Here is a 230686-nt window from a genome sequence, read left to right on the forward strand (position 1 = left end):
TGATGTCGCTGGTTGATATGCAATTAGGGCGGCTTTTCGACTATATGGAACAGCATGGTCTTATGGATAATACTATGATCGTATTTACATCGGATCACGGCGAATATCTAGGCGATCATTGGCTGTTTGAAAAGGAGTTGTTCTATGAACAAGCTGTGCGCGTGCCGTTGATAGTGTATTGTCCCGGTGGGGAATATGATGTTTCCCGAGGTAGCATAAATTATGATTTTGTTCAATCCATAGACCTTCTTCCATCCATGATGGAAGAAGCCGATATTCCTATTGATCATCGCATCCAAGGCAAGAGCCTGATGGGGCTTTTAAGGGGCCGGAAGCCCGAGGCGTGGCAGTCAGCGGTGTATGCCGATTGGGATTATGAGTTTTACCATACGGGGGAAGTCTTAGGTATACCGCCTGAGCGTCGCCGGGCATGGATGGTGAGGGATCATCGATTTAAGTACGTTCATTTTCTTGATTTACCCGATATGCTCTTCGATATGGAAAATGACTCCGAGGAATTGCATAACTTGGCTGATAACCCATTTTATAAAGGCGTTGTGGAAACATATAGGTTAAAACTGTTGGACTGGCGTATGAGTACCGAGGACCGTAGCCGGAGCGGCTGGTTTTATAACAAATACGGTGCTATTGGTGTTTCATTACCGTCCGATAAATTTGCTAACTATGGTCTATGGAAATCTGAAGACGGAAATATGCTATAATCATCGTTTTTGTACTATATGGTCCTCGGAGAAAGTGCTATTATAGTGATAGTGAATGAATATTAAAGATGTGGGGGTTTTATAAAATGGCATTAAAAGTCGGTATAGTTGGAATGGGCAATATCGGTAACGTGCATGCCGGCGTGTATATGAATAATCCCAAGGTGGAGTTGGTAGCCGTATGCGATATAATAAAAGAAAAGGCCGACGCTGCCGCGTCTAAGTATGGTGCCAAGGCCTTTTACAGTGTAAAAGAGATGCTGGATAGCGGTATACACCTGGATGCATGTAGTATGGCGACGGCCGGTGTGGAAAATGGCGGGGATCATTTTAAGCCGACTATGGAACTGCTTGAGGCCGGCATACCGGTACTAGGCGAAAAACCTATATCCAATAATATAGAAGACGCTGAAAAAATGGTGGCGTTGGCTAAAAGCAAAAAGGTCCCATATGGCGTTGATCTAAACCATCGTTTTACGCCGGCGGCGCGCGTAGCCAAGGAATGGATGAATAACGGCCGTTTGGGTAAAACTCATATCATAAACATGCGTATGTGGATAAATAATCCTAATGAATCGTCCCCATGGTTTCATATGCGCGCTCTTCATCCGCATTCGTTCGATGTTATGCGCTATTTCTGCGGCGATGTAAAGAGCGTAGCGGCTTTTATGATGAAAGGCGAGGGTCGGAATATCTGGTCTAATTGTCAGGTGTTACTTCAATTTGAAAACGATGTTGTGGGCAATCTGACCGGTAGTTACGATGCCGGCGGCAGCTATGGCCTTGAGCGCTGTGAAGTAGTAGGCTCAAAAGGGCGCTTTGTTCTGGAAGATGCTTGCGAGCATTTGCACTTTTATCCGCGCAATAGCATTGAGACCGAAACCTATGATTATCTGGGCGGTATGCGTTCTTTTAACGAAACATTCAAGGATAGAATAGGCGTTTGGATAGATCAGATCGAAGCCGGTGTTAGTTACGATAAAATCGATGGTTCAGGTGAAGAGGCATTAAAAGCACAACGTATAATTGAAGCGGCTATTCGTTCTTGGCAGACCCATAGTATCGTAGAACTTTAATTAATTAAGGAAGTTTGGGAGGGGCTAAAATGATAGAGTTGGGTGTAAACTCGGTGCTATTTGGAGGCTATGATTTCGCCACGGCCGCTAAGTATATAGCATTGGCAGGTTACGATGGCATAGAAATATCGGCGATAAAGGGCATGTGCGAGCACTTGGAGCTGGATCGGTGGCGTGAGCAGGCTGATAAGCTCAGAAATATCGTGGCTGAAAATGGTTTAAAGTTTCTGTCAATGGAAGTAGCCTCATTGGATGAGGATAGACTGACTAAGGCCTTTGAAGCCGGTGCTGAGATCGGTATTCCAATAGTAAATGTAGGTCCGGGTGGTAAAGCCGATGCAGATGGAGATTTGGAAAGACAAATCGATTTATTGGCTAAAATGTCCGAAAAAGCAGAAACATATGGCATCACCCTTTGTGTAAAGGCGCATGTGGGCTTAGCCATATATAATACGCCTACCACCTTAAAAGCTATGGATAGCATTCATTCGCCGGCTTTTGGCATCGACATGGATCCAAGTCATATTTACAGAGCCGGAGAAGATCCTGCTCAGGCGCTTATGCAAGTGATAGGCAGGGTTAAGCATATACATATACGCGATTGTTTAGGCCGCAATACCGGGCCGGGGATACCGGCTAATCAGGCTTGCGGACGAGGTGATATAGATCTGATGGCTTATTGCAAGGTTATGGTTGATAATGATTATTCCGGGCCGGTCTGCCTGGAAGTTATCGGGGCTAATGATTTGGAATTGCCTGAAGTGGTGGCTATCGCTGCGGAAAGCCGCGGATATCTGAACGCCTGCCTTAAGGCTTTAGGTGCCAGATAAGAGGAGGAACAAGGTCATGAGCAAGATGCCTAATTTGATTCTAATAGGTATAGACAGCTTACGGGCTGATCATATGAGCCTTTATGGTTATGATAGGCTTACTACACCGCATATGGACAAATTTGCTGCGGGCGGTGTGGTATTTGAACATACTTTCAGCCCTCATATCCCTACCACATCGGGCTATTCGTGTATGTTAACAGGCATGGATTGTTTTGGAACCAACGTGGTCGCCTTGAGACATAAAGGCGATATAGCCGAAGGAGTTCCGACACTGGCAGAGGTGTTGGGCGAAAATGGGTACAATACTACGTGTGTGGGCTTTAAGGGGAATCCGGCTTCACGAGGATTTCATAACTATCTGGAGTATGCCGGCTGGGGTTCTTACGCTGAGGGCAGAAGCCCTAAAGCTGAAAATCTCAATGAGGTAGCTATTCCCGAATTAAAACGCCTGGCTGGACAACATCAACCCTTTTTCCTCTTTTTGCGTCACATGGATCCCCATGCCCCTTATCTTCCGCCCAGTCCTTTTGAACGCATGTTCTACGGAGGGAATGAATACGATAAGGCCAATCAATCGCTTAAACCGGTTTACGAGTTTAAACCATTCCGCGATTTCTTTATGACGTGGTTCCCGCCTGGCTGTACCGATAAAGACTATATTATAGCCCAATACGACGGAGCAATAGCCTACATGGATGCCTGCATACAAAACATATTCGAAATAATAGAGGCTATGGGTATAGACGAAGAAACGTTGATCGTAATCACGGCCGATCATGGTGAAACTCTCTATGATCATGAATGTTGGTTTGATCATCATGGGCTTTATGATTGTACCCTCACAGTCCCGCTGATTTTACGGTATCCGGGAAAGGTCCCGGCGGCCAAACGATATGGCGATTATTGTCAGCTAAAAGATGTAATGCCTACAATTTTGGAGCTTATGGGTATAGATACCCAGATCAAATTCAATGGCAGTAGCTTGGCACCACTTATGAGAAATGAGCTGCGCGAGCCTGAGCCCGAGTTTTACATTACAGAGTGTACATGGATGCGCAAACACGGTTGGCGTACGCCAGAATGGAAATTTATTCACGCTTTGGAACCGGATTTTCATTTTAAGCCCGAGATAGAGCTTTATAATCTAATAAAGGATCCTGGAGAGAACCACAATATAGCCGAAGAAGAGCCCGAAGTAGTATCTTTGCTGGAGAACCGTATGCAGGCCTTTATTAAGAAGCGTGAGAGTGAAATCGGTCGTTCTAATCCTATGTATACTAACCTGGATTGGCATGGTTTGGGCTGTGGGCCTTTTAAGACCTCCCAACAGGCATATGATATGTTGCATATAGGGTCGCCGGAAGCGGCTCAGAAGATACAGGCCATGTTGGAAACTGAAGACAAAGAAAATAGCAATGTAGATAATATGGAGGGATAATAGATATGCTGCGTGTATGCGTTATAGGTATGGGCCCAATAGGCAATCTGCATGCTAATATCTATAAAGAGGATGCCTTGGCCCAATTGGTGGGTGTGTGCGATATCGTTCCTGAAAGAGCCGAATCAGCCGGCAAACGTTTAGGCGTGCCTTGGTTTACAGATGCCCAGGAAATGTTGGACGAATTAGCCCCTGACTTGTGCAGCGTGGCCACCGGCGGCTACGAGTACGGCAGCGACCATTATGAGCCTACCATACAGGCTCTGTCGGCCGGCTGCCATGTACTCTGTGAAAAACCCATATGCAATGAAATACCGAAGGCCGAGAGGATGGTGGCGTTGGCTAGAGAAAAGGGATTGTGTTTTGGTGTGGACTTCAATCATCGATTTACGCCCGCAGCCCGTTTAGCCAGAAAATGGGTGGATGATGGCAGGCTGGGTGAGCCGTTGTTTCTCAATATGGCCTTATGGATCGGAAAACCTCAGGACTTCGAATCACCGTACTTTCATCTCAAGGCGCTTAACCCACATTCCGTAGATACAATGCGCCACTTTTGCGGTGATATAACAAGAGTACAGTGTTTTGCAATGAAAGCGCCGGGCCGTACCATATGGTCGACGGCTTCTATAAACGTGCAGTTTAGGAATGGTGCAGTGGGTCATTTGACCAGCAGCTATGATATCAAACGCGGTCATCCCATGGAGCGCTGTGAGTTTGCTGGTACAAAGGGCCGTTTTGTATTGGATGATATGTGGCGAGAAGCGACGCTGTATCCGGCTGATAGCCTGGAAAAAACAGTATATACAAATCCGGTATTCGGAGGGTACAGGGATTTTGATGATACATTTAAGGCTCGCTTGCATCGGTTTTTAGAACAGGTGGGAGAGGGTACGAAACCTGAGGATATAGATGGCACCGGAGCTGATGGTTTGGCCGCTCAAAGGGTTATAGCGGCTGCTATTAAATCGCTGGATACTGGTGAGATAGTGAATGTGGAGGATTAAGAAATGAGGCATAGGATGCCATTATCGCGGTGTTTAATAGCAATGACCCTGCTCTTATCTATATTGCTGATGGCCTGTCAGAGTACAGATAACGGAGAAACATCGTCTGCTGATCAGCATACAAAAGGAGATACGGAACAAAGTGAAGCTGTATCGGCAGATGGTGAACAGGCACGCTTTAAAGAATCTCCTATATTGGCTGAGAAGGTAAAGGCCGGAGGGCTACACTCTATAGAGCAGAGATTACCTAAAGATCCCAAATTGACCAATGAACTTCCGCCTGATATACTAAAATATGAGATAGGCTCTTATGGTGGTACTCTGAGGACGGTCAGAACGGAACCTGAAAGCGACAATACCGTTTTTGTAGCTATGAATGAACCGTTGCTCAATACCCCTGGCTTATTGGGCCAGGAAATAACGCCTAATGTTTTGAAGGGTTATGAGGCAAGCAGCGACCAAAAGGAATTTACCTTTCATATGCGGGAAGGATTGAAATGGTCGGATGGCCAACCGGTTACCGTCAATGATGTAAAATTTGCCATCGAGGATGTTTTGTTCAACCAGGAATTGACACCTATTTTTCCAACATGGCTTAAGTCGGGAGGTAATATTTCCGGCATGCCGATGAAATTTAGTGTCATAGACGATTGCACATTTAAGATCCATTTTGATGAACCGTATGGCGGCTTTCCGCTACAATTAGCTGTGGAAGGGTGGCGCGGCTATACCGACCTTTTGAAACCAGAACATTTTTTAAAAAATTATCATATAAAGTATACGCCGTTAGAACAATTGGAGCCCAAAATCAAAGAAGCGGGATTTGCTAAAGATGATTGGGTTAGTTTATTCAACAAGGTTGACATAACCAATTGGGAGGTAACCACGCCTCAAGCCATCGGCTTTCCTGCGCTGACTCCATGGTTACTTACCGAAATAAACAAGGATACGTATATATATAAGCGTAACCCGTATTATTTTAAAGTGGATGCACGAGGCAATCAATTGCCATATATCGATGAGATAAGCAGCGTATTTGTGCAAAACCTGGAGATGGCTACCATGAAATTCCTGGGAGGCGAAGTGGATCACTCATATGAATTCGCTACGCCGGCTAAGTTGCCCCTTTATAAGGAAAATGAAAGCAAAGGCGGTTATAAAACCTATGTCAATACAAAGTTACACCGTACTGCCACAGATATATTCATTAACTTGACAAACGATGACCCTGTATGGAGGCAGGTGGTACAAGATGTGCGTTTCAGAAAAGCATTGAATTATGCTCTGGATAAAGAAGAAATCGCTGATAGCATATACTATGGATTGGCAGAGCCCGCTGATATAGAGGATACAACTTTTGATCTAGAAAAGGGCAAGAAACTTTTAGAGGAAATGGGTATGAAAAAAGGTTCGGATGGATTGCGCCTCGGACCGGATGGCAAGCGCTTTACCATTCATTTTGAGGTGGCGCCTCTTATGTCGGATACTGTCCCGTTTGCTCAGTTGGCCGTCGAGCAATTGAAACGATTGGATCTGGACGTATCTTTGAAAGTCATAGATTCATCCTTATGGGGCCAAAGAAATAGTGCCAATGAATTGCAGGCGACCGTAGCATTTGCACCGGGGCCGGTCATGTGGATGCGAGCTGAATGGGGCCAAGATAAATGGGCGCTGTTGTGGAATCGTTGGTGGATTAGTAATGGCAAGGAAGGGGAGGAACCGCCGGAAAACGTCAAAGAATTTTTCGAGATGATGGACGGCATTCGGGCTTTGCCGCCTGATCAAGCGCGGAAAAATGCCCAAGCTATGGCTGCTAATATGAAAGAGAATTTGTGGTATCTTATTTCAACACAAAATGTTATACAACCGGTTTGCGTGAACGCTAAAATAGCTAATTTTACCGATTCCGGTTTCGCTATAGCACAGAATTTCGCCGCCGAACAATGGTTTTTCAAGAAGTAATGAGGGGATAATGATGAATCATTTAAGCCAAGGGAATTTCTTCGATTCCAGATCCATACCTATATATGTAGATAGATACGTGCATAGTGAGGGCGTGGCCTCTCACTATCACGAATTCTATGAGCTAGTATATATGGAATCAGGTTTTTCACTGCATATAACCGATGGTCAAACAACTATACTGACATCGGGAGATGTGTTTGGCATTTATCCTGGGTGCCGACACGGCTATAAAAACCCGGTCCACGCAGTTATTTACAATTGCCTTTTTACAGAAGACGCTATTTCAGATGAATTGAAAAACATTCGAGGAGCGGATTGCTTGAGGGCGATCTTCAATAACCAAAGGGATACCGGTTGGAATAGGGTTCATTTGCAGCCAGGCATTAGGAGCGAGGTATCACAACTTATGCAGGCGATGGTCAAGGAAAACCATGATAAAGCATTAGGTTGGGAGATTAAGTTGAAGGGGCATCTGCTTGAGCTGCTGATAATATTGGTTCGAGAGTTTATCGAGCAAGACAAGAACAGTAAAAACGGCAAGTATTTTCTGACACCTGAGTTTTATAAATCGCTATCATATATCGAGGAAAATTATATGCGGCCATTGAGGTTGGAAGATATTGCATCGACCGTTGGCCTAAGCTCAGATTATTTTTCTAAGATATTCAAGAGCATGACCGGCCTAAGTCCTATGGAATACGTAAAGATATTTAAAATAGCCAAGGCATGCGAAATATTAGATTGTTCTAATCTTTCGGTTTCCAAAATAGCCGAGGATATAGGGTTTATCGACAACAATTACTTTTCTAGGGTTTTTAAGCAAGTAGTAGGGGATAGCCCTTCCCATTACAGAGAAACGATCCGTCAAAATTGCAGATGAGATAATTGATTAACCGTCCGCTATTGCGCGGGATTAAAGCGAGAAAAACATCCTATATATTTATCTATGAATTGGTGTATAATAAAACAGAATTATGCATGAATAGGGGGATAGCTCATGAACTCGATGACCAAAAAAGAGCGTGTTCTCAGAACAATAAACTTCCAGGAAACCGACAGGATACCTGTATACGACATAATAGACAATGATCATATACGGGAATACTATGGGGGCGAAACGATAACCGAGGAAAATGCCTGGCGTCTGGAATATACGGCTATACGCAACGCATTGGATATGACCCGCATGCTCTGCGTACCAAACTTTCATCCGGGCCATTGGACCGATGCGGATGGCTTCGTTCATTTTAACGATAGGTATACGTCGTGGGTAGAAAAAAGACCCTTTGATGATGTCGAAGGCTTGAAGAAATGGATAGAAAAGGATATAGATAGAAAAAATAATTGGCGGCCGGATAAGGCTTATGTTGAAGATTATAGGAGTTATATTACGAAGCATAAAGAAGGCATAGGCGATGATACCGTCATAATTATAGAAAGCGATGTAGGACTGGATTGGGTGCGAACCATGGCAGGTATAGAGTTGCTAAGTTATCTTATAGCAGATGACCCTGATTTGGTATCGGAGTGGCTGGAAGCTAATAACCAGGCTGAGATAAGGCGAGCCAAAGCCATAGCCGATCCTGATCTGGTTCCTATAATGCTTACTTATAATGCTTACTTACACTGATATAGCCTATAAAAACGGCCCTATATTCTCGCCGACATTTCTAAGAAAAGAGTTTTTCCCGAGGTTAAAGCGGCTTAATGATACATATCACGAAGCCGGTGTGAAGTGTCTATTCCATTCTGACGGTAATCTTATGCCCATTATGGACGATCTTGTGGCAGCTGGGATAGACGGTATAAACCCAATGGAGGTTATAGCCGGTATGAGCATAAAAGAGGTCAGGCAGCGTTATGGGCACAAGATATTTATAACTGGAGGCATAGATGTAAGCCAGCTAATGGCTTTTGGCACGCCGGAGGAGGTACGCCAGGCATGTGTACAGGCTATAGAGTATGCCGGAGGCATAGGATATTTTCTCGGGTCCACCACTGAGTTGCATCCCGATATACCTGCCGAGAATATATTAGCCATGGTTGAAGTAGCTCATACTTATAAAATTGGGTAAATGAGGGATTAGGGAAACTGGTCGCTATTGTGTAGGTTTTATATATTCTTTTACAACGCTTGGAGGATAGCCAATTCTTTGTTTAAAAAGCCTGGAAAAGTAATGGATATCAGAGAAACCTACTGCAGCGGATACTTGGGATATGCTCATGTCAGTGTACAAAAGCATATCAAGCGAACGGCGTATGCGCGTGTTTATGAGGTATTGGTGTAATGATACCCCGGTATGTATTACCATAATATGATTGAGATAATTTGGATTAAAATGAAAAATATCAGCTAGCTGTTTATTAGTGATGTCTTGATCGTAATGGATCTGTATATATTCTATTATTTCATTGACGAGGTGATTATCATTACGGCTATTCTTGTCTTCGGCGATAGTGTATCGTGCAACAATGCCAAGGAAGGCGAGAAAATAGCCGTCCAGGCAAGTTTGATTATAGCGGCGTTGATCCTCGTATTCCTTTACTATTGACATGATCAATGATCTCATACGGCTGCTATCTTGAAAGCTTACTTTATCCTTAAATCCGCCAAAGTCTAGGAATTGAATATTCTCAGTTATATTGTCCGTGCGGAAAGATGCCAAATCGAAAGGTCCTATAGGGTATAGTTTGTCCGTATGGTTTTTTGTAAAATCAAAATGTATGCCGGTTAACACAAATGGATTAGTGTTATCGGCTGTCATAGTATGGATGAGGCCTGGACTGTAGAAAAATAGATCGCCGGCCGAGGCCTCATATTCATTATCGCCTATTTTTATTAGACCGTGGCCGGAATGTACGTAAAGAAATTGATGATCGTATATCTTTCTCGGGCCCTCGCAAAAACCGATTGGACATACAAGCAGGTTAGCAAAGCGTACGTGCGGGTTTATGTCCTTGAAAGCCATACAGATTGTTTGAACCATTTTGCTCACCATTTCACTTTTAATTATAACAATGATTACAATATAGTACTGCAATATCGTATTTAACCGGTCGAAATTGAAGGAAAGGGTCTATGATGCTTGTTGATAAGCGAACAGTAGAGGAGAGCCCTCCATTCGTTGTGGTTATGTTGCGGGATGTGGCAAGGGAAATATATCAAGCTACTCTATACTCGATCATTAACAAGCATCTTATATTTTCCATATGCTTCATCCCATGAATCTGCATTTTGAGGCATATATTCATCGGTTGGAAATGAGCTCTTTATAACCTCTCGTGCTTCGCTTATATCATTTATCTCTCCTAATGCTATCGCCTGCGCCATCAAATTTCCTATAGCTGTGGCCTCTGCTGGTCCTGCTGTTACCGGAAGGTGCGTGGCGTCTGCTGTAAATTGACACAGCATTTTATCCTTGGTACCTCCACCTACAATATTTATCATATCTATATTGCGTTCAGATGTCTCTTCTATCTCTTCTATAGCTGAGCGATACTTTAGTGCCAGACTTTCCAAAACGCATCTTATTATCTCACCTTTATCCTGCGGTACATGTTGCCCAGTTCGCGAACAAAATAGTTGTACCTTTTCGGGCATATTGCCCGGGCTATAGAATATTTCGTCGTCAGGATCGATAAATGATAAGAACGCTTCAGCTCGTTGCGCTCGTTGCGTCAGTTGGTCATAGCTTTCTACCGTACCTTCTTTATCCCAGAAACGTTTGCATTCCTGTATGATCCAGAGACCTGCTATATTTTTAAGGAAGCGAAATGTACCGCCAATGCATCCTTCGTTGGTAAGGTTATACTCCAAAGCCCTTGGGTTCATAATAGGGCATTCGGTTTCTATGCCTATAAGCGACCATGTGCCACTGCTCAAGAAAGCTGCATTTTGGCTTTTATACGGCACAGCGGCAACAGCTGAGGCCGTATCGTGAGAGGCTACTGCTATGATCGGTACTTGTGTTATGAATAATTCTTCTGCTACGGCAGGCATTATCTTTCCTCGTATTGAAGCGGCTGGTGTCATAGGCGTAAAAATATGACGGGGTATGCCCATTGTGTCTATAACATCCCATGCCCACTCGTTTTGTAAAGGATTGTATAACTGCGTAGTAGATGCAATTGTAAATTCAGTGGCTTTCTCACCGCATAATAAAAAATCAAAAAGATCGGGCAAGAGCAGCATAGTTTGAGCTATTTCTAACACAGGAGAATCATTTAAAACCATTGAAAATAATTGGTAAATAGTATTAAATGGTTGGAACTGACTGCCTGTCTTTAAAAATAAACCTATTTTATCTATTCGTTTACATGCTTCTTCTATCATGCCATATGTACGCTTATCGCGATAATGGTAAGGGTTACTTAGCAGTTCATCGGATTTGTCTAACAAACCGAAGTCTACACCCCATGTATCTATACCTATGCCAGCTAAATCTGAATTACCGTGGGTAGCACATTTTAGTATACCTTGTTTTATTTCATGGAAGAGGCGCAATATGTCCCAATGCAATCCATCCGGAATCTGTACAGGATCATTTGGGAAACGATGTACTTCCTCCATTTGAAGGTCCCGACCATTAAACTTGCCTAATATACCACGCCCGTTACTGGCGCCAAAGTCAAAGGCCAATAATTTGAGTTCAGCGTTCATCTTACTACCCCTTTTATCTAATATTTTCATTAAAGATATTATAACAGACTTACAGACATTAAGCAACAAGATCAAAAAGAAATATTACAACAAATTGGGATACTGGTTGAGCATAAAAAATTAGCTTTTTATAGTTTCATTTTAAATAGGCGTATGATATAATAAACATTGTAATGGTCATATTTTATTTGGTGTTCTGTGGAGGTAAATAATATGTTGTTGCGCATTAAAATCGTATTCATTAAATGTTTATTTATATTTGCAATAGCTGTAATTACTATTATGAGTTTATCGGCATGTGCTTTACTCCCTCAAAAAAGCGAAGCTCTTGTTCCACCCCTTACAAAGCCTAAAGGAGAGCAGTATCAGACGGTGGAAGTAAAACGCGGAACTATTACCAACGATATAAAAGGTCAGGGAACTATTATTTCGGCCAAAAATTATCCATTGTATTTTAAGACAGATGGTCGATTGGAATCCATCGATGTCAATATGGGGGGACAAATAAAAAAAAGGCAGATTCTGGCACGCTTAGATATAGGTAATATCGATGAACAGATCGAATTAGCTAGATTGGATCTAGATAAAGCTGAATTGGATGTTGAACGTGCAAAAGAGGCATTGACTAATGCGAAAAAAACAGGTGATTCCGCGGCAATAAAGAACGCAGAGTATTCTTTAGAACAGGCACAATTAAATCTTAATTCTGTAGAGATTAATGTAGATAGACTGGAGGAACAGAGGCGGCAGGCTGAAATTATATCACCTATAGACGGGGTAATAACGTTTAAGGAAACTGTTAAAAAAGGCGATAACATACCGGCTTATAAAGTGATAATCCAAATAGCGGATCCGAATGATTTACAGGTAAGTTTTGATCCCGCTAATCTCGCTGATCCAATGATAATTAAACCTGGAATGAAAGTAAATCTTACTTTGGGCGGCAAGGTTATTGCTGGCGAGGTGATATCGTGCCCATATAGCGCTCCTTCATCCGGAGAGAATGCTGCAGCGATTGCACCGGTTATTATAAAAGCACCTGAGATGCCTAAGGAAGCCATAGTTGGGGATAGTATAACCATAAATATTATATTAGCTCAAAAAGAAGGCGCTTTAATAGTACCGAAGGAAACTGTGCGTACTTACATGAACAGGAATTACGTTGAGATATTGGATGGGAATACAAAAAAAGAAGTAGATGTTGAAACTGGCATCATTACATCAACAGAAATCGAGATTTTATCTGGCCTCAAAGAAGGGCAGCAGGTTATAATAAAATAGAAGCGAGCGCTCATCCTACAGTGGCTGAACGCTGCGCAGGATATCCAGTAGTTTTGCCGGATCATTGGTTATTATACCTGTCACTTTGGCATTTATCATATCGTTCATAATTATCGGATTATCTACTGTCCAAGGATATAGTTCTATGCCATAATATTGGCAGTTTCTAACCAGTGAAGGGGTTATATTGGTATAAAAAGGGTTCAGTGAGCGGGCTTTCAAACGAAGAGCCATCCACCATGGTTCCACTAAACCGCACTGGTATAAAAGGCCTATAGCTATGGCCGGTTCTATGCATTTCAAATTGCGCAGGCTGTAATGGTTGAAGGATGATACTAATGTCCTTTCTACCATATCGAACCGTCTTATCTCATCAGCGAGGCGTTGCTCGATATCGTCGTATGTAATCATGTTGGTTTTTATTTCTATATTTATAAAAAAATCCATATTCCCTATGAGACGAAATACTTCGGTTAATGTAGGTATTTTTTGCCCATAACCCATGTCTAGCTGTTTTAATTCTTCAAGTTTCATGTCACGTATGAGCATTTTGCCATCGGGGGAATTTACTGTTTCATCGTGGTGTACTACGAGATAACCGTCCTTACACATGTGGACGTCAAGTTCTATTCCATCGGCGCCTAACTCTATAGCCTTCTCAAAGGCCATTATTGTATTTTCGGGAGCGTGAACGGAATCGCCGCGATGAGCTATAACTTTAACCATATAATACATTCCCTTCAATATTGTAGTTAAGTATATTTTTCTTTTATTGTATCACATAGTTTATGAAATTGTGTTAAAGTTGCGTTAAATTTTGGAGTTGCATTATTGGTTCATAAGCGTTAAAATAATAATATAAATCCTATGGAAGCGGAGGTTTTATGGATGGCAGGGGGTTTTTTTAACAGGCTTTATTATGGCAATGATAAAAAACCTGATTTAACAAAAGAACAAGTAAGCGGTAGCAGATTTAAGCTGTTTTTTGATGTTCTAGGCGTGCGGTTTTGGAAACTGGTTCAGCTCAATTTGCTTTATCTCTTGTTTTGTATACCTATAATAACTATAGGGCCGGCTACAGCAGGTATGACATTAGTATTGAGAAACTGGGCCAGGGATGATCATTCGTGGGTATGGTCGGATTTCTGGGATGGTATGAAGTCTAATTTTTGGCAAGCATTGGCGGTATTTGGTATAGATGTACTAGCCGGGGTTATATTATGGGTGAATATACGGTTTTATAATGCGATGGGACAGACCAACCAGATATTTTTTATGGTAAAATATTTGGTATTGGGTATAGCTTTGATATTCGCCATGATGCATATATACATTTATCCAATGATGGTAACTTATAAGCTAAGGCTAAGGGATATGCTTAAAAACGCCTTTATATTTACAGCGGCTAAATTACCCCATACGATAGGTATATTTGCATTGTGCGTCGGATTGTTCATAGCCAGTATTTACCTTTATGTTTTGCCGCTGTTTATTATAACCTTTAGTTTGTGTGGGTTGATAGTAAACTCTTTCACCAATGCGGTATTTGATAAATATATTAACGTGCATTTGGATGATAGTGGCCATTACGTACCCATAGAGGACGAAAAAACAGATGAAGAACCAGTAGCTGATGAAAAGTCCCTTGAAAAGTCGGGTGTAAGAGCATAAGCTGAAATATTCTTAATCTTACCGAGATATAACATTATGCAAGTACGCTGCATAAATGACAAGATATTTATAGCGCACAGCTCTTGATATGGAGTATAATACAAAAAATTGAATAGTTGAACTTTACGATATAGGTGCTTTATAGCTTTGCCTATAAGTTAAAAGGGAAGTCGGGTGCAAATCCCGCGCGGTCCCGCCACTGTAAGGGGAGCGATGACGTGTCACTGGGAAACTGGGAAGACAAAAATCGCTATGAACCTGAGCCAGGAAACCTGCCTATGTCGGTGTGCTAACTCTACGGTCGATGGAGGAAGAGCCATGAAATATATGAATGCAGTATTATTGCAACACATAAGGCCTCTTAATCGTACAGGGTTAAGAGGCCTTTAAATTTTAAAATGAAGGGTGATAGTATGGCCTGCGGCATGGTGATAGCCGGCACAAATAGCGGAGCAGGAAAAACTACTGCAAGCTTGGGGATTATGAGAGCTTTATCGGAAATGTATAAAATAATTCCATTTAAAATCGGTCCCGATTATATAGACGCGGCATATCATAGATGGGCTTGTGGGAATTTCTCATATAACTTGGATGTACATATGATAGGTGAAGATGGTGTAAAGTGCCTTTATGGACAAAAAGCCCCTTTAGGCGATGTAGCTGTGGTGGAAGGTGTGATGGGCATGTATGACGGTATGGATGACAGCTCTTATGGTAGCACGGCATACATATCTAAGCTGTTAAACTTGCCTGTGATACTGGTATTGGATGCGAGCTCTATGGCGGCTAGCGCCTCTGCAATGGTCATGGGATACAGGGACTATGATCGGGATGTGAAATTAGCAGGCGTAATATTAAATAGGGTGGGAAGTCACAAACATTATGAGTCGCTGAAACGGTGCATTGAAAGGGATATAGGCATATCGGTACTGGGCTATTTGCCGAATGATCCATCTGTTATGATTCCCGAACGCCATCTCGGTTTAGTGCCGGCTTTTGAGAACAGTGAGTTAGACGAGCATTTGTCGCGTTTGAGCCAATGTATAAAGGATTATGTGGATTTGAACGCTATCATAGATATTGCAGATATGAGTTGGGATAAGCAGGAAGGCAACAGGCATGTTAGGGCAACAGATTATCCTTTGGTCAAGATAGGTGTAGCGTGGGATGAGGCATTTAATTTTTACTATAAGGCTGGATTGGAGACATTTGAAGAAATGGGAGCCAGGATGGTACCGGTGAGCCTTTTACACGATAAAGCACTACCCGGCGATATAGACGGCCTATACATAGGCGGGGGCTTTCCTGAAATTTTCGCGGCAAAATTGAGCCAAAATACATCGATGCTGCGCTCGGTCAGGGATGCTATAGAGGATGGCCTTGCAGTTTACGCGGAGTGTGGCGGGCTCATGTATCTTTGCCGGTCTCTGACGGATTTAAGCGGCCAACGGTTTCCCATGGTGGGCATATACGATGTGGAAGCCGTTATGACCAAAGGCCTTAAACATTTTGGGTATGTAGAAGCAGAGGTATTAACCGACAATATACTATCTGAAGCGGGAAATGTACTCAAAGGCCATGAATTCCATCATTCTGAGATAAAAGGTACATTGCCCAACGCATGTTACAGCGTGAAAAAAACAAAAGGCGACAGCGATAAGTCATGGCCATGCGGCTATGTATATAAGAATTGTTTAGCCACCTATGTGCACATAGATTTCTTTGCTCATCCGGAATTGGCACGCCACTTTATAACGCAAAATTTAAGTTCGAGAGGTAAAAGTGTATGAACAGCATGACTTCAGATAAGACAGACGGCATATTGATTTTGGCCCACGGTAGCCGAGCCAGCGAAGCATCGTACGTACTACAGTCCATAACGGACAAGGTAAAGTCGAAATGGTCTTATTGCCCTGTATATACCGCTTCATTGCAATTTGAGCATCCTGATATAGAAGAGGCAGTGAACGCTATGGTAGGGAAAGGCATAAAGCGCATAGTGCTGGTACCGCTGTTTCTTTTCCCAGGAAATCATATGCAAATAGATATACCTACTTTGATAGATAGAATGAAAAAACATTACCCGAATACTGAAATTGTATTGAGCGGTTACATAGGCAATGATGACAGAATAGCCGATATCGTCATAGACAAAGCTTTGGAAGGAGTAGCACGTTTAAATGGCGCACATAACAGACCCTAAGGTAATTGAAAACACCAGTATGGATATAATAGACGGGCTCTTGGCATACAAGCGATGGGACGATAAATTTTATCCTATAGTAAAAAGGGTGGTGCATACCACTGCCGACCCTGTTTTTGCAGAGCTGTTAGAGGCTAGCCGAGATGCTGTGGATGCCGGTATAGAGGCATTAAAAAAAGGATGCGTTATAATAACCGACACGCGCATGGCTCAAGCTGGCATAAATAAGAAGCGGCTGCAAAAATTGAATTGTGAAGTCCGATGCGGCATAGACGATCCCTCTATAGAGATGATGGCTATGCATGAGAGCATGACCAGAGCGGCCGCTGCCATAAGAACCCAATCTGCATTGGCACCACGGGCTATATTTGCTATAGGGAATGCGCCTACCGCGCTCTATGAGCTGGGTGAACTTATAGAAGGTGGCAAGATCCAGCCGTATTTGATCATAGGCGTACCGGTAGGGTTTGTGGGTGCGGCTGATTCTAAAGAATACATAAAAACTTTAGAAGCGCCGTTTATCGTAATCAATGGGCCTAAGGGCGGCAGCAATATAGCGGCGGGTATAGTAAATGCGCTGCTCATAGAGGCTTCGAAAGGAGGTGAGGTTTTATGCATTTAGCCGATGGTACATTACCTGCAGGATGGTGTATCGCATACGGCGTTTTAGCCGTAAGTGGTGTCGCTATTAGCGGCAGAAGCTATAAAAAGTCATTGCAAGACAAACCGGAAATCAAACCGATGGTAGCTATAATGGCTGCCGCGACGTTCGTTATGACGGCAATAGAATTGCCCATACCTGTTACGGGTAGTACGTCCCATCCTGCTGCCACGCCGTTAGTTTCATTGCTAATCGGGCCTAAACTTACTATAATAGTCAGCACTGTGGTTTTGCTGTTGCAAGCATTACTTCTTGGCGAGGGTGGCATAACAACCCTGGGCGCAAATATCGTTACAATGGGTATTATCGGCGCTTTTACAGCCTTTGTTGTATATTATACAATGCTAAAGCTAAAGGCCAATATAGGCGTAGCGGCCGGGTTAGCTGGCTTTATAGGAGATATGGCGGTTTATGTAGGTGTTTCTCTGCAGTTGTCTTTGGCTCTGGGAATGCATGATATAGGCAAGCATATTATGGCTTTTTTAGCGCTTTACATGCCTACGCAGTTGCCTATAGCATTGCTTGAGGGACTATTTACAGGTGGCGTCGTTTTATTTATATACGGTCGCAGACCGGATCTGCTCTTTACTGGAGAATGAAATGAAGGATGAGCTATATATTATTTTATCAATGCTAATGATAATTTTGATCGTTATTATAAACAAACCTGCTTTTGCTATTGCCGCTTTAATACTATCGATCGCATTGCATATTTTATACCGTATGCCGTTGAAAAGGCTGTTGATGCGATGGACGCTGGCTTTATTGTTAGGATTTAGTATCGTTATGGCACATACGTTCATGTATGGGCAAGTGGTTCTTCATACATGGCATATTGGTGCGATGACATTGACGATGTATGCAGATGGTTTGACGAATGGATTGCGTATGCTGCTGAATATTCTAGTATGCGTATATGTCATGGCGCTTATGACATATCGTGTCCGAATAGAACGTTTGACAAGCATAATTGGAAGCCTTGCGATATTGAAGCCGTTTGTTGAGATAACGTCTATGACCTACCGTTACATAAGCATGCTGTATGAGCAACTGTTGACTATCTATCGCGCTCAACGCATGCGCCTGGGTTATATAAATTGGAAGAAAGGTATTAGATCAGCAGGATATTTGGGTGGTATGGTCATCATTCGTGCCTTTGACAGGAGTACGGAAGTGTACAAGGCTATGAAAGCGAGAGGTTATAATGACTGATTCAGATATAATGATTGAGGATTTATGTTTTCAATATCCGGGAGGACATGTTGCTTTAGAACATATCAATATGTATGTAAAATGCGGGAGTATATCTGCTCTTTTAGGCGCAAACGGCAGTGGCAAGAGCACATTGCTTCAATGCATGGCAGGACTTTTGAGGCCACAGCATGGCAAAATATATATTCAAGGCAAGCCTATTGCAAGTTATAAGAAAGAACTTTATAAAAAGGTAGGGATGATATTTCAAAATCCGGATGATCAACTTTTTGAGCCCACAGTTTCCGATGATATTGCCTATGGTCTGATTAATTTAGGGTTTAATACCTTTGAAATACATCAAGCGATAGATCACATAGCCGCTCGCCTCAATATCGGGGATATGCTCGATAAATCGATAGGTAGTCTAAGTTGCGGGGAGAAGAAAAAGGTAGCTATGGCAGGCGTGCTAGTTATGCAACCTGATATATTGCTGCTCGATGAACCGACTTCAGGCTTGGACCCGCTATCTGCTTACGAACTTATGCAGCTTGTAAAAGATATATCTATAAGTACTGGTGTGTCGGTTATAGTAGCCACTCATGATGTCGATATGGTACCTGTATTCTGCGATTATGTCTTTGTCCTTCAAGCAGGGCACCTTTGTTTAAGCGGTTCTCCTGAGGAGGTTTTTATGTGCAAAAAAGCCGTGAGGGATGCTAGATTGAGATTGCCCCGCATAGAGCATCTTGTGGAGATACTACACAGAGACGGCATGAACATCGATACAACCTGTTTTACCATAGGGCAGGCGCGACGCCAATTACTGAAATTGGTAGGCAAAAAATAATGTTGGATAGATATGTCATTAAAGGTGGCAAACGCCTGCGATATGGTTATACTACCGGTTCATGCGCTGCCGCTGCAGCTAAAGCTGCCGTCATAATGCTGTTCAGCGGCAAATGCGTTGATGCCATGGATATAGACACGCCAAAGGGTTGGCGATTGCATTTGGATATAGAAGATGCATTATTGGGTGATGGCTTTGCATCATGTGCCGTGCGCAAGGATGGCGGGGACGATCCTGATGTGACTGACGGGCTATTGATATACGCATATGCGCAGCATATACCTCAGTCGATTATAGATGTAGAAGGTGGCGATGGCGTAGGTTTAGTAACCAAACCGGGTTTGCAGGTACCTCCAGGTCGAGCAGCCATAAATCCTGTGCCTATGTCCATGATAAGAAAAGAGGTATCTGAAGTGCTGCCGCCAAATAGGGGTGTAAAGATTACAATAAGCGTCCCTAATGGCGAAAAAGTGGCCGAGCATACATTTAATCCGCAACTTGGCATCGAAGGGGGTATATCCATATTAGGCACGACGGGTATTGTGGAGCCGATGTCTAATGAGGCATTGAAGGAATCGTTGGCTTTAAGGTTGCACATGTTGGCGGCGCAAGGTCAAGACCGGGTATGCCTTGTACCCGGAAACTATGGGAGGGATTTCGCTATCCAGCGTCTAGGCATGGACGAGCGATGGATATGACCTATAAGCGACTTTGTAGGTTATATGTTGGAGCAATGTGTCGAGTATGGGATGCGGCATGTATTAATGGTCGGTCATGCGGGTAAATTGGTCAAAATAGCAGGTGGCATATTTCAAACACATAATCGAGTGGCCGATGCGCGCATGGAGATCATAGCCGCTTATGCAGCGGCACTTGGAGCCGATGCCGCCGCTGTTAGGGATATATTAGACGCTGTTACTACCGAGGCCGCATTTTCCGTTATAGAAAGGGCGCATATCGATGGCGTATACGATAGATTGATTCAAAGGATAGGGTATCATTGCCGGCGCTATATGGGCAGTGGCGTCGAATTCGGATGCGTTATGTTTTCTATGGATAAGGGATTGCTGGCCATGGATGAGCAGGCTAAGCATATGGTGGAGGGTTTTAAGCATGTATAACGTGTATGTAATCGGCATGGGGCCCGGGCATGAGGATTATATAGTGCCGGCAGCCACGAAAGCCATTGAGCAGGCGGATGTGCTGGTTGGAGCCAAGCGCCATCTGGAGCGATTCGATAATGGCCGGAAACGCATGATAGCGCTTACGGGTGATCTATCAGCGGTGGTAAATGAGATAGAGCGCTGCAGACAATATTGGAGAGTAGCCGTGCTGGTATCGGGGGATCCCGGTTTCTATAGTTTATTGGCATTCCTTCGCCGCTATTTTGACTCGGAGGAGCTTAGCGTCATACCGGGTATAAGCTCAATGCAGATGCTGGCGGCGGCGGTCGGCGATACGTGGTCCGATATGGCGGTATTCAGCGCTCATGGGCGATCGCTGGAGGGGTTGGAGCGTCTGCTCAGTCATAGCGATAAAGTGTTGGTGCTGACCGATGATGTCAATTGCCCTGCTGCTATAGCGCGTTTTATGATAGAACGCGGCATGGACAGCTTCCGCATCGCTGTAGGAGAAAATCTGTCATATGACGACCAGAGGATCAGGGTATTTGCTCCGTATGAGTTGGCCATGTGCAACGATATAAGCCCTTTGAATGTGATGGCGGTGTGGCGATGAACAACATATGGCCTTATGACGTACCCGGTATACCCGATGATATCTTTATACGCGGGGATGTGCCCATGACTAAAAGGGAAATACGCTGCCTTGCGATATCGGCCATGAGGTTGCGTAACAGCAGCATCGTATGGGATATAGGAGCCGGTACGGGGTCGGTCAGCGTCGAAGCAGCTATAATAGCCAAAAACGGCAGGGTATATGCGGTGGAAAAAGATGCGCAGGCTTTGGCTTTAATACAGCAAAATGCCGAAAGGTTCGAGCTGGACAACATAGAGGCGGTGTATGGCGAAGCTCCCGATATATTAGAAAAGCTGCCAGATCCCGATGCAGTATTCATAGGGGGCAGCGGCGGATGCATGGGCAGCATAATGAACACTTGCGGCCAACACCTACGCTCAGGTGGAACGCTGGCCATCAACTGTATTTCTTTAGAAAATGCCGCCTTGGCTATAGAGGCCATGAGAGCTTGCGGGTTTATCGGTACCGATATTATACAGGCGGCTATAAGCCGGGGCAGCATGGCCGGATGCCATACCATGTTAAAGGCCTTAAACCCGATATTTATTATAAGCGGCCGAAGGGGGGGTGAAATTGAAGGGTAGATTATATGGCGTAGGTGTAGGTCCCGGCGACCCCGAGCTGATATCCATAAAAGCGTGCCGTATATTGCAGATGGCGGACGTATTGGCAGCGCCGTCTTCATCGGTTGAGGGGACCGATATAGCGCTCGATATAGCCTCATATTATATTAAACCTTCGACCGAGATATTGCACCTCCCGTTTCCGATGACATCTGATAGAACGGTGCTGGAGCAACAATGGGACAAAAATGCTCGCTCGCTGCAGGAAAGATTGGACTTAGGCCAAAATGTGGCCTTCGTCACCATAGGTGATCCTATGATATACAGTACTTACATATATATGCTGCAACGCTTGGCACAATTGGGTTACGATATAGAAACCATACCCGGCATACCGTCGTTTTGCGCATCGGCTGCTGCAGCGCAGATGCCTCTGGGCAAGGGTGGCGATGCGATAACCATAATACCCGGTGACCCTCAAAAGGTATTGGATGCCCAATCGGGAATATCCAGCACGCTGGTATTTATGAAGCCATCGGGGCATGGACGTAAAATAGCGCGTATGCTCGCACAAGCCGGGTACCGCAATGTGACTTTGATAAGCCATGCGGGACAAAGAGGGCAAAAGATATGGCGCGATATAAGCGCTGCGGATTGGGAAGATATCGATTATATGTCGATTATTATAGCCAGGAAGGATGAGTAGTAATGATTTATTTTATAGGAGCAGGTCCCGGTGATCCCGGGCTTATGACGCTGCGGGGGCGATCCATTATAGAAAACAGCCCTATCATCATTTATGCCGGCTCACTCATAAATCCGGCGCTGCTCGAATGGGCGTTGACTGATGCAGAGGTCTATGATAGCGCGGGCATGGATTTGACGGAGATAATCGCTATAATGTCTGATGCCGATAGCTCTCATAAGGACGTGGCACGGCTGCACACCGGCGATCCGTCGATATATGGTGCCATAGCTGAGCAGATGGACTGCTTGGATAAATTGAAGATAAGCTATGAAATAGTGCCTGGTGTGTCCTCTTTTTCGGCTGCAGCCGCTGTCTTAAAAAAAGAATATACCATACCTGAGCTGTCCCAAACCGTCATATTGACCAGAGCCGCCGGGCACACGCCTGTGCCGCCGGAGCAGGGAATAAACGAGTTGGCTGCACATAAAGCGTCGCTGGCCATATTCCTCAGCGTTCATATGATCGATGAGGTGGTAGAGCAGCTTCGATCCGGCTATAAAAGCGATATACCTGTGGCGGTGGTGGAAAAGGCCACTTGGCCGGATCAGCGCATAATAACAGGTCGCCTGTCTGATATAGCCGGCAAAATAAAAGAGGCTGGCATGAATCGCACGGCGCTTATATTGGCGGGGCCGTTTTTGGAAGAAAGGCAGCAGCCGTATTCCAAGCTTTATGATAGTGGTTTTACTCACGGATACAGGAAAGGTTCTGCGGTATGAGTACAGCTATCATAGCGCTTACCGAAGATGGCTGCCGCATAGCCAGGCGCATAGCTGAGGATTTAGAGAACGCTGATTTATATATGCCTTCTAGATATGCAGTGGTTTACAGTGGCTCACACAGCATTGAATCGGAGTTGAAGGCGCTTACCGCAGAGTTATTTCGCGGATATGATGCTTTGATATTTATTACGGCAGTCGGCATAGCGGTCCGCTGTATATCGCCGTATCTAAAAGATAAATACAATGACCCGGCCGTAGTGGTTATAGACGATATGGGCAAATTTGCAATAAGCTTATTATCCGGTCACATAGGCGGTGCAAATAATTTGACCAAACAGGTGGCAAACATTATCGGTGCCTGTCCAGTTATAACGACATCTACCGATAATCGTGGCTTGTGGGCAGTAGACCTGTTTGCTGACGAACATGGTCTTAAAATAGAAAATAAAAGCGATGTCAAAACGGTTAGCGCAGCGCTTATAAACGGCGGGCGCGTGGCATGGTATACCGACGACCTAAGCATAGAGGTGCCTTTCGGCCTATACAATGTGCCCGGCATAAGCGATATAGACAAAAACTATAGCGCTGCGGTATTATGCACTATAGTTGCAGCACGGCAACTGCCGGTCCCAGCCGTGTGGCTGCGTCCAGCCGTAGTATCAGCCGGTATAGGTTGCCAACGCGGCGAAAAAAGCTGCAATATAGAAAAAGCTATATATGAAGCGTGCGGTATGGCTGGTATCAGCTTTAACGCCGTGGCCCGCATATGCTCCATAGATATAAAGGAAAATGAAAGTGGCCTAAAAGAATGCGCCTCAAATATCGGCGCTTCACTTCATTTTTACAGCGCGGAGGAAATAAAGATGGTAGAACACCTATTTTCATCATCGGCTTTTGTGAGTTCAAAGGTAGGCGTGGGCAATGTGGCTCAAAGCTGTGCCTATTTGGACAGCATGCTCGGAGAATTGTTGCTCCCTAAAACCATCATAAGCGGCATCACCGTTTCACTATATAGAAGAGGAACGCTATGAATTACGGTGATATTTATGTGGTAGGTATAGGCCCCGGCGATGAAAGTCAGCTTACGCCGGCTGCCCTTAAAGCCATAGAATATTGTGACGTCGTTGTGGGATATAAAACCTATCTGGATTTGATAGATTATTTATTGTGCGATAAAACGATAGTAGCTTCATCTATGCGCAAAGAACGGGAGCGATGTTCTCAGGCATTGGAATATGCCCTAGAAGGGGAAAATGTGGCATTGATAAGCGGTGGTGATCCCGGTATATACGGTATGGCAGGGCTTATGCTAGAAACAGTCGAACAGGGCGGATGCGATATAAACGTGCGGATAGTACCGGGTATTACGGCGGCTAATGCCGCGGCCGCTTTGTTGGGCGCCCCGTTGATGAATGATTTCGCTGTTATAAGCTTAAGCGATCTCATGACGCCGTGGGAAACCATAGAGAGGCGCGTTCGTCTCGCGGCCGAGGGCGACTTTGTCATAGCGCTTTATAATCCTGCCAGTACCAAGCGGAGGTGGCAGATAGAGACCGTTCGCCACATAGTGATGCAATATAGGACTGGCGATACGCCGGTTGGCATTGTAAGGAATGCTGTGCGCCAGGAACAGACGGTTACAATAACCAATTTGGAAGAGATGCTCAAATACAGCATAGATATGGCCTCGGTGGTGATTGTGGGCAACAGCGCCACGTATGTGCGGAACGGATACATGATAACGCCGCGGGGATATCATATATAGAAATGGTGCGATGAATTATGGAATTGATAATGATGGGATTGAGCTTTAAAACGGCCGATATGACCTTGCTGGAAAAAGCTAGTTACAATATGGACAAAGATATAAGCGGAGGCCTGCGATTTTTAAAAAATCAGGTAGGTGTAAGTGAATGCGTTATAGTGGCTACATGCAATCGGAATGAGGCCTATTGCTATGCCTCTTCATATCGTGATGGATTAAACGGATTAAAGGCGTTATTCATAGATTTTATAGGCGTGGAAACCGATGATGTTGAGAGATGTTTTTACGTAAAGACCGGTAGGGATACTATAAACCATATTGTAAATGTGGCGTGTGGCTTGGACTCGATGGTCATAGGTGAAGACCAGATATTGGGCCAGGTCAATGATGCCAGGCAACAGGCGCTCGCCGTCGGTGCGTGCGGCAAGGTTATGGATAGGCTGTTTAGGGAGGCGGTGACAGCGGGTAAAGCCATGCGCACTTCCACCGGAATATCGCATATACCCACCTCTATCAGTTATATGGCCATAAAGCATGCGGCAAAAATGCTGGGTGGTCTAAATGATAAAACAGCATTTGTCATAGGGACCGGCCAAATGGGTAAACTGACCATACGTTATCTGCTCGAAGAAGGGGCGCGCGTTTATATAACCAACCGTACCGTTCAAAAGGCTATGGATATAGCTGCTGCTATGCCGGGCGTACAAGCCGTTGAATACCCAAAGAAATATCAATATATAGCTTCATCCGACCTTTTGATCAGTGCTACAAACGCTCCTCATTATGTATTATATAAAGAAAGGCTGGAGGAATTCATAAAGCCAGGCAAACGCCTTTTGGCGTTAGATCTATCTGTACCAAGGGATATAGATCCTTCCATTGATGATATCGCTGAGATAAATTTGTTAGATATGGATCGGTTTAAGGCCATGATACAGGACAACAATAACCTGCGCCGGCAGCTTTTATCTGAGGCGACGCCGATAATAGAAGCAGCGACTGATAGGTTTGTCAAATGGTACAATGCTTTGGAAGCCGTACCTATCATAAATATGATAGATGAGTGGGCTGACGCTTTATGCGATGAAGAAATCCAAAAGATTATGCATAAACTCAGCACCGATAGGGACAGGGAAATAGCAGCCCGTGTGATGAAGCGTTTGACTGGCCGCCTTATTAGCCGGCCGATAGGCTGGGTAAAACAATGCAGCCAAAATGGCAGTATAAATCAATACAGGCGCATTATAACCGATATGTTCGGTGTGGAGGATTCATCAAATGAATAAAATAAGGGTAGGTAGCCGAGGCAGCCGTTTGGCTTTGGCCCAAACTGATGCCGTTATATCTGCGTTGCGTTCATTATATCCGGATATCGATTTCGAAAGGCAGATCGTAAAGACCGAAGGGGATCGGCTGCAGCATATACCTGTGGAACGAATAGGAGACAAGGGCATTTTCGTAAAAGATATAGAACAGGCGCTGATGGATGGCCATATAGATATGGCTGTGCACAGCATGAAAGATGTGCCGTCGCAATTGCCGGATGGCCTTATGATAGGAGCCATGCCGTGGAGGGAAGATCCGCGGGATGCGTTCATATCTTCTGATGGTCGAACGATAGAACAGCTCGGGTGCAGGGCGCGTATAGGTATCGGTAGTGCGCGCAGGTCAGCTCAGTTGAAGAACTGTTTTCCCGGTATAGACATAGTGGCCATACGCGGGAATATCGATACGCGTATAAATAAAATAAACGAGGCCGGATTAGATGGCATAGTCCTGGCTGTTGCCGGTTTGAAACGTTTAGGAGTGTCCGACGTGATAACCCAAATATTACCTGTAGATGTATGCACGCCGGCGGCTGGCCAAGGGGCTTTGGGCATTGAGATAAGGAAGAGCGATGAAAAAGCGGCGGATTTGCTGATGCCTTTAAATCACGCCCCAACGCGAGCAGCCGTAGATGCCGAGCGTATGTTCATGGCCATGATGGGCGGCGATTGCAATACGCCCATAGGCGTATATGGAGAGGTAGATGGTGTTGATATATTGTTGCGCGCGGCTGTGGAAAAAGACGGCTGTATAATGAGGCACAGCGTAAAAGGGGAGGTTGCTCAATACCAAAATGTGGTATCGAAATTAGTCGCCCTATTGGAGGAGTGAGGTATGATGGGCAAGGTATATCTTATAGGGGCGGGTCCCGGGGATGCAGGCCTTATAACCCAAAAGGCCATAGAATGCTTGAAATCGGCAGATGTAGTGATATATGACCGATTGGTAAATCAGAAACTTTTAACCTATGCGGACAAATCGGCAAGGCTCATATACGCCGGCAAACAACCCGGAAAGCATGCCATGATACAGCAAGACATAAATCGTCTGTTAGTGGATGAGGCTATGGCCGGGCATACGGTAGCTCGCTTAAAGGGAGGTGATCCCTTTGTATTCGGCAGGAGTGGTGAAGAAGCTATGGCATTACGGCGCCACGGTTTACCGTATGAAGTAGTGCCGGGTATAACATCGGCTATAGCCGTGCCAACTTATGCCGGCATACCGGTTACATATCGAGGGTTGGCATCGTCGGTGCACATTATTACCGGGCATGAGGGCGCTTCCAAACAAAAGTCCGATATCGATTGGGATGTGCTGGCTAAATTGGACGGAACGTTAATCTTTCTGATGGGCATGGAGCGCTTGAGCGATATATGTAGCCAGCTCATTCTATACGGCAAGGCTGAACGGACGCCTGCGGCCGTTATAGAACAAGGCACCACAGCACGGCAAAGGACGATTGTAGGGACATTGGCAGATATAAGTCAAAGAGCCGCACAAGAAGAAATACGCTCGCCATCTGTAATAGTAATAGGCGATGTAGTATCGCTGCGCCAGCAATTGAGGTGGTATGAGCATCTGCCTCTATGCGGTAAGGTTATAATGGTGACGCGAGCCGACGGCCAACGAGAAGATTTGGCACGAGGGTTGGAACGATTGGGGGCTCAAGTCGAGCATTTTCCGGTCATATCGATAAAGCCGCCTGATGATTATGGGCCGCTGGATGAAGCCATAGAATTCATATCACAATATAAATGGCTTATATTTACCAGTGCCAACGGTGTGGAATCTTTCTTTGACAGGCTGTTGTACCACGGCATGGATAGCCGCTACATTGCCGGAATAAAAGTGGGCGCGATAGGCAGCGGCACGTATGCTACTTTAAAACAGCATGGTGTTATAGCGGATTATATGCCGGAGAGTTTTAGTACAGATGATTTGGCGTCTGGACTGAAAGAACAGATAACACTCGGTATGCGCATATTGCTGCCGTGCTCGGACATAGCCGGCCTTAATATAAAGCAAACGTTAGAGTGTGCGGGTGCTGTAGTAGATATGGTCACAGCCTATCGCACGGTGCCCAATGCTCAACAAAGTCAGCGTTTGATAGATTTACTTGGCGATCATTATATAGATGCGATAACTTTTACGAGTTCGTCCACTGTCCATAACTTCGTAAATATATTGGGCGTGGGCAATGTATCATTGCTAGACGGCGTTAAATTGGCCTCCATAGGGCCGGTTACTTCGGCTGCTTTGCGACAATACGGGCTTAAAGTCGATATGCAGGCCGACGTTTATACTATAGATGGATTGATAGGAGCGTTAAAGGAGGATTTTTGTAATGGACATACTATATAGGCCGAGACGTTTGAGGCAAAACGATGCTATAAGGGATTTGGTGCGGGAAACCGAGCTGAACGTTCACGATCTTATATACCCAATCTTTGTCATGCATGGTATGAACACGCAAGAGGGCATACAGTCCATGCCGGGCATATATCGTTATTCTGTCGATAGGCTGATGGAAGAGTTAGAAGATATCGTAAAGCTCGGCATTCCCGGTATCCTTATATTCGGTTTGCCGGAATACAAGGACGCCGTTGGTAGCGAGGCTTATGCCGACGATGGTGTAGTGCAGGAGGCTGTAAAAGCCATAAAAAGGCGATTCCCGACATTGTTGGTCATTACCGATGTGTGTTTGTGCGAATATACAGACCATGGCCATTGCGGCATTGTAAAGGACGGCATAGTGGATAACGATGCATCGGCAGAGCTGATAGCCCGGACGGCGCTATCGCATGCGCGGGCCGGCGCCGATATAGTAGCGCCGTCGGATATGATGGATGGGCGCATAGGTGCTGTAAGAAAGGCTTTGGATCAGAATGGTTATCAGCATGTATCTATCATGGCCTACAGCGCCAAATATGCATCGGCTTTTTATGGGCCATTTCGCGAAGCGGCCCAATCGGCGCCGCAATTCGGCGACAGGCGCTCGTACCAGATGGACCCTGCCAATGCCAGAGAAGCGCTGCGCGAGGTAAAATTGGACATTCAAGAAGGGGCCGATATAGTCATGGTCAAACCAGCATTAAGCTATTTGGATGTTATACATGCCGTAAGGCAGCGCTTTGATGTACCGTTGGCGGCGTACAATGTTAGCGGCGAATATGCCATGATAAGGGCTGCCTCAGCTAATGGCTGGATGGATGAGCATAATGCGGCATTGGAGGCATTGACTTCCATAAAGCGTGCAGGCGCGGATATAATCATAACTTATTTCGCAAAGGATGCGGCCAAATGGCTCGATACTATTCTGTAATACTGGATTTGGAGCATTGCCCTTGCCTGGTGGTAGGAGGGGGCAGCATAGCTCAACGCAAGATCGAGGGCATGATGCAATGCGGCGCTGATGTAACGATGATAGGTCCATCGTGTACGCCACGCCTTGAAGCCATGGCCGCTGAAGGCAGTATATATTGGCTGTCATGCTGCTATCGGACAGGCATGGCAAGGGACTTTGCCTTTGTATGCGCCGCCAGCGACGATGCGGAGGTAAATGAGCAGGTGGCCATTGATTGCCGTCGAGATAATATACCGGTCAATGTGGTGGATAATACCGAGCTATCCTCCGCTATAATACCTGCCGTATTACGTCGAGCAGACGTTATTGTATCGGTGTCCACGAGCGGTTGCAGCCCTGCATTGGCCGCGGCAATACGCGATAAAATAGCCGATGTGATAGGGCCGGCATACGGCATATATAACGATATGCTCGGTGAAATAAGAAAGCATATCCTGGCAGAAATAGATGATCCAGAAAAACGCCGTTATATACTAAGAAATATAGTAAACCAAAGATATGTCGATATGATAAAAGCCGGATACGATGTAACGCCGGAGTTGATTTTGGATGAAATTTTATCTAATTGGAAAGAAAGGGATGTTTAATAGATCGTGAATTATGATAAATCGAAAGCATTGTTTCAAAAAGCCAAACAGCTCATGCCGGGTGGCGTGAACAGCCCGGTTAGGGCATTTAGATCGATAGGCATGGATCCGCCATTTATATGTCGCGGCAACGGTGCCAGAATATACGACGAGGATGGGCATGAATATATAGATTACGTGTGTTCCTGGGGACCGCTTATACTGGGACATGCCTATCCGGCAGTAGTAGAAAGCATACAACAGCAGGCCGCCTTGGGTACCAGTTTCGGCGCGGTTACGCGCCTGGAAGTCGATATGACTGAGATGATAACGCAGGCCGTGCCATCGGTGGAAATGATCCGCATGGTCAATTCAGGCACCGAAGCTACTATGAGCGCCATAAGGCTGGCTAGAGGTTATACAGGCCGCGATAAGGTGATCAAATTTGTCGGATGTTATCATGGCCATGCCGATGCATTGCTGATAAAAGCAGGATCAGGGGCTATGACATTTGGCGTACCGGATAGCGAAGGCGTATCGCCAGCCATAACTTCAGATACCATAGTAACGGCATATAACGATGCGGAGGCGCTGGATCATGTGTTCGAACAATGGGGGCGAGATATCGCAGCCGTTATATTCGAGCCTGTTGCGGGCAATATGGGCACTGTACCGCCACAAATGGACTTCCTGCGGGAAATAGAATACCTGTGCGGGAAATACGGCTCGCTTATGATATGCGATGAGGTAATGACAGGCTTTCGCGTGCATTACGGTGGCGCACAGCGTTTATATGGCATAAAACCGGATATCACTACCTTCGGGAAAATTATAGGAGGGGGTCTGCCAGTAGGCGCCTATGGCGGGAAGAAAGAAATAATGCGGTATGTGGCCCCTGATGGGCCGGTATATCAAGCGGGTACATTATCGGGCAATCCCTTAGCTATGGCAGCAGGTTTAACCACCTTAAAGATACTCAGAGATAACCCTGTTATATATCAGGAGTTGGAAAGGCGGTCGGGCTTGCTGGAAAGCGGTATTAAACGATGCGTTCGCTTAGCGGGCATTCCCATATGTGTTAACAGGGTGGGTTCAATGATATGTTTGTTTTTTACCGACATAGATGTAAAGGATTATGATACCGCTCTTACCTCTAATACCAGGCGTTATGCGGATTATTTCAAACATATGCTCGAGAAAGGTATATATCTACCGCCATCGCAATTCGAAACCTTTTTTGTATCGGCGGCTCACAGCGACGAGGACATACAATATACCATCGAAGCAATTAGCAAAGCTTTCAACCATTTGGCTGATTAGCTCTAACTGAATTTTTGTTGACAGAGCAAGGGATGAGTGTTATAGTATTTATAGATACCATACGAGGGTATTGTATATAATAGATGATGAGATGAAATATTGGGCTCTTGGTTATGCTAATATAGGCTACTAATAGAGAATGGAGAGTGGGTTTGATGGATAAAAAGATAAGCTTGAGAATTTCGGGCATGAGTTGCGCAGCTTGTGCCGCGGCTATAGAGAAGAGCCTTTCACGAGTACAAGGTGTGAAAGAGGCTAGCGTGAATTTTGCTGCCGAAAAGGCCATGGTAGTGTACGATCCCGAGCAAGCAACGACAGACGACCTCATAAAAGCTGTACGAGATGCTGGCTACGACGTTATCATGGATAAAGTACAACTCCGCCTCAAAGGGATGAGCTGTGCAGCTTGCGCCGCAGCTATAGAAAAGGCTTTAAATCGTTTGGATGGGGTCTATGATGCATCGGTAAACTTCGCTGCAGAAAAAGCTACGGTTGAATACGACTCTTCTATGGTCAGCGTAAGGGATATGATAAAAGCCGTAGAAGATGTTGGGTACGAAGCCGAACGAGCCGATGAGGTTTCGTCGGATAGAGAGCAGGCTGAACGTGAGAAAGAGATACGTGGCAGAAAGCGTATGCTGATACTTTCCGTAATATTGAGCGCTCCTTTGGTCTTAAATATGATACTTGAGGCTTTTAATATACATGTGCCATTGTTTATGAACCCATGGTTTCAATTCATATTGGCCACGCCTGTACAGTTTATTGTAGGTGCCACCTATTATAAGGGTGCATATCACGCCTTGAAGGGACGCAGCGCCAATATGGATGTATTAGTAGCTATGGGTACTACCGTCGCTTATGTGTATAGCATATTTACGGGCTTTTTCATCGGTGGAGATATGTACTTCGAGGCCTCGGCCGTTATAATAACCTTAATTACGTTAGGCAAACTGCTGGAAGCCTTAGCTAAAGGCAGAACATCGGAAGCCATAAAGAAGCTAATAGGCCTACAGGCTAAGACCGCCCGCGTCATACGCGATGGTCAAGAGATGGATATACCGGTGGAAGACGTGGAGGTAGGCGATGTAATCGTGGTTAGGCCAGGCGAGAAGGTGCCGGTGGATGGCGTAATCATAGAGGGGAATTCATCTTTGGATGAATCGATGCTAACTGGTGAGAGCATGCCTGTGGATAAAAAAGCCGGCGATGAGGTGATAGGTGCTACCATCAATAAATATGGTACTTTTAAATTTAGAGCCACAAAAGTGGGCAGGGACACGGTTTTGGCTCAAATAATAAAGATGGTGGAAGAGGCTCAGGGCTCAAAGGCGCCTATACAGCGCCTTGCCGATCAGATATCGGGCATATTCGTACCCACGGTATTGGTTATAGCCATAGTCACTTTCGTACTTTGGCTCATATTCGGCGACGGAACTTTGGCCACAGCGCTTATACCTGCTATATCCGTTCTTATAATAGCCTGCCCATGCGCGCTGGGCTTGGCTACGCCGACATCTATCATGGTAGGCACAGGCAAAGGTGCTGAAAACGGTATACTGATAAAAGGCGGCGAACATTTGGAACGAGCTCATAATATCAACGCTGTTATATTGGATAAAACGGGGACTATAACAAAAGGACAACCTGAGGTAACCGATGTATTACCTCTAAACGGTCGGGATGATGATTTATTGCGCATAGCGGCTATAGCAGAAAAAGCATCTGAACATCCATTGGGAGTGGCTATATTAGAAAAAGCGAAAGAGTTAGGAATGGATTTGCCCGATGCCGAACGTTTCGAGGCTATCCCAGGCTATGGCGTTGAAGCGGTCATAGATGGTAAAACATACTATGTCGGCAACCGCAAGTTGATGAGAGAGAAAAATATCGATATACAAAATGCCGAGGATGAGCTGATATCGTTGGAAGAAGAGGGCAAGACGGCTATGCTGGTAGCAACCGATCAGAAGCTTTTAGGTATAGTGGCTGTGGCCGATACAGTAAAGGAGCATTCTAAAGAAGCTATAGAAGAATTACAAAAGATGAGTATAGATGTATATATGATAACCGGCGATAATGAACGCACGGCCAAAGCCATAGCGCGACAGGTGGGCATAAGTAATGTTATGGCTGAAGTGCTTCCCGAACACAAAGCCGAGCAGGTGCTCAAGCTTAAAGAGCAAGGCAAGTTTGTAGCTATGGTGGGCGACGGTATAAACGATGCTCCGGCGTTGGCTGCTGCCGATGTCGGTATTGCCATAGGTACTGGGACCGACGTGGCTATGGAAGCAGCGGACATAACGCTTATACGCGGTGATCTGCGCGGCATACCGGTGGCTATAAAGCTCTCGCGAGCTACTATGCGCAATATAAAGCAGAATCTATTCTGGGCATTTATATACAATACGATCGGTATACCGTTTGCCGCTTTCGGACTGTTGAGTCCTATCATTGCAGGAGCTGCCATGGCATTTAGCTCGGTATCGGTGGTAACTAATGCGTTGCGCCTGAGAAGGTTTAAGGCTGAATATTAACAGGGCTGTCCTGGATAATGAATGTATGTATATTTACAGCCTATCATGGGAATAATCTACGTAAAATATATGCGTGGTGTGGAAATGATAGGGAATATAATGCGTTTGGCCAGAACTCCATTTTTGGGAGCATCGGCCGTATCGGTCATGGTGGGATCGGCAGCGGCTTGGTATTATACAGGCAGATTCTCATGGTTGTATTTCATATTAACCGAGATAGGGGTTTTATCGTTGCATGTGGCTTCTAATATGGCCAATGATCATTATGATTATTTGAGCGGTGCCGACCCTTTAGGTGAGGTGAAGCCCTTTAGTGGAGGGAGCCAGGTATTGCAGCATAAACAGATGACTATCGAACAAAGCCGTATGTTATTTGCGGCTTTTTTTATATTGGGTTTAGTGATGGCTATATATTTCGCCGTAGTGGTCGGCATATGGGCTTTAGTATTGGGCTTATTTGGCGCAATTATAGGTTATGCGTATACGCTGCCCCCTGCTAGCATTTCGTATAAGGGATGGGGTGAATTGCTTATAGGATTAGCTTTTGGCCCTTTATCAGTATTGGGTTCATATTATGTTCAGAGCGGAGGCTTAAGTTGGACACCGATTTATGCTTCATTGCCGATGGCTTTGCTCATAACAGCGGTATTGTTTATAAACGAGTATCCTGATTATGAGCAGGATAAAGCTGCTGCTAAAAACAATTTGTTGGTTCATCTTGGCAAAGAGAGGGGTTTACCACTCTATTATATATTGATGCTATTGCCATATACCATTATAATCGCATTTATAGCACGAGGCATATTGCCGGCGGGAGCCTTGTTGACCATGTTTACGGTGCCATTAGCTGCAAAAGCTGTAATCACGGCTCATAGGTATTGGTACGATGATGAAAAGCTTATGCCGGCCAATGCATCGACCATATTATGCCATTTATCATTATCCGCATTGTTGGCCATAGGATTTATAGTATAAATTTGTACTTGCTATATGTGCGATGTTATATTACAATAAAACAAGGTAATACTATAAATTAGAAATTGTGTAATATGTCGGATATTGTTGAAATAAGGAGGGAAATAAGTGAGATACTCGCGATTAAAACGCAATAAAAACGGTAAGAGATATATTGTAGTTACTATAGCGATCATCGTAGTAGCTGCGATAATATATTTTGCTACAGCCGGTATAGCCGGGAAGGCGATAGGTGAATTTATAGCCAGCCGCACGGTGGCGGACGATGCTCCGGTAAGCGTGCAAACGCCGCCCGAACCTCAACAAACAGATACTCCCGCGCCACCGGCTAAAAAGGTACAGGCTACTATAAAGATGCCGCCTATAACGGTATATGCTGTGCAGCTAGGAGCATTTTCCGATAGCGCCAATGCAAAACAGTTTGCCGATAATATAAAAGGTCAAGGATATGCCGGATACATAATACATGACAAGAATGCATATAAGGTTATGGCATCAGCCTATAATGCCGCTGAAATTGCAGACAAGGCAAAATCGAACTTTAAGGCTAAAAATATAGATAGTCAGATATATAGCTTTCAAATCAAGGCTGCTAATATAACCGTAAATGCTTCTAAAGATAATGTTTCATTGATACAGCAGTGTTTCACCGATATTGAGAAATGGTTTGAAACGCTCGGCACTTGGTCGAAGGCATTGGATGAAGGCGCATTAAAGGGCGATGATGTGGCAAAGGCTATCGACGGAGATAAGGCCGCTATAAAAGATAGATATGACAGGTTGCATAAGCTAGCGGATAGCAATAAAGATAATGCGGCTTTCGTGGGCTTGGATCAATTATACGGCATTATGATACGCCAACGAGATGCTATATCCAAAGCTTCTACCAAAGCTTCTACCAACGCCGTTCAGTTATCTTTTAATATAAGATATGCTTATATAGAAGCTCTGGATAAATATAGACAATATCGCGAGAAAGGATAAACGAGCGGTAACCGGATAACTGATTAGCCACGTAACCGGTCCACATAATTGATAAAATTTTATCAATTGTGTGGACTTTTTATATAAACTGATTTATAATTGAATAGTAAATGAAAGTATTGATATGATGGGAGAGGCGTTATGACATTGGATCAAGTGGCGCAAGCTTTGCAGGCAGACGTTCTGGTACATGGCGATGCGTGGCAAAGCATAGATGTGGATTTTGCATGCGGTTGCGACCTTATAAGCGATATACTCGCTTTTGTTAAAAATAAAACGATATTATTGACAGGATTGACCAATATCCAGTTGATTAAGACGGTACAGGTTTTGGATATTCCAGCTATCGTATTCGTTCGTGGCAAACGCCCGTCTGAAGATTTCGTAAAGGCAGCCGAACTAGCCGATATACCCATCTTGGTTACGCAGCATACTATGTACGTAGCTTGCGGTTTGCTATATCAGGCTGGTTTAAAAGGATAAATGCTTATGGCGAACATAAAATACGCCTATGATATAAAAAGCCGCGATTTCATGGCGGCCGGCGACGCATCGGCTCATATAAAATCGGTGCTAAAAAAGCTTGGCTTAAATGCTGATATAATACGCCGAGCAGCGGTGGCCGCTTATGAAGCCGAGATGAATATGACGATACATTCGCTTGGCGGCATCATGATGATAGAGATAACATCGGAATACATTGATATAATGGCAGAAGATCGCGGGCCCGGTATCGCCGACGTGGAGTTAGCCATGCAGGAGGGGTTCTCCACGGCGTCTGATGAAGTAAGAGAAATGGGCTTTGGAGCAGGTATGGGATTGCCGAACATGAAAAAATGCAGCGATGAATTTGATATACGCTCCGATATAGATGTAGGTACAAGGGTCTTTATGAGGATATATACCAAGGGGGCTTAATATGGATAATAATTATTTCCACTCCGTTACATTGAATAAGGAAAAATGTCGAGGTTGCACCAATTGTATAAAGCGCTGTCCTACGGAGGCTATAAGGGTCCGAGCGGGAAAGGCCAATATAACAGCTGAAAGATGCATAGACTGCGGCGAATGTATTCGCGTATGCCCATATCATGCCAAGTTGGCGGTTACCGACCCCGTCGATGTGATAAGCAAGTATAAGTATACGATAGCATTGACAGCGCCAACGCTTTACGGCCAATTCAAGCGCATAGAGGATGCTTTAGCTGTCGACGATGCACTCAAGGCTTTAGGCTTCGATGACGTTTTTGAAGTGGCTAAGGCTGCGGATATAGCCGCACATTTTATAAAGCAGCGTATTGAGAGCGCTGATATACCTCGACCTATTATATCTTCTTCGTGTCCGGTCATAGTACGCCTCATACAGGTACGTTTCCCATCGCTTATAGAACATATGGTGGATGTATGGTCTCCTATGGAGATAGCCGGCTATATAGCGAAACAGCGCGCTATAGAAACAACAGGTTATGACCCGGATGATATAGGTGCTTTTTTTATAACGCCGTGCCCTGCGAAGATGACAGCCATACGCCATCCTATAGAAAGGCGTACTTCTTCGGTGGATGGTGCTATAGCGATATCTGATATATTCGGCCATATCGTGGCTGAAGTGGGAGGCATTTCATCCTCGCGAGGCGCGATAGAGGCATCTAGCTTTGGACTGGGCTGGGCTAATTCGGGCGGCGAGAGCCTTTCAATAGGCGCTGACAATTCGCTGGCAGTCGATGGTATACAAAACGTGATAAAGGTATTAGAAGAAATTGAAGATGATAAAATGAACGATTTGGATTTTTTTGAGGGCTTGTCCTGTCCTGGAGGATGTGTTGGAGGTCCTCTGACCGTTGAGAACGGTTTTGTAGCACGCAATCGTATAAGGAAGTGGGCCAAATCTCTATCCGGGCAATTGTATATGACGAGTTTACCTCGAGCACCGTATTTTGAGCAGCCTATACTGCCCAATCCGGCTATGAAACTGGATGATGATATAAACGCCGCGATGGAAAAAATGCAGCGTATAGAGATTATAACCGATGAATTACCCGGCTTGGATTGCGGCTCATGCGGCTCGCCAAGCTGTAGAGCATTGGCCGAGGATATTGTTCAAGGCAAGGCGTCTATAATGGATTGCGTGTTCAAGCTGAGGGAACGAGTAAAAGAGCTGGCAAAACAGGTTATAGATCTCTCGAATATTATGCCCACTGGAAAACATGACGAGGAGGATTAAACGTGACTGTAGGACAATTGGCTGAAAAAATGAATATGAATGTAATAGCAGGTGCCAATGCTTTGAATAAAGAAATAAAAGGCTGTTATTGCTGTGATTTGTTAAGCTGGGTTATGGCACATGCCCAACCGGGCAATGCATGGGTAACGGTGCAAACCCATGCTAATGTGGTGGCAGTGGCTATACTGGCTGATATATCGTGTATAATAATACCTGAAGCTATAGCCGTGGATAAAGATACCATAGCCAGGGCTGATGAACACAACATACCTATATTGGGCAGTTCTTTAAGCACATATGCTATAGCTGGCAGACTCCATGACTTAGGCGTATAAACATGTTATAAAATTATCAGAAAATTCATTATATTTGTTAAAATCATAACGATTAATAGTATATAAAATCTATAGGAATAGATTATTTATGCTATTTTTACGGCTTTTGTGCATAAAAAATATTCTTAACACAAATTTAACATAGTTTTTCGCAATTAATATTGATATTTTTATAACGATAATATATAATTATATTAACAAGGAGGATGCGAATATGGCGATAGAAGTTAAAAGAGAACTAGAAGAGAAATTTCAGGAATTAAAGACGGTGATAGATAGATATAAGAATATGGAAGGCCCTCTTATGCCGATAATGCATAAGGCACAGGAGATATTCGGTTACTTGCCGCTTGAGGTGCAGAACTTCATAGCCGAAGAACTGGATATACCCCTCACTGATGTATACGGTGTGGCCACCTTTTACTCTCATTTTACGCTGCAGCCACAAGGCAAGTACACTATAAACATATGCCTTGGTACGGCCTGCTATGTTAAAGGTGCGCAGAAAGTGCTGGATAAGCTAAAAGAAGAATTAAAAATAAATGAAGGGGAAACTACGCCGGACGGCAAATTCACAATAGATGCCACAAGATGCCTGGGAGCATGCGGATTGGCGCCGGTAATGATGATAAACGGCGAGGTATATGGTCGTCTGGTGCCTGATGATGTACCGAAAATACTCAAGCGTTATATGAATGATTAAAAGCGATGAAGGAATTATCCCAGCATATATTGGACTTAATACAGAATTCCATATCGGCTGGAGCGTCGCTCATAAAAGTGAGCATTGTGCGCGACGGAGATATGTTGAGCATAGAAGTTGATGACAATGGATGTGGAATGGATGCCGATGCGGTTGCAAAGGCCGTTGATCCGTTCTTTACGCACCGCAGCACACGTCCTGTAGGATTGGGCCTTTCGCTGTTGGCAGCTACGGCTCAAAGATGCGATGGGCATATCGAGGTCCATTCTGAACCGGGCAAAGGGACATCTGTAGTAGCTGTTATGCATTATGATCATATAGATCGCCCTCCTATGGGTGATATCGCCGGCACTATGATAGCTATGATAGCCGGTAATCCGAACATCGATTTTGTATATCGATATGATATAGATGGCGATGCAGTTGTAATTGATACGCGTCAAGTAAAGGAAGCGTTGGGAGAGATACCTATAAATCATCCCGATGTAATAAGATGGTTGATGCAGCACATAGTTGAAGGGAGTGCAGTTGAATGATAACTTTAGAAGAATTAGATAAAATAAGGGAAAAAGCGCAGGAGAAAATGAGCTTGCGTCAAAGCCAAAATGCTACACGAGTAGTGGTTGGTATGGCTACATGTGGAATAGCGGCGGGTGCGCGACCGGTTATGTTGAAGTTTATGGAAGAGATACAAAAGAGAGGTTTAACGGATGTAATAGTATCTCAAACTGGTTGTGTAGGTGTATGCCGATTAGAGCCTATAGTAGACGTGTACAGGCCAAATGAAGATAAGGTCACGTATGTTAAGATGACCCCGGAGAAGGTATCAAGAGTAGTAGCCGAGCATATTGTAAATGGACATCCGGTAACCGAGTATACCATAGGCTACACAGAGGGGCAAAGTCAGAATTAGCTAATTACCTAATAATCTCCCCATTAGTTTTATGATATGCCGGACAGAATAGCTGCCCGGCATATCCAGTGTATAAATACTTTTATCGAGAGGAGCAGAAGAATGGAATTATATCGTTCGCATGTGCTAGTATGCGGAGGTACCGGATGCACATCATCCGGAGCACAACAGCTTATAGAAGCTTTGAATAATGAGATAGAGCGTTTGCATCTTTCCAATGAGGTTAAAGTGGTACAGACGGGTTGCCTGGGCTTGTGCGAGCGCGGGCCCAACGTTGTAATATATCCCGAAGGTGCGTATTACTGCCATGTTAAACCGGAAGATGCCAGGGATATCGCTGAAGAACATTTGTTGAAAGGCCGGATAGTTCAGAGGCTTTTGTACAGGGATATAGCAGAGGAGCATCTGCCGCTTTCATTGAATGAAATAGATTTTTATAACAGGCAGAGGCGTATAGTGCTGAAAAATTGCGGTGTTATAGACCCGGAAAATATAGAGGAGTATATTGGTGCAGACGGTTATCAAGCCTTGGCTAAGGTATTGACCGGAATGACTCAGCAAGAGGTCATAGACACAATAAAAAAATCCGGATTGCGTGGCAGGGGTGGCGCAGGTTTCCCGACGGGTTTGAAATGGCAGTTTACGCATGATGCCATAGGCGATAAAAAATATGTGTTATGTAATGCCGACGAAGGTGATCCTGGGGCTTTCATGGACAGGAGCGTATTGGAGGGCGATCCGCACGCTTTGTTGGAGGCAATGACTATAGCAGGATATGCAGTGGGAGCTGATCAAGGCTATATATACGTCAGAGCTGAATATCCGTTGGCAGTAAAGCGCCTTAATATAGCCATAAATCAAGCTAGAGAATACGGCTTGCTAGGTAGCAATATATTCGGTACCGGTTTTAAGTTCGATATAGATCTGCGTTTAGGAGCTGGTGCTTTTGTATGCGGTGAGGAAACAGCTTTAATGACATCCATAGAAGGGAAACGTGGAGAACCGAGGCCGAGACCTCCTTTCCCAGCCAATAAAGGTGTTTTTGGTAAACCTACGCTGCTCAATAATGTGGAAACTTATGCAAATGTGCCTCAGATCATATTGAATGGACCTGAATGGTTTGCTTCTATAGGAACGGATAAGAGCAAAGGTACCAAGGTATTTGCGCTGGGCGGAAAAATAAACAACACTGGGTTGGTGGAAATACCTATGGGAACAACACTGCGTGAGGTGATATACGATATAGGTGGCGGTATACCCCAAGGTAAGGCATTTAAAGCAGCCCAGACCGGCGGACCGTCAGGCGGATGTATACCGGCGCAGTTCCTGGACATGCCTATAGAATACGATTCACTTATCCAGATAGGTTCTATGATGGGTTCGGGCGGTATGATCGTAATGGATGAGGATAACTGCATGGTGGATATAGCAAGGTTCTTCCTGCAATTCACCGTGGATGAATCATGCGGCAAATGTCCGCCATGTCGTATTGGTACCAAGCGCATGCTGGAAATATTAGACCGCATCGTGGAGGGCAAAGGAAAAGAGGGTGATATAGAGCTTTTGGAAACATTGGCTAAGAATATAAAGGCCTCGGCTTTGTGCGGATTAGGGCAAACGGCACCTAATCCGGTGCTGAGCACTTTGAAATATTTTAGAGACGAGTATGAAGCTCATATACGTGATAAAAAATGTCCTGCCGGCGTATGCCAGCAATTACTGGAGTATGTAGTGATGCCGGAGTTGTGCCGTGGTTGTGGCCTGTGCGCTCGCATGTGCCCTGTGGGCGCCATAACGGGTGCTAAGAAGGAGCCATACGTTATTGATCCTGAGAAATGCACCAAATGCGGAACATGCATGGATGTATGCAAGTTTGATGCTGTCATAAAGAGATAAGGAGGGGCCGGAATATGGATGAGAAAATGGTGACATTGACTATAGATGGACAGAAGGTAACAGTGCCGGCTTATTACACTATTTTAGAGGCTGCTAGGTCTGCCAATATACGTATACCGACGCTGTGCTTTTTAAAAGATATAAATGAAATAGGCGCATGCCGCATGTGCATAGTGGAGATAAAGGGAGCCAAGGCGCTGCAAGCATCGTGCGTGTATCCTGTAGCCGACGGTATCGAAGTGAGCACGAATTCTCCAGCCGTAAGGGATGCTAGGAAGGTAACATTGGAGCTCATACTCTCCAATCATGATAGGAGCTGTTTGACGTGTGTGCGCAATCGCAATTGTGAGCTACAACAATTGGCCGATGAATTGAATATTAAAGAAATACCTTTTGAGGGCGAACGATTGACGTTGCCGATAGATGACCTTTCACCGGCCATAGTAAGAGACCCTAATAAATGCATATTGTGCAGGCGTTGCATAAGCACATGCCGCAACGTACAGGAGATAGGTGTAATCGGAGCCACCGAGAGGGGCTTTAATACCATGGTGGAACCACCGTTCAAGATGAGTATAAACCAGGTGCCATGCATAAATTGCGGCCAATGCATAGAGGCTTGCCCTGTTGGAGCCTTGCGTGAGAAGGACGATACCGAGCGAGTATGGACGGCTTTAGCTGATCCCGAGCTGCATGTGGTAGTGCAGACAGCTCCAGCGGTGAGAGCGGCTTTGGGCGAGGAATTCGGTATGCCCATAGGTACCCGCGTTACAGGTAAGATGGCAGCGGCATTGAGACGTCTTGGATTCGATAAGGTATTCGATACCGATTTTGCAGCCGATCTTACTATTATGGAAGAGGGAACAGAGCTATTGGATAGGCTGAAAAACGGCGGCAAATTACCCCTTATAACATCATGCAGTCCGGGATGGGTTAAGTACTGCGAGCATTATTATCCGGAATTCTTGGATAATTTATCGTCGTGCAAATCCCCTCATGAGATGATGGGGGCTGTATTGAAATCATATTACGCGCAAAAGATGAATATAGATCCGTCCAAGATCTTTGTGGTATCGGTTATGCCATGTACAGCCAAGAAATTTGAAGCACAAAGGCCGGAGTTGGCAGCTAATGGGCATCCCGATGTAGACGTTGTCATAACAACGCGTGAGCTAGCGCGCATGATAAAAGAAGCAGGCATAAACTTTTTGGCATTGCCAGATGAATCCTTTGATGATCCGTTAGGCATTTCTACAGGAGCCGGTGTTATATTCGGTGTTACAGGTGGTGTTATGGAAGCAGCTCTTCGCACTGTAGCCGAGATATTGACCGGTGAGGAACTGGAAAATATAGAATTCGGTGTCGTCAGAGGTTTAGAAGGCATAAGGACGGCTTCGATAGATGCCGGAGGAGTTACTATAAAGGCGGCTGTAGCCAACGGTACAGCCAATGCGGCAGCACTTTTGGACCGAATCAAAAGCGGTCAAGAGCATTATGACTTTATCGAGATAATGGGATGCCCCGGCGGTTGTATAAATGGAGGCGGTCAGCCTATATTGACGGCGCAGCAAAGGTGGGATATTGATATCAAAGCCGAAAGGGCTAAAGCTCTATACCAAGAGGATAGGGATATGCCTATAAGGAAATCTCATGAGAATCCGCAAATAAAGGCTATATATAACGAATTTCTAGGGAAACCAAACAGTCATACTGCTCATGAACTGCTTCATACGCATTATACCGAGCGGTTAAAATATTGTTAACGATTATTCAGCAACGCTCACATTATATATATTATAGCTGAATAATAACAAATACTATACAATAACAGGGTAAAGCTTTTATGCTTACCCTGTTATTGTATAATAGCGAGCCATATGGTATAATCTACACATAAGAATTTACTATAAACACTTGATAAAAATCGAAAAAGAATATATCATTAAATGAATAATATATTATATGCAAAGGATGATGGGTAGTTGGCCAAAGCTCGAATACATTTGGAAGGTTTAGTACCGCAAAATGTTAAAAGCAATGAAGATGAAGTGCGTTTTAAATGGACTAGTACAGCGATTATAGAGCAACAAAAAAAGCAGAATGTAAATTATATCATAAAAGTATCCAGAACAAAATGGCTCGAATTGATTAAAGATATAAAAGACGACGATATATTGGTAGTAGAGGGTGAACCGTATTTGGGCATGACCAGTAAAGGTGTTCCATATATAGAAGTAAATACTAATAATATATTTGCTAAACAATTTGTGCCTCAAGAGGATATATCTTATTTTAGGCCAGAAGAGATAGAAGAGGTGCCGCTTGCACATATAGATTTAGTGGAGCCGGTTCATTTAAATGCCAAACCATTTTCTCTTGAGCCCAATATAACGAATGCTCAGATAATCGGCAGGATTACTATGCCATTGACAGTTAGGATATTACCAAGTGGCAGATTAGGCCTGGTATCCGGCTTAAAAAATTATTTGGTTGCAAAGCAGCTGGGGTTTAAAACCGTACCAGTTATATTTAGAAACATGACAAATCTTGAATGGTTAAGTATGCGCGGCATAGACCCACAAAAAAGTTTCGAATGGCGCCACAGCAAAATTAGAGTGCCGGGTAGACCAAAGAATATTGCACCGCCTCCCAGGCAAAACAGGATGACGGCTCCAGCCAGACCGATGGTAGCGCCGATTAGTAGAAATGAGATAAAAGAGGTACCGCTGGTGGACATAACAGTGACTAATCCGAAGTTTACAAATGCCCGTTTGAATCCCCAAAAAACCATGGCTGAGAAAGAAAGGATAAGTAAGCTGGGTAAGATAGACGAGCCATTATTGGTACGTCAGACAGTAAACGGAAAGTACGATCTTGTGGATGGGTTTAGGCGCCTGACCATTGCAAAGGAGCTCGGTTTCGATAAAGTGCCTGTAAAGGTAGTGTCATAACGATGAACGGTATACGAGTGAGATTTGCACCCAGTCCTACTGGGCCGATACACATAGGCAATATGCGTACAGCGCTGTTTAACTATCTATTTGCCAAACATGAGGGCAAAGCAGACTTCATATTGCGCATAGAAGATACCGATGCCACAAGATCCACTGTTGAATATGAGAAATATATATATAAAGAACTGGAATGGCTGGGGATAGAGTGGGACGAGGGACCGGATAAAGGAGGTCCTGTTGGGCCATACAGACAAAGCCAACGTTTGGATATTTATCAGCGATATCTTCAGAAGCTTATAGATGAAGGCTTTGTTTATCGCTGCTATTGTACACCCGAAGAATTAGAGGTCGATAAGGAACAAGCGGTAAAGGCTGGCGATATACCCCGATATTCCGGAAAATGTCGTCATTTATCCGACGAAGAAATAAGGCGCTTCGAAGCCGAAGGTAGGCCGTCGGTTATAAGATTCATAGTGCCCGATCACGAAATGATCGCATTCGATGACCTTATAAAAGGCCATATAGAGATTGATAGTCATACGTTGGGTGGGGATATGATAATATTCCGCTCTGATAATATGCCCACATACAATTTCGCTGTGGTCATAGATGATCATTTAATGGATATAACCCATGTTATTCGCGGAGATGATCACGTGGCTAATACGCCTAAACAGTTGCTAATATATAAAGCATTGGGTTTTACTCCGCCTTTATTTGCTCATACAGCTATGATACTGGGACCGGATCGCACTAAATTGAGCAAGCGTCACGGAGATAATTATATAGGCCAATATCGGCACAAAGGTTATCTACCTGAGGCTTTATTCAATTTTCTTGCCTTGCTAGGTTGGTCTCCGGAAGATGAGCGGGAAATCATGAGTAAAGATGAAATTATATCGGCGTTTTCATTGAATAGAGCATCTCGTTCACCCGCCGTATTTGATATAGATAAGTTAAACTGGATGAACGGCATATACATAAGGCAAAGCCCACCTGGTCGCATAGCAGCTCTAGCTGTTCCGCATCTTAAGGCAGCCGGCTTAATAGATGATAATGTGGATATGCGATGGTTGGAGAAAGCAGTAGCCAGCGTACAAGAGGGTATAAGCTATGTGGCAGAAATAGTAGAGCCTCTGAGAATATATTTCGGTAATGTCGTAGAGCCGGAAAATGATGAAGCTGCAGAAGTTTTGAAGGCTCAAGGCGTATATGGCTTGCTTCAAAGGTTTAAAGAGATTGTCGAGCAGGCCCAGAATATAGATGAAGCATTTGCTAAGGAAGTTTTTAATCAGCTAAAAAATGACACAGGACTTAAAGGCAAAAGCCTTTTTATGCCTATACGTGTGGCTTTGACCGGCAGGTGTCATGGGCCGGAAATGGTGACTGTAATACCATTATTAGGGCGCGATCTTATATTATCGCGTTTAGAACATATATTATCGCGATTAGGTGAAGATATATAAAGGCATTTTATTCCAACTTGCCCTTATATACATCGCTTATATCTATGTTTTTAGGCACGCTATCTTTATATGTATCCACATAGAATTCTTTAGTTAAAGGGTCTATGGAAGCATATGCTACCTCTTTTATTGAATGAATGTCGTGGGCTGCTAGCATATCCATGAGCCATTTGCCGTTTAGATTATTTTGAGCCAGGTTTTGGTATATGATCTGGCCATCGACTATAAGCTCGGACGGCAGTGATTGCTGCTGTGGGCTAATGTTCATATCTTTAGGCGTTAATGGCTTGATGTCGGCATTTTGGAGTATGCTCAAATTGCCACTGGGTTCAAGGATGGCATATTTTACATCTTTTAAATTAAAAACGTCCTTTTGCCTTAATTCAGATATAAGATCATCTATATTATAATGCATCTTGCGTAAGTTATCCTCTAATATCTGGCCATTTAGTACCACGATGGTTGGTTCACCCTCCAACAGTTTCCTTGCCGGTCGGCTTTTCATTGAAATGTATGACATGAGGAAAGTAAGTAAAGCGAACAATGCTAACCCCATAAGATGCTGCCTGGTTCTCTGCGATATATCTGTGGCCATTACACCGGCTATAGAGCCGAAGGTAATACCGTTTATATAATCGTAATAGGTTAATTCTGTTATTTGCTGCTTGCCTAGTAGTCTGGTAAATATCAGTATTGCAAAAAAAGCCATTATAGTTTGTATTATTATCTCCGCTATCATCTTCATTGACTCTCGCCTCCACGATTATTTTTTGCTTAAAGTGCTTAAATATACCTGCTTTTAATTTTTGCAGTATGAGATATAATATTATAGGTGGATACTCAAATATTTATACAAGATAAAGCAGGAGGAATATGATATGGCACAAATGGTATTTAGCGTAAAAGGTATGTCGTGTGATCATTGTGTGAAGAATATAGAAAAGGCTGTTAAAACTTTGGACGGGGTGGACGATGTAAGAGCTGACCTGGATACCAAAAAGGTAACAGTGAAATATAGCGGCGATGTCAATGGCGAGGATATAAAAAAGGCCATAAATGATGCCGGCTATAATGTCGAATAGGAGTGCTGCTTTATGCCTTTATGGCTTCAGGCCGTATTAACGGTCATAGGCGTAATCGTAGGTTTTACGGTAATATACTTGCTGATGCGTAAGGATAAGATATAATATTATCCCAGCACATTGTCTAAAAACATCATGATGACGAAACCTATGAGCAGAGCATGAGTAGCCAATTTTGAGCAGTATTGGTGGTTGTGTATCTCAGGTATGATCTCTTCGGTGATCACGAAGAGCATGGCCCCTGCTGCGAATGCCATGATAAATGGTAACAGAGGTCTGGATAGCTGAATGATACAAACGCCGATCAGTCCCCCTATAGGTTCGACCAGCCCTGTAGCTAGTGCTGTCAAAAACGTTTTGCCGGTACTGTAACCGTGCTGCAATAGCGGTAATGCTACTGCCAAACCTTCCGGTATGTTTTGAAGGCCAATGGCTATAGCGAGGCTTATGCCATTGGCTATATCTCCATCGCCAAAACCGACCCCTACTGCCATGCCTTCCGGAAAATTATGTACGGTTATGGCTATGACGAACAACCATACTCTTCTCAAAGCAGCGCCATTTTCATTTTCCGCATCATTCATTGAATTGGATAGTAAATTGGTATCCGGGAATAAACGGTCTATCACATCGAGGAAAATTCCTCCTACCAATATGCCTATGAGCGTTATACTAGCTCCTTTTATACCGCCACCGCCTTTTTCTATGGCCGGTATGATCAAGCTGAATGCGGTAGCGGCCAGCATGATTCCTGCTGCCATACCGAGCAAAGCATCCATGAGCCTTTCTGATATATTGCGCGTGAAAAAGATGGGGATGGCTCCCACGCTCGTGGCCAATCCGGCTGCTAAACTTGCTATAATGCCAATGCATATTATCTGTATATGAGAAAGCATGTATTCATCTACCTCCATTCCTACTCTAAACATTTTATGCGGGGGTACGGAATTTTGTTAAGCATGAATACCTGATCAGACGCGTAAGCCAATTGCCGGCGTTAGCTTGCTCAAACGAAACGAATTGTAAGTACGCAATCATTACGTGGCATAAGGCTTGACATATATACCTCGCTACGGCTGTGAAGCTGGACCACTACGCAATCAGAGATTGCTGTGGTCCTACGCTTCAAAAGCCCGCTCAGTATATATGTCAAGCCTGTAGCGGGTGTAGGATTTATATCATTGCATGCGCTAAACTTACTATATTACGAATCGAAGTTGCCGATTAAAAAAGTTGGCAAGTGAATTATATAGTAGTATAATTCATGGTGAGGTGCAGAGAATGTGAGATTTATAACCAAGTGTGCGAAGGAGACTTTTGCCTTGGGCAAACGTATTGGACAGCTTTTGCATGAAGGTGATATAATAGCGCTAGACGGTGATCTTGGTAGCGGTAAGACTCAAATAGTTAAAGGTATAGCGAGAGGGCTGGATATAACCGATGAGATAACCAGCCCGACATATACTATAATGAGCCAATACAATGGTCGTTTGCCGCTCTATCATTTTGATGTATACAGGCTGGAAGATCCGGAACAACTGTACGACATAGGGTACGAAGAATATTTCTTCGATAAAGGCGTTACGGTTATAGAGTGGTCTGAGAAAATACGAGAATTGCTTCCGGCTCAATATATGCATATACGGATATTATATGGTACAGACGAGAATCAGAGGATTATAGATGCGAAAGCTATAGGGCCGCGTTATGTAGAGATTTTGGAAGGGTTGAATGAGTATTGAATATTCTAGCTTTGGATACAGCTACCGATGTGGCGTCAGTAGCTGTATTACGCAATGATATGGTACTGCATGAAGAATCTTTTAATTATAATAAACGCCATTCACAGATAGTGGTGCCTATGATAAAGCATATTCTTGAATGGGTAGATATGACCATCGCGGATATAGACCTTTGGACGGTGGATATAGGGCCGGGATCTTTTACCGGTTTGCGTATAGGGTGTGCTACTATAAAAGCATTGGCTCACGTGACCGCTAAACCCATAGCAGCTGTAACTTCTCTGGATATATTGGCTGAAAGAGCTGCTTTACCAGATCATCCCGTTTATCCGTTGATAGATGCGCAACAGCAAAATGTTTATACAGCGCGCTATATTTGGTCAAATGGCCATATGCATAGGCAGTCGGATTATATGATAATCCATCTTTGTCAACTTAAAAAATTGCTTATGGACGAAGTGCCTGTGATATTTACTGGTCCTGCGGTCAGCGTATATCGTGATGATTTGAAGCGTGATTTTCAGGACGATGCTATATTGATGCCGGATTATCGTTGTGTGCCTATGGCATCCATGGCGGGTATATTGGGGGAGCATATCGCACAGGTCGGAGATTTAAAAGATTATATTACTTTATTGCCGTTTTATATGAGAAAATCGCAGGCAGAGATTAGAGCGGGGGTATAATTGCAGATGGAACAAAAAAACGATTCCATAGTACAGGTTACAGAGATGCGTCTAAGCGATTTAGATGATGTGGAAGAGATAGAACAGCTTTGCTTTCCCACACCATGGTCCAAAGAAGCCTTTCGTACTGAAATTATGAGAAATTTTTGTGCACGCTATGCTGTAGCTCGATTAAACGGAAGGGTAGTGGGATACATAGGCATGTGGCTGGTAATAGATGAGGCGCATATAACCAATGTGGCCGTCCATCCCGATTACAGACATAGGGGCATTGGTGAGAAGTTGATGAGATATATGATGAAGATGGCGGTGGATATCGGTATAAGCCGTATGACATTGGAGGTACGCAAATCCAATATAGTAGCTCAGAATCTCTATAAAAAGCTGGGATTTGAAGAGAGTGGCATACGCAAGGGGTATTATCTCAATAATAATGAGGATGCTATAATAATGTGGAACTTTCATTTAACATAGAGGGGAAACTGTAAACCATGCGCATATTAGCAATAGAGACATCATGCGATGATACGTCGGCGGCTGTAGTACAAGACGGCCGCCAAGTGCTGTCAAATGTAATATCGTCGCAGATCGACTTCCATCAGAAGTTCGGCGGTGTGGTTCCCGAGATCGCGTCGCGCAAGCATTTGGAAGCAGTTGAACTGGTTATACAGGAAGCACTGGACAGAGCAGAGATGGCATTCGACAATGTAGATGGTATTGGCGTTACATATGGTCCCGGCCTTATAGGCGCATTATTGGTAGGCCTTTCGTCCGCTAAAGCCATAGCTCTGGCTATAGATAAACCACTTATAGGTGTTCACCATATAGAAGGGCATATAAGTGCCAATTATATAGCAGATCAGTCCCTCACCCCTCCTTTTTTATGCCTTGTAGTATCGGGTGGACATACGTATATAGTTGAAGTCGAAGATTATTGCAAGTATAGAATAATAGGCAAAACGCATGATGATGCAGCCGGAGAGGCTTTTGATAAGGTAGCGCGTACGCTCGGCCTGGGTTACCCGGGAGGCCCAGCTATAGAGAAAAGAGCGGCTCTTGGACGAGCCATCATAGAATTCCCAAAACCCGTAATCCGCGATCACCCATATGATTTTAGTTTTAGCGGATTAAAGACCGCGGTTTTAAATTATATAAATACAGCTCGACAAAAAGGACAGGGTATCCCTGTAGAAGATATAGCCGCCAGTTTCCAAAAGGCTGTGGTTGATGTGTTGGTGGATAAGGCGATAAACGCCGCGTTGGAATACAATATCGGTACAATAGCTGTAGCTGGAGGCGTAGCGGCCAATGTTGTGCTTAAAGAGACCATGGATGAGACCTGTCGGCGAAACGGGTTGAGATTTATTCATCCCCAGCCTATTTTATGCACCGACAACGCTGCCATGATAGGCAGTGCGGCGTTCTTCAAGTGGCAGCGTGGCTATATATCCGATCTGTTTTTGAATGCGGAGGCCAACATACCGCTGCAATAAAAAGTCATTCGGTTGGTAGTTGATATTACCCATCTTCGATATGCTCTTATATAAGCAATGTCGCATGTGAATTTTATGTACCTGCAATTCGTAATATAACAAATTCAGCGCATGCAATGATATAAAGCCTACTCCCGCTCATGAAATATTGCTGGCGTACTTACAATTCGTTTCGCTTGAGCAAGCTAACGCCGGCAATTCGCGTCCATGCTCAGTGCCGGCTGGTCGGGCGTCCATGCCCGACCTACGCTTGCTCTACGCTGCACTCATTGAGTACGCCTACGCAATATTTCAAGGCGTTCTCCGGCTTTATATCATTTGCATCGCTTTATATCGCCCGTTTCAGTCATATATTACGAATTACAGTTTTATGTACAGAATTGTTGAAGTGTCAAACAAAATTATGGTAAAATGACAATAGTATTTATAATATCAAAGGAGTAAAGTTTGATGGTTCTGCAAGTACAGGGACTAAAAAAACATTTCGGCAAGACCAGGGCGGTAGATGGCATATCGTTTGCGCTGGGAGAGGGGCAGGTGGTAGGTCTACTCGGGCCTAACGGCGCCGGTAAAACTACCACGCTCAAATGTATAGCCGGTTTATTACGCAAGGATGAAGGCAGCGTAACGGTAGGAGGGTTGGACCATCGCGACGATAAGGCACGGTATAGGTTAGCGTATATACCCGAAACGCCAGATATATACGAAATGTTGACAGTATGGGAGCATATGCAATTCATAGCGTTAGCCTATAATCTTATCGATTGGGAGAAGGAGGCCGACGAGTTGCTGGAAAGGTTTGACCTTGCTGAAAAACGCAATGAATTAGGTATGCATCTCTCAAAAGGTATGAAGCAGAAGATTACCATATGTTGTGCTCTGCTGCATCACCCCGATGTTTTATTGTTTGATGAACCGTTGATAGGTCTTGATCCTAAGGCTGTGCGTGAACTAAAGAACGCCTTTTATGATCTTAAAGCTAGCGGTAAGACGCTGCTTATAAGCACGCATATGTTGGATACCGCTCAGAACCTGTGCGACAGCGTGTTGGTCATGAAACAAGGTGAATTGATAGCAGAAGGCACCATAGAAGAGCTCAGGCAGCAGATGAAAGCATCTGCAGACAGCACGCTGGAGGATCTGTTCCTGGAGGTAACGGCTGATGATCAGAAGTAAGGTATGGCGAGAACTGTATGCATTATTCTTTTTGGATTTTACTAAATTCAAGAACTACATAAAAGATGCTATTCATCATCCGGGTAAGCTCGTCGGCCTTTTAATACAATACGGCTTGCAATTTGTCTGGATTTTACCTGTTATATTTTTCAATTCCGATGAACCGCGCGCGGTATGGGCTTTAGGTTTGGATGTTGTAGGAGCGGTTATAATGGCTATGCTCATGTTGATTTTTTTCGCTGGTATGAATAAGGCCTCGGTTAAATATGCTCCCGGTCAGTATTCTATGGCTGATGTGAGTTTCTTATTTCCATCGCCTATAAGCCAACGCACTGTATACGCTTGGTCTATGCTACGGCAGATAGGCTCATCGCTTTATATGATGCTGCTCGTTATAATATATTTGCCTTTTATATCATCGCTGACAGGATTGCATATGGATGCCTCGAAACTGGTTTATTCGAGTGTAACTATAATAGTTATATCTATATTAGGGTCAGCATTGAACTTTTTCATATATTCTATATCCCACCGTTTCGGAATGGGTAAAATCATTAAGTTATCGATACGTTTGGTAACTGTTAGCCTATTGGCATATACAGCATGGGGCACATTTACAGCCGATAATATATGGGAGGGATTGCTCACGACCGTTAACGGTCCGGTATTTGCCAGTATACCGATAATAGGATGGGCTAAAACGCTGATTATGGCGCCTTTTATAGCTGCTGTGTCATCGCCGTTACCGTTACTTTTGGAGCTCATAGCTGTGATGGTGGCTATTGTAGCACTATCCATCTATTTCGCGGTAGACTACTATGAAGAAGCCATCGGCGTTACCGAATGGGTTAAGGCTGTTTCCGAAGGGAATATGCAGGCCGTACAGGCGGCGGCTGATGATGGCAAGACAAAGAGAAAAAAGGTCAGGCATGTGGATATCGAATGGAGAGCTAAAGGTCCGTGGGCTTTTGTGTGGAAACAAGCAGTGGCCAATAAACGGGCATCGAAGTTTATCATACTAGGCTGGGACCATGTTTTTATGCTGACTATTGGTATAGTGTTGGGTATTGTATCATCGGGCAATTTCGATAACATAGCTGGTTTTGCTATAGTTTATGCCGTTATGTATGCTACGATGATAGGGGTTGTACCGGTTGGCTTGCAATATGAACTGCGCAAGCAGTACATTTACATGTTCCCTGGAAAACCGGTGTATAAAATATTGGCTGTAAATATGCTTTCGTCTATAAAGGCTGTGCTCAGGAGCAGCGCGTTGATTTTGCCGATCTGGATTTTGGCAAAACTTAATATAAATCAAGCTTTATCGATATGGCTATTTTTGATATCGATAGATATAATGACGCTTTTTAGTGCCGTTGCTGGGCATATGATCTTGCCGTCCTATGATGCAAAAAACGTATTATACGTCTACATGCGCATGGGTGTACAGGCATTATCCATGCTACCGGCTATACTGCTGGCTGTTATAATAGGCATTGCCATGCACAGCATGGTCGCGGCATTCTATGCTTTTGCAGTGGGCGCACTTGTGGCTCTGACCCTGCTTCTGTATATAAGCGAAAAATTATTCGCTCGATTGGAAATGCGATAGCGCGTAACATAGAATTAACAAAAAAGTGTTGACATTACTGTGGTATTAGTGTACTATTTAATTAGTTCACTAATACTGGATGACATAGAACATCCGATAAGGAGGAGATGATATATATTGTGGCGGTACGTCCTGTATTCGATGAAAATATACCCATATATCTTCAGATAATAGATTTGATAAAGCAGCGCATATGCGCCGGACAAATGGTTATGGGCGACAAGCTTCCTTCAGTCAGGGATATGGCTGTAGAGCTACGGGTTAATCCCAATACCATACAGCGCGCATATCAGGAGCTTGAAAGAGAGGGGATGGTCTTTACGCAGAGGGGAATGGGAACATTTGTCACCGAGGATAAAGATAGGATCGACTCTGTTAGGAATGAATTGGCAGGTAGGTTGGTGCAGCAATTTGTAGACGGCATGGTAAGTTTGGGTTTCCAAAAGCAACAGATACTGTGTCATGTAGAGGCTTACTTGGAGCGGCGGCCTGCCATAAGGCCGGATGATAAGGAAAGGGGATAATATATGGGTACCATATTGGAATTAGAGAATCTCAAAAAGCGCTACGGCCTCAGGTGGGCATTGACCGGCGTGGATTTAACGATCAATGAGGGTGAGGTTCTGGGGCTGCTGGGTCCAAACGGCAGCGGTAAAAGCACTATGCTTAAGCTTATAGCGGGGTTGGCCCATCCTACCGAGGGCAAGGTATTGATAAACGGACAGAAGCCGGGGCCGGAGTCTAAAGGCCATACAGCCGTGTTGCCCGATGTCGACCATATATACAAGTGGATGACCGTGCAGCAGGCTATAGAATATGTATCGGGGTTTTACGAAGATTTCGATCATGACAAGGCCGATAGGCTTATAGAAATGATGGGCATAGAGACCGACATGAAGGTGGCGCATTTGTCCAAAGGCATGAACGAACGGCTTAAGCTGGTGCTGGTCATGGCCAGGAATGCTGATCTTATCCTATTGGATGAGCCTTTGGGCGGTATAGATCCAACATCGCGGGATAAGATCATATATGCCATAGCCACGGAATATCGCTGGGAGCACAGCGCCATGATAATAGCCACGCATTTGGTCAGGGATATAGAGCCTTTGTTCGACAAAGTGCTTTTTCTCAAAAACGGCCAAGCTGAATTATACGGCAACGCTGATGAATTGCGATCAAAATATAATGGGTCTATAGAGGATATATTCAAGGAGGTGTTTGTCTGATGAATTTTGCCAGGCTGTATAAAAAGGAGTTCATGAAAGAACGCAAATCATTTGCTGTAACCCTTATCATAACGCTGGGCGTGATGCTATTCCTTTATTCGCGCATAGGGCAGTGGCCTACGGGCGTACCGACATTTGTATCTATGACGATCATATTCGGTTTCGGCATAGCGGCATTTATCAATTGTTTCGATTATATGGGCGATGAGTGGAAACGCAACAACCACTACCTTATGCTGTCGCTGCCCGTAAAAGGCCGCGATATATTGAGCGCGAAACTGGCATGGTTTATGACCGAATTCGGCGCGCATATGCTTCTTCTGGGAGCATATACTACTGTAATGCTGCTTGCCGAGCTTAAAAGCACAGATGTCTTGAGCGCTGAGCTCTATAACGGTATAGTATTATCAGTATGGCGGTTATATGGACTCGGTATGTTGCCTATGCTGTATGTATTAGCCAGTGTCGGTGTGTTGGGATTGTTTTCGTATACGGCCGGTTCCACCGTTAAAAGGTTTAATTTTTGGGTAGGGGCTGTTTCATATATACTGCCCATGTGGTTGCTGTCATACATTTCCGGCAAATCCATGGAGATCTCGCCCGCATGGCTGCATATAGAATTGCCATTGAGCAACGTTCTGGCATGGCAACAGATAGAACGGGCTTTAAATAGTAACGGTACGAATGATTTTAACCTTTCCTTTTTTATGAATGGCACTTTTATAGGCATAGACATATTGGCGGTGTTGATATGGGCGGCGGGTATGATAGGGCTGTTTTTCCTGGCATCATGGCTGCTTGAGAATGTGGTGGAGGTGTAAGAGATAAGTATGAAGAAAATGTTTGCGGCGATGCTGGCAATGATACTCGCCATGGCATTGTTATCGGGATGCGGCATATATGTGAGAAGCAATGATGGTAGTATAAACGGGAATTTCAGTACGGGTTTTGAGTTCAATACCGGTACGCCGGCATATGAGGAAAAAGGCCATAAGGCATTTTATGTCGGCAAAAGCGGGATATTGAGCATCGAGGCCGATAATGTCGAGCTGAACGTAGAGGGCGCTGATGTTCCGCAGATACAGATAGATTATGCCAAGCAGATCTTCGGCAAAAACATTGCGCAAGACGAAGCACAGGATATCATGGATCAGATGTCCGTAATAATTGAACAAAAGGGTGAGGAGGTGCACATTAAGGCCGATACGCGCAAAGGAATGAACAGTGGTATAAATATTTCCAATCGGCTTATAGTACTGGATATAAAATTGCCGACCGATATGAGGATGACCATCGACAACGGTAACGGAGTGATAAAGATAAAGGATATGGCCGGTGACGTCGATATAGATAACGGCAATGCTTTGATAGACTTAACAGATGTCAGCGGCAATGTGGGGATAGATACAGGCAACGGTGCCATGCGATTGGCTTCCGGCAATATAGGCGATTTATCGGTCAAATCCGGCAACGGGCTGGTAGAGCTATCGCTCGGTAAGCTGACGGGAAACAGCTATGATATAACCACAGGCAACGGCATGGTGCAATTAACGGTGCCTCAGGATATAGCGGCCGATTTTGAGATCACTACGGCACGTGGAGCGGTGGATTCGGACTTTTCTTTATCCAAGAGTAATCGGACATATACGGGTTCTGTAAACGGTGGCGGTCCGAAAATAAAGATCAGCACAGGCAACGGCATGGTGAGCGTGCAGAAGAAATGACATATTTAGTGTAAATTAATTTGACGGGGGATGATATCGATGATAGAGGTTAAAGGGCTTATAAGGTGTTATGGCGATATAAAGGCCGTAAACGGCGTGTCGTTTGAAGTGAAGGACGATGAAATACTGGGCCTGCTGGGGCCGAACGGCGCCGGCAAGACCACCGTCATATCTATGATATGCGGGCTTTTGAAGCCCGACGGCGGAGATATATTGTTTGATGGCAAAAGCGTTGTGAAGGAGCCTATGATATTAAAGCGGATTATGGGCGTAGTGCCTCAGGAGATAGCTCTTTATCCCACGCTTACCGCCAGAGAAAATCTCAATTTTTGGGGGCGTATGTACGGCCTGTCGGGCAAAACATTGAACCAACGCATAAATAGTGTATTGGACATAATGGGCCTGTCCGACAGGGCTGATGATCGTATCGACAAGTATTCCGGGGGCATGAAACGACGCATAAATATAGCCGCGGCTTTGTTGCATGATCCCAGGCTCCTGATCATGGATGAACCCACCGTCGGCATAGATCCGCAGTCGCGCAATCATATACTGGAAACGACCAAGCGGCTGAATCAGCAAGGCATGACTATCATATATACAAGCCACTATATGGAAGAAGTGGAGTATCTGTGCGACAGGGTGGCCATCATGGATCACGGCCGGTTCATAGCCATGGGTACCAAGGATGAGCTGAGGGCCATGGTGGGAAGCATCGACAGGGTTATTATAGAGCTGGTTATGGACGGACAAAGTCTATACGATGTTCTTAAAGCGCTGGATTTCGTACGGAATGTTTCGGTAAATGAAATGTCATTGGAGGTTTTGATGTGCGACGCTAAAGCGCATTTAGTGGAGCTGATATCATCGATCACCGGGCATGGCGGCGATATAGTGTCGGTGAAGGTGGAGGAACCCAATCTGGAGAGTGTATTTTTGCATCTGACCGGCCGCAACTTGAGGGATTGAGGTGACCGATGTGAAAATACTGCATATGTTGGCAAAGGATTTGCGCGTATATACCCGTGACCGCATGGCGTTGTTGATCAATCTGGTGATGCCTATAGTGCTGATAGGCATACTCGGAGCAGCGTTGGGCCCGATGTTTTCCGGGGCCAGTCCGGGCGTCAATCAGTTTGCCGTGGCTGTGACGGATAAGGATGGGGGCACATTGGCGCGTCAGTTGGTGGACGATATACTGAGTGGCGAAATGGGCGATATGGTCAAAGTAAATGAAATACCGGAGGATCAGGCTGTGGAGTCGGTTGCAGACGACTCGGCCGTTGCCGCTGTCATAATACCGGCCGGCTTTACGCAGGCAATAGAACAGGGCAGATCAACTGAGCTTCGCGTTGTGGCCGGTCCGCAGTCCAGTGTTAGCGCCGGCGTCGTCTATCAGGTTATGCAAAGCTACAGCATGGGCGTATCGTCGGTAAAGGCCGGGACAGAGGCGGTATTGCAGGTATTGAGCGCAGCCGGCGTACCGTTCCAGGCGCAAGCGGTGATGGGTACATCGATGCAGGGGCTGTCGTCGGTGCAGGATGATGCCGTCAATGCTGTGTCTTTCAGTCAACAGACCGTCGATGACGATGATATCACGGCCATGCAATATTACGCGGCGGCCATGCTGGCCATGTTCTCCATGTTTATGGCCATGACCGGCGTATCGTCTATATTGGAGGAACGCGAAAACCGTACGTTGTATAGGCTGTATGGCACCGGCGCGGCCAAGTGGCAGATAATGAGCAGCAAGCTTATTAGCACATGGCTCAGCGCTTTTATAGATGCTTTGATCTTGATGCTGTTCACGCGCTACGCCTTCGGCGTGGACTGGGGCGATGGCATAGCGGCTGTTCTGGTGGCGATGGCCACTGTATTTGCGGCTACGGGTTTTGCCATGATAATAGCGGCCGTCGCTCGCACGTCCAAGGCCGCAGGTGGTTTGTCCTCGGTGCTTATACAGGCTATGAGCGCGCTGGGCGGCAGCATGTTTCCGTTATATGCTTTTTCGGGCGTTATGAAAACCATAAGCAAGGGCACGATAAATTATTGGTCGCTGCAAGGTTTTTTAAGCCTTATGGGAGGCCAAACCATATCGGCCGTTGCCATGCCCCTGATCATATTGACGGTCGTAGGGGGAGCGGGACTATGCATAGGCGTAGCCGCGCTGAGGATGGATTGAAGGGGGAGAGGGTATGCGCAAAGCGATTGAAATAATAAAGATCATGCTTTTGCAGACATGGAAGGACAAAAGCAATATAGTGTGGATGGTGGCGTTGCCTGTCTTATTCAGCTTTATATTCGGTTCAATGACCGGCGGCAGCGGTGGGAATATGCCAAAAGACGATATACCGATAGCTGTAGCCGACTCGGATAATTCGGCGCTCTCTAAAAGCATCGTGGAGGCTGTAGATCAAAACGAGCGCTATATTGTTGAGATGATCGAAGAGGATGCGCTGCGCAGCGGCGTCATGGATGGCGATTATGGCGCCGGGCTTATAATACCGGCGGGATTAGAGGCGTCTGTGGCAAACGGGGAATCGGTGTTGCAGTGCCGCCTGGTGGCCATGGATATGTCCAATATAGCCATGGGTGTATCGCAGACAGCAATAACGCAGATTCAACAATATGTTACGGCTTATCAGGCGGGGGAGATAGCCGCGGATTACATAGCCGAATCATCGCGCAGCGGCTCCGTTGACGCCGAGCAAGCAGGGAAGCTGGCATATGATGCTACCATGGCCAACTTGAAAGAACAGCCGTTGATAGATGTGGAATATAGCTTGGCCGGCCAACCGGATGAACCGAACCAGGATCCGTTATCAAGCATGAACAGGGTATTCGCGGGTTTTATGATTATGTTCGTCATGTTTACGGTGACATATGCCGCCGGGGATATACTGGATGAGAAGAGGTATAATACGTGGTCGCGCCTGCTGGCCGCACCGGTAAGCCGTGCCAGCATAATGGGGGGTAAGCTGGGCGGCGCGTACATACTCGGCGTTATACAGATAGCGATATTGCTGGGAATAGGCATACCACTGTTCGGTGTGGAATTATCTGGCAATGCGACGGGCGCTTTGGCCGTCATGGCGGCTTTTATGTTTACTGTCACAGGCATAGGCTTGTTTATGTCTACCATTGTAAAGACCATGGGCCAGTTACAAGGATTGGGGGCATTGGTTATAACGGCTACCAGCATGCTGGCCGGTGTATTCTGGCCGGTGGAGCTCACGTCGGACACAATGCAGGCAATAGCGAAGTTTATACCGCAATACTGGGCTATAAAGGGCTTTACCGATGCTACGGTCGCAAACGCTTCCATGTCGACGTTATGGCCGGTCATAGGCATGCTGCTCCTGTTCGCAGCGGCATTTTTCACGGCGGCTGCCATAAGGCTGCGCTATCAGGTTGAATAGTCTCCGGTATAAGCATAACAGCTCGAATTAGACACCTGTTTCTTCTTTACACCGAGGTGATAGTGTAATAAAATAATCCTAGGATACATTGAGAGAAGGATTATTTAATGAAGCAAATACTTATTATAGAAGACGAAAAGCCTATACGCGAGTTTATAAAAATCGGATTCGAACGCAGCGGCTATAGCATAGTGGAGGCTACCACAGGAGAAGATGGTATAAGAAAAGCGAGAGAACAAACACCAGATATGGTGATATTAGATATAATACTCCCAGGCATAGACGGCTTTAATGTGTGCAAGACATTAAGACAGGAGTTTCCGAGGATGGGCATTATAATGCTTACGGCGCGTAACCTTGAAATGGATAGGATCATGGGGTTGGAATACGGTGCGGATGACTATGTTATCAAACCCTTTAATCCTTTGGAATTGATATTACGGGCCGAGGCGATATTGAAAAGGCTGCATGGGAATAGCCAAACATCGGATAGGGAAACGTTGACGAGCGGGCCGTTCAAGATTGCAACTTATGCCCAAAAGGTGTATAAACATGGCATGGAAATAGAGCTGACGCCTAAGGAATATCTATTGTTGGAGACATTGATCAGCCATCCCAATGTGGTTATGAGTAAGGACAAGCTCCTCGATATCGTATGGGGATATGAATTCGATGGGGATTCAAAAAGCGTCGATGTGCAGGTTCACCGTTTAAGGAAGAAGATCGAGGACGACCCGGCAAAGCCGAGATATATAGAAACGGTTTGGGGTATCGGCTATAGGTGGAAAGAAAGATGAGCGTTATCCGAAATGCGTACCGATAGATCGCGCAGGAGCATCAGGACGAGGTTGATATGGAGTTTTGCTGGTATAATCATCATAAGCATAACGATCTTCATTCTTATACTGAGCGTATTCATAAAACAGTACTACTATAAAAGCATAGAGGAGGTTTTGACAAATCAGATAAAGCTTTCCGCTGATTTCTATGAGCGTTATTTTTCCGATGCATCGCTGTATGACAATATTTTGAACAATGTAGATGTATTCTGGCAGCAAACGCCCGCTCAGGTGCAAATAGTCGATATATCGGGTAAGGTGCTTATGGATTCTATATCCATGAAACAGGAACAGCCATTGAATACGGCTGATTTCACGCAGGCCGTAAGCGGTGGTCTGGGGACATGGATCGGTTACACCGATTATGATGATCAAGCGGTGATGGCGGTTGCTTATCCGTTGAAGGCCGATGGGCAGATAGTGGGAGTTTTGAGATTTATAACGTCATTAGGTATAGTAGATGCCCAGATAAACAGCATGATAATCGTATTTATCCTGATAGGGCTTATAGCTGTGGCTACTGCAGGCATCATAAGCCTTGTGCTATCCAACGATATAATAAATCCAATCAGTGAGGTAACTAAGGCAGCTCAAAGAATGGCACAGGGCGATTTCAATACGCGAAGCCGTAAACGTTCCAATGACGAGATAGGCCAATTGTCGGATACATTGAACTATATGGCCGGTGAGATCATTAAAAAAGAGAAGCTCAAGGACGAATTTATAGCCTCCGTATCCCATGAATTGCGCACCCCTTTAACGGCTATAAAAGGGTGGGCGATTATACTCGATACAGATGATATGGACGATCGCAAGCTTTTGAAAGAGGGGTTAGGTATAATCAGTAATGAGGCAGACAGATTGTCCTCTATAGTTGAAGATTTATTGGATTTTTCTAAACTTGCTTCAGGCAAGATGAGGCTTAATAGAAGAAAAACCGATGTCAAATCCGTTGCAGAATATGTAAAGACGCATATGGCTCCTGTTGCCGAGCGCAACGCTATCCAATTTACAACCCAATGTCGCGATGATATACCTGTTGCCTATATGGACGCTGACCGCATGAAACAGGTGTTGATAAATGTACTGGATAATGCATTTAAGTTTACTGATACCGGCGGAGAGGTAGAGCTCATGGCATGGGCGGAAAATGGGCATTTGATATTCGACGTCAAAGACAACGGATCCGGCATCGATGAGGAGGATCTTGCTCACATAAAGCAGAAATTTTACAAAGGTAAAAACAGCAAAGCGTCCAGCGGCTTGGGCTTATCTATAGCCGATGAAATCGTAAGGCTGCATGGTGGGTCAATGGATATCGACAGTAGCTTAAACGAGGGAACAACGGTTACTATAAGGATACCGCTTGAACAAGGTGTTGGGGGGCCGTATATTGAAAACTAAACTATATTTATTATTGGTAATATTATTATCCTTGCCGTTGAGCGGATGCCAATGGATTACAAGCTTTGATTCTACGGGCAGTATCGTTGCGCCCGATAACGATTTATTGCCGCTTGAAGGGCTATGGGATATCGATGATTTCAAACCCATTTCAGAAGAAGCTGGCAGCCAAAGCACGGCTTGTATAGGCCAAAAAGCTGCTTTTTCGAAAAACGAGGCGTTTGTAGCCGGAGAGATTTCTGATAATGTAACTTACAGGATTAGGAGCGTTAAGACTACCGACTATTTTTTGTTTAATTATGATATAGAACCAGGCTATATTGGTATAAACAGCTCATTTATCGATATTATATCGATATTTTCTTCCGATAAGCTATTCTGCGACTTTATATACCTCAATGCAAAAGAAGGCTTGATGTATGCGGATGGCGGATTTTATCACCTAAAAAAACTGTCCGATGAACCTGGCGACATCGATTCATATACCAGCGATCGCCAAGAGCCTAAAGACGTTGCAGCAAAAATACCGGCTATTTTGCGCTCAGGCGTGCTATTGGGTTTGCGCAGTCAAAATAATGAGGGTTATGCATATAGAACTTTATGGATAGCGTCGACCGATACGAGGATTCATCCGATATTGGAAACAAAGGACCTATTCGTACCGCGCAAAAGCGGATTCTGGAAGGTGGGCATACAGACGTATAAAACAGGAGATGTTATGCAGGATATATTATTTGCACGTCCTATAAATAAAGCCGATATATCCAAGCAGGCGTCAGATGAGTTTGAAGAACCTATTGAGCAGCATATAACGTTTGTCAGCGATGATTACGTGGCTGTGGAATATCAAAATAGTTCTGATGACGATAGATTTTATGTATTGCCGTTGGATGACGTCAGCAAACTTAAAGGGGTACGTATATCCGATGTTTTAGGACAAGATGCAAAGAATACCTTCTTGCGTTCTGCACAGGCTCATCTGTCATCGTTAGAACAACAGATGCCTGACGACATATCGTCGATTATAAGCGATGATAACTTCACGCTGGAGAGAAGGAATGGGCATTGGGTTATAAAAGGCAGGCTTAATATGAGCGGCAGACAGGAAGATTTTACTGTAGGCGTTATGCCGAGCGATAAACTTGTAAATTATGATGATTTGTGCCTATCATGGAATGATATAAAGGAGGAGGTACCATCAGCATCGGATGCTTATACATCGCCTAATAAAGATGTTTTAATAGCCTTGGGAAATAATTTTCTATCTATATATGCTATAAGGGATGGTGTTATATCGTCAAAGCCGGCTAGAAAAATCACCATAAAAGAAGGAGAAACAGTAGTTATGGCCGAATGGGCCATGGGCAGTTATGTACCCAAATGGGAGGAAAGCTTTTCTAAGACTAACCCATTAGTAGTACGCAAGTAAGGCTGGATTACTTGAGCAGTTCGGGAACTGTTACCAGCTTATAACCGTCCTTTTGGAGCATTTCTATAATTTCGGGCAATACCTTTACTGTATTGGATATAGCTTTGCTCTGACCGCTGCTGTGCATAAGCAATATAGCGCTGGGTCGAAGTTCGCTCCTTATGTTCTTTTTTATGGCGGGCGGGGATATGCCGGACCAATCCTCTGTGTCCACCGACCAGTATATATTGTAATATCCTAAAGCGGCTATAGTGTTTACGATGTTATCATTGAACGCTCCGTAAGGCATGCGGATGAGAGGAGAATGGCTGCCCAGTTGCCGGTCAAGCAACGTCTCGGTTTTATGTATTTCTTCATATAAATCATTGTCAGTTAGCTTGGTAAAGTCTTTGTGGTCCCAGCTATGATTGCCTATAACATGCCCTTCATCAGATGTGCGCTTTAATACCTCGGGATATTTTTCAGCATTTCTTCCTATTACGAAAAAGGTTGCTTTAACGTTATATTTCTTCAATATATCCAATATTTGAGGAGTGAAACGTCCATCCGGACCGTCATCGAATGTAAGCGCCGCTTGCTTTATGTGCCCATCGCCAAAACCTATCACGACCGGTTTGACGTGAGTAGTGTTGCTTTTGCGCTCGTCTGCCCGAGGCGCCTTGGGCTTTTGTTTAGGTACTGGCACGGTTGTTTTTTCGGGTAACGATTCGGGTGTCGGCGCCGGTACGGATATGGTTGTTTTCTCAGGTAATGCTTTTTGTTTGGATATGGAAGGCGTATCATTTATCGTCGCCTGCGGGGATGCAAGAGCCTCGTCCGCCATAGGTATCTGGGAGGTCCCGCATTCTATGCCGTCTATATGTTTGGGCATCATAATTATGATAATTATAATACTTAAAGCAACAATTGCCCTTAAAGCCTTCCATATCTTTCTCATCGTTTGTAACCTCACATTGTTTTATTATAGTACTATTATACAACATATTTCGGTTACAAACGTTTCATAATGGTTACAAAATCATTATATTTTAGGTAATATTATTATTTCTCAGCAGTTTCCTGCCATGTGCTTCCGCTGTCATTTGTCCTGACTTCTCCCCGCCACAAATGGCGTGGATTTCTGCTAAGCTATTGTAAGAAGGAATTTTCAATTGCTATATACCCCGGCGTTTTGGCTGCTATATATGCGATAGTCTATATCTGGAAAAATATTGTCAAGGTATTCTATCTCCGATAACCACTGTTGATCGATTTTACCCCCCGTGATATCTTCATATAGCTTATTAAAACGCTGCACGTGAGCTCTTGTGCGGTTAGCGGCATAATCGGTCATAGTACCCGTTTTCATGATAAATGCCCAATCGCTGCTTTGTGCCAAAAGAAGCTCTCTGACGGCCTGATTCAGGGCACGCCGCTCTAAATCGGTCGGAGAGCTATATCGATTAGCCATCTCTGTCATGCGTTCGACGACCTTATGTAAATGCCGGTATATCCAATCATTGCTGTCATTCAGCCATACCTCGTTGTATCCCTTATACCCCCAACTCGATGAGCAAGGTTGTGCTACTTGTATGGAAGGGTACATATTAAGGTATTCCCACGGTGTTATCATCTTAAAATTGATTTGGCTTCTATAGACCTGTCGCATAAGATGATCCAGCCATTGGGGGCCCTCATACCACCAATGCCCGAATAGCTCGGCATCATAAGGGCACACCACTATGGGTGGTTTATCCATACTGCCGCTATAGTAGCTTATCTGCTGCTGGCGGTTGAAGATGAAATTACCGGCATGAATAGCGGCTTTCTCAGTGCCGCGCTCAGGTATATAAGGCATTTTGTAATCGGTCTTACCTGTTATTCGATAATATTTCAAACCAGTCTGTACCCTCTGTCCGTCTGACATTATATAAGGCTTTATATAATCATAGTCGAGCTCGTGCCCTATATCACGATAAAACTCTCTGTAATCGTAATCGCCGGGATAACCCTCGTCGGCACTCCATACTTGCTTTGAGCTTTCGGCATCGCGGCCAAACACCGCTATACCCTGCGGCGTAATTATAGGCGCACATGTGCCGTATATCGGTCGCGGCTGAGCGAATAATACGCCGTGGGATTCGGCTATAAAATAATATATACCGTATTTACGCAGTATATGGTCTATGGCAGGTGTGTAAGCGCATTCCGGCAGCCATATGCCGTGCGGTTGGCAGCCCAGATAGCGTTTGTATGTGTCTATACCAACCTTTATTTGAGCCTCCATGGCTTCGGGGTACATATCCATTAGCGGCAAATAGGCGTGGGTGCCGGCACAGGCCAGAACCTCCAGTTTACCCATGCTCTGAAATTTGCGAAAGGCCGATATGAGGTCCCGGCTGTAGCGTTTATCATACACATCCATAATGAGGTTCAATCTGTTATTGTACATTTTTGCTACTTCGCTTATCTGATAGATATTTTTTGTTCTAATTACTTCCTTTTCCGACAGCTCTATAGATTTATGCAAATACTCGATATACCGTTTTTTAAGAAAATCATCATCCAGCATGGATAGCAGTGTGGGTGTTATAGACATAGTCAATTTAAAATCAATTTTATCCTCCATAAGGCCATCCAACATATCGATAAGGGGTATATAGCTTTCGGTAATAGCCTCAAAGAGCCATCTTTCTTCTATACAGTCGCTGTATTCGGGGTGCCTTACATAAGGCAGGTGTGCGTGAAGTACCATGCTTACATATCCTTGAACCATTTTATCATTTCCTTTCTATGACCGATTGAATATGTTTTGAGAGCTTATGCCGAAGTACGACTCCGAACCCCTCGATGACTGCGGCTGCGGAGCTTGATATATCATCGGCTGGTATTGTGTTGAAAATATATTCATATAATACGCATTATATATATCCGAGGCTCGGTCCCGCGGTGTATGGATAACGTTGGATTGGGCTACGCTTACGAATAAGCTGCTGGGCAGTATAAATCCTATTTCCGCGCTAAAATCGCTGTCAGGTCGGTTCACGTATACATACCAATTGCCTGTTGCCAATCCTACCTCTATAAAAAAAGAACCGCTTGATGCACATGGTGATATATGGTTAACCCTTAATGCCCAACGATGATCGGCCATGATATAGGCATGATGCTGTGTATCGTCTTTTATATCCCAATAGGCATAAAGCCAATACGGGTCCTTTATCATAAGCGTTATCTTAGTATCGCCATATCTATATGGTATCCAACTTTTATCAATTGTATGATCAAGTAACATAATGCCGGTTTTATTCCTTTCACTATATATGCATAACAAAATAAATATTAGGACAACAAAAATAGTATTTTCAAAAAGGGGAAAATTATTAATGAAGTTTGCTATGAAGGATGGAAATGATTTATGTATAAGATCATAAAGCAGGTGGGAGGAGAAGCGTTTGGAGGACCCGGAAACAGGCCTACATGGTCTACAGCCAGCAAAACTGGCGTGGGTACGGCTTTCAATTTTTATTCCAAAGTATGGTTTACCATAGCCCGCGGCATTATAACAGAGATCTATTACCCTACTTTGGATACCGCCAATACTAAATCCATTCGGCTGATAGTGGTAGACAAAGACAGCTTTGTGGATGAGGAGTCGGAAGATATGTATCATAGGGTTGAATTCATAAATCCAAAGGCACTGGCTTATCGTCTCATAAATACTGATAAAGAGAAACGCTATAGGATCGATAAACGCATAATAACCGATGCCATGAGAAATTCGATTATTATGAAATGCCGGTTTGAGCCCCTGCAAGGCACTTTGGACGATTATAGCGTTTATGTATTTTATGAACCGCATATAGACAACAGCGGCTATGGTGATACCGGCTATATTACGTCATATATGGGTAAACCTGTGCTGGCTGCATACGATGGTTGTATACACACCGCTTTGATGACAGATGTGCCGTGGAATGCTTATTCGACCGGCTATATAGGTGTAAATGATGGTTTGCTTGATTTGAAACGCAACAGGAGGCTTAATTATCAATTCGATATAGCTAAAGATGGCAATATAGGCCAGATAGCCGAATTAGACATGAGCCGCAGTAATGAATTTACAGTGGTTTTATCGTTGGGGCGCAATGAATTTGAAGCATCGGCCACAGGATATGCTACCATTAATGATGATTATAGAGCCATGGAGCAGGAGTATATAGAAGGATGGAATAACTATTGCGGGCGATTGGACGTCTTGGATGGCAAGGCGACGCAGCTATATTATACTAGTATGATGGTGATAAAGTCTTATGAGGATAAGACTCATAGAGGCGCTACGATAGCGTCTATGAGCGTACCATGGGGCGAAGCGGCCAGTGATGAAAATAGAGGAGGTTATCATCTTGTGTGGGGGCGGGATCTTTATCATACCGCCATGGCATTTATAGCCGCCGGCGATAGCATTACGGCCAATCGCGCACTTGAATATCTGGCTTATGTGCAGCAGCGCGATGATGGGAGTTTCCCTCAGAATTCATGGCTCAGCGGTTATCCATATTGGGGAGGCTTGCAGATGGACGAAGTGGCCGATGCTATAATATTGGCGTGGCATCTAAAACGTAAAGATCTCTATTTCAAATTAGTTAAACCGGCTGCTGACTTTATATGTGCTCGAGGGCCAGCTACGCAGCAAGAACGATGGGAAGAGAACGCCGGCTATTCACCTGCCACCATAGCGGCTGAAATAGCCGGGCTGGTATGCGCAGGGCAACTGGCAGATGACGGCGGTGATATCCATGGTCGCGATCGTTATCTTGAGAAAGCCGATAGATGGCAGAAGGATGTGGACCGCTGGTGTTTTACCACCACAGGCTTTCATGGCAGTGGGCAATATTATATACGCATAAGCCCAAACGGCGATCCCAATTGCTGTGATAAAGTGCATCTTAGCAATGGTGCCGGGGAATACGATCAACGGGAAGTGGTGGATGCCAGCTTTCTGGAATTAGTCAGGCTAGGTGTAAAACGCGCCGATGATTATCATATAACCGAAACATTGAGGGTGGTTGATGAACTCACAAAAATGCATACGGGCAGGGGAGTAGGATGGTATCGTTATAACCACGACGGTTATGGTGAAACAGAGGATTGTCAACCGTATTGCGGCGTGGGGAAAGGACGGCTTTGGCCTGTATTGACAGGTGAAAGGGGGCATTACGAGCTGGCTGCGGGCAATGACCCTACGGAATATATAAGATATATGGAGCAATTTGCCAATAGCGGTTATATGTTGCCTGAGCAGGTGTGGGATGATACCGGTGAGCCTACTGGCTCAGCTACTCCGCTAGCATGGAGCCATGCTGAATACGTATGCCTGCTGGCATCGGCCACACACCGGCGAATAATGGATCAGCCGGAGTGTGTATACCAGCGTTATTGCGCTGACAAAATGCAGTTATTGCTAAACTCGCAAGGATGAAGTATAATATAAAACGATGATACGTGGCCGGAGTATCTAAAAAATATATATAATAATGAAAGAAATGGAGGAAATTTGATTTTTTGTGGCAAAATCGACGAAAACAAAATTAAAGGTGACCCCGCTTGGGGGAATAAACGAGATAGGCAAGAACATGACCGTTTACGAATATGGATCGGATATGATATTGGTGGATTGCGGATCCACATTTCCGGAAGATGATATGCCTGGTGTTGACCTGGTTATACCGGATACTAGCTATCTCGTAAAAATTAAGGATAAGCTCAAGGGTATTGTATTAACCCATGGGCATGAGGATCATATAGGAGCGCTTCCATATGTGCTAAAGGAGATCAATGTGCCAGTGTACGGTACTAGGATGACGCTCGGACTGGTGGAGAATAAACTCAAGGAGTTCGGCTTGAGCACCAGCGTCAAGCTCGTGCATGTAGAAGCCGGCAGCAAAATACAGCTTGGCGCTTTCGAGGTCGAGCTCATAAATGTAAATCACAGTATAGCTGGTACGGTATCTTTGGCTATACGTTGTCCGGTAGGCCTTATAGTGCATACCGGTGATTTTAAGGTGGATTACACGCCTATAGACGGTGAAGTCATAGACCTGGGGCGTTTTGCTCAGCTCGGACAGGAGGGCGTGCTGGCCATGTTTGCTGATAGCACCAATGTGGAGCGTCCCGGCTATACCATGTCTGAAAGCGTGGTGGGTGAAACCTTTGATCGCATCTTTGCCGAGTCTACCGGTAGGATTATAGTGGCTAGTTTTGCATCAAATGTGCATCGCATACAGCAGGCTATAAATTCAGCGCTGACATTTGATCGCAAGATAGTGATATCAGGCAGGAGCATGGTCAATGTTGTAAATGTGGCTACCGAACTCGGCTATCTGTCAGTTCCTGACGGAGCGATAATAGACGTGGATAAGATGAACAGCTTCCCTCCCGAGAGGATATTGATTCTCACTACCGGCAGTCAGGGTGAACCTATGTCGGCATTGGCCAGGATGGCTGCTTCCGAGCATAAGAAGATCGAGATAATGCCGGGAGATCTTATAATAATATCAGCCATGCCTATACCGGGCAACGAAAAGATGATACACAGGGTTATAAATGAATTGTTTCAAAAGGGCGCGGATGTGATATATGAATCGCTCGATGAAATTCACGTGTCGGGACATGCCTGTCAGGAAGAACTAAAGCTTATCCATAAGCTGGTTAGGCCTAAGTATTTTATTCCTGTTCATGGGGAATACAGACATTTGAAACGCCATGCTATGTTAGCGGAATCCTTGGGTATGCCACCCGAAAATATATTTATACCCGACATAGGCGCTACAATGGAATTTTCGGAAACGTCATGCAAGGTGGCTGGCAGCGTACCTGCGGGAAGCGTGCTGGTCGACGGCCTGGGCGTCGGCGATGTGGGCAATATCGTATTGCGCGATAGAAAGCACTTATCCCAGGACGGCCTGATGGTGGTAGTGGTTACAATAGATAAAGAAACCGGTACTTCTATAGCGGGGCCAGACATCATATCCCGAGGATTTGTATATGTCAGAGAATCAGAGGCATTGATGGAACAGGCCAAAGCAGTGGTTAAAAGTGTACTGGAAGAATGCAGAAATGGCAAAGTGAGGGAATGGACCACTATAAAATCGAATATAAGGGATGAACTGAAAAAATTTCTATATGAAAAGACCAAGCGCAACCCGATGATTTTACCGGTTATAATGGAGGTGTGACAACGTGAACGTGTACGATAAGGCACACGAACTGGCTAAGGCATTAAAAGAAAGCCAGGAATATATAGATTATGATAAGGCATTAAAGAAAATTAATGCCAACGATAAGAATAAAAAGATGCTTGCGGATTTCAAAAGACAGGAGTTTCAGATACAGGCCGCTCAGTTGAGCGGCCAACAGCCTGATAAAGAGGATGTAGACAAACTGCAGAGGTTATATCAGATATTGTGTTATGATAGCGATATGAGCGATTACTTTGCTGCCGAATTTCGCTTCAACAGAATGATGGCCGATGTTTACAAGATACTCGGCGATGCCGTCCCGGTCGATATGAGCTTCCTCGGGGAAGAGAATGAGGATGAATAGCAGGTACATTACAAAAGTAGGCCTCATAGCCGCGCTGTATGCCGTGCTGACGTATATATTGCCATCTGGACTAAGTTATGGGCCTGTGCAATTTCGTTTATCTGAAGGTCTTGTACTGCTGCCATATGCCGAACCGGCCGCAGTGCTCGGCCTTGCTATAGGTTGTATCATATCCAATCTGGCCAGTCCGTTCGGCATCATAGATATTATAGCCGGCAGCGCTGCTACGCTGATAGCAGCATATCTGACTCATATTTTAAGAAAAACCGGTAAGGTATATCTGGCGGCTTTGCCACCTATAGTGCTAAATGGCTTGGGCGTGTCTCTATACGTCAGCTATTTCAGCCGCACGCCTTACTGGATAACGGCAGGTTATATAACGTTGAGCGAGTGCATAGCGGTATTCGGCGTAGCTATGCCTGTACTGGCGGTATATATGAAATACGTAAAACCGCGTTTAGCATAAAAGGGAGATAATTAATGCTGGTAAGAGAAGACATAAGGAACATAGCTATAATAGCCCATGTAGACCACGGCAAGACCAGCCTGGTGGACTGCATGTTAAAACAAAGCGGCATATTCCGCGACAATGAAGAAGTAGGCGAGAGGATATTGGATTCCGGCGACCTTGAAAGGGAGCGCGGCATTACTATATTAGCAAAAAATACTGCCATAGAATATAACGGCGTTAAAATAAATATAGTTGATACCCCTGGTCATGCCGACTTTGGCGGCGAGGTGGAGCGCGTGCTAAAGATGGTCAACAGCGTGCTGCTGGTGGTAGACGCCTTTGAAGGGCCTATGCCTCAGACGCGTTTTGTGCTCCATAAAGCCTTGGAATTGAATTTGAAACCCATAGTGGTTATAAACAAGATAGATCGGCCTGATGCTCGGCCACATGAAGTATTGGACGAGATATTCGATTTGTTCGTTGAGTTGGATGCATCGGATGAGCAGTTGGACTTTCCGGTGGTGTATGCTTCTGCTAAAGAAGGCATAGCCAAGATGGAATTGGATGATAACAGCTCCGACATAAGGCCGTTGTTAGATACTATTGTACGCCATGTAGAGCCTCCTGTCGGAGATCCTGATGCACCTCTGCAGATGATGGTAAGTACTATAGAGCCTGACGAATACGTAGGCCGCATAGCGGTCGGGCGTATAGAACGCGGCCGCATAAATTACGGTCAGCGCGTAGCAGTATGTCGGAAGGATGGCTCGATATCATATGCCAAGATAGGTCGTCTGTATTCGTATAAAGGGCTCAAACGCATAGAGATAAAGGAATCGTTGCTGGGCGATATAGTGGCGGTGTCGGGCATAGAGGATATAAATATCGGTGAAACCATATGCGATGATCAGAACCCAGAGGCTCTGCCATTTGTGGAAATAGAAGAACCTACCATGTCTATGACGTTCAGCGCTAATAACAGCCCGTTTGCTGGTACCGAAGGTGAGTACTTTACATCCAGGCATCTGCGCGATAGGTTGTATCGCGAGATACAGACCAACCTGAGCCTCAAAGTAGAAGAGACCGATTCACCGGATGCTTTCAAGGTGTCCGGGCGCGGCGAATTGCATTTATCGGTATTAATCGAGACCATGCGCCGCGAGGGGTATGAGTTTCAGGTATCCAGGCCGGAGGTCATATACAGGGAGATAAACGGTGTAAAATATGAGCCTATGGAGCAGCTGATCATAGATGTGCCCGAGGAGTATATGGGTGCTGTAATGGAGAAACTTGGCCCCAGAAAGGCTGAGATGTTAAACATGCATAACATGAATAACGGCTATGTGCGCATGGAGTTTAAGATACCGTCTCGAGGCCTTATAGGATACAAATCCGAATTTATGACCGATACCAAAGGCAACGGTATAATGCACCATATCTTTATGGATTATGAACCATACAAAGGTGATATACCTACCAGGCAAAGGGGTTCTTTGGTAGCCTTTGAAGATGGAGAGACTACCGTATATGGTCTGTATAATGCTCAGGAACGAGGAACGCTCTTTATCGGCCCTGGCGTGAAAGTATATCAAGGCATGGTAGTAGGTGAAAACCTACGCAGCGATGATATGGATATAAATGTATGCAAAAAGAAACATATGACCAATATGCGTTCCTCTACGGCTGATGAAGCTTTACGCCTGGTGCCTTATAAAGAGATGAGTCTGGAACAATGCATGGAGTTTATAGGCGACGATGAATTAATAGAAGTAACGCCAAAAAACATACGCATGCGCAAAAGGGTATTAAAGAAAGAGGATAGGGCAAAACAACGCGCAGCAGCCAATAGATAAAGAGCATAAACGGATGGGAGTGATTTTATATGCGCAGGAGATTTGCGAGAAGGCCACGAAATTCCGCTATTATGCCAATGCTCGTGGTCATTGTATTGGTGATCGTATGGTTGCTCGCAACTAATGGAATCGAGCAGTCGACCAGTGTCAGCCTGTCCAATGTTATTGATAATGTCGCGGTACATGTATTGGACGTGGGACAGGCTGACAGCATACTGATACAGTGGCCTACAAACCATGCCATTCTTATAGACGGCGGCAATAGGGATGATGGCAGTTTTATAGCCAAATATCTCGAACAAGTCGGCGTAAAACAAATAGATTGTTTGATAGCCACTCATCCGCATGAGGACCATATAGGAGGGCTGCCATATATAATCGGACAAATTCCTGTTAAAGCGGTATATATGCCCAAAGTTACGGCTAATACCAAAATATATGAAAACTTGTTAGATACCATAAAAGATAAAGGCCTGCGCATTAATACAGCTAAAGCTGGCGTGTTGTTGCCTCTGGACGGTGGTATAAGCGCTGCTTTTTTAGCTCCTGTAGGCGACAAATACGAGGATCTGAATCAGTACTCAGCAGTACTCAAAATACAGTACGGGAAAATGCGCTTTCTATTTATGGGTGACGCAGGGTTGGTATCGGAGCAGCAAATGCTCAAATCTGGACAAGACTTGACAGCCGATGTCGTGAAAATAGGGCATCACGGTTCAGCCGATGCCACATCCGAAGAATTTTTGGATGCTGTCCGGCCAAGAGCGGCAGTTATATCGGTAGGCCGAGGTAATAATTATGGTCATCCCGATCAATCTACGCTGGATAAACTAGCCGAACGAAATATAGCTGTTTATAGGACGGATAAGGACGGTATTATCACCTTTATGACCGATGGCAAGGATATAGAGGTGGGTACGAGCAGGAGCGGTAAATGACGAACGATAAAGCAAAGCTTATGAATATATACGATATTCTATACAGTTGCTTTGGACCACGCCACTGGTGGCCGGCCGATACGCCTTTTGAGGTTATGGTCGGTGCCATATTGACGCAAAACGTGGCGTGGGTTAATGTGGAAAAGGCTATACGCAACTTAAAAGAGGCCGATGCGTTAGAACCGTCAAAGTTGGCCTATATGGATTTAGAGCGGCTTAAAGCGCTCATAAAGCCTACGGGTTTCTATAACCAAAAGGCACCAAGGCTGCAGCATATGAGCAGATATATAGTGGAGCGATGTGGTGGTCGTGTGGACAGCCTTTTTGAAGGAGATATGTACGAGGTGCGCGGCGTATTGCTCTCTTGGCCGGGCATAGGTCCGGAGACTGCCGACGCCATGCTGCTCTATGCCGGTAATAAGCCGATTTTTGTAATAGACGCCTATACACGGCGCGTTTTCTCCAGATTGTGTTTGCTGCCATCCGATGTTTCCTATGAAAAAGCGCAGGCATATTTTATGAGCAACCTTCCCAATGATGTACAGCTTTTTAATGAATACCATGCCCTTGTAGACGAGTTGGCCAAGCGCATGTGCTTGAAACGCAACCCTTCGTGCGGCCGGTGCCCGTTGAGCCAGTGCCGATGGGCTCAAAAAGAGGTGCTCGCCGATGCATAATATGAGCCGCGGCCAACAGATGGTGTTCATCGTGCTTATAGCCGCCCTGCTTATAGAAACCGGTGTCCTGCTATGGACCGGCCGAGCCAAAAGGGCTTTTAACGATGATATAATGATAGATGCTCAGAGTATGAAACCTTTAGATGAGGCGGTTTCCAACGAAAAAGACAATACTGAGAATGTTAACATGCAAGAAGAGCAACCGCAAACGATAAAAGTATATGTGGCCGGTAGCGTCAACAAGCCAGGTGTCTATGAATTAAGCGATGGCGACAGGGTGGAAGCTGCTATACAAGCTGCCGGCGGAGCCTCTGCCGACGCCGATATGTCGGGTATAAACCTGGCGCAGCGCTTAAAGGATGAGGATATGATATATGTACCAAAAGCCGGCGAGGCTGCATCGCCAGCTGTCCCACAAAACGCACAGCAAAAGGACGGCAAGATAGATATAAACAGTGCTACCATAGAGGAATTGGATAAATTGCCCGGCATAGGACCAGCCAAAGCTCAAAAGATCATAGATTACAGGGAACAAAACGGGCCGTTTAAGGCTATAGACGATATACAGCAGGTATCGGGCATAGGGCCCGCCACGTTTGAGAATATAAAAGACCTTATAGTAGCCAAATGATGTGTTATAAGCCCGTATCTTTTGATTGGAAGTGTTTTCTTCGTGCTTTGAGTCCCTGAAGGAATATTATAAGGAGTTCTCTCTCGTGTTCATCCAATCGGTCCATGCTTTGTAGCATTAACACTGCCTCACGGCCTATGATTTCTTCTATATAATCGTCTAACGAGGATTCATTTAAATACTGGCTGCTTTCCCTAAGCGATCTTTTACCTATTAAGTAATCTATACTTACATCATAAATCTCGGCTATCCTTTTTAACATTTCAGCATCAGGTGTTCTTTCACCTCGTTCATAATTTGATAAGGCTCCGCTTGTAATACCGAATACCGTGGCCGCATATTTTTGAGTCCATTCCTTTTTTTCTCTTAATCGGCGTAGCCTATCACCTAACGTTTCACTCATAGTTATCACCTTTCGCTTAATATAGCCAATCTTATCACGAGACTCAAAATAAGGGAAAATTTTATAACAAAATGAAAATTAATAGTTGACAATGTCAAAATGTATAGCTATAATAAATTTATATTAAACAATATGTTTATATTCTATACACGTTTTGTTTATATACGAAAAAGAAAGGAGTTTATCAATATGGCCTAGCAGTAATATTGTTGAAGGGCGACTCATATTAATGTAAGTGAAAGGGGGAGATAATTAATTTCATATGCATTTTTATTTACTCGGGAACAGATCATGTACCTATTATAGCCTCTCGATGGACAGATACAATTTTACGTTAACGAAAGGAAAGTTCAGGTGATATTGATTGGGTGGGTTTTTATTATGTAGCGATGTAAAAGGGATTTGTAAAAAACATATAAAAAATGAGGAGGAATTTCTGTGAAAGTCAAAAAACTTATAGCGTTGGTTCTGGTATTAGTCATGACTGCTTTTGTTATAGCTGGGTGTGGTTCCAATGGTGCTGAAAATTCTTCTGAAGATACAAACAAAGAAAATTCAGGTCAAAGCGCAAGTACAAAAACACCGCCGCCTGAGGGTAAAGATACAAACAATGGCAGACCTTACAATTTGGAACCCGTCAAATGGGATAATCGCAATGACCGTTATTTGAATGGTATCAACGCCACTATACTGCCGGTAACAGATAAGCCGACAACGATTAAAATTTGGCGTAGCTTTAACTCGACCGTAATGAAGGGTTTGGATGAATGCGAAGTATTCAAGGAATTGGAAAAACGCACAGGGGTTCATGTGGAGTTTATGTATCCACCAGTCGGTCAAGAAACCGATAATTTTAACCTAAGAATAGCAACCAATGATTTACCACATATATTTTCAACTCCGCCGAATTATCCCGGAGGTTATATGAAGGCTATTCAAGATGAGGTTTATCTGGATTTAACACCTTATTACGACAAAGGCTTAATGCCTAACATCAAATGGTTGCGCCAAAACAATCAAGAAATCAATAGGGATATCGTTGCAGATGATGGTCATATGTATTTCTTCCCTATGATAGACATAGTGCCTTCGGATCCATGGAGCGGCTTATGGGTCCGCGAGGATTGGCTTAAGGAATTAGAATTACCGCTACCAAAGACAATTAGTGATTGGGATAATATGTTGAGGGCTATGAAACAGGCTAAAGGCGTAGCACCGTTGGCTTTAAATGTCAAAGATTGGTACGGCGTTGCAACGAATTATATGTTTGCAGGTTCATATGAGACTGGTTATAATTTTATTAACAAAGATGGTAAAGCTGTTTTTGGCCCAATAGAGCCAGGGTATCAGCAATTTTTATCTAAAATGCATGAATGGTATTCAGAGGGTTTGATAGACCCTGACTTTGCTACTCGTACTTATGAGGCATATAATGCTAATATCGCTGATGGCAAAGTTGGCGCTTGCGGTTTAGCCTATGGTGAATTTGGGCAGATTAAATTGACCGGCCAATCTAAAGATCCAAACTTTAAGCTTACACCGGTATTGCAGCCGACCTCATATGAGGGGCAGGAAATTCACCTCCATCAGGACAATTCTACGGTCAGAGGAGATAGAGAATTCTTTACTACCAAGCTGGTTGATGATGGTATAGATGAAATCGCTGCTCAATGGAAAGATTATTGGTATAGCCAAGATGGTGGAGATCTTTGTTCTTATGGCCCCGAGGGAGTTTCTTATAAATGGAACGATCAAGGTGAACCTGAATGGATTTATCCACGTCTAAAAGAGGAAAAAGATGCTGATTTTTGGACGCTTTATCCGCTCTTCAAATTACACAATTGGGGTTATTTGCGCGATTCGACTTCGTATGAGTTTGAACCCGAAGTATTTGAATGTATTCAACTATGGGACACGCAAGATTCAAGTTGGTTAATCCCAGATAATATAAGCTATACCCCGGAAGAATCTACAGAATTTAATAACATCATGACTGAGATCAACACTTATAGAGATGAAATGACGCTTAAATTCATAATGGGTCAGGTACCATTATCTGAATTTGATGATTTTGTTAATACAATTAAAGGCATGAACATCGATCGCGCAATTGAAATTGAACAAGCTGCTCTTGATCGCTATTTTGCTCGCCAATAGCTTTGCGGTCTTGCTAACGATGTAAGAGTAGTAAACTACTCTTACATCGTTAAAATTTTGTATGTGAATGAAGAAGGAGTAGGGTTTATTATGTCAGTACAAAATACTCAACAATTGCAAACCTCACATTCTACGGCGTCTAAATTTAATTCATGGAAAAACATGGTGGCTAAGGATTGGTATAAACATTGGGAGTTATATTTGATGCTTATACCAGTAGTAGCATTTTATCTGATTTGGTGTTATGGCCCAATGTATGGAATCATCATCGCATTTAAGGAGTTTTCCCCACGCAAGGGTATATGGGGCAGCGAGTGGGCAGGGGTGAAATATTTTATAGAATTTTTTAATAGCCCATACGCATGGCGTGTTATCAGAAATACTATATTGATAAATTTTTGGAATTTAGTCTTTGGCTTTCCATTACCCATTATTTTCGCATTATTGCTTAACGAGGTCAAAAATCAGTTTTACAAAAGAACCGTCCAGACTATAACATATATGCCTTATTTTGTTTCATTGGTGGTTGTGTGTGGTATAATAGTAGACTTTACTGCATCTGATGGTGTTTTTGGAGAAATTACTAAAATGCTTGGGGGAACTCCAACCAATCTATTATCAGATCCCAAGTATTTCCGCACCATATATGTTGGCTCAGAGTTGTGGCAGAGATTAGGTTGGGATAGCATCATTTTCCTTGCGGCATTGTCAGGGATAAATCCAGAGCTTTACGAAGCAGCTACTATTGATGGGGCAGGGAGATTTAAGCAGATTATTCATGTTACTATCCCAGGTATTATGCCTACAATTACGATCTTACTGATCCTTCGTATTGGTGCTATGATGAATGTAGGATTTGAAAAAATCATATTGTTATATAATCCACTTGTATATGATACGGCCGATGTTATTTCGAGCTATGTATACAGAAAGGGTATCGTAGAAAGTAATTTTAGCTTTGCGACGGCTGTAGGCTTGTTTAACTCGTTGATTAATTTTCTTTTAGTTGTATCGGCTAATTGGTTTAGTCGAAAGATGACAGAAACTAGTTTATGGTAGCAAGGGGATGATACGATGAGACAAACTACTGGTGAGAAAGTTTTTGCTGTTTTTAATTATATTTTGCTGTTTATTATCTGTATTATATGCATATACCCTCTTTGGCATGTTGCGGTGGCGTCTATAAGCGATCCGCTGATAATTTATGCCAAACGGGGTTTCTACCTGTGGCCAATGGGAGAAATTAGTTTAAAAGGGTATGAATTAGTGTTTCAGGACCCTAATATAATATCAGGTTTTTTGAATACCTTCTTTTACGTCGGTGTTGGTACCGCCCTCGGCTTGGTTTTAACTATTATGGGAGCTTACGTTTTGTCTCGAAAGGGCCTATATTGGAATGGCTTGGTTATGAAACTAATCGTATTTACCATGTATTTTCAGGGAGGTTTGATTCCATTTTTCATCATGGTAAAAAATATGGGATTAATGGATAGCAGATTGGCTATTATCCTTCCAACAGCCGTAAATACATGGAATCTGATCGTCATGCGCACGGCCTTTACTACCGTGCCGGATAGTCTGATTGAATCAGCCAAATTGGATGGAGCCAGCGAGTGGCGCACTATGTGGGTTATTGCTGTGCCTGTAATTCAAGCTACTGTTGCTGTAATAGCGTTGTTTTATGCAGTTGCAAGATGGAATGAATGGTTTAACCCATCGCTTTTCCTTACTAGCAAGAATAAATGGCCTCTACAATTGTTATTGCGTGAGATACTGCTAAAAAACAGCACACAAGCCATGACCCAACTTGGATCGGTCGGGCAGTCACAACAAGAAATGTATCGCTTGTTGGTTAAATATTGTACAATTATGGTAGCTACAGTTCCTATCCTGATAGTTTATCCATTTGTGCAACGCTACTTTATACATGGCGTTATGATAGGCAGCATTAAAGAGTAGTGCATCAATAGCAGGGCATGTATAGCACATGCCCTGCTATTGATGAGTCTTTCTAAATACGCCTGGCGCCATGCCCTCGTATTTGCGAAATAACGAGCAGAAATAGCTCACGTCATTGTACCCTACGGCGTGGCTTACATCTCTTATAGTAAGCGATTTGTTTAGCAGAAGTAATTCTTTAGCTTTTTTTATGCGATATTTGGCTAAATAGGTAAATGGGGTAACGCTGAACGCTTCTTTAAAAAGCCTGCATAGGTATTGTGGCGTTATATTCATGCATGATGCTAACTGCTCTAGCGATATTTCATCCATATAGTGGTATCTTATATAATCCAAAACTGGAGCTAAATGCATATAATACTGCTGTAGCGAACGATTGTCCTCAATAGATGAATACTTTAGCAAGCATATTAAAAACTTATATACCAGAACTGAAAGCTCTAAATTGTTCAACCCGTCATTTGTTTTGGCTTCTTCAATTATATCTTGCAATAGGATTTCGGCTGGTTTGCTGTCCGACAATGTAAGCACACAGGAACCGGTAAAGCCCAAAGATGCCATTACCGTATCTATATGGAAGCCGTCGAATGTTAACCAGTATACTTCCCATGGCTCTTTTACAGCATAATACTCGTGGGGGTCATGTGGAAGCAATAAAAAGCCCATGCCTGGCGTTATGCTGTATATCTGGCCGTCCAATATCAATTCTCCTGCGCCGCTTACGGTCTGCAGCCAATGGTAGCATGGATATCCCGATAGACGGTGTATGGGAGGCTGATGTTGTTGCCAGCCAGCTGTTTCCATATAGAAAGGTAGATTTCTTTGATTATCGGTGATTACTGTAAATACGCTGATATCCATATTTGCTCCCTCACAGTTTCAAATATTCCTATAAATATTAATATAATCCGATTTACACGTCTATACAATGATGCTAATATAACAATATAGATATATAATACAAGGAGGAAACGAAATGGTCAATCCTAAATTGCCGGCTTTCTTTTATGGTGGCGATTACAATCCGGAACAATGGCCAGAAGCGATATGGCAGGAAGATATGCGCTTGTTTAAGCTCGCTAACATTAATGTTGCAACGGTAGCGGTATTCAGTTGGGCGTTATTAGAGCCATCGGAAGGTCAATACGATTTTACATGGTTGGATAAAGTAATGGATATGCTGTATGAAAAGGGTATGTATGCTTGTTTAGCCACCTCTACGGCAGCTCAACCTGCTTGGATGTCAAAAAAGTATCCGGGGATATTGCCGGTAACTATAGATGGACAAAAACGCAAGCATGGCCGTCGTGTTAATTTTTGCCCCAATAGCCTCGATTATAGGCGAGCATCACAGGCGTTGGTACGTCAGCTAGCCCTGCGTTATAAGGATCACCCGGCACTTGTGGCATGGCATGTAGGCAATGAGTACGGCACCTATTGTTACTGTGAGAATTGTGCTAAGGCATTTCGTCAATGGCTGAAAGAACGATATGGTTCATTAGAAGAACTGAATAAACGTTGGTATACTAACTTCTGGGGGCATACCGTATATGATTGGGAGGAGATAGTACCGCCTTCTCATCTGAGTGAGACATTTAGCCGCGGCTATATGGAAGGTACATATTTTCAAGGCATAGCCATAGATTATAATCGCTTTATGTCTGATAGCAGCCTGGCTTGCTATAAAGGTGAATACGATATTATAAAAGAAGTAACACCGGATATACCTGTTACAACCAACCTTATGGGGACGTTTAAGCCGTTGGATTACTTCTCATGGGCTAAGCATATGGACGTAATATCGTGGGATAATTATCCGTCCAATAAGGCGGTTATGAGCAATATAGCCATGAGGCATGATCTGATGCGAGGTTTGAAAGGCGGTCAACCGTTTATGTTGATGGAACAAACACCCAACCAACAGAATTGGCAACCGTATAATGGATTAAAACGTCCAGGTGTTATGCGCCTTTGGAGTTATCAGGCTGTGGCGCACGGAGCGGACACAGTGATGTTTTTTCAGCTAAGGCAGTCCCGCGGCGCATGTGAGAAATACCATGGCGCTGTTATATCGCATGCTGGTCATGAAAATACACGTGTATTCCGTGAGGTCAGTCAACTGGGAGAAGAGTTAAAAAAACTGGGCGATAAAATACTGGATTCACGCATCAATGCTCGCGTAGCCATAATATTTGATTGGGAAAATTGGTGGGCGACAGAGTATTCTAGCGGCCCAAGCATAGATTTAAAATATGTCCCTCAGGTTGAGAAATATTATAAAGCGTTTTATGATATGAATATACCGGTGGATATGATAAATGAAGATGCTGATTTATCTAAATATGATATAGTGATAGCCCCTCTTATGTATATGGTTAAACCGGGCGTAAATGGGAGATTGGAGGATTTTGTAAAGAATGGTGGTACATTTGTTACCACGTTCTTCAGTGGATTGGTAGATGAAAATGATCTCGTGGTAATGGGAGGCTATCCGGGGCAGTTGCGGCAGCTTTTGGGCATATGGGTGGAAGAGACCGACGCCTTATTTCCAGATATGAAAAATAGTATAATTATAAGCAAACCTTTTGGCAATTTGCACGGGCAATATCAATGCGGTCTTCTATGCGATATTGTGCATTTGGAAGGTGCGCAGGCGTTGGGTGCTTATGGCAGCGATTTCTATGCAGGTATGCCAGCAATTACAGTAAACGATTTTGGTGGGGGTAAGGCTTATTATGTGGCCTCTGATCCGGAAGATGCTTTTATAAAGGAATTTGTGCGCTATATATGTGACCAAAAATCTATAAAGCCTATTATGGATGTACCGGATAATGTAGAAGTTACCCAACGTATAAAAGATAACACCGTGTTTACCTTTATTCTCAATCATAACGAACATGCGGTTATGGTTGAACTTGGGCCGCAAGTACAGCATGAGCTTTTAAGCGATAAATATTTGAGCGGTGCCACGGTGATACCGGCTCGCGGCGTATTTATATTGGAAAGTTAAAAAATTTTTAGGGGGGTTTTATAAATGGATAAGGTAAAAATAGGGCTTATAGGATGCGGTGGTATAGCTAACTACCACGTAAATCATCTGCTAGAAATGGATGACGTCGATATAGTGGCGGTGGCCGATCCTATAGAAGAACGACGTGTGGCAATGAGCCAAAAGGTGGGCGGTGCCCGTATATATCCTACTCATAAAGAACTATATGACGTTGAGGATGCGCTCGACGCCGTATATGTATGCATACCACCCGATCAGCATACCGATACCGAAACAAGGGCTATCGAAAAAGGTTTTAATATCTTTGTAGAAAAGCCTATGGCTCTGTCTATGGAAAAAGCCAATGAAGTGAAAGATGCTATAGATAAAGCGGGCATAGTATCGGCAGTCGGTTTTCAGGATCGTTATCTCGATATTATAGAAAAGGCAAAAACATATCTAGAAGGCCGATCGGTGGGCATAGTTTACGGTTCATGGATAGGTGGTATACCGGGGGTACCGTGGTGGAAGGATAAAAAACAATCTGGTGGCCAAATAGTGGAACAAAATATACATTTATTTGACATGCTGCGTTATTTATTCGGTGAAGCCGATATGGTTTATAGCTGCGCCGGGCGAGGCATAGTAAAAGATATACCAGGATATAACGTGGAAGATTACTCCTCGACGACTATGATGTTAAAAAACGGTGTTATAGCTACGCTATTTACTGGTTGCTATCTTGATGATGATGCTCCCGGCAAGGGAAACGGTTTACGCATTATGTGCAGTGATTCTCGAGTCGAATATGATCTGCGTCATGCCGTGCGTTTCATAAAACGCTATCATATGGAGGAATATATAACAGCACAAGATCAAGGCATGAGGGAGGATCGCATATTTATAGATGCTGTAAGGGCTAAAGACCCAAATATGGTGCGTTCATCATATGCCGATGCCGTTAAATCGCTGCAGTTAACGCTGGCAGCCAATCAGTCGATTGATAGTGGCTTGCCCGTTAAGCTATAGGAGGCGGTATTATGATAAAGTTATCAGCTTGTATAGAAATGATATTTAGGGAATTGGATTTTTGCGACAGAATAGCTGCCGTTAAGCAAGCGGGACTACCAGCCTTTGAATTTTGGGGGCTTGGAGGTAAGGATCTGGAGGCTATAGAAAAAGCCAGCAAGCAACATGAATTGCCAATAGCGGGCTTTACCATGAGCAGCATTGATCCTGAATTAGCTGGATTATGGCAAAAAAGCGGGCTTGTAGATCCAGATGGACATGATATAGCCCTTAAAGTAGCTCAGGAGAGCATAGCTATAGCACAAAAGCTTGACGCAAAAAATATTATAGTAACGGTTGGACAGGAGATAAAGGACTTACCCCGATCGATACAGCACGATAGTATTGTAGAAAGTCTAAAGATGATGGCCCCGCTAGCTGAAAGAGCGGGGGTTACGCTCGTCGTGGAACCTCTCAATATAGCTGTGAACCATAAGGGGTACTATCTTTACTCGTCAGCCGAAGGCTTTGATATAATACGTGCCGTTAGCAGCCCAAATGTCAAGCTTTTGTACGATATATATCACCAACAGGTGACTGAAGGTAACCTCATACAAACCATAACCGAGAACATAGAGCTTATTGGCCATTTTCATGTAGCCGATGTACCTGGTCGCCATGAGCCGGGCACCGGAGAGATTAACTATGCGAATGTATTCAAGGCTATAGATGAAACCGGCTACAATGGTTATGTCGGCCTGGAATATGCCCCTGAAGCATCTGCGCTCGAGTCTCTTCATAAGGTGAAAGCCTTGGCAGACTTATAAAATTGGTGTCTATTCAGCCATCCCAAAGGCTTGGTAACGATTAGCCTCCGGCTCATGTGTTTCATCAGATATCCTCCACAAAATCGCCTTGAGGCTAATCGTTACGTCGCTTATGCATAATAATTCCTGAATAGACACAAGATTGGTGCGGTATATTTTTCGCAAGATAATTATAGGACTAGTAATATATTGCTGATATAATAGAAATAAATTTTACGGACTATGTTCGAGAAGGGGTAGCTATTATGCCAAAAGAAACTATGACCCCGAAGGAGAGATGGCTGGCTGTATTGAATCGTCAAAAGCCTGATCGTTTGCCTATGGACTATTGGGCTACGGATGAGGTGAATGACAAGCTCAGAAAATACTTGGGCTGTTCTACCCAACGGGAGATGTATGAGAGACTACATATAGATAGGCCGGTATCAGTCGGGCCTAGGTATATTGGGCCACAAGTGCCGGATGATGCCGATATCTATGGTTGCAGGTACAGAAATGTAAGCTATAGTACCGGTACATATAGAGAGTGCATATACCATCCGCTTGCGCAGTATGAAACCGTCGATGAGATTGAGGCTAATTATGTATGGCCCAACATTGACTGGTATGATTATTCCGATATACCAAATCAATTAAAAGGCAAGGAAATGTACCCGGTACAAGCAGGGGGATCTGAGCCGTTCCTGACGTATAAAGATTTACGCGGACAGGAACAAGCTTTTATGGACCTTATACTACATCCTGATATAGTACATTACTGCCTGGATAAATTGTTCGATTTTTGTTATGAGAATACATGCCGTATATATGAACAAATACCGGGTAAGGTAACGTACAGCTACATAGCTGAGGATATGGGCTCTGAAAAGGATCTTATGTACTCGCCGGCTCAAATACATGAGTTTTTAATACCGCGTATGAAACGCATGATAGATCTCGCTCATCAGGCGGGAGCCTATGCCTTCCATCATAGCGATGGTTCGATACGAAAAATATTGCCCGATATGGTAAAGGCGGGCATAGACATACTAAATCCCATTCAATGGAAGTGCGCAGGTATGGATAGAGAAGGATTAAAACGCGACTTCGGCGATAAGTTGGTATTCCATGGCGGTGTGGATAATCAATATACATTGGCTTTTGGTACTGTAGAGGAGGTAAAGCAAGAGGTCGTAGATAATATACGCATATTAGGAGATGGAGGCGGTTATATATTGGCGCCATGCCATAATATTCAAGCAGTCAGCCCTGTTGAGAACATACTTACCATGTATGAAACCGGCTATGAATATGGATGGGTGTATTGATAAATCACTTTCTATGAGGTAAAATAAAGACAGGATATTATATGGAAAGGAGAATACATATTATGGATAAAATAAAGGTTGGCGTAATAGGTTGCGGTTCTATAGCCATTCATCGCCATGTTCCGGAATATGCTGCCAATCCTAATGTGGAGATCGCAGCGCTATGCGATATAGTAAAAGATAGGGCAAAGGCTTTAGCCGATGTATATGGCGGCAAGGTTTATACCGACTATATGGATGTTATAAACAGGAAGGATATAGATGCTGTAAGCGTTTGTCTTCCCAATTATCTGCATGCACCTGTATCCATAGCTGCATTAGAAGCCGGCAAACACGTATTATGCGAAAAGCCAATGGCTACGTCAGCCGAAGAGGCCGAGGCTATGATAAGAACAGCCAAACGCAGCGGTAAAATATTGATGATAGGCCATAATCAACGCTTGATGCCGCCTCATGTGAAAGCCAAGCAAATTCTGGAGAGCGGCGAATTGGGTAAGATATATAGTTTTCGTACTACTTTCGGCCATGCTGGTCCCGAGGGTTGGTGCGTGGATAAAAGCAAAAACACGTGGTTTTTCCGCAAAAAAGAAGCATTTGTCGGTGCTATGGGAGATCTTGGCGTACACAAAGCCGATCTCATACGCTGGTTGCTTGGGGAAGAAATCGTCGAAGTGGGCGCTTTTGTAGAAACACGCGGCAAGACATATGATGATGGCCAATTGATAGACGTTGATGATAACGCTGTATGTGTGTTAAAGTCCGAGAGCGGTGTCATAGGCACGTTGACCGCAAGTTGGACATATAGAGGCGGCGAGGACAACAGCACTACCATTTACTGCGAGAAAGGCGTTATGAAATTGGGCGCAGATCCTGATTTCGAGGTAGTAGTGAATTATACAAATGGACAGAGAGCCTGTTATAAGGTGGGCGAAATAGCTACCAACGAAAAACAGGTGAGCAGCGGTGTGATAGACCTTTTTGTGAAGCATATAGTTAACGGTGAGCAGCCGATCATATCGGGCGATGAAGGCTATAAAGCGCTTAAGATAGTGTTAGCTTGCTTAGAATCGGCCGAGAAAAAGACGTTTGTGCAAGTGAAATGATATTTTATAACAAAAGTCCTTCCTTATAGAGGAGGGGCTTTTGTTATTATACGGTGTTTATGATATAATAAAGGCATGAATAAAATGAGTAGAAGCGTTGTGTTAAATATGCTTTTATCATCTCAAGGGGGGTTTGTTTCCGGAGAAGATATAAGCAGGAGTTTAAATATAAGCCGTACAGCCGTCTGGAAATACATAAACGAATTAAAAGAAATGGGATATGTTATAGAAAGCCATTCGCGTGCCGGATATAAGCTTATAGCATGCCCTGATGTATTGTGGCCTGATGAGATAAGTCTGGGATTGGATACATCGATTATAGGTCGGGAGATAGTCCATTTTTTAAGCATAGGTTCTACCAATGATAAAGCAAAGGAGCTTGCAAATAATGGCTGCCGCGAGGGATTGATAGTAGTGGCTGAGGAGCAGACAGGGGGCCGAGGCCGTCTCGGACGCCAATGGGTATCGCCGCAATACAGGGGTATATGGATGTCTGTGGTGCTTAGGCCGGATATACAACCTATGGAAGCACAAAAGCTCACGCTATTGTCCGCTTTGGCCGTATCCAATGCTATAGAAGAGTGTACGGGATTGAAAGTCGACATTAAATGGCCTAATGATTTGGTGGTGTCCGGTAAAAAGATATGCGGCATATTGACCGAGATGAGCGCTGAAGTGGATAAGGTGAATCATGTAGTTATAGGTATAGGGATAAATGCAAATATGTCTGCTGAAGATATTCCCGATGAGTTAAAGGATAAAGCTACTTCTTTGGCTATAGAGTTAGGATATAATGTCGACAGAAAAAATCTATTTAGATACATATCGCGAAACATAGACGAGCTTTATACTTGTTTTATTAATGCTAATCAATGGCATGATTTGATGGTTGAATATCGCGAGAAATGCATCAATGTGGGCCGGCGTGCCGTTATATCCAAAGGTGACGTATCGTGGGAGGGGATGGTCACGGATATAGACGATGACGGCGCATTGATAGTATTGGACGGCCATGGCGAGAAGAAGCGCATTATATCCGGCGATGTATCGATCAGAGGGGTGGAAGGCTATGTATAATAATATAACAGATGTAGAAGGAATAAAGGTCGGCCATGCAAGTGATTTTACCGGGCTGACGGGCTGCACAGTGGTATTCTGTTCGGATGGAGCGGTAGCCGGAGCTGATGTGCGCGGCTCAGCGCCCGGTACCAGAGAGACCGATCTTTTACGCCCAGTTAATTTGGTAAGAGAGGCTCATGCTATACTGTTGACAGGAGGCAGCGCTTTTGGCTTGGATGCAGCCTCTGGTGTTATGCAATACTTATCGGAACATGGAGTGGGTTTTAACAGCGGAGCCAGGCCTGTACCCATAGTTCCGGCAGCCGTGTTGTTTGATTTGGACGTAGGGGATCCTACGGCATATCCGGATAAGGCTATGGGTTATAAAGCTTGTTTAAGTGCGACAACCGGATATGTAGAACAAGGATGCGTAGGTGCGGGTACTGGTGCTACTGTCGGCAAGATGCTCGGTTTAAAGCATGCTATGAAAGGAGGCGTCGGTTCAGCTAGCTTGAGCATAGGCGATTTGGTAGTGGGGGCTATAGTGGCCGTGAACGCTTTAGGTGATGTGGTCGATTATAGAAGCGGTGATATAATAGCCGGATGCCGCGATGACGACGGGCGCTTTGTCGACACAGTCCATCATATGCTCAATGGTGATCTTCAACACAGAGGCTTCGGTAATACCACTATAGGTGTCGTGGCTACCAATGCAATGCTCGATAAGGAGGGCATAAACAAGGTGGCACAAATGGCTCACGATGGTTATGCATTGGCTATACGGCCGGTGCATACCATGTACGACGGCGATACCGTATTCGCGCTGGCAACGCAGAAGGTAGCGGCCGATGTAACTCAAGTGGGTGTAGCGGCAGTAGAGGTCATGGCACAGGCCATATTGAATGCGGCACGCGCTGCCAATCAGGAATAAAGATATTAAGCTTGCTGCTTTGAGGGGGAAGTTATATAAATGCAATCTTCATTGATGAGGTTTTTAAAGTATATAAAGCCATATTGGTTTCTTATACTTTTATCGACCATAGGTGGGTTTATAAGGTTTGCAGTGCCGATGATATTTCCCAAAGTATTTCAATACCTTATAGATAACGTTTTGCTGGTTCAAGGCATAAATGTAGCGCAAAAATACCATACGGTAGGAATTATAATGATAAGCCTTGTAGCTATATACCTTATCGTATGGGCTCCTGCCACATATTTCAGACGGTATTTATCCGGACTGGCCGGCCAACGCCTTATACTCGATCTGCGTACAGATTTGTATGAACACGTTATGAGTCTATCTAATTCATATTTTAAGAGGAATCAAAGCGGGGCTATAGTTTCCCGCGTTATAAACGATGTGGCTCTGGCGCAAAATATGGTAGGCAATGCTTTGACCAACTTGTGGATGAGTGTGTTATCATTGATAGTGGTGATAGGTATAATGCTGTCGATGGATTGGAAGATGACGCTTATAGCTATGGTAGCGTTTCCGGCATATTTCTATGTACAGAAGAATATGCGTACAAAGGCTAGAATAACAAGCAGACAGATACAGCGCGATACAGCCGAGATGGCGGGCGAGATCAGCGAGCGGCTTACAGCCATGGATCTTATAAAAGTGTTTACCGGCGAGAAATTCGAGCTCCACATGTTTTTCAAAAAGGCACGCAAGCTGTATAAAAGTACTGTGGATAATACTAAAGTATCGGCATTTGTGCAGATGATGTCCGGTTTATTGACCAGCATAGGGCCGGTCATAGTAGTTTGGTATGGGAGTTCCAGAGTGCTGTCCGGTACATTGACGGTAGGCGCCATGACCGCATTCTATATGTACCTTGGTCAGTTATATCAGCCTATAGCCCAATTATCCGATTTGGATATAGTGGTAGCCAATTCTCTGGCTGCTATAGATCGGATATTCGAACTATTTGACGAACAGCCAGAAATAAAGGATAAAGAGAATGCTGTAGTCTTAAAAAGGGTAAACGGTTTAATCGAGTACGATAACGTAAGTTTTGCCTATGAAGGCAGCGATAAGATATTGAAGCATATAAACATCACTATACAGCCGGGTCAGCGCGTAGCGCTTGTGGGCCACAGCGGGGCTGGTAAATCCACATTTGTAAGCCTTTTACCGCGCTTTTATGATGTGACCGAAGGGGCTATAAGGGTGGATGGTTATGATATACGTGATGTAACGCTCAAATCTTTGCGCCAGCAAATAGGCATGGTTATGCAGGATACTGTCTTATTCAACGGGACGATCTACGATAATATACTTTACGGCAACCCTCGCGCCTCTAAAAGGGATGTAAAAGCTGCGGCTAAAGCGGCCGATGCTCATGGCTTTATCAAATCTCTGCCAAACGGTTATTATACTGAGGTGGGAGAACGCGGTGCTAAATTGTCAGGCGGCCAGAAGCAGCGAATAGCCATAGCCAGGGCATTTCTTAAGAACCCACCCATACTTATATTGGACGAAGCCACATCCGCTTTGGACTCTCAGGCTGAAAACCTTATTCAAAACGCTTTGAACCGTTTGATGAAAGGACGTACCACTATAATCATCGCGCACAGGCTATCCACTATAATGGATGCCGATATCATAGTGGTACTAGAGAACGGTGAGATAGTGGAAAGCGGAACGCACAGCGAATTATTAAAACGCCAGGGCATATACTACAGCTTATATAACGAACAATATAACAAAAAGAATGTTTTGGTCGGGTAATGATGAATATAAATGTTGTAGCAGTGGGAAAGATTCGAGAGCGATATATCCGCGACGCCATAGACGAATATGTGAAACGCTTGAGGCCATATTGTCGCCTCAACATAATAGAGGTGGCGGAGCAACAGGCGCCTCAGGAGCTTTCCAAAGCTGATGTGGAAAGCGTTAAAATTAAAGAAGGCCGGGCTATTTTAGAGCATATAAAAAGCAATGAATATATTATAGCGTTGGCCATAGAGGGCGCGATGATGTCATCGGAACGATTGGCTGGCTATATACTAGATCTTATGATTTCGGGACATAGCAGTATAACCTTTATTATAGGCGGCTCGCTTGGCTTATCATCAGAAGTACTAGCCAGAGCCGATATGCTCCTCTCGTTTTCTCCCATGACATTTCCCCATCAATTGATGCGGTTGATATTGCTGGAACAGGTATACCGTTGCTTCAAGATAAACAGCGGCGAGCCGTATCATAAATGATTGAGAGAGTTTCTCTCCCAAAACACACCATCGCTATATCCTTGTATAGAACGATCACGATCGGCAGCAGCCAAACGTTTCTCGGCCAGGCAGCAATAGGTATTATCTATTTCTATGCCGACGTATCGTCTACCTAGCTTTTTAGCTACAACCGATGTTGTACCAGAGCCCAGAAACGGGTCCAGTATGATGTCACCGGGATTGGAGCTGGCCAAAATTATCTTGGCCAATAACTTTTCCGGTTTTTGGGTGGGATGATGAGTATTTTCCGGCATGGACCAGAAGGGTACCGTTATATCGGTCCATATGTTGGACGGGTAGGTAAGCCTATATTTATTTTTGCCGTCATAATGCCAATCCTTTGGCTGACCGGAACCATCTTTATAAGGGGCTTTTACAAGTCTCTTGAGTTTTACGTTTTCCGCATTGAAAGTATATTTATTGGATACGGTACAAAACCATATATCCTCCGAGGCATTCTTCCAATTGGTTTTGGAACCGCGACCTTTTTCCCTTTCCCAAGTGATACGGTTTCTTATAATGAAATATTTTGACATAACTTCGAATATAGCAGCACTCGAACGCCAATCACCGCATATATACAATGAAGCTATGGGCTTTAAAGCGGGGATTAAAAGAGTTAGCCATGACTCGAGCCATTGAGTATATTGGTCCATACTCATTTTATTAAAGGTATTCCCGTTAAAAGTTTTGCTCATATTATATGGCGGATCAACGAACAACAGATTGACAAATTGCTGTGGCAAAAACCTGGCTGCGCTGAATATATCCTGGTTTATAGTGCGATCCGTAATATCAGATACTGACACGGGCTTATTAAGATATAAAAGCCTAGAACTATATAATGATTTTTCATCATCGGACAACTCTATGGTACGATTTTTCGAAGCTTTACGCTTTGACAAGTCCTGCAATCGGAACATACCTCCTAAGCAAACTTTGTTTATTTTCAGTATATCATGCTATCGATGCAAAGTGAAGGAATATTTACATAATCACGCATGGCTTCTATAGGGAAATTATTCTATATAAAAATTTTATAATGAGTATTGACAAGGGAATAAAGCCGTACTATACTAGTAATAGTTCAAGAATACGTTTACTTAAATATATTTATTGAGGGGGTAGCGAGTGGCTGGCGTAACTATAAGGGACATAGCTAAACGTGCCGGTGTCTCAATAGCCACAGTATCAAGGGTTATAAACGATAACTACTATGTGAGCCCGGATATAAAAGAGAGGGTTTTGCGAGCTATTGAAGAATTGCATTATTATCCCAATTCAGTAGCTAGAAGTTTAAAGAACGATGCTACTAATACTATAGGATTTTTGGTGTCTGATATATCGAATAATTATTTTACCACTATGGCTAAAGCGGTTGAAGATGTCATTCATAATGAAGGGTATAATCTCATAGTATGCAGTACGGAGGATAAAAAGGAGAGAGAATTAGAGTATTTGAAGCTGCTTATAAGCAAAAAAATAGATGGTCTGATTCTTAATACCACAGGTGAAAATGATGACTTTATAGCATCGTTGAGCGAGCATATGCCATTAGTATTAGTTAACCGAAAGGTGTACAGTGATAAATTTAAGGGTGACTTTATAGATAGTGATAATATACAAGGCGCTTATAATCTGGTTTCATATTTATTATCGCTAGGACATAGAAAGATCGGCGTTATTAACGGTATGTTGACCGTCAGCACTGGTAAAGAAAGGTTTAAGGGCTTCGTTAAGGCCATGTCTGAGGTAGGCATAGAAGTAAATGAGGATTATCCTTATAGATATGATGGAGACTTTACACTAGAATCGGGATACCAAGGTGCTGCCAAAATAATGAGTGCATCGGATAAACCGTCAGTTATAGTAATTATGAATAATGTCATGACCATGGGGGCGCTGAAGTATTTTAGGTCAAATGGCATAGATGTACCAAATGATATATCTATCGTCGCTTATGGCAATATAGATAACATAGAATTAATGTATGTACAGCCTACTATTGTAACGTTGAACGCTTGGGTTATAGGGAATAAGGCTGGAGAAATGATATTAGAGCGTATAAAGAACAAGGCTGTCAGCAACAGAGAGGTCATATATGTACCACAGTTGATAGAAGGCAATAGTGTCAAAAAGATCGAAAGTAACCAAATGTATTCGGTAAGTCATTAAAGTAGGAAATTGTTTGATATTATTTAAGAATACGTTTACGAGAATGCGGTTGTTGGAATGAAAATTGAATGCTAGTTAAGCACAAGGAGGTGTTTATCATTCAGAATTAAATCTCATATTCGTTGATTGATAATTTATAATAGGTTAGCAGGAACATTGAGTAAACGTTATCTTAAATATTCATCATAATAAATATGTTGAAGGAGAGAATCGATATGGCTGATATGGATATAAAAGAACGAAAAGAAATACTGGAGATGTACAAGGATTTTAGAGTAACCGATGTGCGCGATGGGATGGATTGGTGCGGTTACCATCATTATGGTACTGTCCATCATAGCATAAGGCCTTTATGGCGCACTAAAGCTATTGGTTTTGCCAGAACAGCACGATATGTGCCTTTTGAAGGACCGGTACCGATGGTAACTGGTGATAAGTATACTGAATGGTCTAATTGGTATTATGGCAATGTATGCACGGATAATTGGTCAAAGGATATTATCGAAGGGGATTTTATCTGTTTGGACATTTGTGGGCTAGATGTAGGCTTGCTTGGTTCTAATAATACATTGGCATGTATGAACAAAGGAGCTGTCGGTTTTATGCTCAACGGTGGTGGTATACGAGATACAGATGAAGTCATATTGGAGAAAGTTCCTGTTTGGTCGAAGTTTGTTTCCCAACCGATGGATCAGTGCCGCATACGCTATTGTGAGAAGGATATACCAATCGGTATAGGTGGAGTAGCTATTTATCCCGGTGATCTCGTAGTCGCAGATGGGGACGGCGTTATTGTTGTGCCTCAAAAAATTATATATGATGTTTATAAATATGCATATCAGGAAATGAAGGGTGATAAGATAGCCAGGCGAAATCTCTATGCGCAAGGCGGCTTGCCGTTGGATGATACAGTCGATACTGATACTTTAAAATGAACGAATAGTGTGATTGTATCAAAAAGATGATTATCAAGCGGTGGTAATTTATAAGCCTGCTTGTTGATCTATAAAATTTATCTAAATCGAGGAGGAAATTGTTCTATGAAAAAGATGATCGCCATAATCTTGATGGCAGTAATGCTGATGTCGGTTATGTTGTTGTCGGCTTGCGGTGGAGGGGATACTGCTACAGAACCTGAGGAAAAGCCTGAGTCAACTGGAGCAGATGATTCTAAGCCCGCAGTCGATGAAGGTGCGCCGGTGGAAATACGTGTTGCCTGGTGGGGAGATACTAAACGACACGAGTTGTATAACCAGATCTGCGATGCATTCGAGGCTAAAAACCCAAACATAAAACTGACGCGTGAACCGGTCAGCTGGACTGATTATTGGGATAAGCTTACAGTTCAAAGCGCAAGCGGTGGGGCTCCAGATTTCATGGGAATGCATCCGCAATTTGCAAGTGATTATGTACGCAGAGGTGTTCTTGAGCCGCTGGATGCTTACGTTAAAGATGGCACGATTGATCTCAGTAATTTCTCTCAGGCAGCTATTGATAGTGGTACAGTCAATGGCATTAATTATATGATTTCAATGGGTCTTACTACAAATACCGTGCTTGTCAATAAGTCAATGCTTGAAGATTTAGGTGTGCAAGTTCCGGATTTTAACTGGACATGGGATGATCTCAAGGCTATAGGAAGTGAAGCGAGAGCAGTACTTGATGCAAAGGGCAAAAAAGATTCATGGCTAAGAGAAGATGCTTCAGGAGCTTATCAAATATTTCGTTATTGGGCGCGTCAAAATGGTAGAGATTTATATACGGCAGATGGCAGTATAGCATATACGAAAGAAGATGCTGCTTCATGGTTTGCCATGTGGAAAGATTTGCGTGATAGCGGTGTTGTGCCTGATTCAGCTACTACAACGGAATACTCAAAAGCTACACTTGAAGATAGTTTAATAGCAAGAGGGAAAACGGCTATGGTGAGTATTCCTCCCAATCAATATAAGTTGTATAGTGCAGCATTGCCAGAAGCTGAACTTATTATGGTCCGAAATCCATCTAAACCTGATGGGAAAGTAGGAGAATTTGTTGAAGGCGCTCACTTTGCAATTTCTTCAAAAACAACGCCTGAGAAAAAATTGGCTGCCGCAAAACTGATAAATTTCTGGGTCAATACCGAAGACTCAATTAAATTATTCAGATTGGACCAAGGTGTACCAGCTAATACAAAAATGGTAGAATTTCTTACGCCGTTACTGGATGAGCAGGATAAGGCTATCGTAGATTATGTCTCAAAAACGATCGAAATTGCGACGCCGACGACTTTCCCGCCGTCCGGTGCAAGTGAGGTTGATTCGCTGTTCCAGCAGATTGCTGAAAAAGTAAGATTTGATCAACTAACACCGGAAGATGCCGGAGCTCAACTAGTGTCTGAAGCACAGGCTATATTGGACTCAAATAAAAAGTAACAATACAATATTTTTGGCCTAGAGCGTGTACCTTCAACACGTTCTAGGCTGTTCTAACAGCTAAATTGAATTGAGGTGATGATCTGACACATGAAGAAATATAAATTCAACAGGCCATGGGAAGGCTATGCGTTCCTCACGCCATGGATTTTGGGCTTTCTTTTATTTACAGCGATTCCTATGGTTCTATCATTGTATTTCTCTTTTACACAATATGACGTTGTGACATCCCCTAAATGGATAGGACTCAAAAATTATATAGACTTAGCTAACGATCCCAGAGTTCATAAAAGCCTGCAGGTTACTTTTACCTATGTGGCACTCGGCGTTCCTTTCCAATTGATCTTTGCCCTGCTGTTGGCGGCTGTGTTCAAGAACAATATACCCGGTATTCGCATATACCGTGCCATATATTATTTGCCGTCATTATTCGGCGGTAGCGTTGCAGTAGCTATATTGTGGCGGCAGCTGTTCAACAAAGAAGGAGCGATCAATCAACTCTTATCTCTTGTAGGCATTGAAGGGAAGAATTGGATAGCCTCGCCGGATACAGCACTTTATACATTAATCTTGTTGCTCATCTGGCAATTTGGCTCTCCTATGGTCATATTTCTAGGAGGATTAAAGCAGATATCTCCGGACTATTACGAAGCGGCAGAAATAGACGGAGCGAGCAAAGTGGGTACTTTCTTTCACATAACTTTACCATTGCTTACACCTATGGTCTTCTTCAACATAGTTATGACCATAATAAATGCATTTCAGGCGTTTACGCCTTCCTATATAATTAGTGGAGGAACGGGAGCGCCTGTAGATTCGACATTATTCTACACGTTATATCTTTATATCAAAGGATTCCAGCACTTTTCCATGGGATACGCATCTGCCTTAGCATGGGTGCTATTGATCATAATAGCCATCATAACAGCTATTATGTTTCTTCTGGCTCAAAAATGGGTTTATTATGATGAATGATAAGGAGGGTATATAAGATAATGAAGGTTAAACAAAGAAGGAACTTGCTGATGCACTTTTTAATCATACTATTTGGGCTGATTATGATATACCCTCTCATATGGATGCTGAGTGCTTCATTTAAAGAAGATGTTGAAATATTTCAAAGCACCAGCCTGCTGCCTAAAAATCCGACCCTAAATAACTATATATACGGCTGGAAAGGTGTATCAGGGGTCAGCTTCGGCAAATTCTTTATAAACTCTTTTTTCTTAGCAATAGTAAGCATTATTGCCAATATATTATCATGTTCAATGGCAGCGTATGCTTTTTCCAAACTTGAGTTTAGATTCAAGAATACTCTTTTTGCTATAATGCTGGTAACGCTGATGCTGCCGTTTCATGTAAGACTAATCCCGCAGTATATAGTATTCAGCAAAATAGGATGGGTTAACACCTATCTGCCGTTATTGGTGCCGAAGTTTTTTGCGACAGAAGGGTTCTTTATCTTTCTATTAGTGCAGTTCATGCGTGGAATATCGAATGAACTGCTAGAAGCACCGAGGATAGATGGAGCAGGAACGTTCAGGATATATATGCAGTTTATAATGCCGTTATCGGTACCGGCGCTTGTCACCGTAGCGATTTTTACATTTATCTGGACGTGGAATGATTTCTTCTCTCAGATGATTTACTTGAGCGCGCCTCCGACATTTACAGTGTCGCTTGCACTGCGTATGTTTGTGGATGCAACCGGTGAGAGCTCATGGGGTGCGCTTTTTGCCATGTCGTGCCTGTCCTTGGTACCGTTGCTATTTATATTTATTGTATTCCAGCGCTATTTGGTAGAAGGCATAATGTTAGGTAGTATTAAAGGTTAAGATTATTAAGCAGAGAGAAGGCTAGAGATTGATTCAAGGATTATATCATATAGGTGTTTATACAAAGGATATAGGGAGGTCGATAGAGTTTTATTCCCAAATATTAGGCTTTACTGTGAAGTGGCGTGGTATCGTAGATCATCCGACCATGGGCAATATGCCGGTGGCTGTGGTGGAGCTCGGGGGCTGCATTATTGAACTTGTGCAGCCCGCTAATCCCGATGCAGTAGCTAAAGAAGCCGGCCCCGTTCAGCATATAGCATTGAAAGTGGAAGATATAAATACACTTACAATGCTACTTAAAGATAAAGGCATACAATTTTATCCTGATGAGATTGAGAATCTACCGTCTTTTTGGAAGGGAATCAAACATATATTTATTTACGGGCCTAGTAATGAGCGAATAGAACTTGTCGAAGAATATTAGAACGAGGACGTGGATATATGAGTTACGTAAATATTAAAGAAATCCTCTTGGATGCAAAAAAGCAGGGTTATGCCGTGGGGGCATTTAACATAGTCGATTATATTACTACATCGGCTGTGGTCAAGGCGGCAAGAAAAAAAAGGTCGCCGGTCATCATACAAACATCGACTAAAACGGTAGCGCTGTATGGCTATAAGCCGATTGTAAGCTGGGTTAAGACGCTGGCCGAGGATACGGACATACCTGTGGCTCTTCATTTGGACCACTGCAAAGATTTGGATATGATCAAAAAATGTATCGATGCGGGGTGGAGTTCGGTTATGATAGATGCATCATCGCTACCGTTGGATGATAATATAGAGATGACAAAAAAAGTTGTGAATATGGCCAAGGGCAAAGATGTCACTGTAGAGGGTGAACTTGGCGCCATAGTGGGCGTAGAAGATGACATATTTGTAAATGAGCAAGCAAGCCATTTGGCCGATCCCGATACATGTGTCAAATATGTTGTGGCCACCGGTATAGATGTATTGGCACCCGCTATAGGAACGGCACATGGTGTTTATCATAAAGAGCCCAATGTGAATTTCGATTTATTGCATGAAATTGCCGATAGAGTTGATGTCCCTTTGGCGATACACGGAGGTACCGGTTTATCTGATGATGCATTTAAAAAATGTATAGCATGCGGGGGAAATAAGATAAACATATCCACCGAGATAAAGCACATATTCAGAGATTCATTTGAAGAATATTACAGAGCTAACCCAACGGATTATGAGCCTGTAAAGGCTATAGAATATGTAGAAAACCAGACTATGCATCGAGTGGAAAATTTCATGAATATATTTGGTAGTGCAAATAAAGTATAATTTTAAGGAGTGATGATATGAACGATAGACTGAAAGGCGTATTTATACCGGTCGTTACGCCGTTTACTGATCAAAAGGTAGATTTGGATAAGCTGGCTTATAATATACAAAAATCCAACCTAACATCCGTAAAGGGTTACATGCCTCTGGGAAGCAATGGAGAATTTGCTCATATGAATGACGATGAGCAAATTTCGGTTTTCAAAACGGTTAAAGAAAATATGGTGAAAGATAAAGTTCTTATGGTCGGCATAGCACGCCAGTCCGCATATTGTACCATTGAATTCGGCAAGCGCATAGAAGATATGGGAGCCGATTTCGTTTCGGTTCTATGCCCAAGCTACTTTGCTTCTTTTATGGATGACTCGGCGCTCATAAGATACTATACTGCTGTAGCCGATGGCCTATCGATTCCTGTACTCTTATACAATTGTCCTAAATTTGCTTCTGGTGTTACTATATCGCCTGAGGTGGTAAGAACCTTGTCCGCTCATCCGAATATCCTTGGTATGAAGGATACGTCCAGCGGCAATATAGGCAAATACCTTGCTGTAAAAGACGAAAACTTCGATGTGCTGGCAGGCAGCATAACCAATTTTCTGGATGGACTGAAGGCCGGTGCTTCCGGAGGCGTACTGTCGATGGCCAATTATTTGCAAGAACCATGTTGTTCATTGTATGAGTTATATGTGCATGGAAGGCTAGAGGAAGCCGACGCGTTGAGCGATAAATTGATTAGATTAAGCAAAAATGCTACCGATAAATATAGTGTGGCAGGTGTGAAAGCCGCATGTGATATTTTCGGTTATAAGGGTGGAGAGGTCAGGAATCCGCTGGCTGACTGTACGGATGAGCAAAGGGAAATGATAAAAGCCGCTTTTATCGGAGCAGGTTATTTATAATTATTATGGAAGAGATGCATTATGGAAAAAGTATTACTACCTGAAAGAATAATAGATGAGGGATTGGAGTTGCTCAAAGATAAAGCCGAAATAATTATAACGAAAGATGCATCGGAGCAGTCAATTATAGATGAAGTTAGCGATACTTTCGCTATAATTTTAAGGAGTAAGGCTAAAATTACCAGAAGTATAATTGAAGCTGCTCCCAAGCTCAAGGTAATTTCACGTACCGGCGCTGGTTATGATAATGTAGATGTACAAGCTGCTACCGAGCATAATGTAATGGTATGTAATTTACCGGGGATAAACACTGTGGCTGTGGCCGAACATACCATATCGTTGATGCTGGCTTTATTAAAGCAACTTCCTAAAATGGATTTGTATGTACGAAATGGACAATGGGGCAAACGTTCCGAATTTATATCCGAAGAGGCGTTCGGTAAAACTATAGGTATCGTGGGACTAGGGAAAATAGGGCGAGAGGTTATGTTTCGATGTAAATCGATGGGAATGCATGTGCTGGTGTATGATCCATATGTTGAAAACGCACTAAAAGATAATGATATTAGATTCTGCAACGATGTGGAAACATTATTTACCCAATCGGATGTCATAACATTACATGTTCCCAATATACCAGAAAATAAAAAGATGGTCGATGAACATCTGATAAGATTGATGAAGCCGACAGCGTATATTATAAATACCAGCAGAGGCGAAGTGATCGATCAGGGAGCATTAACGTCTGCACTGAAAGAGCATAGGATAGCGGGAGCGGGCTTAGATGTTTTTGCACAAGAACCGATAGAACAAGATGATCCTTTGCTGACATTGGATAATGTTATTCTAACACCTCATGCTGCGGCTCTTACCAAGGAATCCGGAATAAAAATGACCGTTGAAGCTGTAAAACAGGTTATAGATTGCCTGGAAGGAAGGATACCACCTTATATAGTCAATAGGAGGGAGCTTCACCTTGAATAGCGAGGGAAATATACTGAGAGCTTTGATCTTTGATTGTGACGGCGTCATAGCCGAAACAGAAAGGGACGGCCATCGTGTAGCCTTCAACAGAGCGTTTAAAGAAGCTGGGCTGGATATTGAATGGAGTGTGGAAGAATATCGTGAGCTCGTGAAGATTGCCGGCGGTAAAGAAAGAATGAGGGCATATTTCAATGAACACCGCTATCTTCTGCCACCTGAAGTTTTAAACGATGAATTTATAAACGGCCTTCATAAGCGTAAGACAGAAATATTTACAGAGATGAACGCGAGGGGCGAGTTGCCTATAAGGCCTGGGATAAAGCGAATAATACAGGAGGCTCATGATAGGGGGGTTATCTTGGCTGTCTGCTCCACATCTAATGAGAAAAGCGTCAGATCACTTTTACGGGCGGTACTGGGTTCAGAACGTCTGGACTGGTTTGATGGAATTTTTGCAGGGGATATTGTGAAGGCTAAGAAGCCGGCACCTGATATTTATAATTTAGTAAAAGATCGATTTGGCTTACAGGGATCCGAATGTTTTGTGGTAGAAGACAGTAGAAATGGCTTACTTGCAGCAAAATCTGCTGGTATGCACTGCATGGTAACTGTCAGTTTCTATTCAATAGGTGAGGATTTTTCCGAGGCCGATATGGTCGTATCTTCCTTGGGCGATCCTGATCAGCCCATGGAAATTATAAAAGGACATCCTAATATGAGTGATCGGCCTATCAGGTATATTACTTTAGATGTTCTTGAAAAAATGCTTTAATGAGAGGTAGATAAAACGATGAAATATCTAGTAAATGTACAAGAAAAGCAACCGGATGTCGATCCGCGTTCTTTAAGAGCTAGGGTAAAAGACCGTGAAAAAGCGGTGCTTAGGGATACATATTTCCTTATTGATCCCGATAACGTATCAAAACGCTTGAAGATGGGATACACTGTTATTTATCCTACAGGGACTACCACCGGTCATGTACATGATGAAGAAGAGGTCTATTATGTCATTTCAGGCGAAGGGGTAATGGTTGTGGGTGACGACGAGTTTCCTATAAAAACCGGTGATGCATTGTATGTGCCGCCTAAAGAGTTTCATACCACATACCAGAGGGGAAATATACCGCTGACAGTACTGTGGGTGACAGGTAAATTGGACCCGGAGGAATACGAGAAATGATGCATGAGAAGATGTTTATAGCCGGCAAATGGGTAGAGTCGGAAACTGGAGATACATTTAAAGTAATTAATCCTGCTACGGAGGAAGTGTTTGCCGAGGTACCGCTGGCTACCCCAAATGACGTGGAGAGGGCTATAGCTGCGGCTGACGGGGCTTTTACAGACTGGAGCGCTTTGACGCCGTTTGAAAGAGGGCGATATTTGCGCAAAGCCAGCAGCACGATTTTGGAACGTTCCAAAGAAATAGCTAAGCTGATGACCATGGAACAGGGCAAGCCATTGGCTGAAGCTGAGGGAGAGGTGAAAAAAGGAGCAGATATATTGCGCTATTATGCTGAAGAAGGAGAGAGAGTATATGGCCGTATTATAGCTAATGCCGAAGTGGACATGGAGAGTATGGTTATATATCAGCCTATTGGCGTGGCAGCGGCTATATCGCCGTGGAATTATCCTATAGAACTGTTAGCGTGGAAAGTGGGCGGAGCCCTAGCATCGGGATGCACGCTCGTGGCCAAACTGCCGTCGGAAACACCTCTTTCTCCGCTGGCTTTCATAAAATGCGTAGTCGATGCCGGTATACCTGCTGGTGTGTTGAATGCGGTTACGGGGCCGGGTTCGGTTATAGGCGCAATTTTAACAGCTCATCCGTTGGTCAAAAAAGTAGCATTCACAGGATCCACGGAAGTGGGTAAAGGGGTTCTGAAGAGTACTGCCGATACCTTAAAAAAGGTATCTTTGGAGCTCGGCGGCAGCTTACCTATGGTTATTTGCAGCGATTGCGATATGGATGCCGCCGTAGCTGGTGCCGTAAGAAGATCTTTTAGGAATATGGGGCAGATATGCATAGCTATAAACAGGATTTATGTGTCTCAGGATATATACGAGGAATTTATAGAGCGTTTCGCCGAGGCTACTGAGAAGCTCGTAATAGGCAATGGCCTGACGGATGATCCATGCGATCTTGGTCCGATGTGTACATCGAGTGGTTTGGAGAAAACAATGTCGCATATAAAAGATGCCGTTGGTAAAGGGGCAAAGATCGTATGCGGCGGCAAACGGCCGTCGGGCGAAAAGTTTGAAAAGGGATATTTCTTTGAACCGACTATTCTACGCGATGTGGATCATAGCATGTTAGTGATGAACGAGGAAACTTTCGGGCCGCTGGTAGGTGTTATGCCATTTAAGAATTTGGAAGAAGCTGTTAAATTGGCCGATGATACAAAATACGGTTTGGCTGCCATAGTATTTACGCAGGACATAAGTACAGCTAGACGTTTATCTCATCTGATTGAGGCCGGTAATATAGCGATCAATAATGTTGATGCCGGCGTTATAAACGCCCCTTATGGAGGATGGAAAGATAGTGGTTTTGGTGTGGAACATGGTCCTGAGGGACTATATGAGTACTTGCATATAAAACACATAAGGCTGCGTTATATATAGATGATTTTAGGATAAGGGGCGGATATATTTTGGAGCATAAGTATATGCTGGGAGTAGATATCGGTACATCGAGCTGTAAAAGCGTGATAATCGATGAGAATAGCCAGGTAATAGCCGATGCTTCTGCTGGATACGGAGTCGACATGCCTAGGTTAAACTGGGTGGAGCAAAACCCGGTCGATTGGTGGAATGCGGTGATTTTAAGCATAAAGAAGGTATTAAAAGAAAGTCGAATTAATACCGATGCTTTATCATGCATGGGCCTTTCCGGACAGATGCATGGCCTTGTTGCCATAGATAGCGGCGGAAATGTTTTGAGACCTGCTATACTTTGGAATGACCAAAGATCATTTCAGGAATGTCAAAGTATCATTGAAATGGTTGGTGGTAAAGAACGTTTGTTGGAGATGATTAATAACAATATGCTGCCGGGCTATACGGCAAGTAAAATATTGTGGCTAGCACAACATCAGCCTTATATATACGAAAAGACGCATATATTCCTTAACCCAAAGGATTATATAAGATACAGGTTGACAGGCGATTTTGCAACCGATGTTTCTGATGCATCCGGAACCGGCTTATTTGATGTAGAACATCGCCGCTGGAGTGATAAACTGCTATCTATATTGAATATTTCTAAAGACCGTTTACCCTCTTGTTTTGAATCCATAGAAGTTACCGGCTATGTCAATGCCAAAGCTTCGGGAATGACAGGTTTACCGAAAGGTTTGCCGGTGGTGGGGGGTGGCGGGGATGCAGTAGTCCAGACGACCGGTACCGGCTTGATAAAAGAAGGTATACTCGGTACTATAATCGGTACAGCCGGGATAGTAGCTATGGGGTTGAATAACTATAAATTCAATGAACATGGGTCTTTGCAGATATTTTGCAATAATTATCCCGGCACATGGCATGCTATGGGTGTTACCCTGGGTGCCGGAGCATCATTGGAATGGCTTAAGGATATTTTATATGACGATAACTGCGATAATATATATAAAAGAATGAATGAAAATGCGGCTGCTTCACCACCAGGCAGCAGGAGCCTTATATTTCTTCCATATATCTTTGGGGAACGTTGTCCTTATGCTGACCCATTGGCCAGAGGTGCTTTTATAGGTATAACTTATCAGCATCATGTTCCAGATCTCATAAGGGCAGTGCTGGAGGGTGTTGTATTCAGCTTAAGGCATGTATCGGAACTAATAATAAATTGCAGCGATGTGCCGATTTCCGAAATCAGGACTTCAGGAGGCGGTTCACGTAGTATGCTTTGGAGGCAGATTCAGGCTGATGTATTTCAATTGCCGGTTAAAACCGTAAACGGCAGTGAATATGGAGGAGCTTTTGGCGCAGCCTTAATAGCTGGCGTAGGATCTCATATATGGACTGATATATACCAGGCGATAGAAATGCTTAAAGTGGAAAGCGAAACTGATCCTGATTATAGAAATAAAGATTTATACGATGAATTGTACGATAATTATAAAAGCGTATATCCGGCGCTTAAATCTATATTTGACAGATTGAGCAGCCTGACATAATATTTTATTGCAATAAGGAGAAATGGAATTATGGAATATTTTTCAACACAACAGATAGGCAGGACGTTTGTATTGAGGCTTGATCAAGGCGATATGATCCTGGAAAATATAAACGAATTAATCGCGAAAGAGGGAATAAAGGATGCGGTAGTGATATCCGCCATAGGCACATTGGATATGTGCGTATTGCATATGGTGACCACCACGGGATATCCAGCAGTAGAGCACTTCGAGCGTTGGGAGAATAAACCTCTGGAGCTTTCATCGATAGATGGAATAATAGCCGATAGCAAGCCTCATTTGCATGCAGTTGTAGCCGATTCTGAAAAGGCCTATTCAGGGCATCTTGAGAACGGATGCAGGGTGCTATATCTTGCTGAAATAGTCATTATGGAATTAAAATCTATGGATTTAACTCGCGTATACAACGATAAACATATACTAAAATTAATAAGCCAGAAATAACGATAAATATAATTATTTATTAGAAGCCGGGGTTTTATCTCGGCTTCTTTCTTATCTATTGAATAGCGCACCAATCTTTTATATTGTCAAGTTATATGCAATATGTTAAACTTATAATATAATTTATGGGGAGGATTTGACGGATGGATTATTTCCTTACGGAAGAACAACAAATGATAAAGGAATTGGCGGCGCGCATAGCCGATGAAAAAGTAGCGCCGGTAGCCCGGGAACTGGATGAAAAAGAGGAATTCCCATACGAGATAATGAAAATATTAGCTGAATCAGATCTTTTCGGCGTATATATACCGGAGGAATACAGTGGACTGGGCGGAGGTATAACCGAGCAGTGCCTTGTGATCGAAGAATTGAGCCGTGCCTGCGCCGGCGTAGCTGTCAGCTATGCTGCATCAGGGTTAGGCTGCACACCAATATTGCTATTTGGTACAGAAGAACAAAAGCAAAAATACGTGCCGGATATAGCAGCTGGTAAAAAATTAGCTGCTTTTGCATTGACCGAGGCCAATGCCGGCAGCGATGTGAGCGGTATACAGACTATGGCCGTTAAAGACGGCGATTATTATATATTAAACGGTACCAAACAGTGGATAACCAACGGCGGTGAGGCTGATGTCTATGTCGTTTTGGCGGTAACCAACAGGAGTAAAGGAAGCCGTGGGTTTTCGGCTTTTATTGTAGAAAAAGATACTCCCGGCCTTTCATTCGGAAAGAAAGAAAAGAAACTCGGTATACGGGCATCGGCCACGCGTGAAGTGATATTCACCGATTGTCGCATACCGAAAGAAAATATCCTTGGCAAGGAAGGCATGGGCTTTATAGTGGCTATGAAGAATTTTGACCGTACGCGGCCGGGCATAGGAGCTCAGGCGGTCGGCATAGCCCAAGGGGCTTTGGATTATGCAGCTAGTTATGCGCATCAACGCTATCAATTCGGACAGCCCATATCCTCATTCCAGGCCATACAGCATATGCTGGCTGACATGGCTACGCAAACCGAGGCTGCCAGGGCACTCGTGTATGCTACGGCGCGCATGATCGATGCAGGAGCCAAAGATTTCAGCAAAGAGTCATCGATGGCTAAGGTGTTTGCTTCAGATGTAGCCATGAAGGTTACCACCGATGCCGTCCAGATTCTGGGGGGTTATGGCTATATGAGGGATTATCCTGTCGAGAAAATGATGCGCGATGCGAAGATCACTCAAATATATGAAGGCACCAATCAGATACAACGCAATATAATAGCGCTGGAATTGATAAAGCAATATGCCAGCAAAAAATGAGGTGATAGCGCATTGAATATAATAGTATGCATAAAGCAAGTGCCGGCTACTAATGATGTCAAGATAAACAAGGATACCAATACGCTGGTTAGGGATGAGGCTCAAAGCGTCATAAATCCATTCGATACATATGCGGTAGAAGAAGGCGTGAGGCTTAAAGAAGCAACGGGCGGCAAAATTACGGTTATAAGCATGGGTATACCTAAAGTAGCTGACATATTAAAGGAATGCATAGCTGTCGGAGCGGACGATGGTATACTCTTGAGCGATAGAGCATTTGCCGGGGCGGATACATTGGCTACTTCGGCGGCACTGGCTGCAGGAATAAACAAGATAGGTGACTATGATATCATAATATGCGGCAAACAGGCTATAGACGGAGATACTGGACAGGTAGGGCCGGAATTAGCCGAACGTCTCGGTATCCCGCATATAACGTGCGTCAGAAAAATAGAGGAGATAAAGGAAGATTATATACGAGCACAGCGTATGACCGATTTCGGTTACGAGGTTATAGAATGTTCGTTGCCTGCCGTCATAACCGTTGTAAAAGAGATAAATGAGCCGCGCTTGCCGTCCATAAAAGGCATGATGAAAGCCAAAAAAGCGGTTATACCGGTATGGACGGCTGACGACGTAGGTGCCGATAAGGATAAAATAGGGCTCAGAGGTTCACCTACCAAGGTTATAAAAACGTTTACTCCGGAAATAAATATAAACACCGAAATAATAGACGGTACACCGGAGGAGCAGGCTCATAAACTTGTAGAAAAGTTGCTGCAATTGCAGATAAAAGTACCTGTATGAGGAGTGTATAATGAGCATAAGGATTATAGAAGAAAACTGTACGGGCTGTGCCGTGTGTGTCAGGGCATGCCCGTTTGGTGCTATAAAGATGGAAAACGACAAAGCCGTTATATTGGACAACTGTACGCTATGCGGATCATGTGCAGATGCATGCAAGTTCGACGCGATAGATTTTCAAGCCGAGCGTGGGACGGGCATGGGCGACCTTTCATCATACAGGGATGTATGGGTATTTGCGGAGCAAAAGGACGGGGTCATAGATAGCGCAGCCTTTGAACTATTAGGCGTTGGAAGGCATCTGGCCGACCAGCTCGGTCAGGATTTGGCAGCCGTATTGATAGGCAATAAAGTGCGGCCGCTGGCTCAGCAGCTTATAGCCTATGGCGCCGATAAGGTTTACTGGTTGGATCATGCGGACCTCGAGCGTTTTAACGATGAGCTCTATGCAGATAATCTATCCTACCTTGTAGAGCGTTATAGGCCTAACATAGTGTTGCTTGCAGCTACAGTTTATGGTCGCTCATTGGGACCGAGGGTGGCTGCACGCATAGGTACTGGTCTTACTGCGGATTGCACCGGATTAGAAATAGATGTCGATACGGGAAATCTCATGCAGACGCGGCCGGCTTTTGGCGGTAACCTTATGGCTACTATCGTATGCCCGGATCATCGGCCCCAGATGGCCACGGTGCGTCCTAGGGTTATGAAACCATTAGAACCGGATTCTGAACGTTCAGGCCGCATACTCCGCCAACAGCCCCAGCTAAAACAGGGTTTAAAAACGCGCGTGCTGCAGGTGGTAGAGGAAGCTGGAGAAACCGTCAACCTGCTCGAAGCAGATATAATCGTATCGGGGGGCAGAGGCCTGGGGGATCCCAAAAACTTTACCTTGATAGAAGAATTGGCTCAAACGCTAGGCGGCGCTGTAGGAGCGTCGCGGGCTGCGGTAGATGCTGGTTGGATACCGTACAGCCATCAGGTAGGACAAACCGGCAAGACAGTGGGGCCGAAGGTATATTTCGCATGTGGTATATCTGGAGCCGTTCAGCATTTGGCAGGCATGTCGTCATCGGATATAATAGTGGCTATAAACAAAGACCCAGATGCGCCTATATTCAAGGTGGCGACGTACGGTATAGTGGGCGATGTGCTCGAGATATTGCCTTTGATAACAAAGGAATTCAAAAAAGCGCTCGGCAAATAATTATTTAGGGGGCGCGGCGGGAATCCTCTCTAATTTATTGGAGAGATGAGAACCGCTTTTAATTACCGATAGTCTTGCAGAAGCCTTCGCCACTTGTGCCAAGGGGAAGTCAGGTTGGATACTATGTTTTATATAGAGACCATAGGTTCCATATCCGAAGATGCAATCAAAAAATATATCGAACACCAAAATACAAGGGGGTGAAATAGTGAGATTAAAGAAAAATAAACCCAACGCAAAGCAGAGGGTTATACAATTCGAGTTAAACCCCAATAAAGAACAATGCATTATATTAAGCGCTCTGACATATGCCTCATCAAAGCTTTGGAATGTGGCAAATTACGAGCGAATTACCTGGACGAAAGAAAGCGGCAATCCCTATCCGGACTGGTATGAACAAAAAGCGAGGCTAAAGGAAAGCTTTTGGTACAAAAACCTGCCATCGCAAACAGCTCAGGAAGTGCTCAAACAGCTGGACGAAGCTTGGAGCTCGTTTTACAAGCTGAAAAAGACCGGCGGTATAGAAAATCCAAGGCCGCCTAAATATAAGCATAGCAACTTCAATATACGGTACCTGAACAAAGGGTTTGTTATATCAGACGGAGTTATCAGGCTTACAGTACCAAAACAGCAGAAGTTGTATATGAAACAAAAATATGTTCTGGACACAGACTTTCTGTACATACAAATACCTGATAGATATAAAAACTTTGCTGGCAAAGCAAAAGTCATCGAGATAATACCCATACCCAGGAGTAACAAATATAAGATTAATATTATCGTCGATTTGCCAGCAACCCAATATCAACAAGATAACGCAATATACATGGCCATTGATTTGGGAGTTAACAACCTTATGACATGCTATACGTCCACAGGCAAAAGCATGATCATATCGGGCAGGCAATTATTGAGCATAAACCGCTACTTCGACAAAGAGATAGCACACCATCAGTCGATAACATATGCGCAGCAGGCAACATCTGAAGCAAAGTACAAAAAGAGCAGCAGGCGGATACAGCAGTTATATACAAAACGCAAAAAGCAGGTCCATCATCTTCTGCATACAGCCACCAAACAGGTTATAGACTTTGCAGAGCAAGAAGGGGTGGCTGCCATTATTATTGGTGATTTATCGCATATTCGAGATGATAAAGACATGGGTAAAGTTAACAATCAGAAAGTTCACAAATGGCCGTTTAAGAAAGTAGAGGAGCTGCTTACATACAAAACTGCTGACAGAGGCATATTTACCGACAAACAAGAAGAGAGCTATACCAGCCAGTGCAGCCCATATGCAACAGAGGTATCAGAAGCGAGCGCCCAAAAGAGCAATCGTAAATACAGAGGCTTATATGTGGTAGACAGTAAGACCTACAACGCTGATTGTGTTGGAGCGTACAATATACTGAAGAAGTATCTGTGTAGGGTTGGCAAACCTAACCCAGCAGTAGTGGCGTTGGACCCACCTGAGATGTACCGATGGAACGGACAATGTTTCATCGGGAATCAGAAGCTCGCCAATTTATTGGCGATGTAGTTCACCACTGTGCATGGCAGAAATTGGGCAGGTGGTTAGATCATGTATAGCATATTAATAGCAGATGATGAAGAAATTATTTGTAAAGGTATTGAATCCAAGATAAAGAGATTGGATTTGGCCTATGAAGTAAAAGTGATATTGGCTTTTAGCGGAAAAGAAGCACTTGAAGGGGTAATTACATATAAGCCTGATATTATAATTACCGATATTTGTATGCCTGATATGGATGGTTTGGAATTAATCCAGCAAATAAAGGAATACGGCGAATGTATTAACTATAAGCCCAATTTTATAGCATTGAGCGCATATGATAAATTCGAATTTGTGAGAGAAGCATTTAAGCTAGGGGCGATCGATTATCTTTTAAAACCTGTAGGATTGTCTGATTTGCGAGAAGTATTGGATAAAGCCGTGAAAGAACAACAAAAGGCAAGAAGCGCCGGCAACGCTGCATACTATCACCAAATATTATTAGAAAATAATCTAAGCAGGCTTTTGGTAAATAGTGATATTGACAGCAAAATATTGCATAATCTTATAGAATCTATAAAAGAAGACTTTAATTATAATTATTTGTGTATTGGTATAATAGACGTTAGAGACGAAACAGATAATAAAATTTCAGATATAGCTGTCGATATAATTAAGCTCGAAAAACCTAAGCCTGAAGCAACTGGCATTAACGTGTTACATTTGTGTGATCAGGAGCATATGCTTGCTTTATTGTTTAATTATCATACTCCCGATAAATATGATGGGATCATTTCCCAGCTTTCTTATTTATATCATATATTGAGCCAGCGCTTCGTAAGAGTATTTATATCTATAAGTGACTGTGCAAAAGATATTTACAGCATTCATAGTCTTTATAAGCATGCCTATAAAGCGCTTATATATAGGATTATATATCCTGAATATAATATTATTGAATATGGTAAAATAAAACATAAATCCGACGATATTACTTTTGCTCTACAAAGATTGGATGTTTTAAGGCAGTATGCCGATAATTTTGATATATATAGAATGTGTGAGGTTATTGACAATGTATTTAACCTGGATGTTTTAAGGGATATATCTATAGAGAAACTTAGCCAATTATATAACTATGCCGTTCATATTATCAATGAATGGTATAGCATTAACGGTGAGCGAGATTTTCAGTATAAAGATTTTAATGAATTCTACAATTTAGCGGATATGCGTAGATTTTTGAAGACTAAGATAAATGATATGAACTATTTAGTTGAGTCTCAAGCCGTGAGCAATGCTATCGATATTGCTATCAAATATGTGAAAGAAAATTACTATAAGGATATTAATATGGCTGTTATAGCTAATATAGTAAATATGAATTATTCGTACTTCGGCAAATTATTCAAGAAAACTATGGGGGTTAGTTTTGTCGAATATTTGACCAGCGTTAGGATGGAAAATGCTAAAAAATTACTAAAAGATCCTTCTAATAAAATCACTCAAATATCAAAAATGGTAGGATATGAAAATCCAAAATACTTTACAAGGGCATTCAAGGCTTATTTTGGTTTTTCTCCTCATGATTTCAGAGAAAAAATAATTTCTGCATGAATAAAACTTTGCTTGGGCATTTATTCTAGTGAGGTATTTTATATGCTTAAAAGGGTATCAAAAATATATGAAAATATGAGTTTATTTAAAAAACTAATAATTATCTATATCATAGTTATAGCAATACCGATCGTTTACTTTAGCGTTTACTCATATAATAAGATGTTAAATAGTATTGAGCGAGATTACATAAATGAAGCTCGCGAAAGTGCAGCAAGCATAAAAAGTGCTCTGTTATATAAAATTAATACAACAGAAGACATTATGGAGCGTTTATCCATGGACCCGCAGCTAAACAGATTGTTGTCTTCCAAATACATTTTAATGAGCGAATTGTTAGAAAGCTATAAATACCAAATAATACCTCAATTAAAAAATACAATTATTTTTAATAAAGCTAATATATGTAGAATAAGTATATATACAAATAATGCGAACTTAACAGAATCGTGGGATTACTTCTATAAATTGAGCAGAATTTCAAACTCAAAGTGGTATAATGATTTCATAAAAAGCTCATAGAATTATATGTGGATGGGTTCTCATCAAATAGAACTTTTTGCACGTTCAAAGGATCCAAATGAGACAGAGGTATTTTCGTTTATTAAAAAGCTATATAGCATAGATCACCAGTATATGGGAATAATGGTTCTGGATATTAAAGTGAGCGATATGTTCAATGAACTAACTAATCTTTATAATAACAACTATTACTTTTATATATTAGATAACTCTAACAAAGTATTATTTCCCTACAACGCTGTTCTTCCCGCCACGATAAAACAAAATGCCTTAGGAAATAAAGGATATGACATTCGTGGAGACACTCTCTATGTATATGATACTGTCGATCCTATAGGAGTCAAAATAATAAGCGTGTTTAATATGTTGACGAATGAAAGTATAAAAGACAATTTACAAAAAGCCAGGATAAATATGCTTTTAACAATTGGCATAAGTATCCTTTCTATGCTATTACTGCTTTATTTATCATTAAAATTCATTTTCAAAGAGATAAATTACATGTTAGGAATGATGCAGGAAGTAGCACAAGGGAATTTAAATATAAGGATACCTATTGAATATAATGATGAAATCGGGAGAATGGCGTATAATTTCAATATTTTAATAGATAAAATAAACGCTTTAATGAAAAGCATGTTAAAAAAGGAAAGTGATAAGAGAAACGCCGAATTTGCAGCATTGCAGTATCAAATGAATCCTCATTTTATTTATAATGCTATTGATATTATAAACAGTAAATTGGAATTAGATGGAAATTATGATGGGGCGGAAGCTATAGCTATATTCGGTAAGATACTTAGATATAATATGAACAATGATTATAAATATATACCGATAAAAGACGAAGTTGAAAATGTAAAGAATTATATTGAGTTACAAAAAATTAAATATGGAGATAAAGTTAGTTTAAATGTTAATCTTCCATCAGACCTGGCGGATCATAAGGTCATTAAGTTTATTATCCAACCATTAGTGGAAAATTCTATAAAGCATGGATTTAGTAATAGTAAGTCTTCTATAAATATAAATGTAGACTTTCATATCATAGATTGTAATTTGGAAATCACAGTTAGAGATGATGGCGTAGGTATATCTGATAAAAGGCTGAACGAGATAAATGATGTGTTGGCATCAAACATAGAAGAGGACGAACACCTGTTAAATAATACGAAGCCAAACGGTTCTATAGGTCTGAAGAACATTAGCGATAGAATAAAGCTTTTTTATGGACCACAGTATTCAGTTCGTCTTTATAGTCAAGAGGGTCAATATACCAAAACAGTAATAACAATTCCATTTCATACACAGCTAAAATAGTAACCAAATGACCAAAAATGTTACTTTAACCCGCAATGCTTCTTCTGTATAATGCTAATGTACCTAAACTGATATTTATTTAATTTTAAGCATTGGGGGTTTGTAAGTATGCATGAAAACAGTTTAGCTAATAAGCCCATTACCATATCTAAAAGTAAAGAAAGCAAATGGAGCCGGTTTTTAAAGCAGTTAGATTTGCAAAGTATGATATGGCCCGGATTAATTGTGTTGATCATTTTTGCATATATTCCTATGTACGGCGTATTGATAGCTTTCAAAGACTATAACATTTTGGATTCCAGTTTTATAGGTATTTTAAGAGCACCCTGGGCGGGGTTAAAATATTTTAAAGAGTTTTTTAACAGTCCGGATATAGTTAATGTTTTGACAAATACAGTGGCTATAAATATTATAGGCCTTATAATAGGATTCCCAGCTCCTATAATATTTGCGCTACTATTAAATGAAATTGCGAATGATAAATTTAAAAAGTTTACTCAAACCGTATCATATTTACCATATTTCATATCTTGGGTTATATATGGGGGTCTAATAATAAACATGCTTGCTCCTGACGGGGTGGTGAACGGAGTATTACAAAGATTGGGTGTTATAGAGGATCCCGTCCTTTTTATGGGCGAGCCGAAGTATTTCTGGTTTATAGCTGTAATTACCGGTATTACGAAAGGTTTAGGGTGGAATGCTATTATATATTTGGCTGCAATAGCCGGCGTAGACCCAGAACTATATGAAGCTGCCATAGTAGACGGGGCGGGTCGCTTTAAAAGAATGTGGTATATAACACTGCCATCTATATCTGGTACTATAGTTATTCTGCTGATTTTAGCAATAAGCGGTATGTTAGGTTCGAATTTTGATCAAATATGGATGTTGCAGAATCCACTCAATGTCAGCAGGAGTGAGGTTATAGATACTTATACCTATAAAATGGGGCTTGGCAGTATGAGATTTTCATATGCGACTGCGGTTGGTTTATTCCGCTCTGCGATATCAGTCATTTTGTTGGTTACCGCCAACTATATATCCAAAAAATTAACGGAACAATCGCTATTTTAATCGAGCGTAACATAAAGGAGGAAAGTTCTATGGTAACTAACAGGTCAAGGGGAGATAGGATATTTGATATAATAAATACCATAATTATGGTATTTATTATATTGATTACACTTTATCCATTTTGGTACTGCATTATAGGGTCGTTTAACGAAGGCTTAGACTATATGCGCGGAGGAGTATATCTCTGGCCGAGAAAATTTAGCCTGAATAATTATCGTATAGTACTATCAGACAGAGCTATTTTGCATGCATATATCATAACTATCGCAAGAACGATCATAGGCACCGTCCTTACATTATTGGTTACAGCGTTATTTGCTTATGCATTTTCACGGGATTATTTAATGGGCAGAAATATATATGCTGCTCTAGGCATCATTACTATGTATTTTAGCGGAGGTATGATACCGACTTATCTAACCATTAAAATGCTTGGATTATTGGACAACTTTTGGGTATATATTTTGCCCGGCTTGTTTGGATTCTATAATGCTTTAATATTTAACGCATTCTTTAAAGGTATTCCGCAGTCGTTATTCGATTCGGCTAAAATAGACGGAGCCGGTGAATATAGGGTTTTCTTCAATATAGTTATACCGCTGTCGACCCCGGTGCTTGCTACCATCGCTCTATTTGTGGCTGTTGGCCACTGGAATTCATATTTTGATGCCATGTTATATACTACTAAAGAAGAACTACAACCTATACAGCTTTATTTAATGAAAATTATCCGTACCAAAGCTGCAGCAGCACAAAAAGCGCAAGCCGGAGCAGCTTCATTGCATATCGAACAAAATGCTGTAACATCCACGACGATGCAATATGCTACTATGATGATCACAATTATTCCTATTATCATAGTATATCCTTTTTTACAAAAGTACTTTGTAAAAGGGCTTTTGATAGGGTCAATAAAAGGTTGATATGTTGTGATTTCAAGCAGGATGCTGCCATTCTGCTGGAAATATATATTTTTAATTAAAAGAAAGGGGAATGTCGTAATGGTAAAAAAGATGAGGTGGCTCAGTGCGGCCTTGGTAGTGTTGTTGCTGGTATCCACTCTTGCAGCATGCTCAGGAGCTTCGGATACGGAAAAAGCAGAAGAACCTAATGAGAGCAGTGAAGCAACTAATAACAAGACCGAAGGTGAAAGAGAGCAACAAAAAACTGGCCCAAGTTGGTCTTGGGATACCAGTCCGGTAACGCTGGATTGGTACATCGATTATGACTGGGCAGCTTATACCTGGGATGCCAAGAACAGAATGATGAATAAATTGGTGACTGAAAAAACCGGAGTGACGGTGAACGTAATTACACCTGCTGCGGGTGGCAGCGAGAAATTGAATGCTATGATAGCAGGTGGCACGCTGCCGGACATAGTAACATTGTGGTGGGCGTCACCGCAGTTCAAACTGATGGTACAGGGAGGACTGGTTTATTCGATAAATGAGTTGAGTGAAAAATATGCGCCGGAATTAATGACTATCTTGCCCAAATCGATGATAGAGACGCATAAATTCCCTGATGGTAATTTATACGGTATAGTCAGCTTCTTTTGGGCACCCGAGGAGATGGACCCGGAAAAGAATTATTGGGAAACTAATGCGGGTATATTGGCTCGGCAGGATATTATGGATCAACTGGGAATAACGCGCAATGATTTCAGCACCCAGGAAGGTGCGATAAATGCTTTGAAAAAAGTAAAAGACAGCGACATAAAATACCAGGGGGTTAAGGTTGAGCCTATGACATTCGGTGCGGAAGGTATGGATGCTGTAGATCTTACTTTGCCAGCATTTTTTGGTGTACCTATGGAAGATGAACAGGGTAACTATATAGACCAAAGGCTGCATCCCAAATATTTGGAGGTTGTTAAGTTCGCAAACAGACTATACAGAGAGGGTTTGGTGTCTAAAGAGGTATTTACTAGTCAAAGGCAACAAATCGAAGAAAAAATAAAGTCCGGCAGCGTATTTTCGTTTTTAGGTAATGTAGGGGATTACCAAGGCCCTATGTATGATTTATATAAACTGGACAAAAAAGCTAAATTCGTGACTGTTGAGCCCATACGTTCTAACGATGGAAGTGATCCGGTAAGAATAGAGTCGGGCATAGGATGGAATACGACATGTGTTACTAAACAGTCAAAACATCCGGATAGGGCGATAAGATTCTTGGAGTTCCTATATAGCGAAGAAGGCGATTTAATACAGAGTTACGGTATCGAAGGTGAAACTTATAAAGTGAATGCGGATGGAACCATTGAGCTGATGCCGGAACTGCTGCAACTCCAATTGGAAAACCCAGAAGAATTTGATAATAAGTACGGCTTTGGAGGTTTTGGGTGGCTGGTGGATTATGTTAGAGTACAAAAGAGGACCAAGCCTGTAACCGAGACTGATAAGTTAAAACAAGATTGGTATAAAGATATGTCTAAGATAGTTTACCACACAACGCTCTTTGAAAAACTCGGACCAGATCCGGGGACGGATGCCAGCAATAAACTTACACAGATAGACGAGTACTGGAGAAAACAGGTTGCGCAGATGATGGTAGCCGAATCCGAAGCCGAATGTGAGAGAATATACAATGAAACTATTCAGCAGATGAATAAAATGGGGATGCAGGATATTATCAAGATACGCAATGAGAATTTCCAAAAAAACAAACAGGCTGCCGGAGTAAAATATGCATGGCCGACTTATAATGAATGATTGATTTCGCAAAACGCATGAAGGGCAATATATTGCCTTTCATGCAATATAAAAAATAAATTAAAAGTGCTGAGGAGGTTATATTATAATGCTTAAAAAGATAATAGGGTTGTTGTTGTCATGGTGTATGGTTTTTGTAGTAGGTGCTGGTTCCATAGATAAAGTACTCATAACTGAATAATAAGCGTATAATTATATTTATCAGTTGAATATTACAATACGCCTTGAGTACTTTCAAAATTTGCGAAAGTACTCAAGGCTGTTATAAGGAGAGAATTAGCATGGTTATTTCCGATCTAACACACTTTTTAGCTGAAAGATGTGAGGTCAATATTTCGGAGAACGGTAACAGCATCGTTTTGGATTTCGATAAAGAAGGAGGAGATCTGATCTGCGAAAAGGACATCCTAGAGCAATGGTGGCGCAATGAGGGTTATCTGATACTTGATGTATTAAACCATGAACAATGGGTTATGGGAGTTGTTATAAAATTTTGGGAAATCAATAGTACCAAACCTGATTTGAGTGTTACTATGGGCGTGCTCCCTGGCATAAAGGCCAGATTATCTTTGCCGTCTAATGCTCTGAATTCACAGCATATGTTTTTACCTAGAACACCTGGGAAATTAAAAACGGTTGTTGCAGGACAGGGGGTTGATCCGTCGAAAATCTGCAAACTTTCCATAAGCAGTATGGAATGTTTTACGCGCCAAAGACTCGAAATATTTGATATGCATGTTGCGAAAGAAGAACCGGATTATCCTCTGCCTGACACTGTTTTGGTCGACAAATTGGGGCAACTGATTACAAGGGAGTGGTATGGGAAAACTCACGGTGAGGATGAGTTAAAGGTTTATTTACTCAATGAGTCTGAGAAGTCAATCAGTGCTCAGGGCAGATGCGCATTGGATGAATACGGTGGATGGCAAAACAAACGCTTTAAAGCCAGCGGTTTTTTTAGAACAGAATACGATGGGAGAAGATGGTGGCTGGTAGACCCTGAAGGAAATGCTTTTTACAGCTTAGGCATGGATTGCGTATGGCCGGGTGAGAATGCTTATATTAATGGGATAAGGAAATTCTTCGAATGGTTGCCCGATGAGAAAGGTGCTTTCAAAGAAGCTTGGACTATCAGTACATCTAACAGTGACGAAAATTATTTCAATTTTACTATAGCTGATTTCATAAAAACATTTGGCAATGTCTGGTGGGGCCAATGGGCGCGGATTACTAGGAGAAGGTTATTGGAATGGGGTATAAATACCATAGGTAATTGGTCATCGCCAGATTTTATAAAATGCGCCCGAATGCCATATGTATGGCCACTCGCGGATTTTCCGGATACCGAATATAAAGTATTTAGAGATTTCCCGGATGTATTCTCTGAGGAATATGAGAAGAATGCAATAAAATTTGCTAGACAGTTAGAGCCTTTTAAGGAAGATCCATATATGATAGGATATTTCTTGCGGAATGAGCCTCAATGGGCTTTTATACAAGATCTCAATCTAGCAAGAATATTACTAGAGGATGATAATCCATCAGCATCAAAAGATGCCCTTATAAGTTTTTTAGCCAAACGATATGACGGGGATATACAGAAGCTTTCAAAAGAATGGAATATTGATCTTTTATCTTTTGATCAATTAAAAAACAGCCTAGATACAACAGCTTTATCGCCTAAAGCCCTTGCGGATCTGGATGATTTTTCAGAAGTAATGATAGAACGATACGTTGCCGTGCCCAGTAAAGAGGTAAAGAAAATAGATCCCGATCACCTGAATTTGGGCATGAGATATGGTTATATATCCCAAGATAAGTTATTGGCTGGCCATCAAAATTTTGATGTATTTTCGATTAACTGCTATAAAATGTCACCAGCTTCTGATGTTGATTATGTGGGCAAGATTATAGATATGCCTGTGCTGGTTGGGGAGTTCCACTTCGGAGCATTGGATCGAGGGCTTTTAGCCACAGGACTTCGTGCTGTTACCGATCAACAACAAAGGGGAGTGGCTTTCAAGTATTATGTTGAAACCGGAGCGGCTAATAAATACTGTGTCGGTACGCACTATTTCCAGTTAAATGATCAGCCCGTATTGGGACGTTATGATGGGGAGAATTTTCAAATAGGAGCAGTGGATGTCTGTTGCAAGCCATATAACGAATTTACAGAAGGTATAAAAAGCGCTTCTTTTGACTTATATAAAGTCATGGCCGGAGAAAAATCAGCATATAATATTTATCCGAAAGAGATAGAAAGAATCGGATTTTAGGACATATGTTTTATAATGGGGGTGTATACACCCCCATTATAAATAATTCTTATATTGTTTGAGGATAGCGTTTGCTCGATGCTACAGCCGACATGGCATCTGCCGAAAATGGTCTTAATATGAAGCTGAAGCTCACATCCTCCGGCTTGAGCTGGTATTTTTCCAATGGACCGGGACCACAGCTATTGCTGCCGAGGCCGTCTTGCTCATAATCTATATTGATTATAGTCTCATCGCGATGTACCAGTTCATAGGTATGGTCGGCCTTGGTCAGATCCTGTGTCGTGTAATGATGCACGCTTATGTTAAACGTAGGTTTTCCAATTATAAGCCATCCCATGCCGCGCAAATTCGTAACAGCAGCCCAGCGTACATCCGATTTATTGCCGTTTTCCTGCGGGCGTATATAGGGTACATGCTGCTCATCCACTGTGCCGGCATATACGTCTATTCTGGCGCTTTCCTTTTTATCTATGTAATTTTCATGCGGACCGCGCCCATACCATGTAAATTGCTCCATACCTTTTGGCAATTGTATTTCCATGCCTATGCGCGGCAGATGGGGTAGATCGGAACGCAGCGATATGTCAGCATCTACTTCTATATCACCGTTACCGTATACGATATATGCAACATTAGCACGACATACCGGTGTTAAACTGTATGGGGCTAAGACGTATGATACCATAATCTGTGCCGCTTGCGGGCAAAGCATAGAAAATGAGATATCAGCAATACGGCTTATCAGCTTGTCCAATCCCACTCTTTTCCATAATTCTGCTTGATGTATATCGTTATCGGTAGGAGCTCTCCACAGATTTATCCGTGGGCCTTCGTGTATCATTGGCATACCGTTGTAATTATAAGATGCTATTCTCCCATAATGCTTATCGAATATCAATTTAAAATCATGGCCTGCTATTTCTATAGTGTTGTCGGTTTGCAGACAGCTTAGTTCCGGCATTTCCGATACAGCTATAGGTACGGATGGTGCCTCCACAGGCAGCTTAAATTGTGCCCATGCTATTTCAAAGCCACGTTTGGCCCATAGCATGTCTTGGTTTAATGTAAAGCTGAAATTTATCCAGTATTCGGTACCCGCTTTAGCGGCAGGCATGGTATAAGGTACTGTTATCTTCATGGACTGGCCGGCGGCTATATCCAGGGCAGGCAGAGCGCCGTGCTGTATCGTTTTTCCGTCGCTCACCAGAGACCAACTGCCATCGAGGTGCCTCAGCGATATGAAATTATATAGATTGCTGATGGAAAATGTTCCTGTCGCCATATCTATAGCATCCACCTTTACCGGTTCTAATACCTTTTTATATTCGATAAGGCCGGTATGGGGTATACGGTCGGGAAAATTCAAGCCGTCGATGCAGAAATTGCCATCATTCGGCTCGTCTCCGAAATCTCCACCATATGCAAACCATTCCTCCCCTGACGGCGTATGTTGGCGTATACCGTGATCCACCCATTCCCAGACACATCCGCCTATAAGCCGTGGGTATTTATAGATGGTTTCCCAGTATTCTTTGAGATTGCCGGGGCCGTTGCCCATAGCATGCGCATATTCGCACATGAAAAATGGGCGTGGGTCATCGGTCCTTTGTCCTTCTTGTGCAAGCTTTTCCACTGTGGGGTACATGACACTTACTATATCAACGACCGGTGCGTCGTGAGCACCTTCATAATGTATGGGCCGCGTCGTATCGTGTTGGCGTATCCAGGCTGCCATAGCATCGTGATTGCGTCCATAGCCTGATTCATTGCCCAGCGACCATATGATGATGGATGGATGATTTTTATCCCGCTCCACCATGCGCTCGGCTCTATCCACATAAGCCTGTTCCCATTCCGGGTCGTCGGAGATCTGATTGAGATTGCCCGTAAATGCAAATCCGTGGCATTCGAGATCGGTTTCATCTATGACATATAGGCCGTAACGGTCGCACAGATCCAGCCAACGCGGGTCATTCGGATAGTGAGATGTTCTCACAGCGTTTATGTTATGCTGCTTCATAAGCGTTATATCCTTGATCATGGATTCCAACGATACAGCGTGGCCAAGGTCTGGATGTGTATCATGCCTGTTCACACCCTTTAATTTCACTGATACACCGTTTACCAATAGTTGCTGATTTTTTATCTCTATTTTGCGGAAGCCCACGGCAAAACTTTCGATTTCTTCTGTATTGCCTTCGGCATCATTTAGAGTCAGTATCAATGTGTACAAATATGGATCTTCGGCTGACCACTTATGAGGATCAGAGACGGGCGTTTCCATATCTACGATGATTTCTTCTCCTAAAATTGGGGCAGCTGTGGCGTCTTTTTTGGCTACTTTTTGCCCGTCGCTGTCTAATAGCTCCATTATTACTGTATAGTTTTCGCTCTCGTGATTTGCATAATTTTTGATGTATGTTTTTACGTTGAGTACAGCATCCGCACACACATCATCAAGAATTGTGTCGACGTGCACATCGCGCATGTGTACGCTTGGTGTGGCTATAAGGTACACATCGCGGAATATACCGCTTAAGCGCCACATGTCCTGGTCTTCCAGATAACTACCATCCGACCATTGATATACCTGTACGGCCAACGCGTTGCCGCCTGCATGTACGTATGGCGTGATGTTGAATTCCGACGGCAGATGACTGCCTTGGCTATAGCCGACTTCGTGACCGTTTATCCATACTCTGAAGGCCGAGTCGACGCCCTCGAATGTTAAAAAGACCTGTCTGTTCTGCCACGATGGCGGTATCTCAAAATCACGCCTGTATAATCCCACAGGATTGTCGTCAGGAACGTAAGGCGGATCCACGGGATAAGGATACGCTACATTAGTATAGTTGGGCTTACCGTAGCCGAGCATCTGCCAATTGCTGGGCACAGGAATTTCATCCCACGTTTGCGTATCGTACTCAGGCTGTTCGAAACCCATTGGGCAAGCTGCGGGATATGGCAGATAACAAAATTTCCATTGCCCATTCAGCAGCTTGAAATACGGCGAAAGACCTCTTTCGAAAGAGGCAGCAGCACCTGCGTCAGCATACGGTATCAAGGTAGCGTGGGCAGGCTCTCTGTTTTTGGTCAATATATATTGATTTTGCCAATCACATTGCATAACAAAACCTCCTAAATATATCTATATTATAATTCTAACATTGCCATCCTACCTTGTAAACCGGATTATATTAATATTTATATGGCTATTTGAAACTGTCGCTTGCAAAGCTTATAAGATAGTCGATCGCGTTATCAGTGAATAACGCTATGGTCGAGAACGAAAGAATATGATATAATACTTTCATAAAAGAGTTGTATATTTTCGCTTGAATAGGCAATAACGGAAAGGAGGAGGAGCAGCGCTCTGGCTGTGCAAGCTTATGAAATGGAATATAGCCTATTATCTGCATAAATATCGTTTTAAGAGCGTGTATACGCGATTGATAATAGTATTCAGCATCATATTAGCCGGTGTGGTACTAGCCGTGGGAGGATTCTCGTATATCAGGGCGTCTCAAAGCATAAAAGAGAAGGTGAATGAGGCCAATCTTCAAACCTTGCGTCAGATGCAGCAGGTTATGGATGCGGCGATGAAGAAAACAGACACCATAATCAGTAATCTATCGATGCACTATCTTATGCAGAAGGATTATAACAGACTGTCCTTATCCGAGAAACTCGAACTGCCCACTATGGTCAGTTCTCAAATGACCGAAACATATATAGACTCTATATATGTGTATTATCTTGAAAGCGGTAAAGCGCTTTCCGCCCCCGGCGGCGCTGTTGATGCCAGTGTGTTGCCGGATACCGGTTGGCTTGATATCTATGATGATGCCGCTCCTCTGGGCTTTAGGAAATTATTGATAAATCACCGCGTTATAGATAAGGTTGGTGCAAAAGTTGACGCCATCACCGTTATGAGAGAGTTCCCGCTGATGTCGCTGCCTAAGGTAGGCGTTATTGTGATCAATCTCGACAGGACCAAGCTATTCAGCGTTATTCAACAGAATATGCCTGCGGATCAAAATCTATTTGTGACGGATGCAAATGGTGAACTGTTGAGCGGCGACACCGATTATTTTGCTCTATTGTCCCGACAAAACGATTTCTTTAACGTAATAAAAAGCGACAGCGGATATGGTCAGATAGACATAAACGGGGAGTCCAAGATGATATCCTGCGTTCGTTCACCATACAATGGCTGGATGTATGTCAAGGCGGAAGATGTAGCATATCTTACTGCTGCTACGAAAGGGATAAGGGATCTCACCGTATGGTTGATGTTATTATGCTTAGGCGGCGGCATGGCCGTTTGGGCAATTGTATCCCTTAACTTTTATAAGCCCATATTAGAAGTTCTAAATAGAATTGGGGGCAGAGATATAGCAGCCGACGACGAGTATAGGGTGCTCAGCAAAGCGGTCGATGATATAATGGTTCAAAAGAGCAATATAGAGGACTTATACGATAACAGCCGACAGGAGATAAAAAGCGGCCTATTGATCAGCCTTTGCAGTGGCTATATAGATGACATGGAACATGTATTCAGGCAATTGGATGCTATAGGCTTTCCTTATCAACATTGCGGCTTTGCTGTGGCAATCGTGAGTACGGATAGATTTAGCGATGCGGCGTATATCCGTAATACTGGAGCCATTGCAATTATGAAAGCGGCGATAAGAGATATAGTGGAAAGCATATCTGTACCGGGCGTTCATGCCGTAGCCGGGAATATGGATGAGAATAGGATAATAGCGCTGATGAGCTTTCACGGCGATGAGAACGCTGTTATAAGCGCTGCGAAAGCTATGCAGCAGGATATTGAGGATAGACTTGGCATTTCGGCGACCATAAGCATAGGCAACGCTTATGAGAGGATAACCGATATACATCTATCATATCGTGAGGCATTGGACGCTTTGAACTATAAAGTACTTACAGGAAACGGTTCGTTGATCCATATAAACAACTTCAGCATAAGCGGCGATGTGCCTAAGTACTATTATCCCATGGATAAAGAGATCGAGATGATAAATGCCATAAAAGTAGGAGACAGGCTTGCTGCCATGAACGTCATCGATGAGGTTTATGACGGCATACCCAAGTGTGCGGGTATGGCCTCATATATATCCGAGATGCTGTGGCAATTGATGAACGGCGTCTTTCGCGGCATGGGTACCATGGGTATGAGCTATGAGGATGTATTCGACAGGAGTTTCTTTGAAACATATAAGGATTATCGATCCATAGAGGATATCGATGGCATGAGAACTTTTATTGAGGAAAGGGTTAACGCTCTTATCGATTACATCGATAAAAAACACAGCAGCAAGAACAACGCTATTGTAGAAGCCGTAAAGGCCCATATAGAAAAACATTATTCTGAAGACCTTTCGTTGGACGATGTGGCGTCAAAGGTGTATATGAGTACCTCATATATGAGTACCTTGTTCAAGGAAGTTACCGGCCATAACTTTACAGATTATGTAATAGGAGTGCGTATGAGCAAAGCCAAAGAACTTTTGGTGTCTGACGACAAAGATATAAATGCTATTGCCGGTATGGTGGGATATAATAATATGCGCAGTTTCCTCAGAGCATTTAAAAGGTGTACGGGGATGACGCCTACAGAATATAGAAAATCAAATGCTGTTGATAAGCTGGCGGATGATATTAGATGAGCCAAAACAATTCATAGAGCGATATAATGTCATTTATCTAATGAAATGTCACATGCACTGATCATGAAATCCATTATGGTCAGTGCATTTATTTGATAAAAAGTCACTATCAATGTTTCCTCCAATGAATTAAAATTACGATGTAAACAAACAACAGAGAGGAGACAAACAGGTGAGCATGAGATCGAACATCTTATTAGAGGCTCCCGAACAAAACAATAGCCTTATATATAAGATAAAGAGGCAATTCAAGATATACGGTCAAAATAAATATCTCATTTTATTATTTTTACCCGGACTCATATGGTTCATCATATTTAAGTATGGCCCGATGTACGGGCTTTTGATGGCCTTTCAGGATTATTCGTTGGTAAAAGGCGTTTGGGGCAGCACGTGGGTTGGGCTTAAACATTTCCAGTATCTATTTACGGGACCGGATTTCTTACCGGTTTTAAAGAATACCATAATAATCAGCGCATATAAGATAATATTTGGTTTTCCCGCACCCATAATACTTGCGTTGATGCTCAACGAAGTAAAGAGCACGGCATTCAAACGCACTATACAAACGGTGAGCTATTTGCCGCATTTCTTTTCATGGGTTGTATTGGCTGGTTTGGTGATGATGGCATTATCACCGTCGGTGGGTATAGTCAACCAGATAATACAGGCATTTGGCGGAAAGCCCATATTTTTTGTGGCCGACAAACAATGGTTTCGGACGGTGCTTGTGGCGACCGATATATGGGCGAGCATAGGGTGGGGTTCGATCATATATCTGGCGGCTATAGCCGGTCTGGACCCTGAATTGTATGAAGCGGCGGTTTTGGATGGCGCCAACCGTTGGCAACGCATACGGCATATAACCATACCAGGTATAGCTCCCACAATAGCGGTAATGTTGATATTGAGGACCGGCAGCATACTGGATGCCGGATTCGATCAGGTTATGAACCTCTACAGTCCGCCGGTATACGATGTGGCCGACATTATCGATACCTACATGTATCGCATGGGTATAGGCGGATTCCAATTCAGTCTTACCACAGCCGCAGGCATGTTCAAATCGGTGATAGGATTTGTGCTGATAATAATCACGAATATACTGTCAAAACGCGTAAGCGAAGGCGAATACGGTATATGGTGACAAAGAGGAGAGGAAAAGACTATGAAAGTTAAACGCGGTTCAGGAGAGATAATATTTGATGTGCTCAACTATACATTGCTTATACTATTGGCGATAGTTACTATATATCCGTTCTGGCATACGCTGGTTTTATCCATAAGCGCCAGGGAGTCGGCTATGGGTATGAGCTTCCGTTTGTGGCCGACCAAGCTTGATTTCACATCATGGGAGATGATAGCCGGCCGTTCGTATATGTGGAATGGTTTCTATAATACCGTCGTGCGAACGGTACTCGGGACTGCCATAGCGGTTATTTTGACCGTTACGACCGCCTATCCATTGGCAAAGAAAACATTTCCACACCGTGATTTTTTCACCGGCCTTATAATATTTACGATGCTTTTCGGCGGGGGTATGATACCTACCTATGTGCTGGTAAGCGGATTGGGGCTTATGGACAGCGTGTGGGCATTGGTAATTCCGGCGGCCATATCGCCGTTTAATGTGGTTATAGTCAGGAATTTCTTTCAATCCATACCGGAGAGCCTTGAAGAATCGGCAAGGATAGACGGCGCCAACGATATGCTCATACTCTGGCGCATTGTGTTGCCGTTGTCCACGCCGGTTTTAGCTACCATCACGCTGTGGATCCTAGTCGGGCACTGGAATGCATGGTTCGATGCCGTGTTGTATATACATGACCGCGGCAAATTTGTGCTCCAGCAACTGTTGAGGGAACTGGTGGTAATGAACACCGTGGACCCGCATATAGCCGTACCTCAATCCGACACGGCCGTACCGCCGATGGCTGAGAGTGTAAAATCCGCGGCCACCATGTTTGCGACCATACCTATCCTGATAGTATATCCGTTTTTGCAGAAATACTTTACCCAGGGCATAATGATAGGAGCGCTTAAGGGTTGATATCGTGGCGGATAAAACGCTTTGATATATAAAATTTATTTTTGAGGAGGAGTTTTTCTATGTCGAAAAGGTTCATTGCACTGTTGCTGGTGCTGATACTGGCATTATCGGTATTGATAGCCGGTTGCGGCACCGACGGAAAGGAAATTGGCTCGGAGGATACGGACGGGCAAAAACCTTCCGAAGAAGGCACAACGCCCCAGCCGGAAGAAAAGAAGTATACCATAAAATGGGTTGGCACCAGCGCCGATCGTAGCCCCGTTGAAAAGGATACGCCCACGGAGAAGTATTTGGAAGAGAAGTTCAATGTGGACATTGAGGCCTACTCGCTTACGGATTTCAATAATCAATTGGCTGCTATGATCGCGTCGGGCGATATCCCGGATGTTATGTTTTCATTTGAACCTCAGAATTGGCAGCCGTTGGTTGACCAAGGGGCATTGGCCGAAGTTTCCGAGGATGTGATAAGGAAGAATGCGCCCAATGCGGCAAAGCTTATCGATGAGACTGATCCGCGCGTATGGGCCATCGGTAAATATAAAGGGAAGAACTGGGCCGTACCCAAGGTAGTGGGAACGGAGTTCAATACCGGTGCCGTATGGCGTAAAGACTGGCTGGACAAGCTGGGAATAACAAAAGTGCCGGAAACATTGGATGAATATGCACAGGCTTTTGATAAGATCGTAAACGGTGACCCCGATGGCGACGGCAAGAAGGATACCTACGGCTGTACAGGACAGGGCGGGCATCCGGTGAGGCAATTCGACGCCGTATTCGGAGCATATGGCATTATGCCCGGACAGTGGCGGGTGGTCAATGACAAGGTAATAATGAGCACTATTATGCCCGAAGCATTGCAGGCGTTGACGCTGCTACACGATTGGTATCAGAAAGGATATATCGATCCGGAGTTTATAACCGATAATCCACAGACCGCTGGTCAAAAATTTGACGCCGAGAGATTAGGAATGGGGTGGACGGCTCTTGATAATTTCCATCCTGATGCTCCTAGCGGTCGAGCAACCCTTGACGCATGGTCAAAGAGGAATCCGGATGCCAAGTTTGCCTTTGGTCCAATACCGGCGGGACCCAATGGTGATCGCGGTGACTGGCTATGGGGACCCAGAGGTAATTTTGTAGTATTCGGTGCGCCGCTAGCGCAAGAGCCCGATAAGATGGCCAAGATACTTCAGATGATGGATACTATTCTTTCGGACGAAGAATTAGCTATTCGGGTTTACTGGGGAGAAAAAGGCAGGACATATGACTTCATCGATGCCGCTAAAGGTCCGTCCGGTGGCCTTAAGTATCTGCCGCCATATGATACCGATCCCAATGCCAGGGCTAAGGAAGGTATCGGTTACTTCTTCCAGAACCTGTATCCGGTGTACGATTGGGCATTGCCGAGCATTACAGCTAAATACAGATCGCAAGATCTCTATAAGTTAAATATGGAATTGGCGAATTGGCAGGAGGGACGCGATGCCCTAATGAGGCCATATCTGCCGTCGGCAGCGCAATATCAGGGCAACCTTGATAAGCTCAAGACCACGGCGTACAGCGAGTTCATCACGGGGCAGCGCTCGCTTTCCGATTGGGATAAGTTCGTCAATGAATGGCTGGATCAAGGCGGCCGTAAGCTGACCGAAGAAGCCCAGCAGTTCTATGAAGAGAATATGAAGAAGTAAATAAAGGCTTATGAGGGGTATATCCCCTCTTTCTCTATATATAAAAATAAGGAGGTTGAATCTATATGTCAAGTATAAAAAGGGTTATGGTTTTTGCTTTATCGTTTATATTGGCAGTAATGAATTTTGTAGGCACTGTTCCTTCGACAAAGGCTCAAGAAACTTCGATAGGCATATGCGATATAGACTTTGAAGGATACGGCAATGAACCGACATCCGTTCTTGCTCCAACAGGTAATCCCAGTAAACTTATTGTGGAAAACAAGGACTTTGTTCAAGAAGGTAAATCTAACGCTAGCGGTGCGGCCGCGGCCGGTATGTTCGCCAGAGTAAGCACTGCCGGGGGACAGGATGTTTACGAATCGGTAAGCTTGTCATCTACCGTAAAGCAACAAATGCTTCAGCAACTTAATACGTTGTTGCCTGGCCAATGGAAACTCAAAATAGATATTGATGTAGATATAATGCTGGGCGGAAGCCGTGGCGGAAGACCTGATTTATTTTTCCGTATATGGGGGCAATCCGCTATACTAGGTGAAGGAAATAAAAGCATGGTAGTTGCTAATTATGTGCACTTGGAAGGTGCGGATATTAAAGGGGATAACAAATTTAGCCACTATACGCTAGAAGTTCCTATTAAACTTTATCTCGTAAGTGGGGCATCAAATGATAATAATGGCATAGACGACCAGATGATTGCCGGAAGTTTCACCGGTGTAGACTTTCTATTGTTGCACCGTTCGACATCTGCTACAGAGCCTATGGTAATAGATTGGGATAATATAAAAGTAACCGCTGTACCGGTTGATGTCAACTCACTTTCTACAGCGGCGGAATTTGCCGGGTCTGACATTGCAACAAAAGGATCGTGGATAAATCGATATGGAAGTGACGGGTATATATTGCCGGGTTATAAAGTCGCCCCAAACGATCAGTATCAAAACGTCAGCAAAACGGGTTCCGACGATTTAGCTGTTATGCCGTCCTATATAGATGGATATGCTTATCAAGCAGCAAGTTTATCGGATTATGCTATTACTGTAAATCCCACAAATACAGCATCGCAACCGGGCGTATTAGAACCAGTACCGCCATATACAAAAAGATGGACGACATGGCGTACATATACCGATGCGAAAGTAATATTCGGTGTAAATGATCAACGGCCGCATTTGTTTACGTTTTATATGAGAAACGTTACAGATGATGTGAAACTGGAGATCATGGATGTAAACAATAACGTTTTGGACAGCCGAATCTTCATAAAAGATCAAATAAGCGACGGCATGTATGTGAGTTACATAATAAGCGGCCCGTTCAAGCTCCATGTGATGTCAATGATACCCGGTATGCCTACGCAAGCCAGTATAACCGGTTTTTTCTTTGATGATAACGTAATATCTAACGTGCCGATTAACCTTAATGCTAATGCCGACGGCAGGAAGGCCGTACTGTCATGGCAGAATACCCGGGAGGATACGGAGGTTATTATAGAAAGGAAAGCGGAAAATGAACAAAGTTTTTCTATAGTAACTACTTTAGCCGGCAATGCGGCATCGTATGTTGATGAAGACGTCCAACCCGGTACGAACTACAGCTATAGGCTGAGATATAAAGATAATTATAGCTATTCTCCGTCATGTAGTCCTGTTGACGTTTACATACCTGCATACAACAGCACGATGCTCACGTTGACCTCGGAAGAACCTTCTATTGATATAGGAGATGAAATTACGCTTGAGGCAGTGCTGACAGCCGATATAGACGGACAATTAAGCCCATTAAAAGGGAAAAACATCAGATTTGTGATAGACGGCGAATATGCCGAATATATGAATACCGATATAGGTACTGCTGTTACCGATGAAAACGGCAAAACTACATTGACCTATCGGCCTGTCTATTCCGGTAAATATACCATTAAGGCTGTGCTTGATATGGATGATGTCGACCACTATTTGGGCACACAGGCTACGACTGAGCTTGAAGTAAAGAACATAGCCTGGCAGCAACCCCCGGCGCTTTTACGCATAACTGATGCTGTAAAACCTGGCGAAATCATAAATATTTACGGTGAAGGCATACAAGGTGATGCTATAGAGATTGCTATAGAGGAAATTAGAGGTCATGATGTCCCCGTTGCTCCATCAGACAGGGCTAGAAGGTTGTCAGCGGTACAGACGAACGAGGAAGGGCATTTTGTTACAACAGTATTGCCTGAAGACATTGAAAGCGGAGCGTATAATATTTGGGTTAAAAATAACTACGGATGGAGCAGTCCCATACAGCTTAATGCACCTAGGCCGCAATGGTTATCTGAGAATACAGCTTTTGCCGGTGTCAAACTAAAGGTGATGGGCCGAAACCTTGATGGAAGGGAATTCGGAGCACAAGAAAAAACCGGTGTTAAATTGACAAATGGCTCACAAGAATATAGGGTAAAGGTAGGGGACGTTAATCCGTTTGCCATAGAATTTGAGATACCGGAAGACGTGCCGGAAGGCAACTACAATGTGTTGATAAGCAATGATGGGCATATATGGAGAGAACTTGAATATGCCGAGGAATATCATCAAAGTTTGACTATAACCGAAGTTGCTCCGGACCCATTGAACTTGAATGTGGCATGGGTGAGTGAATTTAATTGGGATAATAGCGTTGATATTACCGACTTTGGCGCTCTGCCGAATGACGCAACCGATGACACAGTAGCGATTCAGGCAGCCATAGATCATATAAAGACCGATGGAGGCGGTATAGTATATATACCGAACGGAAATTACAGGATTACAGGTATAGCTCTTCCTGCCGGTGTTGTACTTTTGGGCGAGAGCAAAGAGAATGCAGTGCTTACCTATGCTTATACAGGAACGGATGCTGCAAACAGGAATATGATAAATTCGAAGGATGATGGTGCCGTTGTTGGCAGGCAGGGAATAGCATGCCTGAAGCTTACTATAGATGAACAAAATCTCGATCAGCCATTTCCCGATCATTTTATCTGGTTAGGTAATGGTTGGGGCCCGCAAATAGATGATGAGAACCTTAGAACAGCTGAATATATATTCATGAAAGAGATTGCGATGGACTATCCGATGGAAAAAAGACCGGGCAGAGGCATGGGTATAACAGTAGTGGCAAAGGGCCATGTAATGCTTAGAGATTCCGAGCTAAAGGGCTATCAAGCCACGATGATATCTTCGTATATAAGCGGTTATCTCCATGTATTAAACAACAGATTTGATTCTACGGTTGGCAATTTGAGCATAGTCGGAGTCTATTTAACGTTTGAGGATAATTATATGAGACGCCATCCGGATACGGCGGATATAGCCAGTCAAGGTATATTTACCAGGGGACCTTCTTATATCGCGGGAAATATCGTGGAAAATACAGGGACACCAGGACAGAATGACGGAGAAACTTATTGTACCGAAAACTATCGTGGTGGTACCAAAATGTTCGGTAAAGTAATGGGTGCTAATGAAAACACCGTGACGGTTGCACCTAAACAGATAAACAATAATAACTGGGATATTGATAAACATACATGGGCCGGTTGGCATATAGTTATAACCGATGGCCGGGGGTTAGGGCAGGATAGGCTTCTGATAGGATGCGAAGGCAATACTTATACCATAGATAAACCTTGGGATGTCGTACCGGATGGAACAAGCAAGTTTGTAATATTAGTTCCCACCAAAGGGGTAACTTATTATAATAATGTCGCAAAGAATGGTGCCAAGGGATACTGGTTCTATAATGATGTAATCGATTCGGTTATGGTGGGTAACAGCGGTGAAAACATAGAAGGATTTTATGTAAATACTTACCATGTTGAAAGGCCGAGTATTAATGATTCGAGGTTTACTATCGGTTATTTTGTACGTATGGAAGCTAATGAGCTGACTGGTGTTTCTACTAAAAGCAATGTGGGTGGTATTGGCGTTAGAGTGGCATTGGAGGATGGAGCAACCGATGCTTATGCTTATAATGTCTATGGTATATCTATAAGAAATAACTCCATTACCGGGGTAATACCAGCACCTGCGCCCACAGGCGAAACGGAGGCGCCTGATATCAATGGTATATATGCCGTTAATTCAAACAAAGTTCAGCCGGCCACGCGTAATGCGATGATGGGGATCATTATTGAGAATAATACTTTAACCAATATCGACAGAGGTATTTCGCTCGGTGGAACCGGATACCCATTAGCTCCGCAGTGGCAAAAAGATATTTCCAATCCTATAAGTTGGGGTATAATAATCAAAGGAAATGCCTTTAACGATGTTGAGACAGAAATAATAGATCCGGATACCGATGGTACTGTTTATTATGATCAGATAAACGAGCAACTAAATACTGTGTTATTAAATATTGACAAAATTGAATTAAAACCAAAGCAGAAGTCCAACTTTGATATTAGAGGTATTTTGTTAGATGGTCTGATGACTGATCTTGGCCATGCGCAAATAGTTTATCACAGCAGTCAGCCGTTAGTAGCATCAATAGATGGCAAAAGGGTATTGGCCCAAACCGAGGGAGTCGCGGATATATGGGTGACGGTTATTTTAAACGATGCGATGGTGGAGTCGAATAAGGTAACTGTAAGTGTAAGGTCATAAAACAGAGGCAAAAGGGATTGGTTTAATGATAAATGAATAATTTTATTTTATAAATGTAAGGTGGGTTTATAATGTACAATCAATTTTACGATATTGAAGGGCAAAAGCAAAGGGAACAGCAGGTATGCGATCTTTTGATCGATTATACCATCGACGATTTTGATGAATATGGCAATTGGATATCGAATGTATGGCCGCCGAACGGTCCGGGCTTGAGGGAACGGTTATGGTTTGCCTCAGCTTATTTGGCCGGCGGGCAGAAAAAGTCTATCGAATTGGCCAACGCCATAATCAAAACATCCAAATACGCGTTTTGCCATTTCTCTCCCATGGCCGCGCTGCAATTGCTGATAAAACACGGCGATAAGCTGGATGCGGAAGCTGCTGAAACATTGCGCTCATATCTGGGAAATGTCCTTGACGACTTCAAGGGCGGAGATTTGGATTTTGTAGGCGTTAACGATAATTTCCCGTGTATGAGTACATATACGGCTCTGTTTGGCGGGAAACTTTTTGACAAGCCCGATCTGTATGATATCGGCGTGAAAAGGCTTAATCAACTTAAAGGCTTATTTTCTCGACGTGGAGTGGCCACCGAATATACCAGCCCAACATATACGCCCATCCACGCCCTCGCTATGGCTGAAATCGCCAATTATATAGATGATGAAACATTGAGGGAAACAGCCCTTCAATGCGAGGAGAGGATATGGGTTGATATATTGGGGCATTATCACCCGTCCACATCGCAGATAGCGGGGCCATACAGCAGGGCATATACGGTGGATTCGACAGGGCATACGCACCAGGCCCGGTTCATATTATATGCCTTGCTCGGAGATAAGCTGCCTATAAACCCGGTAAATACACTATTTGCGTCCAAAGATGGGGAAAGGGGCGAAGTGATACATGGCAGCGCGCCATTTATGCAGGTATCCACAACGTGGTTTATGGGGACCTATTATCACTGTCCGGCTTACCTGGTAGAAGCCATGCTTAACAAGGACTACCCCTTTACTTTTAAGGCTACTACCGAATACGGCCCTTCTACGGATGTTCCTCAGGTTGACAGGCCGAAGATCGATTTAAGCCGGGAGGATGAGGTCTACGAATATCCGGCCGGTACGGGCACGGTGTCCACATATATGACCCAAGATTATGCTTTGGGCGTATCGTCCAACGAATTTCATTGCGGTGTGCAGACAGACAGCTTTCATGTGCTTTACCGACGCCGCAGGCCGGTTCGAAGCCAAGCCGATGTAGCAACGGTATACGCGCGTTATATAATAAACGATAAAAAGCCTGGCCAGTACAATTACTACGGTCAATTCGACGCTCAGGTCGGCGATAGCTTACTGTGGGATCAGGGACGAAAGGTGGGCATACACCATGACAATACGGCTATGATGCTGTATAAGCCAAAAATATACGGGCATAAAGGGGTGGAAAGCCTCAAACTTTCTTTGATTTTTCCCGCTCAATACGGCCCGGTGGAAGAGATATGGTTAGGAGATGGAAAACTGAACGGACCCGACGGACATAGCGTCGAGCCATGCACCGTATTCGTAAAAGACGGGCCGGTGTATATGGCGTTCCATCCATTGATACTGACCGATTGCGGCAGAGAATATGCTATAAAGGTAGAACAGACAAACGATTATGTAATGGTGTCCCTCTACAATTACGAAGGACCGGCGCGTGATTTCCCCAGACGCGGTTTCTTGTTGACTGGGAATGGTTTTGTTTCGGAGGTGAGAAGCGAGGATGAGGTCGGTAGCTTTGAAAATTTTAGAGATATGATGAAAGATGTCAAGACGAGCGATGAGTTGTTCACATGCATGCACTGGCGGTGGACATATATGAGACGCACAAAATATGAAAGGGACGGTCTGACGATGGAATGTGAATACAGTCCGGCGAGCGAAGGAGTCAAGTGCGTTTCCATAAACGGAAGCGTTTCGGAGGCTCCTAAGTTGAAGATTAGTGGAATAGATGTTGACGGGTTACCTTTTGTTTAAGTTGACTTTTGCATTGATGGATATTATACTGTATATAGATGTTAATATTAAATATAAAACAATAAGTATCGCGATCTTTATGCTTATTGTTTCATAAAAACGGAAGGTGTGCAAAGGTGGATAGTCTCGAAGCGGCAAAAGTCGCCAAATATCTTGCGGATATCGGGGAATACTTAGGGGCGGGCATTTATGAAGATTATGACGCCCCTATGATAAAACGCATTGCGAGAGGTATACGCTGCCAATTGGAGCATGCCGATTTACCTGCATTAAAGGAAGGTATTTTATATCCGGAAGGCCGGTCCGCTTTGTGGGAAACGGAGCACTCAATCCTGAGTTTTCATTATTCAAGCTCTTTGTCATATAACAGAGCTGCTTTGATAAACTATTCCAATTCTCTTGAAGATCCGGAAGCTAAGGCTTGCCTCAAAGCCGTTGATGATGAATTTAAGGATTATTACAGATGCGGCAGCTCTATTGAACCTTGCTACCGATTAGGAGGAGACGGATATACCCATAGCATACCCAACACGGGCCGCATATTGAAAGAGGGCTTGTATTCTTATGCGAAAAGGATAGAGCAAAAGCTGCGGATTTCTAAGGCTGATGAGGATATAGAGGCTACGGCGTTGTATAGCGCCCTTCTGGATATACTGGATGGCATTGCCGCATTACACAGAAGGATATTGGTGAAGTTGGAAAATGAGGCTCAAAATAATCAAGGGAATATACGTAGCCTGTTGTCAGCCTTAGAACAAGTGCCTTTTTATCCCGCACGCACATTCTTCGAAGCGTTGGTGGCTGCAAACTTCATATTCTATATAGACGGATGTGACAGTCCCGGACGTTTTGATCAGGATTTATTCGAATATTATGATAGGGATGAAAAGGCCGGATTGATAGATCATGAAAGTGCCGTATCTCTTGTAAAAGCGTTTTTCAGTAATATCGACGACAATAACGGCTGGAACATGGCTATAGGGGGTAGCATGCGTGACGGAACTCCGGCGTATAATGCTTTGACGCAAATATGCCTTGAGGCTGCGAAGGGTATGCGTCGCCCGAATTTGGCACTGCGCACAAGGCAGGATATGCCGGATAAATTATGGGATGCAGTGCTGGATACGATAGGTACCGGATGTGGATTACCTGCTTTGTATAATGAAAAAGCATACTTAAAAGCTTTGAGAAACGCTCATTTGAATATCCATTATGAAGACATATACGATTACGCTTTTGGCGGCTGTACTGAAACCATGATACATGGCAAATCCAATGTCGGTTCTTTGGACGCGGGAATAAACATGCTCTCTGTATTGGTCGATACCCTTAATTTTAATTTTGTGGAAGCGGGAAGTTTTGATGAACTGTTACAAACATACAAGAACAATTTGGCATCTGTTATAAAAAAAGTAACCGAACAGGTCAATATCGATCAAAAACTTAAGGCCAGGTATTTGCCCCAGCCTATACGGACATTACTCATCGATGACTGTATAGACGCCGGCATAGAGTATAACGCCGGTGGAGCACGCTATAACTGGAGCGTTATTAATGTTGGAGGCCTTGGCAATGTGGCCGACTCTCTCATAGCCGTAAAGGAATTAGTATTTGATAAGAAACAAATAGATGCTGCGGACTTTTTGAAAGCACTACAAAACAATTTCGTCGGATACGAAATGTTGGAGAAGATGATAAGGGCGTGTCCTAAATACGGAAATAATCAGCCTTCGGTCGATGAACTGGCGCGTGATATCTCCAATTTCGTATTTGAGCAATTTGCACAATATGCCCCATGGCGTGGGGGCAGGTTTTTGCCGGGCTGTCTGATGTTTGTAACGTACGCGGATGCGGGAAAGGATGTAACGGCTACGCCGGATGGCCGCAAAAGCGGCGAGCCCATCGCCGATTCGGCCGGCCCTGTTCAGGGTAGGGACCGACACGGCCATACCGCCATGATGAATTCGGTGTCTTATATAGAGCATAGCATGGCGCCAGGTACATTGGTTGTAAACTTGCGATTGATCAAAAGCCTTTTTGATTCGCCCGAAGGCCGCAGTGCGGTGAAGAATCTTGTCAAAACCTATTTCGCATTGGGATGCATGCAAATTCAAATAAATGTGGTGGATCAGGAAGTATTGCGCGACGCTATAATACATCCTGAAAGGTACGAGGATTTGGTCGTACGCGTAGGGGGGTATTCCGAATACTTCAACAGATTGTCGCTGGAACTTAAAATGTCTGTATTGCAGCGTACTGAGCATAATGCGGGATAGGCATAATTTTCATCTTTCCTCTTTTATGCAGGAAGAAGTGATCATGCGCGCCGAACATGAGATGTGATGATAAATAGATGGGGGATTTAGCATTTATGCCTAAAAAATATGCGGCTCCGGCCGTTAAAAAGCTGCTGGATATCATTGAGCTTTTATCCAGAGAAAGCAGGGGATATTCGATCAATGAGATTGCCAGGATTCTAGATATTCCAGTGAATTCAGTATATCGCATCTGCAAGGAGATGGAAGAGCGCGGTTACCTTGAAAAATATAACGATTCGGGTTTGTACCAATTAGGATCGCGGTTTTTCATTATTGGACAGATAGTCGGAAGCAGGATAGACTTGAGGGCGAAGGCTTTGCCCATTATGGAAACACTGCGGGATGCACTAAATGAAACGGTACACCTATGCGTGCTTCAGGAGAAATGGATGGTACTGTTGGATCAGGTTGAATCAAAACAACCTATACGGATACATGTCGAAACAGGCTCATTGATGCATGCGCATGCGTCGGCATTCGGCAAATGCTTATTGGCAAATTGCCCGCAGGATGTGCTTAATTCGATTATCGGTGAAAAGCTTGCCTCATTGACATCCAATACTATCACAGATGCAGGCATATTAATGGCCGAACTGGAAAAGATAAGAGAAAACGGCTGGGCTTACGACATGGAAGAATATATGGAGGGCGTCCGCTGCGTAGGAGCGCCAGTGTTTGGATCAGGCGGCCGGGGAGTGGCAGCTATTGGCATTATGAGCCCGGCGTTTCGATTTCCGAAAGAAAGAATGGATGAAGCGCTTCCCTTGGTCTTAAAGGCTGCTAACGACCTGTCGATAGCTATGGGATATGATAACGGCCAACATTCGGCTGGCAGCCGTTAGCATTGTCCAAAGCCTGGCAATCAATGTTTATCAAAAATATGGGGTATCAAATGGCTGACGGTCTTGTATTTAATATACAACGGTTTTCCATTCATGACGGTCCGGGTATCCGTACCACGGTATTTTTAAAAGGATGCGGTTTAAGGTGCTTTTGGTGCCATAATCCTGAATCGCTTTCAACATTGCCTCAGGTACAATTCTTTCCGCAGAAATGCATCGGATGCGGCAAATGCGTTGAAGTATGCCCTAAGAAAGCACATGCTATCGATGCGAACGGAAGAAGGGAGTTTAGGCGGGAATTGTGCCGGCATTGTGGCAGATGCGTGGATGTCTGCTATGCCGAAGCGTTGGTAATGACAGGAAAGCATATGACCGTTTCGGAGGTTATGGATGAGGTGATGAAGGACAAGCTTTTTTATGATAATTCAGGCGGAGGTGTAACATACTCGGGGGGAGAACCGCTGCTGCAAAGGGAATTTATTAAAGAATTGCTTGTCGAAAGCAAAAAAAACGGTCTTAATACAGCCGTTGATACGGCGGGAAACGTGCCATGGGAGGCTTTTGAACAAGTATTGCCATACGTCGATCTTTTTCTATACGATATCAAGGTTATGGATCCGGATAAACACCGTTATGCCACCGGCGTTAACAATAGACAATTATTGGTTAATTTGCAACATCTGGCTTCTTGTAAGGCCAATATATGGATAAGGATACCGGTTATCCCAGGCGTTAATGATAATGTGCCAGAAATGCGGGCTATCGCCGATTTTGTAGAATGTTTGTCGGGTGTCGAGGTTGTGGAATTGTTGCCCTTTCATCGTTTGGGAGAAGGCAAGTATGAAAGCCTTGGAATGGAATATAAGGCGCGAGGATACAACTCGCCGAGCGATGAAAAAATGCAGGAACTGGCGGAAGTGTTTGAGCAAAAGAATCTGCCGGTAAAAAGGGGTTGATGTCTTATTGCAGGTATAGCTGAAGCCGTAGTATAATCTTAATGACAGCGATGTCATAAATGATATCGTGCTCTAAGATATATGATGGTCATATAAGGCTCAAAATAGAACCAAGATAGCAAAACAACAGGTGCAGATGTTTTGGAAGAAGATGATGATGATAGCAGTAAGGCTATATGGTTAGCCGAAATTCATCATAAATAAGGCGCAGCCGTAGAAATCGCAAAACCAGATATAGACAAGCAAGATTTCTTAACTGCAATCGTTACTATATCAGTGAAAATATTCGATTGGAAGGATTGACGTATGAACAGTAAAGAAAGAGTATATGCCGCGTTGAATTTTCAGAAGCCTGACAGAGTTCCGCGCTTCGTGTGGTTTGGGACGGGAGCGATAGAAATGCTCACACGAAAGTATGGCATATCTCCTTTGGAGCTCGAGCTGAAATGCGGAAACGATATATTGCAGACATGGGTTTCGATCAACGGGGAAATGATGAGGGATGTCCCGGATGGCTCGGAATTCACGGATGAATGGGGTATAACATGGAAAAGGGAAGGCTTTTACAATATGGCGGCGGTCCATCCGCTCCAGGACAAGGATGTCGGATTTATAAAAGATTATCGCTTGCCGGATCCGTATTCGGCCAAAAGGTATAAGTATCTCGAATATCTTTTGAATGAATACGGCGATAAATACTTTATCGGCGCCGATGTCTCCGGATCGCTGTTTGAGCCTGCTTATCACCTCCGCAATATGGAAGACCTTATGGTGGACATGGCGCTCGGCGATGAGGCGGTCGACGTTCTCCTAGATAAGCTCGCGGAGTTTACCACGGCCGTCGCGATAGAGTGTGTCAAAAAAGGTGTCGACTGGATATGGCTCGGTGATGATCTCGGTTCGCAGAAAAGTATGCTGATGTCGCCAGCCACGTGGAGGAAATACTTCAAGCCCCGGATGAAACGCATAATAGACGCGATCAGGGCTGTTAAAAAGGATATTTTTATCGCTTACCATTCGTGCGGGAGTATGTATCCCGTCATAGGGGATCTGGTCGAGATAGGGATTAATGTACTGAACCCGATCCAGGAAAGCGCGGAAGGAATGGTTCAAGAAGATGTTAAAAAAGAATTCGGAGACAGGCTCGCGCTGATGTGTGGCGTGGACACGCAGCAGTTCCTCGTCGATGCAACCCCCGAAATGGTGAGGGATAAGACGTGCGAAATTATAGAAAAGTTGGGCTATAACGGCGGTTTTATATTCGCGGCGTCGCACCATATTCAGCAGGATACGCCCGAAGAAAATATTCGAGCGCTGTTTCAGGCTCTCGATAGCTGCGGATAATTTGGATAAAGCGCAGGCCGATGAGGTGACGAAGCCGCTCGACCAGCTTCTTTGGAGGACGCGCAAAAATTTTTTTAAAAAAAGAAAGAGCTCAACAAGGCAGAAAGAGGATAGAGTTTTATGGATAGCAAAGAAAGAGTTATACGTACCCTAAAATTTAAGAACCCAGATAAAATCCCCGTGGATTTATGGACGCTGCCGGCTACATACTTAAAATACGGCAAAGCCTTTGAAGACATGCTGAGCCGCCATGAGAGGGATATTGTCTCGTTTGACGGCCCGTTTGATCTATCACATGATCAAAAGACGTATCAGCCAGGGCGGTTTACCGACGGGTGGGGGAGCGAATGGATGGTGCTGCAGGCTGGCATGGTGGGAGAGGTGAAAAAAGCGGTGTTTGCGGGAACCGGCGCGGAAGCGCTCAGAGCGTATGCGCCACCCGTAGAGGCGTTTAAGGTGCAATGGGCGGAATACATGCCACGGCTTGATGCGAAGATTAAAGAGGCGAGAGGCAAAGGCAAGTTTATTATCGGCGGGTGGATAAGTCTTTTTGAAAGGATGCAGTTCCTGCGGGGACCGGAGAATCTCTACCGGGATCTCGGCTTGCAGGACGAAGAGATCTATATAATTAAAGATATCGTAATGGAATTTTTCAGAGAATATTTGAAGGCGTGGCTAAACGCCGATGTGGACGCCATAGCCTTCGGCGACGACTGGGGCTCGCAGAGAGCGCTTCTCATATCCCCGAATATCTGGAGAAGCTTTTTCAAACCGCTCTATAAAGAGCTGTTCGATATGATAAAGGATAAAGGCAAGTATATATTCTTCCACAGCGACGGATATATTATGGATCTGTGCCCCGAATTCATTGAAATGGGCGTCAGCGCGGTAAATTCGCAGTTATGGTGCATGGGAGTGGAAAATGTGGCCGAGAGATTCGCAGGAAAGATCACGTTTTGGGGAGAGATAAGCAGGCAGGACATACTCCCGCACGGTACGCCGGAAGACATCCGGAAAACTGCCGAAAAGATGAAAAAATATCTTTTTGTGAACGGAGGCGGCCTGATCGGCCAGAGCGAAGTCGGGAAAGACGTTCCGCTTGAAAATATCGAAGCCGTGCTGACATGCTGGAATGAATGAAACGCAGGCGCTGGTTTGAAGCTATCGCCGATTAATGAACGGTCAATGGTGTGAAAAGCCTGCGGCCACAGATGAAGAAGCAGACCTTCTCGGGCAGGCCTGCTTCTTTTCAAACCGCGTCGTCGTCTTAGGGCTTTATAGCCGCCATGCTGAGTTTTCAGAAACCTGATAAGACACCGCATAATCCATATCGTGGGAAGTTAAGGTTTTGTTAGATAATAAATGTCCATTTTATAGCTTTTTTGTGTTGAATGTTTTATAATAGTATCATAAACAGCACATGTATTATTTGGATGAAACGAGGAATCATAATGATGAAAATTAAGATCGGGCTTTATGGTACTAATGGGCATCAGATTCATAAAATGCTGGAAAATCATCCTTATGCACAGCTAGTTGCAACTGCAGCATTTGATCTATCGCTGTTGCCGCCTGCACTTCGAGACTCAACGCTGATAAAACATTATATCACGCTCGACGAAATGCTTGGAGATAAAGAAGTCGAACTGGTTTCATTGTGTTCACCGAGGCGCCGAGATCAGGCATCCGAGGCCATACGGTGCCTTGAGGCGGGCAAACACGTATATGCCGAAAAACCATGCGCGATGACCGAAGAAGACCTGGATGCTATCATCGATGCGGCGCACAGGACTGGGATGGAATTCCACGAGATGGCGGGTACAGCTTTTGAACAACCGTATTATACTATGCGAAGTATCGTCCAGGACGGGACTATCGGGACTGTCGTACAGGTATTTGCTCAGAAATCATACCCATATCATGACGGCCGCCCGCAGGATGAAGATATCGACGGAGGTCTGATCTGTCAAAATGCGGTTCATGCTTTCCGTTTTATCGAACACGTCGCCTGCCGGAAGATAAAAAACATATATGCTATTGAAACGGGGCTTGGCAATCCTCGAAACGGTGGTTTGAAGATGGCGGTATCGTTCATGGCCGCACTGGATAATGGCGGCGTTGCCAGCATAATAGCAAATTACCTCAATCCGAAAGGGTTTGGACTATGGGGTAACGAGCACTTGAGGATTTTTGGCACAAAGGGTTTTATAGAGGCTACTGACGGCGGAACCAAGACGCGCCTTATAATAGGGGATAAGGATTTTGGCAGGATCGATGCTACTAAACCTGTAAAGAATTATTTTGATATGTATATAGATTCGCTTTTAGGAAGAGATAGCATGCCATTAACGCTCGACAACGAGTTGCATCCGACGCGAATGGTTATCAGAGCAAAAAAAGGAGCAATTTCTAACAAATAGTTACGAAGGAACCTATGATCATGAAAGATTTTCGCATTTTTGGTTGTTGAAACGGTGCAAAGATGATATAATAAAAAAAATTTGTTTTATCCGGGTGAATGATGAGAGCGTTTATTGCTGTCGATTTTGACCATGACGTAAAAAAGAATATAGTGCATGTACAACAGGCGGTGCAAAATCATGCAACAGCCGGGCGATGGAAACAGATGGATAATTTTCATCTGACATTGGAGTTTTTAGGCGAGATAACGCCCGGGGAGATGGATAGGATTTGCCTTTTGATGGGTGAGGTAGCTGGAAGGCACGTTCCTTTTGAGCTGTGCCTCGGGAAGATCGGATTTTTTAAGGGCCGCGGCGTTTTTAGAGTGGTATGGCTCGGTATAGAAGGCGATCAGGATGCTTTAAATGCTTTACAGCGCGATGTGAAAGATACTTTAGCACTTTTGAACTTCAGGGATGACAATCGGTTTTCGCCACATATAACGCTGGGACAGGATGTAAAGCTGGATGTGCCGTTTGAGCAGTTAAAGGATACTGTCAGTGCAGGGAAGGACCTTATATACGTAAGAGCGTTCTGTCTTATGGATAGCCGCGTTATAGACGGCCGACGCGTATATACGCCGGTAAAGCAATTTGATTTATCTGGAAGGTGATAGCCTATTGTATGAATACATAGCCTCAAATATAGATCGTGTAAAGGAGCGCATAAAGAAAGCGGCTGAACGTTCTGGACGCTCGGTTGATGATATAGTGCTCATAGCTGTCACAAAGACGGTTGATGTGGAGCGTATCAAAGCGGCAGTGAATTATGGCATAAAGGACCTGGGGGAGAATCGTGTGCAGGAATTGACGGCGAAGTATCCTTATATTTCGGATGATGTGCGCTGGCATATGATAGGTCGCTTGCAGACAAACAAAGTGAAATATATAATAGACAGGGTATCGCTTATACATTCGGTGGATAGCCTCAAGCTGCTAAAGGAAATAGATAAGCGCTCCGAAATAGCAAATAGAATGATGGATATACTTATAGAAGTCAACGTTGCCGGCGAAGCGTCCAAGGGCGGTGTGGCGGTAGAAGATGTTATCGATTTTGTAAAGCAGAGTGCGGTTTTTGAGAATATAAGAATAAAAGGGTTAATGACCGTAGCGCCGCAAACAGATGATCCCGAAATTGTAAGGCCGTATTTCGCACAGATGAAAGAATTGAGCTTTAAGATAGAAAAACTAAAACTAGACAATGTGGAAATGAAGTATCTTTCCATGGGCATGAGCGGAGACTTTGAGGTAGCGATAGAAGAAGGTTCCAATATGGTCAGGATTGGAACGGCTATATTCGGCGAAAGGCCGATAAATACATGAAGGAGGTATACCAAAATGGCTAACGGCGTATTTTCAAAAATACTGAATATTATGGGGCTGGAAGATGATATAATAGATGAAGAAGAGGAATTTAATGGTGCATATGAGGAGGAAACTGCATATGAGCAGCCAAAAAAGAAGGCCAAAGTTGTGAATATACACAGTGCTGCTTATGCTAAGATAATGTTGTGCCAGCCATACTCATATGACGATGCCCAAACGGTTATAGACCATCTAAAAAATCGCCGGCCAGTGGTGCTGAATCTGGAAGCGTTGGACGGCGCTATGGCACAGCGTATACTGGATTTTACCAGCGGTGCAGCCTATGCACTGGATGGCAATGTGCAGAAGGTTTCGAAAAGTATATTCATAGTAGTACCGAGCAATATAGAGCTAAGCGGCAATATATTGAATAGCACCGAGGATGATAATTTTTATACATCATTTTTTGATAGTAACGACGACATAGGAGGGCATAGATGACGTTTATAAGGGCTGTGATAGTCGCTTTCATATACTTGTTACAGATATTTTCATGGCTTATAGTTATAGAGGCCCTGTTGTCATGGGTAGTGGACCCGTTTCATCCGATAATGCAGTTTATAAGGCGCTTTACCGAACCGATCCTAGATCCGTTTCGGCGATTGACAGAGCGTATGCCCATGGCTAATCTGCCTATAGACATATCGCCATTGCTGGCCATAATAGTAATACAGATATTGATCGCCGTACTGCAAGGATTAGCATAGAGGAGGCAGAATGTTCATGGAAATAGACCCTGGGGTACTAGGCAAGGCCGATATCTTAAAGGAGAATAAAGGAGGTAACGTTATGGTATTGACGCCTATGGAAATACATAATAAGGAATTTTCACGCGGATTTAGAGGATACAGCGAGGAAGAGGTAGACGAGTTTTTAGACGAGATCGTAGTGGATTATGAAAGACTATATAAAGAAAATCTCGACCTAAAGGACCGCATTGCTATGCTGAGCGATGAGGTGAGACATTATAAAGCAATAGAAGGCACATTAAAAGAAACCTTATTGACCGCGCAAAAGGCCGCCGATGACGTTGCCGATAATGCCCGGAAAAAGGCCGAGCTCATAATACAGGATGCTGAAAACCAGGCCAGAGCGATAATAGCCAACGCTAATAAAGAAGTGGTTGACATCCATAAGGAGATAGAGGATAAGAAAAAGCAGCTGCAAATATTCAAGACGCAATTCCGCAGCTTTTTGGAAACGCAATTGGAATTGATAAAAAATGAAACATTCTTAGAACAAAATAATGATGGTGAGGAATGATATAGCGAAGATGGATTACAGCAAGACATTGAATTTGCCAAAAACCGATTTCCCCATGAAGGCCAATTTATCACAGAGGGAACCGGCGATACTTAAATGGTGGGAAGATAACGATCTATATAGAAAATCACTTGAAGTCAATGACCAAAAGCCGCTGTTCATACTGCATGACGGGCCGCCGTATGCCAACGGCGACATTCATCTCGGACATGCGTTAAATAAGATATTGAAGGATATAATAGTAAAATTCAAATCCATGAGAGGTTATAAAGCCCCTTATGTGCCGGGCTGGGATACACATGGTTTGCCTATAGAGTCGCAAGCCATAAAGAAACTGGGCGTCAATCGATATGAAACCGATCCAGTAGAGTTCCGGCGCATGTGCCGGGATTTTGCTTTAAAATACGTCGATATACAAAAGGATGAATTTAAAAGGTTGGGTATCAGAGGTGATTGGGACAACCCCTACCTTACATTAAAACCGGAATTTGAAGCCAAACAGATCGAAGTATTTGGCGAGATGGCTAAAAAGGGGTATATATATAAAGGCCTCAAACCGGTATATTGGTGTACTGATTGCGAAACTGCCCTGGCCGAAGCCGAAATAGAATATGCCGATCATGCTACCGAATCGCTTTATGTTAAATTTCCCGTGGTTGATGACAAAGGCTTATTTGACGGCGTGGATAATGCATATTTGGTTATATGGACCACTACGGCATGGACACTGCCGGCCAATATGGCTGTATGCCTTAATCCCGATATAGAATACGGATTGGTGCGCTTTGACAATGGTGAAGTATATGTTTTAGCCGTCGCTCTAATCGATTCGGTGGCTGCTGATGCTGGATTGGGGCATTATGACATATTAAAGCGGTTTAAGGGCAAGCAACTGGAAGGTATTAAAGCCAAACATCCGTTCTTTGATAGGTTCTCGCCTGTGATACTGGGAGAGTATGTAACGCTGGAGCAGGGCACGGGCTGCGTTCATATAGCGCCAGGCCATGGGCAGGAAGACTTTGAAGTAGGGCGCAAATACGGCCTTGAGGTATTAAACCCCGTGGATGATAAGGGGTATATGACTCAAAAAGCCGGTAAATTCGCTGGCATGTTCTATGAGGATGCCGGCAGGGCTATAATAGAAGAGTTGAATGCCAATAAGATGCTGCTGGCTGTTAAAACGGTGCAGCACTCGTATCCGCATTGCTGGCGGTGCAAGAATCCTGTTATATTTAGAGCGACCGAGCAGTGGTTCGCCTCGATAGACGGTTTCAGGCAACAGGCTTTGGATGCGGTGGCGTCGGTTAAATGGACGCCGGCATGGGGGCAGGAGCGCATGAGCGGTATGATCCGTGAGCGCTATGATTGGTGCATATCCAGGCAGCGCCTATGGGGTGTACCCATACCGATATTTTATTGCAAGGATTGCGGCGAAGCCATCATAAACGATGAGACAGTGGCTGCTGTCAGCGATTTGTTCAGACAAAAAGGCTCGGACGCATGGTTTGCCATGGATGAAGCCGACATATTGCCTGAAGGTTTTGTATGCCCGCATTGCGGGGGTAGGAGCTTTACAAAAGAAAAAGATATAATGGATGTATGGTTTGACTCGGGTTCCAGCCATGCGGCCGTTTTGGAGACGAGGGATGACCTGCATTGGCCGGCTAATATGTATTTAGAAGGTTATGATCAGTTCAGGGGTTGGTTTCAGTCATCCCTTCTGACGTCGGTGGCCACGCGCGGACGCGCTCCTTACGATGAGGTATTAACTCATGGCATGGTAGTCGACGGCGAAGGGCGCAAGATGTCTAAATCTCTGGGCAATGGAGTGGATCCGCAGGACGTCGTCCAGGAGTATGGCGCAGACATATTGCGGCTCTGGGTTACGTCGGCCGATTACAAAAACGATATGCGTATATCGAAATCCATATTGAAGCAATTATCCGAGGTATACCGCAAAATACGCAATACAGCGCGTTTTCTGATGGGCAATCTCTACGATTTTAATCCCGATACCGACGCCATGCCATATGATGAGTTGAAAGAAATCGACAGATGGGCTCTTATGCGCCTTCATCAACTGATACAAGAGGTAACCGAAGCGTATGACAACTATGAATACCATGTGGTGCATCATGCTATATACGGTTTTTGCGTGGTCGATATGAGCAATTTTTATCTGGACGTGTTAAAGGACCGGCTTTACACGTATAGAGCCGATTCCAAAGAGAGGCGTTCGGCGCAGACCGTATTGTATGCCATACTGGATGCTATGGTAAGGATGCTGGCTCCAGTGCTCAGTTTTACAGCCGAAGAGATATGGCGCTATATGCCGCACAGCGCCGGTAATGATACCCGAAGCGTGCACCTGGCATCGTGGCCGGTAGCTGACGGTAGTTATATAGATAGTGCGCTTATGGAGAAATGGGATAAATTGATAGAAGTGCGCGATGAAGTGCTGAAAGCTTTGGAAACAGCGCGCAGCCAAAAGCTGATAGGCCAATCTTTAGAGGCCGGAGTGGATATATATGCCGGTGGACAGTGGTACGATTTTCTGAAAAGCGAAGAGTCTCATTTGAGCGAGATATTTATAACGTCTCAGGCTGCTGTCAAAAACGGCAGCGCACCCGAAGAAGCGGTATCAGCCGAAACCATAGATGGATTAAGGATCCATGTGCATAAAGCATCGGGCCAAAAATGCGAACGCTGTTGGGTATACAGCGACACGATAGGATCGGACCCAGAACATCCTACCATATGCGAGCGCTGTTCCGATAACGTATAGATAATGGCAACTTAAAAGCCCGTATAAGCGGGCTTTTTATATATCATTGGATTGTGAGTGGTATTTATGGATAAAAAACAGATAGCGGATGTACTCAATGACATAGGCCTCCTGCTGGAGCTCAAAGGCGAACTTCCGTTTAAGTCCAGAGCCTATTACAATGCAGCTAGAGCTATAGAGATGCAGGAAAAAGATATAGACGAGCTGATAGCCCTAAACGAATTGAAAGATATAAAGGGCATAGGGGACGCCATAACCAAAAAAATAACCGAATTGGCTACTACCGGTCACCTGGAATATTATGAGAGGCTCAAAAAAGAAATACCACCCGGTCTCATAGAGATGCTTAAGATACCGGGTCTCGGGCCCAAACGCATACAAACCCTTTATAAAAAACTGGGCATAACGACCATAGGCGAACTGGAATATGCTTGTATAGAAAATAGGCTGCTAGAGCTGGAGGGCTTCGGACGTAAAATGCAGGAGAATATATTGAAGGGTATACAATACGTGAAACGCTATCAAGGTCAATTTCTGTATTGCGATGCTAAAAGAGCAGCTGATCGGCTGCTGGATGAGATTAAGAGTATCCAGAGCATATACGATATCTCTATTGCTGGTGCATTAAGGCGCCGGAAGGAGATCACCAAGGATATAGACATGGTGGCTGCATCGGATACGCCGCAATCTGTCATAGATGCGTTTACAGCATTGCCGTCGGTGGAGAGCATCATAGCAAGCGGCGATACAAAAGCGTCGGTGCGCTTGTTCTCCGGCATAAATGCCGATTTAAGGGTGGTGTTGACCGGGCAATATCCATATGCCTTGCATCATTTCACCGGCAGCAAGGAGCATAATACTGCCATGCGGCATAGGGCTAGGCAGATGGGCATAAAGATAAACGAATACGGGCTTTTCAGAGGAGAAGAGTTCATTTCCTGCAGCGATGAATATGAATTCTTCCATGCTCTGGGCTTGGGATACATTCCACCGGAGCTTCGCGAGGATATGGGGGAGATAGAGGCCGCTGAAAAAGGCATGCTTCCCGAGCTTATAGAGGGCAGCGATATAAAAGGCCTGTTTCATATCCATACGGCTTACAGCGATGGTATAACCACCGTATCGGACATGGTAAAGGCGGCTATGGCCAGAGGATATACATATATGGGTATATCCGATCACAGTCAATCAGCGTTCTATGCAGGAGGACTAAAACCAGAAATTTTACGCAGGCAATGGCGCGAGATAGACGATCTGAACCGTTCGTTGGATGGCTTTCATATTTTTAAAGGCGTAGAATGCGATATATTGCCTGACGGCAGCTTGGATTATGATGATGGCCTGCTGTCAGAATTCGATTTCGTTATAGCGTCGGTTCATTCGCACTTCAATATGACCGAACAACAGATGACGGCTCGACTGCTCGCGGCAGTATCAAATCCGTATGTCACCATATTGGGGCATCCCAGCGGCAGACTGCTGTTGGCCAGGGAAGAATATAGACTGGATATGGACGCTGTTATCGATGCCTGTGCTGCGCACGGCGTGGTAATGGAATTAAATGCTAATCCACATAGGCTGGACATGGATTGGCGATGGTGTCGGATAGCCAAGGAAAGAAACGTTAAAATAGCTATAAATCCCGATGCCCATGATATCTCCGGTTTAGACGATATGGAATACGGCATAGGTATAGCACGTAAAGGTTGGTTGGAGGCCGGCGACGTGCTCAATGCCATACCGTTGAACGATATAGTATCATATTTGGAGCGTCGCAGGCGCAAAAATTGACATACGCGCAGCTTATATAATATAATCATGCATAAATGAACATCGCAGGAGGATATAATGGAAAGGCTTAAGGTAGACGATATAAGGGATAGATTCTTGCATTTTTTTGAAAGCAAAGGGCATTTGATACTGCCTAGTTTTCCTTTGATACCAAAAAACGATAAGAGTCTGTTGTTGATAAATTCCGGCATGGCACCGCTTAAACCGTATTTTACCGGCCAAGAGACGCCGCCGAGCAAGAGGGTGACCACGTGCCAGAAATGCATACGCACGCCGGACATAGAACGTGTGGGAAAAACAGCGCGCCACGGCACATTCTTTGAAATGCTGGGCAATTTCTCATTTGGCGATTACTTTAAAAAAGAAGCTATACCGTGGGCGTGGGAATTCGTTACGCAAGTGCTGGGCCTACCTGTGGACAGGCTGTGGGTTAGCATATATGAACAAGACGACGAAGCCTTCGATATATGGCATAATGATGTCGGCCTGCCTGAGGAGCGTATAGTGCGCATGGGCAAAGAGGATAATTTCTGGGAAATAGGCGTAGGACCGTGCGGACCATGTTCGGAACTGTACTTCGATCGGGGGGAGGATAAAGGCTGTGGCAAACCCGATTGCGGCGTCGGGTGTGAGTGCGATAGATTTGTGGAATTTTGGAATCTCGTATTCACACAGTTTTATCGCAATGAAGACGGCACATATGACAAATTGGAGCATCCAAATATAGATACCGGTATGGGATTGGAGCGCATGGCGGTCATAATGCAGGGTGTCGATTCGATATTCGAAATAGATACTATAGGGGCAATTCTGGATTATGTAGCTGAAATAGCCGGTGTATCTTACGGAAGCGATGACAAAAATGATATGTCGCTCCGAGTTATAACCGACCATGCCCGCAGCGCTGCGTTTATGGCGGGAGACGGCATACTTCCGTCAAACGAAGGGCGTGGCTATGTCATGCGCAGACTGATACGCAGGGCCATAAGGCACGGTCGCCTGCTCGGTATACGCGATCCTTTTTTGTATAGGGTAACCGATCAGGTTATAGAGCACTTCAAAGGAGCATATCCGGAATTAGCTCAGCGCAGGGATTTCATACTGCGCGTTATAAATATGGAAGAAGAGCGTTTCGATCAAACGCTGGATCAGGGCATGCTTCGTCTAGAGGAGATAATAGAACGCATGAGAGCGCAAGGTATTAATACGCTTAACGGCGAAGATGCGTTCAAGCTATACGATACCTATGGTTTCCCATTGGATCTTACACAGGAAATATTGAGCGAACGCGGCATGAAGATAGACACGGACGGTTTCGAGAAACAAATGCAAGCTCAAAAGGAGCGCGCTAGGGCGGCGCGTAAGCAGACCAATTACATGGGCAGCGATGAGGATATATACGCCGAGCTGCCCGATGATGTAATCTCTGTTTTTACCGGATATGACAGACTGGAAGATGACGGCGTTGTATCCGCTATTGTTGTAGACGGCGAATTGCGCAATGTGGCAGTAGAAGGCGACGAAGTTGAAATTATATTGGACAGGACGCCTTTTTATGCGCAGAGCGGTGGCCAGGTGGGCGATACGGGCTGGCTCTACGGTAACGGTGCCCGCGCGGAGGTTTATGATTGCAAGAAGGCTACCGGAAGGCGTATAATCCATCTGGGACGCATGGTTGAAGGCAGCCTGGCAGTAGGCGATAAGGTACATGCTACAGTAGATGAAGAACGTCGCATGGCTACTGCCCGCAATCATACGGCAACGCATCTGCTCCATAAAGCTTTGCGGGACACGCTCGGCGCGCACGTAGAGCAAGCCGGTTCATTGGTAACACCCGATAGGCTGCGCTTTGACTTTTCACATTTTGCTCCTATGACCCAGCAAGAATTGGATAGGGTTGAATATGAAGTTAATAAACATATATTGGATGACCTTGAGGTAACTATAGAAGAGATGGCTATAGAAGAGGCCAGAAAAACAGGCGCTATGGCATTGTTCGATGAGAAATATGGCGATAAGGTGCGCGTGGTATCTATAGATGCGTACAGCAAAGAACTATGCGGGGGCACTCATCTGAAACGTACAGGCCAGGCCGGGCTTTTTAAGATAATAAGCGAATCGGGTGTGGCTGCGGGTGTGCGCCGTGTAGAGGCTGTCACGGGATTTGGAGTGCTGGAACATTTCAAACAGCAGCAACAATTGTTAGATGCCGTAGCTGTCATCTTGAAAACCGCCCCTAAGGACATACCGTCTCGCGTAGAGGCTCTGCTTAAAGAGATAAAAGATTTCAAGCAGCAGGTGCAGGATGCTAAAAATAAGAAGGCGGTGTCAATAGATGATATAATGTCATCGGCCGATGCTATAGGCGATACTCGCATTATAGTATATAGGGTGGATAATGTCGATATGCAGTCTATGCGAAATATGCTGGACAATATAAAGGACAGGCTGAAAGACGGCGTGGCTGTGTTGGCTGGTGTCTGCGATGGCAAGGTTAATATCGTAGCAGGCGCGACCAAATCTGCAGTGCAACAGGGCATACATGCAGGTAATTTAGCCAAGAGGATAGCTGCATCGCTGGGCGGCAGCGGTGGCGGCCGACCAGATATGGGGCAGGCTGGGGCCAAAAACGCTGAAGCACTAGATAAAGCGCTTGCCGGTGCTCGCGATATCATATCAGAACAGATGAAAGCTAAGGTGGAAAGCTGATGGAGTGCGTAGCTGAATGCACGCCGTGCTATCTTAAGCAAGTGATATCGGCTTTTATGGCAGCGGACCTAGATCAGGAGAAACAGCGTCGGCTTATAAAAGAAGTTACCAAAATACTGCCATCTATCGATGATAGCAAGAGCCCTGCGGAGAATTCATCTATAGTTTTATTGGAAGCATACAGGCTGATGGGTATAGAAGATCCCTTCAAAAGGGCTAAAGAACAATCCAATATCATGGCGATGCGATTATACCCGGAATTAAAAGAACGCATCGCAGAAGCCGATGACCCGCTTTTTATGGCTATCCGCATTGCTGCAGCCGGAAATATCATAGATATGGGCATACTCAGAGAATTCGACGTTGAAGATAGCATAAGCGAAGCATTATCAACAGGTTTTGCCTTATGCGACTATAATCAGTTTAAAGAGATTCTGTCCAATGTCCGCCGTATACTGATCATAGGCGATAACAGTGGGGAGATAGTATTCGATAAATTACTGGTAGAGCAATTGGAGCACTATGCATCTGATATCGCCTATTCGGTTAAATCAAGGCCTATACTCAATGATGCTACTATGCAGGACGCCGTTATGGTGGGTATGACAAATATAGCTCACGTTATAGAGAATGGCAATCAATATCTCGGTACTGTATTGGAAGCTTGTTCTCGGGAGTTTTTACACGAATTAGAAGCAGCCGACCTCGTTATATCCAAAGGTCAGGGAAATTATGAATCGTTGGGAGGCTCTCTTTTAGCCGGCCGAAAAACTTTCTTCCTTCTTAGGGCTAAATGTCCATGGGTGGCTGCCCGTGCAGGTGTTGGCAATATGGGCCTTGTATTTTGCCAAAACGCTATTGATGTTTCGAACATGTGATGCTATAATTATCCTATGAACGTTGAATGAGGTAAAGCTTATGGATAAGATGGACCTAATCTTGCAGGAACTGGGCGGCATAAAACAGGATATCAGCGGTCTAAAAGATGACGTCAAAGGGCTCAAAGATGATGTCAACGGGCTCAAAGCCGACGTCAGCGGGTTTAAGGCCGATATAAATGGGCTTAAGACCGACGTAAGAGGATTAAAGGAAGATGTAAAAGATCTGCAAGAAGATGTTACTGGTTTGAAGCAGGATGTCAAGGCATTAAATCAACGCCAAGACGAGATGCAAAAGGATATCGCTGGTTTGAAACAGGACGTCAATGGTCTAAAAGAGGGCTTTAACGGCTTGAAAGATGAAGTAGCGGCTCTCAAAGAGTGTCAGGATGAAACATATATGATAGCCAGAGCATTGGAAGAGAGCAACGAGTTCAAGAGGGCGGAAATGGACTCTATGGTCCATGATATAGCTAGGATAAAAGGTACTATAAAAAAGGCCGGAAAAATAATGGTAGAAGAAGTCGATGCAATAGCAAAATAGTGTAGCGCCGATTATTTCAACGCATATTATACAATAACATAAAAAATATAAAAGCTGAGATGAGGAAAAGTAGGTATTGCCTTACTTTTACAGAGAATCGGGATAAGGTGAGAGCCCGAAAAAGGCGGTTATATCGAAGTTCTCCTCGGAGCTGCAGGCTGAACGTGTTCGCATGCGGATACCAGTAGGCTGTGCCGGTAACTTCCGCCGTTAAAGGTAAGAGGGCATGTCAGTGCCTGCGATAAAGAGGGATTTATATATTCATATATGAATCCAAGATGGGTGGTACCGCGGAAAGTAAAACGCTCTTCGTCCCTATATAGGGATGATGGGCGTTTTTTATTATACAAAAAAGGGGTAGATAAAGATGATAATAGTAATGCAACCCAATGCCGATAAAGAGCAGATAAAGCATGTGGAAGAGCAGATAAAAGCCTTTGGTTTTCAGGCTCATCCCATATACGGCGAATTTAAGACCGTCATAGGGGCCATAGGCGATAAAACCGGTTTCGACTCACAGGTATTTTTGAATATGCCAGGCGTAGAAACTGTAGTGCCTATTATGAAGCCGTATAAGCTAGTGAGCAGAGAGTTAAAATCTGACAACACGGTAGTGGATGTGAACGGGGTAAAGATAGGGGATGAAAAGCTTATCTCTATTGCTGGCCCTTGCGCTATAGAAAGTGAGCGGCAGATAATGGATATAGCCTGCGCGGTAAAAAAAGCAGGTGCCGATATGCTGCGCGGTGGGGCATATAAGCCGCGGACATCGCCATACGCATTTCAGGGGCTTGGCGAAGATGGATTAAAATTATTAGCTCAAGCCGGACAGGAAACTGGGCTGAGAGTGGTTACCGAGGTAGTCGACCCGCGCGATGTCGAATTAGTGGCCAGTTATGCGGATATGCTTCAAATAGGCGCAAGAAATATGCAAAATTATCGCCTGTTGCAGGAAATAGGAGCATCTAAAAAACCGGTTATATTAAAACGCGGTATATCGGCCACTATAGAGGAATGGCTTATGGCGGCCGAGTATATACTTTACAACGGTAATACGAATGTGGTATTATGCGAGCGCGGTATACGCACATACGAGACAGCTACGCGAAATACGCTGGATCTCAACGCCATACCACTGTTAAAAGAATTGACGCACTTGCCCGTAATAGTGGATCCAAGCCATGCTACAGGGCTGTGGCGATTGGTACCTTCTGTGTCTATGGGCGTGATAGCGGCTGGAGCGGACGGTCTCATAATAGAAGTACACAATGACCCGTCTCACGCCTTGTCCGACGGTCCTCAGTCCATATTGCCTGAGCGCTTTGCAGAATTGATGGTGAATCTCAAGGCATTGGCTGCCATCATAGGCCGCAGCATATAGCATTTTATTTCAAATCATGTTGACAATAATACTTGGGAATGCTATTATTATATATAGAATTCCAAGCTATTAACTAGGCTTTATTTGAATATGGAGGTGAAAGACGTGAAATTATCGACAAAAGGGCGCTATGGCCTTACAGCTATGCTTGATCTGGCTCTGAATTACGGAGAAGAGCCCGTCGCATTAAAGAATGTAGCTGAGCGTCAAGGTATATCCGAGCCTTACCTGGAACAGCTTATAGCCGGCCTGCGCAAAGCCGGGCTGGTAAAGAGCGTCAGAGGAGCCCAGGGAGGCTATATTTTAGCGTATCCCCCAGATAAAATAACGGTTGGCGATGTCATGAGAGTATTGGAAGGGCCATTGGCACCCGTAGACTGTGTTATAGAAAACGAACCCGTATCATGCGAAAAGGCCGATCACTGTGTCACTCGAATAATATGGGAAAAAATAAGGGATAGTATTAATCAAGTAGTGGATTCTATAACTCTACAAGATATGGTAGACGAGTACAATCGCATTAATGGTCAAAAGGGCTATATGTACTATATATAAGCGAACAGGAGATAGGTTTATGGACAGAAAAATATACATGGATCATGCGGCCACAACATATGTAAAACCTGAGGTATTGGATGAAATGTTGCCGTATTTCACCGATAAATTCGGCAACCCGTCGAGCATATATTTTTATGGCCGCGAAGCCAAAGAAGCTATAGAGATGGCGCGCGAGAAAGTAGCTGTGGCTATAGGAGCAGAGCCGTCAGGAATTTATTTTACATCAGGCGGAACAGAATCCGACAATTGGGCTATAAAAGGCGCGGCTTTTGCCGGTAAGAAAAAAGGCAACCACATAATAACCTCTGCTATAGAACATCACGCTGTATTGCATACGTGTCAGTATTTAGAGAAGTTAGGCTTTGAAGTTACTTATCTGCCGGTCGATCAGTACGGCCTTATAAATCCCGATGATGTGCGCCGGGCTATAACCGATAAAACAGTGCTTATATCTATAATGACAGCCAATAACGAAATAGGCACCATAGAGCCTATATCTGAGATAGGCAAGATAGCCAGGGAACAAGGCGTCTATTTCCACACCGATGCCGTGCAAGCCATAGGAAGCATGGATATCGATGTAAAGTCATTAAATGTGGATATGCTGTCGCTTTCCGGCCATAAATTCTATGGGCCCAAAGGTATAGGTGCTTTATATATAAAGAAGGGCGTAAAAATAGATCAGTTTATGCATGGAGGTGCTCAGGAAAGGAACCGTCGTGCATCTACCGAGAATGTACCGGGCATAATCGGTTTGGGCAAAGCCATAGAGCTGGCTACGGCTACCATACCCCAAAGGCGGGAGCACCTTACGCGGCTAAGGGATCGTCTCATAAAAGGCATAATGGATAAAATACCATTTGTGCGTCTGAACGGCCATCCCACCGAAAGGCTGCCGGGCAATGTCAATTTATCGTTTGAATTTATAGAAGGTGAATCCATGTTGCTTAGCCTGGATCTAAAAGGCGTGGCAGCGTCCAGCGGATCGGCCTGTACGTCCGGTTCGCTCGACCCGTCGCATGTACTGCTGGCCATAGGATTACCGCATGAGGTAGCGCATGGCTCTTTGCGACTGACGCTGGGCGATGACAACACTGAGGAAGATGTGGATTATGTCATTGAAATACTGCCGGATATAGTGGAAAGATTGAGGCAGATGTCACCATTATTTGCAGAAAGAGAAGGGGAGTTGAAAAATGTATAGTCAAAAGGTTATGGATCATTTTACAAATCCGCGCAATGTGGGGGAGATACCCGACGCCGATGGCGTCGGTGAGGTAGGCAACCCGAGATGCGGCGATATAATGAAGATATTTATAAAGGTGGATGGCGATATAATAACCGATGTTAAATTCCAGACTTTCGGTTGCGCGGCGGCTATAGCTACGAGCAGCATGGCTACCGAGCTGATAAAAGGCAAGACGTTGGATGAAGCACTGGCCATAACCAATAAAACCGTGGCCGACGCGCTGGATGGCCTTCCAGCCATAAAAATGCACTGTTCGGTGCTAGCTGAAGACGGGCTACGCGCTGCTATCGAGGATTATAAACGCAAGATGGGGCTTATAACCGAGGATGAAATGGCTAAGCCGCATGAGCATATCCACGACTGTGCCGATGATGAGGCGGCCAATGGATAAAAACCGCGTTGTGGTGGGGATGAGCGGCGGAGTAGACAGCTCTGTCACCGCTTACCTGCTCAAGCAGCAAGGATATGATGTTATAGGCGTTACAATGCAGGTATGGCAGGATGATGATCCCGAACGGCAGCGGCTGGAAGGCGGCTGCTGTTCTTTATATGCGGTGGACGATGCGCGCCGTGTGGCGCAGATGCTGGATATACCCTACTATGTGATGAACTTTAAGGATGTATTTCGACGAAAGGTGATTGATTATTTTGTCGATGAATACACAAAAGGCCGCACGCCCAATCCCTGCCTTGCATGTAACAGGTATATAAAGTTTGAAGAACTCATGAGGCGAGCTCATGCTATAGGGGCTTATTATATAGCCACAGGTCATTATGCAAAAATAGAGTACGACGAAGATCTCCGACGCTTTATATTGAAGCGCTCGATCGACGATAAAAAGGATCAGAGCTATGTGCTATATACGTTTACCCAATATCAACTAGAACATACGCTCATGCCGCTGGGCAGTTACACTAAAACGGAAGTCAGGGAAATAGCGCGGAAAATAGGATTAACCGTGGCCGATAAACCAGACAGCCAGGAGATATGCTTTGTTGAGGACGATGATTATGGGCGATTTTTGGCAGAGCAACGCCCGGATGCCATAAAAGAGGGTTACTTTGTGGATACAGCCGGGCATGTATTGGGCAAGCATAAAGGCATAGCCTTCTATACCATAGGCCAGCGCAAGGGATTGGGCCTATCGCTGGGCAAACCTATGTATGTCGTAGATGTAGACGCGGTCAATAATGTGATCGTGCTGGGAGAACAAGATGATGTATTTGATGACAGTTTGATAGCGGGCGATTTAAATTTTATTCCGTTTGATCGTCTGGATAAGCCCATGGAAGTCACCGCCAAGATAAGGTACAACGCTAAAGAGGTACCGGCTATTGTATACCCGCTGGATGACGGTGCTAAGGTAAAGGTCGTATTTGACAAGCCTCAGCGCGCTGTTACGCCCGGACAGGCAGTGGTATTCTACCAGGGCGATGTCGTGGTGGGCGGCGGCATAATAGAATGACATTTAATTCACTCATTTTCATTAAATGGAATCACAATACATTGTTGACAATCATTGTATTGCATGATATACTTGATTCAGATGGGCACTTAAGATATTTAAGTGTCCATCTAGTATTATATGGAGGTTTCCATTAAATAGCTATTCGTATAATGGAGGGTATTAAATGTTAAATCTTGCTTTTTCAGATGGATATTACGATAAATTGAGACAGCATCTGGATGCTATCAAAAGCAAAAAAGATGATATGATCGATCGTTATTTCCCGGAACTCAATGCTGAGCGTTATGATTTCATGCAGCTTATGGATGATTATATAAAACGACTTGGCGAACTACTACAGCAAAACTGCGACACGCCATTTGTTATAATCGGCAGCACAGTAAAGGTACGGGATATAGACGATGATTATACAATTACCTTTACTCTGGTATGCCCTCACGAAAGCAATCCCGTCAAGGGATGTATATCCTATTTATCTCCTATAGGCAAGTCATTATTGCTCAAAAAAGCAGGAGAAATAGTAAGTGTCGTTACCCCTAACGGAGAAGTGAGATACGAGATTCTGGAGATAAAAATATAAGCCTCGTACGAGGCTTATATTTTTATGGCAGGGGAGGCAGGAATCGAACCCGCAACCAACGGTTTTGGAGACCGCTACTCTGCCAATTGAGCTACTCCCCTAGGACAGTATTTATTCTATCGTATTTTTCTCATACTGTCAAGCGCTGTTTTTGGCTCGGTCATCTCTTCATTCCAGCCGATATAATCGCTAGCATGTCTTCTCTGGGAAGAAGCACATCTGCCACCAAAAAAAGCAGCAGCGGCGGCAACGATACGATAAAACCGTAAAGGCCGATAGAGCCCGAAAGAGATGCCCTTTGGGCAGCATCCTCCATACCCACCTGCGCACCTATTTGAAGCTCTCGGAAGATCGCGACGGGTGACATAAGCATATAACGCCTATCATTCATATATAACAACGCCGGCGTAACATTGATATATGTTACGGCCATCTGTATCAAAAAGATACCAGCAATTGACAAGAGGAACGTATTATCAGAGATAGAGATTTCGTTTTCCATATTCACCCTGCAAGCCATAGCCCATACAGCCGCAACAGAAAAACAAGTGGTGAATATGAAGGGATAAATCGTATTGATCATTCCCATACTTTTGATCGATAGATAACCGTGCATAGTGAAGGGTTGCGCCGTAAGTACCGTTATAAAAGCCAACAAGATTGCAGCGACCAGGCCCATATTCCTTTGATGGCCAACAAAAGCTCCGCTCATTAACACCGCAATAACAGCGGCGATAAAAGCTGAAACAGCCGATAGCAATAGATAAATGACGATGGGAGAGTACAGGTTTACTTCTCCTCCAAACCTGCTTAAATCAAAGGAGCTCCCTTTAATTATATAGGGCAGGAAATAGATCGCTGCAAAAACAATCAGCGCTATAACCACGGGAACCAGTTTGGCGCTTGTTCTCTCCTTAATGGTCTTTTTTCGTTCTCCTCTAAAGGTGGCCCTGAATAAATACAATATGGGCACGAACAGCACAGCCGCTGATAATAGAGATATGATTGTGCGTATTACGCCGAGCGCAGCGCCTGTGCTTATATTTGCTTGCAACAACCCGCTTCTGAATACGGCGGTATCCAACATATCCATCGTTTCATAGGTTGACGGATTGTACAGAGCATTTGTAAGCGAAAAGAAGCTGTTTGCGATAAAAGCCAGCGATGCAAGCGAAAACAGCCCTGCTGCCTTAGGGGGTAAAAGCGGGTCTTTATCCGCATACACTTCATCGAGTATGTATATGAGCGTGATTGGTATCCCGGCGTACTTTACAGCGGCTAGCAAAGGATGGATAAACACCATTGCACCGGCGTTCATGAATACATGTGAGCCGAGAAGATTAATAAACCAGCCGGCATATACATCGGCTGGAATAAACACTGGCAGGGTGCACAATATGACCAGTGTTTCCTTGTAATATTTAGGGACTAAAGTAACGATATAGCCGATGATAACGGCTATTATAAACACCATGGCTGAGAAATTCAAATTAAAGACAATGGTATTTCGCATTATTGCCTTGAATTGGATAGATTCAAACAAAGCATTATAATTCTTCATTCCCACCCATGGAGAACCTGAAAATCCCTTGGAGGCTTCAAACACCTTCATGCTCAACATTATCTCTCTGGTAAAACCTATCGCACAAACCACTAATACAACGATCAAAATCACAAAAGAAACGATTGCGTAAGTCTGATTTCCCTTTCGATTATCCACAAGACCTCACTCTCCTTTAAAATATTATGATACCACTACTACTCAACACCTTGTATTTTATCATAGCATATTCTGGAATGCAATAATAAAAATGCCTGAATCATAAATTCACTCGTATTGGATATCATAGATAATATCTGCTTTTGAAATCGCAAGGAGGATGACTATGCCAAAAAACATACGCATAGGCGATGTATGGGATAGCGAGGCTATGGATACGCGCCTGACCGGTGAGAGGTACAGGATATATGTCAACACCGACTATGTAGGCGACAAAATGGGGTTAAACGCAGGCGAGGGTGAAGCCGTGGAAGATTTCCTTAAGTCCCTGGGCTTTAGCGGCTATACTATAGAATACGATAACAAAAATATAAGGATAAAGACCGATGACAAAGACTTGGCCGAAAAACTGAGGAACCATTTGCAGGAGTATCTTGATCTAAGGTGACAGGCAATATGAGAAAATCAATATGTTTTTTGCTCATATGTACGGCGGCCATCTGTTGCTTTCTCCCTAACAGTGCCGCACAAGCCGCCGGAGGGCAGGGCAAAGCGTATGTAGTCGTGCTGGACAGGATAGCCATGGAGGACATGATAGCCATACAGCCGCCCAATATCATGCACCTGGTCGACCAGGGCGCTATAGCGCTTATGAATACCAAGGTGGCAGGCAGCCGCAATCCCAAGAGTGCATATATTACCATAGGGGCGGGTGTCAGGGCCACATATGCAGGCGGTTCGCATCTGGCCTTCAATGCCGGAGAATTATATAACGATGAAATAGCTTCAACCAGGTATAAACAATCCACCGGCATAAATGCGGAGTGGGATCAGGTTGTAAACCTATCCATACCCCAGCTCATCAGAAACAATGCCGATCAGGATCATGACATATACATAGGCGAATTGGGGCGCATATTGCGCTTATATGGGATTAAAACCGCCGTAGTGGGCAATGAGGACACCGATGACGTATGCAGCAGAAACGTCGTATCGCTTATCATGGATGATGAGGGCAAGGTACCTCTGGGCGACGTGAGCAAGAATGTATTGATACGCGACGTCGAACGCCCATATTCGCTTAGGACCGATTACCAAAAGCTATGGAATGAGACCCAATGGTTCAGCAAGCAAAGCGACGTACTGGTCGTGCAAACCGGCGACACATACAGGGCCGATGAATTCGGGCAATCGACCACCGACGCCATGCTGGCCAAATATCGTCGTCAGGCTATGATGGAGGCCGACGCGTTCATAGGGCGCTTGTGGGGTAGTATAGATCCGGATAAAGATATGATCATGCTCATAACGCCTTACCCGTCGGCTAAAGCATTGGCTCGGAGCAATTCGCTCACACCTTTTATAGCAGCGGGCAAGGGCATAGAGCACGGATGGGCCACATCCTCTACCACAAAGCGTACAGGCGTTATAACCAACCTGGATATAGCACCAACCATACTAGGATTCTTCGATATCCCGGTGCCGTCTTCCATATTAGGCCACGGTGTTGATAGTGCGCCTACCGATAAAACCCCGGAGCAGCTTTTAGCTTTTAACGATAAGCTGGTTACAATATACAGCCAGCGTCCAACGCTTATACAAATGTTTATAGGTTTTCAACTCATAGTACTATTGACGGCCTTTGCCTTACTTCAATTTAAAAAAGAATGGTCGCCTTATGCACTCCCGTTTTTATACAGTATAACGTTTATGCCCATAGCGTTTCTCCTGATGTCATTGTGGCAGAGAAATGATATATTCTGGACTGCCATAGGCCTCGCAGCGGTCACGGCCGGCATAACCTACATATCCATGAAATTGCTGCCGGGATGGATTGATAGAATCTCATTCTCCAGCCTTCTTACGGCAGCTATTATCATATGGGATATGTTGTTCAACGGCGCATCGCTGATACAAGGCTCGGCGCTTGGATACGATGTCATAGCCGGTTCTCGTTACTACGGCATAGGCAATGAATTTATGGGCGTGCTTATAGCATCTGTGATAGTAGGCACTACGGCGTTGGTGCAGAAGTGTCCCCTCCGTATATGGAACTATGTACTGCCGATATTGTATGCCGGTGTGTTTTACACGTTGATCAGCCCGAATATAGGCACCAATGTGGGCGGCGCCATAGCAGCCTTCCTGGGGTTCGGCATGGTGATGGCGCTGATGTGGGGTGTCAGGATAAACCTGAATTCTGCGGCGGCTATGGCAGGCTCGCTGGTTGTCATACTGATCGCGGTATTTTATATGGATTCGCTTCGCAGCGCCGACATGCAGTCACATATAGGGCAGACTGCCGGCATATTGCGCGAGCAGGGCATAATGTCCCTGCTGGGCATAGCGGCCAGAAAGATAAGCAGGAATATATACCTTATACGATATACCATATGGAGCCCGACGTTCATAGCCTCATTTGCCATGCTGCTGTTCCTAATATATCGGCCGGTGGGCGTGCTCAAGGATGTGCTGGATGAATACCCTGTGCTGGCAAATGGATTCAAATCCGCCATAGTAGCCAGTATGGCGGCTTTTTTGGTCAACGATTCTGGTGTGGTGGCCGCTGCCATGGCCATGATATATGTAGCTCCCTTCCTTATATCATTAATAATACGGCGATATGGCGGTGACAGAGCATATGAGCACTGATGTGATGACGGTGGTGCGACGAGCAGAGGGCGGCATCAAACGCCACATACTGTCGATAGTGGATCATATAGATAAAGACGACTATAATATATGCGTGGGCTGCGAGCAAGGCAGCGCATTGGCGAAGGAGCTGGCTACTAGGAAGGTGATGACCTTTCCTTTGGATATATCCAGCGCTATAAGGCCGTGGAGCGACGCGGCATCTGTTATAAAGCTGAACTCCATGTTTCACCGCTATAAACCCCACATCATACATGTTCACGGCGCGCGGGCATGGCAGATAGCGGCGGCCTTGCCGTATGATGTACCAATAGTGGCGTCGATCCATAACTTTCCATATAGGGACGGCCGCATGATTAAGGTCTCATATAAAATGCTGGCGGCGCGAACAGCCAGAATAATAGCCGTAAGCGACGCACTGGCTCAATACCTTTGTTCATGCGGCATATCGCAGGACAAAATAACAGTGGTACACAACGGCATCGACCTGGAGCCTTACAGCGATAACGCCGCCGAAGAACATCATAAAAACGAAAGCTTTGTTATAGGCACAGCAGCCAGGCTCATACCCCAAAAAGGCATAGATGTTCTGCTCGAGGCATTTTGTATATTGCTACACGAATATAATCAGAGCAGGCTTATTATAGCGGGTGATGGTCCATCGCGCATGGAACTCGAGCGATGGTGCTGGAAAATGAACATAGCCGACAGGGTCAGCTTTTTAGGCTATATCAATGACATAAACGCTTTTATGCAACGCCTGGACGTATTCGTGCTGCCGTCGTTATCCGAAGGCTTCGGCATATCGGTGTTGGAGGCCATGGCCTGCGCAAGGCCTGTTATAGCGTCATCGGTAGGCGGCGTACCGGAGATAGTAGATCACGGCCAAACCGGCCTTTTATTTCCACCGGGTGATAGCGGGACGCTGGCGATATGCTTGAAATACCTTATGGAGCATAGGAATGATGCGATCGACATGGGACTGAGAGCACACCGGCGTTTGAACGGGCGCTTCGATACGCACACTATGATAAAAAAAATAGAGGATATCTACCGCAGCTTAACATAGCGGATGATATTCTCTATTTTGGAGGTGTAAAAGGGTTACCTAACTTATTTTAAATACTGACATCGCATTCAGTAGATCTGTGGCCAGCTCGTTCAGCTTTTGAGCGGCATTGCTCAGCTCGTCCATGGCCGCTAACTGCTCTTGAGCCGAGGCCGACACCTCTTGAGCTGAAGCCGCCGATTGTTCGGATACGGCCGATATATTCTCTATGGCGTTGAGCACCCCATTCTTATTGGCATTCATCGCTTCTACTGCAATATCTATGGATTTTATCTGTTCAGATAGCTTTCGCACCGATTGAGCTATATTCTGGAAGGATTGAGCGGCGCTGTCTACCGCGGCATTTTGCTGCGATACGATATCGGCCATTACCCCTGTATTGCTTACGGTATTCTGTGTCATGCTGGTTATGCGCTTTATTATATCGTTTATATTGCGCGTCGATGTTTGCGATTGCTCGGCCAGCTTGCGTATCTCATTGGCCACCACCGCAAATCCCTTGCCCGCCTCACCGGCTCGAGCCGCCTCTATAGCCGCGTTCAATGCCAACAGATTGGTTTGGTCGGATATGGCGTCTATCACCTTTATTATGTTGTTTATATTTCTGGATTCCTGGCCCAGTTGTTGTATGGCCTCTACCATGGATTGGGTCACGTCGTTCACCTGGCTGCTCTTTTGCTTGAGCGTGTCGACGGCGTTCAAGCCATCCGTCGCTGCTCCCAGCGTTTGTTGAGATATGGTATTCATGGTCTTGGCATTTTCGGCTACATCGTCTATCTGCTGCGCCAGTTCACTCGCCTTTTGGGCGCCTATGGTGGCGTCGTTTGCCTGTTCCGATGCCCCTTTGGCTATCTCCTGTATGGCGGTGGCTATCTCAGAAGAGGCGGCGGTGGCTTCTTCAGATACGGCGGCCACATTGTCGGCTGATGCCGATACCTCGCGAGTCAAATCCATACCTTTTTGTATAAGCCCTTTTATCTTATATATCATGGAGTCCAGGCTTCTGCCAAGCTGGCCTATTTCATCATTGCCGGTTATGCCGGTATCGACGGTAAGATCACCGCTTTCCACCACGGCCGCCGCCTGCATGGCCTTATTCAGCCGCTTGGACATCGACAGCGCTATGAATACAGCTACTATGATGGCTATTATGGCAAATCCCACGCCAGCTATGACCACGGTGTTTCTCAGCGCACCCACCGATGATGTCAACTCAGCCTCGGGCACTGCGCCTACCACCGTCCATCCAGTGCCCTCGGACTTGCTGTAGCTTACCAGTAGAGGCTGGCCGTTTTGAGTTTCATGCAACGTGCCGGATTTTTCAGGAGAGGACAGTATAGTTTTCATATACGATGCATTCTTAAGATCCGATACGGCCTTTTCATCCATATCCGCGCCGCTTATGATTTTACCGCCGGGGGTTATAAGATAAACCTTGCCGGTATCACCCAGTTCAATGCTGTTCAACATATCCTGTATGGGTTTCAATTTTACATCTATGACCAGCACGCCTATGAGCTTATTTGCTGTTAAATCCTTATAAGCTCGTGCCAAAGTTACGGCATAAATGTCGCTGCCGGCCGACGACGATGTTTTTAAGTCTCGCTCATCTAGCCATACAGGAGAACCGCCGGCTTCTACCGCTTTCTGATAAAAGTCCGATTTCTTTACCGCTTCGATATCGTCCATTATCGGGGCGGCCGGCACGCCGTAGGATGTGCCATCCTCGCATACTATGCACAACAGATTTATGTAATCATTGGAACGTATTATCGATCCGAGTATGTCGTTTATGTTTTGAGCATTCTGAAACCTGTCATAGTCCGATAGCTTGCTTTTGTCCGCCGCAAGAAGCTCCTGGAGCTGCGTATTGCCAAATACCTCCATGGACGTACCGTTGACCATGGCCAGCACGGTATCCATGGTCCTGTTAAGCTGCTCGACGGTATTGACAGTACCCTTGCTCACCTCTTCGGTGATGGCATCGGATGCGTTTGTAGTAGCTATGTACCCTATGAATATGATGGGTATAAGTATTAGTATTAAAAAAGCTGCTATGAGCCTGGTGGCAATGGATGACATATTAATCTTCGTGACCTTCAATTTTCCCATAAAATTCTTCCTCCATCTGTTATATATATATTTATTCGGCATAAAGTTTATAAATCCTTCTTTTTATTCGGCATTTTCGACACGGCAGTTTAATTAATAATTTGCCATGCTTCAGATTATGATATATAATAATCTAGTAAAATATAGTAGGAGAAAGTACTCATGTACGAACAATTTGCGAGATTTTATGATGAACTTGGGTGGAGCCAATATGCGGCCGGCGTATGGGATAGGCTGAGCAAATACCTCGACTCGATAGGCTTTAAGCCGCGCAGCCTGCTGGATTTGGCCTGTGGCACCGGCATTCTGACCATAAAAGCCGCGCAGCGCGGCGTGGAGGCTCATGGGCTGGACATATCGGAGGCTATGCTTGAAAAGGCCGAATACAACGCCAGACAGGCTGATATAGAAGTTTCCTATGTATGCGGTGATATGAGCCATTTTTGCATGAACCGGCATTATGATATTATAACGTGCACGTTCGATGCTATAAATCATCTTTCAGCGTACGACGATTGGGAGGATACCTTTCGATGCGCCCTGGCCCATTTGGACGATAACGGCTTGTTCGTATTCGATATGAACACAGTGAAAGATTTGAGCGAGAATTGGGATAATATACACGTGCGCAAAGATGCAAACGGCAACTATGTTATAAGCAAGAGCATAGCCTTCCGCGATAAAGCATCGGCGGCTGTTACATTTACGGCTTTTGTGCAGCGCAGCGATAGGCTTTTCGACGGGTATGAAGAAACGGTCACCGAGGTCACCTTTCCCATAGATAGGGTGGTGGCCTCGTTATATGAGATCGGTTTTGCCGACGTCAGCGTTAAAAACGATATGTTTGAGGACGTACCCGATCCGGAGCAACTCAACCGCGTATTTATAATATGCAGGAAAACGAAAGCGAGATAAAGGTTATGGAGCAAAAGGTAGGCATTATAGATTTAGGCTCCAATACCGTGCGCCTGGTTATAATGAAGATAACCGAGGATGGGGCTTACACGCTATTGGATGAGCAGAAGGAAACAGTCAGGCTGGACGCTTCGGTCGAAGCCGGCGGCTTGCTGGAAGGGCCGGCGGTGGAGCATGCCGTGGATACAATACGTCTCTTCAAGAGGCTATGCGATGTAAATGGCGTAACCCGCATAATCGGGTTAGCTACGGCGGCCGTTCGCAAGGCGCGGAACAAACAGCGCTTTATAGAGCTTGTACAACAACAAACCGGTGTGTCGTTTTCGGTTATAAGCGGTATGCAGGAGGCCGAATACGATTATATCGGGGTTGTAAACTCTACTAGCATCGAGGACGGGTTGATCGTCGATATAGGCGGCGGCAGCACCGAACTGGTGCGGTTTGAACACAGACGTCTCGTTCATGCCACCAGCATGCCGTTTGGAGCCATCACGCTCACCGATTCGTTCCTGGGCAGAAGCAAACCGAAGCCCGATGATGTGAACAGGTTGAACGAGTTTATCCATAGCAAATTAAGGGAACATGCATGGGTGGCCTTTCCGGACGCTACTTTGGTTGGCGTGGGCGGTACTATACGCAACGTCGCTAAGATACATCAGGCAAAATCGAACTACAGGCTGCCGCTGCTTCATGGCTACGCCATGCCGTTTGCCGATATAAAATCGCTGTGGGAGGACATGCAGGATACCACGGTTTCCCAGCGCAAGAAAATGCGGGGGTTATCCGACGATAGGGCTGACATATTCCTTGGGGGAATGGCCGCTCTGGTCAATGTGCTGGAGTTTTCCCATATCGATAACGTTGTGGTAAGCGGAAACGGCGTAAGGGAAGGCGCCTTTTACAAAGAAGTTCTAGGCTGGCGCGGAGGCGATCGCGATGTGCTGGATACCAGCATAGAAAATATACTGAAGATATACAACGTCAATGTACGCCACGCACAGTATGTGGCGAGGCTGAGTATAAAACTTTTCGATCAACTGGCTACGCTGCATGGCTGCGGAAACGATTTCAAGAAGATACTGTATGCGGCAGCTCGCTTACACGATGTGGGCACAGCGCTCAATTATTACAACCATTCCCAGCATACGCTGTATATAATACTCAATTCGCAGATTTATGGCTTTACCCACCGCGAACTGGTGTTGTGCGCCCTGATAGCCGCCTCCCATCATAAGGATATGGTAAAAAGTTATGCCAGGCATTATGAGGGTATATTATATAAAGATGATGCCGAGAAGGCACAGCGCATGAGCGCCATACTGCGCCTGGCTGAGAGCATGGACCGCAGCGAGTCCGGTGTAGTAAAGGATGTGATATGCAGTATAAGCGACGACTATGTCAAATTGGAGACAGTAGTGAACGGGGACGGGGTGTTGGAGTTAGCCGACGCCGACAACCATAGGAGCTATTTTAAAAAGATATATGATAAGGATATACACATCGCAAAATTATAAAGGAGAGATACGTTATGGCGATGAGAAAGGTGAGGGAATTGGGGATTAACAAGACGTATCCTGGCAAGCTCTTTATAGTCGAGGGCATAGATGGCTCGGGCAAGAGCACGCAGATATATCTACTCAAGCGCTGGCTGGAACAGCAGGGGTATACGGTATTCTTTACCGAATGGAATTCGTCGGATCTGGTTAAAGATGCGACGCGCAAAGCCAAAAAGAAAAATATGCTGACGCCTACTACCTTCAGCCTGATACATGCCGCGGATTTTGCCGACAGGTATGAGCGCCTGATATGGCCTCATCTCAAGGCGGGCTATATAGTATTGGCAGACCGGTATATATACACGGCCTATGCCAGAGATATAGCGCGTGGCGTAGACCCAGATTGGGTGAGGAATATATACAGCTTTGCTGCCAAACCCACGGCCGCATTTTATTTCCAGGTACCGGTGGAGGTAGGGGTGTCGCGTATACTGCGGGGCAGGACAGCCCTGAAATACCATGAGGCCGGTATGGATCTTGGTCTCAGCAACGACCCGGCCGAGAGCTTTAAGCTATTTCAAGGCATAATAAAGGACCAATACGATGCCATGGTCCAAAGCGAAGGATTTCGCGTCATAGATGGAACGTTGCCCATAGAAGAGCAGCAGGTTCGAATGCGGGAGATGGTGCAGATCATGATAAAGCGCTATAAACCGCCGTTTGTTATACCAGACCAATCGTCGCTGCAATCGTGAAGAGGGGTGTAAGAGATGATACAAAAGGATAAACTTTTTTATGGCAGAGGGTTGCCTTATCTAAAAATAAATAAATTGCCGGGCTACCTCATAGTTATAGAAGGGGCGGACGGCTCTGGACGCTCCACGCAGATAAACTTGCTAAAGGACTGGCTAGAAGCCAAAGGCCACGCCGTATTGGATACCGGACTTAAACGCTCGACATTGGTAGGCAGCACCATAGATGAAGCCAAGAAGGGAAATCTGCTCGGTAAGACCACGCTCAGTCTTTTATATGCTACCGACTTTGGCGACAGGCTGGAGAATAACATAATACCGGCGCTGGAGGCTGGTTTTATCGTGCTGGCCGATAGGTATATATTCACGCTAATGGCCAGGGACATGGTGCGCGGCGCCAGGAGGGCGTGGCTTAAAGAGATGTTCGGCTTCGCGCTAATACCGGATATAGTATTTTACCTTCAGGTATCGCCAGACGTGCTGCTCCATAGGGCATTTATGCAGTATGGTCATTTGGACTATTGGGAATCGGGCATGGATCTCGGCATATCGCCCGATAGGTTCAAAAGCTTCAAACAGTATCAGTCCATGCTCAAAGATCAGTTCGATAATCTGGCTCAAGAATACGGCTTTATAACCCTGGACGGCTGCATGGACGTAGAAGCCATACAACAAAGATTGAGGGAAGAAATATTAGAAAGGATAGATTTATAGCGATGGATTGGCATTGCATCGCTGCCAAGCAGGTAGCTCAGCAGCTAAATACCTCCGCACAAAACGGCTTATCGGAACATGAAGCGCAAAAGCGGCTCGAACAGTACGGGCACAACGAACTGGCTGAAGAGCGCAAGCGTACCATATGGCAGATGTTTGCCGAGCAGTTCAAGGATTTTATGATAATAGTGTTGTTCGTAGCCGCAATCGTATCGGCGATACTCAGCGAATGGGTGGATGCTATTGTCATCATAGTGGTAGTGGTGCTGAATGCCATATTGGGCGTGATACAGGAGTCCAGAGCCGAGCAGGCGTTGGCAGCGTTGAAGAAGATGGCCGCTCCCAATGCCAAGGTCATGCGCGACGGCAAGCTCAGGATCATACCGGCTGCTCAACTGGTGCCAGGCGATGTGGTGGTGTTGGAAGCAGGAGATTTTGTACCGGCCGACCTTCGCCTCGTAGAAGCTTCAAACCTGAAGATAGAGGAGTCGTCGCTGACAGGCGAGTCGGTGCCGGTGGATAAGACCACCGATGCTTTAAACGGCGACGATATAGCACTGGGCGACAGGGTAAATATGGCCTATATGACGTCGGCCGTCACATACGGCCGCGGCAAGGGCATAGTAGTAGCGACGGGCATGGATACCGAGGTAGGCAGGATAGCCGAGATGATAGGCCAGCAAGAGGATAACCAGACACCGCTTCAAAAGAAGCTGGAGCAATTGGGTAAGTGGTTGGCTATAGCAGCATTGGCCATATGCGCCGTTATCTTTTTGGCCGGTATACTGTATGGCAAAAATTGGCTGGACATGTTCATGACAGCGGTCAGCCTGGCAGTGGCAGCCATACCCGAAGGCTTGCCGGCCATCGTTACCATAGTGCTGGCCATAGGTGTGCAGCGCATGGCCAAGCGCAACGCCATAATAAGGCGGCTGCCCGCGGTGGAGACGCTGGGTGCGGCCACTGTCATATGTTCGGATAAAACCGGTACACTTACGCAAAACCGTATGACGGTGCAGCGCGTATATGCCGGAGGCAAGACATACGATGCCGCCGAACATCTAGAAGTAGAAGAAAACAGTCCGCTGAATATGTTGCTCAAGGTAGCCATACTATGTAATGATGCCGTAGAGGATGCCGATGAGGGCAAGACCATAGGGGATCCCACAGAAACGGCATTGTTGGACCTTGGCATAAAGCTGGCTATGCATAAAGCGGATGTCGAAAATGGTATGCCGCGCGTGGATGAGATACCTTTTGATTCCGAAAGGAAGCTCATGACCACCGTACACGAGTATAAAGGCAAATATGCCGTATTGACCAAAGGAGCGCCGGATGAGCTGCTGAAGCGATGCAAATACATACACGATGGCCAGGCGGTGAGAGAAATAACGCCCGACGACATAGAACGCATATCGGCGATAAACGAAGAGATGGCCGGCCGTGCGCTGCGCGTGTTGGCCATGGCATACAAAGAGATAGACGATGTAGCCTATGAGGATAAGCAAAAACAATGGGAGTCCGACTTGATATTTTTGGGCATGGTGGGTATGATAGACCCGCCGAGGCCAGAGGCCAGAGATGCGGTGGAACTGTGCCGTACAGCGGGTATAAAGCCGGTCATGATAACCGGCGACCACAAGCTGACGGCTGTGGCTATCGCAAAAGACCTAGGTATACTGCAGCCGGGAGACGAGGCCATAAGCGGCTCCGAACTGGATGATATAGACGACGATGAGATGGTGGAAAGGGTGCCGCATTATTCGGTATACGCCAGGGTATCGCCCGAGCATAAGGTTAAGATAGTCAAAGCATGGCAACGCCGCGGTGACGTGGTGGCCATGACCGGCGACGGCGTAAACGATGCGCCTGCATTAAAGAGCGCCGATATAGGGGCGGCCATGGGCAGGGTGGGTACCGACGTGGCCAAAGGCGCCGCCGATATGGTGCTGACCGACGACAACTTTGCCACCATTGTGGCAGCAGTAGAAGAGGGGCGCATTATATACTCGAATATCATCAAGGCCATACACTTTTTGCTGTCGTGCAACATAGGCGAGATATTCGTGTTATTCATAGCTACCATGCTGAACTGGCTCCAACCCTTGTTACCGGTGCATATACTTTGGATAAACCTCGTCACCGACAGCCTGCCGGCCATAGGCCTGGGCATGGAACGCGGTGAGGAAGACATTATGCGCCGTCCGCCGCGCAACCCCAAAGAAAGCGTTATACCTCTGCCGATGTTTATCAACATACTTTGGCAGGGCTTGATCATCAGCTTAGTTACGTTGGCGGCCTTCCAGATAGGCCTGACGGTAAGCCTGGAAGTCGGCCGTACCATGGCATTTCTGGTGCTGGGTTTGTCACAATTGGCTCATTCGGTAAATATGCGCTCGCAGGATAAATCGATATTTGCCATGAAGTGGTCGGATAACAGGTTTATGATACTGGCGCTGCTTTTATCGGGTGCGATGCAGCTCATCATCATATTCGTGCCGTTTTTGCGCAGTATATTCGAGCTGGCTATGTTGGACGGCGTGCATTGGATCTATGCCATAGCGCTGGCATTGGTGCCTGTAGCCGCGGTGGAGATATGGAAACTGATAAGGCGCGTAGCGAACAGTAATAAGTGACGCCGCATCGCATATAATGCTTGTGAGGGGGTGTTTGCTCTTGCAGGCATATATAGGCGATATAGCCATAGTACCTATCATAATGGGCATAACCGAGGTATTCAAGGCCCTCGGCATGCCGGCTAAATACGGCCCGCTGATGTCGTGGATTATAGGTTTGGTGATAGGCTTTATGTATATCGCGCCGCAGGATCCCGCCACCGCCTTTGTGGTGGGATCGGCACTGGGCCTGAGCGCAGCCGGTTTGTATGAGAGCGGAAAAACCGTATATCTTGAGATGAGGAATAAGAAAAACGCCGACAGATAAAAAATCCCGGACTGAGCATATGCTCAGTCCGGGATTTTTAAGCATTATTTATTCCGTTAATTCTAACGGCGCTATGGCCTGTGATACCATCCGCTTTATATCCTCCAACTGCTCGTCGGTCTTGGCCTCGCAGCGCACTATTATCTCGGGGCCGGTATTGGACGCCCTTATAAGCCCCCATCCGCCGTCTATGATGGCGCGCACGCCATCGACATCTATGATCGGATACCCCTTGTCCTTAAAGAATGCCTTGGCCTGTTCCACTATGCCGAACTTCTTATCATCATCGCAGTGTATCCTAAGCTCGGGCGTGGATGGATAGCGCGGCACATCGGTCAGCAGCTCCGATAGCGATTTGTCTGTATTGGACAATATCCTCAATAGGCGCGCGGCAGCGTACAGCGCGTCGTCGAAGCCGTAATACTCGTCGGCGAAGAACATATGGCCCGACATCTCGCCCGCGAATACCGAACCTATCTCGCGCATCTTTGCCTTTATGAGCGAATGCCCAGTCTTATAGAACATCGGCTTGCCGCCAAGGCGCTCTATCTCTTCGGCCAAAGCCTGGGAGCATTTGACCTCTACTATAGCTGTAGTGCCCGGATGCTTGGGCAATATCTCGCGCCAGAACAGTACCATCAGCGTATCGCCCCATATGATATTGCCTTTGTCATCTATCAAACCTATCCGGTCGCCGTCGCCGTCAAAGCCTATGCCGAGGTCAGCCTTTTGGTCCAATACCACCTTGCGTAAATCCTCAAGGTTTTCGGCCTTGACCGGGTCGGGGAAATGATTAGGGAAACGCGGATCTGAGTCGCAGTATATTGGTATAACATCGCAGCCCAGCCTGTACAGGGCCTGCGGATGCACCAGCGACGCCGTACCGTTGCCGCAGTCCACAGCCACCTTGAGCTTGCGCTGCCCCAGCTTTACCTTATCGCATATCATGTTTATATAATCTATCATGGGGTAGGCGTAGGATATCGTTCCGCCTTCACCCTCGATAAAATCATCTTTCTCTATCATATCGCACAGCATCTGTATGTCATCGCCGTACAGCGTGGCTGGCCCGTAGCAGACCTTGAAACCGTTGAACTGCGGCGGATTGTGGCTGGCTGTTATCATTACAGCGGGGTCTATATCGTATAATATCCTGCTGTAGTAGCAAAGCGGTGTGGTGACCAGCCCTATATCCAATACGCTGCAACCGGTCGATAGTAGGCCTTCCAATATGGCATTGCGCAGCGGCAATGATGAAGACCTGTTGTCTCTGCCTACAATGACGGTATCCTTGCCATGGCGCCTGGCAAATGTGCCAAATGCCTTGCCCAGCAGCACGGCCGCCTGCTCGGTCAGGTCCTCACCGAATACGCCGCGTATATCGTATTGTCTGAACATGCTTCTGTCTATATCGCTCATTTTATGTAACGCCTCCTCTTAATGAAATTTTGTACACTATAATTTTATCATAAATTGCTCCGCTTATCTACATATTTTTCTATTTCCATCCGCCGAATATGCGCTTGCGAAAGGATGTGATATGGCCGGCGCTTATAAAATCGTCGGATATGACGGCGGTCGGATTGTCCACCCACAAGCGCCCGGCCTGCTCATAGCCGAATCTATCGGCTATGAAGCCGAAGCTCTCCATCATGCGCGGCGCGCGCTTGCGCGGGGAATGAGCGTCAGTGGCTATAAAATGGGCCAAACCGTGCTTTAGCAGCAAAAGGGAGGTTTTTTGCACATCCTTGCCGAAGTGGCCGACCACGCTGCCGGCGTTGAGCTGGAGCAGCGCTCCTTGCTCCACAAGCTCATAGGCCGCAGGAGGGTTGTCAGCGACATCTTTATTGCGCTCGGGATGGGCTATTATAGGGATAAAGCCCTTTAGCTGTATATTGTATATCAAGTCCTCCATATACGGCGGTATATGCAAAGCAGGCATCTCTATCAGAAGATACCTGCTTGCGTTGATGCTCAGCCTTTTGAGCATGTCATTGCCCAAACCCGACAGCATGGGACGCATGGGACTAGCCGCTATTTCCGCGCCGCGCAACAGCTTTACCGCCGCGACGTCGTGGCTCAGCGCCTGCTTTAGCGCAACGAAACTTTTGTCTATGTCGCCTATATTGAGGCGTGCTTTGCCAATCTCGATTATAACGGTCGAATCAAATTGTTTAACGATAAATTCCTTGCTGATAACTTCTCGAATTTCGAATATGTAATTATAGATGAGCTCCAAGATCTCGTGAACGAGCGCGCAAAAATGGCATTGAATATTCTTGGCGCGATTCAAGGGGGATACCTCTTGCTTGGAGACAAGTGCCAAGCAATATACGATTATGATTGCCATGATGGCGATAAGGCGGTAGATAATATAGTAGCAGGAAGGGAAGGCTGATGGGAGAAGAAAAGCAGCATAGCGATATCCATAACCCTCACGATACAGGCTATAAATACCTGTTATCGTTCAAGAAAACATTTGTACAACTATTGAGGAGCTTTGTCAAAGAAGGCTGGGTGGGCATGATAGATGAGTCCACCATTACAGAAGTAAACAAATCATATATACTGCAAGACTTCAATCAAAAAGAAGCCGATGTAGTATACAGGGTGGATATAAAAGGGCGGCAGGTCATATTTTATATACTAACGGAACCACAATCGACTGTGGACTTTCAGATGCCGTACAGGCTGTTGCTTTACATGGTAGAGATATGGCGTGATATATTAAGGAATACAAAACAGAATGAAGCTGAGCAAAAGGACTTCAGGTTACCGGCTATCATACCGTTGGTAATATACAATGGAGCTGGTAACTGGACGGTCAAGATAAACTACAAAGAGACGTTGAGCGGATATGAATTATTTAATGATTATGTGTTGGACTTCAGGTATATACTGATAGACGTCAACCGATTCAATAAAGATGATCTGGCAGGGCTGCGCAACTTAATAGGGACGGCATTTCTGCTGGATCAAAAATATGACTTATCAGAGTTATACGAGAGGTTAGGATACGTAAGGGAAGCATTAAGCGCAATTGCACCAGAGGAGTTCAACATAATAAAGCCGTGGCTTATGCACATATTCACCAGCAAACTAGGGAAAGATGAACGCGATAAGGTAGAGAAAATCATAAACGAATCGAGCATAGAGGAGGTGGATAAGATGATTTCTAATTTTGAGAGGACACTGGAAGAAGAGTTTCAGAAGAAGAAGGCTGAAGGCAAGGCCGAAGGCAAAGCAGAGGGTAAGGCCGAATTGGTGATCAGGCTTCTTCGTAAGAAGTTCGGGACATTATCGGAAGATTATATTGATAGGATAAAAAAGCAGGATAGTGAAGTGCTGGACGCTATAGGTGATAATATATTCGAGATAAGCGATATAAGCCAGATCGATGATTATCTTGTATAGCATGACTATGGCCTGATAGTTACGCTCTATCAGGCTTTTATTATGCAAAAATATGTTTGCGCACTTGTCCGAAATCACTATATTAATGCAATAGCTATTCATGTTAAAATATGTTATACTATGTTATACTATTATTAACGTTGAAGCTATATAGAGAATAAAGGAGCGAAGGAAACGATGAATGGTGCGGCAAGCCTGAAAGGCATACCTATAGGGATAGATGATTTTAAAGATCTTATGCAAAGCAACGGTTATTTTGTGGACAAGTCGTTGTTTATAAAGGAAATCGTAGATGACATATCGAAGGTCAAGCTCATCACGCGCCCGAGAAGGTTTGGTAAGACGCTGAACCTATCCATGCTGCGCTATTTTTTCGAGAAGGCCGAAGAGGATAGCAGTTACCTCTTTAAGGAGCTGAATATATGGCAGCAAGGAGAGGCATATACTCGGGAACAGGGCCAATATCCGGTAGTAAGCCTGACCTTTAAGGATATAAAAGATGAAACGTTTGCCGGGTACCTTGAGAATCTTAAGATACAGATTTCGGAAGAATATAAAAAACACGATTATATTGTGCAGGATGATAACATAAGGGACATAGACAAGAAACAATTTATGGATATTGTCGATATCGGGGCAAGTGATGTATGGTATAAAAACAGCTTGAAACTGCTTACAAGATTATTATATGAGTATCATAACCAAGAGGTCATCGTGCTAATAGACGAATACGACACGCCCATCAACCAGGGCTACATATGCGGCTATTACGACGAGGTCATCGACTTCATGAGAAACTTTCTGGGCAGCGGGTTAAAAGGCAACCCGTATCTCAAGACGGCCGTTATAACAGGCATATACAGAGTGGCCAAAGAAAGCATATTCTCGGGCTTTAATAATCTTAAAGTATGCTCTGTTATGCACCAACCGTTCGCCGACAAATTCGGTTTCACAGAGAACGAGACAGAGGACATTCTAAGGTATTATGGCGTCGATGAAGATATTGCCCGGGTGAAAGAATGGTACAACGGCTATTTATTCGGCGAAGATACGGTGATATACAACCCTTGGTCTATATTGAACTACATAGATAACAGAAAACTTCAGCCATACTGGGTAAACACGAGCAGCAACGACATCATAAGGCAGGTGTTGACCAAAACGGCGGCAGGCGTGAAAGAGAAGCTGCGGATACTGATGGAAGGCGGCGTATTGGAAGATGTGGTAATCGATACCGACACCAACTTCCGGGATATAATGGGCAAGGACATCATAGGCGAGAGCGTATTATGGGATCTGCTGCTTGTAAGCGGATACCTGAGGTCGCAGAACACGCGGATCGTAGAGGGTCGCACAAGATGCGAGTTGAAGGTACCCAACAAAGAGATAGCCTTATTATACGAAGATATCGTATCGAGCTGGTTTGAAGAAGCCGAGGCTGCGGGATACGGTATAAAAGAGCTATTGGCCGAGCTTACCGAAGGGGACATAGACGGCTTTGCCGAAAGGTTTAAGGATATGGTGCAGAGATGTTTCAGCTATTTCGATGTGGGATACAACGCGGCCGAAAACTTCTATCACGCATTCATACTGGGCATATTGGTGAATCTCGAAGGCAAGTATAAAGTGATGTCCAACAGGGAATCGGGCAAAGGCAGACCGGATATCATGATAATACCGAAGGATGCGAGCAAGAAAGGCGTGGTGATAGAGTTCAAGACGTCGAGGAGCGATGAAGACAAAGTGCTGGAAGAGAAGGCGCAGCAAGCCTTGGAGCAGATAGCCGCGATGGATTACGTCGATGAGCTGGCATCCTATGGCATAAAAGAGGCTATAGAGCTGGCTATAGTATTCTGTGGCAAGAAGGTGATTATAAGGTATAATGTGAGAAGGTTGGGATGAGGACGTAGCCGCTCATATAGCCGTGATGACGGTAAAAATGAGAATAATGAGAAGAAACGTTGATCTTTTAGCAAGATGCAAGATACGCGCAATAGAGAGGTATATATCCTACATAGGCACATTAATGAATCATAGGGAAATATATCAATATTTTATAAATTCCGGTGCAGATTGGCCAGCTGCACGGCAAAACAGCCACAAAGAGGTATGCGGCTGATTCTTCGCCGGTTACCGGATCATAGATCGGGATTGTGTTGCCCGCCCAATCTATCTGCATAGCTTTGCCGGGCTTGTACTGGATGCGCATGGTCGCCTTCGTTATCCTTGCCCACTTCCGGTACTTTTCGCCGAACTGAGTAGACATATACGGTGTTTGTCCGGAAACTGGGCATGTCTGGTAGTATTCCTCCCACTTAACAAGAAGTTTGGTAAATTGCCAGAAGATTATATTGCGAAAATAAAAAAGCAAAAAGACGAGGTCCTGGATGCTATAGCTGATAATATATTCGAGATAAGCGATATAAGCCAGATCGACGATTATCTTGTATAGCACGACTATGGCCTGATAGTTACGCTCTATCAGGCTTTTGTTTTATAATCGCTTAGCTTGTGGCGGTGGTAAAACGGGCCTTTTATGCTCGACGTGATAATAGGGCGGGGTTGTTGTCACATTGACATAGGTTTCATAGCGAAAGCATATTTGCATTCTTATCGGGATTATGCTATTATTAACGTGATAGATACTCATGTTAAAATATGCTATAATACTGTTAGCGTTGAGCTAGATGGAAGAGGAATGCGTATGGAAGAAGAAAAGCAGTATTATAGGGTGAGGATGTGAGCTAAATGTTAATACAATGCACAAAAAAGCTGTTGGAACGGTTGAAAATAGAACCTGGGCCGCAAGAAGATGAGGAACCCATTTTTTCCTGGCATGCTAACCTAGTAACAATAGACCGTAGAAAGGCCGTGGTTCTTTTAAATGATAAAAATAACTATATTATAGTGCTTTATGGCTTGAGGGCGAAGGACTTTGAAAAGTTTGACGATCTTGTACCAACTGCTATCTATAAGACGTTTCAAAAGGAAAATATCAGAAATGATGTTATAGAGAAGTACTTAAGCTATGCTGGGGAAATCAAATATTCAAAGACAAAGAATCGCAGCATATTGGGCAAATTGAACAATGCCTGCAGCATCGTGCAATATTATGCCGATTTACTGGATGTGGACTCAATCTTACAACCATCTGCAAGCATAAAGGTAAGCAGGTATATGGTGGGCGGTAAAAATGGCGGGTATGTATGTCCGAACAAGGAAATGTATAAGGATTTGGAAGAACTCTGTGGCAAGCCGATTTTTAACGGTATGGCTGTTGTAATTAAAGTGACATTGGATCTGGAAGGCCGAAGCGTTTGGAGGAAATTGATAGTACCGCTTAACACAACGTTTGATGTGCTTCACGAGATACTCCAGACCGCCTTTGAGTGGAAAGACTATCATCTGCACAAATTTATTATTTATAGTAATGAAAAAGTTAAGCTTAGCCCATATGTGACTCATCATTATCATAAAAATGGATATGCGCCAATCGTGGAATTGGTATGCGATGATGAAGATGAGTATGAAAATATAAGTGCGATACCAACAAGACTTGAAAAAGGCGTAATGCTGTCGGAGTATATTCCAGAATATAAAAGGCTGAGGTACATCTATGACTTCGGCGACAATTGGGATCATTATATAGAAGTTGAAGAAGTTGTGAATGATTATTTTCTCAATTATGCGACATGTATAGAAGGAGAAGGCAATGCACCTCCTGAAGATGTGGGTAGCTCATCGGGCTATGAAGAGTTCTTAAAAATAATCGCTGACGAACAGCACCCAGAGCATGAAAATATGGTAGAATGGGGACGATACCAAGGCTACAAAGATTTTGATATAGAGGAAGTGAATAGACGCCTGAAAAACATGTGGATACGGTAAAAGATGTTTTTGGCATCGTCGGCAACGCCATGGTAATAACAACAAAATTTCAACCGTGATATTGCTTTTTGTTGCAAAATGTGATATTCTATAATCGAGAAGGGAGTGCATGACTATGATAGAATCCATGTATAAGTATATGAAAGTAGGTATAATACATTTTATGGCTTATCCCGTACTTAACGGTGATGGTCCAGTAGCGGAAACGCTGCAGAAAATCGCTGAAGACGATTACTTCAATGCTGTAGAGATATCCTGGATAAAGGATCCCGCCGCTAAGGCCGAAGCCAAAAAAATCCTCAAAACATCTCATATGGTTGTGGGATATGGTGCTCAACCGAGGCTGTTGACTACGGGTTTTGATATCAATTCGTTGGACGAGGACATGAGGCAAAAGGCGTTGGCTACATTGAAAGAGGGTATAGATGAGGCCTACGAAATGGGTGCGTCGGGTTTTGCTTTTTTAAGTGGCAAATATCCTGGCGATGACAAGAAGAATACCGCCATGGAGGCCTTGATAGCATCTACTGTGGAGCTTTGTAATTATGCTAAGTCCAAAGGCAATATGCGCGTTGAACTTGAGGTCTTCGACCGCGATATAGAGAAAAAGTCGCTTATAGGACCGGCGGCCGACGCCAGGGCTTTTGCCGAGGCGGTATCTAAACAATGCGATAATTTCGGCCTTTTGGTGGACCTGAGCCATATACCGCAATTGAACGAATCGCCTGAACAGGCTTTGTTGCCGGTAAAAGATTACCTGACGCATGCTCATTTGGGCAATTGCGTGGTAAAGGACAAAACGCATCCGGCTTACGGTGATAAACACCCGCGTTTTGGCATAGAGGGTGGAGAAAACGATGTGGATGAGACCGTGGCCTTTTTGAAAGTGCTGTTGGATATAGGGTTCTTAAACGCTGATAATCCGCCTATAGTGAGCTTTGAAGTTAAACCTGTCGGCGATGAGAATCCCGAATTGGTTATAGCCAATGCCAAGCGTGTGCTCACCGAGGCTTGGGCAAAATTATAAAGGGAGGAGAATATACATATGGCTAAATGGAAGGTTTATGTTACGCGGCTTCTGCCTCCTAAAGCTATGGAGGCTTTATACAATAATCCGGATTTAGAAGTAGAAGTTAATCCGGAGGATCGTCCGCTCACGCGCCAAGAGCTTTTAGAAAATGTACGCGGTCGCGATGCCGTTATAACTCAATTGGTCGATAAAATCGATGCCGAGGTCATGGACGCTGCAAAGGGCGTTAAGATATTCGCCAATTATGCCGTCGGCTATGATAATATCGATGTAGCTGCGGCTACCGAAAGGGGCATACTGGTTACGAATACGCCGGATGTATTGACCGATACCACCGCTGATCTGGCATGGGCGCTATTGTTTGCCGCTGCACGCTGCATAGTCCCGGCCGATAAATTCACAAGGGAAGGTAAATATAAAGGATGGGCGCCGATGCTTTTCCTGGGCCAAGATATAACCGGAAAGACGTTGGGCGTTATAGGCAGTGGCCGTATAGGCACTGCGTTTGCCAAAAAGTCAAAGGGTTTTGATATGACTGTTCTATATAATGATGTAAATCCCAATCCCAGATTTGAGGCCGAAACCGGCGGCAGATTCGTCGATAAAGAAACATTATTGAAGGAATCGGATTTTATATCCTTGCATGTACCGTTGCTGCCATCGACCAGGCACCTTATAAGCGAGAATGAATTCAAGATGATGAAAAAGACGGCTGTATTGATAAATACATCGAGGGGCCCGGTGATAGACGAGCAAGCACTGGTAAAAGCGCTCAAGGAAGGCGAGATATGGGCTGTAGGCTTGGACGTATATGAGAATGAGCCTGAGCTCACGCCTGGCTTGGCTGAGCTGGATAATGCCGTACTGCTGCCCCATATAGCGAGTGCATCGATAGAGACGCGCACAAAGATGGGCTTAATGGATGTGGACAATGTAGTAGCGGCGCTTAACGGTCAATTGCCACCAAATTGTATCAATCCTGAAGCGTTTAAAAAATAAAACTATACTGGATGGCATATCAATCAATTGCATTGATATGCCATTTTAAAATAAGAGAGGGGAAATATAATGCCGTTAACTACCATTATGCCAATATTAAAGAAGGCTCAAAATGAAGGCTATGGCGTGGGAGCGTTTAATTTCATAAATATGGAAACATTAGAAGGCATAATAACGGCGGCTGAGAGCTTAAATTCGCCGCTTATAGTGGGTGTGCCAGAGAGATTATCGAGCGTTCTTGATATTAATACATTATCCGATATGGCGCTTTCGCGCATAGAGAGGTCTTCCATACCTATAGCGCTGCATCTGGATCATAGCAAAAACTTTACTAATACAATGAAGGCCATACGCTTCGGATTTTCATCGGTTATGTTCGACGGATCCGCTTTGCCATTTGAAGAGAATATATCTCAAACACGCAGGATAGTAGAAATAGCGCATGCCGTTGGCGTATCGGTGGAGGGCGAGGTAGGGTATGTGGGGCGCGATATAGACGCCGAAACTCTGAATCCTGATCTTTTCACCAAGGTAGAACAAGCCGTGGAATTCGTGGGAAAAACCGGAGTGGACGCTCTGGCTATCTCGTACGGTTCTGTGCATGGCATATATAAGGGAACACCGCATCTGGACTTTAAGCGCCTGGATGATATCCGCCATGCCGTGGATGTGCCGCTGGTATTGCATGGTGGTTCAGGCCTTTCGGACAGTGACTTTATGCATTCTATAGAATTAGGCATCTCAAAAATCAACATTTTTACCGATATATCCGAGGCTGGTGTAGCAGTATGCAAAGATATGTCAGGCAATAAGCTTGAACTGGCCTTATTAATGGATGAGATAAGAAAAAAGACAGTTAATGTAGTAGAAGAAAAGATAAAGGTCTTTGGATCAGCAGGAAAGGCCTGGTGAGCATGATATCATCGATATTAACGTTAGACCTAGGCACCACGGCGTGCAAAGCGATATTTTTCGATCTCAGCGGGAACATATTGGCCGATGGCAATTGCGAGTATCCGACAGCCCATCCCACGCCTATGGCGGCCGAGCAAAAAGCTGATGATTGGTGGGAAGCGGTCGTAAAAGCCGTGCGCCAGGCTGAAGATAAGCTGGCTAAAGCTGTTGGGGTGGAGGCTATAGGCCTTTCTTTTCAAAGGGAAACCATCGTACCAGTAGATCAGTTCGGCACGCCGCTATGCGATGCTATAATGTGGATGGATAGGCGATCCAAGGATTATGCGAATCAGATGGCCGAGCATTTCGGCAAAGAGGATTTACACAACATAACGGGCATGATACCGGATTCTACTTTTTCGGCTACAAAGATAGCGTGGCTTAAAGAGCATCGGCCCGATGCTTTTGTCAAAGCCGCTTATTTTTTGCAGCCTAGGGATTATATATGCTTCAAGCTTACCGATAATTTTATATTGGATTATTCGCTGGCCTCTCGAACCATGATGCTGGACGTGCGAAAGCTGCAATGGCGCTCTGAAATCCTCGATTACTTAGGTGTAAGACCCGAACAATTGCCAATGCTGGTATGGTCCGACGAAATAGTAGGACATGTCACGGACAAAGCGGCATCGGCTTTGGATTTAAAGAGTGGCATACCGGTGGTAGCTGGAGGGGGTGACAGGCAATGTGAGGCTTTGGGAGCTGGTATATTCGGTGCGAGAGCTATGGAGTCTACCGGTACCACCAGCAATATATCATTTGCTGCTGACAGCGTACCTGAGGTAATAGACTCCAGGGTGGTATGTTCCGTACATACATTGCGCGATCACTGGTTGATAGAGCAGGGCTTGACCACAAGCGGCTCCATAATGCAGTGGTTTAGGGACCGCGTATATTATTCCAATGAGGATCCGAGGGATAAGAGCTCTTATAAGCCTATAGATGCCGAGATAATGCAAAGCCCTCCGGGCGCCAATAAGCTGCTAACCTTACCGTTTTTTATGGGTGCTAAGGCCACGCGCTGGAATCCCGATGCTCGCGGCGTTGTCTTCGGTTTGACGCTCAGCCATGCCAAAGGCGATATAGGTCGAAGCATTATGGAGGGCGTGGCTTTTGAATTGAAGGCGTGCCTGGATGTGCTGAACGATATGGCGTTGTCGCCTAACGAGTTGGTCATAATGGGCGGCGGGTCCAAAGCCGAATTGTGGAATCGAATAAAGGCCGACGTATATGGTCTGCCTATAAAGGTACCTAGGATAAGGGAAGCAGCCTCGCTGGGCGCCATGGCTCTTGCAGGCAAAGGCGTCGGTATATTCGAAGATGCAGCTCAAGCCGCGTTGCGATTAAATCCGATTGTGGGCGAATATAGCCCTGATCAAGAGAATAACGAATTTTATCGACGGTATTATGAATTATACAATGACATTTACAAGAGCTTAGAGCAATTGTATAGAAGGTTGGAAGAATTGTAAAGATGAGCGGGCACTGTTTCAATGCCCGCTTTTGATTTTCACCTGGCTATTTGGCCCGCCATCCGCCATCTACTACTAGTGTAGTACCGGTTATATAGCTCGACTCGTCCGATGCCAGAAATACGGCGGCATCTGCTATCTCTTCGGGCTGTCCGACGCGTTTCATGGGTATAGGGGCTACTATGGCTTCTTGCTGCTCGGGGCTACCCAACAGATCCCTGGTCATGCCGGTCACTATAGCACCCGGGCATATGGCATTGACGTTTATACCCAAAGATGCTACCTCGCAGGCCACTTGCCTTGTAATGCCCACGACACCATGTTTGGAGGCCGTATAGACAGTACCTCCAGCCATACCGTTCAACCCTGCTATGGACGCCGTGTTTATGATCTTGCCGCTGTGCTGTTTGACCATTTCCTGCAATGCGCGCTTGCAGCCAAGGAATACGCCTTTAAGGTTTACATTCATCACGCGGTCATACAGTTCTTCGCTGGCATCAAGGCATGACGTAAAGTTATCGAATATGCCGGCGTTATTCACCATAATATCCAATTTGCCGAATTCCTTTACGGCGGTGGAAACGAGTTTGTCTATATCCGCGACTTTGGACACATCGGTTTTTACAAATACAGCCTGCCCGCCGGCTTCTTTTATCGTTCGCTCGGTTTCTCTACCGCCTTCCTCGATCAATTCGCCTAATACTACTTTTGCTCCTTCTTTTGCAAAGGCTATGGCAATGGCTCTGCCCATGCCGGAACCGGCTCCAGTCACTACCGCTACTTTATTCTCTAAACGCATGATTACGCCTCCTTGAAAATAATTTTATATATCGACGAGTTTAATACTCGTTCAAAGCCCTTTCGTCGCATTCTTCCTCTAAACGTGCGGCCAGTGTGTAGAGGCTTTCGTTGAGGTATACGTTTTCTACCACTATGCCTTCTGGTACGCTGATATTGGCACAGGCGAAATTCCATATACCTTTTACGCCTGCATTTACGACGCGGTTTATGGCACTCTGCGCTTTGTTGGCCGGAGTGCATATGGCGGCTATGCTTACGGGATGCTGTGACAAGAATATTTCAAGATCATCCATATCCATAATCTCCACATCGCGTATACGCAGGCCTATAAGTTTTGGATTCACATCGAACAATGCTTTCAATATAAAGCCGTCGCGCTCGAATTCAGCGTAATTGGCCAGCGCCTGACCAAGGTTACCGGCACCTATGATTATAAACGGATGCCGGATATCCAGGTGTAGTATGCTGCGTATCTGTTCTTTAAGATACGCAACATCATAGCCATATCCCTGATGGCCAAATTCCCCGAACCAGTGGAGGTCCTGCCTCAATTGCGACGCCTTGATGCCTAGTTGTTTCGATATCTCAGTAGATGATATCGAATGAATCGTATCAGCGGGTAGCTGCGACAGGTAACGGTAATATATGGCCAATCTCCTGAGCACCAGGCATGATATATTTTTTTTCATCCTGAGGTACGCCTCCTTTTTCTGTTAACCAAAGATATAACGGCAATGCTATGATTTTAATGTTGCCTGTTCGAGTATGTTGTATGCAACAAATGATGCGACTTTTCACTCAGCGGTTTCTCTAAAAATTCTTTGTACAATGCCTGTACGGCAGGGTTTTCATGCGATTTGCGCAGCGGCATGGCTTTGTCGACTTCGTATATAGCCTCGATACGTTGCTGGCGTATAGCATTTGTTGTTCGGTAAGGCTGGCCGCCGCCACCTATACAGCCACCTGGGCAGCACATAATCTCTATAAATTGATAATCAGCGGCCCCGTTTCTGATAAGTTCCAGCAGCTTTTTGGCATTAGCTATACCGTGGGCTACAGCTACGTTAACATTAGCACCATCCAAATCCATACTGGCCTCTTTTATTCCCTTTAAGCCGCGTCCATCAGTGAAGTCCAAAACGGGCAACGCATTGCCTGTGACAACCTCGTATACCGTGCGCAAAGCTGCTTCCATAACCCCGCCTGTGGCGCCGAATATGGCGCCGGCACCGGTCGATATGCCCAGCGGCTCGTCGAACGGTTCTTCGGGCAACGCCGCGAAGTCTATGCCGGCCTGCCTTATCATGCGAGCCAGCTCTCTCGTGGTCAGCGCAACATCGACATCTCTGACACCGCTATCGCTCATCTCAGGTCTGCCGGATTCATATTTTTTAGCCGTGCAAGGCATAATAGATACCACAAATATATCTTCGGGTTTCAAACCTATTTTTTGAGCGTAATATGTCTTGGCTACCGCTCCAAACATTTGTTGAGGCGATTTACATGTGGACAGGTGCGACAATAGATCTGGATAATATTGTTCTATAAAGTTTATCCAGCCCGGACTGCATGAGGTTATCATGGGCAGCGTACCGCCGTGTTGAAGGCGCTCAAGCAATTCATGCCCTTCCTCCATTATAGTTAGATCGGCAGCAAAATCGGTGTCGAATACATCGTCGAAACCCAATCGCCTCAATGCCGCAGCCAATTGGCCCAGCGCCACAGTGCCGGGAGGCATATCGAATTCTTCAGCTATCGACACCCTTATAGCCGGTGCCGTTTGAACGATAACGCGTTTGCTGGGGTCAAATATGGCTTGCCACACCTTATCGGTTTCATCGTTTTCATATATGGCCGCTACCGGGCAAGCGGTGGAGCACTGACCGCACAATATACATCCGGCGTCGCTTAAATATTTACCCAATCCGGACACTATCTCGCTATCGACGCCGCGATAAGCGTCAAATAGTATCCCTACCTGTTGTGTTTCCTGGCACATATCGACGCATCTGCCACATTTGACGCATTTATTTGGATTGCGTATTAAAGATGGTGTAGAGGTGTCTATCGGTTTGAGTTCAAGTATATTTTTGAATGGGTTATACTGGATATTTAATCTCTGAGCGAGGGACTGCAGCTCGCATACGCCGTTTTTTATACAGTTATTGCAGTCTTCGTCGTGGTCAGCCAGCATGAGTTGAACTATGGTCCGCCTGGCGTTCATCACATTTTTACTCCACGTTTTAACTGCCATGCCTTCGCTTACAGGTGTAGAGCATGAAGCGGCTAAGGTACGCGAACCCTCTACTTCCACCACGCATACGCGGCAGTTGCCTTTAATATTTTGATCGGGAAAGTAACAAAGCGTGGGTATATCTATGCCCACTTTTTTAGCTGCATCCAATATGGATGTATTCTCCGGAACGGTTACTTTTCGTCCGTCTATAGTTAAATTAACCATGTTCACTTTACTCCACCTCCGTTTATCGATGAGCATATGCCGGCAGGACAGCGGCCGTTTATGTGCATATCGTATTCGTCTTTGAAATACTGCAGCGTGGATACAATTGGCATAGGCGATGCCTGGCCAAGGCCGCATAATGCCGCTTGCTGCATTGTTTGTGTCAGCGACTGAAGCACGTCATAATGCGAAGGGGTAGCTGAACCTTTGCTGAAATCGTCTATAAGGTTATAGAGTTGAGGATTACCCTCGCGACAGGGCGTACACTTACCACAGGATTCGTGGGCAAAGAATTTAAGAAGGCTTTTTACTATGTCTATAACGCACCGGCTGTCGTCAAAGGCTATGATGGCGCCGGAGCCCATCGACAAACCGTTCTTTCTCATATCTGCAAAGTCGAGCTTGACGTCCAGCATGTCGGAGGGTATACAACTTCCCGAAGCGCCGCCTATCTGAATCATTTTAAGTTCGCGTTCGTCGGGTACACCTTGGCCTATATCGTGTATGATATCTTTGAGCGTTATGCCGAACGGTACCTCGAATACGCCCCTGTTGACGATATTTCCTGACAAGCATATGAGCTTCGTACCAGCGCTGCTGTCGGTACCCGCCGAACGAAAGGCCTTGCTGCCGTTTGACACAATATAGGGTATATTGACTAAGGTTTCTACATTGTTTATTAAAGTAGGCCTATCCCATAGGCCTGAGATAGGGGGGTATGGCGGTTTGTAGCGCGGCCGCCCGCTTTTACCTTCTAAAGATTCGATCAGGGCGAATTCTTCGCCGCATATATAAGCGCCGGCGCCAGAACGCACTTCGATATCGAAGTTGAAACGCTGTTTCAATATATTATCGCCCAAATAACCGATCTTTCTGGTCTGTTCAACAGCATTTTTCATTAATTCTATAGCCTGGTCGTACTCACCCCTTATATAAATATAGCCTTTTTGTGCGCCAACGGCATAGCCGGCAAGGATAATGCCTTCTACCAATTGATATGGATCACCTTCCATTAGGTAACGATCCTTGAATGTGCCTGGTTCTCCTTCGTCCGCGTTGCACACCACGTATTTCACATCGCCGGGAGTATCGTGGACCATCTGCATCTTGAGGCCGGTTGGGAAAGCAGCTCCACCGCGGCCAAGCAAACCGGATGCCTTGACTTCATCTATGATATCCTGCGGCTTCATAGTCAAAAGCGCCTTAACCAGCGCTTTGTAACCGCCGGTGCTTATATATTCGGATATATCGCTTGGATCGATGTTGCCGCAACGCTGTGTCAAACGTTTTACTGTAAGATCGGACATATACTATCGCCTCCTAAGATCGCTCAGTATGGATTTTATTTTTTCGCTATCGAGATCGCCGTATAATTCCCCGGCTATCCTGGCTGCAGGAGCATGTGAACAACATCCTAGACAACTGCTGTATTCAAGCGTAAACAGGCCGTCCGAGGTGGTTTGCCCCATATCTATACCCAATATGTGGCGAAAATCATCGATCACATTATAAGCACCATTGACTATACATGGAGCATTATCGCATATCTGTACTATATATTTTCCCCTGGGTTGTAAAGAAAAAAAGCTGTAAAATGTGGCCACGCTGTATACGCGACTTTCCGGTATACCGAGCAATTTCGATACTTGTTTTAGGTCATCTTCGCTCAAATAATGCTTATCGTTGCTGTTTTGGATATCCAGCAATATCGGCATAAGCTTATCCTCAGCGATACCATGGCGATTCACTATTTCTTCTACCATAAAGCCATCTCCCTCAATAAAAATCATTCTACTTATATTAGGAGCAAAGAATATGCCAACTAGATGGGTAGAATGATAGATATAAATTTAACGAATCTTTGGGCATAATAGGGCAATGATTGTTAAAAAAGGTTATGAAACCATATTTATCTTTAATGCATATGCGCATTGTATAGGACAGATAGACTGTATTATTGTTAAAAAAGTAGCAAATTAAAGCGATGTAGAAATACATCGCTTTAATGCATATTTGCATTAGTTTTGGTATTTTTTGAGCTTGCGCACTATGGTGGATTGGTCAATATCCAGGCACTCGGCCATTTTATAGGTGCTTTTATAGCGTTTATGAGCCATCTGCAGTAATTGGCGCTCAACTTCTTCGACAGCTTCTTTGATAGGCATTATGTCGTTTACTTTTACAGTGGATCGTGCGGATGGTTGTTCTCCGATGCAAGTCCATATGTCTTCTGAGGTTATTATATCGCCCTTAGTGGTCACCATCAGCCGTTCTATGATATTCTCCAGCTCGCGCACGTTGCCCGGCCAATCATATTCATTGAGGGCTGCATATGCGTCTATGGAAAGTTGTTTATCGATATTGTATTTGTCGCTGAACTGCTTGACAAAATATTGGGCCAATGGCACTATATCTTCTATACGTTCACGCAGCGGGGGTATGGTTATGGGTACCACGTTTATTCTATAATAGAGGTCGGCCCTGAACGTACCTTGTTTTACCATGGTCGCTAGGTCCTTGTTGGTGGCCGCTATTATCCGAACATCTACATCTAATGGTTTGATGCCGCCTATACGCGTTATTTTTTTCTCTTGGATGGCTTGCAATAGTTTTACCTGCATGGCCATAGGCAGCTCGGCTATCTCGTCCAGAAACAATATGCCATGGTCGGCCGCTTCAAAGAGCCCTTGTTTACCGTCGCGCTTGGCTCCTGTAAACGCACCGGTTTCGTAGCCGAATAATTCGGACTCTATGAGCGTCTCGGGTATGGCACCGCAGTTTATCTTTACAAAAGGGCCATTCTTTCGTGAGCCGGTATTGTGTATGAAATGGGCTATTATATCCTTTCCTACACCGGTTTCACCTAAAAGCAATACAGTGGAATCGACATCAGCCACTTCGTATGCTATATTTAAGGCTTTTATAAAAGAAGGGCTGTTACCTATAAGCGCAGGGACAGTATTTTTAACGGTATCGGCACTTGAAGAGTTATCGTTATAATTCACCCATTTGTTTTGCAGCTTATTCAGTTCGTCTATAGCCCTTATATTTACTACCACACGTGTTATCTGGCCGTTTTCATCCGATATGGGATTTGCCGTTGCTATCAACTGACGGCCGCTTTGGCATTGTTGCAGAACGGTTATACGGCGTTTCTCTTTTATAGCCAATAATGTGGCTGATGGGTATATGATCCTTTTATTCTCAAGCTCCGCGACATTATCGGGCAGTTGTTCATCCAATATACCCACTATGCGTTTCCAGGCAGAATTTGTGCGCAGTATATTTCCTTGCCCGTCAGTCATCATCATGCCATCATATGAGCATTCAACCAAGCCGTTTAGCTCGTTGTTTAATGAGGATATCTCATTTAATTTATCCGATAATTGGCTTAGTAAGGCGTTCTTTCGGTTTATCAGGTATGGAAGGCACATCTCTATCTCAGCAATACCCTGATAAACCGCTATAGCTTTGTCGCGGCAGGAATCGTAGCCGCAGGCTCCGCAGTTTAATTCATCTGATAATGAGCATTTGCCAGTGCTGGCCAATATCTGCTGTATTTCTCGCTCGCTTGGATAAGGTAGCAAAGCTGCTTTATTTTCATAGTTTCTATATAATCTATCAGATATTTTTTTGTATATTTCTTCCAAAGTCATGTCATTGTCTGTCGGCATATCGTAGCGACTGTATTGATCTATCAATATCCCACGTTGATAAACGGGCAAAGGGCTGTCGATTTTGGGACCTTCTATGCATCCGTGACACAAAAGAGCGTCTATAAAGTATGCTCCGAAAGAATTGAAGTTTTTTACTAATCCTAATATATTCTCTTTACTATCTATAGCCATTTGACCGTGTGCCGGTTTTATATTTTTGCTAAAACCGCTGGGCAGCGGTAAAAGACGCCCTTTAGATACGGCAGGGCTATCCCATGCCTCTTCATGGCATGTAGAAATGTTTATATTACGATCATTGAACATTTGTTTGAGCTCATCAAAGGTTAAAACATCATCTATTGTGCCGTCGAATTCAAGGCGGTGAATCTCGTCCTTTTTAGCTATACACGGACCTATGAATACGATCCTCACGTTATTTTTATGCCTTAATGCATAGCGTATCATCATGCCAGTGGCTATCATAGGCGATACAATCGGGCTAAGATATGGTATGAGCGCAGGATAATGCCTTTCTATAAGGTTTACCAAAGCTGGACAGGCAGTGTTTATATAGGTACCTTGCTTATGCTGCGATAGAAATGCTTGGGTATGCCTTGCTACTATTTCGGCACCGGCTGCTACCTCCCATACTTCAGCAAAACCCAGCTTTTTGGTGGCTGCTACTACCTGTAATGGTGTGGCCGGATAAAACGATGCTATAAAAGATGGCGCAAGGCATGCCACGGTATAATATCTGCTATTCAGAAAACCAGAAGTGTTTTCTATGCCGCTTATGACCTTTTTGGCGTTTTGGCTGCAATGTTTTATACAATTGCCGCACTGTATGCATCTTGTTTGAATTATTTCGGCCTGTCCGTCTTTGATCCTGACAGCTTTGACCGGACAGTTTCTAACACACGAATAACATTGCCGGCATTTGTTAGGTTCCGTCCTTACTATTTCTAATCCCATGAGTACCCCTTCCTTCACAGGCACATATTGTCGAAATTTTAACGAGTTGCTATATATAATTTCTTGTTAAAATTATATCACTAATAATATGTAAATGCTATAATATTAACGATTATTTCAATGTGTCAATAGTCAGCGAAAATGTCATAGTAAATGGCTGATATTTATTCAACGAAAATTTCATAGCGATGTATGGATTTACTATAATTGGAACATTAAATATAGATTATATTACAGTAAGCTGGTTATATAACTTTAGCAACTTACATTAATATGATATGAGAACATATATTACCACCAGATGAGCAAAAAAGATAATACTATCTTAAGGCTTACTGCTTTGCTAAATTCTAGCTGCTCCATTCCCGTGCGTCAAGGGTAAAATAAACAAGCTCCGCTTGCCCTTGACGCACGTTCATTTCGCAGCTATTATATAATTAGGCTGTAAGCCTTAATACTGGCTAGTGCCAGGCGCGTGAGGAATTATACAGAGCCTCTAAAATCTCTCTGTCTGATTCCTCATACCAATATGATGGCGCCTTCTGCCAACCTTGTTTCCAAGGATGAGTGGGAGAAGGCTTATAAGGCTTAGCTGTGCTCGATGAACTTGCCTTATTAGCTTTCTGAGCTTTCTTAGGCGGTTCATCGAGCTTTTTCACAGCATATATATTATTGCCATACTGCACCCGTATACCTATCCTAGGGCTGGTAAGAACCGTTATCTTAGCTCTAGGAACGATAGGTGCAACGGTTTTGCCATCATCACATACAACTTGATAATATTGGCTGTGTAGAGAAAATACGCCGCCATTATCAACTTTTCTAGATAACTTAACACAAAGTATATTATCTAAGTCGATATCCGGCGGTAATTCTCTAAAAGCAGGCTCGGGATCTTGAGGCTCTATGGCGAACCTTTTATTATATCTCTCCAGGAACTTAGGCAAAAACTCATTGGCCTTTTCCATAGAATCAATGCCATAAATCCTCAATTCTGCCCTGAGCCTATCCTGCAAAGTATTCCATAGCCTCTCTACGCGGCCCTTAGCCTGAGGGGACCTGGCATTAATGATAGATATACCCAATGTACTCATAGCCATTTGGAACTGGGTTTCATTTACCACTTTACCCTCAAGCTGCTCCTCGATAGAGATTTTACCCTTATTAGGAGAAGCAAATATAGTATGCTTATCGGCATATAGAGATATAGGGATACCATATTGGCCAATGATGGTACGCATGAGCTCAAAATAGCCATTCATGCACTCGTTTTCAGTAAAATAGAGCGCGAGGACCTGACCGGTGGCATCGTCTATGGCACCGTGGAGAGCCATATTACCTACAGAAGGAATCCATTCAAAAGAGGTGCAATCGATTTGCACCAACATGCCAGCCTGAGGCATACGTTCCCTTCTAGCATGAATCTTACGAGGGCGTCTATGCTTTCTAGGGCTTTGAATACCGGCATTATCAAGGATTCTATAAACCGAGGAATTACTAAGAATAATACCCTTATCATCCTCAAGCAAATCTCTAAAATGAGAGAAATTCGTATCAAAATACTTTTCCTTCCTCAAAGTGAGGATATGGTTTACTAGCTCATCGCTTAAAGCATTAGCAGGTTTACGGCCTCTGTTCTTATGAATAACGAAAGACGCACCTTGTTCTTTAACCCCCTTCTTAAGTCTAAATATTTGACGAACACTGAGGTCTAAAACCTGCGCAGCTTCACTTGCGGTTAACGTCCCATCGATGACTTTATTAATAACAACAAGTTTTTGCATTTCGCTCTCTGTCATACAATACTGTTCCTCTCTCCTCATAATGACATTATCGCAGAATAATTTTACTATGACAATATCATAGAATAATAACAAACGATTATTTCAATGTTGACATAACCGATAGAGAATGTTATAATTGGCTAAATTAAATATGTGGCTCTTATCCAGAGAGGTGGAGGGACTGGCCCGATGAAGCCCGGCAACCAACATCGGAATGAGTTGTATGGTGCCAATTCCTGCAGGTGCGATGTGCCTGGCAGATAAGAGAGGAAAATATAAAAACCTCTTCTGTTTGCGCAGGGGAGGTTTTTATTATCTGGATGTTTAGAGTCGCGAAGCATATAGGAAGGGGAGTATTTTATGTCAGATAAAAAATGGGGCTTTAATACGTTGGCGCTGCATGCCGGACAACAACCGGATCCGGTTACGGGAGCGATGGCTGTGCCGATATATCAGACTACGTCGTATGTTTTTAAGGATTCGGATCATGCAGCCAGGTTGTTCTCATTGGAGGAGTCGGGAAATATTTATACGCGCATGATGAATCCCACCACAGATGTATTCGAAAAACGCATGGCCGCGCTGGAGGGGGGTATCGGAGCTTTAGCATTAGCATCGGGTTCAGCGGCCATTACCATGGCTATAATGAATATAGCTAGTAACGGCGATGAGGTAGTGTCTGCCAGTACGCTGTATGGCGGTACATATAATCTATTCGCTTCTACGCTTCCCAGATATGGGATAAAGGTTCGGTTTGTGGATTCTGATGATCCTGAAAACTTCAGAAAGGCTGTCAACGAGCATACCAAAGCGTTCTTTGCGGAGACACTGGGGAATCCTAATATAAATGTGCTGGATATAGAGGCTGTGGCCAAGATAGCCCACGAAGTGGGAGTACCTCTTATAGTAGATAATACTTTTGCTTCACCGTATTTGTGTAGGCCGATCGAATTTGGCGCCGATATAGTCGTGCATTCGGCAACTAAATATATAGGCGGGCACGGTACGTCCATAGGCGGCATAATAGTAGATTCGGGAAATTTCAATTGGGACAACGGGCGATTCCCAAATTTAGTAGAACCGGATGAAAGCTATCATGGTATAAGCTATGTAAAAGATATAGGTGCAGCAGCTTATATAACAAAAGCCCGCGTTCAGCTCCTCAGGGATATGGGGTCGTGCATAAGCCCGTTTAATTCCTTTTTAATGCTGCAAGGCCTGGAGACGTTGCCATTGCGTATGGAAAGGCATGTTTCCAATGCTCTAGCCGTGGCAAGTTATCTAGAGGGGAATCCGGCCGTATCATGGGTAAACTATCCTTCGCTGTCGTCCAGTAAGTATCACGCACTGGCTCAGAAATATACGCCTAAAGGAGCCGGCGCCATTTTTACATTCGGGCTAAACGGTGGCATAAAAGCAGGCAAAAGATTTATAGATAGCCTCAAACTGTTCTCATTATTGGCCAATGTAGGCGATGCTAAGTCGCTGGTTATACACCCGGCCAGCACCACTCATCAACAGCTTTCACGTGAGGAACAGCTTGCTGCCGGTGTTACCGAGGATATGGTGCGTGTATCTATAGGCATCGAAGATGTGAAAGATATTATAGAAGATCTGGATCAAGCTATAAAGGCTTCTCAAAGCATATAGTTTGGACGGGCTGTGGCTAATCGTTGCCATATATGCTATAATAATTGTTATTATAAGGTTTAGGGAGGATAGCAGCAGTTTGTATAGACAGGAATACACATTTGCATACCCGCCGGATTTGTTTGTGCTGGAAAGCGGCCAAAAGCTTGGCCCTATTACCGTGGTATATGAAACATACGGCGCTTTAAATGCCGATAAAAGCAATATAATATTGGTTGAGCATGCATTGACAGGAGATTCGCATATAGCCCGCCATTCGGAACATGATTCGAGAAAGGGGTGGTGGGAGCAGATGCTGGGCACAGGCCTCCCGCTGGATCCTGAAAAATACTTTATAATATGCGCCAACGTTTTGGGAGGGTGCCAAGGCACTACAGGACCTTCATCTATCAGTCCCGCTACCGGTAGGCCATATGGCATGCGCTTTCCCGTAATTACTATTCGTGATATGGTAAGGGTACAGAAAAAGCTTTTGGAGTATATGGGCATAGAGCATGTTATGGCCGTAATAGGCGGTTCAATGGGTGGTATGCAGGCGCTGGAGTGGGCTGTATTATATCCTGATTTTATTGACGGTATTTTCCCTATAGCCACTCCGGGCAAACTTTATCCGCAAGCCATAGGGTTTAATTATATAATGCGTAGGACCATTATGTTGGATCCTAAGTGGAATAACGGCGATTATTACGAAATAGGTGAACAACCGGCTTTGGGTTTAGGCATTGCACGCATGCTGGGCATGATGACTTATCAGAGCGATGAGTCGATGAGACGAAAGTTTGGTCGAATGATAGGAAGGGGAAGGGAACGTTTCGGTATAAAGCACTTAAAAGACCCTACTATTAAGTTCGATGTGGAAACATATCTCGATTATCAAGGGGAAAAACTGGTAAGGCGTTTTGATGCTAATTCATATATTTATTTGTCGCGGGCTATGGACTTATTTGATCTGAGCATGGGATATAAAAGTATGGAAGAAGCGCTGTCGCGTATAATATGTAAGGTTAAAATCATGGGTATAAGCTCGGATATATTGTTTCCGAAACATCAGCAATTGGAACTGATAAAAAAAATGCGCGGCTTGGGGATAGATGCCACTTATGTGGAGTTAACGTCAATATACGGGCATGATTCATTCCTCATAGAATACGAAAAACTCAAGCCGATAATACAAAGGTTCTTATTGAGCCTGAGAAACAGTAAAAAGAAAAAGCTATTTTCTTTTATGTAAATGGCGGAAAGGACAGAACAATTTTTAATGTTAGGCAATACCAAAGATTTATTGAAAAGCACATATAAGTTAAGCGAACGCATATTCGCGCTATGTCAACAGGCTGAGGATGATATAGCATGTTTATTTAAAAATATAGGCGAGATCCGAGCTTATAACCAGTATAAGGTTATAGATGCCATGCAGCGTGAAAGGGTAGGGGAGAGATTTTTCGCGGCTACCAGCGGCTATGGTTATGATGATCAAGGCAGGGATACGCTGGAGCGAATATATGCTCGTATCTTTGAAACGGAGGATGCAATTGTGCGTCCGCAGATAGCGTCGGGTACACATGCTATATCGCTGTGCCTATATGGATTGCTTAGGCCGGGGGATACGATGCTTTCTATAACCGGTCGTCCTTATGACACACTGCAGGAGGTCATAGGTATAAACGGCATGGGCCCCGGTTCGCTTAAAGAGTGGGGCATATTATATGAAGAGGTAGAATTATTAGACGACGGCTCATTTGACACTGAAGGGATAAAAAGAGCTATAATCGATCATACACCTAAAGTTATAGCTATACAGCGCTCACGCGGCTATCAATGGCGAAAATCTATAGATGTAAGCACTATAGGAAGTGTTATACAATTTATGCGTGATTTGGGGTGTAATGCTGCTATAGTAGTAGATAACTGCTATGGAGAATTTACTGAACTTTTGGAACCAACGCAGGTGGGTGCTGATATAGCTGCCGGCTCTCTCATAAAAAATCCCGGCGGCGGTATAGCGCCAACAGGAGGGTATATCGTCGGCAAAAGCGATATGATAGGGCGTATAGCATATAGCCTTACGGCTCCGGGCATAGGCAAAGAGGTGGGTTCATACGCCGGCGGATACCGAAATTTCTATCAGGGGCTTTTTATGGCGCCGCATGTCGTGGGCGAGGCATTAAAGGGTGCCATACTGGCCGGCCGCATATTTGAATTATTGGAATACGGCGTTTTTCCTTCCAGCAATGATCGACGCACCGATATCATACAGTCCATCCGTTTTGAAGAGGCTGACAAGCTCAAGGCCTTTTGCAGAGGCATACAGAAAGCAGGGCCAGTGGATAGTTTCGTTGTACCCGAACCATGGGATATGCCTGGATATGAACATCAGGTTATAATGGCAGCCGGCACTTTTGTGCAGGGGGCATCTATAGAACTCAGCGCCGACGGCCCCATGCGGCCGCCGTATATAGGCCATTTACAAGGCGGTCTTACTTACGATCATGTAAAATTAGGACTCATGCTTGCATTAAAAGAGATGGGAATATAAGTAAATACAATATAACTTGACATAGTAAGGAAGTGGTGTTATAGTAGCTATAGGTACCTTACACGGGTATAGTATAATAAGGCGATGTATCGAATGCTGGGAGGTGAAAAAGATGGCCAAAGATCCAGTGTGCGGCATGATGGTGGATGAAAAGAAAGCAGCCGCCACTTCTATATACAATGGTGTTACTTATTATTTTTGCTCCAAACATTGCAAAATGGAGTTCGACGAGAACCCTACTAAATACATTGATGCATCGGACAATAAATAAGACCGATGATATTGATCGATATAAGAGAGGCATGCCACTACCTTATATCGGTCATTTTTTTTGCTGTGTCACCTTTAATTGTTCCTATTCATATATTGATAATAAGGCTTTTAAGGAGGTGGCATCATGGTGACAAGGCGTTTGAGTGATAATGAACTCCTGATAATACAAAAGGTGGAACGTAGAGAGATAACGCCATCCGACGCCATTAGGTATATTTATGGACGTGAGCAGTATACATACGATATAAATAGTTTGGAAATAGCAGAAGCCAAAAAGGAGCTTTTTTCACTTATAGGACTAGAGAATATAAAAAAATTAGTGGAAGAGCTCCAGGCTTATATAAATATACAGCAACGACGTAAAATGGAGGGTATGGCACATGATGCCATGACTTTACATATGATATTCAAAGGCAATCCGGGTACAGGCAAGACCATCGTAGCGCGGCTATTGGGTAAAATGCTGCATGGAATGGGCATATTGAGGGTAGGGCATATCATCGAAGTTGAAAGAGCTGATTTAGTTGGGGAATATATAGGTCATACCGCCCAGAAGGTAAGGGAACAAGTTAAAAAAGCATCGGGGGGTGTATTATTCATAGATGAGGCTTATTCTTTGGCCAGGGGAGGGGAGAGGGATTTTGGTAAAGAAGCCATCGATACCCTGGTTAAGGAAATGGAAGACAATAAAGATGATCTCATAGTCATTTTAGCCGGTTATAAAGATGAGATGGATTATTTTATTCGCATGAACCCGGGCCTGCGGTCGCGATTCCCCATACAAATGGAATTCAAGGATTATACTTTAGATGAGCTGGTTCAGATAGCCGAGCTCATGTTCGCTAAACGCCAATACAGTCTGTCGCTCGACGGCCGAAATAAGCTGTATTTGTTGCTTGCTAAAAAAAGATCAAATGACGACCAAAGGTTAGGCAATGCGAGGTTGGTAAGGAACCTAGTTGAAAACGCCATAAGAAAGCAGGCAGTCAGGTTGCACAAACAGAGCCGCATAAGCAAGAATGATCTGATAATTATCCGCAAGGAAGATATAGAGGAAGTTGATATGTGGTCATGAAAACCTGCGTTTTGATAGGCAAACCTAATGTGGGTAAAACGCTTTTATTGCTTAATTTAGCCAAATTTCTGGGCAATAAGACTATAAAACTGCATTTTATTAACGCTGACGGCAATAGCATGGCAAAGGTTTATGACATAGAGGTGGCCAAGCATTATCTATGCAACCGGCAGCCTTTTAGCACTATGGGCATTCAATGGGCAAGAATAAATGTCGGTCGTCAATACATAGAACTGGTAGATACCACTGGCTTGACAAACGATATGCCCGAAGCTATAGATTTGCGCTCGGCCATGGCGCAAACTATCATCTTTATAAAAAACGCGTCTATATTACTACACGTCGTCGACGCTAGCGCGCTATCCTCACAAACATTACCTATCGACGACATAGATACAGTGCTCTCCGATACTTTCGGCCGCAATGATAATTATTTAATGCTGGTTAATAAAATTGATATGATGGACCGAACCGACGGCCTTTCGAACAAAGTTACACAAGCTTTTAACGTCAGCGACGATAAAATCATATATGTTTCAGCATTAAATAAAACCGGCTTTAACGGGATAATAAACCGTATAAATGAATAAAAGAGGAATGGAGAAATATTTCGTTTGAATAATAATTCAAATTATGATAAAATGAATTATCATAATTTGTTATCGAAACAACTGGAACCAAGGAAAGCAGAACAATGTCAAATTTAAAAAAAGGGGATTTAATTGAAAATCAAAAGCGTACATATTTTGGTTTCGTTATTTGTTGCTTTAGGCTTTTTGGGAGCTTGTCAGACTGAAAACGAAAATCCTATTACCAATCCGACAAGTACAATGACCCCTGTAGAAGTCGTTGAACAGCATTTTGAAGCTGAAAAAACAAATAATATGGATGCCTGGTTAGCCACTATGACGGAAGAAAGAAGAGAAGGTTTCACGGATCCTGATCTATTTAAATACCTTAAAAGCCTTAAGATAAATCAAATATATGAATTATCTGGCGACGAATTAAAAGATAGGTTGAAGCACATTTTGAATAGTGAAAAAGCGAAGGAGATGAATTTGAGCGCTGATAATGTCGCAATCGTTAACGTAAATTTTACTGCTGAATATGATCCCACGAAGAGTCCTTTTAGCGGGACATTCGAATGGACGTATATATTACTTAGAAAAAATAACGATTCCCCATGGCTAATTCAAGATTGGGGAGAAGGATACGGCGGTATATAAATATAATAAATTATACATTTCTCCACTCGTCAACTCCAATTATACAAAATGTTCATTTTGTATAATTGATGGGAGAAAATATAAAAATCATCTCCTAATTACCGCTGATAATTTTATGTGTGTCCAGCAAACTATAAGCGCTTATTAATAAACGCTTATAGTCTCCTTAGCACAGCTATGACTTTGCCGAGTATTTTTACATCTTTCACTATAATAGGTTGCATGAAGGGATTCTCGGGCTGCAACCTTATGTGATCCTCTTCTTTGTAAAAGCGTTTTACGGTGGCATCATCGTCTATAAGGGCTACCACTATATCGCCGTTTTGTGCAGTCTCCTGCTTGCGTACGACTATATAGTCATTATCCAATATACCTGCTTCGTACATGCTGTCGCCTTTAACTCTGAGCATAAAAGCTTCACTGTTCTGAATAAAGTCCAGCGGCAATGGGAAATATTCTTCTATGTTCTCTTGGGCCAATATCGGTTGACCGGCTGCTACGCGTCCTAGTACAGGTATATTTGCCAATTCTACTTTTGAAATATTTTCATCGTCGCTCGGCTCACCGTATATCACTTCCATGGCTCTCGGTTTTGTGGGATCACGTTTTATAGCTCCTTTGGCCTCCAAACGTTTCAAATAGCCGTGTACTGTAGAAGTAGAACTTAGTCCAACGGCATCGCCTATCTCCCGTATAGAAGGCGGATATCCTCTCTCTTCGGTTATACTTTTTATAAAGTCCAGTATTTGTTTTTGCTTAACAGTCAAATCTATAGGCATATTTAATAACACTCTCCGTATATATTAATTATGGTTCAATTATAACACGAAATAAAAAATATTGCAAAAGAATGTTCGCATATAGCTTGACAACGAATGTTTGTTCGTGTTAATATATATACAGAACATTTGTTCGCACACTTGAATGCTAAACGCTATCAAAGCTAAATACAGAAGGAGGCAACTAAGCCTTATGTGCTTAAATATGATGAAAAAGAGTTTATACATAGCGGCAATAGTTATAGGCATACTGCTACTGACCATTATCCCCTCTTTGCCCGAGCGTACATCGGCGCAAAATGAGAAGAACTATCAATTGGTATATGTGGAGACAGGCGACTCGCTTTGGTCTTTAGCCAAGAGATATGTTCCTAAAGACAAAGAAATACGCAAATTTATATACGAGATAAGGCAATTAAACGATATAGATCCATCTAAACTGCGGCCCGGCGAATTGTTGAAGATACCTGTGCCTTAATTGGGGTTACTTATCATGCTCTGTTTCCTGCGATAATGGGTTACTATTTACGGCATGACGTACCATATCATTATCGACATGGGTATATATCTGGGTAGTAGATATATTTTCATGGCCCAGAAGTTGCTGCAGCGTCCTTATGTCTATATCACCGTATTTATACATTAGTGTGGCCGCTGTGTGGCGTAGCTTATGCGTAGAATATTTGGTACTGTCCAGACCTGCATTTGATATGTATTTTTTAACTATATACTGAACCGTTTTAGGGCTTATTCGTTTTTTCAATTTACTTAAAAACAGTGCCTCCCTATCCTTTACCCCATCATGCGGCCGCGTTTTTAAATAAGTTTCTATAGCATTTAGGCATGCTTCATTGAGATAAACTGTGCGTTCTTTATTACCTTTACCTATCACACGCAAGGTATCTTCTTTGATATCGCCTATATTTATACCGACCAGCTCTGACAAACGCAGTCCACAGTTTAGAAATAATGTAAGTATAGCGTAATCCCGCTCCTTAAAAGGCCCGTCTACCGAAGCTAACAATTCCCGGCTTTCCTCTAAAGAAAGATATACAGGATTTCGAGAGCCCACTTTAGGGCTTTCCAATTCAATAGCCGGATTTACAGATAAAAGTTTAGCCTTATTAGTAAGATACTTAAAAAACGTGCGTATACTAGCCACCTTACGCGCTCTGCTACGTGCATTGTTATGCTTCTGGTTTGAGAGAAATGATATATAAGCGTAGAGATCGCTTAGTTGCACGCTTTTCACGATGGATAAATCTATATCTCGGATGTCTATAGATCTTATATCCTCGCTTTCATCTACCATACCGCGCCTTATTTTTAAAAAACGGAAGAATGTACGCAGGTCATAAAAGTACTCCTTTACCGTATTAGGGGATTTACCCTGGACATTTTCCAAATATATAAGAAAATCGTTTATTATATCAGGCGTATCATTTATCTGCATCCTATACCCCATCTTCCATTACAAAATACAATTTACCTTATAGCGTTTTTAGCGAGTTCATCGCATCTGTTGTTATATTCGTTATCGCTATGCCCTTTTACTTTTACCCATTTAATCTCGTGCATTTTAGTTAACTCTACAAGCCTTTCCCATAAATCTTTATTTTCAACGGGATCACCGCTTATAGTTTTCCATCCGTTTCTCATCCATTTGTTGACCCAGTGCTGATTAAAGGCATTGATCAAATATGCACTGTCGGAGTATAGCTCTACGTAGCACGGTTCCTTCAGTGCTTCCAAGGCCTTTATCGCTGCTGTCAGTTCCATACGGTTGTTCGTAGTCAGAGGTTCTCCGCCATATATTTCTTTTACACAACCTTTGTAATCTAATATGGCGGCCCATCCGCCCGGTCCGGGGTTGTTTGTACAAGCACCATCGGTATATATAGTTACTTTTTTCAATAGTTCTACTTCTCCATATATCTTGATTTTTCAGCGCATGCTTTAACGGCTCGCATTACTATGCCGCGAAATCCACCCTGTTCCAATGCATATATGGCATCTATAGTGGTTCCCGCCGGTGAAGATACCATATCCTTAAGTTTACCTGGATGTTCTCCGGTTTCCAATACCATAGCCGCAGAACCAAGCAATGTTTGGGCTGCTAATGTATACGCCTTATTCCTTGGCAAGCCCTCCATGACACCGGCATCAGCAAGTGCTTCTATAAACATAAAAGCATAAGCTGGGCCGCTGCCGCTTATAGCAGTTACAGCATCCATTAGCTTCTCTTCAATTATATCGACCTTGCCTAAGGCGGCAAATATCGTCTCCACTTTCTTCGCTGTACTTTCATCTATATTTGATGGCACAGCTATGGCAGACATGCCCATGCCTATGAGCGCTGGAGTATTAGGCATAACGCGTACAACCTTTATGTCTCTATCAAAAAAGCTTTTTATGTACTTTATGGATATACCAGCAGCTATAGATACCACTATGGTATCGAGTGCTATAACATCCCTCAATTGCTTTAATACCGGTTCATAAACACCAGGTTTTATGGCAAGTATTATTATATGGGCCGATTCAGCTAATGCCTTATTATTCTTAGTTATATCAACACCCAATCCTTGCAAAGGAACTAGTTTGTTATCATCGATATCGCTGACTATTATGTCGTTCGGTTGTACCAATTCGGCTTTCAATATGCCTTTTATTATAGCCGTTGCCATATTGCCAGCTCCTATAAGACCTATTTTATACACGACTATATCATCTCCTATTGTTATATTACAGCAGCCTTTCCGTTATACACAAAGCCATGTTGTGGATCTACTGTTACCCATATCCCATCAGTCAATGTTTCGGTAGCTTCTTGGGCTCCCACTATAACTGGTATCTCTAGTGTCAGTCCAACTACAGCGGCATGTGAGGCTATGCCGCCCTCTTCGGTTATAATTGCCGAGGCTCTGCGCATGAATGGCAATAACGTATTGTCGGTAGACTTAGCCACTAATATATCGCCATCCTTGAATTTGGTCTTTGCATCCATATAGTTTTTTATAGAGCATACTCTGCCATATACAGCTTTAACACCGAATCCCACGCCCTTGACAAGTATATCTCCAGCTATATGGACCTTTATAAGATTGGTAGTGCCACTTACTCCTACTGGAACACCTGCCGTGATAACGACCAGATCTCCGCTGCTTATCAGTTCAGATTCCAAAGCGATATCGACTGATTGTTCTATCATTTCGTCTGTACCTTCCATCTGAGAGGCCAAAAACGGCACTACGCCCCATACCAACGATAATTTATTGTACACCATTTCGCTTATAGTGGTCGCTATTATCGGAGCCACCGGCCTGTATTTGGCCACCATTCTTGCAGTATAGCCTGACTTTGTAGCGGTTATTATGGCTCTGGCACCTAGGTCCCGTGCTATAGTACATGTAGCATGGCTTATAGCGTTTGTAATGCTAGCTGAGGATATAGCCTTATCATAAAAAGCAGCATCACAGTTAAGCGAGCGTTCGACCCTTTCGGCTATGCGTATCATGGTAGTTAGAGCCTCTACGGGATATTTACCTGATGCTGTTTCTCCCGATAACATTATAGCGTCGGCCCCCTCGTATATAGCGTTGGCCACATCGGTGGCCTCAGCTCGCGTGGGCCGCGGATTACGTATCATGGAATCGAGCATTTGGGTAGCTATTATGACCGGTTTACCGGCATCACGGCACTTGGATATAATGGCCTTTTGTACTACCGGAACATCTTCTGTAGGTATCTCTACGCCGAGGTCTCCTCTTGCTATCATTATACCATCAGCCACAGCCATTATATCATCCAGATTGTTGATTCCCTCTTGATTCTCTATTTTAGCTATTATCTGTACATCATAGGCATTATTATCTTCGAGAATCCTTTTAATCTCCAATACATCTTCGGCTCTACGTATGAAAGAAGCTGCTATGGTATCTATGCCTTTCTCTACGCCGAATTTAATATCGTCTATATCTTTTTGAGTCACCGAAGGCAACTGTATAGATATACCAGGAGCATTAACACTTTTTTTGCTGCTTATTAGGCCGCTATTCATGACCGTACAATGGATATCTGTACCTTCGATATCTTTTACCCTCAGCTCTATCAATCCGTCATCTAATAGCAATTTATCGCCTTGTTTAATATCTTTGGTCAAACCGGCGTAATTTACCGATACTATAGAATTGTCGCCCTCTATATCCCTTGTGGCTAGCGTGAACGACTGACCTTCTCTTAGTTCTACGGGCTCGATTTTAAATTTACCCAATCGCATTTCCGGACCTTTTGTATCCAATATGATCGATAGCGGTATATTATGGCTTCGCCTGGCGTCTTTTGCCATGTCTATACGCTTTCCGTGTTCCTCATAAGAGCCGTGAGAAAAATTAAGCCGTATGGCATTCGTACCGTGTGCTATCAATCGTTCGAATATCGCTTTATCGTCGCTGGCCGGCCCTATAGTGCATATTATCTTAGTCTTACGCATAATGTAAAGCTCCAATTCGCTAATTTAATTTACAGATATAATTATAGCACAAAAGAGCCACTATAGGTACTAAAGTTCTATCCCTTTACGCGCCGTAACGCCTTTGTCATAATAATGCTTTATAGGTTTCATCTCTGTTATGAGGTCTGCTAGATCTGCTATTTCATCCGGCACATTGCGGCCGGTTAGCACCAATTCTATGTTATCCGGTTTTGAGCGCATAAGTTCCACTACTTCTGAAACGTTTATAAAACCGCTATGTATGGCCGCCATAATCTCATCCAGTATAAGTATGTCGCATGCATTTCCCTGTATCACCTGTTTAGAGAAGTCGAAACCGCGGCTTATATCCTGCCTGAGCTGTGCTAATTCATCATCGCTCATATCGCTTATAAATTTATGCGATGACTCGAAGCGATATATGGTAAACTCTGGGGCCAAACGTTGAGCAGAATGAAGCTCACCGCTATCTACACCTTTAAGAAACTGAATCATTATAACCTTTAGGCCCCGCCCTACTGCCCGCAGTGCCAATCCCAAAGCCGCTGTAGTTTTACCTTTACCGTTGCCTGTATATATCTGAATATAGCCCTTCTTCATAAGACCCTCCTTAGCTAAACGATAACAACTATATTATACCATAATCAGCTGGATGTGCCTATGCGATTTATATTTATATCGGCGGATATATTTACATCTACATCAGGATATATGCTTTTCCAACCGATATTGTTATAATAATCCGGATATTCTATTTTGACGCATCGGCCTAACCCTAGGGGATCGGACTGATATTCTTTCTGCAATTTTCTCATTACATCATTCATATCGCTTATAAGTTCCCGTTCCAATGCTTGCTCTTCACGTCCTATATCGCTCTCGCTCAACGGTCGCGTAACTTTATGCTCTATCAGATCGGCATCGCCCTTTACCTTCATATCTATAGATAGTTTATCCCCATTCAATCTACATTTTATATCGTTGCTAATGCCATGTATATTGACAGTGGAATAAACATCATCGTTCTCTGTCGATTTAAAGCTTTTATACGTTAGATTTACGCTCTTTGCTTTATTGCTCATCATCATAAAAACCATGGCCCCATCGTTTAACAAGTTGCCTTTATATTTATCATCGGCAAAAACCGCTATTCCCCGGGCAATCAATCCATCCTTGCTTTTGGTTGCCTCTATATAAGGCAATACCGGGTCGCTGTCTTTATCGACAGTTTTGCCAAATAAATCTACTACGGTTACCAAAGGTACCTTGGATAACCTTCGGTTTTTCTCTAAAAGTTGGGTTAAATACAATGCTATGAATGGATCTTGTTTAAGCTGAATATTGAGCAGTTCTTCCGCTTTACCCTTTGCAACCGTTACGTACATGTCATTTCTTATAGACGGATTGCGCACAAAGGTGTCCAGATATTCTGAAATACCGTTTTTTGCGGCCTGTTCTCCTATAACCAACACGCGGTCATGGGCCACCGATATTATTTGATGGCTTTTAGCCTGCATATCATTTATGGTTTCGTCTATAGAATGCCCCTGGCTTGATAAAATCTGTAGCTGCTCTTTGGCGCCTTCGGTTAACGTGGGAGCAGTCAATGTCACCGTCACCATATTGGACTGCCCTTCTGCCGTATCTATACCTATACCGTAACTCATATACATATCCTGGAGCTGTTTGGCATCCCAGCATCCCGTTAATGTCAATGATAATGCCAACATAATCGCTACGCCAATAACACAGCGCTTCATGCTTTATCGCCATCCTTTGTGCCAATATGCCTTATAGTAGCTACGATAGCCAATATAGCAGGCATCAGCATAGCGACCGCTATACCCATATAAGATATATAAAGCATATATGTTGCCACTTCTATGCTGTTTTTTGGTATTTCAGCTATAAAGTAAACAGCTATAGCCAACATCCAACCGATATTCCTACCATATTTGGGTTTAAGACTCAATAGCTGCGATATGCTTAGTACGGCACTATAAAACGCAATGCCTATAGTCATAAATATATTAAACGTCCAAAAGAAAGCAAAGAATAAATCTACTCTCTCAAAAAACGGAAAACGCTCACTTTTTATATAATATATAGTAGGATAATTTATATATTTAAGTATCTCAGTACCCATAACACCTATTATAGCTATTACTACCAATGTATATAAAACAACATTGCTGCTTATGCACATGGCGGATGTTCGAAATATTTTTTTGGTATCGCTTATAAAAGCCGATGCTATAAATAATACCTCAAAGCCGTAAAAACTATATAACGCTGGTATACTACCCTTAATTATGCTGACATAACCGCTTTGTAAGATGGGCTTAAGATTGTTTATCTCTATACGCGTAGCCGGGGGTATAAGTAATATTATAAATGGGGCCACTAGAAATAATATAACCTCACTCGTACGCGCTATGGTTTTTATACCGCCTTGAGACATATATATAACCAGGAATAATGTTATTATCAGAAGGCTTTCAATGGGAGTATTCGGAAGAAACCATGTGGATATAAAGTCGACCATTACACGCAACACAAGTGCCGCTATAAGGATCTCAAACGATATATACGATATGTTTGCCATATTGCCAAGCAGCTTTCCGATTATCTTGGTAGAATAATCCACTAACGTATGGCCCGGGAACCGTCTTGATAATGAACTATAACACCATAAAAATGGTATGATGATAAGCCCGGCCAATAGCGTTGATATCCACGCATCTTGACCTGAAACCTTGGATACTGTCTTGGCTATGTTGAGCAAGCCCGTACCCAATATGCTATTTTCTAATATTGCAAACAATTGCCATAATGATATGGAATTGTCTTTATTTAGATTAGGGTTTACCACCTGGTTCTCCTCCTCGATGACGCCACAGTGCTGCTACCCTGTCTTATAAGATTTCGATTTTCAGGTATCATGGGGCGCTTCTTCATAGCCCATAATGGCAAACGCACGATGGTATCCTTTATATCTGATAGCTTAAGCGGGGCCACAGGAGCCAGGTATGGTATGCCGAAGCTCTCTAAACCTGCCAGATGGATTATAATAAACAGCCACATAACCGCTATACCAAATACGCCGAAAAAAGCGGCTGCTATCATAAGCGGAAACCGTATAAAGCGTATAGAATAAGTGGTACTGTAATTTGGTGTAATGTATGCGCCTATGGCAGTTATAGCCACTATAATTATCATAGCGGGGCTGACCAATTTGGCCGCTACAGCGGCCTGCCCTATGACCAGAGTGCCTATAATGCCTATAGTTTGCCCTATAGTGCCCGGCAGACGCGTCGTAGCCTCGCGCAATATCTCTATCACACCCTCCATAAGCAATGCTTCCAATATTGCCGGGAAGGGTACGCCCATGCGAGAACGGGCCAATGCCAGCACCAATTGCGTAGGTATCATTTCATGATGATAAGTTAATACAGCCACGTAAAAAGACGGCAGTGATGTAGCTAAAAACAGACCTATTAGACGTATCAGTCGAACTGCCGTACCAAATATAGCTCGCTCATAATAATCTTCAGGAGACTGATAAAGTTGAGCAAAGGTAGCCGGCGCTATCAGGGCCATCGGCGTCCCATCGACTAGTATGGCTACTCGGCCTTCTAATAGGTTCCCGGCCACCTTATCCGGACGTTCCGTGGTCTGCATCTGGGGAAAAGGTGAAAAAGGGCTGTCTTCGATAAATTGTTCTATATAGCCGCTTTCAAATACAGCGTCGGTATCTATAGTATTAAGCCTTTTTTCAATCTCTTGAAGTAAAGTTTCATTTACTATATCGTCCATATAAGCTATAACTACATCGGTCTTAGTGCGTTTGCCCAGCTTAAACCCCTTCATTTTAAGCTTTGGATCTTTAATACGCCGCCTTATGAGCGCTGTGTTAAAGCGTACGGTTTCTGTAAAACCCTCTTTAGGTCCGCGTATCACATTTTCTGTGGTAGGTTCTTGGATACCGCGGTTTTCCCAGCCGCGGCTATTGAGTATAAGAGCAACAGGAAAGTTATCTATAAACATAGCCGTATCGCCCGATAATATCGCGTTTACAATGCTCATTACGTTTTGATCCTCTTTTATTTCACCTACCGTTATGTTGAGCTGTTTTATGATTTCGATATCGATGTTCGACATGGCATTTTTTTGATCTATGCGCGTAAAGTACATAAGCGGTTCCATTATTTCAAGATCTACGCTTTGGCGGTTTGCCAAACCGTCTACATATATTATGGCTGCCGGTAAAGGGTTATCCTTTCCTATTTGGAAACGGCGAAATATTACGTCGGAACAATCAGAAAATAGAGTCGCAAATAGGCTAATGTTATCTTCTAATTTGTTATATAAAGAAGTAGCTGATGGAGCTATCATAGCTGATGAAGTCTGTGTATTGGCTTTATCAGATTTATTCTTCTTGTGTTTTATAACCTTTATCGGCATTTAACTACCTCCAGCCTATATTTTATAACTAGTTTTGATAGGCTGAAGGTTTTTTATGCATGTTTATCTATAAGAGTTCTAAACATTCTCCCTGGCATAGGTAAGAGATTTTCTTTCAACACCATATCATACGGATGCCTTTGACACATTATAATTGGTATAGCCCTCACCATACTTGGATTTTCTTTCAGCACATCATATTGGAATTGAGTTTTTTTGCCTGATACCAGTGCCACCAAAAGGGAGAGGCGAAAATCATGATAGAACTCGGCCGCACATCTACGCGCGTATGCCTTACCCCAGTCGCCACCGGCTTCTATAACTTCCAGCAGCGTTTGAGCGGCTATGTGACCGCTGTGCAGAGCATAGTATATACCTTCTCCGGAAAACGGGTCCACGAATCCGGCTGCATCACCTGCCAATACAATATTGCTTTTGCTTATCCTTCTTGGAATTCCGCCTGCCGGGAGAAAGCAACCTTTTGCTTTGGGAACAGGCGCATTGATTCCTTTATACTTTAGTATCCTTTCGGCGAATTCATAAAAATATGATGTCAAACGCTTATGATTCCATGCCACGCCCCCCACGCCTATATTATAGCCGTCTTTTTGAGGGAATGCCCAACCGAAACCTCCAAGGAAAGGTATGAAATAAAACTCGGCTGTTCCATAATCGCTGTTCAGCACCGGTACCTGAACTTCAGCTTCCATGGTGAACCCCATCTGCCAAACCGGTAAACGACCGTGTATACCGGCCAATGCTGCCGTAGGACTGAACACTCCATCTGCACCTATAACGTATCTGGCTGAGAAACAGCCTCTACTGGTTCGTATAACTATGCCTGTACTATTCTGATCGATTGCTGTAAGCTTTGCCCCTTCAATGAAATAAGCGCCGGTGTCGATAGCTTTATGTACCAAAAAATCATCGAAATGCCGGCGCTTAACCGCCTTACCTATCGTGCGTTTCTCGTCCCATTCGCTGCTATCCAGGTTATAACCGTATACCCTTACCTTATGCACCTCGTGTTGCATTAATTCATCGGGAAGCTCAAAGCCCAATTCATCCAGCGTCTTAGCAGACAACATACCGCCGCACGTTTTATCCCGCGGGAACACAGCCTTGTCCAGCAACAATACCGACAAGCCGCCTTCCGTGGCAATTTTGGCCGCGGCACTTCCGGCAGGACCGGCGCCTATGATGGCCAGATCGTATATCATCGTATTTATCCTTTCTCCCCTTCCATAGCCAATTGCTCTGCTTTATTGAACATCCATGCGCTGTGGAGGTCTTCATCTATGAGATTTGACCACAGCACTTTTAATAATTCAGCATCGTTTATTTCAGCAATAAAATCCTTATAATCGCTCATGGCTTTTTGTTCAATAGCCACATTTGTTTTTAAAAGCAGGAATATGCCGGACGCGCCCAAAATATTGCCTAATACTTTACCCAATTGGGGCGCCAGTATGTTTCCTGCCTTGCCGGGTATAGCATCAAAACGCTTCATCTGTGCGGCTATGTTATCGGCATGTTGCTGTTCTATAGAAGCGAAGCGTTTCAATGCCTGCGATACATATTGATCGGATACAAATTCAGCCTGGGCCGTATAATTATCGATCTGGGTTAGCTCCAGAGCGTAAAACCAATTCAATTTATCTACTATAGCTTGCTGATCCATATATTTCACTCCACTAGTTAATTTTTAACTAGTATGCCCTGTTGCTAGAACTTATATATCACCAAACCAGTCAATAATTTGGGATAAAAATAGGTGGACTTCTGCGGCATCTTTTCTCCTGCCAACGCTACAGCCTTCACCTGTTCTATCTTGGTAGGACGCAATATGAAAGCCAGTTGAGCATCATCACCGTCTTTCACCGTCTCCACAGCTTCTGATATATCGCGCGTATAGGTTATGTATGTTTGTTGAGCTGCGCTATACTCGTCTATTTTCAACAGGCGATTTATTATCAAAGAATGCAGTACTGATACGTCCAATTGCTTATAAGCGCGCGGCTTATCGGGTAACGCCTTATCCACATCGGCCCAGCTTTTTAGCTGTAGGGCATAAAACCGGCGCCCATCATAATATATAAAAAACGGCATCTCATCGGTTTCATGTTGCGCTATTACGGTCGATACTTCACAAGAGCATACATTCAGCGCTTGCACATCGAATTCCGATGCTATATCAGTTAACAAGGTATCCTTATCCAAACCTTTTATATTTTTTATTATCCTATGCGTCGGCAGTATCACCAATCCCGGGTCTTCCATAGCCACCATCATCATCATAACGTAGTCGAAAGGCTGCTCGCCATCGGATTTACCTGTTATCATACGCATCTCATCCCTGAAATTAAGCGCCGTTTCGTAGCGGTGATGTCCGTCGGCTATAAATAGTTGTTTATCGGCCATGGTATGCTGTATAGCCTTTATAGCATCCTGGTCATATATAGACCACAATCTGTTGGATATGCCCTCATCGTCGATAAAATCCATATCAGCCGGTTGCCGTATTATACCCTCTAATATGCGTGATACTTTGGCATCGGAATCTTCATATAAAGAGAATATCTGGCTGAAGTTGGCCTTACATGCGCGCATGAGATTTAATCTGTCGGTCTTGGGTTTGGAAAGAGTATATTCATGAGGTAATACGATACCCTTGGAGAATTCCTCCAATTTTACCAGCGATATGAATCCGGTGCGTGTAAGCCTGCGCCCGCCGTCCAGGGTAAAACTCTGTTGATAAACATATATTGCCGGAGATTTATCCTGTGCCAGGATGCCATCTTGCAACCATTGCTCTAAATATTCGGCAGCCCTGGTATAGCGATTGTCAGTCTCATTATCTCCTTGCGTCAATCCATATTCCAGCCTTATAACGTTATATGGATGAATATCATACAATGCCTTCTGTTGTTGTTCCGATATAACATCATAAGGCGGCGCTGTTAGCTTAGCTATATCTTCATTGTATTGTTCGTTATATCTTATACCGTTAAAAGCTTTAATCTGAGCCATTATAAATTCTCCTCTTCTTCGTTAATAGATTCTTTATCTATTATAGTATATCTTATTCGATATGAGCTGACAATACTGCATCATGTTGTTTCCTTGGTTACTCGAATATCATTCAGATAATCTATAAGATCAGACGCCTCCTGTTTGCTTAGTTTCTTGCTGTCATCCTTGTTATATCGTCTGTGTATAATATCGCGCATCTGTTCTTCGGTGAGCCCTATAGCTGTATATATGGCATATATGGCCCTTCTCTGGGGATCTGTTATACCATCGTCAGCGTGATGCACATTAGAATTTACCGCTGTTGCTTCAGCAGTGGGGCGGCTGACAGGAGCGTCGACCACTGCGTTATCATCGCTGATTTCGGGAGCAAATTGCGTTCCATAACCCAATGCCGCTAATGCTCTGCCATAAGCCTTGGTATATGCCTTTTCTATATAATCCTCAAAATCATCGCCCGTTTCGGATCCCACACCTATCTCCACATTGCCTTTGCTGTCCGTGACTTCTACCTCAAAGTAGGCAAATCGACGTTCTATGTCTATTATCTTATCTTTTATAACAGTATGGGTGTTTTGCGTATTTTCGCTTCTAAACCATACCATACGCCATTTTACTTCCATATAATCGGCCGATTCGTTGTGCCAACGCCCGGTTTCGGCATCTCTTCGCCTTATGGGCAATTTGGTAAGATGCTGTTCAGGGTTAAAATTAATTTCTGCCATTTCCATACACCTCTCAACATTATTGTTTAATGTAGTATATGTATATCAGCTGCATTCCATTGCATGTGATTTATGGTAATTTTGGATCATATAAATAAAAAGGAGGCGATGTCCATGAAACGCATGCTGTACCCGATAATTATAACTATATTACTGGTACTCGTTACTATTATATTATATCATAATGGCAACACCGCTGATACGGTATTTTTATCATCCGATTCTTCATATCCGATATATGGCGAATCCGCATACAGCTCCAGTGTCGGCGATATAAAAATAAGCGTGGAAAAGATCGTCCAAGAAAGGTATTTTATCGTTTATTCATGGAGTACAGGCGACGAGAGTTATTTCGGAATAACGCTTTTAGTGGAAAATATAAAAAAGGAAAGGCTTTCTAAAGATGATTTCAAAACCATCTGGCTGGTGGATAATAAAGGGAAAACGCATCAACCTATACCGTATTTTGAAATATTGGATTTCCCAGAGGATCAACCTTTGGGATGGAAACAGGTTATAAACTGCAAATTTTGGCCATTGGCACCGGAAATACAGTATGTAGACCTATACCTCAAATACGGAGAAACTCTCTTTGTAATTAAGAAGGTACCGATAAAATAATTCATCATCGTTTGAATAAACGGCTAAAAAGGGAACGTTTCTTATTCCTCTCACGAGCCAGCTCTTCTTTGAGGCTAGCTATTTCATACGCCTTTTGCTTGACCTGCATCTTCAATTTAGCATTCTCACTTAGAAGCACGTCCTCATCCTTGTCATTCAGCTTGGCGGCTAATTCCTTTATTTGGTCGGCTATATCGGCTAGTGCCAAACGATAGGGTTCATGCTCCATTTGAAGCTGCATACGCATTTCTTCAAGAATATCATCTTTTAATTCAGATAAAATTCCATTGAGATTTGCCTGCATCATCAGCCCTGCTGACGGTACAGGCAGATCAGTAGTAGCGACATCAGCATCGAATTTCGCATCTTCATTATCCAATGGCTGTTGAGGAGCGTTTATAATGTCCTTTATTTGGGAGTTTGTAAATCCTTTATCCTGCAATGCCTTTATATACTCAAGAAGTTCTATTTCTCTATAAGTAAAATAGCGATGATTAGATTTCGTCCTCGGTATATTGAGGTCGAACTCTTTCTCATAATATCTTATCACATGAGGCTCGTAACCCGTAAGTTTGGCAACCTCCGATATAGTATATGTTTTTTCATCAGGCATGTCCATACGCTCCTCACCATTATATTCCACAATACCGATTACATATATATTTTACCATATCACTTATATTATATACAACCGTTTTTTCGCAACTTCTCTACTCATATACTGCGATTCGTAATATGTGACTGAAACGGGCGATATAAAGCGATGCAAATGATATAAAGCCGGATAACGCCTTGAAATATTGCGTAGGCTTTATATCATTGCATACGCTGAATTTACTATATTACGAATTGCAGCTCATATAAGCTCATAAACTTGGCCGAGATATGGTACCGTCGTAGGCATATCAAATTCGCTATTCAGCGTGGTAGCAAAGACAGGAGCCACATCATCCTCACCGTGTATTACAAATACTTGTTTGGGCTTGTTCTTAAAATGCCTCATCCAATCGATTAAACCGTTTTTATCGGCGTGGGCCGAGAAACTATCTATACTGTATATATGTGCTTTGACGGCTATGTCTTCGCCAAATATTTTAACCATTTTAGCTCCATCCAATATACGCCTGCCCAGCGTACCCGCTGCCTGATATCCTACAAATACCACACTGCTCTCAGGGCGCCATAGATTATGCTTGAGATGATGCTTTATTCGGCCGGCATCGCACATGCCACTAGCGGCTATTATAACGGCGCTGTGGTTTAGGAAGTTCAATTGCTTTGATTCCTCAGCGGTAAGGGTAAAGTCCAAACCGGGGAAATCCAAAGGATCATCTCCGCTACTTAAAAGTTTAAGTGCATCGCTGTCATAATATTCATGTACATCGTGCTTGAATATTTCGGTAGCCTTTATGGCTAAAGGGCTGTCGATATATACTGGTATGTTTTTAGCTTTATTGTCTTCTATGACCATATTGAGCTCATACAGTAGTTCCTGAGTGCGGCCTACGGCAAAAGCTGGTATAATCACATTGCCTCCTTTGCTGAAGGTATTCTGTATAATGTCCCAAAGCATATGAGCGCGATGGGGTCTGTCTTGATGAAGGCGATCGCCGTATGTGGATTCTACAAATACATAATCAGCATCGTCGATGAAGGATGGATCTTTGATAATAGGCTGATTTCTGTTGCCGAGGTCTCCCGAGAAAACCAGCTTTATATTGTCCTCTGCATTCCAGATCTCTATTACGGCAGAACCTAGTATGTGTCCGGCATCCTGAAATCTTACAGATATATCATCGCTTAATCGGATTGTGTTATTATAAGGTACGGGTTCAAAGAACTGCATGGCATATTCGGCATCGGCTACAGTATATAGCGGTTCTACCGGGGGCCTTCCGGCTCTCATAGCTTTGCGCGTGGCCCATTCGGCCTCCATCTCCTGTATGTGAGCGCTATCGGGCAGCATTATACTACATAAGTCAACAGTTGCCTTTGTAGACAGTATTTTGCCTTTAAAACCGCGCTTGCAAAGCAACGGTATGCGGCCGCTGTGATCTATATGCGCATGGGTTAACAGAAGATAATCTATGTCGGAAAGGCTGACCGGAAACTCCATAAAGTTATTCTTTTCCTCTTCCTTTCCCCCTTGAAACATACCGCAATCCACCAATACCTTTATATTTTTGTTCTCCAGTAAATAGCATGAACCGGTTACCATGCGCGCAGCGCCCAAAAATGTTACTTTCATAAATTTCCTCCATTTGTATTTATATTGCAATATAGCTGCATAGCCTTAAACGCTATAAAAAATGCAGACGACCTATTGCATTTTTTATCGGATTATATTATAATACATACGTGCAAGCGATATTATGCGAAAGTGGTGGAATTGGCAGACTCGCTAGATTCAGGTTCTAGTGCCCGCAAGGGCGTGGGGGTTCGACTCCCCCCTTTCGCACCAATACTCATTTAGTCGTAAGCATATGAAAATCATCGTATTCTTCTATTGCTGACCATTGTGCACTTCGGCATATGCCGTTTATTTTATCGAAATTAGCTATCAGCATCGATACTACATCGCTGTCCAGAGAATCTATCGCCATATAGTTGAGCGTTTTTATTGCTTGGCTTTTATCCATGGCTTTGCGATATGGTCTGTCTTCGGTTATAGCGGTAAACGCATCAGCTACAGCCATTATCCTGGCGCCCAACGATAATTCGCTGCCGTTATAATGAAAGGGATAGCCTTTGCCGTTTATGCGTTCATGATGAAAAGATGCCCATTCGTTTATCTCTTCCAATCCTTTTACGCTTTCCAATATGCGATATGTATGAAAGGTATGGCTGCGCATTATATTGAATTCATAAACGTTAAGCGCCGCAGGTTTCTCGAGAATTTCTTCGGGTATAGCCAGCTTCCCTAAATCGTGGAGATGACCGGCTATCTTCATCATATGGCGTTGTTGTTCAGTGAAACCAAGCAGTCTAGACAATGTTTCGGCTACCGCAGCTACACCGGCCGAATGCGTCGCTGTAAATCGGCTTCTAAAATCAATTATACGTCTGAATATATCGGTAAGATCCAAGAGGTTGTCAATATTCAGAAACATCGGTTCCAATAAAGCCAATCGCTTCTTTACGTTATTTAATGGTTTAAATATGATATCAAGCCAAAAACTTTCTTTTGCAGCTAAAGCGCGATATGCATCTTTTAGCTCAGGCATAAACATATGCCCGAATTGTGACTCGATCTGCCTATTTATACCGTCTATCTGCCCCAATACTTCCTTATTTTTATCTATCAAAACATCGATTCGATCAGCCAAATGCAGTATATGGCTGCCTGCCGGAATGATTTGGCCATATACGTCCCATCTATCATGATGATGGCGTATCAACGAGGCCGAAACGGTTAAAGGTTCAAAATCCTTAAAGAGCCTATAGCCTATCTCTGCATGCAAGTGCGGATAATCATCCTCAAAGTTGAGCGCATGCAGCCTTTCTTCAAGCGATAAAGCGCCACTGTCGTGCAATGCACCGGCCATCAGTATCTCTTCTTGCTCTGCAATAGGTAATCCCATTTGTTTGCTCAAGCTGTGCGCTATGTATGCCACCCTTTTGTGGTGACCGCTTATAACGGGGCTTATAAGGTCGGTAGCAGTGGATAGAGCCATGATCATATCCAGCATCGGGATTTCCATTTTCATATTCATCAATTACCTCAATAACTCATATTCAATAACTTCTTATATATTTGCACTCCTGCAAGCAATATGTCCTCATCGAAGTCAAAACGATTGCTATGCAACGGTGCTGCAAATCCTTTTTTCTCATTTTTACTTCCTAGGAAAAAGTATACGCCAGACACCTTCTTCTGATAAAAGGAAAAATCCTCGGCTATCATTTGAGGCTTTACTTCAACGATATTTTCCTCGCCTATGATGCTTATAAAGCGCCTGGTTAATTCGATATCGTTAAATACTACAGGGTAGTTTACCACTTCTTTATAGCTCAACGATGCACCGTATGCTCTTTCCATTCCTTCCAGCGCAGCCATAATCCTGCTCTTTATCAGCTCATATACATCGTCGCTGAAGGTTCGCAGCATGCCCTCTAGTACCGTGTGTTTGGCTATTATATTGCGGCGTTCTCCGCCACATATCCGGCCTATAGTAATAAGCGCTTGGTCGGCCGGATCGACATTCCGCGTCAGTATAGACTGGAACATTTGTATTATATGCGATGCTATGACTATGGTATCTATGCCTTTATGTGGCATAGCACCGTGAGCGCTGCGGCCCATTATTTCTATATCGAATTCAGCCGTTTGTGCCATAATAGGACCCGAACGTATACCTACCTTTCCTTGTTCCACATCAGGGAATATGTGCATGGCATATATTTCATCTACTTTCGGATCATCCAATACGCCTTGTTCGATCATTATTGGAGCTCCTCCTTCCGACTCTTCTGCCGGCTGGAAGATTAAAACCACATTTGCGGATAAGTCGCTTTTATGCTCCGACAATAATTTAGCTATACCCAAAAGCATAGCCATGTGGCCATCGTGGCCGCAAGCATGCATAAAACCCTTATTTTGAGAAATGTACGGTTTATCGTTAAGCTCGGTTACACATAAAGCGTCCATATCAGCCCTTAACGCTATGGTTTTGCTCGCATTCGACCCCATCATCACAGCCTTTATTCCGGTCCGGGCCATGACTTTTATCTCGTCGAAATGCATTGTGTTCAATTGTTCAAGTATCATATCGCGCGTGAAAATTTCATTAAAGCCCGTTTCGGGATGCATATGAAGGCGTCTACGCATATCTATGATATAATCTTTAAGCGCTGAAACATCGCTATCTATCTCTATCATATCTATTGCCTCTGAAACACCAATCGACCGTTTATAAATACCATTTGGCTTTTTGTGCGGAATTCTAAAGGATTACCGTCGAATATCGCTATATCAGCATCTTTGCCGACTTCCAAGCTTCCTACCCTATCCGCGATACCGGTTATATGAGCAGCGTTTATAGTTATAGCCTTCATAGCCTCAGCTTCATCCATGCCTTCTCTAACAGCTATGGCAGCCGATAGCGACAGATATTGCACCGGTATGACAGGATGATCGGTCATGATGGCTACTTCAAGACCTACTTTGGACAATATACCTGGTGCGGCCACGTTTTGATTGCGCAGCTCTATTTTTGAACGCTCAGAAATAAGTGGCCCCAGTATGACCGGATAACCTTCCTCCGCCAGTATATCAACTATCATATAACCTTCGGTACAATGGTCCAACGTTATGTTTATATCAAATTCCTTGGCTATCCGTATGGCCGTCAATATGTCGTCTGCTCTATGTGCATGCACTTTTAGTGGAATCTCTTTATTTAGCACTTTCAGCAAAGCCTCCATTTCAAGATCCCTTTCCGGACGTTTCTCCGGGTCCTGAGCAGATTCCGCCAATTTATATTTGTATTCTTGCGCTTTTACGAGATTCTGGCGCAGTATACCGGCTATAGCCATGCGTGTATAAGGAGATTTTTCCTGATCATGGTAGGTACGCTTGGGGTTCTCACCTAAAGCCGCTTTAACAGCTAACGGTTCCTTTATTATCATGTCTTCTATACGCCGACCATATGTTTTTAACGCAACGAATTGTCCACCTATCACATTAGCGCTGCCCGGACCGGTGACCACTGTGGTTATACCCGCTTCCATAGCCTCCCGAAAGCATCTGTCAAATGGATTCACACCATCTATTGCCCTTAAATGCGGTGTGGAGGGATCGGTATCTTCATTGCCGTCGGCGCCTTCAAAACCCATGCCATCGTTCCACATACCGACATGGCAGTGAGCATCTATCAGGCCGGGCAATATATACATCCCCGAGGCATCTATGATATCGACGTTTTCAGCGGCATCTATGTTATAGCCTATAGCCCTTATCTTATCATCCTCTACCAGCAAATCGCCGCCATCATAATCTTGTCCGGCCATAGTTAGTATTTTACCGTTTTTTATGAGTATCGAATGCTTCATCAACAATTCCTCTCCTATATTGTAATAACTGAACAGTTACATTTTATCACTAATATGCGGTGATTGAAAATAGAAATCACATTTTTTATTCTTCAGAATAATATGGATTGTGACTGTTTGGGATACGGCTTAATATATATTAAGCCTCCTGCAAATGAAGGAAACAAATAGTTGGAAATTCCCGGATGGTCATTATGAATTATCGGAAGGAGGCGAATATAACAATATGAAAAAATTCGCAGTTGTATTTTTACTTATGATTCTAATGTTGAGTATATTGACAGGCTGCAGCGATAAAAACGGGCTGATAGAGCTAAATGTATCCGAGCCTATACATTCCATCTTCTATGCCGGTCAATACATCGCGGTCAATGAAGGCTTCTTCGAGGAAGAAGGGCTTAAAGTGGAGATAACCACCGCGCAAGGATCCGACAAGGCCATGACTGCTATATTGTCCGGCACATCGCAAATAGCATTGGCCGGTCCCGAAACCACCGTATATGTGTATAATCAAGGCAAATCCGATTATGCGGTGAATTTCGCTCAGCTAACCAAACGCGACGGTTCATTTCTGGTAGGACGCAAACCAGAAACCGATTTTAAGTGGGAAAGCCTTAAAGATAAGACCGTTATAGGGGCTCGCCCTGGTGGAATGCCAGAAATGGTATTAGAATACGTATTAAAGCAGCACGGCCTTATGCCAGGCAAAGATGTCAACGTTATAACCAATATACAGTTGGATGCTGTGGCAGGGGCATTCAGCAGTGGTACGGGCGACTATGCGGCATTGTTTGAACCCACTGCCACTATGGTCGAAAAGGAGAACCATGGGTATGTCGTCACGTCGATCGGAAAAGCCGGCGGCGAGGTGCCTTATACAGCATTCTCAGCTACCAAAAGCTATATAGAAAAACACCCCGACATCATACAAAAATTTACTAATGCGATATATAAAGCCCAACTATGGGTGGAGCAGCACAGCTCGAAGGAAATAGCCGAGGCTATAAAATCATTTTTCCCGGATACCGACATGGATGTACTGACAACAGTGGTACAACGCTATAAAGATCAGGATACCTGGGCCAAAGACCCGATAATGAAGGAAGAGGCTTTCATGCATATGCAGGATATCATCAAAGAGGCCGGAGAACTTGATAAAACAGCGCCTTACGATGAACTGGTAACAGTGGAATTCGCTAAAAAAGCCATAGAGAATATAAAGCCTTAAGCCGCGATAGCAAAATGCCCGATCCTGAGAGATTGGGCATTTTGCATGAAACGGCACCTTTGCCTTACCCCCGGAATATAATAAAAATGATCAACTTTGGAGGAGGCAGAACAAGTGTCACAAATTATGGTGCATGTGGACAAAATAGGACTGACATATCAGACTGCAGAAGGAGAAACCGAGGCGATAAGAGATATATCTATGGATATATATGAAAAGGATTTTGTAGGCATTGTAGGGCCGAGTGGCTGCGGCAAATCCACGTTGCTATCTATTATAGCCGGCCTTATAAAACCCACTCGTGGAACCGTGATTGTGGACGGTCAGCCGGTTGACGGTCCATCCAATAAAATAGGATATATGTTGCAGGAGGATTACTTGTTTGAATGGAGGAGCATATGGCAAAACGTACTGCTCGGCCTGGAAATACAAAATAAAGTCAATGAAAGTACAAAATCACACGTGGAGCAGCTACTAAAAAATTATGGCTTATATGAATTCAGATACCATTATCCACACCAATTGTCCGGCGGCATGCGCCAACGCGCGGCTTTGATCCGAACGCTGGCATTGAACCCGGAGATACTGTTACTAGATGAGCCCTTTTCAGCACTCGACTACCAAACCAGGCTGGCCGTATCTGAAGAAGTAGCCGCTATTATAAAACAGGAAGGAAAAACAGCTGTCTTGGTGACCCATGACATATCGGAGGCTATCTCCATGTCAGACAGGATATATGTGCTGAGCCAACGCCCTGCCATCGTTAAGAATGTATATGATATACGGCTTAGCTGCCAAGATAAAACGCCGCTCAATGCCAGAAAATGCCCCGAATTCAGGGAGTATTTCAACAGCATATGGAAGGAGCTGGACATACATGTCGGTTAACCGCGATATCTTCGTCTCACCTGAAAGGCAAAGTTACTTAAAACAGATGAAAAAGCGACGCCAGAATATTATTCTAGGAAGGGTATTGATATTGATCGGCCTTATCGCCGGATGGGAAGCAGCTGCCGATTTAGGTATAATCGACCCTTTTATAACCAGCCAACCGTCTAAAATACTTACAACCATAATCGATCTGCATAATGACGGCCAATTATATAATCATATATGGGCTACTGTTGCGGAAACTATGGTCGGCTTCATCGTAGGCACGGCTTTCGGCACTCTGATAGCCATAGGCCTATGGTGGTCGGACTATGTATGTAAGATTTTGGATCCATATTTGGTAGTATTAAACAGCCTGCCTAAACCGGCATTAGGCCCCATACTCATAGTATGGCTGGGCAACGGCAAACTAGCCATTATAGCGATGGCTCTTCTAATATCGCTCATAGTGACCATTATAACGGTGCTGAACGGTTTTTTAGAAGTAGATAAAAACAAAATAAAACTTTTACAGACCTTTGGCGCTTCTAAAGCCCAGATACTGACTAAGGTCATATTGCCGGCCAGCGTTCCTACCGTTATATCAGCTCTTAAAATAAATGTGGGGCTTTCCTGGGTAGGTGTGATAATGGGCGAATTCCTGGTATCCAAAGAAGGGCTTGGATATTTGATAATATACGGCAGCCAGGTATTCGAATTGGACCTCGTTATGAGCAGCGTAATAATATTGGCCATCGTAGCCGCTATAATGTATCAGGCTGTAAGCTATCTTGAAACGCGGTTTATGCAATATAAAGAGTAAAAGTGCAGGCTTTTGAAGCATAGAACCACAACAATCGTTTATTGCGTTGTGGTTCAGCTTCATCAGCCGCAGCAAGTGTACAATCCTATCCCTTTGTTATCTTAACTGTTCCATAACTTTCCTAGTCACTTCAGCCACTATATCGGCTATATCGTCATTTTTTACAGTTGATTGTTTTGATCCGCTTTGGCTGTCCGATTGATTTTCTTCTATTTTGCACGTACCATCGGCGTATTGGCACCCTTCACAACCCGGATGACGTCCCTTTATACCCATCTTCTCCCTTACATGCATCAATTTCTCCACATTGTCGGGCGATATGTCCTTTGCACCTCCAAGATTATTAGCCAGATACAACAACTGAGCGTAAAAATCGAGCGTTTCCATCTTGAAGTAGGCGTTCATCAGATCATAGCCGTAGGTCAGAGCACCATGATTTTCCAGCAACAAGGCATCGTAATTCGGCAGATATTTGGCTATGGCATTTGGGATTTCTTCGGTTGAAGGTGTACCATATTCGGCTATAGGCACCGTACCCAGCGAAATAACGGCCTCAGGCATAACACAACGTGTCAGAGGTATGCCGGCTATGGCAAAGGCTGTTGCATATGGTGGATGAGCATGTACTACAGCTCTAACGTCAGGCCTGTCTTTGTATACTCTCAAATGCATTTTGAGTTCGGACGACGGCTTCCAGCTACCGCTTACAACTTCACCGTTCATGTTGACCTTGATCAACATATCCGGTGTCAGAAAGCCTTTGCTGACACCGGTAGGGGTAGTCCAAATTTCGTCGTCATCTACCCTTACAGTTATATTGCCATCATTGGCTGCTACAAAACCCCTATTGTATATGCGACGTCCTATCTCGCATATCTCTTCTTTTATCTTAAAATCAGAATACATAAGACCTTCTCCTCTTGTTGAATTAACTTTACCCTTATTGTATCATTTATAAAGCAATTAATCAACATTTAAGTCCGTTTTATTTTGATTATAATCGCTTGTTTCCTCATTTTTCAGTGCATACAACAATTCTATGTCATTATCCTTCATGAAAGCTTCCCATTCCTTAGGCAATTTTTCATCTGTTATAAATACGTCTATGTCCTTTATAGAGCATATCGTAGCAAATGATACTTTATCCAATTTGGTATGGTCGGCCAATAACACTATGCGCTGCGCCGCTTTTATCATGATTTTCTTCAGTTCTGCTTCAAATTCATTGGACTCGGTTACAAATTTATCCAGGCTCATACCTTTGCATGACATAAAGAATATATCGGCATTATAATTGGATATAGCCCTCTCGGCTGAATGACCTACAAAGGATAATGAACTGCTGCGCAACATACCGCCTGTGGAAATAACGGATATATTTTCATAAGGCGCTAATTCAGATGCTATTTTTAGGCCATTAGTTATCACCGTCAGGCGCTTTTTATCTTTTAAAAATCTGGCCATCTGCAACACAGTGGTACTGGAATCCATAATTATAGTATCCCCATCTTCGACAAGACCAGCAGCCGTCCGCCCCATGAGCTCCTTACCTTCTTTATTGGTTACTTCCCTTATTGATATAGGTAATTCCAAATGCAGACCCTCGCTCAATACCGCACCACCATACGTGCGTCGCAGCAAACCTTCTTTCTCCAATTTGGCCAAGTCTCTGCGCACAGTTTCCTCGGTTATATTAAACAAGCGGCTCAGATCAGGCACAGCAACACTTTGGTTCTCATAGAGAAGGTCCATGATTTTCTTTCGCCTTTCTACAGCTAGCATAATGATCCTTCCTTCCCGTTTATCTATTGAATTTATAGGAATATTATATAATCTTATACGGAAATTATCAACACCAAATAAAAAACAAAGCCAAATCAAAAGGCGATTTGGCGTGAAAAGCATGTTGATTTTGATTATGCACGGAATTTTCTACTACCAGGTTTGACTACAGGGATACCGTCCTTGCATAACGGGCATTCCGATGCCTCATATGAGGGTATATCCATAGCTATAGCAGCGCACAATTTTGTCCCAAAATCCACATTACCATTGCTCCTGTCCACTACTACAGCCACACCGGCCAATTCAGCCTGGGATTGTTTTACTAATTCTATTACCTCTTTAACCGATCCCCCGGTGGTTATAACATCTTCAGCCACCACTACCCTAGTCCCTGCCGGTATTTCAAACCCGCGCCGCAATGTCATGACACCGTCTTCCCTTTCGGCGAATATGGCTTTGGCATCAAGTTGTCTAGCCAATTCATATGCTATTATTATGCCACCTATGGCAGGCCCTATAACCAGATCCACTTTTTCATCCGAAAATCCTTCTGCCAGGGATTTACATACAAGTTCACTATATTCCGGGTACTGAAACAGTTTGGCGCATTGCATGTAGCGGTCGCTGTGCCTGCCTGATGTAAGAAGAAAATGACCGTTTAATAGGACACCGGTCTTATTCAATATATCCATCACTTGTTCTTTTGTCAGCATATTAACCCTCCTGTTATATCTTTTATAGTTTTTAATCCATTATCGAGCATATATTGCTCTATATCATCTATGATTCTAACCGTCGCCATAGGTTCTACGAGATTAGCCGTGCCGACCTGCACTGCAACGGCTCCCGCCAGCATAAACTCGATGGCATCGTTTCCGTTCATTATACCCCCCATACCTATTACAGGTATATCCACCGTTTGCGCTGCCTGCCATACCATATAAAGTGCAACCGGTTTTATAGCAGGTCCGGATAGACCTCCCGTTATATTGCCTAATATTGGTCTTCTGGTGTGAGGATCTATAGCCATGCCGAGCAATGTATTTATGAGCGATAATGCATCCGCACCGGCGTCCTGTGCGGCCGATGCCACATCCTTTATGCTTCCGACGTTTGGGCTGAGCTTTACCACAAGCGGATGGTGACAATAATTGCGTACCTGCTTTGTTATATCATAAACGCTTTCAGGCGTCGCACCAAATGACAATCCACCTTCTTTAACATTTGGGCATGAGATATTAAGCTCCAGCATATCTATATCGGCTTTATCGAGCTTGTTTGCGGCTACACAATATTCATCCCTGCTGTTACCCGCCAGATTGGCTATTACAACGGTATCGAACTGTTTGAGATATGGCAGTTCATTGCTTATGAAAGCATCGACGCCGGGGTTTTGCAAA

The 230686-nt window shown here is 44.1% G+C and carries 208 protein-coding genes, 2 tRNA genes, 1 pseudogene, 2 riboswitches and 1 other annotated feature (2 of these 214 cut by a window edge); of the genes and pseudogenes, 164 read left to right on the forward strand and 47 right to left on the reverse strand.

Annotation, left to right across the window (positions count from 1 at the left end; all coding sequences use genetic code 11):
• From MAHAU_RS06030 to MAHAU_RS06070, 9 genes are all read left to right on the forward strand, one after another.
• A protein-coding gene (locus tag MAHAU_RS06030; RefSeq protein ID WP_171804968.1) for an alkaline phosphatase family protein crosses the window boundary here: on the forward strand, positions 1 to 722 show its final stretch. It extends 835 nt beyond the left edge of the window; only the last 722 of its 1557 coding nucleotides appear in the window; its start codon lies beyond the left edge, outside the window; it ends in the stop codon at positions 720 to 722.
• An 86-nt stretch (positions 723 to 808) separates the two neighbouring features.
• On the forward strand, positions 809 to 1798 hold the full coding sequence (locus tag MAHAU_RS06035) for a Gfo/Idh/MocA family protein (protein WP_013780838.1): 990 nt from the start codon (positions 809 to 811) through the stop codon (positions 1796 to 1798).
• A 29-nt stretch (positions 1799 to 1827) separates the two neighbouring features.
• A complete protein-coding gene (locus MAHAU_RS06040) occupies positions 1828 to 2628 on the forward strand; it encodes a sugar phosphate isomerase/epimerase family protein (protein WP_013780839.1) in 801 nt (266 codons plus the stop codon).
• Between the two features lie 16 nt (positions 2629 to 2644).
• A complete protein-coding gene (locus MAHAU_RS06045) occupies positions 2645 to 4069 on the forward strand; it encodes a sulfatase family protein (RefSeq protein WP_013780840.1) in 1425 nt (474 codons plus the stop codon).
• Between the two features lie 5 nt (positions 4070 to 4074).
• A complete protein-coding gene (locus MAHAU_RS06050; RefSeq protein ID WP_013780841.1) occupies positions 4075 to 5073 on the forward strand; it encodes a Gfo/Idh/MocA family protein in 999 nt (332 codons plus the stop codon).
• A 3-nt stretch (positions 5074 to 5076) separates the two neighbouring features.
• Complete coding sequence (locus MAHAU_RS06055) at positions 5077 to 7035, forward strand: ABC transporter substrate-binding protein (RefSeq protein ID WP_013780842.1); 1959 nt, start codon at positions 5077 to 5079, stop codon at positions 7033 to 7035.
• A 10-nt stretch (positions 7036 to 7045) separates the two neighbouring features.
• A complete protein-coding gene (locus MAHAU_RS06060; RefSeq protein ID WP_013780843.1) occupies positions 7046 to 7918 on the forward strand; it encodes an AraC family transcriptional regulator in 873 nt (290 codons plus the stop codon).
• A 117-nt stretch (positions 7919 to 8035) separates the two neighbouring features.
• Positions 8036 to 8668: a hypothetical protein gene (locus MAHAU_RS06065; RefSeq protein ID WP_041643899.1), complete on the forward strand. Its 633-nt coding sequence runs from the start codon at positions 8036 to 8038 to the stop codon at positions 8666 to 8668.
• Entirely contained in the window at positions 8652 to 9113 is a 462-nt protein-coding gene (locus tag MAHAU_RS06070) for a uroporphyrinogen decarboxylase family protein (protein ID WP_041643901.1), read from the forward strand. Before MAHAU_RS06065 ends, MAHAU_RS06070 begins: the two co-directional genes overlap by 17 nt.
• Positions 9114 to 9137: 24 nt before the next feature.
• Here MAHAU_RS06070 and MAHAU_RS06075 read toward each other — a convergent pair whose 3' ends face one another.
• Together MAHAU_RS06075 and MAHAU_RS06080 are read right to left on the reverse strand one after the other, a co-directional pair.
• The gene (locus MAHAU_RS06075) at positions 9138 to 10025 is read right to left on the reverse strand and encodes an AraC family transcriptional regulator (protein WP_041643903.1); all 888 of its coding nucleotides are present in this window, start codon (positions 10023 to 10025) and stop codon (positions 9138 to 9140) included.
• A 185-nt stretch (positions 10026 to 10210) separates the two neighbouring features.
• Positions 10211 to 11698 carry a rhamnulokinase gene (locus tag MAHAU_RS06080; protein ID WP_013780845.1) on the reverse strand — a complete coding sequence of 496 codons (1488 nt, stop codon included), beginning with the start codon at positions 11696 to 11698 and terminating at the stop codon, positions 10211 to 10213.
• Between the two features lie 213 nt (positions 11699 to 11911).
• Here MAHAU_RS06080 and MAHAU_RS06085 point away from each other — a divergent pair, with 213 nt between their 5' ends.
• On the forward strand, positions 11912 to 12979 hold the full coding sequence (locus MAHAU_RS06085) for an efflux RND transporter periplasmic adaptor subunit (protein ID WP_013780846.1): 1068 nt from the start codon (positions 11912 to 11914) through the stop codon (positions 12977 to 12979).
• A 15-nt stretch (positions 12980 to 12994) separates the two neighbouring features.
• On the opposite strand, the gene MAHAU_RS06090 is transcribed toward MAHAU_RS06085, so the two are convergent.
• The gene (locus MAHAU_RS06090) at positions 12995 to 13705 is read right to left on the reverse strand and encodes a glycerophosphodiester phosphodiesterase (protein WP_013780847.1); all 711 of its coding nucleotides are present in this window, start codon (positions 13703 to 13705) and stop codon (positions 12995 to 12997) included.
• Positions 13706 to 13867: 162 nt separating this feature from the next.
• Here MAHAU_RS06090 and MAHAU_RS06095 point away from each other — a divergent pair, with 162 nt between their 5' ends.
• From MAHAU_RS06095 to gltX, 34 genes and pseudogenes are all read left to right on the forward strand, one after another.
• On the forward strand, positions 13868 to 14650 hold the full coding sequence (locus MAHAU_RS06095; protein WP_013780848.1) for a YesL family protein: 783 nt from the start codon (positions 13868 to 13870) through the stop codon (positions 14648 to 14650).
• 115 nt (positions 14651 to 14765) lie between these two features.
• A riboswitch (cobalamin riboswitch) is annotated at positions 14766 to 14944 on the forward strand.
• Positions 14945 to 15063: 119 nt separating this feature from the next.
• Entirely contained in the window at positions 15064 to 16440 is a 1377-nt protein-coding gene (locus tag MAHAU_RS06100; protein ID WP_013780849.1) for a cobyrinic acid a,c-diamide synthase CobB, read from the forward strand.
• A complete protein-coding gene (locus MAHAU_RS06105; protein WP_013780850.1) occupies positions 16437 to 16853 on the forward strand; it encodes a sirohydrochlorin chelatase in 417 nt (138 codons plus the stop codon). Before MAHAU_RS06100 ends, MAHAU_RS06105 begins: the two co-directional genes overlap by 4 nt.
• A complete protein-coding gene (locus tag MAHAU_RS06110) occupies positions 16831 to 17475 on the forward strand; it encodes a precorrin-8X methylmutase (protein WP_013780851.1) in 645 nt (214 codons plus the stop codon). Before MAHAU_RS06105 ends, MAHAU_RS06110 begins: the two co-directional genes overlap by 23 nt.
• Entirely contained in the window at positions 17466 to 18113 is a 648-nt protein-coding gene (locus tag MAHAU_RS06115) for an energy-coupling factor ABC transporter permease (RefSeq protein WP_013780852.1), read from the forward strand. Before MAHAU_RS06110 ends, MAHAU_RS06115 begins: the two co-directional genes overlap by 10 nt.
• 1 nt (position 18114) lies before the next feature.
• Positions 18115 to 18726, forward strand: coding sequence for an energy-coupling factor transporter transmembrane component T family protein (locus tag MAHAU_RS06120; protein ID WP_013780853.1), 612 nt, complete (start codon positions 18115 to 18117; stop codon positions 18724 to 18726).
• Entirely contained in the window at positions 18719 to 19555 is an 837-nt protein-coding gene (locus MAHAU_RS06125) for an energy-coupling factor ABC transporter ATP-binding protein (RefSeq protein ID WP_013780854.1), read from the forward strand. The genes MAHAU_RS06120 and MAHAU_RS06125 overlap by 8 nt, the downstream gene beginning before the upstream one ends.
• A 2-nt stretch (positions 19556 to 19557) precedes the next feature.
• Positions 19558 to 20676 (forward strand): annotated as a pseudogene (gene cbiD / locus MAHAU_RS06130) (cobalt-precorrin-5B (C(1))-methyltransferase CbiD).
• Positions 20669 to 21292 (forward strand): precorrin-6y C5,15-methyltransferase (decarboxylating) subunit CbiE, encoded by a 624-nt coding sequence (gene cbiE, locus MAHAU_RS06135; RefSeq protein ID WP_013780855.1) that lies wholly within the window; start codon positions 20669 to 20671, stop codon positions 21290 to 21292. The pseudogene cbiD and the gene cbiE overlap by 8 nt, the downstream one beginning before the upstream one ends.
• On the forward strand, positions 21289 to 21897 hold the full coding sequence (cbiT, locus tag MAHAU_RS06140) for a precorrin-6Y C5,15-methyltransferase (decarboxylating) subunit CbiT (protein ID WP_013780856.1): 609 nt from the start codon (positions 21289 to 21291) through the stop codon (positions 21895 to 21897). The genes cbiE and cbiT overlap by 4 nt, the downstream gene beginning before the upstream one ends.
• Entirely contained in the window at positions 21887 to 22582 is a 696-nt protein-coding gene (gene cobI / locus MAHAU_RS06145; RefSeq protein ID WP_013780857.1) for a precorrin-2 C(20)-methyltransferase, read from the forward strand. The genes cbiT and cobI overlap by 11 nt, the downstream gene beginning before the upstream one ends.
• Positions 22583 to 22584: 2 nt before the next feature.
• On the forward strand, positions 22585 to 23343 hold the full coding sequence (cobM, locus tag MAHAU_RS06150) for a precorrin-4 C(11)-methyltransferase (protein ID WP_013780858.1): 759 nt from the start codon (positions 22585 to 22587) through the stop codon (positions 23341 to 23343).
• Complete coding sequence (locus MAHAU_RS06155) at positions 23340 to 24377, forward strand: cobalt-precorrin 5A hydrolase (protein ID WP_013780859.1); 1038 nt, start codon at positions 23340 to 23342, stop codon at positions 24375 to 24377. Before cobM ends, MAHAU_RS06155 begins: the two co-directional genes overlap by 4 nt.
• Positions 24374 to 25111 (forward strand): precorrin-3B C(17)-methyltransferase, encoded by a 738-nt coding sequence (cobJ, locus tag MAHAU_RS06160; protein ID WP_013780860.1) that lies wholly within the window; start codon positions 24374 to 24376, stop codon positions 25109 to 25111. Before MAHAU_RS06155 ends, cobJ begins: the two co-directional genes overlap by 4 nt.
• A gap of 17 nt (positions 25112 to 25128) precedes the next feature.
• Positions 25129 to 26397 carry a glutamyl-tRNA reductase gene (hemA, locus tag MAHAU_RS06165; protein WP_041643907.1) on the forward strand — a complete coding sequence of 423 codons (1269 nt, stop codon included), beginning with the start codon at positions 25129 to 25131 and terminating at the stop codon, positions 26395 to 26397.
• Positions 26390 to 27268, forward strand: coding sequence for a hydroxymethylbilane synthase (gene hemC / locus MAHAU_RS06170; RefSeq protein WP_013780862.1), 879 nt, complete (start codon positions 26390 to 26392; stop codon positions 27266 to 27268). Before hemA ends, hemC begins: the two co-directional genes overlap by 8 nt.
• 3 nt (positions 27269 to 27271) lie before the next feature.
• A complete protein-coding gene (cobA, locus tag MAHAU_RS06175) occupies positions 27272 to 28798 on the forward strand; it encodes a uroporphyrinogen-III C-methyltransferase (protein WP_013780863.1) in 1527 nt (508 codons plus the stop codon).
• Complete coding sequence (gene hemB / locus MAHAU_RS06180) at positions 28782 to 29759, forward strand: porphobilinogen synthase (protein ID WP_013780864.1); 978 nt, start codon at positions 28782 to 28784, stop codon at positions 29757 to 29759. Before cobA ends, hemB begins: the two co-directional genes overlap by 17 nt.
• A complete protein-coding gene (locus tag MAHAU_RS06185; protein ID WP_013780865.1) occupies positions 29738 to 30388 on the forward strand; it encodes a precorrin-2 dehydrogenase/sirohydrochlorin ferrochelatase family protein in 651 nt (216 codons plus the stop codon). The genes hemB and MAHAU_RS06185 overlap by 22 nt, the downstream gene beginning before the upstream one ends.
• Positions 30389 to 30394: 6 nt before the next feature.
• Positions 30395 to 31687 carry a glutamate-1-semialdehyde 2,1-aminomutase gene (hemL, locus tag MAHAU_RS06190; protein ID WP_013780866.1) on the forward strand — a complete coding sequence of 431 codons (1293 nt, stop codon included), beginning with the start codon at positions 30395 to 30397 and terminating at the stop codon, positions 31685 to 31687.
• 155 nt (positions 31688 to 31842) lie between these two features.
• Positions 31843 to 34224, forward strand: coding sequence for a heavy metal translocating P-type ATPase (locus MAHAU_RS06195; RefSeq protein ID WP_013780867.1), 2382 nt, complete (start codon positions 31843 to 31845; stop codon positions 34222 to 34224).
• 84 nt (positions 34225 to 34308) lie between these two features.
• The gene (menA, locus tag MAHAU_RS06200; RefSeq protein WP_171804969.1) at positions 34309 to 35199 is read left to right on the forward strand and encodes a 1,4-dihydroxy-2-naphthoate octaprenyltransferase; all 891 of its coding nucleotides are present in this window, start codon (positions 34309 to 34311) and stop codon (positions 35197 to 35199) included.
• Positions 35200 to 35307: 108 nt separating this feature from the next.
• On the forward strand, positions 35308 to 36183 hold the full coding sequence (locus tag MAHAU_RS06205) for an SPOR domain-containing protein (RefSeq protein WP_013780869.1): 876 nt from the start codon (positions 35308 to 35310) through the stop codon (positions 36181 to 36183).
• 141 nt (positions 36184 to 36324) lie between these two features.
• Positions 36325 to 36666, forward strand: coding sequence for a hypothetical protein (locus tag MAHAU_RS06210; RefSeq protein ID WP_013780870.1), 342 nt, complete (start codon positions 36325 to 36327; stop codon positions 36664 to 36666).
• Between the two features lie 6 nt (positions 36667 to 36672).
• Entirely contained in the window at positions 36673 to 37101 is a 429-nt protein-coding gene (locus tag MAHAU_RS06215; protein WP_013780871.1) for an ATP-binding protein, read from the forward strand.
• A gap of 1 nt (position 37102) precedes the next feature.
• Complete coding sequence (locus MAHAU_RS06220; RefSeq protein WP_013780872.1) at positions 37103 to 38407, forward strand: [Fe-Fe] hydrogenase large subunit C-terminal domain-containing protein; 1305 nt, start codon at positions 37103 to 37105, stop codon at positions 38405 to 38407.
• 29 nt (positions 38408 to 38436) lie between these two features.
• Positions 38437 to 38742, forward strand: a complete 306-nt coding sequence (locus MAHAU_RS06225) for a DRTGG domain-containing protein (protein WP_041644407.1) — start codon at positions 38437 to 38439, stop codon at positions 38740 to 38742.
• 214 nt (positions 38743 to 38956) lie between these two features.
• Positions 38957 to 39445 carry an NADH-quinone oxidoreductase subunit NuoE gene (gene nuoE, locus MAHAU_RS06230; RefSeq protein WP_013780874.1) on the forward strand — a complete coding sequence of 163 codons (489 nt, stop codon included), beginning with the start codon at positions 38957 to 38959 and terminating at the stop codon, positions 39443 to 39445.
• Positions 39446 to 39450: 5 nt separating this feature from the next.
• The gene (locus MAHAU_RS06235) at positions 39451 to 39981 is read left to right on the forward strand and encodes an ATP-binding protein (protein ID WP_013780875.1); all 531 of its coding nucleotides are present in this window, start codon (positions 39451 to 39453) and stop codon (positions 39979 to 39981) included.
• On the forward strand, positions 39978 to 40358 hold the full coding sequence (locus tag MAHAU_RS06240; RefSeq protein WP_013780876.1) for a (2Fe-2S) ferredoxin domain-containing protein: 381 nt from the start codon (positions 39978 to 39980) through the stop codon (positions 40356 to 40358). Before MAHAU_RS06235 ends, MAHAU_RS06240 begins: the two co-directional genes overlap by 4 nt.
• A 36-nt stretch (positions 40359 to 40394) precedes the next feature.
• Positions 40395 to 42254 (forward strand): NADH-quinone oxidoreductase subunit NuoF, encoded by a 1860-nt coding sequence (gene nuoF / locus MAHAU_RS06245; RefSeq protein ID WP_083809855.1) that lies wholly within the window; start codon positions 40395 to 40397, stop codon positions 42252 to 42254.
• 14 nt (positions 42255 to 42268) lie between these two features.
• Positions 42269 to 44017: an NADH-dependent [FeFe] hydrogenase, group A6 gene (locus tag MAHAU_RS06250; protein WP_013780878.1), complete on the forward strand. Its 1749-nt coding sequence runs from the start codon at positions 42269 to 42271 to the stop codon at positions 44015 to 44017.
• Between the two features lie 219 nt (positions 44018 to 44236).
• Positions 44237 to 45205 carry a ParB N-terminal domain-containing protein gene (locus MAHAU_RS06255; protein WP_013780879.1) on the forward strand — a complete coding sequence of 323 codons (969 nt, stop codon included), beginning with the start codon at positions 44237 to 44239 and terminating at the stop codon, positions 45203 to 45205.
• Between the two features lie 2 nt (positions 45206 to 45207).
• Positions 45208 to 46674, forward strand: a complete 1467-nt coding sequence (gene gltX / locus MAHAU_RS06260; RefSeq protein WP_013780880.1) for a glutamate--tRNA ligase — start codon at positions 45208 to 45210, stop codon at positions 46672 to 46674.
• 7 nt (positions 46675 to 46681) lie between these two features.
• Here the strand turns inward: gltX and MAHAU_RS06265 are convergent, their stop codons facing one another.
• On the reverse strand, positions 46682 to 47419 hold the full coding sequence (locus MAHAU_RS06265; protein ID WP_013780881.1) for a YetF domain-containing protein: 738 nt from the start codon (positions 47417 to 47419) through the stop codon (positions 46682 to 46684).
• Positions 47420 to 47552: 133 nt separating this feature from the next.
• On the opposite strand from MAHAU_RS06265, the gene MAHAU_RS06270 reads away from it, so the two are divergent.
• A complete protein-coding gene (locus MAHAU_RS06270; protein WP_013780882.1) occupies positions 47553 to 47756 on the forward strand; it encodes a heavy-metal-associated domain-containing protein in 204 nt (67 codons plus the stop codon).
• A gap of 107 nt (positions 47757 to 47863) precedes the next feature.
• Here MAHAU_RS06270 and MAHAU_RS06275 read toward each other — a convergent pair whose 3' ends face one another.
• The gene (locus tag MAHAU_RS06275) at positions 47864 to 48652 is read right to left on the reverse strand and encodes a ZIP family metal transporter (protein WP_013780884.1); all 789 of its coding nucleotides are present in this window, start codon (positions 48650 to 48652) and stop codon (positions 47864 to 47866) included.
• A gap of 387 nt (positions 48653 to 49039) precedes the next feature.
• Here MAHAU_RS06275 and tsaE point away from each other — a divergent pair, with 387 nt between their 5' ends.
• From tsaE to MAHAU_RS06355, 16 genes are all read left to right on the forward strand, one after another.
• The gene (gene tsaE / locus MAHAU_RS06280) at positions 49040 to 49498 is read left to right on the forward strand and encodes a tRNA (adenosine(37)-N6)-threonylcarbamoyltransferase complex ATPase subunit type 1 TsaE (RefSeq protein ID WP_013780885.1); all 459 of its coding nucleotides are present in this window, start codon (positions 49040 to 49042) and stop codon (positions 49496 to 49498) included.
• Positions 49495 to 50184: a tRNA (adenosine(37)-N6)-threonylcarbamoyltransferase complex dimerization subunit type 1 TsaB gene (tsaB, locus tag MAHAU_RS06285; RefSeq protein WP_013780886.1), complete on the forward strand. Its 690-nt coding sequence runs from the start codon at positions 49495 to 49497 to the stop codon at positions 50182 to 50184. The genes tsaE and tsaB overlap by 4 nt, the downstream gene beginning before the upstream one ends.
• Before the next feature lie 6 nt (positions 50185 to 50190).
• Complete coding sequence (gene rimI / locus MAHAU_RS06290) at positions 50191 to 50658, forward strand: ribosomal protein S18-alanine N-acetyltransferase (RefSeq protein WP_041644408.1); 468 nt, start codon at positions 50191 to 50193, stop codon at positions 50656 to 50658.
• A gap of 17 nt (positions 50659 to 50675) precedes the next feature.
• Entirely contained in the window at positions 50676 to 51677 is a 1002-nt protein-coding gene (gene tsaD, locus MAHAU_RS06295; RefSeq protein ID WP_013780888.1) for a tRNA (adenosine(37)-N6)-threonylcarbamoyltransferase complex transferase subunit TsaD, read from the forward strand.
• 450 nt (positions 51678 to 52127) lie between these two features.
• The gene (locus MAHAU_RS06300) at positions 52128 to 52853 is read left to right on the forward strand and encodes an ABC transporter ATP-binding protein (RefSeq protein ID WP_013780889.1); all 726 of its coding nucleotides are present in this window, start codon (positions 52128 to 52130) and stop codon (positions 52851 to 52853) included.
• Positions 52840 to 54465: a putative ABC exporter domain-containing protein gene (locus MAHAU_RS06305; protein ID WP_013780890.1), complete on the forward strand. Its 1626-nt coding sequence runs from the start codon at positions 52840 to 52842 to the stop codon at positions 54463 to 54465. Before MAHAU_RS06300 ends, MAHAU_RS06305 begins: the two co-directional genes overlap by 14 nt.
• Before the next feature lie 107 nt (positions 54466 to 54572).
• Complete coding sequence (locus MAHAU_RS06310) at positions 54573 to 54989, forward strand: GntR family transcriptional regulator (RefSeq protein ID WP_041643912.1); 417 nt, start codon at positions 54573 to 54575, stop codon at positions 54987 to 54989.
• Between the two features lie 3 nt (positions 54990 to 54992).
• Positions 54993 to 55691: an ABC transporter ATP-binding protein gene (locus tag MAHAU_RS06315; RefSeq protein WP_013780892.1), complete on the forward strand. Its 699-nt coding sequence runs from the start codon at positions 54993 to 54995 to the stop codon at positions 55689 to 55691.
• Positions 55691 to 56512: a hypothetical protein gene (locus tag MAHAU_RS06320; protein WP_013780893.1), complete on the forward strand. Its 822-nt coding sequence runs from the start codon at positions 55691 to 55693 to the stop codon at positions 56510 to 56512. The genes MAHAU_RS06315 and MAHAU_RS06320 overlap by 1 nt, the downstream gene beginning before the upstream one ends.
• A 9-nt stretch (positions 56513 to 56521) precedes the next feature.
• The gene (locus tag MAHAU_RS06325; RefSeq protein WP_013780894.1) at positions 56522 to 57415 is read left to right on the forward strand and encodes a DUF4097 family beta strand repeat-containing protein; all 894 of its coding nucleotides are present in this window, start codon (positions 56522 to 56524) and stop codon (positions 57413 to 57415) included.
• A gap of 39 nt (positions 57416 to 57454) precedes the next feature.
• Positions 57455 to 58384, forward strand: coding sequence for an ABC transporter ATP-binding protein (locus tag MAHAU_RS06330; protein WP_013780895.1), 930 nt, complete (start codon positions 57455 to 57457; stop codon positions 58382 to 58384).
• A 1-nt stretch (position 58385) separates the two neighbouring features.
• The gene (locus tag MAHAU_RS06335; protein ID WP_013780896.1) at positions 58386 to 59597 is read left to right on the forward strand and encodes an ABC transporter permease; all 1212 of its coding nucleotides are present in this window, start codon (positions 58386 to 58388) and stop codon (positions 59595 to 59597) included.
• Between the two features lie 13 nt (positions 59598 to 59610).
• Positions 59611 to 60834, forward strand: a complete 1224-nt coding sequence (locus tag MAHAU_RS06340) for an ABC transporter permease (RefSeq protein WP_013780897.1) — start codon at positions 59611 to 59613, stop codon at positions 60832 to 60834.
• Positions 60835 to 60941: 107 nt separating this feature from the next.
• Entirely contained in the window at positions 60942 to 61631 is a 690-nt protein-coding gene (locus MAHAU_RS06345) for a response regulator transcription factor (RefSeq protein ID WP_013780898.1), read from the forward strand.
• Between the two features lie 12 nt (positions 61632 to 61643).
• Entirely contained in the window at positions 61644 to 63077 is a 1434-nt protein-coding gene (locus MAHAU_RS06350) for a sensor histidine kinase (RefSeq protein ID WP_013780899.1), read from the forward strand.
• Complete coding sequence (locus tag MAHAU_RS06355; protein WP_041643914.1) at positions 63067 to 64506, forward strand: hypothetical protein; 1440 nt, start codon at positions 63067 to 63069, stop codon at positions 64504 to 64506. The genes MAHAU_RS06350 and MAHAU_RS06355 overlap by 11 nt, the downstream gene beginning before the upstream one ends.
• Before the next feature lie 7 nt (positions 64507 to 64513).
• Here MAHAU_RS06355 and MAHAU_RS06360 read toward each other — a convergent pair whose 3' ends face one another.
• From MAHAU_RS06360 to MAHAU_RS06370, 3 genes are all read right to left on the reverse strand, one after another.
• The gene (locus MAHAU_RS06360; RefSeq protein ID WP_013780901.1) at positions 64514 to 65443 is read right to left on the reverse strand and encodes a polysaccharide deacetylase family protein; all 930 of its coding nucleotides are present in this window, start codon (positions 65441 to 65443) and stop codon (positions 64514 to 64516) included.
• 210 nt (positions 65444 to 65653) lie between these two features.
• The gene (locus MAHAU_RS06365) at positions 65654 to 67261 is read right to left on the reverse strand and encodes a glycoside hydrolase family 57 protein (RefSeq protein ID WP_013780902.1); all 1608 of its coding nucleotides are present in this window, start codon (positions 67259 to 67261) and stop codon (positions 65654 to 65656) included.
• Between the two features lie 15 nt (positions 67262 to 67276).
• A complete protein-coding gene (locus MAHAU_RS06370) occupies positions 67277 to 67780 on the reverse strand; it encodes a DUF4912 domain-containing protein (RefSeq protein WP_013780903.1) in 504 nt (167 codons plus the stop codon).
• 123 nt (positions 67781 to 67903) lie between these two features.
• Between MAHAU_RS06370 and MAHAU_RS06375 the strand changes: the two genes are divergently transcribed.
• From MAHAU_RS06375 to MAHAU_RS06410, 8 genes are all read left to right on the forward strand, one after another.
• A complete protein-coding gene (locus tag MAHAU_RS06375) occupies positions 67904 to 69967 on the forward strand; it encodes a glucan 1,4-alpha-glucosidase (protein ID WP_013780904.1) in 2064 nt (687 codons plus the stop codon).
• Between the two features lie 85 nt (positions 69968 to 70052).
• Complete coding sequence (locus MAHAU_RS06380) at positions 70053 to 71723, forward strand: ribonuclease J (RefSeq protein WP_013780905.1); 1671 nt, start codon at positions 70053 to 70055, stop codon at positions 71721 to 71723.
• A 4-nt stretch (positions 71724 to 71727) separates the two neighbouring features.
• Positions 71728 to 72090, forward strand: a complete 363-nt coding sequence (locus MAHAU_RS06385) for a YlbF/YmcA family competence regulator (protein WP_013780906.1) — start codon at positions 71728 to 71730, stop codon at positions 72088 to 72090.
• Positions 72083 to 72556: a QueT transporter family protein gene (locus MAHAU_RS06390; protein ID WP_148258393.1), complete on the forward strand. Its 474-nt coding sequence runs from the start codon at positions 72083 to 72085 to the stop codon at positions 72554 to 72556. Before MAHAU_RS06385 ends, MAHAU_RS06390 begins: the two co-directional genes overlap by 8 nt.
• A 14-nt stretch (positions 72557 to 72570) precedes the next feature.
• Positions 72571 to 74394 (forward strand): translational GTPase TypA, encoded by a 1824-nt coding sequence (typA, locus tag MAHAU_RS06395; RefSeq protein ID WP_013780908.1) that lies wholly within the window; start codon positions 72571 to 72573, stop codon positions 74392 to 74394.
• Positions 74395 to 74423: 29 nt separating this feature from the next.
• Positions 74424 to 75332, forward strand: a complete 909-nt coding sequence (locus MAHAU_RS06400) for a ComEC/Rec2 family competence protein (protein ID WP_013780909.1) — start codon at positions 74424 to 74426, stop codon at positions 75330 to 75332.
• Positions 75329 to 76009, forward strand: a complete 681-nt coding sequence (locus MAHAU_RS06405) for an endonuclease III domain-containing protein (RefSeq protein ID WP_013780910.1) — start codon at positions 75329 to 75331, stop codon at positions 76007 to 76009. The genes MAHAU_RS06400 and MAHAU_RS06405 overlap by 4 nt, the downstream gene beginning before the upstream one ends.
• Complete coding sequence (locus tag MAHAU_RS06410) at positions 76002 to 76640, forward strand: helix-hairpin-helix domain-containing protein (RefSeq protein WP_013780911.1); 639 nt, start codon at positions 76002 to 76004, stop codon at positions 76638 to 76640. The genes MAHAU_RS06405 and MAHAU_RS06410 overlap by 8 nt, the downstream gene beginning before the upstream one ends.
• 4 nt (positions 76641 to 76644) lie before the next feature.
• On the opposite strand, the gene MAHAU_RS14985 is transcribed toward MAHAU_RS06410, so the two are convergent.
• Positions 76645 to 77043: a helix-turn-helix domain-containing protein gene (locus MAHAU_RS14985; RefSeq protein ID WP_013780912.1), complete on the reverse strand. Its 399-nt coding sequence runs from the start codon at positions 77041 to 77043 to the stop codon at positions 76645 to 76647.
• Between the two features lie 438 nt (positions 77044 to 77481).
• On the opposite strand from MAHAU_RS14985, the gene MAHAU_RS06420 reads away from it, so the two are divergent.
• The 3 genes from MAHAU_RS06420 to MAHAU_RS06430 all read left to right on the forward strand — a co-directional run bounded on the left by MAHAU_RS06420 (position 77482) and on the right by MAHAU_RS06430 (position 81159).
• A complete protein-coding gene (locus MAHAU_RS06420) occupies positions 77482 to 79200 on the forward strand; it encodes a type 2 periplasmic-binding domain-containing protein (RefSeq protein ID WP_013780913.1) in 1719 nt (572 codons plus the stop codon).
• Between the two features lie 90 nt (positions 79201 to 79290).
• Positions 79291 to 80259: an ABC transporter permease gene (locus MAHAU_RS06425; RefSeq protein WP_013780914.1), complete on the forward strand. Its 969-nt coding sequence runs from the start codon at positions 79291 to 79293 to the stop codon at positions 80257 to 80259.
• A 15-nt stretch (positions 80260 to 80274) separates the two neighbouring features.
• A complete protein-coding gene (locus tag MAHAU_RS06430; protein WP_013780915.1) occupies positions 80275 to 81159 on the forward strand; it encodes a carbohydrate ABC transporter permease in 885 nt (294 codons plus the stop codon).
• 36 nt (positions 81160 to 81195) lie between these two features.
• On the opposite strand, the gene MAHAU_RS06435 is transcribed toward MAHAU_RS06430, so the two are convergent.
• A complete protein-coding gene (locus tag MAHAU_RS06435; protein WP_013780916.1) occupies positions 81196 to 82020 on the reverse strand; it encodes a helix-turn-helix transcriptional regulator in 825 nt (274 codons plus the stop codon).
• Between the two features lie 115 nt (positions 82021 to 82135).
• Here MAHAU_RS06435 and MAHAU_RS06440 point away from each other — a divergent pair, with 115 nt between their 5' ends.
• From MAHAU_RS06440 to rlmH, 9 genes are all read left to right on the forward strand, one after another.
• The gene (locus tag MAHAU_RS06440; protein ID WP_013780917.1) at positions 82136 to 84169 is read left to right on the forward strand and encodes a beta-galactosidase; all 2034 of its coding nucleotides are present in this window, start codon (positions 82136 to 82138) and stop codon (positions 84167 to 84169) included.
• 24 nt (positions 84170 to 84193) lie between these two features.
• A complete protein-coding gene (locus MAHAU_RS06445) occupies positions 84194 to 85177 on the forward strand; it encodes a Gfo/Idh/MocA family protein (protein ID WP_013780918.1) in 984 nt (327 codons plus the stop codon).
• An 11-nt stretch (positions 85178 to 85188) separates the two neighbouring features.
• Positions 85189 to 85983 (forward strand): hydroxypyruvate isomerase family protein, encoded by a 795-nt coding sequence (locus tag MAHAU_RS06450; RefSeq protein WP_013780919.1) that lies wholly within the window; start codon positions 85189 to 85191, stop codon positions 85981 to 85983.
• A 245-nt stretch (positions 85984 to 86228) separates the two neighbouring features.
• Positions 86229 to 87290: a uroporphyrinogen decarboxylase family protein gene (locus tag MAHAU_RS06455; RefSeq protein WP_013780920.1), complete on the forward strand. Its 1062-nt coding sequence runs from the start codon at positions 86229 to 86231 to the stop codon at positions 87288 to 87290.
• A 62-nt stretch (positions 87291 to 87352) separates the two neighbouring features.
• Entirely contained in the window at positions 87353 to 88393 is a 1041-nt protein-coding gene (locus tag MAHAU_RS06460) for a Gfo/Idh/MocA family protein (protein ID WP_013780921.1), read from the forward strand.
• Positions 88394 to 88477: 84 nt separating this feature from the next.
• Positions 88478 to 89470: a biotin--[acetyl-CoA-carboxylase] ligase gene (locus MAHAU_RS06465; RefSeq protein WP_013780922.1), complete on the forward strand. Its 993-nt coding sequence runs from the start codon at positions 88478 to 88480 to the stop codon at positions 89468 to 89470.
• Positions 89463 to 90383, forward strand: a complete 921-nt coding sequence (locus tag MAHAU_RS06470; RefSeq protein ID WP_013780923.1) for a P1 family peptidase — start codon at positions 89463 to 89465, stop codon at positions 90381 to 90383. Before MAHAU_RS06465 ends, MAHAU_RS06470 begins: the two co-directional genes overlap by 8 nt.
• Positions 90384 to 90422: 39 nt before the next feature.
• The gene (locus tag MAHAU_RS06475; RefSeq protein WP_013780924.1) at positions 90423 to 92186 is read left to right on the forward strand and encodes an ABC transporter ATP-binding protein; all 1764 of its coding nucleotides are present in this window, start codon (positions 90423 to 90425) and stop codon (positions 92184 to 92186) included.
• A 2-nt stretch (positions 92187 to 92188) separates the two neighbouring features.
• Complete coding sequence (rlmH, locus tag MAHAU_RS06480) at positions 92189 to 92668, forward strand: 23S rRNA (pseudouridine(1915)-N(3))-methyltransferase RlmH (protein ID WP_041644413.1); 480 nt, start codon at positions 92189 to 92191, stop codon at positions 92666 to 92668.
• Here the strand turns inward: rlmH and MAHAU_RS06485 are convergent.
• Positions 92659 to 93612: a DNA-methyltransferase gene (locus MAHAU_RS06485; RefSeq protein ID WP_041643917.1), complete on the reverse strand. Its 954-nt coding sequence runs from the start codon at positions 93610 to 93612 to the stop codon at positions 92659 to 92661. The genes rlmH and MAHAU_RS06485 overlap by 10 nt on opposite strands.
• Positions 93613 to 93820: 208 nt before the next feature.
• On the opposite strand from MAHAU_RS06485, the gene MAHAU_RS06490 reads away from it, so the two are divergent.
• The 25 genes from MAHAU_RS06490 (at position 93821) to MAHAU_RS06610 (ending at position 121283) form a co-directional block, all read left to right on the forward strand.
• Complete coding sequence (locus MAHAU_RS06490) at positions 93821 to 94864, forward strand: LacI family DNA-binding transcriptional regulator (protein WP_013780927.1); 1044 nt, start codon at positions 93821 to 93823, stop codon at positions 94862 to 94864.
• Positions 94865 to 95079: 215 nt separating this feature from the next.
• On the forward strand, positions 95080 to 95799 hold the full coding sequence (locus MAHAU_RS06495; protein WP_013780928.1) for an RraA family protein: 720 nt from the start codon (positions 95080 to 95082) through the stop codon (positions 95797 to 95799).
• Positions 95800 to 95904: 105 nt separating this feature from the next.
• A complete protein-coding gene (locus MAHAU_RS06500) occupies positions 95905 to 97278 on the forward strand; it encodes an ABC transporter substrate-binding protein (protein ID WP_013780929.1) in 1374 nt (457 codons plus the stop codon).
• Between the two features lie 90 nt (positions 97279 to 97368).
• On the forward strand, positions 97369 to 98253 hold the full coding sequence (locus tag MAHAU_RS06505; RefSeq protein ID WP_013780930.1) for a carbohydrate ABC transporter permease: 885 nt from the start codon (positions 97369 to 97371) through the stop codon (positions 98251 to 98253).
• A gap of 20 nt (positions 98254 to 98273) precedes the next feature.
• A complete protein-coding gene (locus MAHAU_RS06510) occupies positions 98274 to 99113 on the forward strand; it encodes a carbohydrate ABC transporter permease (protein ID WP_013780931.1) in 840 nt (279 codons plus the stop codon).
• 28 nt (positions 99114 to 99141) lie between these two features.
• Entirely contained in the window at positions 99142 to 99540 is a 399-nt protein-coding gene (locus MAHAU_RS06515) for a VOC family protein (RefSeq protein WP_013780932.1), read from the forward strand.
• A gap of 17 nt (positions 99541 to 99557) precedes the next feature.
• A complete protein-coding gene (locus tag MAHAU_RS06520) occupies positions 99558 to 100412 on the forward strand; it encodes a class II fructose-bisphosphate aldolase (RefSeq protein WP_013780933.1) in 855 nt (284 codons plus the stop codon).
• 17 nt (positions 100413 to 100429) lie between these two features.
• Positions 100430 to 101314, forward strand: a complete 885-nt coding sequence (locus tag MAHAU_RS06525; protein ID WP_013780934.1) for a dihydrodipicolinate synthase family protein — start codon at positions 100430 to 100432, stop codon at positions 101312 to 101314.
• A 21-nt stretch (positions 101315 to 101335) separates the two neighbouring features.
• A complete protein-coding gene (locus tag MAHAU_RS06530; protein WP_013780935.1) occupies positions 101336 to 102298 on the forward strand; it encodes a hydroxyacid dehydrogenase in 963 nt (320 codons plus the stop codon).
• Positions 102291 to 103070: an HAD-IA family hydrolase gene (locus MAHAU_RS06535; RefSeq protein WP_013780936.1), complete on the forward strand. Its 780-nt coding sequence runs from the start codon at positions 102291 to 102293 to the stop codon at positions 103068 to 103070. Before MAHAU_RS06530 ends, MAHAU_RS06535 begins: the two co-directional genes overlap by 8 nt.
• An 18-nt stretch (positions 103071 to 103088) precedes the next feature.
• Entirely contained in the window at positions 103089 to 103478 is a 390-nt protein-coding gene (locus tag MAHAU_RS06540) for a cupin domain-containing protein (RefSeq protein WP_013780937.1), read from the forward strand.
• Positions 103475 to 104920: an aldehyde dehydrogenase family protein gene (locus MAHAU_RS06545; RefSeq protein ID WP_013780938.1), complete on the forward strand. Its 1446-nt coding sequence runs from the start codon at positions 103475 to 103477 to the stop codon at positions 104918 to 104920. The genes MAHAU_RS06540 and MAHAU_RS06545 overlap by 4 nt, the downstream gene beginning before the upstream one ends.
• A gap of 29 nt (positions 104921 to 104949) precedes the next feature.
• A complete protein-coding gene (gene xylB, locus MAHAU_RS06550) occupies positions 104950 to 106467 on the forward strand; it encodes a xylulokinase (RefSeq protein WP_148258395.1) in 1518 nt (505 codons plus the stop codon).
• A 30-nt stretch (positions 106468 to 106497) separates the two neighbouring features.
• A complete protein-coding gene (locus MAHAU_RS06555) occupies positions 106498 to 106932 on the forward strand; it encodes a PPC domain-containing DNA-binding protein (RefSeq protein ID WP_013780940.1) in 435 nt (144 codons plus the stop codon).
• Positions 106933 to 107075: 143 nt separating this feature from the next.
• Positions 107076 to 108233: an acyl-CoA dehydrogenase gene (locus MAHAU_RS06560; protein ID WP_013780941.1), complete on the forward strand. Its 1158-nt coding sequence runs from the start codon at positions 107076 to 107078 to the stop codon at positions 108231 to 108233.
• A 12-nt stretch (positions 108234 to 108245) separates the two neighbouring features.
• The gene (locus MAHAU_RS06565) at positions 108246 to 109040 is read left to right on the forward strand and encodes an electron transfer flavoprotein subunit beta/FixA family protein (protein WP_013780942.1); all 795 of its coding nucleotides are present in this window, start codon (positions 108246 to 108248) and stop codon (positions 109038 to 109040) included.
• Between the two features lie 10 nt (positions 109041 to 109050).
• A complete protein-coding gene (locus MAHAU_RS06570) occupies positions 109051 to 110244 on the forward strand; it encodes an electron transfer flavoprotein subunit alpha (protein WP_013780943.1) in 1194 nt (397 codons plus the stop codon).
• 208 nt (positions 110245 to 110452) lie between these two features.
• Positions 110453 to 111784: an RNA-guided endonuclease InsQ/TnpB family protein gene (locus tag MAHAU_RS06575; protein ID WP_049783345.1), complete on the forward strand. Its 1332-nt coding sequence runs from the start codon at positions 110453 to 110455 to the stop codon at positions 111782 to 111784.
• A gap of 42 nt (positions 111785 to 111826) precedes the next feature.
• Positions 111827 to 113374, forward strand: coding sequence for a response regulator (locus MAHAU_RS06580; RefSeq protein ID WP_013780945.1), 1548 nt, complete (start codon positions 111827 to 111829; stop codon positions 113372 to 113374).
• Positions 113375 to 113416: 42 nt separating this feature from the next.
• On the forward strand, positions 113417 to 113896 hold the full coding sequence (locus tag MAHAU_RS06585) for a hypothetical protein (protein ID WP_013780946.1): 480 nt from the start codon (positions 113417 to 113419) through the stop codon (positions 113894 to 113896).
• Between the two features lie 6 nt (positions 113897 to 113902).
• Entirely contained in the window at positions 113903 to 115216 is a 1314-nt protein-coding gene (locus MAHAU_RS06590) for a sensor histidine kinase (protein WP_013780947.1), read from the forward strand.
• 108 nt (positions 115217 to 115324) lie between these two features.
• Entirely contained in the window at positions 115325 to 116293 is a 969-nt protein-coding gene (locus tag MAHAU_RS06595) for an ABC transporter permease (protein ID WP_013780948.1), read from the forward strand.
• A 29-nt stretch (positions 116294 to 116322) separates the two neighbouring features.
• Entirely contained in the window at positions 116323 to 117216 is an 894-nt protein-coding gene (locus MAHAU_RS06600) for a carbohydrate ABC transporter permease (protein ID WP_013780949.1), read from the forward strand.
• Between the two features lie 78 nt (positions 117217 to 117294).
• Complete coding sequence (locus tag MAHAU_RS06605; RefSeq protein ID WP_013780950.1) at positions 117295 to 119007, forward strand: extracellular solute-binding protein; 1713 nt, start codon at positions 117295 to 117297, stop codon at positions 119005 to 119007.
• Between the two features lie 281 nt (positions 119008 to 119288).
• The gene (locus tag MAHAU_RS06610) at positions 119289 to 121283 is read left to right on the forward strand and encodes a hypothetical protein (RefSeq protein ID WP_013780952.1); all 1995 of its coding nucleotides are present in this window, start codon (positions 119289 to 119291) and stop codon (positions 121281 to 121283) included.
• A 49-nt stretch (positions 121284 to 121332) separates the two neighbouring features.
• Here the strand turns inward: MAHAU_RS06610 and lacZ are convergent, their stop codons facing one another.
• Positions 121333 to 124413 (reverse strand): beta-galactosidase, LacZ type, encoded by a 3081-nt coding sequence (lacZ, locus tag MAHAU_RS06615; RefSeq protein ID WP_013780953.1) that lies wholly within the window; start codon positions 124411 to 124413, stop codon positions 121333 to 121335.
• Between the two features lie 262 nt (positions 124414 to 124675).
• Here lacZ and MAHAU_RS06620 point away from each other — a divergent pair, with 262 nt between their 5' ends.
• From MAHAU_RS06620 to MAHAU_RS14990, 28 genes are all read left to right on the forward strand, one after another.
• Positions 124676 to 126979, forward strand: a complete 2304-nt coding sequence (locus MAHAU_RS06620; RefSeq protein WP_013780954.1) for a helix-turn-helix domain-containing protein — start codon at positions 124676 to 124678, stop codon at positions 126977 to 126979.
• 178 nt (positions 126980 to 127157) lie between these two features.
• The gene (locus MAHAU_RS06625) at positions 127158 to 128126 is read left to right on the forward strand and encodes an ABC transporter permease (RefSeq protein WP_041643920.1); all 969 of its coding nucleotides are present in this window, start codon (positions 127158 to 127160) and stop codon (positions 128124 to 128126) included.
• 21 nt (positions 128127 to 128147) lie between these two features.
• On the forward strand, positions 128148 to 129029 hold the full coding sequence (locus tag MAHAU_RS06630) for a carbohydrate ABC transporter permease (protein WP_013780956.1): 882 nt from the start codon (positions 128148 to 128150) through the stop codon (positions 129027 to 129029).
• A gap of 59 nt (positions 129030 to 129088) precedes the next feature.
• Positions 129089 to 130717, forward strand: a complete 1629-nt coding sequence (locus tag MAHAU_RS06635) for an extracellular solute-binding protein (protein ID WP_013780957.1) — start codon at positions 129089 to 129091, stop codon at positions 130715 to 130717.
• Positions 130718 to 130782: 65 nt separating this feature from the next.
• Positions 130783 to 135345, forward strand: coding sequence for a glycosyl hydrolase family 28-related protein (locus tag MAHAU_RS06640; protein ID WP_013780958.1), 4563 nt, complete (start codon positions 130783 to 130785; stop codon positions 135343 to 135345).
• A 71-nt stretch (positions 135346 to 135416) separates the two neighbouring features.
• Entirely contained in the window at positions 135417 to 137363 is a 1947-nt protein-coding gene (locus MAHAU_RS06645) for a hypothetical protein (protein WP_013780959.1), read from the forward strand.
• A 116-nt stretch (positions 137364 to 137479) separates the two neighbouring features.
• The gene (locus tag MAHAU_RS06650; protein ID WP_013780960.1) at positions 137480 to 139639 is read left to right on the forward strand and encodes a pyruvate formate lyase family protein; all 2160 of its coding nucleotides are present in this window, start codon (positions 137480 to 137482) and stop codon (positions 139637 to 139639) included.
• Positions 139640 to 139734: 95 nt separating this feature from the next.
• On the forward strand, positions 139735 to 140523 hold the full coding sequence (locus MAHAU_RS06655) for an IclR family transcriptional regulator (protein WP_013780961.1): 789 nt from the start codon (positions 139735 to 139737) through the stop codon (positions 140521 to 140523).
• Between the two features lie 50 nt (positions 140524 to 140573).
• Positions 140574 to 141479 carry a glycyl-radical enzyme activating protein gene (locus MAHAU_RS06660; RefSeq protein WP_013780962.1) on the forward strand — a complete coding sequence of 302 codons (906 nt, stop codon included), beginning with the start codon at positions 140574 to 140576 and terminating at the stop codon, positions 141477 to 141479.
• A gap of 306 nt (positions 141480 to 141785) precedes the next feature.
• A complete protein-coding gene (locus MAHAU_RS06665) occupies positions 141786 to 142823 on the forward strand; it encodes a uroporphyrinogen decarboxylase family protein (RefSeq protein ID WP_013780963.1) in 1038 nt (345 codons plus the stop codon).
• Between the two features lie 120 nt (positions 142824 to 142943).
• Positions 142944 to 143963, forward strand: coding sequence for a uroporphyrinogen decarboxylase family protein (locus tag MAHAU_RS06670; RefSeq protein WP_013780964.1), 1020 nt, complete (start codon positions 142944 to 142946; stop codon positions 143961 to 143963).
• Between the two features lie 311 nt (positions 143964 to 144274).
• Positions 144275 to 145243: a Gfo/Idh/MocA family protein gene (locus MAHAU_RS06675; RefSeq protein WP_013780965.1), complete on the forward strand. Its 969-nt coding sequence runs from the start codon at positions 144275 to 144277 to the stop codon at positions 145241 to 145243.
• A 98-nt stretch (positions 145244 to 145341) separates the two neighbouring features.
• Entirely contained in the window at positions 145342 to 145896 is a 555-nt protein-coding gene (gene thpR, locus MAHAU_RS06680; RefSeq protein WP_013780966.1) for an RNA 2',3'-cyclic phosphodiesterase, read from the forward strand.
• A gap of 7 nt (positions 145897 to 145903) precedes the next feature.
• Positions 145904 to 146605 (forward strand): YggS family pyridoxal phosphate-dependent enzyme, encoded by a 702-nt coding sequence (locus MAHAU_RS06685; RefSeq protein WP_013780967.1) that lies wholly within the window; start codon positions 145904 to 145906, stop codon positions 146603 to 146605.
• A 15-nt stretch (positions 146606 to 146620) separates the two neighbouring features.
• A complete protein-coding gene (locus MAHAU_RS06690) occupies positions 146621 to 147088 on the forward strand; it encodes a cell division protein SepF (protein ID WP_013780968.1) in 468 nt (155 codons plus the stop codon).
• The gene (locus MAHAU_RS06695; protein ID WP_013780969.1) at positions 147085 to 147354 is read left to right on the forward strand and encodes a YggT family protein; all 270 of its coding nucleotides are present in this window, start codon (positions 147085 to 147087) and stop codon (positions 147352 to 147354) included. Before MAHAU_RS06690 ends, MAHAU_RS06695 begins: the two co-directional genes overlap by 4 nt.
• Positions 147355 to 147370: 16 nt before the next feature.
• Positions 147371 to 147910, forward strand: a complete 540-nt coding sequence (locus MAHAU_RS06700; RefSeq protein ID WP_245543942.1) for a DivIVA domain-containing protein — start codon at positions 147371 to 147373, stop codon at positions 147908 to 147910.
• A 10-nt stretch (positions 147911 to 147920) separates the two neighbouring features.
• A complete protein-coding gene (gene ileS / locus MAHAU_RS06705; protein ID WP_013780971.1) occupies positions 147921 to 150695 on the forward strand; it encodes an isoleucine--tRNA ligase in 2775 nt (924 codons plus the stop codon).
• Positions 150696 to 150761: 66 nt separating this feature from the next.
• Complete coding sequence (gene polX, locus MAHAU_RS06710; RefSeq protein WP_013780972.1) at positions 150762 to 152486, forward strand: DNA polymerase/3'-5' exonuclease PolX; 1725 nt, start codon at positions 150762 to 150764, stop codon at positions 152484 to 152486.
• Between the two features lie 57 nt (positions 152487 to 152543).
• Positions 152544 to 155195 carry an alanine--tRNA ligase gene (alaS, locus tag MAHAU_RS06715; protein WP_013780973.1) on the forward strand — a complete coding sequence of 884 codons (2652 nt, stop codon included), beginning with the start codon at positions 152544 to 152546 and terminating at the stop codon, positions 155193 to 155195.
• Positions 155195 to 156073: a damage-control phosphatase ARMT1 family protein gene (locus MAHAU_RS06720; protein ID WP_013780974.1), complete on the forward strand. Its 879-nt coding sequence runs from the start codon at positions 155195 to 155197 to the stop codon at positions 156071 to 156073. The genes alaS and MAHAU_RS06720 overlap by 1 nt, the downstream gene beginning before the upstream one ends.
• A gap of 40 nt (positions 156074 to 156113) precedes the next feature.
• Positions 156114 to 156617 (forward strand): hypothetical protein, encoded by a 504-nt coding sequence (locus tag MAHAU_RS06725; RefSeq protein ID WP_013780975.1) that lies wholly within the window; start codon positions 156114 to 156116, stop codon positions 156615 to 156617.
• A gap of 47 nt (positions 156618 to 156664) precedes the next feature.
• Positions 156665 to 156937, forward strand: a binding site (T-box leader).
• Between the two features lie 47 nt (positions 156938 to 156984).
• Positions 156985 to 157998 (forward strand): 3-deoxy-7-phosphoheptulonate synthase, encoded by a 1014-nt coding sequence (gene aroF / locus MAHAU_RS06730; protein ID WP_013780976.1) that lies wholly within the window; start codon positions 156985 to 156987, stop codon positions 157996 to 157998.
• Positions 157999 to 158103: 105 nt separating this feature from the next.
• Positions 158104 to 158553 carry an RrF2 family transcriptional regulator gene (locus MAHAU_RS06735; RefSeq protein ID WP_013780977.1) on the forward strand — a complete coding sequence of 150 codons (450 nt, stop codon included), beginning with the start codon at positions 158104 to 158106 and terminating at the stop codon, positions 158551 to 158553.
• 19 nt (positions 158554 to 158572) lie between these two features.
• On the forward strand, positions 158573 to 159760 hold the full coding sequence (gene nifS, locus MAHAU_RS06740; protein ID WP_013780978.1) for a cysteine desulfurase NifS: 1188 nt from the start codon (positions 158573 to 158575) through the stop codon (positions 159758 to 159760).
• Positions 159753 to 160196 (forward strand): Fe-S cluster assembly scaffold protein NifU, encoded by a 444-nt coding sequence (gene nifU, locus MAHAU_RS06745; RefSeq protein ID WP_013780979.1) that lies wholly within the window; start codon positions 159753 to 159755, stop codon positions 160194 to 160196. Before nifS ends, nifU begins: the two co-directional genes overlap by 8 nt.
• Positions 160189 to 161271, forward strand: a complete 1083-nt coding sequence (gene mnmA / locus MAHAU_RS06750; protein WP_013780980.1) for a tRNA 2-thiouridine(34) synthase MnmA — start codon at positions 160189 to 160191, stop codon at positions 161269 to 161271. Before nifU ends, mnmA begins: the two co-directional genes overlap by 8 nt.
• 166 nt (positions 161272 to 161437) lie before the next feature.
• Positions 161438 to 161854 carry a GreA/GreB family elongation factor gene (locus MAHAU_RS14990; protein WP_013780981.1) on the forward strand — a complete coding sequence of 139 codons (417 nt, stop codon included), beginning with the start codon at positions 161438 to 161440 and terminating at the stop codon, positions 161852 to 161854.
• A 25-nt stretch (positions 161855 to 161879) separates the two neighbouring features.
• On the opposite strand, the gene MAHAU_RS06760 is transcribed toward MAHAU_RS14990, so the two are convergent.
• Positions 161880 to 161955, reverse strand: a tRNA-Trp gene (locus tag MAHAU_RS06760).
• Between the two features lie 59 nt (positions 161956 to 162014).
• Positions 162015 to 163574, reverse strand: coding sequence for a hypothetical protein (locus MAHAU_RS06765; protein WP_013780982.1), 1560 nt, complete (start codon positions 163572 to 163574; stop codon positions 162015 to 162017).
• 166 nt (positions 163575 to 163740) lie between these two features.
• On the opposite strand from MAHAU_RS06765, the gene MAHAU_RS06770 reads away from it, so the two are divergent.
• From MAHAU_RS06770 to MAHAU_RS06780, 3 genes are read left to right on the forward strand one after another with little or no spacing between them, the layout of a single operon-like run.
• On the forward strand, positions 163741 to 164022 hold the full coding sequence (locus MAHAU_RS06770) for a hypothetical protein (RefSeq protein ID WP_013780983.1): 282 nt from the start codon (positions 163741 to 163743) through the stop codon (positions 164020 to 164022).
• An 8-nt stretch (positions 164023 to 164030) separates the two neighbouring features.
• Entirely contained in the window at positions 164031 to 166226 is a 2196-nt protein-coding gene (locus MAHAU_RS06775; RefSeq protein WP_148258397.1) for a hypothetical protein, read from the forward strand.
• Positions 166216 to 167295 (forward strand): glycosyltransferase family 4 protein, encoded by a 1080-nt coding sequence (locus tag MAHAU_RS06780; RefSeq protein ID WP_049783346.1) that lies wholly within the window; start codon positions 166216 to 166218, stop codon positions 167293 to 167295. Before MAHAU_RS06775 ends, MAHAU_RS06780 begins: the two co-directional genes overlap by 11 nt.
• 39 nt (positions 167296 to 167334) lie before the next feature.
• On the opposite strand, the gene MAHAU_RS06785 is transcribed toward MAHAU_RS06780, so the two are convergent.
• Entirely contained in the window at positions 167335 to 169407 is a 2073-nt protein-coding gene (locus MAHAU_RS06785; protein ID WP_013780986.1) for a methyl-accepting chemotaxis protein, read from the reverse strand.
• 162 nt (positions 169408 to 169569) lie between these two features.
• Here MAHAU_RS06785 and MAHAU_RS06790 point away from each other — a divergent pair, with 162 nt between their 5' ends.
• The 6 genes from MAHAU_RS06790 to MAHAU_RS06815 are packed head-to-tail and all read left to right on the forward strand — an operon-like array spanning position 169570 to position 176227.
• Entirely contained in the window at positions 169570 to 170322 is a 753-nt protein-coding gene (locus tag MAHAU_RS06790) for a class I SAM-dependent DNA methyltransferase (protein ID WP_013780987.1), read from the forward strand.
• A gap of 5 nt (positions 170323 to 170327) precedes the next feature.
• On the forward strand, positions 170328 to 171836 hold the full coding sequence (locus MAHAU_RS06795) for a Ppx/GppA phosphatase family protein (protein WP_013780988.1): 1509 nt from the start codon (positions 170328 to 170330) through the stop codon (positions 171834 to 171836).
• A 14-nt stretch (positions 171837 to 171850) separates the two neighbouring features.
• Entirely contained in the window at positions 171851 to 172573 is a 723-nt protein-coding gene (tmk, locus tag MAHAU_RS06800; protein WP_013780989.1) for a dTMP kinase, read from the forward strand.
• A 15-nt stretch (positions 172574 to 172588) separates the two neighbouring features.
• On the forward strand, positions 172589 to 173284 hold the full coding sequence (gene tmk / locus MAHAU_RS06805; RefSeq protein ID WP_013780990.1) for a dTMP kinase: 696 nt from the start codon (positions 172589 to 172591) through the stop codon (positions 173282 to 173284).
• 2 nt (positions 173285 to 173286) lie between these two features.
• The gene (locus tag MAHAU_RS06810) at positions 173287 to 175920 is read left to right on the forward strand and encodes a calcium-transporting P-type ATPase, PMR1-type (protein WP_013780991.1); all 2634 of its coding nucleotides are present in this window, start codon (positions 173287 to 173289) and stop codon (positions 175918 to 175920) included.
• Between the two features lie 40 nt (positions 175921 to 175960).
• Complete coding sequence (locus tag MAHAU_RS06815) at positions 175961 to 176227, forward strand: hypothetical protein (protein WP_013780992.1); 267 nt, start codon at positions 175961 to 175963, stop codon at positions 176225 to 176227.
• Between the two features lie 48 nt (positions 176228 to 176275).
• Here MAHAU_RS06815 and MAHAU_RS06820 read toward each other — a convergent pair whose 3' ends face one another.
• Together MAHAU_RS06820 and MAHAU_RS14995 are read right to left on the reverse strand one after the other, a co-directional pair.
• Positions 176276 to 177646: a phosphomannomutase/phosphoglucomutase gene (locus MAHAU_RS06820; protein ID WP_013780993.1), complete on the reverse strand. Its 1371-nt coding sequence runs from the start codon at positions 177644 to 177646 to the stop codon at positions 176276 to 176278.
• A 79-nt stretch (positions 177647 to 177725) separates the two neighbouring features.
• Entirely contained in the window at positions 177726 to 178520 is a 795-nt protein-coding gene (locus MAHAU_RS14995) for a tyrosine-protein phosphatase (RefSeq protein WP_013780994.1), read from the reverse strand.
• Positions 178521 to 178624: 104 nt separating this feature from the next.
• On the opposite strand from MAHAU_RS14995, the gene MAHAU_RS06830 reads away from it, so the two are divergent.
• The gene (locus MAHAU_RS06830) at positions 178625 to 179641 is read left to right on the forward strand and encodes an Rpn family recombination-promoting nuclease/putative transposase (RefSeq protein WP_013780995.1); all 1017 of its coding nucleotides are present in this window, start codon (positions 178625 to 178627) and stop codon (positions 179639 to 179641) included.
• Between the two features lie 177 nt (positions 179642 to 179818).
• Positions 179819 to 181543 carry an AAA family ATPase gene (locus MAHAU_RS06835; protein WP_013780996.1) on the forward strand — a complete coding sequence of 575 codons (1725 nt, stop codon included), beginning with the start codon at positions 179819 to 179821 and terminating at the stop codon, positions 181541 to 181543.
• A gap of 236 nt (positions 181544 to 181779) precedes the next feature.
• Here the strand turns inward: MAHAU_RS06835 and MAHAU_RS15740 are convergent, their stop codons facing one another.
• The gene (locus MAHAU_RS15740) at positions 181780 to 181935 is read right to left on the reverse strand and encodes a hypothetical protein (protein WP_171804947.1); all 156 of its coding nucleotides are present in this window, start codon (positions 181933 to 181935) and stop codon (positions 181780 to 181782) included.
• Here MAHAU_RS15740 and MAHAU_RS15580 point away from each other — a divergent pair.
• The 6 genes from MAHAU_RS15580 to MAHAU_RS06870 all read left to right on the forward strand — a co-directional run bounded on the left by MAHAU_RS15580 (position 181917) and on the right by MAHAU_RS06870 (position 187984).
• Positions 181917 to 182093: a DUF4351 domain-containing protein gene (locus MAHAU_RS15580; RefSeq protein WP_281004394.1), complete on the forward strand. Its 177-nt coding sequence runs from the start codon at positions 181917 to 181919 to the stop codon at positions 182091 to 182093. The two genes, MAHAU_RS15740 and MAHAU_RS15580, sit on opposite strands and share 19 nt — an antisense overlap.
• Before the next feature lie 296 nt (positions 182094 to 182389).
• Positions 182390 to 183529, forward strand: a complete 1140-nt coding sequence (locus MAHAU_RS06850; protein WP_013780997.1) for a plasmid pRiA4b ORF-3 family protein — start codon at positions 182390 to 182392, stop codon at positions 183527 to 183529.
• Between the two features lie 115 nt (positions 183530 to 183644).
• Entirely contained in the window at positions 183645 to 184556 is a 912-nt protein-coding gene (locus MAHAU_RS06855) for a TIM barrel protein (protein WP_041644424.1), read from the forward strand.
• An 18-nt stretch (positions 184557 to 184574) separates the two neighbouring features.
• A complete protein-coding gene (locus tag MAHAU_RS06860; RefSeq protein WP_013780999.1) occupies positions 184575 to 185558 on the forward strand; it encodes a 2-hydroxyacid dehydrogenase in 984 nt (327 codons plus the stop codon).
• A gap of 69 nt (positions 185559 to 185627) precedes the next feature.
• Positions 185628 to 186470, forward strand: a complete 843-nt coding sequence (locus MAHAU_RS06865) for a class II fructose-bisphosphate aldolase (protein WP_013781000.1) — start codon at positions 185628 to 185630, stop codon at positions 186468 to 186470.
• Positions 186471 to 186472: 2 nt separating this feature from the next.
• Positions 186473 to 187984, forward strand: coding sequence for a xylulokinase (locus tag MAHAU_RS06870; protein WP_041644426.1), 1512 nt, complete (start codon positions 186473 to 186475; stop codon positions 187982 to 187984).
• Between the two features lie 46 nt (positions 187985 to 188030).
• Here MAHAU_RS06870 and MAHAU_RS06875 read toward each other — a convergent pair whose 3' ends face one another.
• From MAHAU_RS06875 to MAHAU_RS06905, 7 genes are all read right to left on the reverse strand, one after another.
• Positions 188031 to 188783: an SDR family NAD(P)-dependent oxidoreductase gene (locus tag MAHAU_RS06875; protein WP_013781002.1), complete on the reverse strand. Its 753-nt coding sequence runs from the start codon at positions 188781 to 188783 to the stop codon at positions 188031 to 188033.
• A 40-nt stretch (positions 188784 to 188823) separates the two neighbouring features.
• Positions 188824 to 189474, reverse strand: coding sequence for a redox-sensing transcriptional repressor Rex (locus MAHAU_RS06880; RefSeq protein WP_013781003.1), 651 nt, complete (start codon positions 189472 to 189474; stop codon positions 188824 to 188826).
• Positions 189475 to 189530: 56 nt separating this feature from the next.
• Positions 189531 to 191252 carry an NADH-dependent [FeFe] hydrogenase, group A6 gene (locus tag MAHAU_RS06885; protein ID WP_013781004.1) on the reverse strand — a complete coding sequence of 574 codons (1722 nt, stop codon included), beginning with the start codon at positions 191250 to 191252 and terminating at the stop codon, positions 189531 to 189533.
• Positions 191249 to 192553, reverse strand: a complete 1305-nt coding sequence (locus MAHAU_RS06890) for a complex I 51 kDa subunit family protein (protein ID WP_013781005.1) — start codon at positions 192551 to 192553, stop codon at positions 191249 to 191251. The genes MAHAU_RS06885 and MAHAU_RS06890 overlap by 4 nt, the downstream gene beginning before the upstream one ends.
• 3 nt (positions 192554 to 192556) lie before the next feature.
• Complete coding sequence (locus MAHAU_RS06895; RefSeq protein WP_013781006.1) at positions 192557 to 193009, reverse strand: NADH-quinone oxidoreductase subunit NuoE family protein; 453 nt, start codon at positions 193007 to 193009, stop codon at positions 192557 to 192559.
• A 255-nt stretch (positions 193010 to 193264) separates the two neighbouring features.
• Positions 193265 to 195874, reverse strand: a complete 2610-nt coding sequence (locus MAHAU_RS15000) for a sigma 54-interacting transcriptional regulator (protein WP_013781007.1) — start codon at positions 195872 to 195874, stop codon at positions 193265 to 193267.
• Positions 195875 to 196335: 461 nt separating this feature from the next.
• Positions 196336 to 197673: an ISNCY family transposase gene (locus MAHAU_RS06905; protein ID WP_013779793.1), complete on the reverse strand. Its 1338-nt coding sequence runs from the start codon at positions 197671 to 197673 to the stop codon at positions 196336 to 196338.
• A gap of 142 nt (positions 197674 to 197815) precedes the next feature.
• Positions 197816 to 197925: riboswitch (SAM riboswitch) on the forward strand.
• A gap of 93 nt (positions 197926 to 198018) precedes the next feature.
• Between MAHAU_RS06905 and MAHAU_RS06910 the strand changes: the two genes are divergently transcribed.
• From MAHAU_RS06910 to MAHAU_RS06935, 7 genes are all read left to right on the forward strand, one after another.
• On the forward strand, positions 198019 to 199308 hold the full coding sequence (locus MAHAU_RS06910; RefSeq protein ID WP_013781008.1) for a homocysteine synthase: 1290 nt from the start codon (positions 198019 to 198021) through the stop codon (positions 199306 to 199308).
• A gap of 79 nt (positions 199309 to 199387) precedes the next feature.
• On the forward strand, positions 199388 to 200539 hold the full coding sequence (gene metX, locus MAHAU_RS06915; protein WP_013781009.1) for a homoserine O-acetyltransferase MetX: 1152 nt from the start codon (positions 199388 to 199390) through the stop codon (positions 200537 to 200539).
• A gap of 27 nt (positions 200540 to 200566) precedes the next feature.
• Positions 200567 to 201844 carry a methionine gamma-lyase family protein gene (locus tag MAHAU_RS06920; RefSeq protein ID WP_013781010.1) on the forward strand — a complete coding sequence of 426 codons (1278 nt, stop codon included), beginning with the start codon at positions 200567 to 200569 and terminating at the stop codon, positions 201842 to 201844.
• 112 nt (positions 201845 to 201956) lie between these two features.
• The gene (locus MAHAU_RS15355; protein WP_013781011.1) at positions 201957 to 202115 is read left to right on the forward strand and encodes a YHS domain-containing protein; all 159 of its coding nucleotides are present in this window, start codon (positions 201957 to 201959) and stop codon (positions 202113 to 202115) included.
• Positions 202116 to 202241: 126 nt separating this feature from the next.
• On the forward strand, positions 202242 to 203192 hold the full coding sequence (locus tag MAHAU_RS06925) for an AAA family ATPase (RefSeq protein ID WP_013781012.1): 951 nt from the start codon (positions 202242 to 202244) through the stop codon (positions 203190 to 203192).
• Positions 203189 to 203782 carry a GTPase domain-containing protein gene (locus tag MAHAU_RS06930; RefSeq protein ID WP_041643931.1) on the forward strand — a complete coding sequence of 198 codons (594 nt, stop codon included), beginning with the start codon at positions 203189 to 203191 and terminating at the stop codon, positions 203780 to 203782. The genes MAHAU_RS06925 and MAHAU_RS06930 overlap by 4 nt, the downstream gene beginning before the upstream one ends.
• A gap of 132 nt (positions 203783 to 203914) precedes the next feature.
• Positions 203915 to 204418: a DUF4829 domain-containing protein gene (locus MAHAU_RS06935; RefSeq protein ID WP_013781014.1), complete on the forward strand. Its 504-nt coding sequence runs from the start codon at positions 203915 to 203917 to the stop codon at positions 204416 to 204418.
• A 155-nt stretch (positions 204419 to 204573) separates the two neighbouring features.
• Here the strand turns inward: MAHAU_RS06935 and lexA are convergent, their stop codons facing one another.
• Positions 204574 to 205197, reverse strand: coding sequence for a transcriptional repressor LexA (gene lexA / locus MAHAU_RS06940; RefSeq protein WP_013781015.1), 624 nt, complete (start codon positions 205195 to 205197; stop codon positions 204574 to 204576).
• Positions 205198 to 205390: 193 nt separating this feature from the next.
• On the opposite strand from lexA, the gene MAHAU_RS06945 reads away from it, so the two are divergent.
• Entirely contained in the window at positions 205391 to 205675 is a 285-nt protein-coding gene (locus MAHAU_RS06945) for a LysM peptidoglycan-binding domain-containing protein (RefSeq protein ID WP_013781016.1), read from the forward strand.
• 6 nt (positions 205676 to 205681) lie between these two features.
• Here the strand turns inward: MAHAU_RS06945 and MAHAU_RS06950 are convergent, their stop codons facing one another.
• The 12 genes from MAHAU_RS06950 to MAHAU_RS15005 all read right to left on the reverse strand — a co-directional run bounded on the left by MAHAU_RS06950 (position 205682) and on the right by MAHAU_RS15005 (position 217908).
• The gene (locus MAHAU_RS06950) at positions 205682 to 206650 is read right to left on the reverse strand and encodes a tyrosine recombinase XerC (protein ID WP_013781017.1); all 969 of its coding nucleotides are present in this window, start codon (positions 206648 to 206650) and stop codon (positions 205682 to 205684) included.
• Between the two features lie 32 nt (positions 206651 to 206682).
• Positions 206683 to 207111 carry a ribonuclease HI gene (gene rnhA, locus MAHAU_RS06955; RefSeq protein WP_013781018.1) on the reverse strand — a complete coding sequence of 143 codons (429 nt, stop codon included), beginning with the start codon at positions 207109 to 207111 and terminating at the stop codon, positions 206683 to 206685.
• A 5-nt stretch (positions 207112 to 207116) separates the two neighbouring features.
• Positions 207117 to 207917 carry a pyrroline-5-carboxylate reductase gene (gene proC / locus MAHAU_RS06960; protein ID WP_013781019.1) on the reverse strand — a complete coding sequence of 267 codons (801 nt, stop codon included), beginning with the start codon at positions 207915 to 207917 and terminating at the stop codon, positions 207117 to 207119.
• Positions 207918 to 207937: 20 nt separating this feature from the next.
• Positions 207938 to 209689 carry a pyruvate kinase gene (gene pyk / locus MAHAU_RS06965; RefSeq protein WP_013781020.1) on the reverse strand — a complete coding sequence of 584 codons (1752 nt, stop codon included), beginning with the start codon at positions 209687 to 209689 and terminating at the stop codon, positions 207938 to 207940.
• Between the two features lie 69 nt (positions 209690 to 209758).
• Positions 209759 to 210289 carry a cob(I)yrinic acid a,c-diamide adenosyltransferase gene (locus MAHAU_RS06970; RefSeq protein WP_013781021.1) on the reverse strand — a complete coding sequence of 177 codons (531 nt, stop codon included), beginning with the start codon at positions 210287 to 210289 and terminating at the stop codon, positions 209759 to 209761.
• Between the two features lie 44 nt (positions 210290 to 210333).
• A complete protein-coding gene (locus tag MAHAU_RS06975; RefSeq protein WP_013781022.1) occupies positions 210334 to 211449 on the reverse strand; it encodes a Ger(x)C family spore germination protein in 1116 nt (371 codons plus the stop codon).
• The gene (locus MAHAU_RS06980; RefSeq protein ID WP_013781023.1) at positions 211446 to 212561 is read right to left on the reverse strand and encodes a GerAB/ArcD/ProY family transporter; all 1116 of its coding nucleotides are present in this window, start codon (positions 212559 to 212561) and stop codon (positions 211446 to 211448) included. Before MAHAU_RS06980 ends, MAHAU_RS06975 begins: the two co-directional genes overlap by 4 nt.
• Entirely contained in the window at positions 212555 to 214153 is a 1599-nt protein-coding gene (locus MAHAU_RS06985; RefSeq protein WP_013781024.1) for a spore germination protein, read from the reverse strand. The genes MAHAU_RS06980 and MAHAU_RS06985 overlap by 7 nt, the downstream gene beginning before the upstream one ends.
• Positions 214154 to 214206: 53 nt before the next feature.
• The gene (locus MAHAU_RS06990; protein WP_013781025.1) at positions 214207 to 215373 is read right to left on the reverse strand and encodes an NAD(P)/FAD-dependent oxidoreductase; all 1167 of its coding nucleotides are present in this window, start codon (positions 215371 to 215373) and stop codon (positions 214207 to 214209) included.
• Between the two features lie 5 nt (positions 215374 to 215378).
• On the reverse strand, positions 215379 to 215834 hold the full coding sequence (locus tag MAHAU_RS06995; RefSeq protein ID WP_013781026.1) for a ferritin-like domain-containing protein: 456 nt from the start codon (positions 215832 to 215834) through the stop codon (positions 215379 to 215381).
• A 44-nt stretch (positions 215835 to 215878) separates the two neighbouring features.
• Complete coding sequence (locus tag MAHAU_RS07000; protein ID WP_013781027.1) at positions 215879 to 217183, reverse strand: DUF1015 domain-containing protein; 1305 nt, start codon at positions 217181 to 217183, stop codon at positions 215879 to 215881.
• Between the two features lie 80 nt (positions 217184 to 217263).
• The gene (locus MAHAU_RS15005; RefSeq protein ID WP_013781028.1) at positions 217264 to 217908 is read right to left on the reverse strand and encodes a hypothetical protein; all 645 of its coding nucleotides are present in this window, start codon (positions 217906 to 217908) and stop codon (positions 217264 to 217266) included.
• A 114-nt stretch (positions 217909 to 218022) separates the two neighbouring features.
• Here MAHAU_RS15005 and MAHAU_RS07010 point away from each other — a divergent pair, with 114 nt between their 5' ends.
• The gene (locus tag MAHAU_RS07010) at positions 218023 to 218529 is read left to right on the forward strand and encodes a hypothetical protein (protein ID WP_013781029.1); all 507 of its coding nucleotides are present in this window, start codon (positions 218023 to 218025) and stop codon (positions 218527 to 218529) included.
• 4 nt (positions 218530 to 218533) lie between these two features.
• Here MAHAU_RS07010 and MAHAU_RS07015 read toward each other — a convergent pair whose 3' ends face one another.
• Positions 218534 to 219142, reverse strand: coding sequence for a MerR family transcriptional regulator (locus MAHAU_RS07015; protein WP_013781030.1), 609 nt, complete (start codon positions 219140 to 219142; stop codon positions 218534 to 218536).
• A gap of 243 nt (positions 219143 to 219385) precedes the next feature.
• On the reverse strand, positions 219386 to 220777 hold the full coding sequence (locus MAHAU_RS07020; protein ID WP_013781031.1) for an MBL fold metallo-hydrolase RNA specificity domain-containing protein: 1392 nt from the start codon (positions 220775 to 220777) through the stop codon (positions 219386 to 219388).
• 126 nt (positions 220778 to 220903) lie between these two features.
• Between MAHAU_RS07020 and MAHAU_RS07025 the strand changes: the two genes are divergently transcribed.
• Positions 220904 to 220990, forward strand: a tRNA-Leu gene (locus tag MAHAU_RS07025).
• A gap of 4 nt (positions 220991 to 220994) precedes the next feature.
• Here the strand turns inward: MAHAU_RS07025 and MAHAU_RS07030 are convergent.
• The 3 genes from MAHAU_RS07030 to MAHAU_RS07040 are packed head-to-tail and all read right to left on the reverse strand — an operon-like array spanning position 220995 to position 224580.
• Positions 220995 to 222236 (reverse strand): HD domain-containing phosphohydrolase, encoded by a 1242-nt coding sequence (locus MAHAU_RS07030; protein WP_041644433.1) that lies wholly within the window; start codon positions 222234 to 222236, stop codon positions 220995 to 220997.
• 14 nt (positions 222237 to 222250) lie between these two features.
• Positions 222251 to 223408, reverse strand: coding sequence for a M20 metallopeptidase family protein (locus tag MAHAU_RS07035; protein ID WP_013781033.1), 1158 nt, complete (start codon positions 223406 to 223408; stop codon positions 222251 to 222253).
• 2 nt (positions 223409 to 223410) lie between these two features.
• Positions 223411 to 224580: an amidohydrolase gene (locus MAHAU_RS07040; RefSeq protein WP_013781034.1), complete on the reverse strand. Its 1170-nt coding sequence runs from the start codon at positions 224578 to 224580 to the stop codon at positions 223411 to 223413.
• 226 nt (positions 224581 to 224806) lie between these two features.
• Here MAHAU_RS07040 and MAHAU_RS07045 point away from each other — a divergent pair, with 226 nt between their 5' ends.
• The 3 genes from MAHAU_RS07045 (at position 224807) to MAHAU_RS07055 (ending at position 227501) form a co-directional block, all read left to right on the forward strand.
• Positions 224807 to 225808 carry an ABC transporter substrate-binding protein gene (locus MAHAU_RS07045; RefSeq protein ID WP_013781035.1) on the forward strand — a complete coding sequence of 334 codons (1002 nt, stop codon included), beginning with the start codon at positions 224807 to 224809 and terminating at the stop codon, positions 225806 to 225808.
• A gap of 114 nt (positions 225809 to 225922) precedes the next feature.
• Complete coding sequence (locus tag MAHAU_RS07050; RefSeq protein WP_013781036.1) at positions 225923 to 226696, forward strand: ABC transporter ATP-binding protein; 774 nt, start codon at positions 225923 to 225925, stop codon at positions 226694 to 226696.
• On the forward strand, positions 226686 to 227501 hold the full coding sequence (locus tag MAHAU_RS07055) for an ABC transporter permease (RefSeq protein WP_013781037.1): 816 nt from the start codon (positions 226686 to 226688) through the stop codon (positions 227499 to 227501). Before MAHAU_RS07050 ends, MAHAU_RS07055 begins: the two co-directional genes overlap by 11 nt.
• A 96-nt stretch (positions 227502 to 227597) precedes the next feature.
• Here the strand turns inward: MAHAU_RS07055 and MAHAU_RS07060 are convergent, their stop codons facing one another.
• The 4 genes from MAHAU_RS07060 to MAHAU_RS07075 form a co-directional block, all read right to left on the reverse strand.
• Positions 227598 to 228407 carry a class II aldolase/adducin family protein gene (locus MAHAU_RS07060; RefSeq protein WP_013781038.1) on the reverse strand — a complete coding sequence of 270 codons (810 nt, stop codon included), beginning with the start codon at positions 228405 to 228407 and terminating at the stop codon, positions 227598 to 227600.
• A 57-nt stretch (positions 228408 to 228464) separates the two neighbouring features.
• Positions 228465 to 229283, reverse strand: a complete 819-nt coding sequence (locus MAHAU_RS07065) for a DeoR/GlpR family DNA-binding transcription regulator (RefSeq protein ID WP_013781039.1) — start codon at positions 229281 to 229283, stop codon at positions 228465 to 228467.
• A gap of 134 nt (positions 229284 to 229417) precedes the next feature.
• Positions 229418 to 229996 (reverse strand): orotate phosphoribosyltransferase, encoded by a 579-nt coding sequence (gene pyrE, locus MAHAU_RS07070; RefSeq protein ID WP_041644437.1) that lies wholly within the window; start codon positions 229994 to 229996, stop codon positions 229418 to 229420.
• Positions 229993 to 230686, reverse strand: the 3' portion of a protein-coding gene (locus tag MAHAU_RS07075) for a dihydroorotate dehydrogenase (RefSeq protein ID WP_013781041.1). The gene runs 221 nt beyond the window's last position; only the last 694 of its 915 coding nucleotides appear in the window; its start codon lies beyond the right edge, outside the window — the gene reads right to left on this strand; its stop codon occupies positions 229993 to 229995. Before MAHAU_RS07075 ends, pyrE begins: the two co-directional genes overlap by 4 nt.

The sequence above is a fragment of the Mahella australiensis 50-1 BON genome (assembly GCF_000213255.1).
Lineage (GTDB): Bacteria > Bacillota > Clostridia > Mahellales > Mahellaceae > Mahella > Mahella australiensis.

Coding starts and splice junctions, on each gene's coding strand:
- nifU (WP_013780979.1), top strand. CDS start 159,753: ATGTATAGTCAAAAGGTTATGGATCATTTTACAAATCCGCGCAATGTG.
- MAHAU_RS15740 (WP_171804947.1), bottom strand. CDS start 181,935: ATGCCCAGTTTCCGGACAAACACCGTATATGTCTACTCAGTTCGGCGA.
- MAHAU_RS07015 (WP_013781030.1), bottom strand. CDS start 219,142: ATGCCTGATGAAAAAACATATACTATATCGGAGGTTGCCAAACTTACG.
- MAHAU_RS07030 (WP_041644433.1), bottom strand. CDS start 222,236: ATGAAAATGGAAATCCCGATGCTGGATATGATCATGGCTCTATCCACT.
- MAHAU_RS06425 (WP_013780914.1), top strand. CDS start 79,291: ATGTCAGTACAAAATACTCAACAATTGCAAACCTCACATTCTACGGCG.
- MAHAU_RS06340 (WP_013780897.1), top strand. CDS start 59,611: ATGCGCAAAGCGATTGAAATAATAAAGATCATGCTTTTGCAGACATGG.
- aroF (WP_013780976.1), top strand. CDS start 156,985: ATGATAATAGTAATGCAACCCAATGCCGATAAAGAGCAGATAAAGCAT.
- MAHAU_RS06585 (WP_013780946.1), top strand. CDS start 113,417: ATGCTTAAAAGGGTATCAAAAATATATGAAAATATGAGTTTATTTAAA.
- MAHAU_RS06880 (WP_013781003.1), bottom strand. CDS start 189,474: ATGAAAAAAAATATATCATGCCTGGTGCTCAGGAGATTGGCCATATAT.
- MAHAU_RS06350 (WP_013780899.1), top strand. CDS start 61,644: ATGCGTACCGATAGATCGCGCAGGAGCATCAGGACGAGGTTGATATGG.
- hemA (WP_041643907.1), top strand. CDS start 25,129: ATGGAATTGATAATGATGGGATTGAGCTTTAAAACGGCCGATATGACC.
- mnmA (WP_013780980.1), top strand. CDS start 160,189: ATGGATAAAAACCGCGTTGTGGTGGGGATGAGCGGCGGAGTAGACAGC.
- MAHAU_RS06125 (WP_013780854.1), top strand. CDS start 18,719: ATGACTGATTCAGATATAATGATTGAGGATTTATGTTTTCAATATCCG.
- MAHAU_RS06090 (WP_013780847.1), bottom strand. CDS start 13,705: ATGGTTAAAGTTATAGCTCATCGCGGCGATTCCGTTCACGCTCCCGAA.
- nuoE (WP_013780874.1), top strand. CDS start 38,957: ATGGCGATAGAAGTTAAAAGAGAACTAGAAGAGAAATTTCAGGAATTA.
- typA (WP_013780908.1), top strand. CDS start 72,571: ATGCTGGTAAGAGAAGACATAAGGAACATAGCTATAATAGCCCATGTA.
- MAHAU_RS06510 (WP_013780931.1), top strand. CDS start 98,274: ATGAAGGTTAAACAAAGAAGGAACTTGCTGATGCACTTTTTAATCATA.
- MAHAU_RS06920 (WP_013781010.1), top strand. CDS start 200,567: ATGTTAGGCAATACCAAAGATTTATTGAAAAGCACATATAAGTTAAGC.
- MAHAU_RS06185 (WP_013780865.1), top strand. CDS start 29,738: ATGGCTCGATACTATTCTGTAATACTGGATTTGGAGCATTGCCCTTGC.
- MAHAU_RS14985 (WP_013780912.1), bottom strand. CDS start 77,043: ATGAGTGAAACGTTAGGTGATAGGCTACGCCGATTAAGAGAAAAAAAG.
- MAHAU_RS06080 (WP_013780845.1), bottom strand. CDS start 11,698: ATGAACGCTGAACTCAAATTATTGGCCTTTGACTTTGGCGCCAGTAAC.
- MAHAU_RS06770 (WP_013780983.1), top strand. CDS start 163,741: ATGCCAAAAAACATACGCATAGGCGATGTATGGGATAGCGAGGCTATG.
- MAHAU_RS06660 (WP_013780962.1), top strand. CDS start 140,574: ATGGCTGACGGTCTTGTATTTAATATACAACGGTTTTCCATTCATGAC.
- hemC (WP_013780862.1), top strand. CDS start 26,390: ATGAATAAAATAAGGGTAGGTAGCCGAGGCAGCCGTTTGGCTTTGGCC.
- MAHAU_RS06270 (WP_013780882.1), top strand. CDS start 47,553: ATGGCACAAATGGTATTTAGCGTAAAAGGTATGTCGTGTGATCATTGT.
- cobM (WP_013780858.1), top strand. CDS start 22,585: ATGATTTATTTTATAGGAGCAGGTCCCGGTGATCCCGGGCTTATGACG.
- MAHAU_RS06055 (WP_013780842.1), top strand. CDS start 5,077: ATGAGGCATAGGATGCCATTATCGCGGTGTTTAATAGCAATGACCCTG.
- MAHAU_RS06360 (WP_013780901.1), bottom strand. CDS start 65,443: ATGAGAAAGATATGGAAGGCTTTAAGGGCAATTGTTGCTTTAAGTATT.
- MAHAU_RS06990 (WP_013781025.1), bottom strand. CDS start 215,373: ATGATATACGATCTGGCCATCATAGGCGCCGGTCCTGCCGGAAGTGCC.
- MAHAU_RS06265 (WP_013780881.1), bottom strand. CDS start 47,419: ATGAAGATGATAGCGGAGATAATAATACAAACTATAATGGCTTTTTTT.
- MAHAU_RS06485 (WP_041643917.1), bottom strand. CDS start 93,612: ATGTTCCGATTGCAGGACTTGTCAAAGCGTAAAGCTTCGAAAAATCGT.
- MAHAU_RS06620 (WP_013780954.1), top strand. CDS start 124,676: ATGAAATGGAATATAGCCTATTATCTGCATAAATATCGTTTTAAGAGC.
- MAHAU_RS06675 (WP_013780965.1), top strand. CDS start 144,275: ATGATGAAAATTAAGATCGGGCTTTATGGTACTAATGGGCATCAGATT.
- MAHAU_RS06645 (WP_013780959.1), top strand. CDS start 135,417: ATGTACAATCAATTTTACGATATTGAAGGGCAAAAGCAAAGGGAACAG.
- MAHAU_RS06975 (WP_013781022.1), bottom strand. CDS start 211,449: ATGAAGCGCTGTGTTATTGGCGTAGCGATTATGTTGGCATTATCATTG.
- MAHAU_RS06220 (WP_013780872.1), top strand. CDS start 37,103: ATGGATAATAATTATTTCCACTCCGTTACATTGAATAAGGAAAAATGT.
- MAHAU_RS06635 (WP_013780957.1), top strand. CDS start 129,089: ATGTCGAAAAGGTTCATTGCACTGTTGCTGGTGCTGATACTGGCATTA.
- MAHAU_RS15000 (WP_013781007.1), bottom strand. CDS start 195,874: ATGGGATTAGAAATAGTAAGGACGGAACCTAACAAATGCCGGCAATGT.
- cobJ (WP_013780860.1), top strand. CDS start 24,374: ATGAATTACGGTGATATTTATGTGGTAGGTATAGGCCCCGGCGATGAA.
- MAHAU_RS15005 (WP_013781028.1), bottom strand. CDS start 217,908: ATGGCAGAAATTAATTTTAACCCTGAACAGCATCTTACCAAATTGCCC.
- MAHAU_RS06455 (WP_013780920.1), top strand. CDS start 86,229: ATGCCAAAAGAAACTATGACCCCGAAGGAGAGATGGCTGGCTGTATTG.
- MAHAU_RS06780 (WP_049783346.1), top strand. CDS start 166,216: ATGAGCACTGATGTGATGACGGTGGTGCGACGAGCAGAGGGCGGCATC.
- MAHAU_RS06820 (WP_013780993.1), bottom strand. CDS start 177,646: ATGAGCGATATAGACAGAAGCATGTTCAGACAATACGATATACGCGGC.
- MAHAU_RS06875 (WP_013781002.1), bottom strand. CDS start 188,783: ATGCGTTTAGAGAATAAAGTAGCGGTAGTGACTGGAGCCGGTTCCGGC.
- MAHAU_RS06050 (WP_013780841.1), top strand. CDS start 4,075: ATGCTGCGTGTATGCGTTATAGGTATGGGCCCAATAGGCAATCTGCAT.
- MAHAU_RS06790 (WP_013780987.1), top strand. CDS start 169,570: ATGTACGAACAATTTGCGAGATTTTATGATGAACTTGGGTGGAGCCAA.
- MAHAU_RS06110 (WP_013780851.1), top strand. CDS start 16,831: ATGGCGCACATAACAGACCCTAAGGTAATTGAAAACACCAGTATGGAT.
- MAHAU_RS06440 (WP_013780917.1), top strand. CDS start 82,136: ATGGTCAATCCTAAATTGCCGGCTTTCTTTTATGGTGGCGATTACAAT.
- MAHAU_RS06795 (WP_013780988.1), top strand. CDS start 170,328: ATGGAGCAAAAGGTAGGCATTATAGATTTAGGCTCCAATACCGTGCGC.
- rimI (WP_041644408.1), top strand. CDS start 50,191: ATGGAACAAAAAAACGATTCCATAGTACAGGTTACAGAGATGCGTCTA.
- MAHAU_RS06450 (WP_013780919.1), top strand. CDS start 85,189: ATGATAAAGTTATCAGCTTGTATAGAAATGATATTTAGGGAATTGGAT.
- MAHAU_RS06430 (WP_013780915.1), top strand. CDS start 80,275: ATGAGACAAACTACTGGTGAGAAAGTTTTTGCTGTTTTTAATTATATT.
- MAHAU_RS06950 (WP_013781017.1), bottom strand. CDS start 206,650: ATGCAGATAAATGATACGCCTGATATAATAAACGATTTTCTTATATAT.
- MAHAU_RS06410 (WP_013780911.1), top strand. CDS start 76,002: ATGCATAATATGAGCCGCGGCCAACAGATGGTGTTCATCGTGCTTATA.
- MAHAU_RS06045 (WP_013780840.1), top strand. CDS start 2,645: ATGAGCAAGATGCCTAATTTGATTCTAATAGGTATAGACAGCTTACGG.
- MAHAU_RS06470 (WP_013780923.1), top strand. CDS start 89,463: ATGTATAATAATATAACAGATGTAGAAGGAATAAAGGTCGGCCATGCA.
- MAHAU_RS06370 (WP_013780903.1), bottom strand. CDS start 67,780: ATGTTACTTGATCATACAATTGATAAAAGTTGGATACCATATAGATAT.
- MAHAU_RS06365 (WP_013780902.1), bottom strand. CDS start 67,261: ATGGTTCAAGGATATGTAAGCATGGTACTTCACGCACACCTGCCTTAT.
- MAHAU_RS06555 (WP_013780940.1), top strand. CDS start 106,498: ATGGAATATTTTTCAACACAACAGATAGGCAGGACGTTTGTATTGAGG.
- MAHAU_RS06945 (WP_013781016.1), top strand. CDS start 205,391: ATGTGCTTAAATATGATGAAAAAGAGTTTATACATAGCGGCAATAGTT.
- MAHAU_RS07000 (WP_013781027.1), bottom strand. CDS start 217,183: ATGGCTCAGATTAAAGCTTTTAACGGTATAAGATATAACGAACAATAC.
- MAHAU_RS06085 (WP_013780846.1), top strand. CDS start 11,912: ATGTTGTTGCGCATTAAAATCGTATTCATTAAATGTTTATTTATATTT.
- MAHAU_RS06850 (WP_013780997.1), top strand. CDS start 182,390: ATGTTAATACAATGCACAAAAAAGCTGTTGGAACGGTTGAAAATAGAA.
- pyk (WP_013781020.1), bottom strand. CDS start 209,689: ATGCGTAAGACTAAGATAATATGCACTATAGGGCCGGCCAGCGACGAT.
- MAHAU_RS06810 (WP_013780991.1), top strand. CDS start 173,287: ATGGATTGGCATTGCATCGCTGCCAAGCAGGTAGCTCAGCAGCTAAAT.
- MAHAU_RS06445 (WP_013780918.1), top strand. CDS start 84,194: ATGGATAAGGTAAAAATAGGGCTTATAGGATGCGGTGGTATAGCTAAC.
- cbiE (WP_013780855.1), top strand. CDS start 20,669: ATGTATAACGTGTATGTAATCGGCATGGGGCCCGGGCATGAGGATTAT.
- MAHAU_RS06785 (WP_013780986.1), bottom strand. CDS start 169,407: ATGGGAAAATTGAAGGTCACGAAGATTAATATGTCATCCATTGCCACC.
- MAHAU_RS06775 (WP_148258397.1), top strand. CDS start 164,031: ATGAGAAAATCAATATGTTTTTTGCTCATATGTACGGCGGCCATCTGT.
- MAHAU_RS06690 (WP_013780968.1), top strand. CDS start 146,621: ATGGCTAACGGCGTATTTTCAAAAATACTGAATATTATGGGGCTGGAA.
- MAHAU_RS06250 (WP_013780878.1), top strand. CDS start 42,269: ATGGATGAGAAAATGGTGACATTGACTATAGATGGACAGAAGGTAACA.
- MAHAU_RS06970 (WP_013781021.1), bottom strand. CDS start 210,289: ATGAAGAAGGGCTATATTCAGATATATACAGGCAACGGTAAAGGTAAA.
- MAHAU_RS06525 (WP_013780934.1), top strand. CDS start 100,430: ATGAACGATAGACTGAAAGGCGTATTTATACCGGTCGTTACGCCGTTT.
- MAHAU_RS06580 (WP_013780945.1), top strand. CDS start 111,827: ATGTATAGCATATTAATAGCAGATGATGAAGAAATTATTTGTAAAGGT.
- MAHAU_RS06315 (WP_013780892.1), top strand. CDS start 54,993: ATGGGTACCATATTGGAATTAGAGAATCTCAAAAAGCGCTACGGCCTC.
- MAHAU_RS06865 (WP_013781000.1), top strand. CDS start 185,628: ATGCCGTTAACTACCATTATGCCAATATTAAAGAAGGCTCAAAATGAA.
- MAHAU_RS06065 (WP_041643899.1), top strand. CDS start 8,036: ATGAACTCGATGACCAAAAAAGAGCGTGTTCTCAGAACAATAAACTTC.
- MAHAU_RS06460 (WP_013780921.1), top strand. CDS start 87,353: ATGGATAAAATAAAGGTTGGCGTAATAGGTTGCGGTTCTATAGCCATT.
- MAHAU_RS06695 (WP_013780969.1), top strand. CDS start 147,085: ATGACGTTTATAAGGGCTGTGATAGTCGCTTTCATATACTTGTTACAG.
- MAHAU_RS06995 (WP_013781026.1), bottom strand. CDS start 215,834: ATGGATCAGCAAGCTATAGTAGATAAATTGAATTGGTTTTACGCTCTG.
- MAHAU_RS06100 (WP_013780849.1), top strand. CDS start 15,064: ATGGCCTGCGGCATGGTGATAGCCGGCACAAATAGCGGAGCAGGAAAA.
- MAHAU_RS06910 (WP_013781008.1), top strand. CDS start 198,019: ATGTCAGATAAAAAATGGGGCTTTAATACGTTGGCGCTGCATGCCGGA.
- MAHAU_RS06925 (WP_013781012.1), top strand. CDS start 202,242: ATGGTGACAAGGCGTTTGAGTGATAATGAACTCCTGATAATACAAAAG.
- MAHAU_RS06400 (WP_013780909.1), top strand. CDS start 74,424: ATGCGCAGGAGATTTGCGAGAAGGCCACGAAATTCCGCTATTATGCCA.
- nuoF (WP_083809855.1), top strand. CDS start 40,395: ATGCCGGACAGAATAGCTGCCCGGCATATCCAGTGTATAAATACTTTT.
- MAHAU_RS06725 (WP_013780975.1), top strand. CDS start 156,114: ATGGATAAGATGGACCTAATCTTGCAGGAACTGGGCGGCATAAAACAG.
- alaS (WP_013780973.1), top strand. CDS start 152,544: ATGGAAAGGCTTAAGGTAGACGATATAAGGGATAGATTCTTGCATTTT.
- MAHAU_RS06235 (WP_013780875.1), top strand. CDS start 39,451: ATGAAGGAATTATCCCAGCATATATTGGACTTAATACAGAATTCCATA.
- MAHAU_RS06300 (WP_013780889.1), top strand. CDS start 52,128: ATGGTTCTGCAAGTACAGGGACTAAAAAAACATTTCGGCAAGACCAGG.
- MAHAU_RS07035 (WP_013781033.1), bottom strand. CDS start 223,408: ATGATAGAGATAGATAGCGATGTTTCAGCGCTTAAAGATTATATCATA.
- MAHAU_RS06540 (WP_013780937.1), top strand. CDS start 103,089: ATGAAATATCTAGTAAATGTACAAGAAAAGCAACCGGATGTCGATCCG.
- MAHAU_RS07020 (WP_013781031.1), bottom strand. CDS start 220,777: ATGAAAGTAACATTTTTGGGCGCTGCGCGCATGGTAACCGGTTCATGC.
- MAHAU_RS14990 (WP_013780981.1), top strand. CDS start 161,438: ATGTTAAATCTTGCTTTTTCAGATGGATATTACGATAAATTGAGACAG.
- MAHAU_RS06505 (WP_013780930.1), top strand. CDS start 97,369: ATGAAGAAATATAAATTCAACAGGCCATGGGAAGGCTATGCGTTCCTC.
- MAHAU_RS06345 (WP_013780898.1), top strand. CDS start 60,942: ATGAAGCAAATACTTATTATAGAAGACGAAAAGCCTATACGCGAGTTT.
- MAHAU_RS06595 (WP_013780948.1), top strand. CDS start 115,325: ATGCATGAAAACAGTTTAGCTAATAAGCCCATTACCATATCTAAAAGT.
- MAHAU_RS07045 (WP_013781035.1), top strand. CDS start 224,807: ATGAAAAAATTCGCAGTTGTATTTTTACTTATGATTCTAATGTTGAGT.
- MAHAU_RS06095 (WP_013780848.1), top strand. CDS start 13,868: ATGGCAGGGGGTTTTTTTAACAGGCTTTATTATGGCAATGATAAAAAA.
- MAHAU_RS07040 (WP_013781034.1), bottom strand. CDS start 224,580: ATGAAGCATTCGATACTCATAAAAAACGGTAAAATACTAACTATGGCC.
- MAHAU_RS06895 (WP_013781006.1), bottom strand. CDS start 193,009: ATGGTAGAAGAAATAGTGAATCGCCATGGTATCGCTGAGGATAAGCTT.
- tsaD (WP_013780888.1), top strand. CDS start 50,676: ATGCGCATATTAGCAATAGAGACATCATGCGATGATACGTCGGCGGCT.
- lacZ (WP_013780953.1), bottom strand. CDS start 124,413: ATGCAATGTGATTGGCAAAATCAATATATATTGACCAAAAACAGAGAG.
- MAHAU_RS06610 (WP_013780952.1), top strand. CDS start 119,289: ATGGTTATTTCCGATCTAACACACTTTTTAGCTGAAAGATGTGAGGTC.
- MAHAU_RS06985 (WP_013781024.1), bottom strand. CDS start 214,153: ATGCCGATAAAGGTTATAAAACACAAGAAGAATAAATCTGATAAAGCC.
- MAHAU_RS07065 (WP_013781039.1), bottom strand. CDS start 229,283: ATGCTAGCTGTAGAAAGGCGAAAGAAAATCATGGACCTTCTCTATGAG.
- cbiT (WP_013780856.1), top strand. CDS start 21,289: ATGAACAACATATGGCCTTATGACGTACCCGGTATACCCGATGATATC.
- MAHAU_RS06870 (WP_041644426.1), top strand. CDS start 186,473: ATGATATCATCGATATTAACGTTAGACCTAGGCACCACGGCGTGCAAA.
- MAHAU_RS06930 (WP_041643931.1), top strand. CDS start 203,189: ATGAAAACCTGCGTTTTGATAGGCAAACCTAATGTGGGTAAAACGCTT.
- MAHAU_RS07055 (WP_013781037.1), top strand. CDS start 226,686: ATGTCGGTTAACCGCGATATCTTCGTCTCACCTGAAAGGCAAAGTTAC.
- tmk (WP_013780989.1), top strand. CDS start 171,851: ATGGCGATGAGAAAGGTGAGGGAATTGGGGATTAACAAGACGTATCCT.
- MAHAU_RS06215 (WP_013780871.1), top strand. CDS start 36,673: ATGGCGAACATAAAATACGCCTATGATATAAAAAGCCGCGATTTCATG.
- MAHAU_RS06475 (WP_013780924.1), top strand. CDS start 90,423: ATGCAATCTTCATTGATGAGGTTTTTAAAGTATATAAAGCCATATTGG.
- MAHAU_RS06105 (WP_013780850.1), top strand. CDS start 16,437: ATGAACAGCATGACTTCAGATAAGACAGACGGCATATTGATTTTGGCC.
- MAHAU_RS06310 (WP_041643912.1), top strand. CDS start 54,573: ATGATATATATTGTGGCGGTACGTCCTGTATTCGATGAAAATATACCC.
- MAHAU_RS07010 (WP_013781029.1), top strand. CDS start 218,023: ATGAAACGCATGCTGTACCCGATAATTATAACTATATTACTGGTACTC.
- MAHAU_RS06605 (WP_013780950.1), top strand. CDS start 117,295: ATGGTAAAAAAGATGAGGTGGCTCAGTGCGGCCTTGGTAGTGTTGTTG.
- MAHAU_RS15355 (WP_013781011.1), top strand. CDS start 201,957: ATGGCCAAAGATCCAGTGTGCGGCATGATGGTGGATGAAAAGAAAGCA.
- nifS (WP_013780978.1), top strand. CDS start 158,573: ATGGACAGAAAAATATACATGGATCATGCGGCCACAACATATGTAAAA.
- MAHAU_RS06275 (WP_013780884.1), bottom strand. CDS start 48,652: ATGCTTTCTCATATACAGATAATATGCATTGGCATTATAGCAAGTTTA.
- MAHAU_RS06225 (WP_041644407.1), top strand. CDS start 38,437: ATGAATATGAATGTAATAGCAGGTGCCAATGCTTTGAATAAAGAAATA.
- MAHAU_RS06860 (WP_013780999.1), top strand. CDS start 184,575: ATGGCTAAATGGAAGGTTTATGTTACGCGGCTTCTGCCTCCTAAAGCT.
- MAHAU_RS06330 (WP_013780895.1), top strand. CDS start 57,455: ATGATAGAGGTTAAAGGGCTTATAAGGTGTTATGGCGATATAAAGGCC.
- hemB (WP_013780864.1), top strand. CDS start 28,782: ATGGACATACTATATAGGCCGAGACGTTTGAGGCAAAACGATGCTATA.
- MAHAU_RS06905 (WP_013779793.1), bottom strand. CDS start 197,673: ATGACAGAGAGCGAAATGCAAAAACTTGTTGTTATTAATAAAGTCATC.
- thpR (WP_013780966.1), top strand. CDS start 145,342: ATGATGAGAGCGTTTATTGCTGTCGATTTTGACCATGACGTAAAAAAG.
- MAHAU_RS06560 (WP_013780941.1), top strand. CDS start 107,076: ATGGATTATTTCCTTACGGAAGAACAACAAATGATAAAGGAATTGGCG.
- lexA (WP_013781015.1), bottom strand. CDS start 205,197: ATGCCTATAGATTTGACTGTTAAGCAAAAACAAATACTGGACTTTATA.
- MAHAU_RS06070 (WP_041643901.1), top strand. CDS start 8,652: ATGCTTACTTACACTGATATAGCCTATAAAAACGGCCCTATATTCTCG.
- MAHAU_RS06075 (WP_041643903.1), bottom strand. CDS start 10,025: ATGGTTCAAACAATCTGTATGGCTTTCAAGGACATAAACCCGCACGTA.
- MAHAU_RS06835 (WP_013780996.1), top strand. CDS start 179,819: ATGAATGGTGCGGCAAGCCTGAAAGGCATACCTATAGGGATAGATGAT.
- MAHAU_RS06435 (WP_013780916.1), bottom strand. CDS start 82,020: ATGGATATCAGCGTATTTACAGTAATCACCGATAATCAAAGAAATCTA.
- tmk (WP_013780990.1), top strand. CDS start 172,589: ATGATACAAAAGGATAAACTTTTTTATGGCAGAGGGTTGCCTTATCTA.
- MAHAU_RS06305 (WP_013780890.1), top strand. CDS start 52,840: ATGATCAGAAGTAAGGTATGGCGAGAACTGTATGCATTATTCTTTTTG.
- polX (WP_013780972.1), top strand. CDS start 150,762: ATGGATAAAAAACAGATAGCGGATGTACTCAATGACATAGGCCTCCTG.
- MAHAU_RS06500 (WP_013780929.1), top strand. CDS start 95,905: ATGAAAAAGATGATCGCCATAATCTTGATGGCAGTAATGCTGATGTCG.
- MAHAU_RS06545 (WP_013780938.1), top strand. CDS start 103,475: ATGATGCATGAGAAGATGTTTATAGCCGGCAAATGGGTAGAGTCGGAA.
- MAHAU_RS06325 (WP_013780894.1), top strand. CDS start 56,522: ATGAAGAAAATGTTTGCGGCGATGCTGGCAATGATACTCGCCATGGCA.
- MAHAU_RS06155 (WP_013780859.1), top strand. CDS start 23,340: ATGAGTACAGCTATCATAGCGCTTACCGAAGATGGCTGCCGCATAGCC.
- MAHAU_RS06035 (WP_013780838.1), top strand. CDS start 809: ATGGCATTAAAAGTCGGTATAGTTGGAATGGGCAATATCGGTAACGTG.
- MAHAU_RS06890 (WP_013781005.1), bottom strand. CDS start 192,553: ATGTCCGATCTTACAGTAAAACGTTTGACACAGCGTTGCGGCAACATC.
- MAHAU_RS06210 (WP_013780870.1), top strand. CDS start 36,325: ATGACATTGGATCAAGTGGCGCAAGCTTTGCAGGCAGACGTTCTGGTA.
- MAHAU_RS06040 (WP_013780839.1), top strand. CDS start 1,828: ATGATAGAGTTGGGTGTAAACTCGGTGCTATTTGGAGGCTATGATTTC.
- MAHAU_RS06195 (WP_013780867.1), top strand. CDS start 31,843: ATGGATAAAAAGATAAGCTTGAGAATTTCGGGCATGAGTTGCGCAGCT.
- MAHAU_RS06120 (WP_013780853.1), top strand. CDS start 18,115: ATGAAGGATGAGCTATATATTATTTTATCAATGCTAATGATAATTTTG.
- MAHAU_RS06405 (WP_013780910.1), top strand. CDS start 75,329: ATGACGAACGATAAAGCAAAGCTTATGAATATATACGATATTCTATAC.
- menA (WP_171804969.1), top strand. CDS start 34,309: ATGATAGGGAATATAATGCGTTTGGCCAGAACTCCATTTTTGGGAGCA.
- MAHAU_RS06320 (WP_013780893.1), top strand. CDS start 55,691: ATGAATTTTGCCAGGCTGTATAAAAAGGAGTTCATGAAAGAACGCAAA.
- MAHAU_RS06855 (WP_041644424.1), top strand. CDS start 183,645: ATGATAGAATCCATGTATAAGTATATGAAAGTAGGTATAATACATTTT.
- MAHAU_RS06060 (WP_013780843.1), top strand. CDS start 7,046: ATGATGAATCATTTAAGCCAAGGGAATTTCTTCGATTCCAGATCCATA.
- MAHAU_RS06570 (WP_013780943.1), top strand. CDS start 109,051: ATGAGCATAAGGATTATAGAAGAAAACTGTACGGGCTGTGCCGTGTGT.
- MAHAU_RS06830 (WP_013780995.1), top strand. CDS start 178,625: ATGGGAGAAGAAAAGCAGCATAGCGATATCCATAACCCTCACGATACA.
- rlmH (WP_041644413.1), top strand. CDS start 92,189: ATGAATATAAATGTTGTAGCAGTGGGAAAGATTCGAGAGCGATATATC.
- MAHAU_RS06590 (WP_013780947.1), top strand. CDS start 113,903: ATGTGGATGGGTTCTCATCAAATAGAACTTTTTGCACGTTCAAAGGAT.
- MAHAU_RS06115 (WP_013780852.1), top strand. CDS start 17,466: ATGCATTTAGCCGATGGTACATTACCTGCAGGATGGTGTATCGCATAC.
- MAHAU_RS06495 (WP_013780928.1), top strand. CDS start 95,080: ATGGCTGATATGGATATAAAAGAACGAAAAGAAATACTGGAGATGTAC.
- gltX (WP_013780880.1), top strand. CDS start 45,208: ATGAACGGTATACGAGTGAGATTTGCACCCAGTCCTACTGGGCCGATA.
- MAHAU_RS06630 (WP_013780956.1), top strand. CDS start 128,148: ATGAAAGTTAAACGCGGTTCAGGAGAGATAATATTTGATGTGCTCAAC.
- MAHAU_RS06530 (WP_013780935.1), top strand. CDS start 101,336: ATGGAAAAAGTATTACTACCTGAAAGAATAATAGATGAGGGATTGGAG.
- ileS (WP_013780971.1), top strand. CDS start 147,921: ATGGATTACAGCAAGACATTGAATTTGCCAAAAACCGATTTCCCCATG.
- MAHAU_RS06625 (WP_041643920.1), top strand. CDS start 127,158: ATGAGATCGAACATCTTATTAGAGGCTCCCGAACAAAACAATAGCCTT.
- MAHAU_RS06665 (WP_013780963.1), top strand. CDS start 141,786: ATGAACAGTAAAGAAAGAGTATATGCCGCGTTGAATTTTCAGAAGCCT.
- MAHAU_RS06240 (WP_013780876.1), top strand. CDS start 39,978: ATGATAACTTTAGAAGAATTAGATAAAATAAGGGAAAAAGCGCAGGAG.
- MAHAU_RS06670 (WP_013780964.1), top strand. CDS start 142,944: ATGGATAGCAAAGAAAGAGTTATACGTACCCTAAAATTTAAGAACCCA.
- MAHAU_RS06720 (WP_013780974.1), top strand. CDS start 155,195: ATGGAGTGCGTAGCTGAATGCACGCCGTGCTATCTTAAGCAAGTGATA.
- MAHAU_RS06600 (WP_013780949.1), top strand. CDS start 116,323: ATGGTAACTAACAGGTCAAGGGGAGATAGGATATTTGATATAATAAAT.
- MAHAU_RS06700 (WP_245543942.1), top strand. CDS start 147,371: ATGGAAATAGACCCTGGGGTACTAGGCAAGGCCGATATCTTAAAGGAG.
- MAHAU_RS06390 (WP_148258393.1), top strand. CDS start 72,083: ATGAATAGCAGGTACATTACAAAAGTAGGCCTCATAGCCGCGCTGTAT.
- MAHAU_RS06640 (WP_013780958.1), top strand. CDS start 130,783: ATGTCAAGTATAAAAAGGGTTATGGTTTTTGCTTTATCGTTTATATTG.
- MAHAU_RS06520 (WP_013780933.1), top strand. CDS start 99,558: ATGAGTTACGTAAATATTAAAGAAATCCTCTTGGATGCAAAAAAGCAG.
- MAHAU_RS07060 (WP_013781038.1), bottom strand. CDS start 228,407: ATGTATTCTGATTTTAAGATAAAAGAAGAGATATGCGAGATAGGACGT.
- cobA (WP_013780863.1), top strand. CDS start 27,272: ATGATGGGCAAGGTATATCTTATAGGGGCGGGTCCCGGGGATGCAGGC.
- MAHAU_RS06655 (WP_013780961.1), top strand. CDS start 139,735: ATGCCTAAAAAATATGCGGCTCCGGCCGTTAAAAAGCTGCTGGATATC.
- MAHAU_RS06465 (WP_013780922.1), top strand. CDS start 88,478: ATGAGTAGAAGCGTTGTGTTAAATATGCTTTTATCATCTCAAGGGGGG.
- MAHAU_RS06375 (WP_013780904.1), top strand. CDS start 67,904: ATGTATAAGATCATAAAGCAGGTGGGAGGAGAAGCGTTTGGAGGACCC.